General features: G+C 51.4%; 206 protein-coding genes, 6 tRNA genes, 3 pseudogenes, 2 riboswitches and 2 other annotated features (2 of these 219 running past the window's edge). Of the genes and pseudogenes, 168 read left to right on the forward strand and 47 right to left on the reverse strand.

What is annotated here, in order from left to right; translation table 11 throughout:
* Positions 1-990: the 5' portion of a DNA polymerase IV gene (dinB, locus tag LKE53_02100; protein ID MCH3971556.1), read on the reverse strand. It extends 258 nt beyond the left edge of the window; only the first 990 of its 1,248 coding nucleotides appear in the window; its start codon is at positions 988-990; the stop codon falls past the left edge of the window.
* A 341-nt stretch (positions 991-1,331) separates the two neighbouring features.
* Here dinB and LKE53_02105 point away from each other — a divergent pair, with 341 nt between their 5' ends.
* From LKE53_02105 to LKE53_02130, 6 genes are all read left to right on the forward strand, one after another.
* Entirely contained in the window at positions 1,332-2,846 is a 1,515-nt protein-coding gene (locus LKE53_02105) for a 4Fe-4S dicluster domain-containing protein (protein MCH3971557.1), read from the forward strand.
* Positions 2,847-2,936: 90 nt separating this feature from the next.
* Positions 2,937-4,007, forward strand: a complete 1,071-nt coding sequence (gene mutY, locus LKE53_02110) for an A/G-specific adenine glycosylase (GenBank protein MCH3971558.1) — start codon at positions 2,937-2,939, stop codon at positions 4,005-4,007.
* Between the two features lie 71 nt (positions 4,008-4,078).
* The gene (locus tag LKE53_02115) at positions 4,079-4,840 is read left to right on the forward strand and encodes an NYN domain-containing protein (GenBank protein ID MCH3971559.1); all 762 of its coding nucleotides are present in this window, start codon (positions 4,079-4,081) and stop codon (positions 4,838-4,840) included.
* Between the two features lie 181 nt (positions 4,841-5,021).
* Positions 5,022-6,104, forward strand: a complete 1,083-nt coding sequence (locus LKE53_02120) for a polysaccharide deacetylase (GenBank protein ID MCH3971560.1) — start codon at positions 5,022-5,024, stop codon at positions 6,102-6,104.
* Positions 6,105-6,349: 245 nt separating this feature from the next.
* Positions 6,350-7,405, forward strand: coding sequence for an inorganic phosphate transporter (locus LKE53_02125; GenBank protein ID MCH3971561.1), 1,056 nt, complete (start codon positions 6,350-6,352; stop codon positions 7,403-7,405).
* Between the two features lie 86 nt (positions 7,406-7,491).
* Positions 7,492-8,112: a DUF47 family protein gene (locus LKE53_02130; GenBank protein ID MCH3971562.1), complete on the forward strand. Its 621-nt coding sequence runs from the start codon at positions 7,492-7,494 to the stop codon at positions 8,110-8,112.
* 116 nt (positions 8,113-8,228) lie between these two features.
* Here LKE53_02130 and LKE53_02135 read toward each other — a convergent pair whose 3' ends face one another.
* On the reverse strand, positions 8,229-8,849 hold the full coding sequence (locus LKE53_02135) for an HAD family phosphatase (GenBank protein MCH3971563.1): 621 nt from the start codon (positions 8,847-8,849) through the stop codon (positions 8,229-8,231).
* Between the two features lie 155 nt (positions 8,850-9,004).
* Here LKE53_02135 and LKE53_02140 point away from each other — a divergent pair, with 155 nt between their 5' ends.
* The 13 genes from LKE53_02140 (at position 9,005) to LKE53_02200 (ending at position 23,778) form a co-directional block, all read left to right on the forward strand.
* Positions 9,005-9,913, forward strand: a complete 909-nt coding sequence (locus tag LKE53_02140) for a glycoside hydrolase family 25 protein (protein ID MCH3971564.1) — start codon at positions 9,005-9,007, stop codon at positions 9,911-9,913.
* A 29-nt stretch (positions 9,914-9,942) separates the two neighbouring features.
* Entirely contained in the window at positions 9,943-11,277 is a 1,335-nt protein-coding gene (locus tag LKE53_02145; GenBank protein ID MCH3971565.1) for an HAD-IA family hydrolase, read from the forward strand.
* Position 11,278: 1 nt separating this feature from the next.
* Complete coding sequence (gene ispF / locus LKE53_02150; protein ID MCH3971566.1) at positions 11,279-11,752, forward strand: 2-C-methyl-D-erythritol 2,4-cyclodiphosphate synthase; 474 nt, start codon at positions 11,279-11,281, stop codon at positions 11,750-11,752.
* A gap of 110 nt (positions 11,753-11,862) precedes the next feature.
* Positions 11,863-12,093, forward strand: a complete 231-nt coding sequence (locus LKE53_02155) for a DUF3343 domain-containing protein (GenBank protein ID MCH3971567.1) — start codon at positions 11,863-11,865, stop codon at positions 12,091-12,093.
* On the forward strand, positions 12,090-13,259 hold the full coding sequence (locus tag LKE53_02160; protein ID MCH3971568.1) for an aminotransferase class V-fold PLP-dependent enzyme: 1,170 nt from the start codon (positions 12,090-12,092) through the stop codon (positions 13,257-13,259). The genes LKE53_02155 and LKE53_02160 overlap by 4 nt, the downstream gene beginning before the upstream one ends.
* Before the next feature lie 87 nt (positions 13,260-13,346).
* Positions 13,347-14,231 carry a diadenylate cyclase CdaA gene (cdaA, locus tag LKE53_02165; protein MCH3971569.1) on the forward strand — a complete coding sequence of 295 codons (885 nt, stop codon included), beginning with the start codon at positions 13,347-13,349 and terminating at the stop codon, positions 14,229-14,231.
* Positions 14,221-15,546, forward strand: coding sequence for a CdaR family protein (locus LKE53_02170; GenBank protein ID MCH3971570.1), 1,326 nt, complete (start codon positions 14,221-14,223; stop codon positions 15,544-15,546). Before cdaA ends, LKE53_02170 begins: the two co-directional genes overlap by 11 nt.
* Positions 15,547-15,772: 226 nt before the next feature.
* On the forward strand, positions 15,773-17,830 hold the full coding sequence (gene recJ / locus LKE53_02175) for a single-stranded-DNA-specific exonuclease RecJ (GenBank protein ID MCH3971571.1): 2,058 nt from the start codon (positions 15,773-15,775) through the stop codon (positions 17,828-17,830).
* Between the two features lie 20 nt (positions 17,831-17,850).
* On the forward strand, positions 17,851-20,043 hold the full coding sequence (locus tag LKE53_02180; GenBank protein MCH3971572.1) for a bifunctional (p)ppGpp synthetase/guanosine-3',5'-bis(diphosphate) 3'-pyrophosphohydrolase: 2,193 nt from the start codon (positions 17,851-17,853) through the stop codon (positions 20,041-20,043).
* A gap of 123 nt (positions 20,044-20,166) precedes the next feature.
* Complete coding sequence (locus tag LKE53_02185) at positions 20,167-20,802, forward strand: MBL fold metallo-hydrolase (protein ID MCH3971573.1); 636 nt, start codon at positions 20,167-20,169, stop codon at positions 20,800-20,802.
* Complete coding sequence (gene hemZ / locus LKE53_02190) at positions 20,786-22,270, forward strand: coproporphyrinogen dehydrogenase HemZ (protein ID MCH3971574.1); 1,485 nt, start codon at positions 20,786-20,788, stop codon at positions 22,268-22,270. Before LKE53_02185 ends, hemZ begins: the two co-directional genes overlap by 17 nt.
* Entirely contained in the window at positions 22,263-23,207 is a 945-nt protein-coding gene (locus LKE53_02195) for a nucleoside kinase (protein MCH3971575.1), read from the forward strand. The genes hemZ and LKE53_02195 overlap by 8 nt, the downstream gene beginning before the upstream one ends.
* A 103-nt stretch (positions 23,208-23,310) precedes the next feature.
* On the forward strand, positions 23,311-23,778 hold the full coding sequence (locus LKE53_02200; protein ID MCH3971576.1) for a zinc ribbon domain-containing protein: 468 nt from the start codon (positions 23,311-23,313) through the stop codon (positions 23,776-23,778).
* Positions 23,779-24,090: 312 nt separating this feature from the next.
* Here LKE53_02200 and LKE53_02205 read toward each other — a convergent pair whose 3' ends face one another.
* A complete protein-coding gene (locus tag LKE53_02205) occupies positions 24,091-25,590 on the reverse strand; it encodes a radical SAM protein (GenBank protein MCH3971577.1) in 1,500 nt (499 codons plus the stop codon).
* 218 nt (positions 25,591-25,808) lie between these two features.
* Complete coding sequence (locus tag LKE53_02210; GenBank protein ID MCH3971578.1) at positions 25,809-26,648, reverse strand: AraC family transcriptional regulator; 840 nt, start codon at positions 26,646-26,648, stop codon at positions 25,809-25,811.
* A gap of 147 nt (positions 26,649-26,795) precedes the next feature.
* Here LKE53_02210 and LKE53_02215 point away from each other — a divergent pair, with 147 nt between their 5' ends.
* Both LKE53_02215 and LKE53_02220 read left to right on the forward strand, forming a co-directional pair.
* A complete protein-coding gene (locus LKE53_02215) occupies positions 26,796-27,221 on the forward strand; it encodes an OadG family protein (protein MCH3971579.1) in 426 nt (141 codons plus the stop codon).
* 120 nt (positions 27,222-27,341) lie between these two features.
* Complete coding sequence (locus LKE53_02220) at positions 27,342-29,660, forward strand: UvrD-helicase domain-containing protein (GenBank protein MCH3971580.1); 2,319 nt, start codon at positions 27,342-27,344, stop codon at positions 29,658-29,660.
* Positions 29,661-29,702: 42 nt separating this feature from the next.
* Here LKE53_02220 and LKE53_02225 read toward each other — a convergent pair whose 3' ends face one another.
* On the reverse strand, positions 29,703-30,509 hold the full coding sequence (locus tag LKE53_02225) for a hypothetical protein (GenBank protein MCH3971581.1): 807 nt from the start codon (positions 30,507-30,509) through the stop codon (positions 29,703-29,705).
* A gap of 199 nt (positions 30,510-30,708) precedes the next feature.
* Here LKE53_02225 and thyX point away from each other — a divergent pair, with 199 nt between their 5' ends.
* The 17 genes and pseudogenes from thyX (at position 30,709) to LKE53_02310 (ending at position 47,361) form a co-directional block, all read left to right on the forward strand.
* Positions 30,709-31,488, forward strand: a complete 780-nt coding sequence (gene thyX / locus LKE53_02230) for an FAD-dependent thymidylate synthase (protein MCH3971582.1) — start codon at positions 30,709-30,711, stop codon at positions 31,486-31,488.
* Positions 31,481-32,149 (forward strand): thymidylate kinase, encoded by a 669-nt coding sequence (locus LKE53_02235; protein ID MCH3971583.1) that lies wholly within the window; start codon positions 31,481-31,483, stop codon positions 32,147-32,149. The genes thyX and LKE53_02235 overlap by 8 nt, the downstream gene beginning before the upstream one ends.
* 63 nt (positions 32,150-32,212) lie before the next feature.
* Positions 32,213-32,755: a DJ-1/PfpI family protein gene (locus tag LKE53_02240; protein MCH3971584.1), complete on the forward strand. Its 543-nt coding sequence runs from the start codon at positions 32,213-32,215 to the stop codon at positions 32,753-32,755.
* A complete protein-coding gene (locus LKE53_02245) occupies positions 32,746-33,366 on the forward strand; it encodes a 5-formyltetrahydrofolate cyclo-ligase (GenBank protein MCH3971585.1) in 621 nt (206 codons plus the stop codon). Before LKE53_02240 ends, LKE53_02245 begins: the two co-directional genes overlap by 10 nt.
* Entirely contained in the window at positions 33,363-34,643 is a 1,281-nt protein-coding gene (gene mltG / locus LKE53_02250; GenBank protein ID MCH3971586.1) for an endolytic transglycosylase MltG, read from the forward strand. The genes LKE53_02245 and mltG overlap by 4 nt, the downstream gene beginning before the upstream one ends.
* Before the next feature lie 266 nt (positions 34,644-34,909).
* Positions 34,910-35,517 (forward strand): annotated as a pseudogene (locus tag LKE53_02255) (U32 family peptidase).
* A gap of 138 nt (positions 35,518-35,655) precedes the next feature.
* Positions 35,656-35,883, forward strand: a complete 228-nt coding sequence (locus tag LKE53_02260) for a U32 family peptidase C-terminal domain-containing protein (GenBank protein ID MCH3971587.1) — start codon at positions 35,656-35,658, stop codon at positions 35,881-35,883.
* Between the two features lie 56 nt (positions 35,884-35,939).
* Positions 35,940-37,547: a penicillin-binding protein 2 gene (locus LKE53_02265; protein MCH3971588.1), complete on the forward strand. Its 1,608-nt coding sequence runs from the start codon at positions 35,940-35,942 to the stop codon at positions 37,545-37,547.
* A 37-nt stretch (positions 37,548-37,584) separates the two neighbouring features.
* Positions 37,585-37,778, forward strand: a binding site (T-box leader).
* A 63-nt stretch (positions 37,779-37,841) separates the two neighbouring features.
* Positions 37,842-40,472 (forward strand): alanine--tRNA ligase, encoded by a 2,631-nt coding sequence (gene alaS, locus LKE53_02270; protein ID MCH3971589.1) that lies wholly within the window; start codon positions 37,842-37,844, stop codon positions 40,470-40,472.
* Between the two features lie 135 nt (positions 40,473-40,607).
* The gene (locus LKE53_02275; GenBank protein ID MCH3971590.1) at positions 40,608-40,946 is read left to right on the forward strand and encodes a histidine triad nucleotide-binding protein; all 339 of its coding nucleotides are present in this window, start codon (positions 40,608-40,610) and stop codon (positions 40,944-40,946) included.
* 117 nt (positions 40,947-41,063) lie between these two features.
* Positions 41,064-41,591 carry an adenine phosphoribosyltransferase gene (locus LKE53_02280; protein ID MCH3971591.1) on the forward strand — a complete coding sequence of 176 codons (528 nt, stop codon included), beginning with the start codon at positions 41,064-41,066 and terminating at the stop codon, positions 41,589-41,591.
* 15 nt (positions 41,592-41,606) lie between these two features.
* On the forward strand, positions 41,607-43,820 hold the full coding sequence (locus LKE53_02285) for a ComEC/Rec2 family competence protein (GenBank protein ID MCH3971592.1): 2,214 nt from the start codon (positions 41,607-41,609) through the stop codon (positions 43,818-43,820).
* On the forward strand, positions 43,820-44,872 hold the full coding sequence (holA, locus tag LKE53_02290; protein MCH3971593.1) for a DNA polymerase III subunit delta: 1,053 nt from the start codon (positions 43,820-43,822) through the stop codon (positions 44,870-44,872). Before LKE53_02285 ends, holA begins: the two co-directional genes overlap by 1 nt.
* Positions 44,869-45,462, forward strand: a complete 594-nt coding sequence (locus LKE53_02295) for a DUF4093 domain-containing protein (protein MCH3971594.1) — start codon at positions 44,869-44,871, stop codon at positions 45,460-45,462. Before holA ends, LKE53_02295 begins: the two co-directional genes overlap by 4 nt.
* A gap of 25 nt (positions 45,463-45,487) precedes the next feature.
* Complete coding sequence (locus LKE53_02300) at positions 45,488-46,087, forward strand: GNAT family N-acetyltransferase (GenBank protein MCH3971595.1); 600 nt, start codon at positions 45,488-45,490, stop codon at positions 46,085-46,087.
* 158 nt (positions 46,088-46,245) lie between these two features.
* On the forward strand, positions 46,246-47,079 hold the full coding sequence (locus tag LKE53_02305; protein ID MCH3971596.1) for a PHP domain-containing protein: 834 nt from the start codon (positions 46,246-46,248) through the stop codon (positions 47,077-47,079).
* 27 nt (positions 47,080-47,106) lie between these two features.
* The gene (locus LKE53_02310; protein MCH3971597.1) at positions 47,107-47,361 is read left to right on the forward strand and encodes a TIGR03905 family TSCPD domain-containing protein; all 255 of its coding nucleotides are present in this window, start codon (positions 47,107-47,109) and stop codon (positions 47,359-47,361) included.
* A gap of 87 nt (positions 47,362-47,448) precedes the next feature.
* On the opposite strand, the gene LKE53_02315 is transcribed toward LKE53_02310, so the two are convergent.
* Positions 47,449-47,589, reverse strand: coding sequence for a hypothetical protein (locus LKE53_02315; protein ID MCH3971598.1), 141 nt, complete (start codon positions 47,587-47,589; stop codon positions 47,449-47,451).
* A 160-nt stretch (positions 47,590-47,749) separates the two neighbouring features.
* Between LKE53_02315 and LKE53_02320 the strand changes: the two genes are divergently transcribed.
* Positions 47,750-48,253, forward strand: coding sequence for a hypothetical protein (locus tag LKE53_02320; GenBank protein MCH3971599.1), 504 nt, complete (start codon positions 47,750-47,752; stop codon positions 48,251-48,253).
* Positions 48,243-49,280, forward strand: a complete 1,038-nt coding sequence (locus LKE53_02325; GenBank protein MCH3971600.1) for an ATP--guanido phosphotransferase — start codon at positions 48,243-48,245, stop codon at positions 49,278-49,280. Before LKE53_02320 ends, LKE53_02325 begins: the two co-directional genes overlap by 11 nt.
* Before the next feature lie 4 nt (positions 49,281-49,284).
* Here LKE53_02325 and LKE53_02330 read toward each other — a convergent pair whose 3' ends face one another.
* Complete coding sequence (locus tag LKE53_02330) at positions 49,285-50,208, reverse strand: S1 RNA-binding domain-containing protein (protein ID MCH3971601.1); 924 nt, start codon at positions 50,206-50,208, stop codon at positions 49,285-49,287.
* Positions 50,209-50,379: 171 nt separating this feature from the next.
* Here LKE53_02330 and LKE53_02335 point away from each other — a divergent pair, with 171 nt between their 5' ends.
* The 15 genes from LKE53_02335 (at position 50,380) to LKE53_02405 (ending at position 71,650) form a co-directional block, all read left to right on the forward strand.
* Complete coding sequence (locus LKE53_02335; protein ID MCH3971602.1) at positions 50,380-51,216, forward strand: peptidylprolyl isomerase; 837 nt, start codon at positions 50,380-50,382, stop codon at positions 51,214-51,216.
* A 62-nt stretch (positions 51,217-51,278) separates the two neighbouring features.
* The gene (gene trxA, locus LKE53_02340) at positions 51,279-51,599 is read left to right on the forward strand and encodes a thioredoxin (protein MCH3971603.1); all 321 of its coding nucleotides are present in this window, start codon (positions 51,279-51,281) and stop codon (positions 51,597-51,599) included.
* A gap of 176 nt (positions 51,600-51,775) precedes the next feature.
* A complete protein-coding gene (locus LKE53_02345; protein ID MCH3971604.1) occupies positions 51,776-53,389 on the forward strand; it encodes a CTP synthase in 1,614 nt (537 codons plus the stop codon).
* Positions 53,390-54,196: 807 nt separating this feature from the next.
* Positions 54,197-56,167 (forward strand): ribonuclease J, encoded by a 1,971-nt coding sequence (locus LKE53_02350; protein ID MCH3971605.1) that lies wholly within the window; start codon positions 54,197-54,199, stop codon positions 56,165-56,167.
* Between the two features lie 141 nt (positions 56,168-56,308).
* Positions 56,309-58,270, forward strand: coding sequence for a DHH family phosphoesterase (locus LKE53_02355; GenBank protein ID MCH3971606.1), 1,962 nt, complete (start codon positions 56,309-56,311; stop codon positions 58,268-58,270).
* Between the two features lie 53 nt (positions 58,271-58,323).
* Positions 58,324-58,770, forward strand: coding sequence for a 50S ribosomal protein L9 (gene rplI / locus LKE53_02360; protein ID MCH3971607.1), 447 nt, complete (start codon positions 58,324-58,326; stop codon positions 58,768-58,770).
* Positions 58,771-59,023: 253 nt separating this feature from the next.
* Complete coding sequence (gene dnaB, locus LKE53_02365) at positions 59,024-60,406, forward strand: replicative DNA helicase (protein MCH3971608.1); 1,383 nt, start codon at positions 59,024-59,026, stop codon at positions 60,404-60,406.
* A 25-nt stretch (positions 60,407-60,431) separates the two neighbouring features.
* A complete protein-coding gene (gene tilS / locus LKE53_02370; GenBank protein MCH3971609.1) occupies positions 60,432-61,781 on the forward strand; it encodes a tRNA lysidine(34) synthetase TilS in 1,350 nt (449 codons plus the stop codon).
* Positions 61,782-61,796: 15 nt separating this feature from the next.
* A complete protein-coding gene (hpt, locus tag LKE53_02375) occupies positions 61,797-62,336 on the forward strand; it encodes a hypoxanthine phosphoribosyltransferase (protein MCH3971610.1) in 540 nt (179 codons plus the stop codon).
* A 14-nt stretch (positions 62,337-62,350) separates the two neighbouring features.
* The gene (gene ftsH / locus LKE53_02380) at positions 62,351-64,255 is read left to right on the forward strand and encodes an ATP-dependent zinc metalloprotease FtsH (protein ID MCH3971611.1); all 1,905 of its coding nucleotides are present in this window, start codon (positions 62,351-62,353) and stop codon (positions 64,253-64,255) included.
* Between the two features lie 98 nt (positions 64,256-64,353).
* The gene (locus LKE53_02385; protein MCH3971612.1) at positions 64,354-66,333 is read left to right on the forward strand and encodes a toprim domain-containing protein; all 1,980 of its coding nucleotides are present in this window, start codon (positions 64,354-64,356) and stop codon (positions 66,331-66,333) included.
* Between the two features lie 65 nt (positions 66,334-66,398).
* Complete coding sequence (locus LKE53_02390; protein MCH3971613.1) at positions 66,399-68,642, forward strand: topoisomerase IV; 2,244 nt, start codon at positions 66,399-66,401, stop codon at positions 68,640-68,642.
* A 233-nt stretch (positions 68,643-68,875) separates the two neighbouring features.
* A complete protein-coding gene (gene secG / locus LKE53_02395) occupies positions 68,876-69,127 on the forward strand; it encodes a preprotein translocase subunit SecG (GenBank protein ID MCH3971614.1) in 252 nt (83 codons plus the stop codon).
* 87 nt (positions 69,128-69,214) lie between these two features.
* On the forward strand, positions 69,215-71,350 hold the full coding sequence (rnr, locus tag LKE53_02400) for a ribonuclease R (protein ID MCH3971615.1): 2,136 nt from the start codon (positions 69,215-69,217) through the stop codon (positions 71,348-71,350).
* A gap of 45 nt (positions 71,351-71,395) precedes the next feature.
* A complete protein-coding gene (locus tag LKE53_02405) occupies positions 71,396-71,650 on the forward strand; it encodes a pro-sigmaK processing inhibitor BofA family protein (protein MCH3971616.1) in 255 nt (84 codons plus the stop codon).
* A 58-nt stretch (positions 71,651-71,708) separates the two neighbouring features.
* On the opposite strand, the gene LKE53_02410 is transcribed toward LKE53_02405, so the two are convergent.
* Together LKE53_02410 and LKE53_02415 are read right to left on the reverse strand one after the other, a co-directional pair.
* Complete coding sequence (locus LKE53_02410) at positions 71,709-72,290, reverse strand: DUF4364 family protein (protein ID MCH3971617.1); 582 nt, start codon at positions 72,288-72,290, stop codon at positions 71,709-71,711.
* Positions 72,291-72,377: 87 nt separating this feature from the next.
* A complete protein-coding gene (locus LKE53_02415) occupies positions 72,378-72,764 on the reverse strand; it encodes a helix-turn-helix transcriptional regulator (GenBank protein ID MCH3971618.1) in 387 nt (128 codons plus the stop codon).
* 222 nt (positions 72,765-72,986) lie between these two features.
* Between LKE53_02415 and LKE53_02420 the strand changes: the two genes are divergently transcribed.
* Entirely contained in the window at positions 72,987-73,922 is a 936-nt protein-coding gene (locus LKE53_02420) for a DUF1848 domain-containing protein (protein ID MCH3971619.1), read from the forward strand.
* 118 nt (positions 73,923-74,040) lie between these two features.
* Here the strand turns inward: LKE53_02420 and LKE53_02425 are convergent, their stop codons facing one another.
* A complete protein-coding gene (locus tag LKE53_02425) occupies positions 74,041-76,485 on the reverse strand; it encodes a glycosyl transferase (protein MCH3971620.1) in 2,445 nt (814 codons plus the stop codon).
* A gap of 471 nt (positions 76,486-76,956) precedes the next feature.
* On the opposite strand from LKE53_02425, the gene LKE53_02430 reads away from it, so the two are divergent.
* Entirely contained in the window at positions 76,957-77,970 is a 1,014-nt protein-coding gene (locus tag LKE53_02430) for a LacI family transcriptional regulator (protein MCH3971621.1), read from the forward strand.
* 129 nt (positions 77,971-78,099) lie between these two features.
* On the opposite strand, the gene LKE53_02435 is transcribed toward LKE53_02430, so the two are convergent.
* Together LKE53_02435 and LKE53_02440 are read right to left on the reverse strand one after the other, a co-directional pair.
* Positions 78,100-79,200, reverse strand: a complete 1,101-nt coding sequence (locus LKE53_02435; protein ID MCH3971622.1) for a cohesin domain-containing protein — start codon at positions 79,198-79,200, stop codon at positions 78,100-78,102.
* 105 nt (positions 79,201-79,305) lie between these two features.
* Positions 79,306-79,809 (reverse strand): hypothetical protein, encoded by a 504-nt coding sequence (locus LKE53_02440; GenBank protein MCH3971623.1) that lies wholly within the window; start codon positions 79,807-79,809, stop codon positions 79,306-79,308.
* 321 nt (positions 79,810-80,130) lie between these two features.
* On the opposite strand from LKE53_02440, the gene LKE53_02445 reads away from it, so the two are divergent.
* From LKE53_02445 to LKE53_02465, 5 genes are read left to right on the forward strand one after another with little or no spacing between them, the layout of a single operon-like run.
* Positions 80,131-81,372 (forward strand): hypothetical protein, encoded by a 1,242-nt coding sequence (locus LKE53_02445; GenBank protein MCH3971624.1) that lies wholly within the window; start codon positions 80,131-80,133, stop codon positions 81,370-81,372.
* 2 nt (positions 81,373-81,374) lie between these two features.
* Entirely contained in the window at positions 81,375-81,602 is a 228-nt protein-coding gene (locus LKE53_02450) for a hypothetical protein (GenBank protein MCH3971625.1), read from the forward strand.
* Positions 81,599-82,693, forward strand: coding sequence for a peptidoglycan-binding protein (locus LKE53_02455; GenBank protein MCH3971626.1), 1,095 nt, complete (start codon positions 81,599-81,601; stop codon positions 82,691-82,693). Before LKE53_02450 ends, LKE53_02455 begins: the two co-directional genes overlap by 4 nt.
* 4 nt (positions 82,694-82,697) lie before the next feature.
* Entirely contained in the window at positions 82,698-82,955 is a 258-nt protein-coding gene (locus tag LKE53_02460) for a hypothetical protein (GenBank protein ID MCH3971627.1), read from the forward strand.
* Positions 82,927-83,187, forward strand: coding sequence for a phage holin (locus tag LKE53_02465; protein ID MCH3971628.1), 261 nt, complete (start codon positions 82,927-82,929; stop codon positions 83,185-83,187). Before LKE53_02460 ends, LKE53_02465 begins: the two co-directional genes overlap by 29 nt.
* 103 nt (positions 83,188-83,290) lie before the next feature.
* Here LKE53_02465 and LKE53_02470 read toward each other — a convergent pair whose 3' ends face one another.
* The gene (locus LKE53_02470) at positions 83,291-84,037 is read right to left on the reverse strand and encodes a M48 family metallopeptidase (GenBank protein MCH3971629.1); all 747 of its coding nucleotides are present in this window, start codon (positions 84,035-84,037) and stop codon (positions 83,291-83,293) included.
* 154 nt (positions 84,038-84,191) lie between these two features.
* On the opposite strand from LKE53_02470, the gene LKE53_02475 reads away from it, so the two are divergent.
* The 6 genes from LKE53_02475 to LKE53_02500 all read left to right on the forward strand — a co-directional run bounded on the left by LKE53_02475 (position 84,192) and on the right by LKE53_02500 (position 90,457).
* Entirely contained in the window at positions 84,192-84,626 is a 435-nt protein-coding gene (locus tag LKE53_02475; protein ID MCH3971630.1) for a MarR family transcriptional regulator, read from the forward strand.
* Between the two features lie 43 nt (positions 84,627-84,669).
* Positions 84,670-86,892, forward strand: a complete 2,223-nt coding sequence (locus tag LKE53_02480; GenBank protein MCH3971631.1) for an ABC transporter ATP-binding protein/permease — start codon at positions 84,670-84,672, stop codon at positions 86,890-86,892.
* Positions 86,889-88,769 carry an ABC transporter ATP-binding protein/permease gene (locus tag LKE53_02485; protein ID MCH3971632.1) on the forward strand — a complete coding sequence of 627 codons (1,881 nt, stop codon included), beginning with the start codon at positions 86,889-86,891 and terminating at the stop codon, positions 88,767-88,769. Before LKE53_02480 ends, LKE53_02485 begins: the two co-directional genes overlap by 4 nt.
* A gap of 435 nt (positions 88,770-89,204) precedes the next feature.
* A complete protein-coding gene (locus LKE53_02490) occupies positions 89,205-89,711 on the forward strand; it encodes a DUF4358 domain-containing protein (GenBank protein MCH3971633.1) in 507 nt (168 codons plus the stop codon).
* 41 nt (positions 89,712-89,752) lie between these two features.
* A tRNA-Gly gene (locus tag LKE53_02495) sits at positions 89,753-89,826 on the forward strand.
* A 196-nt stretch (positions 89,827-90,022) separates the two neighbouring features.
* The gene (locus LKE53_02500) at positions 90,023-90,457 is read left to right on the forward strand and encodes a GNAT family N-acetyltransferase (GenBank protein ID MCH3971634.1); all 435 of its coding nucleotides are present in this window, start codon (positions 90,023-90,025) and stop codon (positions 90,455-90,457) included.
* 120 nt (positions 90,458-90,577) lie between these two features.
* On the opposite strand, the gene LKE53_02505 is transcribed toward LKE53_02500, so the two are convergent.
* Positions 90,578-92,566: a family 31 glucosidase gene (locus LKE53_02505; protein MCH3971635.1), complete on the reverse strand. Its 1,989-nt coding sequence runs from the start codon at positions 92,564-92,566 to the stop codon at positions 90,578-90,580.
* Between the two features lie 171 nt (positions 92,567-92,737).
* Here LKE53_02505 and LKE53_02510 point away from each other — a divergent pair, with 171 nt between their 5' ends.
* The 15 genes from LKE53_02510 to LKE53_02580 all read left to right on the forward strand — a co-directional run bounded on the left by LKE53_02510 (position 92,738) and on the right by LKE53_02580 (position 106,722).
* A complete protein-coding gene (locus LKE53_02510; protein MCH3971636.1) occupies positions 92,738-93,619 on the forward strand; it encodes an AraC family transcriptional regulator in 882 nt (293 codons plus the stop codon).
* An 81-nt stretch (positions 93,620-93,700) separates the two neighbouring features.
* Positions 93,701-94,468 carry a 4Fe-4S binding protein gene (locus LKE53_02515; protein MCH3971637.1) on the forward strand — a complete coding sequence of 256 codons (768 nt, stop codon included), beginning with the start codon at positions 93,701-93,703 and terminating at the stop codon, positions 94,466-94,468.
* Between the two features lie 123 nt (positions 94,469-94,591).
* A complete protein-coding gene (locus LKE53_02520; GenBank protein ID MCH3971638.1) occupies positions 94,592-96,154 on the forward strand; it encodes an amidohydrolase in 1,563 nt (520 codons plus the stop codon).
* Positions 96,155-96,373: 219 nt separating this feature from the next.
* Positions 96,374-96,751, forward strand: a complete 378-nt coding sequence (locus LKE53_02525; protein ID MCH3971639.1) for a GntR family transcriptional regulator — start codon at positions 96,374-96,376, stop codon at positions 96,749-96,751.
* Positions 96,751-97,449: an ABC transporter ATP-binding protein gene (locus LKE53_02530; GenBank protein MCH3971640.1), complete on the forward strand. Its 699-nt coding sequence runs from the start codon at positions 96,751-96,753 to the stop codon at positions 97,447-97,449. The genes LKE53_02525 and LKE53_02530 overlap by 1 nt, the downstream gene beginning before the upstream one ends.
* A complete protein-coding gene (locus LKE53_02535; protein MCH3971641.1) occupies positions 97,443-98,249 on the forward strand; it encodes a hypothetical protein in 807 nt (268 codons plus the stop codon). Before LKE53_02530 ends, LKE53_02535 begins: the two co-directional genes overlap by 7 nt.
* A gap of 202 nt (positions 98,250-98,451) precedes the next feature.
* Positions 98,452-101,073, forward strand: coding sequence for an ATP-dependent chaperone ClpB (gene clpB / locus LKE53_02540; protein MCH3971642.1), 2,622 nt, complete (start codon positions 98,452-98,454; stop codon positions 101,071-101,073).
* A 155-nt stretch (positions 101,074-101,228) separates the two neighbouring features.
* The gene (locus LKE53_02545; protein MCH3971643.1) at positions 101,229-102,137 is read left to right on the forward strand and encodes an ABC transporter ATP-binding protein; all 909 of its coding nucleotides are present in this window, start codon (positions 101,229-101,231) and stop codon (positions 102,135-102,137) included.
* Positions 102,134-102,955 (forward strand): ABC transporter permease subunit, encoded by an 822-nt coding sequence (locus tag LKE53_02550; GenBank protein MCH3971644.1) that lies wholly within the window; start codon positions 102,134-102,136, stop codon positions 102,953-102,955. Before LKE53_02545 ends, LKE53_02550 begins: the two co-directional genes overlap by 4 nt.
* A gap of 48 nt (positions 102,956-103,003) precedes the next feature.
* Positions 103,004-103,576, forward strand: coding sequence for a signal peptidase I (gene lepB, locus LKE53_02555; protein MCH3971645.1), 573 nt, complete (start codon positions 103,004-103,006; stop codon positions 103,574-103,576).
* 166 nt (positions 103,577-103,742) lie between these two features.
* Positions 103,743-104,231: a hypothetical protein gene (locus LKE53_02560; GenBank protein MCH3971646.1), complete on the forward strand. Its 489-nt coding sequence runs from the start codon at positions 103,743-103,745 to the stop codon at positions 104,229-104,231.
* Positions 104,232-104,301: 70 nt separating this feature from the next.
* Entirely contained in the window at positions 104,302-105,588 is a 1,287-nt protein-coding gene (locus LKE53_02565) for an O-acetylhomoserine aminocarboxypropyltransferase/cysteine synthase (protein MCH3971647.1), read from the forward strand.
* Between the two features lie 30 nt (positions 105,589-105,618).
* On the forward strand, positions 105,619-106,224 hold the full coding sequence (locus LKE53_02570; GenBank protein MCH3971648.1) for a hypothetical protein: 606 nt from the start codon (positions 105,619-105,621) through the stop codon (positions 106,222-106,224).
* A gap of 55 nt (positions 106,225-106,279) precedes the next feature.
* Positions 106,280-106,453 carry a hypothetical protein gene (locus LKE53_02575; GenBank protein ID MCH3971649.1) on the forward strand — a complete coding sequence of 58 codons (174 nt, stop codon included), beginning with the start codon at positions 106,280-106,282 and terminating at the stop codon, positions 106,451-106,453.
* A 17-nt stretch (positions 106,454-106,470) separates the two neighbouring features.
* Positions 106,471-106,722, forward strand: a complete 252-nt coding sequence (locus tag LKE53_02580) for a spore coat protein (GenBank protein ID MCH3971650.1) — start codon at positions 106,471-106,473, stop codon at positions 106,720-106,722.
* A 113-nt stretch (positions 106,723-106,835) separates the two neighbouring features.
* Here LKE53_02580 and LKE53_02585 read toward each other — a convergent pair whose 3' ends face one another.
* A complete protein-coding gene (locus LKE53_02585) occupies positions 106,836-107,993 on the reverse strand; it encodes an FtsW/RodA/SpoVE family cell cycle protein (protein ID MCH3971651.1) in 1,158 nt (385 codons plus the stop codon).
* A gap of 254 nt (positions 107,994-108,247) precedes the next feature.
* Between LKE53_02585 and LKE53_02590 the strand changes: the two genes are divergently transcribed.
* Genes LKE53_02590 through upp form a run of 6 tightly spaced genes read left to right on the forward strand, consistent with a single transcriptional unit; the run spans position 108,248 to position 112,814 of the window.
* Positions 108,248-109,915: a formate--tetrahydrofolate ligase gene (locus LKE53_02590; GenBank protein MCH3971652.1), complete on the forward strand. Its 1,668-nt coding sequence runs from the start codon at positions 108,248-108,250 to the stop codon at positions 109,913-109,915.
* Positions 109,915-110,391 carry a tRNA (adenosine(37)-N6)-threonylcarbamoyltransferase complex ATPase subunit type 1 TsaE gene (gene tsaE / locus LKE53_02595; GenBank protein MCH3971653.1) on the forward strand — a complete coding sequence of 159 codons (477 nt, stop codon included), beginning with the start codon at positions 109,915-109,917 and terminating at the stop codon, positions 110,389-110,391. Before LKE53_02590 ends, tsaE begins: the two co-directional genes overlap by 1 nt.
* 10 nt (positions 110,392-110,401) lie before the next feature.
* Positions 110,402-111,115, forward strand: coding sequence for a tRNA (adenosine(37)-N6)-threonylcarbamoyltransferase complex dimerization subunit type 1 TsaB (gene tsaB / locus LKE53_02600; protein MCH3971654.1), 714 nt, complete (start codon positions 110,402-110,404; stop codon positions 111,113-111,115).
* Positions 111,116-111,153: 38 nt separating this feature from the next.
* Complete coding sequence (locus LKE53_02605; protein MCH3971655.1) at positions 111,154-111,675, forward strand: GrpB family protein; 522 nt, start codon at positions 111,154-111,156, stop codon at positions 111,673-111,675.
* A gap of 15 nt (positions 111,676-111,690) precedes the next feature.
* Positions 111,691-112,149, forward strand: coding sequence for a ribose 5-phosphate isomerase B (gene rpiB, locus LKE53_02610; protein ID MCH3971656.1), 459 nt, complete (start codon positions 111,691-111,693; stop codon positions 112,147-112,149).
* A gap of 26 nt (positions 112,150-112,175) precedes the next feature.
* Positions 112,176-112,814: a uracil phosphoribosyltransferase gene (upp, locus tag LKE53_02615; GenBank protein MCH3971657.1), complete on the forward strand. Its 639-nt coding sequence runs from the start codon at positions 112,176-112,178 to the stop codon at positions 112,812-112,814.
* Positions 112,815-112,887: 73 nt separating this feature from the next.
* On the opposite strand, the gene LKE53_02620 is transcribed toward upp, so the two are convergent.
* Entirely contained in the window at positions 112,888-115,419 is a 2,532-nt protein-coding gene (locus LKE53_02620; protein MCH3971658.1) for a homocysteine S-methyltransferase family protein, read from the reverse strand.
* A gap of 26 nt (positions 115,420-115,445) precedes the next feature.
* Positions 115,446-118,553 carry a BREX-1 system adenine-specific DNA-methyltransferase PglX gene (gene pglX / locus LKE53_02625; protein MCH3971659.1) on the reverse strand — a complete coding sequence of 1,036 codons (3,108 nt, stop codon included), beginning with the start codon at positions 118,551-118,553 and terminating at the stop codon, positions 115,446-115,448.
* A 184-nt stretch (positions 118,554-118,737) separates the two neighbouring features.
* Here pglX and metF point away from each other — a divergent pair, with 184 nt between their 5' ends.
* The 5 genes from metF (at position 118,738) to feoB (LKE53_02650) (ending at position 124,293) form a co-directional block, all read left to right on the forward strand.
* Positions 118,738-119,613 carry a methylenetetrahydrofolate reductase [NAD(P)H] gene (metF, locus tag LKE53_02630; GenBank protein MCH3971660.1) on the forward strand — a complete coding sequence of 292 codons (876 nt, stop codon included), beginning with the start codon at positions 118,738-118,740 and terminating at the stop codon, positions 119,611-119,613.
* The gene (locus LKE53_02635) at positions 119,588-120,256 is read left to right on the forward strand and encodes a Vitamin B12 dependent methionine synthase activation subunit (protein ID MCH3971661.1); all 669 of its coding nucleotides are present in this window, start codon (positions 119,588-119,590) and stop codon (positions 120,254-120,256) included. Before metF ends, LKE53_02635 begins: the two co-directional genes overlap by 26 nt.
* 138 nt (positions 120,257-120,394) lie before the next feature.
* Entirely contained in the window at positions 120,395-121,816 is a 1,422-nt protein-coding gene (locus tag LKE53_02640; GenBank protein MCH3971662.1) for an FAD-binding protein, read from the forward strand.
* Positions 121,817-122,068: 252 nt separating this feature from the next.
* Positions 122,069-122,296 (forward strand): ferrous iron transport protein A, encoded by a 228-nt coding sequence (locus LKE53_02645; GenBank protein MCH3971663.1) that lies wholly within the window; start codon positions 122,069-122,071, stop codon positions 122,294-122,296.
* Entirely contained in the window at positions 122,293-124,293 is a 2,001-nt protein-coding gene (gene feoB, locus LKE53_02650) for a ferrous iron transport protein B (GenBank protein MCH3971664.1), read from the forward strand. The genes LKE53_02645 and feoB (LKE53_02650) overlap by 4 nt, the downstream gene beginning before the upstream one ends.
* 264 nt (positions 124,294-124,557) lie before the next feature.
* On the opposite strand, the gene LKE53_02655 is transcribed toward feoB (LKE53_02650), so the two are convergent.
* Both LKE53_02655 and LKE53_02660 read right to left on the reverse strand, forming a co-directional pair.
* Positions 124,558-126,003 carry a hypothetical protein gene (locus LKE53_02655; protein MCH3971665.1) on the reverse strand — a complete coding sequence of 482 codons (1,446 nt, stop codon included), beginning with the start codon at positions 126,001-126,003 and terminating at the stop codon, positions 124,558-124,560.
* 162 nt (positions 126,004-126,165) lie between these two features.
* The gene (locus tag LKE53_02660; protein MCH3971666.1) at positions 126,166-127,773 is read right to left on the reverse strand and encodes a peptide chain release factor 3; all 1,608 of its coding nucleotides are present in this window, start codon (positions 127,771-127,773) and stop codon (positions 126,166-126,168) included.
* A 210-nt stretch (positions 127,774-127,983) separates the two neighbouring features.
* Between LKE53_02660 and LKE53_02665 the strand changes: the two genes are divergently transcribed.
* The 12 genes from LKE53_02665 (at position 127,984) to LKE53_02720 (ending at position 139,353) form a co-directional block, all read left to right on the forward strand.
* Complete coding sequence (locus tag LKE53_02665; GenBank protein ID MCH3971667.1) at positions 127,984-128,715, forward strand: GNAT family N-acetyltransferase; 732 nt, start codon at positions 127,984-127,986, stop codon at positions 128,713-128,715.
* Between the two features lie 81 nt (positions 128,716-128,796).
* Positions 128,797-129,231 carry a transcriptional repressor gene (locus LKE53_02670; protein ID MCH3971668.1) on the forward strand — a complete coding sequence of 145 codons (435 nt, stop codon included), beginning with the start codon at positions 128,797-128,799 and terminating at the stop codon, positions 129,229-129,231.
* Positions 129,221-129,955: a tRNA threonylcarbamoyladenosine dehydratase gene (locus LKE53_02675; protein ID MCH3971669.1), complete on the forward strand. Its 735-nt coding sequence runs from the start codon at positions 129,221-129,223 to the stop codon at positions 129,953-129,955. The genes LKE53_02670 and LKE53_02675 overlap by 11 nt, the downstream gene beginning before the upstream one ends.
* Positions 129,948-130,586 carry an HAD family phosphatase gene (locus LKE53_02680; GenBank protein MCH3971670.1) on the forward strand — a complete coding sequence of 213 codons (639 nt, stop codon included), beginning with the start codon at positions 129,948-129,950 and terminating at the stop codon, positions 130,584-130,586. The genes LKE53_02675 and LKE53_02680 overlap by 8 nt, the downstream gene beginning before the upstream one ends.
* A gap of 37 nt (positions 130,587-130,623) precedes the next feature.
* Positions 130,624-130,842, forward strand: a binding site (T-box leader).
* 81 nt (positions 130,843-130,923) lie between these two features.
* Positions 130,924-133,548 (forward strand): valine--tRNA ligase, encoded by a 2,625-nt coding sequence (locus tag LKE53_02685; GenBank protein ID MCH3971671.1) that lies wholly within the window; start codon positions 130,924-130,926, stop codon positions 133,546-133,548.
* Positions 133,545-134,831, forward strand: a complete 1,287-nt coding sequence (locus LKE53_02690; protein ID MCH3971672.1) for a bifunctional folylpolyglutamate synthase/dihydrofolate synthase — start codon at positions 133,545-133,547, stop codon at positions 134,829-134,831. The genes LKE53_02685 and LKE53_02690 overlap by 4 nt, the downstream gene beginning before the upstream one ends.
* Positions 134,815-134,888: riboswitch (Fluoride riboswitch) on the forward strand. (Overlaps the previous gene by 17 nt.)
* Positions 134,889-134,949: 61 nt before the next feature.
* Positions 134,950-135,357, forward strand: coding sequence for a fluoride efflux transporter CrcB (crcB, locus tag LKE53_02695; GenBank protein ID MCH3971673.1), 408 nt, complete (start codon positions 134,950-134,952; stop codon positions 135,355-135,357).
* An 84-nt stretch (positions 135,358-135,441) separates the two neighbouring features.
* A riboswitch (TPP riboswitch) is annotated at positions 135,442-135,549 on the forward strand.
* A gap of 77 nt (positions 135,550-135,626) precedes the next feature.
* Positions 135,627-136,934, forward strand: a complete 1,308-nt coding sequence (gene thiC / locus LKE53_02700) for a phosphomethylpyrimidine synthase ThiC (protein MCH3971674.1) — start codon at positions 135,627-135,629, stop codon at positions 136,932-136,934.
* Between the two features lie 91 nt (positions 136,935-137,025).
* Positions 137,026-137,102 (forward strand) — tRNA-Arg (locus LKE53_02705).
* A 477-nt stretch (positions 137,103-137,579) separates the two neighbouring features.
* Positions 137,580-138,203, forward strand: a complete 624-nt coding sequence (locus LKE53_02710) for an SIMPL domain-containing protein (GenBank protein ID MCH3971675.1) — start codon at positions 137,580-137,582, stop codon at positions 138,201-138,203.
* 137 nt (positions 138,204-138,340) lie between these two features.
* Positions 138,341-138,427, forward strand: a tRNA-Leu gene (locus tag LKE53_02715).
* Between the two features lie 308 nt (positions 138,428-138,735).
* Complete coding sequence (locus LKE53_02720) at positions 138,736-139,353, forward strand: hydrolase (GenBank protein ID MCH3971676.1); 618 nt, start codon at positions 138,736-138,738, stop codon at positions 139,351-139,353.
* A gap of 82 nt (positions 139,354-139,435) precedes the next feature.
* Here LKE53_02720 and LKE53_02725 read toward each other — a convergent pair whose 3' ends face one another.
* From LKE53_02725 to LKE53_02750, 6 genes are all read right to left on the reverse strand, one after another.
* Positions 139,436-140,005, reverse strand: coding sequence for a sugar O-acetyltransferase (locus tag LKE53_02725; GenBank protein MCH3971677.1), 570 nt, complete (start codon positions 140,003-140,005; stop codon positions 139,436-139,438).
* 19 nt (positions 140,006-140,024) lie between these two features.
* Positions 140,025-140,654 carry a sugar O-acetyltransferase gene (locus tag LKE53_02730; GenBank protein MCH3971678.1) on the reverse strand — a complete coding sequence of 210 codons (630 nt, stop codon included), beginning with the start codon at positions 140,652-140,654 and terminating at the stop codon, positions 140,025-140,027.
* Positions 140,655-141,133: 479 nt separating this feature from the next.
* The gene (locus LKE53_02735) at positions 141,134-141,418 is read right to left on the reverse strand and encodes a hypothetical protein (GenBank protein ID MCH3971679.1); all 285 of its coding nucleotides are present in this window, start codon (positions 141,416-141,418) and stop codon (positions 141,134-141,136) included.
* Between the two features lie 14 nt (positions 141,419-141,432).
* Positions 141,433-142,509, reverse strand: a complete 1,077-nt coding sequence (locus tag LKE53_02740) for a 6-phosphofructokinase (GenBank protein ID MCH3971680.1) — start codon at positions 142,507-142,509, stop codon at positions 141,433-141,435.
* An 81-nt stretch (positions 142,510-142,590) separates the two neighbouring features.
* Positions 142,591-144,738, reverse strand: a complete 2,148-nt coding sequence (locus LKE53_02745) for an RNA degradosome polyphosphate kinase (GenBank protein ID MCH3971681.1) — start codon at positions 144,736-144,738, stop codon at positions 142,591-142,593.
* A 33-nt stretch (positions 144,739-144,771) separates the two neighbouring features.
* Entirely contained in the window at positions 144,772-146,319 is a 1,548-nt protein-coding gene (locus LKE53_02750; GenBank protein ID MCH3971682.1) for a phosphatase, read from the reverse strand.
* Between the two features lie 229 nt (positions 146,320-146,548).
* Here LKE53_02750 and LKE53_02755 point away from each other — a divergent pair, with 229 nt between their 5' ends.
* Complete coding sequence (locus tag LKE53_02755) at positions 146,549-147,394, forward strand: carbon-nitrogen hydrolase family protein (GenBank protein ID MCH3971683.1); 846 nt, start codon at positions 146,549-146,551, stop codon at positions 147,392-147,394.
* Between the two features lie 78 nt (positions 147,395-147,472).
* Here LKE53_02755 and LKE53_02760 read toward each other — a convergent pair.
* Positions 147,473-147,559 (reverse strand) — tRNA-Ser (locus tag LKE53_02760).
* A gap of 196 nt (positions 147,560-147,755) precedes the next feature.
* Here LKE53_02760 and asnS point away from each other — a divergent pair.
* The 4 genes from asnS (at position 147,756) to secF (ending at position 153,222) form a co-directional block, all read left to right on the forward strand.
* Positions 147,756-149,150 carry an asparagine--tRNA ligase gene (gene asnS / locus LKE53_02765; GenBank protein ID MCH3971684.1) on the forward strand — a complete coding sequence of 465 codons (1,395 nt, stop codon included), beginning with the start codon at positions 147,756-147,758 and terminating at the stop codon, positions 149,148-149,150.
* A 204-nt stretch (positions 149,151-149,354) separates the two neighbouring features.
* Positions 149,355-150,632, forward strand: coding sequence for an aminotransferase class I/II-fold pyridoxal phosphate-dependent enzyme (locus LKE53_02770; protein MCH3971685.1), 1,278 nt, complete (start codon positions 149,355-149,357; stop codon positions 150,630-150,632).
* 165 nt (positions 150,633-150,797) lie between these two features.
* Positions 150,798-152,243 carry a protein translocase subunit SecD gene (locus LKE53_02775; GenBank protein MCH3971686.1) on the forward strand — a complete coding sequence of 482 codons (1,446 nt, stop codon included), beginning with the start codon at positions 150,798-150,800 and terminating at the stop codon, positions 152,241-152,243.
* Complete coding sequence (gene secF, locus LKE53_02780) at positions 152,230-153,222, forward strand: protein translocase subunit SecF (GenBank protein MCH3971687.1); 993 nt, start codon at positions 152,230-152,232, stop codon at positions 153,220-153,222. Before LKE53_02775 ends, secF begins: the two co-directional genes overlap by 14 nt.
* A 241-nt stretch (positions 153,223-153,463) precedes the next feature.
* On the opposite strand, the gene LKE53_02785 is transcribed toward secF, so the two are convergent.
* Both LKE53_02785 and LKE53_02790 read right to left on the reverse strand, forming a co-directional pair.
* Positions 153,464-154,525, reverse strand: a complete 1,062-nt coding sequence (locus LKE53_02785) for a galactose mutarotase (protein ID MCH3971688.1) — start codon at positions 154,523-154,525, stop codon at positions 153,464-153,466.
* A gap of 18 nt (positions 154,526-154,543) precedes the next feature.
* Entirely contained in the window at positions 154,544-155,503 is a 960-nt protein-coding gene (locus LKE53_02790; GenBank protein ID MCH3971689.1) for an ROK family protein, read from the reverse strand.
* A 216-nt stretch (positions 155,504-155,719) separates the two neighbouring features.
* Between LKE53_02790 and LKE53_02795 the strand changes: the two genes are divergently transcribed.
* Complete coding sequence (locus tag LKE53_02795) at positions 155,720-156,397, forward strand: sugar transferase (protein ID MCH3971690.1); 678 nt, start codon at positions 155,720-155,722, stop codon at positions 156,395-156,397.
* Positions 156,398-156,449: 52 nt separating this feature from the next.
* Complete coding sequence (locus LKE53_02800) at positions 156,450-157,253, forward strand: polysaccharide deacetylase family protein (GenBank protein ID MCH3971691.1); 804 nt, start codon at positions 156,450-156,452, stop codon at positions 157,251-157,253.
* 597 nt (positions 157,254-157,850) lie between these two features.
* Here LKE53_02800 and LKE53_02805 read toward each other — a convergent pair.
* A tRNA-Leu gene (locus LKE53_02805) sits at positions 157,851-157,937 on the reverse strand.
* A gap of 110 nt (positions 157,938-158,047) precedes the next feature.
* Positions 158,048-158,938 carry a hypothetical protein gene (locus tag LKE53_02810; protein MCH3971692.1) on the reverse strand — a complete coding sequence of 297 codons (891 nt, stop codon included), beginning with the start codon at positions 158,936-158,938 and terminating at the stop codon, positions 158,048-158,050.
* A gap of 261 nt (positions 158,939-159,199) precedes the next feature.
* On the opposite strand from LKE53_02810, the gene LKE53_02815 reads away from it, so the two are divergent.
* The 4 genes from LKE53_02815 to LKE53_02830 all read left to right on the forward strand — a co-directional run bounded on the left by LKE53_02815 (position 159,200) and on the right by LKE53_02830 (position 164,071).
* Entirely contained in the window at positions 159,200-160,588 is a 1,389-nt protein-coding gene (locus LKE53_02815) for a citrate/2-methylcitrate synthase (GenBank protein MCH3971693.1), read from the forward strand.
* A gap of 246 nt (positions 160,589-160,834) precedes the next feature.
* Positions 160,835-162,616, forward strand: a complete 1,782-nt coding sequence (locus LKE53_02820; GenBank protein MCH3971694.1) for an aminopeptidase P family protein — start codon at positions 160,835-160,837, stop codon at positions 162,614-162,616.
* A gap of 103 nt (positions 162,617-162,719) precedes the next feature.
* The gene (gene pyrB / locus LKE53_02825; GenBank protein ID MCH3971695.1) at positions 162,720-163,646 is read left to right on the forward strand and encodes an aspartate carbamoyltransferase; all 927 of its coding nucleotides are present in this window, start codon (positions 162,720-162,722) and stop codon (positions 163,644-163,646) included.
* On the forward strand, positions 163,640-164,071 hold the full coding sequence (locus LKE53_02830) for an aspartate carbamoyltransferase regulatory subunit (GenBank protein ID MCH3971696.1): 432 nt from the start codon (positions 163,640-163,642) through the stop codon (positions 164,069-164,071). The genes pyrB and LKE53_02830 overlap by 7 nt, the downstream gene beginning before the upstream one ends.
* Positions 164,072-164,142: 71 nt before the next feature.
* Here the strand turns inward: LKE53_02830 and LKE53_02835 are convergent, their stop codons facing one another.
* On the reverse strand, positions 164,143-166,092 hold the full coding sequence (locus LKE53_02835; GenBank protein MCH3971697.1) for a fructose-1,6-bisphosphatase: 1,950 nt from the start codon (positions 166,090-166,092) through the stop codon (positions 164,143-164,145).
* Between the two features lie 303 nt (positions 166,093-166,395).
* Between LKE53_02835 and LKE53_02840 the strand changes: the two genes are divergently transcribed.
* The 7 genes from LKE53_02840 to LKE53_02870 all read left to right on the forward strand — a co-directional run bounded on the left by LKE53_02840 (position 166,396) and on the right by LKE53_02870 (position 173,463).
* Positions 166,396-167,349 (forward strand): phosphate ABC transporter substrate-binding protein, encoded by a 954-nt coding sequence (locus LKE53_02840; GenBank protein MCH3971698.1) that lies wholly within the window; start codon positions 166,396-166,398, stop codon positions 167,347-167,349.
* Positions 167,350-167,446: 97 nt separating this feature from the next.
* The gene (gene pstC / locus LKE53_02845) at positions 167,447-168,346 is read left to right on the forward strand and encodes a phosphate ABC transporter permease subunit PstC (protein MCH3971699.1); all 900 of its coding nucleotides are present in this window, start codon (positions 167,447-167,449) and stop codon (positions 168,344-168,346) included.
* Positions 168,343-169,248 carry a phosphate ABC transporter permease PstA gene (gene pstA, locus LKE53_02850; protein ID MCH3971700.1) on the forward strand — a complete coding sequence of 302 codons (906 nt, stop codon included), beginning with the start codon at positions 168,343-168,345 and terminating at the stop codon, positions 169,246-169,248. The genes pstC and pstA overlap by 4 nt, the downstream gene beginning before the upstream one ends.
* A 246-nt stretch (positions 169,249-169,494) precedes the next feature.
* A complete protein-coding gene (gene pstB, locus LKE53_02855; GenBank protein ID MCH3971701.1) occupies positions 169,495-170,202 on the forward strand; it encodes a phosphate ABC transporter ATP-binding protein PstB in 708 nt (235 codons plus the stop codon).
* A 62-nt stretch (positions 170,203-170,264) separates the two neighbouring features.
* On the forward strand, positions 170,265-170,942 hold the full coding sequence (gene phoU / locus LKE53_02860; GenBank protein ID MCH3971702.1) for a phosphate signaling complex protein PhoU: 678 nt from the start codon (positions 170,265-170,267) through the stop codon (positions 170,940-170,942).
* A 65-nt stretch (positions 170,943-171,007) separates the two neighbouring features.
* Positions 171,008-171,715 (forward strand): response regulator transcription factor, encoded by a 708-nt coding sequence (locus LKE53_02865; GenBank protein MCH3971703.1) that lies wholly within the window; start codon positions 171,008-171,010, stop codon positions 171,713-171,715.
* On the forward strand, positions 171,712-173,463 hold the full coding sequence (locus LKE53_02870) for an ATP-binding protein (protein MCH3971704.1): 1,752 nt from the start codon (positions 171,712-171,714) through the stop codon (positions 173,461-173,463). The genes LKE53_02865 and LKE53_02870 overlap by 4 nt, the downstream gene beginning before the upstream one ends.
* A gap of 44 nt (positions 173,464-173,507) precedes the next feature.
* On the opposite strand, the gene LKE53_02875 is transcribed toward LKE53_02870, so the two are convergent.
* Positions 173,508-173,909, reverse strand: a complete 402-nt coding sequence (locus LKE53_02875) for a hypothetical protein (protein ID MCH3971705.1) — start codon at positions 173,907-173,909, stop codon at positions 173,508-173,510.
* 246 nt (positions 173,910-174,155) lie between these two features.
* Here LKE53_02875 and LKE53_02880 point away from each other — a divergent pair, with 246 nt between their 5' ends.
* Complete coding sequence (locus tag LKE53_02880) at positions 174,156-175,313, forward strand: alanine--tRNA ligase-related protein (GenBank protein MCH3971706.1); 1,158 nt, start codon at positions 174,156-174,158, stop codon at positions 175,311-175,313.
* Positions 175,314-175,697: 384 nt separating this feature from the next.
* Here LKE53_02880 and LKE53_02885 read toward each other — a convergent pair whose 3' ends face one another.
* Positions 175,698-176,951: an acetate kinase gene (locus LKE53_02885; protein ID MCH3971707.1), complete on the reverse strand. Its 1,254-nt coding sequence runs from the start codon at positions 176,949-176,951 to the stop codon at positions 175,698-175,700.
* Between the two features lie 138 nt (positions 176,952-177,089).
* On the opposite strand from LKE53_02885, the gene LKE53_02890 reads away from it, so the two are divergent.
* Genes LKE53_02890 through LKE53_02900 form a run of 3 tightly spaced genes read left to right on the forward strand, consistent with a single transcriptional unit; the run spans position 177,090 to position 180,019 of the window.
* Positions 177,090-178,298, forward strand: coding sequence for a nucleotidyltransferase family protein (locus tag LKE53_02890; protein ID MCH3971708.1), 1,209 nt, complete (start codon positions 177,090-177,092; stop codon positions 178,296-178,298).
* Positions 178,295-179,230: a hypothetical protein gene (locus LKE53_02895; protein MCH3971709.1), complete on the forward strand. Its 936-nt coding sequence runs from the start codon at positions 178,295-178,297 to the stop codon at positions 179,228-179,230. The genes LKE53_02890 and LKE53_02895 overlap by 4 nt, the downstream gene beginning before the upstream one ends.
* A 12-nt stretch (positions 179,231-179,242) precedes the next feature.
* Positions 179,243-180,019 (forward strand): GNAT family N-acetyltransferase, encoded by a 777-nt coding sequence (locus LKE53_02900; protein ID MCH3971710.1) that lies wholly within the window; start codon positions 179,243-179,245, stop codon positions 180,017-180,019.
* 138 nt (positions 180,020-180,157) lie between these two features.
* Here the strand turns inward: LKE53_02900 and LKE53_02905 are convergent, their stop codons facing one another.
* A complete protein-coding gene (locus tag LKE53_02905; protein ID MCH3971711.1) occupies positions 180,158-181,516 on the reverse strand; it encodes a PFL family protein in 1,359 nt (452 codons plus the stop codon).
* 40 nt (positions 181,517-181,556) lie between these two features.
* Positions 181,557-181,826: an ACT domain-containing protein gene (locus LKE53_02910; GenBank protein ID MCH3971712.1), complete on the reverse strand. Its 270-nt coding sequence runs from the start codon at positions 181,824-181,826 to the stop codon at positions 181,557-181,559.
* A gap of 296 nt (positions 181,827-182,122) precedes the next feature.
* Here LKE53_02910 and LKE53_02915 point away from each other — a divergent pair, with 296 nt between their 5' ends.
* From LKE53_02915 to asnB, 18 genes are all read left to right on the forward strand, one after another.
* Positions 182,123-182,938 (forward strand): histidinol-phosphatase HisJ family protein, encoded by an 816-nt coding sequence (locus LKE53_02915; GenBank protein MCH3971713.1) that lies wholly within the window; start codon positions 182,123-182,125, stop codon positions 182,936-182,938.
* Positions 182,939-183,117: 179 nt separating this feature from the next.
* A complete protein-coding gene (locus LKE53_02920) occupies positions 183,118-183,603 on the forward strand; it encodes an Lrp/AsnC family transcriptional regulator (GenBank protein MCH3971714.1) in 486 nt (161 codons plus the stop codon).
* Positions 183,596-184,780 (forward strand): aminotransferase class I/II-fold pyridoxal phosphate-dependent enzyme, encoded by a 1,185-nt coding sequence (locus LKE53_02925; protein MCH3971715.1) that lies wholly within the window; start codon positions 183,596-183,598, stop codon positions 184,778-184,780. Before LKE53_02920 ends, LKE53_02925 begins: the two co-directional genes overlap by 8 nt.
* Positions 184,781-184,792: 12 nt before the next feature.
* The gene (ispE, locus tag LKE53_02930; GenBank protein MCH3971716.1) at positions 184,793-185,674 is read left to right on the forward strand and encodes a 4-(cytidine 5'-diphospho)-2-C-methyl-D-erythritol kinase; all 882 of its coding nucleotides are present in this window, start codon (positions 184,793-184,795) and stop codon (positions 185,672-185,674) included.
* Between the two features lie 429 nt (positions 185,675-186,103).
* Positions 186,104-187,723: an ABC transporter substrate-binding protein gene (locus LKE53_02935; protein ID MCH3971717.1), complete on the forward strand. Its 1,620-nt coding sequence runs from the start codon at positions 186,104-186,106 to the stop codon at positions 187,721-187,723.
* A 126-nt stretch (positions 187,724-187,849) separates the two neighbouring features.
* Positions 187,850-188,866: an ABC transporter permease gene (locus tag LKE53_02940; GenBank protein ID MCH3971718.1), complete on the forward strand. Its 1,017-nt coding sequence runs from the start codon at positions 187,850-187,852 to the stop codon at positions 188,864-188,866.
* Between the two features lie 4 nt (positions 188,867-188,870).
* Entirely contained in the window at positions 188,871-189,788 is a 918-nt protein-coding gene (locus tag LKE53_02945) for an ABC transporter permease (GenBank protein ID MCH3971719.1), read from the forward strand.
* A 12-nt stretch (positions 189,789-189,800) separates the two neighbouring features.
* Positions 189,801-190,796 (forward strand): ABC transporter ATP-binding protein, encoded by a 996-nt coding sequence (locus tag LKE53_02950; GenBank protein MCH3971720.1) that lies wholly within the window; start codon positions 189,801-189,803, stop codon positions 190,794-190,796.
* The gene (locus LKE53_02955; protein ID MCH3971721.1) at positions 190,793-191,800 is read left to right on the forward strand and encodes an ATP-binding cassette domain-containing protein; all 1,008 of its coding nucleotides are present in this window, start codon (positions 190,793-190,795) and stop codon (positions 191,798-191,800) included. The genes LKE53_02950 and LKE53_02955 overlap by 4 nt, the downstream gene beginning before the upstream one ends.
* 361 nt (positions 191,801-192,161) lie before the next feature.
* A complete protein-coding gene (locus LKE53_02960; protein ID MCH3971722.1) occupies positions 192,162-192,374 on the forward strand; it encodes a ferrous iron transport protein A in 213 nt (70 codons plus the stop codon).
* A gap of 12 nt (positions 192,375-192,386) precedes the next feature.
* The gene (locus tag LKE53_02965) at positions 192,387-192,608 is read left to right on the forward strand and encodes a ferrous iron transport protein A (GenBank protein MCH3971723.1); all 222 of its coding nucleotides are present in this window, start codon (positions 192,387-192,389) and stop codon (positions 192,606-192,608) included.
* Between the two features lie 336 nt (positions 192,609-192,944).
* Entirely contained in the window at positions 192,945-195,107 is a 2,163-nt protein-coding gene (feoB, locus tag LKE53_02970) for a ferrous iron transport protein B (GenBank protein MCH3971724.1), read from the forward strand.
* Between the two features lie 186 nt (positions 195,108-195,293).
* Positions 195,294-195,656, forward strand: coding sequence for a MarR family transcriptional regulator (locus tag LKE53_02975; protein ID MCH3971725.1), 363 nt, complete (start codon positions 195,294-195,296; stop codon positions 195,654-195,656).
* Positions 195,657-195,754: 98 nt separating this feature from the next.
* Positions 195,755-196,153, forward strand: coding sequence for a cation transporter (locus LKE53_02980; GenBank protein ID MCH3971726.1), 399 nt, complete (start codon positions 195,755-195,757; stop codon positions 196,151-196,153).
* A 159-nt stretch (positions 196,154-196,312) separates the two neighbouring features.
* Positions 196,313-196,627 carry a DUF2325 domain-containing protein gene (locus tag LKE53_02985; protein MCH3971727.1) on the forward strand — a complete coding sequence of 105 codons (315 nt, stop codon included), beginning with the start codon at positions 196,313-196,315 and terminating at the stop codon, positions 196,625-196,627.
* The gene (locus tag LKE53_02990) at positions 196,611-197,180 is read left to right on the forward strand and encodes a DUF3793 family protein (protein ID MCH3971728.1); all 570 of its coding nucleotides are present in this window, start codon (positions 196,611-196,613) and stop codon (positions 197,178-197,180) included. The genes LKE53_02985 and LKE53_02990 overlap by 17 nt, the downstream gene beginning before the upstream one ends.
* Positions 197,181-197,217: 37 nt before the next feature.
* Positions 197,218-197,640 (forward strand): flavodoxin, encoded by a 423-nt coding sequence (locus tag LKE53_02995; GenBank protein MCH3971729.1) that lies wholly within the window; start codon positions 197,218-197,220, stop codon positions 197,638-197,640.
* A gap of 424 nt (positions 197,641-198,064) precedes the next feature.
* Complete coding sequence (asnB, locus tag LKE53_03000) at positions 198,065-199,900, forward strand: asparagine synthase (glutamine-hydrolyzing) (GenBank protein MCH3971730.1); 1,836 nt, start codon at positions 198,065-198,067, stop codon at positions 199,898-199,900.
* A gap of 174 nt (positions 199,901-200,074) precedes the next feature.
* Here asnB and LKE53_03005 read toward each other — a convergent pair whose 3' ends face one another.
* Complete coding sequence (locus tag LKE53_03005) at positions 200,075-200,998, reverse strand: AEC family transporter (protein MCH3971731.1); 924 nt, start codon at positions 200,996-200,998, stop codon at positions 200,075-200,077.
* Between the two features lie 357 nt (positions 200,999-201,355).
* Between LKE53_03005 and LKE53_03010 the strand changes: the two genes are divergently transcribed.
* Complete coding sequence (locus tag LKE53_03010; GenBank protein ID MCH3971732.1) at positions 201,356-202,081, forward strand: hypothetical protein; 726 nt, start codon at positions 201,356-201,358, stop codon at positions 202,079-202,081.
* A gap of 331 nt (positions 202,082-202,412) precedes the next feature.
* Here LKE53_03010 and LKE53_03015 read toward each other — a convergent pair whose 3' ends face one another.
* Positions 202,413-204,098 (reverse strand): M3 family oligoendopeptidase, encoded by a 1,686-nt coding sequence (locus tag LKE53_03015; GenBank protein MCH3971733.1) that lies wholly within the window; start codon positions 204,096-204,098, stop codon positions 202,413-202,415.
* Between the two features lie 570 nt (positions 204,099-204,668).
* On the opposite strand from LKE53_03015, the gene LKE53_03020 reads away from it, so the two are divergent.
* The 9 genes from LKE53_03020 to cysK all read left to right on the forward strand — a co-directional run bounded on the left by LKE53_03020 (position 204,669) and on the right by cysK (position 213,612).
* Entirely contained in the window at positions 204,669-205,403 is a 735-nt protein-coding gene (locus LKE53_03020) for a FadR family transcriptional regulator (GenBank protein ID MCH3971734.1), read from the forward strand.
* A gap of 191 nt (positions 205,404-205,594) precedes the next feature.
* Positions 205,595-207,337, forward strand: coding sequence for an ABC transporter substrate-binding protein (locus tag LKE53_03025; protein MCH3971735.1), 1,743 nt, complete (start codon positions 205,595-205,597; stop codon positions 207,335-207,337).
* A gap of 120 nt (positions 207,338-207,457) precedes the next feature.
* On the forward strand, positions 207,458-208,423 hold the full coding sequence (locus LKE53_03030) for an ABC transporter permease (protein ID MCH3971736.1): 966 nt from the start codon (positions 207,458-207,460) through the stop codon (positions 208,421-208,423).
* Between the two features lie 10 nt (positions 208,424-208,433).
* Complete coding sequence (locus tag LKE53_03035) at positions 208,434-209,354, forward strand: ABC transporter permease (GenBank protein ID MCH3971737.1); 921 nt, start codon at positions 208,434-208,436, stop codon at positions 209,352-209,354.
* 13 nt (positions 209,355-209,367) lie between these two features.
* A complete protein-coding gene (locus LKE53_03040) occupies positions 209,368-210,363 on the forward strand; it encodes an ABC transporter ATP-binding protein (GenBank protein ID MCH3971738.1) in 996 nt (331 codons plus the stop codon).
* A complete protein-coding gene (locus tag LKE53_03045) occupies positions 210,356-211,348 on the forward strand; it encodes a dipeptide ABC transporter ATP-binding protein (protein ID MCH3971739.1) in 993 nt (330 codons plus the stop codon). The genes LKE53_03040 and LKE53_03045 overlap by 8 nt, the downstream gene beginning before the upstream one ends.
* Entirely contained in the window at positions 211,341-211,616 is a 276-nt protein-coding gene (locus LKE53_03050) for a hypothetical protein (protein MCH3971740.1), read from the forward strand. Before LKE53_03045 ends, LKE53_03050 begins: the two co-directional genes overlap by 8 nt.
* 250 nt (positions 211,617-211,866) lie before the next feature.
* On the forward strand, positions 211,867-212,118 hold the full coding sequence (locus LKE53_03055; GenBank protein MCH3971741.1) for a hypothetical protein: 252 nt from the start codon (positions 211,867-211,869) through the stop codon (positions 212,116-212,118).
* 561 nt (positions 212,119-212,679) lie between these two features.
* The gene (cysK, locus tag LKE53_03060) at positions 212,680-213,612 is read left to right on the forward strand and encodes a cysteine synthase A (protein MCH3971742.1); all 933 of its coding nucleotides are present in this window, start codon (positions 212,680-212,682) and stop codon (positions 213,610-213,612) included.
* Positions 213,613-213,862: 250 nt separating this feature from the next.
* On the opposite strand, the gene LKE53_03065 is transcribed toward cysK, so the two are convergent.
* Positions 213,863-214,483, reverse strand: a complete 621-nt coding sequence (locus tag LKE53_03065) for a hypothetical protein (GenBank protein ID MCH3971743.1) — start codon at positions 214,481-214,483, stop codon at positions 213,863-213,865.
* Between the two features lie 280 nt (positions 214,484-214,763).
* Between LKE53_03065 and LKE53_03070 the strand changes: the two genes are divergently transcribed.
* The 9 genes and pseudogenes from LKE53_03070 (at position 214,764) to LKE53_03110 (ending at position 219,807) form a co-directional block, all read left to right on the forward strand.
* The gene (locus LKE53_03070) at positions 214,764-215,333 is read left to right on the forward strand and encodes a hypothetical protein (protein MCH3971744.1); all 570 of its coding nucleotides are present in this window, start codon (positions 214,764-214,766) and stop codon (positions 215,331-215,333) included.
* A 1-nt stretch (position 215,334) separates the two neighbouring features.
* Positions 215,335-216,899 (forward strand): annotated as a pseudogene (locus tag LKE53_03075) (type I restriction-modification system subunit M).
* A gap of 32 nt (positions 216,900-216,931) precedes the next feature.
* Positions 216,932-217,837 (forward strand): restriction endonuclease subunit S, encoded by a 906-nt coding sequence (locus LKE53_03080; protein ID MCH3971745.1) that lies wholly within the window; start codon positions 216,932-216,934, stop codon positions 217,835-217,837.
* On the forward strand, positions 217,834-218,139 hold the full coding sequence (locus tag LKE53_03085; protein ID MCH3971746.1) for a hypothetical protein: 306 nt from the start codon (positions 217,834-217,836) through the stop codon (positions 218,137-218,139). The genes LKE53_03080 and LKE53_03085 overlap by 4 nt, the downstream gene beginning before the upstream one ends.
* A pseudogene (locus tag LKE53_03090) lies at positions 218,031-218,497 on the forward strand (potassium-transporting ATPase subunit B). The gene LKE53_03085 and the pseudogene LKE53_03090 overlap by 109 nt, the downstream one beginning before the upstream one ends.
* Positions 218,498-218,556: 59 nt before the next feature.
* The gene (locus tag LKE53_03095; GenBank protein ID MCH3971747.1) at positions 218,557-218,904 is read left to right on the forward strand and encodes a hypothetical protein; all 348 of its coding nucleotides are present in this window, start codon (positions 218,557-218,559) and stop codon (positions 218,902-218,904) included.
* A gap of 3 nt (positions 218,905-218,907) precedes the next feature.
* Complete coding sequence (locus LKE53_03100; protein ID MCH3971748.1) at positions 218,908-219,141, forward strand: hypothetical protein; 234 nt, start codon at positions 218,908-218,910, stop codon at positions 219,139-219,141.
* Between the two features lie 158 nt (positions 219,142-219,299).
* On the forward strand, positions 219,300-219,539 hold the full coding sequence (locus LKE53_03105; protein MCH3971749.1) for a hypothetical protein: 240 nt from the start codon (positions 219,300-219,302) through the stop codon (positions 219,537-219,539).
* The gene (locus tag LKE53_03110) at positions 219,529-219,807 is read left to right on the forward strand and encodes a phage holin (protein MCH3971750.1); all 279 of its coding nucleotides are present in this window, start codon (positions 219,529-219,531) and stop codon (positions 219,805-219,807) included. The genes LKE53_03105 and LKE53_03110 overlap by 11 nt, the downstream gene beginning before the upstream one ends.
* A 161-nt stretch (positions 219,808-219,968) precedes the next feature.
* Here the strand turns inward: LKE53_03110 and LKE53_03115 are convergent, their stop codons facing one another.
* The 7 genes from LKE53_03115 to LKE53_03145 form a co-directional block, all read right to left on the reverse strand.
* Complete coding sequence (locus tag LKE53_03115; GenBank protein MCH3971751.1) at positions 219,969-220,640, reverse strand: zinc ribbon domain-containing protein; 672 nt, start codon at positions 220,638-220,640, stop codon at positions 219,969-219,971.
* A 228-nt stretch (positions 220,641-220,868) separates the two neighbouring features.
* Entirely contained in the window at positions 220,869-221,450 is a 582-nt protein-coding gene (locus LKE53_03120) for a recombinase family protein (GenBank protein MCH3971752.1), read from the reverse strand.
* 25 nt (positions 221,451-221,475) lie between these two features.
* Positions 221,476-221,745 carry a helix-turn-helix domain-containing protein gene (locus tag LKE53_03125; GenBank protein MCH3971753.1) on the reverse strand — a complete coding sequence of 90 codons (270 nt, stop codon included), beginning with the start codon at positions 221,743-221,745 and terminating at the stop codon, positions 221,476-221,478.
* A 207-nt stretch (positions 221,746-221,952) separates the two neighbouring features.
* Positions 221,953-223,548 carry a hypothetical protein gene (locus LKE53_03130; GenBank protein ID MCH3971754.1) on the reverse strand — a complete coding sequence of 532 codons (1,596 nt, stop codon included), beginning with the start codon at positions 223,546-223,548 and terminating at the stop codon, positions 221,953-221,955.
* On the reverse strand, positions 223,548-225,770 hold the full coding sequence (locus LKE53_03135; GenBank protein ID MCH3971755.1) for an AAA family ATPase: 2,223 nt from the start codon (positions 225,768-225,770) through the stop codon (positions 223,548-223,550). Before LKE53_03135 ends, LKE53_03130 begins: the two co-directional genes overlap by 1 nt.
* Positions 225,763-227,013 carry a DUF4236 domain-containing protein gene (locus tag LKE53_03140; protein ID MCH3971756.1) on the reverse strand — a complete coding sequence of 417 codons (1,251 nt, stop codon included), beginning with the start codon at positions 227,011-227,013 and terminating at the stop codon, positions 225,763-225,765. The genes LKE53_03135 and LKE53_03140 overlap by 8 nt, the downstream gene beginning before the upstream one ends.
* Before the next feature lie 54 nt (positions 227,014-227,067).
* Positions 227,068-227,265, reverse strand: coding sequence for a DNA-binding protein (locus LKE53_03145; protein MCH3971757.1), 198 nt, complete (start codon positions 227,263-227,265; stop codon positions 227,068-227,070).
* A gap of 539 nt (positions 227,266-227,804) precedes the next feature.
* Between LKE53_03145 and LKE53_03150 the strand changes: the two genes are divergently transcribed.
* Positions 227,805-228,008: a hypothetical protein gene (locus tag LKE53_03150; protein MCH3971758.1), complete on the forward strand. Its 204-nt coding sequence runs from the start codon at positions 227,805-227,807 to the stop codon at positions 228,006-228,008.
* Positions 228,009-228,138: 130 nt separating this feature from the next.
* Here the strand turns inward: LKE53_03150 and LKE53_03155 are convergent.
* Positions 228,139-228,214 (reverse strand) — tRNA-Pro (locus LKE53_03155).
* Between the two features lie 111 nt (positions 228,215-228,325).
* The gene (locus LKE53_03160) at positions 228,326-228,472 is read right to left on the reverse strand and encodes a hypothetical protein (protein MCH3971759.1); all 147 of its coding nucleotides are present in this window, start codon (positions 228,470-228,472) and stop codon (positions 228,326-228,328) included.
* Between the two features lie 199 nt (positions 228,473-228,671).
* Here LKE53_03160 and LKE53_03165 point away from each other — a divergent pair, with 199 nt between their 5' ends.
* On the forward strand, positions 228,672-229,322 hold the full coding sequence (locus LKE53_03165) for a superoxide dismutase (GenBank protein ID MCH3971760.1): 651 nt from the start codon (positions 228,672-228,674) through the stop codon (positions 229,320-229,322).
* A 77-nt stretch (positions 229,323-229,399) separates the two neighbouring features.
* Positions 229,400-230,686 carry the 5' portion of a xanthine permease gene (locus LKE53_03170; GenBank protein MCH3971761.1) on the forward strand. 147 nt of this gene lie beyond the right edge of the window, so the window shows 1,287 of its 1,434 coding nt (coding positions 1-1,287); it begins with the start codon at positions 229,400-229,402; the stop codon falls past the right edge of the window.

Raw genomic sequence — 230,686 nt, forward strand, 5'->3', positions numbered from 1 at the left:
GTGATAGTTTGCGCAGAAAAGCGCGTAGGCGTCTGCAGCAATTTCCCGGGTGATATTGGTGTACTGCTGCCGTGCATGCTGCCGCGTAAAAGAATGCAGCCGGCAGTCACGCACACCGATGGAAATGGTCCGGGCCAGAAAACCCTGTTCCCGCAGGCGGCACGCAACGCTGTCTGCTAAAACCAAAAGAATGACTTTTACATCTTCACTGCAGGTGAGGTCGCGTGGCGTTGTGGTGGAGTTGCCGATGGATTTGACTGCAGGCCGGTTTCCCCAGCGCTCAACAGGGGAGGTATCGAGGCCGTTGGCATAACTCCACAACAGGGTGCCGCTTTTCCCAAAAGCTGCCTGCAGGGTTTTCTGCGGCATGGCGGCCAGGTCTCCAATCGTGTGCACGCCGTACTCCAGCAGCCTTTTTTGGGTCGCTTTGCCGACAAACAGCAGGTCAGATGCCGGCAGAGGCCAAATCCTGTTTTTCCAGCTGTCCTGCAGAAAAACCGTCGTGGCATCCGGCTTTTTGTAGTCGCTGCCCAGCTTTGCAAAGACTTTGTTCCAGCTGACGCCGACGCTTACGGTGATGCCCAGTTCCCGGTGGATACGGCTGCGCAGTTCGTTGGCAAGCTGAATACCTGCTTCAGCAGACGAGACGCTGCCGGTAATGTCCAGCCAGGCTTCGTCTAGGCCAAACGGCTCTACTAAATCGGTGTACTGCAGGTAAATTTCTCTTGCGCGCTGTGAAAAATTCTGATAAAGTGGAAAGCGCGGCGGCAGCACGACCAGCTGCGGGCATTTGCGGCGCGCCTGCCACAGGGCTTCGCCGGTCTGCACACCGCAGTTTTTGGCCAGCTGATTTTTCGTCAGAATAATGCCGTGGCGCTGCTGGGGGTCGCCGCCCACGGCAAAAGGCCTGCCTTTTAGTTCCGGATGGTACAGTGCTTCTACAGAAGCATAAAAACAGTTGCAGTCGCTGTGCAGAATGATGCGGCTCATGTCCGGCGCCTCCTTTCAAAATAGAAAAAGCGAAAAGAACAAATGTTTTAACCTAATAATAGCACAAATGTTCGCCAAAAGCAATTCTTTTACCGGTATAAATTCTGTATTCTTTTGGTCCTACAAATTCAATACATAATCTTCACAAAAAAACCTTTCTGAAATCATCAGTCTCACAAAATTATAAAAATGACAAGACAAAAGCCCACCTATTTGTTATAATAGAATTGTTATCAGTGCTTTTTTGAAAGCATCTGTCAGTACGGGAATTCTTTCTTTATTTAAAGAAAAACGGCTGCCAGATTAAAAATAATTACTGAAGAGGAGAATGTTTCATGGCTATCAGAGGTGTACACTCTTCCGTTACGGAAATTCGCCGCAAAGTCTTTACTGAAGTGGCACGCTTGGCCTATGAGGGGGGCGACTATGCCCACCGTATTGAAGAGCTTCCATACAAAATTGCGCCCGGTGAGCACTCCAGCTATCGCAACAGTATTTTCCTGGAGCGCGCCATTGTTGGCGAGCGCCTGCGCCTTGCAATCGGCCTGCCCTTACGGCCTGTAGAACAGAATGAACCGCTTTCTGAAGGAATTGTTGAAAGTGCCATTGCGGAAAAATACTATGATCCGCCGCTGGTCAATGTGATTAAATTTGCATGTAATGCTTGTCCGGAGAAATCTGTGCATATTACAGAGATGTGCCAGAATTGTCTGGATCATCCCTGCAGGGAGGTCTGCCCCCGCCATGCAATTTCTGAAGATATCGAGACCGGAAAAAGCAAAATCGACCAAAAGCTTTGTGTGAAATGCGGCCGCTGTGTCAATGTGTGCCCTTATCATGCAATCGTGCGCATCGAGCGGCCCTGCGCTGCTGCCTGCGGCATGAATGCTATTTCTTCTGACAAAGACGGGCATGCAACCATTGATTATGACAAATGTGTTTCCTGCGGCCAGTGTCTGGTCAGCTGCCCGTTTGGCGCAATTTCGGACAAGGGGCAGATTTTCCAGGTTGTACATGCACTCAAACAGGAAGGCGAAATTTACGCGGCTGTTGCGCCCGCCTTTGTGGGGCAGTTTGGTCCGGAAATGACCCCTGAAAAGATGCGCGCCGCGTTCCAGCAGCTGGGCTTCACAGATATTTCCGAGGTTGCTGTCGGTGCTGACCTGTGCACACTGGAAGAAGCGCATGACTTTATCGACAAGGTGCCGAAGAAGCAGCCATTCCTGGCAACTTCCTGCTGCCCGGCGTGGTCGGTTATGGCGAAAAAGGAATTCCCACAGTTTGCCCCGTATATTTCCATGGCCCTAACGCCGATGGTGCTGACTGCCCGCCGACTGAAAAAAATACATCCAAACTGCAAGGTGGTCTTTGTCGGCCCCTGCGCAGCGAAAAAGCTGGAAGCAAGCCGCCGCACGATTCGCAGCGATGTGGACTTTGTGCTCACCTTTGAAGAAGTCATGGGTATGTTTGAGGCCCGCGGCGTCGATTTGGTCGCTGCCCTGCCGGACAGCGACCTGGATGACGCAACAGCTGCCGGACGCGGCTTTGCTGTCAGTGGAGGTGTTGCCAAAGCGGTTGTCGATGTCATTCATAAAATTGACCCCAACCGCGAGGTCAAGGTGCAGGCGTCCCAAGGCCTGCGGGAGTGCCGCCAGATGATGCGCCTTGCAAAGGCCGGCAAGTACAACGGATATCTGCTGGAGGGCATGGCATGTCCGGGCGGCTGTGTAGCTGGCGCCGGCACACTGCAGCCTGTGGCAAAATCCACAGCATTGGTCAAGAAGTATACCAGTGACGCAGATAAAAAGAATGCGCTGGAGAGCCCTTACGGCGATATGGCGGATAAGCTGGATTAAACGGATACAGGATCTTTGAGAATGCCCTGCCCAGCTGTGCTGGCAGGGCATTCCTTATACTACTTTTCATGGGGAAGGACAGAATTGCTGATGCAGGGCAATATACAAATTGTGCAGCCGCTGCTTGCGTGGTACCATGCAAATGCGCGCAATCTGCCTTGGCGGCATTCACCGACGCCTTACCGGGTGTGGGTCTCTGAAATCATGCTGCAGCAGACACGGGTAGAAGCGGTAAAAGGATACTTTGAGCGCTTTCTGTGTGCGGCACCGGATTTGCCTGCTTTGGCGGCACTGCCGCAGGAGCGCCTGCTGAAACTGTGGGAGGGCCTGGGCTATTATTCGCGTGCACGAAATTTGCAGAAAACCGCAAAAATCGCGGTTAAGCAGTATGGCGGAAAGCTACCCGCGTCTTATGAGGAATTGCTGCGCATGCCGGGCATTGGTCCCTACACAGCGGGGGCAGTCGCCTCCATTGCATTTCACCTGCCCGTGGCTGCAGTAGACGGCAATGTTCTGCGCGTATGGATGCGTTTAACAGCTGACGCTGCCGATGTCGCGGATGCCGCCGTAAAAAAGCGGATAACAGCACAAATACAGGAAATTTTGCCGGCAGACAGAAGCGGGGACTTTAACCAGGCTATGATGGAACTCGGCGCGGTCGTTTGCGTGCCGAATGCGGCGCCAAAATGCATGAAATGCCCGCTGCAAAAGCTATGTGCGGCACATTCCACTGGTACAGAGCTGCAGTTCCCGGTCAAAAAGCCAAAACCGCCCCGCCGGGCAGAGGACCGCACAGTTTTTCTGTTGGAGCAAGAGGGTAGAATCGCCCTGCGCCGGCGGCCGTCCAAAGGTCTGCTGGCTTCTTTGTGGGAGCTGCCGCAAAGCGAGGGGCAACTGACACAAAAGCAGGCAGTGGCGGCGGTGCGGCTGCTTGGGCTGGAGCCTGTGCGGTTAAAAAAGCTGCCGCCGGCAAAGCATATCTTTACACATGTTGAGTGGCACATGACCGCATGGCGGGTTCAGCTGGCACCGGCGGCCGAGGCACCGGGCCTGGTCTGGGCCTCTGCGGAAGAACTGCGCCAGCGCTACCCACTGCCGAGCGCATTTAAGCCATATCTGCTTCTCTTTTTACAAAATGAGGATAATCTAAAAAAGAGTTAACATAAACTGTTGTTTTCTCAGAATAGAAATCTTATACTATATATAAAATAGACTTGAAAGGGGGAAAAGCCATGCAGGATGAAAAACGGTTTGCGGTTTTGATTGATGCAGACAACGTTTCGGGAAAGTACATTCGCTATATTTTAGATGAAATCAGCAATGATGGTGTGGCTACCTATAAACGTATTTACGGGGACTGGACCAAACCGTCGCTTGCTTCATGGAAAAGTGTGCTGCTTGAAAATTCTATTATTCCTTTTCAGCAGTACGGCTATACAACTGGCAAAAGCTCAACGGACTCGGCTATGATTATTGATGCGATGGATATTCTTTATTCCGGCCACGTGGAGGGCTTCTGCCTGGTTTCCAGTGACAGCGACTTTACACGCCTGGCAGCCCGCCTGCGTGAAAGCGGCATGGTGGTCATTGGCATGGGCGAAAAAAAGACGCCTGCGCCATTTATTGCGGCATGCAATAAGTTCCGTTATCTAGAGGTATTGGAGCAGCAGGCGGCCGAAAACGAAAAAGAATCCGATGTACCGGCCAAACCGGAAATGGTGCCGCCGGACAAAATCATCAATAGCATTTATAATATGGTGCGCGACAACGCAGATGAAGATGGGCGGGTGCTGATTGGCGACGTGGGCAATATGCTGGTGCGCCGCTACCCCGATTTTGATGTGCGCAACTATGGCTTTAAAAAGCTCAGCCTGTTTATCCGCTCACTGGATATGTTTGAGGTGGTCAGCGTCCCCGCAGAAAACGGCCGCAACCGCATTTATTATGTGATGGAAAAGCCGGGCCTGCGCCGCAAGCCGAAGATCCATGTCTGAGTTTCAGTAGTAACAATACTTTAACTGGTATTTCCTATCATGAAATACTATAATGAAAACCAGAGACAACATAAAAGCCTTTGCTGCGGCTGCTTTGCAGGGGCTTTTCAAATGAGAGAAACAAGCGCGTTTATTTAAAAATTAGAAAGACGCGTGAGAGAAAAAGGGAGTTAATAGGAACATGGCAGAACAGAGAAGAAGAGATGCCAAAGAGCGTCAGAAACGGCGCAGCAGACGCCACGCTGCTATCGTTTTGATTTGTATTGTTTTGGTAGCTGCTGTCGTAGGGGGAACTTACGGCATGACCCGATTGATTTTGCACCAGAGCGGCCAGACAGCTGCCGCTGCTTCATCGGCAGCATCAAAAGCAGTTTCCAGTAAAAAGACAGTGTCTTCTGCCTCTGCTGCATCGTCAATTCCTGCTTCACAAGCATTTCAGGTGACAAAGACCGGCCTTACCGGCTACCAGGCCGAGTACCCCAACCTTTATGCAAAGACGAAAGTTGGCCAGTGGAAAGACGCCGAGGACAAAACCATCTATCTTACTTTTGATGACGGCCCCAGTTCCCTTACTCCAAAGCTGCTGGAAGTGCTGAAACAAAACAACGTCAAGGCAACTTTCTTTTTGACAAACCAGCCTGAGCAGCAGGACGATATACATTATATCAAAGATATTTACAAGGCGGGCTGCGTCTGTGCGGTGCACAGCTCCAGCCACGACTACCAGAAGATTTATGCTTCTGTAGATGCTTTCCTCAAAGATTTCAATGAAATGTATGAGATTATTTACAAACAGACCGATGGCCACGTTGCCCCGTTTTACCGTTTCCCGGGCGGCAGCAACAACCCGGCTATGAAAACCAGCGTTCGCAAAGCAATTATACAGGAAATGACCCGCCGCGGCTTTTTCTTCTATGATTGGGATGTCGATTCAAAGGACGCGCAGGGCGCAGACGCCAGCGGCATCTATGCAAATGTCACCCGCGGTATGCAGGAAAACGGCAACATCATGCTGATGCACAACACCGCCGTGAAAAAGGCGACTTTAAGTGAAGTGGGCAATATCATTCAGTATGGCAAACAAAACGGATATACCTTTAAAGAGCTGGACGGCACCCTGGACCCCAGCATGTACTCGTTCTCTAATCAGTATTTTATTCCGCTGCTGAAAGATAACCCAAACTTTAAGCTCAGCGCAAAGCACGAGGCACGCTTTGCCTCTTTGCTAAATGGCAGTTCCTCCTCTTCTTCAAGCGGAGATTAAAGACAGTTTTCAAAGGCACTGCTGCGGTACAATCTTTGTATCGCGGCAGTGCCTTTTTGTCTTTTTCGAGATTAATAATGATAACATATTTGCTATATAAATCAGAGTATTATGACCGCAAAATTTTTAGAAACAGAGAGAATCTTCTTGTATATTGCTGTAAAAGATGCTATGATAATCTGGTATATTAAAAGGAAGTTAATATCAGGTTAAATTAACCTGCGGCGAGGAGAAAAAGACCCCTTATGATTACTTTTTCCACTTTCCTGCAGCAGATTGCCAGCAATCCACCGCTTTTGATTACGATCGTGCTGGTTTTGGCCGCAACTATGGTAAATGGCGGCACAGATGCCCCCAATGCTATAGCCACCTGTGTGTCTACGCGGTCTATGGCGCCGCGCGCAGCAATCGGCATGGCGGCTGTCTGCAACCTGCTGGGGATTATTGTAATGACGCAGCTGTGCCCGGTGGTTGCCGAGACGATTTACAATATGGTCGATTTCGGTAATGACTCTCACAATGCTTTAATTGCCGTTTGTGCCGCTATGATAGCAATCGTGGTGTGGGGGGTTGCAGCGTGGGCTTTTGGTATTCCCACCAGCCAGAGTCACTCTTTGATTGCGGGCCTTACCGGCGCGGCAATCGCGGTGCACAATGACCTTTCCGGTATCCACTGGGAAGAGTGGGTAAAGGTTCTGTACGGCCTGGTGCTTTCTGCGGTTTTGGGTTTTGGCTTGGGGTGGCTGATCAGTAAACTGACCGGCACTATCTGCCACAATATGGACCGCCGCAAGACCGGGCACTTTTTCCGCGGTGCACAAATCTTTGGCGGCGCAACCATGGCCTTTATGCACGGCGCACAGGATGGACAGAAATTCATCAGCGTTTTTGTCATGGGCCTGTTGCTTGCCAATGGAAAGACTACAGGCGCGGGCGCTTCTTTACATATTCCGTTTTGGATTATGCTGATTTGTTCTCTTGCCATGGCGCTCGGTACTGCGACCGGCGGCATGCGTATCATCAAGTCAGTCGGTATGGATATGGTGAAGCTGGAGCGCTACCAGGGCTTTGCAGCGGATATGGCCGGGGCGGTATGTTTGCTCATTTCCAACTTGACCGGCTGGCCGGTAAGCACGACACACACCAAAACAACAGCAATTATGGGTGTCGGTGCGGCCAAGCGGATGTCAGCGGTCAACTGGGGCATGGCAAAAGATATGGTCATGACCTGGGTTTTAACTTTCCCGGGCTGCGGCTTAATCGGCTATGTGGTTGCAAAGGTATGTATGGCTATTCTGTAATTCAGCTTTTCATTCAGATAAGTTTTTATTAGTAACTTCGCTTGTCGTAGTTTTTGAGTATCTATAGCAAAGGAGCGCTGTGCGCCGTGGCAAAGAAGATAAGCCCTTATTATGATGAGTTTGTTGCCCTGATTGGGTATTCCTGTAAGGCGGCAAAAAAGCTGCAGCATATTCTGCAGAGCTTTGATACAGAGACCCTGCCGGCTGAGCGGGACGAGATGCACACGATTGAACATGAGGCCGACCGTGAAAAGCATAAAATGATGGAAAAGCTGGTGCGCGAATTTATTACGCCGATTGAGCGGGAAGATATTATCGACCTTGCCCAGAGCATTGACGAAGTAACCGACAAAGTAGAAGATGTGCTGATGCGCATTTACATGTACCACATTGATTCCATTCGGGCAGAGGCACTGGAGTTTGCTGACCTTATCGTCAAGTGCTGTGACAACCTGATGGAGGCGCTCAAGGAGTTTTATAATTTCCGCAAGCAGACAAATATCCATGATCATGTTGTCGAGGTCAATACCCTTGAGGAAAAGGGAGACAAGCTGTATGTAGACACCGTTCATCAGATTTACGGTGAAGACGAAAAGACAGCTGTCAAAATCGGCTGGGTACGTACTTTTGACCGCTTGGAAGACTGCTGTGATGCATGCGAGCAAGTGGCAAACCTGATTGAAAGTATTATCATGAAAAATACCTAAGTTTAAGGCTCTGCTACGGCAGAGCCTTTTTTATGAAAAAACCGGAAAGCAAAGTCAGTGGGCTTTGCTTTCCGGTTTGCTGTATGCAGAGGCAGCTTTTCCCTTAGAGGAAAAGCTTACCAAGTGACGCCGGCCCGGTGCAGGTCGGCAGTCAGTGCAGAAAAATCACGGGTATAGCAGTGTGTTTGCAGGCCGAGTGCATTTGCCGTGGCGATGTTTTCGGCGTTGTCATCAATAAAAAAGCAGGTCTGCGGCTGCAGAGAATAGTGCGAGAACAGCGTCTTATAGATTGCGGGATCGGGCTTTATCTGCTGCACATCGGCCGAATAAACGGCGCCATCCATCACCTGAAATGCCGGAATGCGGTGGCTGTAAACATGCAGGCGTACGCCGGTGTTGCTCAAAATATAAATGCCGTAGCCGGCCTGGTGCAGATCCTGCGCAAGCTGATTGGTTTCGGGAATTGGGCGGATATAAGACTGCCAGCCGTAAAACAGCGCACGGGCCGGTTTGCGCAGGCGCTGCGGCAGCTGCGGAAGCATGGTCTGGATTGCGTCTGTTTCGGTGATTTGGCCGGCGTCCAGCTGCTGCCAGACTTTGCCGCCAAAAAGAACCTGCGTAACCAGTTTGCAGTCCTCTGTGTTTTCCCCGCCCGGCAGAAAAGCTGCTGTATAGCGCTCGGGGCAGTAATCGATTAACACCTGCCCCATATCAAAGATAACGTTTTGAATCGGCATAGCCGTCAGACCTCCTTCAATTCGTGTATTTTCTATTTTACCATAGACATACGCAGCCGTAAAGCTGCTGCCGTGCCGGTTTTCAAAAGTTGCTTTTTCGGTGGGATTCGTGTAGAATAAATTTTTGTAAAGTTTGTCGGGAAAGGAAGAATCCTATGCGCCAAACAAATCGTGCGTTTCGTACAAAAAAACATAAAAAAAGTATTCTGATTATAACGGTCGCGGCCATTTTAGCGGCCGCGGTTCTTTTGACTGTGCTGTTTCGTTCCTGCGGTACGAACAGCAGCATTAAAGACGGGCAGCAGTACGCCTCTGCAGAGGAAACCATTATTACTGACCGTTATGAGGGTACAAAAATCATTCCAAAATATGATTTTGCAAAAAACACCCTTTCAGACAGCAAATTCAGCACAGCAAATGGTATAAAATCCTATACAGGAGCCGTCAACGGCGTTGATGTTTCCTCTTGGCAGGGCGATGTCGATTGGAAAAAAGTGAAAGCCGCTGGCATCTACTTTGCAATGATTCGCGTGGGCTACCGCGGGCAGACTGTCGGCACCATTAAGGCCGATACGAAATTTGCGCAGAATATGAAAGGTGCGCTGGCCGCCGGGCTGAAAGTCGGCGTCTATTTTTATTCGCAGGCTGTGTCTGAGACCGAGGCAAAGGAAGAAGCCGATTATGTCATTCGGCAGATTTCTTCTTATAAAGTGACCTGGCCTGTGGTGTTTGACTGGGAGCTTGGCGATGACGAGGCAAATTCCGTAGACAGCACGCTGCGTACCAGCAGCGCCACGCCGGACGAAGTGACAAAATATACGGCGACTTTCTGCAGCTGTGTGAAAGCGGCTGGTTATCAGCCCTGCTACTACACCAATAAAGCAATGGGGTATACAACGTTCAACTTAAAGACGCTTTCTGCGTACCCAATTTGGTATGCGGAGTATCAGGACCTGCCTAGTTTCTATTATCATTTTGATATTTGGCAGTATACAGCAAAAGGAAAAGTCAACGGCATTGACGGCACCGCCGACCTCAACATTTCCTTTCAAAAATTCACGTAAGCATACAGAGCATTCGGAGGAATCACTACATGCAGGTAAAATATGCAGTTTTCGATATGGATGGCACTTTGCTCGACTCGATGCACGTATGGGAAAATGTAGGTGAAACGGTTTTACGGCGGCACGGTGTACAAGCACCGGCGGGCCTTTCCCGGCGTATGCGCGATATGACGGTAGAGGATGCCGCCCACTATTTTCAAACGCTCGGTGTGCAGGACAGCGTAGAAAACTTAGAAAATGAAATTAACGAAATTCCATATGAGCGGTACTTGAAAGAGGTGCAGCCAAAACCCGGTGCGGTTGCTTTCCTGCAGCGCCTGCACCGGCAGGGAACCCCGATGTGCATTGTTTCCAGTACAGATAAAAAAAGCATCTGTGCGGCGTTTGACCGGCTGGGAATTACGCAGCTGTTTGACTTTATTCTGTCTACCAATGATTTCGGAAGCGGAAAAGACCGCCCCGATATCTTCTATGAGGCGGCTCGCCGTATGGGGGGCACACCTGCCGAAACGGTCGTCTTTGAAGATGCGCTTTACGCTATTCGTACCGCAAAAAAGGCGGGCTTTTTGGTTACGGCAATGGAAGACGCAGAGGCGGCGCCGGAAAGGCCGGAAATCGAGCGCCTGGCGGATTTGTACCTGCCGGACCTGCGCTGCTTTCCGTGGGAAAGCGCGGCAGACCTGCCGGAGGTCCCCTGCTGCGCGGTCATTGTGGCAGCGGGCGCTTCCACCCGCATGGGGCGGCCAAAACAGGAGATTCCCCTGCTAGGGGTGCCTGCACTTGCGTATACACTGCGTGCGTTTGAAAAAGCGGTGTGCGTGCAGCGCACGGTGCTTGTCTGCCCGCCAGGGCAGCAGGCACACTATCAGGCACTTGCAGTTCGGCACCATTGCGCGGAAAAATTGGCTGCCGTGGTGCCGGGGGGGAAAACAAGGCAGCAGTCTGCGGCAGCGGGTGCAGCGGCGGCAGGTGCCTGTGATTACCTTGCCGTGCATGACGGCGCACGCGTGCTCGCTGCACCAGAGGAAATCAATCTGGCAGTGAAGGACGCTGCGCGGTATGGCGCTTCCGCCCTGGCAGTACCGGTGAAAGATACAATTAAAGTGACCGATGCGCACGGCATTGTTACCAAAACACCGGAGCGCTCTGCGCTTTGGGCGGTGCAGACGCCGCAGGTCTTTGATGCGCAGCGCTACCGCAGCCTGCTTTCTGCAGCTGCCGGCGACTTTACAGATGACTGTCAGCTTTTTGAGCGTGCAGGGCTTCCGGTGCATTTGTGCCGCGGCAGCTACACAAATTTTAAGTTGACAACGCCAGAGGACATTCCTGCAGCGGAAGCTGTTTTACGCAGAAGGGAGCGCTGATATGCGTATTGGGCATGGATATGATGTACATCAGTTGGTAAGCGGGCGCCGCTTTATTCTCGGTGGTGTAGAGATTCCGTACGAAAAGGGACTTTTGGGGCATTCAGACGCAGACGTGCTGACCCATGCGGTGATGGATGCCCTGCTGGGTGCAGCCGCATTGGGGGACATTGGCTGCCTGTTTCCGGACAACGACCCGGCCTACAGCGGAGCAGACAGTCTGCTTTTGCTGCAGCAAGTCTGCCGCCTTGTTCACGAAAAGAACTATGAAATTGAAAATATCGATGCGACCGTTTTGTGCCAAAAGCCAAAACTGCGCCCGTATATTCCGCAGATGCAGAAGCGGCTGGCTGCCGCCTGCGGCGTTTCGCCGGAGCAAATCAGCGTAAAAGCAACTACAGAAGAGGGGCTTGGCTTTACCGGCCGGGGCGAGGGTGTCGCGGCCCACGCGGTGTGTTTGCTGCGGCAGGCATAAATGGCGATTGCTGCTGTTTGACCGGCAGAGTTCTACACAGCAAAAAAGGCAGAAAACAGGGTACTGTCATATTCTGTGAGTAGTATGTTATTACAGAGAGGTGATACCTTGTGGGTCAGCAGGTTATAGATGTTGGTTCTGTCACTTATGCGATGAAAAGCAGGGAACTGCTGCGCAGTCACGGCATTAGGGCCTATGTGGAGCGTTTGCCGCGTGCACCGGAAGCAACGGGCTGCGGCTATGGCGTGTATGTGCCAAAAGATGTGGAAGAAGCAGTGCGCCTTTTGAAAGAGGCAGGAATTCATGTGCTGGATGTACGAGAGCGGGTGACCCGCGAATGATTTACCTGGATAATGCTGCGACGACTTACCCAAAGCCGCCGCAGGTATCAGCCGCCGTGCAGCGGGCTTTGCGCCAGTATGGGGCAAACCCCGGGCGCGCCGGCCACCGGATGAGCTTGAAAACAGCGGAAGCGGTTTATCATGTGCGCGAGCAGGCGGCAGCCTTTTTCGGTGCCCCCGGCCCCGAGAACGTTGCTTTTGTTATGAACTGTACACAGGCACTGAATATGGTTATCAAGGGTGCTATCAAGCCCGGCGGTCATGTGGTCGTTTCCTGTTTGGAGCACAATGCCGTCATGCGGCCGCTGGAAACGCTGCGCCGCCGCGGCATTATCACATATACAGAGGCACAGGTCGTGCCCGGAGACAACGACGCGACCCTGGACGCTTTTCGGCAGGCAATGCAGGAAAACACCTGCCTTTGTGTGTGCACGCATGTTTCCAATGTATGGGGCATTTGTTTGCCTATTGAGCGCATTGCGGCGCTGTGCCATGCATACCGGGTGCCGTTTTGTGCGGACTGTGCACAGTCCGCAGGGGTGCTGCCGATTTCCATGACAGAGGCGGGCCTCGATTATGTCTGTGCGCCGGGGCACAAGGGCCTTTACGGCCCGATGGGCACCGGCCTGCTGCTGGCGCTGGACGGCGCCGCGCTGGATACCCTGATTGAGGGCGGCACAGGCACAGCTTCAGAAAGCCTGGTGCAGCCGGCAGAAATGCCAGAGCGCTTTGAGAGCGGCACAATCAATGTACCCGGTATTTTGGGCCTTGGTGCCGGCATCAGTTTTGTACAACAAATGGGAATACAGCGAATTTATCAGCAGGAAAGCGCACTTGTCTGTGCGCTGTATGATCAGCTGAAGCATTCCGGTGCGGCTGAACTGTATGCGCCCCGGCCACAGCCGCCGTATTTTGCGCCGCTGTTATCTTTCAATCTGCCGAATCAGGACAGTGAAGACACCGCTGCTGCACTGGACCGCCGCGGCTTTGCCGTGCGCGCAGGACTGCACTGTGCGCCACGCGCACATGCTTTTTATGGTACATTAGAGCGTGGTGCAGTGCGCATGTGCCCCTCTGTCTTTGTCGGCAGGGCGCAGGTGCGGGCCTTTGGCGATGCAGTGCTGCAGATTTCATCTAAAAACAAAAAGGCCGGTGCTGAAAGTTAGCCTGCTTTTGACAGGCCGGAAGAAAATGATTGCATATCCCGGGTGATATGTTACAATAAAAAGGAGAGGGGAAAGGAGGGGGCCGTCATGAGTCAGTTGGAAATATTCTGGGGGAACCTGCAGAATGTTTTTGGCAGTTTTCGTGTGCAGGATATCATCGATATTCTGTTGGTTGCCTTTGTCATATACAGCGCAATCAAGCTGATGCGCGACACGCGCGCAGGGCAGCTGGTCAAGGGCATTTTGATTATTCTGGTCATCTGGGTGGTTGCCAATCTGCTGCAGCTGTACATGATGAAAACACTGCTCACCTATATCATTCAGTATGGGCTTGTGTGCCTGTTTGTGGTCTTTCAGCCGGAAATGCGCAGCGCACTGGAAAAAATGGGGCGCGGCTATATGGGCGGCTTAAAAAGCCTGATGGTTTCCCGCAGTACAGCTGATCAGGAGCGGCAGGCGCAGTGGCGGCGCGGCATTCATGCAGTGGTCGCGGCCTGCGACAGCATGTCCAAAAGCAAAACCGGCGCCTTGATTGTGATGGAACGCACGACAAAGCTGGGCGATATTGTCGACACGGGCACAGTTGTCAATGCAGTGCCAAGCGTGCCGATTATCTGCAACATCTTTTTCAACAAAGCCCCCCTGCACGATGGTGCCATGATTATGCGGGACGGGATGCTGTATGCCGCCGGATGTATTTTGCCGCTGACAAAGCGCAACAACGACGTTGCCATTGAGCTGGGTACGCGCCACCGCGCCGCAATCGGCATGAGCGAAAACTCGGATGCAGTAGTGGTCGTCGTTTCTGAGGAAACCGGTCAGATTTCTATTGCACTCGGCGGTACCATTACGCGCAACTACACGCGTGAATCCCTGCAGAATGAACTGAACAGCCTTATCTTAGAGCCGCAGACTTCCAAAGAACGCAGCTCGTTCTTTGCGTCGATCAGGAGGCCGAAAGATGAAAAATAAGAATAAAAATAAAGAAGTAAAAAAACGGCCGCAGACCCAAAGCAGAGTCCGCCTGAGCGGGCTGTTTTACAACAACAAATTTGTCTTTGTCCTTTCCCTGGTGTTGGCGGTTATTATGTGGATGGTGCTGGCATTTAACGACACAGAGCATTTTCCTAAGCGCATCAACAATGTGCCTATCAATGTGCGCCTTTCTGACTCGGCCCAGCAGCAGGGCCTTACGGTGTATTCCCCGACCAAGACCGATACCGCTTCAGTGGCAATCACCGGCAATACGCTGATAGTCAGCCAGGTGCACAGCAAAGATATTGAGGTGGTGCCGGTCAGCGTATCGCAGATTACCGCGCCCGGCGACTACAAAGTCACCTTGATCGGCAAAAACATCAGCGCCCTTTCCAATTTCAGTTTCAGTAAGATCTCCCCTTCTGAGTGGACCATTCACGTGGACCGCGCAGCAAAAAAGACTTTTTCTATTCAGCTGCCGTCCAACATGTATAAAATCGACACTTCTGGCTACTACAGCCCCGGTCCCACCGCAGATGCCGAAAATGTCGTGATTTCCGGTCCGGAAACAGAGGTTAACCGCATCAGCCGTGTTTCTATTGAGTACACTGCCGGCGATACTGCCTTGACTGACACCAAGACCGTGCAGGCGCCGCTGGTACTGTACGATTCCTCAGGAAAGGTGATTACGCCGGATCAGTACCTGACCATGAGCATTTCTCAGGTGAATGTGACCATTCAGGTACTGCCAAAAAAGACAGTTCGAGTACTGCCGACTTTTACAAATCAGCCGGCCGGCTTGAAACTGGACCCCGACAGTGCCTTTACCGTAAGCCCCAGCACCATCAGTATTGCCGGACCGAAAGATACCCTTGCCAAGATTACGGAAGTCAGCCTGGAGGCAATCGACTTTTCACAGGTCAATACCACGCACAACAGCTTTAATCAGCAGCTTTCGCAGATGCCAAGCGGCTGTACGAATCTGAGCAGCGGCACAACTGCCCAGGTCACGCTGAAAAATATGAGTCAGTACACCAGTAAAAACTTTACAGTAAGCAATTTTACCGAAATGAATGTGCCCTCGGGCACAAGCGCCACAATTGAAACCAAGTCGTTAAATATCAGCATCGTCGGCAAGGCGAGCGATATTTCCACGTTGACTGACAGCAATATTACCGCCGCGGTCGATTTTTCAAATGTGCAGGCGGGCGGTACGACCAACGCCCCCGTTTCCATTAAAATCGGCGGCAACAAGACTTGCTGGGCTTACGGCACCTACCAGGCGAGTGTGACACTAAAAAAGAGTTCCTAATCCTGCCAAGATTGACTGCAGCGAAGCAAAAGCAGAGAAACTGCCTTTGCTTCGCTGCTTTTTGTTGCCGGGCACCAAAAGTTGGAAGAAAAGATTGAATAACGACCTGTGAAATGATACAATAATTTATCATATATTTTTTAATTATGAATAAACTGTGACGACTGAAAGTCGTTATTCGGCAGGTTTGGTTATCTTCCGAGTAGAAAGAGCGGGTGAGCGTCTTTTGGCACTGAAAAAATGGATTGTTGCGGCGATTGACCGCCGTGCGGCACGCAGCGTAGCGCAGCAGACCGGTATTCCGGTGGTTACGGCAGCGCTGCTGCAGTCGCGGGGGTTTCGTACCGCGCAGCAGGCCGCGGAGATGCTCAGCGGCGTACCGCTGAGCGACCCGCTTTTGCTGAAAGACATGGACCGTGCAGCTGACCGTATCCGCCGCGCAGTTGATGACTTTGAAAAGATTGCGGTGTACGGGGATTATGATGCAGACGGCGTCACGGCTACAGCAATTCTGTACTCTTATCTGGAGTCGTGCGGCGCAGATGTTTCTTTCTATATCCCGGACCGTACTAAAGAGGGCTATGGCCTGAATATGGGTGCAGTAAAAAAACTGCACGAGCGCCAAGTGGATTTGCTTATTACAGTCGACAACGGCATTTCCTCTCTGCAAGAAGTCGATGCTGCCGTAAAACTGGGTATGGACGTGGTCATTACGGACCATCACCGCCCGCAGCCGCAGCTGCCGCAGGCTGCCGCGATTGTCGACCCCTTTCGTCCAGACGATACCAGCAAGTGCCAGTGTTTGTGCGGCGCAGGCCTTGTCTTTAAGCTGGTGCAGGCGCTAGAGGGGGAAGATGCCGACCAACAGCTTTTACTGGAAACCTATGCTGACCTGCTTGCCATCGGAACGATTGGAGATGTGGTGCCCCTGACCGGCGAAAACCGCACCTTTGTGCGGGAGGGATTGCACCAGCTGCCGCAGACAGACCGCCCAGGCCTGCGTGCACTGCTGGAAAAAGCGGGCCTTGGTGACCGGCCGCTGACAGCGGAAAATGTTGCTTTCGGCATTGACCCGCGCATTAACGCCTGCGGCCGTATTGGCTCGCCGGAACGCGCTGTACACCTGCTTTTAAGCGAAGATCCGGACGAGGCCTGTTCCCTTGCAGCAGATATTTGCGACGACAACGAATACCGCAGACAGCTGGAAACAGAAATTTATGAAAGCGCGGTACAGCAGCTGCACCAGCAGCCAGAGCGTATGCTGGATCGTGTGCTGGTGGTGGAGGGACGCTCTTGGCACACCGGGGTTATCGGGATTGTAGCGAGCCGCCTTACTGAAACTTTTGGCAAACCCTGCATTGTCCTTTCCACAGATGCCAACGAAGCCCGCGGCTCCGGGCGCAGTATTGAGGGCTTTTCTCTGTTTGAGGCAGTCAATGCCTGCGCTGACCTGCTGACAAAGTACGGCGGGCACGCCATGGCAGCGGGCATGACCATGCCAGTGGAGAATACAGAGGAATTCCGCAGGCGTATCAATGCTTACGCTGCGTCACAGGGAACAATGCCGACAGAGGTGCTGCATTTGGACGGCGCCCTGAAGCCGGAACGCCTTTCTTTGGAGCTGCCCCGCGCCGCGGAGCTGCTGCAGCCTTTCGGTACGGGAAATCCGCGGCCGCTGTACGGCCTGTTTGGTGTACGTCTGCAGGAGATTCAGCCGGTGGGCGGTGGACGGCACTTGCGCCTGGTGTGTACCAGCGGCCGGGTGCGGATGCGCTGTATGAAATTCGGTATGGAGCTTTCTGCATTTCCGTACCAAATCGGCGACACGCTCGACTTTGCAGTAGAATTGGAAAACAGCGAATACAATGGGCGCGAAACGCTCTCTGTAATCGTGCGGGACATGAAGCTTTCCGGCTGCGATGATGAGGATCTGATGCGGGGACAGGCTTTATTTGAAAGCGCCAAGCGCGGTGACCCGCTGACAAAGGAAGAGTATGTTTGTCTGGTGCCGGACCGCACAGCCTGTGCGGCTTTGTATCGGCGGCTGTACACCTGTGGCGGCTATCACGGCGGCGCAGAGGGCCTGTCTCAGCTTGCAAGTATGCCCTTTTCCCGCCTTTTGGTCTGCTTGGAACTGTTTAGCGAGCACGGACTGATACAGAAAGAAATTTTCGGAATGCAGTACAGCATTTCTATGTGCACAGTGCAGGGAAAAGTGGATTTGTTTGACAGCACTTTTTTAAGCGGCCTGCGCGCACAAGTACAGACAATTTTGAGAACTTGAGGGGAGATGACGGGACAGCTATGGCGAGTACAGAAAAAACATTTGATGACTTGACAGCCCTGCTGTCGCAGAGCGAACATGATTATGATATGGAGCTGATTCGCCGGGCCTATGACCTTGCTCTTTCCGCGCACGGCGACCAAAAAAGGCTTTCCGGCACGCCTTATATTTCTCACCCTGTAGCAGTAGCGTGCATTCTGGTAGAGCTTGGCATGGACAGCGAAAGCGTTGCTGCGGGCCTGCTGCATGACGTGGTAGAAGATACCAAAATCAGCCTAGACGAGCTGCGCCGCATGTTTGGTCCCGAAATTGCCAACTTGGTGGATGGCGTAACAAAAATAACGCAGATGGGCCGCATTCAGTATAATTCCCGCGAAGTACAGCAGGCGGAAAATATCCGTAAAATGCTGATTGCCATGAGCGAGGATATCCGCGTTATCATCATTAAGCTGGCCGACCGCCTGCACAACATGCGCACAGCCCGCTACTGGAGCCCCGACAAACAGCGAGAAAAAGCCCTGGAGAGCATGGAGGTCTATGCGCCGATTGCGCACCGCTTGGGCATTCGCGCAATCAAAGAAGAGCTGGAAGACCTTTCCCTGCGTATTTTGGACCCGTATGCGTATAAAGAGATTGAAAACAGCCTGGCTCTGCGCCACGAAGAACGCGACGCTTTCATTGAAAAAACCAAAAAGACGCTTTACGACCGTATTTCCGCTTCTATTCCAAATGTCTATATTTCTGGGCGTGTCAAGAGCATCAACGGCATTTACCGCAAGATGTTTGTACAGGGCAAAAATATGGACGAAATTTATGATATTTACGCGGTACGCGTCATTGTTGATACAGTAAACGACTGCTACAATGTACTGGGCATTGTTCACGATATGTTCCGGCCGCTGCCAAACCGCTTTAAAGATTATATTTCCACACCGAAACCCAATATGTACCAATCCCTGCACACCACGGTGATTGGCAAAGACGGCATTCCCTTTGAGATACAGATACGTACCTGGGAAATGCACCACACGGCGGAGTACGGCATTGCGGCTCACTGGAAGTATAAATTGGGCATGACCGATGGGCACGCTTCCCATGATGGCATGGAGAAGCGCCTTGCGTGGATTCGGCAAATCTTGGAGGAACAGAAAAATTCTGCAGACGCCACTGACCTGATCCGCACAATCAAGTCTGACCTTACCCCCGACGAAGTGTATGTTTTTACGCCGCGCGGCGATGTTATCAACTTGCCAAATGGCAGTACGGTCATCGACTTTGCTTACGCGATTCACAGTGCTGTAGGCAACCGCATGGTGGGTGCTAAAGTAGACAAGCGCATGGTGCCGCTGACAACCCAGCTGAAAACCGGCGAGATTGTCGATATTATCACCAGCAAAGAGGCACGCGGTCCCAGCCGTGACTGGCTTAAAATTGTAAAGACAAGCGAAGCGCGCAATAAGATACGCACTTGGTTTAAAAAAGAAAAGCGCGATGAAAACATTGTTGAGGGCCGCAGTGAGGTTGAGCGCGAATTTAAGCACAACGGCGTTACGCTGCCGGACGAAGAGATGAAGACCCTGCTGATGCACTTGGGCAGTAAACAGAATTGTGCAACTTTGGACGATGTCTATGCGGCTGTTGGCTATGGCGGCATACAGCTGTGGAAAGTAATGCCGCGCATACGGGAAGATTACCTGAAGACGCACCGTCCAGAGCCGCCCAAAGAGCCGCCGGCTCACCCGCAGCCTGCAACCCGCAAGGCTGCCAGCGGCGTTGTGGTAGAGGGGATGGAGGACTGCCTGATTAAGTTTGCCCGCTGCTGCAACCCGCTGCCGGGCGATGACATTATCGGCTTTATTACACGCGGATACGGTGTTTCCATTCATAAAAAATCGTGTTGCAATGTGCCGCACCCGATCAGCAGTTCGCCGGAGCCGCAGCGCTGGATCGCCGCGCATTGGGCCGGAGATGTGCGGGAAGAGTTTCAGACTACGCTGGAAATCGTTGCAGATGACCGCTCTGGCCTTTTGGCGGACGTGACACAGCGGCTCTACAATATGCGTTTGTTTATCCATTCGCTCAATTCCCGCGAACTCAAAGACGGCCGCGCGGTCATTTCCGCAAATATCACTGTAGATGGTCTGGACCAGCTGCAGAGCATTGTGGGCCGCTTAAAGTCGATTGACGGGGTCGAGACCATTCGCCGTACCTGATGTGTTGGTTTCTTCATCTGCCGTTTTTTATTTTTTCATATTTCAGGCATATACTAAAATTTAGGCTGCCTTGCTGTTTGGCGGCAGAGAACCTGCGCGAATGATTGATACAGGAGGAATCTTATGCAAATTCAGTGTATTTCCGGCGGAATTGTGCCGACCAACTGCTACCTGCTGACAGATGACAAAACGGGACAGACTGCCGTGATTGATCCCGGCTTTTACGACTCCCGTCTGCAGCGGGCGGCGGCTCAGACCAAGGTCACCAAGATTTTGCTGACACACGGGCATTTTGACCATACCATAGGGGTCAGCCGCCTGGTGAAGCAGACCGGTGCAAAGGTGTATCTTTATGAAACCGAGGCCGACTTTGTGACCAATCCCTCTTACAGCCTGAGCGGCATGGGGATGGGCGATGTGCCGCCCTACAAGCCAGATGTGCTGCTGAAAGACAAAGACACCATTCCTTTGGGCAGCCTGACGATTCAGGTGCTGCACACCCCGGGCCACACACATGGCGGCTGCTGCTACTTGGTGGGGGACGCATTGTTTTCCGGCGATACGCTGATGTGCGGGACTGTGGGCCGTACAGATTTTCCTACTGGCAGTTTTCAGGATATTGTCGCCTCTGTACAGCGCCTGCGCGACTTGCCCGGCGAGTGGCGTGTACTGCCCGGCCACGAAATGGAAACCAAACTCAGCTGGGAAAGACGCAATAATCCTTATATGGAAGCAGATCAAAATGGATTTAATTCTTAAAAATAATTCCTATCATTATGAATTGGAAAAACTCTGCCGCTTATTCTACCCGGAAGAGACGATCCGTGTCGTAGAAGATGGCAACTTGCCGCAGGAGCAGGACGCGGCGGCTCTTACTGTCTGTGCAGAAATGCAGCAGACGAAAGAGGGGCTGCTGCTGACTGCCCGCCTGCGGGACGGCGGCGAAGAGCAGGTGCAGACGGGCCTTTATCAGCCCGGTCTATATGGAGACAGCGGCCCCGAGCGCCAACTGGCAGAGCTTTTGTACCGACTTTTGGTCCGCCATACCGGTTTCACGCCACGCTGGGGAATCCTTACTGGTGTGCGACCGGTCAAGCTGCTGCATGGCTTCCTTGACCGCTGGGGAAAAGAAAAAGCACTGCAGGTTTACCAGCAGGCATATCATGTAAGTGAGCAGAAAACGCGGCTTGCTCTGCTGACGCTGAAAAACGAGAGCAGCCTTTTGGCAAAAGAAACGCCCAAAGGCTTTAGCCTGTATATCGGTATTCCATTTTGCCCAAGCCGCTGCGCTTACTGTTCATTTGTTTCAATGTCCGTCGAAAAGACAATGCAGCTGATTCCGGATTATGTGACGTGCCTGTGCAGGGAAATCAAGGCTGCGGGCCGAGTCGCGGGGGAACTGGGGCTTGTGCTGCAGTCCGTTTATATGGGCGGTGGCACGCCGACAACCCTTTCTGTACAGCAGATGGATTCTGTACTGGCGGCTGTACAGAATTCGTTTGACCTTTCCGCCTGCATGGAGTTTACGGTAGAGGCCGGCCGGCCCGATACGGTAACGCCGGAAAAACTGCAAGGACTGCGCCGCCGCGGCGTCACACGCATCAGCATTAACCCGCAGACTATGCAGGAGAAAGTGCTGCAGGCCATTGGCCGCCACCACACTGTGGGGCAGGTCTTAGAGGCCTTTTCCATGGCACGTGAAGCCGGATTTGACGACATCAATATGGATCTTATCGCGGGTCTGCCGCTGGATACACCCGAAACTTTTGCAGATACAGTAAACCGCGTTTGTGCATTGGGCCCCGAAAGTATTACTGTGCATACCCTGGCACTCAAGCGCTCCTCCCGTATTTTTCAGGAGGGACAGCAGCGTGCCTCTGGTGCATCGGCCGCAGAAATGCTGGATTACGCCGGCCCCAAACTGCTTGCCGGCGGGTGGCAACCCTATTATCTGTACCGCCAGACCCGCATTTTGGGCGGACTTGAAAATGTCGGTTTTGCAAAACCGGGTTTTGAGAGCTTTTATAATACTGTTATTATGGACGAAACACAATCAATCCTTGCCTGCGGTGCTGGTGCCGGTACAAAAATCTGTGCACCGGCCGGCGGCAGAATTTCGCGTATTTATAATTTTAAATATCCGTACGAATATATTTCCCGCCATGAGGAGATACTTGAGCGGAAAGAAAAGGTGAAACAGGTCTATGAGGAGATCACACGTGCCTGAATATACACGTTTTATAAACAACGTTGAGGATATCAACCGCATGGCGCGGCAGAATCCGGCAAAATTGGTTGCTCTTTCAGACGGCCGTTTTCATAAAAGTGTAGAGGAAGTCGCAAAAAAGACGATAGCGCGCGGCTGCCGTGTTGTGCTGCTGGCTGGGCCTAGCAGCAGCGGAAAAACCACGACTGCCCACCTCCTTTCTGATGCCCTGCGGCAGCTGGGCCACGAAACACAGATGATTTCTCTGGATGACTTTTACCGTCCTGAAAATGAGGCCCCCCGGCGCGAAGATGGTACCCGAGACTTTGAGTGCCTTGACGCCTTACGGGTTGACTGTATTCAGCAGTGCCTGCGGGACTTGGCTGTTTCCAACAGCTGTGAAGTGCCGCAGTTTGATTTTGTGCACCACTGCCCCATGCGTGAAACCCGCCATTTAGAGCTTTCAAAAGATGGCGTCGCGGTTATTGAGGGCCTGCACGCGCTGAATCCTGTCTTGACAAAAGAACTGCCCCATGGCGCGGCAGAGCGAGTCTATATCAGCGTAAAACAGGATGTATGCACGCGCTCAGAAATACTTTTGCAGGCGCGTGAGGTCCGCATGATTCGCCGAATTGTTCGCGACTATAATTTCCGCGGTACTTCTCCGGAACGGACACTGAAAATGTGGAATTCCGTAATGGAAGGGGAGCATAAGTACATTCGTCCCTTCCGCGAAGACGCTGATTTTACGGTCAACTCGTTTCATGCCTATGAGTTGGGGGTGCTGCGTACGCAGGCACTTATGCTTCTGCGCGGCGTGCGGGAACCCAGCGGTTGGATTGCAGACCAGGTGCAGCGGCTTTCTTTTGCGCTGATGCTGTTTGCACCCATCAGTTCATCGCTGCTGCCGCCCACGTCACTGATTCGTGAGTTTGTCGGCGGTGGGCTGTACACATAAAGCCCGATAAAAGTTAAAAGAATGTTTCTTGTATTTTTACAGTGGGGTATGCTATAATCAATTCAATTTATACGCATAATAGAAAAAAGGAGCGTGATTGTAAATGGGTTTATTTGAAGATATGGTCATTAACGCAAAGGCAGCTGCTTCTGCAGTTGGCAAAAAAGCCGGCAAAGCAGTCGATATTTCAAAGCTGCGGATGAATGCAGCGGATCTCAACAACGAAATTGCAAAACGCTTTGAGGCACTTGGCCGTGTGGTCTATGATGCCAAAAAAGCAGGCACTTCTTCAGACGAGCTGGTCGGCGAATGTGTAACAGCAATCGATGAACTTTACGAGCAGCTGGATGCCGTTAATGAGCAGCTGGCAGCAAAGCGCTGCCGCGTTACCTGCAGAAACTGCGGCCAGGATAACCCTGCAAATGCCCTTTACTGCAGCAAATGCGGCCAAAAGCTGCAGGAAGATGTTCCACCTGCGCAGGCAGCACCGGCAGAAGAGCCAACAGCAGCTGCAGATGATACGGCAGAGACTGCACCCGATGCCGCGCCTAAAGACGAAGAGAATCAATAATTTTGATATACAGAAAGCGCCAAAGGTTCCCGCAGAATCATGCGAAAACGTTTGGCGCTTTTTTGCTGCGGCAGGGAAACATACAGCTGCCCTGCGGGGAGGTCTGCCACGGACGAGACGGCCTTTTTTACCGGTAGAAATTAAACCGTCGTACGTAAAAATATCGTCTGCATGAAAATCGGCCAGCCCCGCTGTCCTTTGTGGCTGCGGCAGGAACCAAGCCTCGTATTTTCTAGAAAAAGCGAACAGACAGCAAAAAGAGGAGACTCCCTTTTGGGGGCCTCCTCTTTTCATCATTCGAAAGAAATTCAATTATGCGTCTTTTGCATTTTTGCCAGCAGCAACAATCTCTGCCTGCTTTTTGTTTGCATAGTCTACGCATTCCTGCATAGTGGCTAGCTCGTCTTCACCAAGGCGGTTCTCAGGGAGAATGGTATCTCCGCACTGCATGTGATGACGACCATCCGGGCCGCTTTCTTTCCACAGGCGGTCAGCAACCGGCTTCCAGCGCTCAGCAACCGGTGCGCACTTTGCACACAGATCATGCGGGGATTCCTGCTTGAGCAGGTCGGTGCAGTGTGCATGTGTCTTGCCGACCATCTGCTCCAGACGGTACGGGTTATCCAGTACAGGGCAGGGGCGCAGCATGTTGTGGTTAAAAGGCTGTCCCTTATGGTACTGCATAAACATCGGGCTGCGGTATGCGTCCAACAGGCTCTTTTCGCGGATGTTGGAATCGCTGTAATGAATGAATACACAGGGCTCCACATCGCCGTTGGCATTGATATGCAGGTAAGAGCGTCCGCCGGCAATGCAGCCGTAAACGTACTCAGCATCGTTCCAGAAGTCCATGGTAAACAGAGCCTTGCTCTCGCGGTAAGCACGAATCTTATGATACATGAATTCACGCTGCTCGGCGTTTGCCATCAGGTCTGTCGGTGCGTCTACGCCGATTGGCATATAGGTAAAGAACCAGGCGAAAACAGCTCCCTTGTCAATCATCCAATCAAAGAATTCTTCGCTGCCGATAGAGGAGACGTTTTGGCTGGTGTAGCAGCAGGAAACACCAAACGGCAGGTGATGTGCATTCAGAATATCCATTGCCTTGCTGACTTTCTGGAAAGTACCCTTGCCGCGGCGGCTGTCGGTAGCTTCTTCAAAGCCCTCAACGCTGATAGACGGAATAAAGTTGCCTACACGTACCATATCCTCAGCAAACTTGTCGTCAATGAGGGTAGAGTTGGTGAAGCACAGGAAGACACAGTCGTTGTGCTTTTCGCACAGCTTAATCAGGTCATCTTTGCGCACCAGCGGCTCGCCGCCGGTGTAGATGTACATGTAAGTACCCATCTTAGTGCCCTGGTTGATGATATCATCGATTTCATCAAAGGAAAGGTTCAGCTGATTGCCGTATTCTGCAGCCCAGCAGCCAGTACAGTGCAGGTTGCAGGCACTGGTCGGGTCAAGCAGGATTGCCCACGGAATGTTGCAGCCATACTTTTCGCGGTATTCCATCTGTTTTTTGCCGCCGATCATGGTGGAGTTCATGAAGAAGTTTGTAAAGAATGTTTCCAGCACATGCGGGTCGGTGTCCTTTACCACTTTCATGATCAGCTTATACCAGTTGCGGTCCGGATGATCCATTGCCCAGCGGAAATTGTAAAGAGCCTCGGAAAAAGCATGGGTTGTATCTACTTTTTCAATCATATCCAGCAGCTTGGGAATGTTCTTCTCTGGATTTTTGCGCAGATACCCGATTGCGGTTTTAATACCGAATTTTTCCAGGCTTGATTTTATACTGCTATTTGCCATATCATTATTCCTCCTACAAAAGATAAATACCCTCCATACATAAATGGCCTATATGGCTGCCGCGGAACGGTTTCTTTATGTATATCGTATATATGAGATTTTAGAAACAAATTCGTCCTTTGTCCTTAGACAAGAACGATAATCTGTAAAAAAAAATGACAATTTATTAAAATTGTAATACCCATTTTGCAAAAAACTCTATTTTCAGGAAAAGCCGGCTATACAGAGTGGCGTTTTTTGCTGCTGCAGAACTTACTTGGCGGTACGCCCATATACTTTTTAAATACACGTGAAAAATAAAGCTGGTCTGCAAAACCGGCGGAATAGGCCGCTTCACCGACGGTAAGTCCACCGTCGCTTAAAAAAGAGGCTGCTTTGCTGATGCGGTAGCGGGTCAGGTATTCATTTGGCGGCATATTGACATAAGCAATAAACAGCCGGTATAGATGGCTGCGTGAAACCCCGGCACTTTGGGCAATTTTTTCGATATCAATACTGCCAGAGTAATTGCGGTCGATAAACTGAATGGCTTTCTGTACATAGCAGTAGCTGCTGTCGCTGCGGGGGGTGTGTACGCCGAAAGTATCCATCAGAGCGGACAAAAAGAGCAGCAGACCGCTTTCCATGCGCGCCTCGGCGCTGCTGTCACTGCCAGAAACAGCGGTGATGTTTGTCAGCAGTTCATGAAAGCGGTTGTCCGGCGGGCAGTGGAACACGGGCTCCATATCAAAAAGGCCGGTCTGCCGCAGCAGGTGAATCGCATCACTGCCGTTAAATCCGACCCAGTCGTACTCCCACGGGTCGGCCTCATCGGCCTCGTAGCGGGCAATGACGTTTGGCCGCATAAAAAAAGCATCGCCGGCCTGCAGGTCCCAGGTGTGCCCGCCGGTGGAAAAGCGGCCTTTACCGTGTACAATATAATGAATCAGATAGTGATCACGGATTGCCGGCCCCCATGCGTGCGCGGGCAGGCAGCGCTGAATGCCGCAACTGTACACCGCCAGGCCAAAATTGTAGCTGTCGCCTTTGTACGACCGCCGGAAAGCGTCTTCTTTCATTCTTTGTTACCGCTCCCTGTCCTTTATATATAAAGAAACGTATGAATAGAATGTATTATAGTGCTTTTTGTACTTTTATGCAATCAAATCGGCCTTGAGGTGCACAGGCACAAAATGAATTTGAAATAGCCGAAGAAATAAGGTATAATGAACAGTAAATATACGCTGGCGCCGCTTTTATGTGCGCAGGCACGTGGGGATGAAACGATGAATGAAATATGCGCAGCGGGGATAGCGCCTTCCGTGTTGGCTGCAGCCGGCGCCGCCGTTACAGCGGTCCTGCTGGTTTTATTGATTCTGGTTATCAAACTGTACAGAAAAGTGACCCGTATACAGCAGAAATCGCCGGCGCCGCTTCCTGTGTACCCCGCCAAAATACCGGCAACGCCCGCTGTAGAGGCAGGCATTCCGCCAGAGGTAGTCGCAGCAGTCAGCGCGGCTGTTTATGTGTTGTACGGAGAAGCAAAACCGATTGTGTCGATTTGCCGGGAGCCCGCGGCACCCGCAGCACAGCGGCGCAGTGCTTGGCGGCAGGCTGCACGGCAGGATGCTGTGCGCCCGTTTGAAAATTGATTTTGCAGAGGTACGGTTCGGTGAGAAAGAGCGTTGAAAAAAGAAAGTTAGATGGTGAGTTTATTGATTGAATCTGCACTGCAGTTAAGACGGCAGGTCTTAGAAAAAGAATTTGCCCGTATGAATGACAAACAGCGGGAAGCAGTTTTTACGGTAAATGGCCCGCTTTTGGTGTTGGCGGGTGCCGGCAGCGGAAAAACGACAGTGCTTGTCAATCGCATTGCCAATATCATCCGCTACGGCGATGCCTATGCAGACACAGCCGCTCAGCTGAGCGCACAAGATGTGTCGGATATGCAGATGTACCTGCATAAAGATACACCAATTCCAGACAAGACCCGCTGGCACCTGGCGGTTTCACCCGCGGCACCGTGGCAGATTTTGGCCATTACCTTTACGAACAAGGCAGCCGGGGAACTGAAGGACCGCCTGGCTAAGATGCTGGGCGAGCAGGGGGAGGAAGTCTGGGCCGGCACGTTTCATTCCACCTGTGCGCGCATTTTGCGCCGCTACGGTGACCGCATCGGCTACAGCACCCATTTCACGATCTATGATTCAGATGATTCCAAACGCCTGATGAAAAACTGCCTGAAAGAGCTGGAGGTAGATGAAAAGGTCCTGGCCTGCAAGGCTGTACTGAATGAAATCTCCCGCGCAAAAGATACACTGACAGACCCCAAAGCCTATTTGCAGGCGGCGGGCAATGACAACCGCGCCGTGACAATCGGCCGTGCCTATCAGCTTTATCAGCAGCGTCTGCAGGAAGCGGACGCAATGGACTTTGATGACCTGATTTCCTGCGCAGTACGCCTGCTGCAGGAAAATGGGGATGTACTGGCCTACTACCAGAAAAAATTCCGGTATATTATGGTAGACGAATATCAGGACACAAACCATGCACAGTACCTTTTGGTAAAGCTGCTTTCCGGCAAGGACGGCAACCTGTGCGTGGTCGGCGATGATGACCAGAGCATCTATAAATTCCGCGGCGCCACCATTGAGAATATTCTCAGCTTTGAAAAGACGTTTCCGCACGCTAAGGTGATTCGCCTGGAACAGAACTATCGCTCGACTCAAACTATTTTAAATGCTGCCAACGCGGTCATTGCCAACAACCAGGAGCGCAAGGGGAAAACCCTGTGGACGCAGAACCCAGTCGGTGAAAAGATTCAGACGCATACCGCGATTAATGAACAGGACGAAGCCGACTATATCGGCAAGCAGATTTTAGAGGGCGTCGCGGACGGCAGAAAATTCAGCGACTATGCCATTCTGTACCGCATGAATACGCAGTCCAGTGCGCTGGAAAAGAATTTCGTAAAATCCGGTATTCCGTACCGCATTATCGGCGGCCTGCGCTTTTACGAGCGCAAAGAAATCCGCGATATGATCGCCTATCTCAGTGTTATTAACAACTCAAATGATGAGATTCGCCTGCGCCGTATTATTAACCAGCCAAAACGCAGTATCGGCGACAAGACACTGGCGGTCGCTTCTCAGATTGCGGCGCAGATAGATGAAAGCGTCTTTTATGTTATTGACCATGCGGATGAGTTTGAGCCGCTCAAGCGCACCGCGCCGAAGCTGCTGCAGTTTGCCCAGATTATGCGCAGCTTTATGGAAATGAATGAGGACGACAGCCACAGCTTAAAGGAACTTTACGACAAAATTTTGGAAGATACTTCCTATATAGCGAGCCTTGGCGCACCCGAAAACATAGAGGTGCAGGACCGCGTGGCAAACCTGCGCCAGCTGGGCAGCAATATCCAGCAGTATGAAGAGGAAAACGGTGAACTTTCCAGCCTGGACGGCTTCCTGGAAGAAGTTTCGCTGATGACCGATATTGACAATTACGACAGCACGGCAGACACTGTGGTCATGATGACAATGCACTCGGCAAAAGGACTGGAGTTTCCGGTCGTGTTCCTGCCGGGCTTTGAGGACGGTATTTTCCCGGGCGTGCAGGCAATCTACGACCCGCAGCAAATTGAAGAAGAGCGCCGCCTTGCCTATGTGGCAATTACCCGCGCACGGGAGCAGTTGTATATCTTAAATGCGCAGAGCCGCACAATTTTTGGCTCCACCAACCGCAACCGCCCCAGCCGCTTTTTGCAGGAGATCCCGGAGGAGTTGACCGAGCACAGCGCCGCGCGCAGCTGGAAACAGCCTGTGCCGGGCATGACGCTGCCGGTTTCCAACAAAGAGGTGCGTGCCGCTGCAATGGAGTCGGCCCTGCATTTTGGTACGCCGCAGTTTGCCAAAGAGCAGAAAGCACCGGCTTTTCAGCCGGGCGACCAGGTGGTGCACCGCGCCTTTGGCAAGGGCATGGTCTTAAATGTAACACCGATGGGCAACGACAGTCTGCTGGAAATTGCCTTTGAAACCAAGGGAACCAAAAAGATTATGGCCAATTTTGCACATTTAAAGCGTGCAGAATGACAAAAGCGGCAGATGCTTTTCTCAGCACCTGCCGCTTTTGTGTCAGCCGTTTTCTGTTTGCTTTTTTCCGCAGCCGCCGCTGCCGGATTCGCTTACGCGGGGCGGGAAAAAGGAATCGGTGGGGAAATCGATGCGCTTAAACATTTCGCAGGGATTGTCGCTGGCGGGCGTGCACTCTTTGCTGGGAATGCAGAAATCATATGCAGGAATCAGCATTTGCACATTGCGTACGACCTGTACAATAGAGAACAGGCCAATGGTAACAAACACGCTGCGCCCGCACTCAAAGTCAAAGTCGCCGCCAAAGCGCTCGCACAGGTCATCGGGTATTTTGCAGCCCGTGCGCGGGCCCGGGCGAGAGTCGGCTACCCGGGCGGAAAGCCCAACCGGCTGTGCCACCTGGCACACTGCTTTGGGCAGGGCACGGGTATCTGTGCTATTTTCTGCAGCAGAGCAGGGTGTCGTGCTGGTAAAGACTTTTACATCGCCGTCACTGCCGTACAGAATTGCTTTTTTGGTAAACAGCGCAATGCCGTTTACTTTAATGGGGCAGGTGGCGGGTGCCGTGTAGGCATCCAGGCAGATATCAAAGGCAAAGGTCATGTCAATGGAGTAGAAACCTTTATTGTAAGGCACCGGCTCCATATTCATGTAAACCGTCAGCACGTCTACGCTGCGCAGGCGTACACTGACGCACCGCTCAATAATCGAGCGCTGCGCCTTTGTAAAGCACACCGGCAGGTCTTCCAGGCAGTCCTTTGCGCTGCAGGAATCATAGACCCGCTGCGCGTCAATGCAGACCGCTTCTCTTGCATTTGCGGCACGCAGTTCCTCGTTTGCTTCGTTCATATCAAAATCCTCCTATCAGGCAAAATGGTTCTCGCTCTGTACCATCTTATGGCGCAGAAAGAAAAACGTTACGCTTTGGGGGCCATGTTTTGCCGCCGGGGAAATCAATCAGTTGAATCTGGAATAGAAGTTTGCTATAATATAATAATCCTTTCGACAACATTTGTTTTACAGAAATTATTTTGGGGGTTTCTTTGCCATGCCGCATGTAGAACTGCTTACCTATACGTATCTGCCGGAAAAGACCGTCGCTTCTGCGGCGAAACTCTGCTATTCCCCCTCTGATATTGACGAAATACAGAAGGGAATGACCGATGAGTGCATTTCTCATTTTGTCGATGTCCTTATGCAGAACCATCATGAAAGCCCGATTGAGCATGCCTCTTTTACCTTTGGCATCGAGGGTGTTTCGCGCTCTTTTCTGGCGCAGCTGACCCGCCACCGCATTGCAAGCTACAGCGTGCAGAGCCAGCGCTATGTTGCAGAGAGCCATTTTTCTTATGTGTTGCCGCCGGAAATTGAGGCCATTCCCGAGGCGAAAGAGGAGTACCTGCATGCCATGGAAGAGGACCAGCGCCACTATGACCGCCTGTCAGAGCTGCTGAAAGCAAAACACAAAGCTGCTTTGCTCAAAGCGGGCCTTACGGAAAAGGCCGCCGACAGCAAGGCACAAAAAATGGCCAATGAAGATGCACGCTTTGTACTGCCGAATGCCTGCACGACAAAGATTATCTGCACCATGGATGCGCGCAGCCTGCTGCACTTTTTCTCACTGCGCTGCTGCAACCGTGCCCAGTGGGAAATCCGCGCGGTAGCGGAGCAGATGCTGTGGCTGGTGCGCGAAGCGGCGCCGCATCTGTTTCAAAAGGCCGGTCCGCCGTGCTTAAACGGCGCCTGCCCCGAGGGGAAAATGAGCTGTGGAAAACAGGAAGAAATGCGCGCACATTATGCGGCAAAAGAAAGTGAGAAAAATGGGTAAACTGCTGGTACTGGAAGGACTGGACGGCAGTGGCAAACAGACCCAGGCGGAAATGCTCTGCCAGGCGCTGAACGATAGGGGGGTGCGCTGCCGGCATGTTTCGTTTCCAGATTATGCGCAGCCTTCCTCTGCGCTGGTGAAAATGTACCTGCACGGCGAGTTTGGTTCTCAGCCGCAGGATGTTAACCCCTATGCCGCCTCTTCATTTTATGCGGTAGACCGCTTTGCCTCTTACCGGAAATTTTGGAAGGCGGATTACGACAGCGGTGCGCTGATCCTTGCAGACCGATACACAACCTCCAATTTAGTATATCAGCTGCCAAAACTTCCACGGGAAAAATGGGGGCTTTTTACAGATTGGCTTTTCGATTATGAATACGGCCGTCTGGCACTGCCAATACCTGATTTGACAATTTTTCTGGATATGCCGGAAACCGTGTCAGAAGCACTGCTGGAAAAGCGCTATCATGGGGACGAGCAGCAAAAGGACATCCACGAAAAAGACAGCACTTTTCAGCATGCCTGCAGGGACGCCGCCTTTTATGCGGCAAAACAGCAGCACTGGAGTGTGCTGCCCTGCAGTGAGGGCGGCGCTCCGAAAACGCCGCAGAGGATTCACCGCGAAATTTTGCAGACGCTGCAAAAAGCAGGACTGCTGTAAAAGCAGAACTGCACAATCATTTACAATATAGAGATATGAGAAATAGAAGGGAGCTGCTTTAAAATGGTATATGTATTTTTAGCAAACGGCTTTGAAGAAGTGGAAGCAATGTCCGTTATCGATATCCTGCGCCGCGCAGGACAAGAGGTCTTGACCATTGGTGTGGGCGGCCAAAAGGTGACAAGTGCCCACGCGGTTACGGTAGAAACGGATCTTTCCGGATATGATATGGATTTGGTTAAAAATCCGCCGGATATGATTGTGCTGCCCGGTGGTATGCCCGGAACGACCAACCTGGAAAATTCCCATACTGTCCACTCAGCAATCGACTGGTGTGCAGAGAACGGCAACTATTTGGCCGCTATCTGCGCGGCGCCCTCTATTTTAGGACACTGCGGGCTGCTCCGGGGCGGCAGGGCTGTCTGCTACCCGGGCTATGAGAAAGACTTGGACTGCGAAATTGGCACAGAGCCTGTTGTTCAGTGGGACCGCATTATCACTGCCCGTGGAGCCGGCGTTGCAGTAGACTTTGCTCTAAAGCTGGTCGAAGTGCTGTGCGGAAAAGAAAAATCACAGGAGATCAGAAAATCAATTCAATGCGTGTGAAAAAAAATATTAAAGAACTGAAACAGGAGCTGCGAAAGCAGTTTCGCAGCTACCGTAAATCCCTGACACCACAGAAAAAACAGAAGATGGATGAGCAGATCTGCTGCCGGCTGCTGCAGCTGTCTGTCTACCAGAAATGCAGCGCCCTGTTTATCTATGTCAGCAAGCCGATTGAAGTGGATACCCTTGCCATTATCCGCGACGCGCTGGCACATGGCAAACGGGTGGCAGCGCCGCGCTGCATTCCGGGTACTTACCAGATGCAGTTTTACTGGATTAAGTCCCTTTCCGATTTGGAGACGGGCGCGTTTGGGGTGCTGGAGCCTGCCGTTCAGCGCTGCCGGCCGGTTACAGACCTGAGCCGGGGGCTCTGTATTGTGCCGGGGCTGGGGTTTGACTCGCAGGGATACCGCTTAGGGTATGGCAAGGGGTATTACGACCGCTTCTTGGCAGACTTTGGCGGAAGCACGATTGGCATTTGCTACCACGGGTGTTCTCCGTGGAAACTGCCACACGGCTATTATGACCGGCCGGTCGATCTTTTGATTACAGAGAAATATATTCGCAGGACTGCTGCCTGCCCTTCCGGCCGTCAGGAGGTACATTCATGACTGAAAATGAACACCCGCAGTCGCTCAGCAGCTTCAGCGGGGACGCGGCAATGAAAGCCGAAGCTGCCCGCGAGGCCGCCGACGAAAAGCGCGCCAAGCGCAACCACAAGCGGCGCAATAAGAGAAAGCGCCAGAAAAACCAGCGCTTTTTCCGGGCTGTGTGGTGGTGTATGGTTCTCTTAGTGGCGGTTGTACTGGGGCAGTTTTTAGTGACCAGCCTGAATGACGTGTTGGCGGTAAACCGCAGCGACACCAATATTACGGTGCAAATTCCCACCAGTGTGACCGAAAAGTCGGTGAAGCCTTCCGCTTTAAAGAAGATGACAGCTGAGCAGCAGCGTACAGCCAAAGAAACCAACCGAACCATTACCCGGCAAGTTGCAGATATTCTGCACCAGGCAGGCTTAATTGATAATCCAGATATTTTCTGTACGTACGTGAAATTGCGTAAAGCCGACGGCTGCTTTCACAACGGTACTTGGCAGATCAACGCCAAAACAGATTTTGAAGAACTGGTCAATACCATTGAGTCAAACGAAGGGCGCAAAGACGTGGTTAAGGTGACCATTCCTGAAGGACAAAACGCGGTGGAGATCGCACATCTGCTGCAAAAAAACGGTGCGGTTTCTTCTGCGCAGAAGTTCTTGGATGTGCTCAATACCTCTGCTTTTGACAGCACCTTTACGATGGTTTCTGATGCCAAGAACTTAAAGGGACGCTACTATAAATTTGAGGGATACCTTTTCCCGGATACCTATGAGTTCTATCAAGATGAAGACCCGCAGAACATCCTGCAGAAAATGCTCAATGATGCAAACGAACACTACACGAAACAGATACGCGACAAAGCCAAAGCCAAAAATATGACGCTTGACCAGTTGATTACGCTGGCCTCGATTATACAGTCCGAGTCGGCGGATTCTGATGATATGCTTAATGTTTCTTCGGTGCTGCGCAACCGCTTAAAGTACGGCAGCCAATACGATATTTATACGCTTGACTGTGACTCGACAGTCTATTATCCCTACCGCACCAAAAGCGCAGTTCCGGCAAGCCTTGGCAGCAGCTATAAAAGCAAATATGATACTTATACCGTAAAGGGACTGCCGGCAGGTGCAATCTGCAACCCAGGCATGGCCGCCATCAATGCGGCGCTCAGCCCCAACCAAACTTCGTATTTGTATTTCTGTCACAATCCTAAAACAAAGAAAGCTTACTATGCTTCTTCAGCAGAAGAGCAGGCTCAAAACTTAGCAGAGGCAGGTCTCAAGTCATGAAATCAATCAAACCGCCGGCTCGTCTGCCGGAATTGCTGGCGCCTGCTGGCGATATGGAACGTCTGCAGGCCGCAGTGCAGTTTGGCGCGGACGCAGTGTACCTGGCCGGCACCAATTTCGGTATGCGCAGCGCGCCTTCTAACTTTACGCCGCAGCAGCTTGCAGACGGTGTCGAGTATGCGCACAGCCGAGGCGTTCGAGTATACCTGACCTGTAACATTATTCCGCGCAACAGCGATATTGACGGACTGGAACCCTTTCTGCGCATGGCACGCGACGCCGGTGTGGATGCGTTTATTGTTACCGACATGGGAGTTATGGCAATGGCACAGCGGGTTGCGCCGCAGGTCGCCATCCATATTTCCACACAGACCGGTGTTGCCAACTACGCAGCCGCGCGGCGCTTATATGAGCTTGGCGCGAGCCGCGTGGTGCTTGCACGTGAGCTTTCGCTGGAGGAAGTGGCAACGCTACGCGCAAAAACGCCAAAGCAGCTGGAAATCGAATGCTTTGTGCACGGTGCCATGTGCGTTTCTGTTTCGGGGCGGTGCCTGCTTTCTAATTATTTTACTGGACGCGATGGAAACCACGGCGAGTGTGCGCAGCCGTGTCGCTGGAAGTATGCCCTCTGTGAAGAGACCCGCCCGGGTGTCTATCTGCCGATTGACGAGGACAGCGATGGCACCTATATTTTAAATGCGAAAGATATGAACATGTCTCAGCATATTCCAGAACTGCGCAGGCTGGTGTGGACAGCCTGAAAATTGAGGGCCGCGCGAAATCTGCCTACTATACGGCGGCGGCGACCAACGCTTACCGCCGTGCGCTGGACGATGCAACTGCCTGCCGGCCGCTGACCCCGTGGGTGACAGAAGAACTCAACAAAATCAGCCACCGGCAGTACAGCACTGGTTTTTACTTTGGCAGGCCCGACGAAAGCTTGAAGCTGGGCAGCTATGTGCGCGACTATGAGGTCGCCGCAGTCTGCGAGTCTTACTGTAACGGCGTGGCAGTGCTTTCGCAGAGAAATCGCTTCTTTCGCGGCGATGTCGCCGATGTACTTGAGCCGGGGAAAACGCCGTACCTGGTCAAAATGGACCATATCGAAAACGGGGACGGTGAGCCGATTGAGTCTGCCAATCATGCAGTAATGCGGGTACTGCTCTATACAGATACCCCAATTGCGCCCGGCGCTCTGCTGCGGGTGCGCACTGCGGAAAAACAAACCAATTCGGTGTAACTTTACGAATAAGAAAGCCTCTTGCTGGAAAAACTTTCTGGCAGGAGGCTTTTTTGATGAAAAAAACGGAAAAGAGGATTCTGTGCGCCTTTGCAGCAATGGTAGTGCTGCTTTCCTTCTGCATGACACAAATTTTCAGGACTACTGTCTGGGGAAATACCCTGGCACAGACAGCTGCTGAGCAGCAGACTTTAAAGCTGCATTTTACGCTGGGCAGGGGAACCTTGTACGACCGAAGCGGCAGACCACTGACCGGCGGAAAAGCTTCTGTCCTTGCGGCAGTGGAGCCGAGTAAAGAAAGCGCCGCCGCGCTTTGCAAGGTGCTTTCACAGGGGGAAATGCAGGAAGTCTATACGCAGATGAAAAAAGGCCTGCCTTTTTTGACAGAACTGCCTGCCCCCGTAAAAGGGGACGGCATCTTGTGCTTTTCGCAGGAAGAGCGCCGCACAGCGCATCCGCTGGCACCACACACCGTGGGCTATCTAGACAATAGCGGCCACGGTGCCTGCGGTGCAGAAAAAGCTTTTGATAGTGTCCTTTCCCGTGCGGGCGTAACAACGCAGGTCTGCTATACGGTAGACGCTCTGCGGCACCCGCTGCCTGGGGAAGTGCCGCAGGTCACTTCCAGTATACCGGCAAGCGTAAATAGCGCCGTGCTGACATTGGATTCTTCTGTACAAAAAATTGCGGAATCAAGCGTGGGTACCGCTTTTCAAAAAGGAGCGGTGGTTGTTTTAAAAGCCGGCAGCGGTGAAATCCTGGCTAGCGTCAGCCTGCCGGGCTTTGACCCAAGCAGCCTTTCCAAAACGCTCAAAAGCACCGATGGCGCGCTGCTGGACCGCACGCTGCAGCCCTATAGCGTTGGCTCTGTCTTTAAGCTGACAGCCGCCGCTGCTGCGCTGGAAAACGGACTGGACGCGAACGCAAAGTACAGCTGCCACGGCTATAAAACGGTAAACGGGCTGCGCTTTCACTGCGCAGAGGAAAAGGCCCACGGCAGAATCACTCTACAGGAAGCGCTGGCGCAGTCCTGCAATTCGTATTTTATTTCCTGTATGCAGAAAGTCCCTTTGACGCAGTTCTTGCAAATGACCCGTCGGCTGGGGTTTGGGCAGCAGACAGAAATTGCCCCGCAGCTTGCCGGAAACGCGGGTACGCTGCCAAGCTTGAAAGAACTGCAGAATCCGCGCGCACTGGCTAACTTTTCCTTTGGACAGGGCAGCCTGACGGCTACGCCGCTGCAAATAGCGGCAATGGTCAATGCAGTGGCTTCCAGCGGCAGATATACACAGCCGTCACTGTCGCTGGGCCTTGCCGACGCTGCGGGGCATATCGTGCAGCGCAGCGCAGAGGCTGGCAGCACGCGGGCTTTTTCACAGAAAACCGCCCGGCTTTTGCGCGATGGCATGGTGGCAAGTGTCCTTTCCGGCACCGGCAGGGCGGGCCGGCCGGCACATGTGCAGGCGGCAGCTAAGACCGCAACCGCGCAGACAGGGCGCTTTGCTGCAGGGAAAGAGCAGGTAATCTGCTGGTATGCTGGCTTTTTCCCGGCAGGCGCACCGAAATATGTGGTGGCAGTTATGGCGGAAAACGGAAAAAGCGGCGGCGAAACCTGTGGCCCGGTTTTTCAAAGAATTGCCAACGCGCTTTACCCAAATGATTGACTTTTTCGGCATTCCTGTTTATAATAAATGCGATATAGCAAAGACGATGAAGGGCAAATGCCTTTTGAAAAATCTACAGAGAGCCGGCGCGCGGTGAAAGCTGGTGTTTTTTCAAAAAGCAGAGCCGGCCCGGAGTTCCCCGCAACGAGCGGCGGCGTTTCCCGCGTTAAGGGATAAAAGCGGCGCATTTTGCGCAATTTGGGTGGTACCACGGGTGTTCCCGTCCCATTGTGGACGGGGCACCTTTCTTTTTTTGTCAGTTAAATTTTATCAATAGAAGGACGGAAAACAATAATGCAGTGGATGGGACTAAATGAAATCCGGGAAAAATATCTGGAATTTTTCGAGAGCAAGGGGCACCTGCGGCTGCCCAGCTTTTCGCTGATTCCAAAAGACGACAATTCGCTGCTGCTGATTAACAGCGGCATGGCACCGATGAAAAAATACTTTACCGGTGAAGTGACCCCGCCCCGCAAGCGAGTGACTACCTGCCAGAAGTGCATCCGCACCGGCGATATTGAAAACGTGGGCATTACCGACCGCCATGGCACCTTCTTTGAAATGCTGGGCAACTTTTCTTTTGGCGATTACTTTAAGCACGAGGCCACCGCGTGGGCGTGGGAGTTTTGCACCAAAGTAATGGAGATGCCGGAAGACAAACTTTGGGTAACCATTTATCAGGACGACGATGAGGCCTTTGACATTTGGACAAAAGAAGTCGGCGTTTCTGCAGACCGTATTGTGCGCCTTGGCAAAGAGGACAACTTCTGGGAGCACGGCCCCGGGCCGTGCGGTCCCTGCTCAGAAATCTACTTTGACCGCGGCCCCGAGCACAGCTGCGGCAAGCCTACCTGCGGCGTCGGCTGCGACTGCGACCGCTATGTAGAGTTTTGGAATGTGGTTTTTTCACAGTTTGACTGCGATGGCCACGGCGGTTACCCACCCATGGAGCACCCCAATATCGACACCGGCATGGGGCTGGAACGTCTTGCCTGCGTGATGCAGAATGTTGATAATCTGTTTCTGGTAGATACCGTACAGAATATCGTAAAAAAAGTCTGTGAAATTGCAAAGACAGAGTACGGAAAAAATAAAAAGAATGATGTTTCTATCCGTGTGATTACCGACCATGTGCGTTCCGTTACATTTATGATTGCTGATGGCATTATGCCCTCCAACACCGGCCGTGGCTATGTGCTGCGCCGCCTGTTGCGCCGCGCTGCACGCCATGGCAAGCTGCTCGGCATTGACCACCCCTTCCTGACAGAAGTGGCGCAGATGGTGATTCACGAGAGCTGCGGAGCCTATCCGGAGCTCTCTGAAAAGCAGGAAATGATACAGAAAGTCATTTCCGTTGAGGAAGAAAGCTTCTCCAAAACAATCGACCAGGGTACGGCGCTGCTGGGCGAAATCATGCAGCACAGCAAAGGCACTGTCATTTCTGGAGAAGATGCCTTTAAGCTCAGCGATACCTATGGTTTCCCGATTGACTTGACCAAAGAAATCGCTGCAGAAAGCGGCATGACGGTTGACGAAGAGACCTACCAAAAACGGATGCAGGAACAGCGTAAAACAGCGCGTGACGCACGCAAAAACGCGGGCGCAGAGTCCTGGGAGGGCGAAAGCGACCTGCTTAAGGGCGTGCCGGAGACAGACTTTCTTGGCTACAAAGAGAAGACAGCCGATGCCAAAGTACTTGCTATTTTGAAAGACGGCGCGCGGGCAGAGTCCGCTGATGCCGGCGACGAAATCGGCCTGGTCCTTGACCGCACAACTTTCTATGGCGAGAGCGGCGGACAGGTGGGCGATACCGGCTCCATCAGTGCAGACGACGCTGTGCTTGCTGTCAGTGATACCACCAAAAACCATGCGAAAAACGTGATTCATCATTGCAGCGTACAGGCCGGCACCATTCGTGTAGGCGATGCCGTTGCCGTTAAACCCGACTGGAAGCGCCGTGAGGCGATTATGCGCAACCATACAGCCGCGCATCTGTTGCAGGCAGCTTTGCGCAGAGTCCTGGGCACGCATGTAGAGCAGGCGGGCCAGTTGGTCAATGAAAAACACGTGCGTTTTGACTTTACGCATTTTGCTGCACTAACCGCGGAAGAACTGCAGAAAGTTGAAACAATGGTCAATGAAGTGGTTCTTTCTGCTGTGCCAGTGGAAACGCGCGAAATGCCGATTGAAGAAGCCAAAAAATTGGGCGCAATGGCTTTGTTCGGAGAGAAATACGGAAAAATTGTGCGGGTCGTGTCTGTCGGCGATTTCAGCAGAGAATTCTGCGGCGGCACCCATGTGGATAATACCGCAAAGCTCGGCCTGTTTAAGATCGTGTCCGAAACCAGTGCCTCGGCCGGTGTACGCCGCATTGAGGCAGTGACTGGTTACGGTGTTTACAGTTTGCTCAACGACAGCTTAAAGACAATCAGCAGCACGGCCGCGGCGCTCAAGCTGAACAGCACAGCAGACCTGCCGCAGCACGCGGAGCAGGTCGTTTCTCAGCTCAAACAGACGGAAAACGAGCTGCAAAAGACTGAGGCAAAGCTGGCAGCAGGGGAAGTTAATCAGATGCTGGCAAACGCACAGCAGGCAGGCAGTGTCAAGGTCTGCACCGGAAAACTCAGCGGTGCGGACGCGGCAGCCCTGCGCACCATGTGCGACAAGGCCCGCGACAAAGACGCAAATGTAGTGGCTGTCTTTGCCGGCGTAAACGGCGCGAAGGCAAACTTTGCAGTTGCAGTCGGCAAAGAGGCCCAGAAAAAGGGTGCACATGCCGGCAAAATCGCCAAGGCGGTTGCACAGCTGGCTGGCGGCAACGGCGGCGGTAAGCCTGACTTTGCCATGGCCGGTGCAAAGGATCTCTCGAAACTTGACGCAGCGCTGGCAGCAGCAGCGGACATTGTTGCCGGGTTTGTGCAGTAAGATTTTGCTTGCGAAATGCACCAAAACTGTCTATAATATCTATGTATCTGCTTTGCAGTACGTCTTTGTACTGCAGTGGGTTTTGCCTGTACAATATGTTTTCTGTTTCATATAGATGGGAAAGGAGGAAAAAGAATGGACTGTGTATTCTGTAAAATTGCTTCCGGGGAAATTCCCAGTACGCGGGTTTATGAAGATGACCTCTGTGTCGCTTTCAAAGATCTGGAGCCGCAGGCGCCGGTACATCTACTGATTATTCCGCGGGAACACATTGCTTCTGCGGCAGAGATTACGCCCGCAAACAGCGCGATTGTTGCCCATATTTTTGAGGTCGCCGCAAAGTTGGCCAAAGAAAATCACCTGGACGGCGGCTGGCGTATTGTCAGCAATGTCGGCGAAGACGGCGGGCAGTCTGTTAAGCACTTGCACTTTCATCTTTTAGGGGGACGTGCTATGGCATGGCCGCCCGGCTGACTCTGTCTGCACCTCAATTTTTATTGTATTAAGTATTAAAATGAATACTTCATTATGAAGAAAGGCCGGTTTTCTGTGAATCAAATTGTTACAATCAATGGCTTAAAGTACTATCACATGACCATTGCAGGCTGTGAGCGCGACCTGCCGATCTGCCCCATCAGCGACACCCTGGATATTGCCGGTTTTGTTATGCTGGGCGATGTTGAAATTACCAAAGCCACCGCGGCAGAACTGCTAAAACGCTGCCCGGCACACGACGTGGTTGTTACAGCAGAGACAAAGGGGATCCCGCTCTGCTATGAAATGGCACGCCAGGGCTGCGGGCGCTATATCGTTGCGCGCAAGAGCTTCAAATCCTATATGCGCAACCCTATTCATGTAGAAGTCAAGTCAATTACGACAGACCATCTGCAGGAACTGTATCTTGCAGAGGACGACTACAAGGGCCTTAACGGCAAGCGTGTGCTGATTGTCGATGACGTTATCAGCACCGGCGAGTCACTGGCAGCTATGGAAAAACTGGTCGAGCAGTTTGGCGGCAAGATTGTTGGCCGTGCCTCTGTTTTGGCCGAGGGTGATGCACAGGACCGCAAAGATATTACTTACTTAGAGCCTTTGCCGCTCTTTCCAAAAGAAAAGTAAACGGAGAGATTCGTGATGAAACGACCGCTTGCGTTGGTAGGTTTTACATATCTGCTGACACAGGCGGTTTCTGTTTTCCTGGGCGCCCGGGGAGCACTATTTTTAGGGCTGGCGTGCCTTTTGGCGGGCCTGCTGCTGCTTTTGCTGCGCCGTAAAGGCAGAGATTTTGTGCTGCCCGCAGCAGCCTTTACAGCGGCCGCGGCCTGCCTGCTTTTTGCGTTTGCCAGTGTCCCCTATGTGCAGGCGGCAGAAAGCTATGCGGGTAAAACCGTGCAGCTTTCCGGCACGGTCTGTGAGGAACCTGATGCTTCATCGGGTCGTGTGCACTATGTGCTGCAGGTGGAAAGCTGTGCGGGCCGTACAGACAACCTACTCACGGGGAAAAAGATTCGCCTTACTTCCGGCGAGTCCTTTTCGGCAGGTGCATTTGACCGAGTGACCGGCTGGGTGCATCTTTCTGCGCTGCCCGGCAGCGGCTATTTTTCCACAAAGAACCGGTCCTTAGCTGAGGGAACTGTGCTGCAGGGATATCTCAATCCCTTTGCAGCGTATCAGGTTTGGGCGGGCGCGCCCGCTGGTGTGCACGGCTGGTTCTATCGGGCACACCGCAGACTCTTGGAGTGCTTTGCCGACAATCTGCCTGCGCCGGAGGATGCTCTGGTAAGCGGAGTACTTGCAGGCGAAAAGCAGAATGTTCCCACAGCAGTCAAGACCGCGTTCCGCGGGGCGGGCGTTTCCCACCTGATGTGTGTTTCCGGGCTGCACATGACGGCGGTCGCGGGCCTGCTGCTTTTGCTGCTGCGGCTTTTGCCTCTTACACATAGGCTACGCAGTATTTTGGCGGGTGCAGGTATTGTTTTGTTTATGGGAATTACAGGCTTTACGCCCTCCGTGATGCGCAGCGGCCTGATGTATCTGGTTATGCTTTTGGGCAGCTGCTTTTACCGGCGTGCGGACGGCCTCAATTCTTTGGGCTTTGCGGTACTGCTCCTCTGCATGGCAAATCCGTTTGCCGCCGCCGATGTCAGCCTGCTGCTGAGCGCCTCGGCGACACTTGGCATTCTGCTGTTTTCGCCTGCGGTCAGCCGCTTTGTCCTGCGGCACAGCCGCGGCGGACTGCAGCGAAAAGTGCTTTCTTATTTCGCCAGTACAGTTTTCATGTCACTTGCAGCGATGCTGTTTACTCTGCCAGTTTCTCTTTTGGCATTCAATGAAGTTTCGCTGGTTTCGCCGCTTTCTAATCTGCTGGTGCTTACCCCTTCGAGTATCATGGTCTATACTGGATTCTTAGCAGCCGGGTTTAGTTTGGTGCCGCTGTTTGGCGGGGCGGCCGCACTCTTTTGGCGGCTGACGCAGGCATTGGCGCGGTACCTGATTTGCAGCACTTCATGGTGCGCTTCGCTGCCTTTTGCAGAGCTGCCAACGGACTTTCGTTTTGTCAGGCTGTGGCTTTCGGCAGCGCTGCTGCTGTTGGGATGCCTGTGCTTTCTCTGCCGCCGGCATACAAAACTGCCGCTGCGGCTGACAGCGCTTTTGTGTGTAGTGATGCTGCTTGCAAACAGTTTCGTTTATGAACTGCGTTCACCGCAGATGAAAGTAACAGTGGCTGCCAGTGCAGAGGGCGTCAGTGTAGTCGTCAGCTATGCGAGGCACGGCGCAGTTATCGGCTGCGGTGCAGACAGCAGCCAAACGGCGCTAATCCTGCGCCGCTGCGGGGTACGGCACTTAGATACAGTAATGCTGCTAAGCCTTTCCAACCGTGAATCTCAGCAGGCGGCGGAAATCATTACAGCCTATCACCCGTCTGCGGTCGTACTGCCTAGCGGAGAAGCATTGGACGGCCTGCTGCAGGAGTCGCTTGCCTGCGCTGGACAGTATTGGATTGCGGGCGCACAGGCGCAGGTATCGCTGTGGAACTGCAGCGCTTCCGTCACGTTTGAGAGCGGCACGGCAAGCCTTTTGGCAGAGGACTTTTCCGCGCTGATTTGCGGGGATAGTGCAGACCTGCGTCGCTGCCTGCCCGGTAAAACGCAGGCGCTCATTTGCAGCAGCCTGCCTAAAGGAGAAGAGCGCCTGCAGACGTCGCTGACGGTACTGTGCAGATACCCGAATACCTTGAAAACGTATTCGACTGCGCGGCGCGGCATGCCGGTCATTGCGGGCGGCGGTGAGGATTTGGTGCTGCAGCCGATGAAAGATGGAAGCGTGAAGATAGGGAGGAACGACTAATGGCAGAGTGCACCGAGAAAGATCTGAAAAAGCAGATTGCGGCAGACAACCTTTCCGGTTTATATCTTTTGTATGGAGAAGAAAAATATCTGGTTTCGCTTTGGGCGCAGCGCCTGATAAAAAAGGCGGCGGGCAAAGCTTTTTTGGATTTTAACCTTCAGCATTTTACGGGGGAGGTTTCTGCTGACGCGCTGGATGACGCCGTGCAGGCGCTACCGTTTATGGCGGCACGCAAGTGTGTAGCGGTGTCGGACCTTTCACTGGACGGCCGTACGCCGGCGGAAAACAAAAAGCTGCTGCAGCTTTTAGGGGATGTGCCGGAAACGACCGTGCTTGTCCTTTCTTTTGCGGCGAGTGACCCGGATTTTCGGAAAGATAAGAAATGGAAAGCAATTTTTGCCGCCAGCAAAGAGCATGGCACCTGCACGGCTTTTGGGCGGCGCACCAAATCAGAACTGGAAAAGACGTTGATGACGGGCGCAGCAAAGCGCGGCTGCAGCCTTGCCCGGGCGGACGCGGCACAGATGGTCTATGCAGTCGGCGACAACCTAACGGCTCTGCAAAATGAACTGGAAAAAGTTTGTGCCTATACTGGCAGCGGCGCTGTTTCGCCCAAAACCCTGCAGCTGCTGATTACCCAGAATTTAGAGACGCGGATTTATGACCTGAGCAAGGCTCTGCTTGCCGGAAACAGCGGCAGGTCTTACCGCATATTAGACCAGCTCCTAGAGCAAAAAGAGGAGCCCGTGCACATTTTGGCAGTGCTTTCCGGTGCCTATATCGATATGTATCGGGTGCGTACCGCACTGCAGAGCGGCGAAAGCGCAATGGAGCCTGCTGCTCACTTTCCAGAATATAAGCGGCGGGAGTTTCGCCTGAGCAATGCAGAGCGCGACACACACGGCCTTTCCACACAAATATTGCGCAGCAGCCTGGACACTTTGCTGCAGGCGGACTTGGACTTAAAAGGTTCCCGCACCGATGAAAAGCTGATTTTAGAAAAAACGCTTGCGCGGCTTTTGCTGATTGCCAGAGGGGAGAAAAGCGCTTGAAGAAATTGAAAGTAAAAGAAGCGATTGTTGTAGAGGGAAAATATGATAAGATTAAACTTTCGGCGTTGATTGACGGGCTGATTTTAGAAACGCATGGTTTCGGCATTTTTAAAGACAAAGAACAGCTTGCCCTGCTGCGCCGGATTGCCGACAAGCGCGGTCTGCTGATTTTGACGGACAGCGACTCGGCAGGATTTCTTATTCGCAATTACCTGAAAGGTGCAATCGACCCGCAAAAAATGAAGCAGGCGTATATTCCCGATGTGTACGGAAAAGAAAAGCGAAAGGCTGCCCCGGGCAAAGAGGGAAAGCTGGGAGTAGAGGGAATCCCGCTGCCGGTTTTGCGCGAATGCCTGCAAAAAGCCGGCGCAGAGGTGAACAGTGCCCCGGCGCTGCCGCAGCGGCCAATCACCAAGACGGATTTTTTCGAGCTGGGACTTTCCGGCAGGGATGAGAGCGCACAGAGGCGGCGGCAGCTGCAGCGGACCTTGCAGCTGCCGGAGCATCTTTCTGCAAATGCCCTGCTTGAGGTGCTGAATACCTTAACAACGTACGAGGAACTTTGCGGCTTTTGCAAAACGCTGTTTTAGGTCTCTAAAAAGCAGGAGGATTCCTATGAACAAAGAATTCGAGATACGCACCGCGACACAGCGGGACGCACAAGCGCTGCTGGAAATTTACGCGCCCTATGTAAAGACAACTGCTGTTACGTTTGAGTACCGGGTCCCTTCCGCTGCAGAGTTTGCAGGGCGGATTGTGCATGTGGAGGGAAAGTATCCGTATCTGCTTGCACAAGCCGGCGGAGAAATTTTGGGGTATGCTTATGCGGGTGCCTTCCATGCAAGGGAAGCTTACGACTGGGCTGTGGAAACTTCGATTTATGTAAATAAAAATAAAAAAAGAATGGGTATCGGCAGCCGACTGTATGGCGCACTGGAGGCTGCCTTAAAAGAGCAGGGAGTCCTCAATCTGAATGCCTGCATTGCTTTTCCGCAGCGGGAAGATGCGTACTTAACCAAAGACAGCGCGGTGTTTCACGAAAAAATGGGCTTTCGCTTTGTCGGGGAGTTTCACGAATGCGGGTATAAATTTGACAGATGGTACAATATGATTTGGATGGAAAAACAAATCGGCCCCCACACAGCACACCAGCCCCCGATAAAAGATTTTGCAGAGATTCGTGCACAAATCCGCCAAAAATACGGAATTCTATAAAAATAGCGTAAAAAAGCGGCTTTCTGTACAGAAAGCTACAAATATCCGCAGTACAGGCAGCTTTGTTTTTGTGCATCTCCCTTTGTTGATTCTTGTTGAATTTTGGTCTATAATTATTTATTAGACAGGATTGATAAGATCAGAAGAGGAGGATTCTTTTGTCAGCGGATTTACATTGCCATACAAAAATTTCAGATGGTACGCTAAGCATTGATGAACTGGTGGATTTGGCGCTGAAAAGAGGCTTAAGCGCCGTTGCTGTAACAGACCATGACACCTTTGCCGGGGCTGGGCGGGCTGTGCTTTACGGCAAGCGGAAAGGCATAGAGGTCATTCCAGGCGCAGAGTTTTCAACAACGGACGGCAAAACAGGCAGAAAAGTGCACATTCTCTGCTACTGCTGCCCGCACCCCGCAAGGCTCGAGGGACTCTGCCACCGCATTTCTTCTATGCGCAAGCGCGCTTCGCTGCTCGTGATTCAAAAAGTTCTGCGGCTGTACCCCATGCCGGTAGAAATGATCACCCGCCGTGCGCAGGGCAGCACCAATATCTTTGTGCAGCACATTATGCACGCCCTTTTGGACGCGGGCTACACCAATGCTATTTTTGGCGACCTGTACCAAAAGCTTTTTGCACCAAAGACCGGCCTGGCATATATCCCGATCAGCTACCCCGAAACCCGCGACGTTATTCAGCAGATTCACGATGCGGGCGGTTTGGCGGTGCTGGCACACCCGGGAAAATACGACAGCTTTGACCTGTTTTTGGAGCTGGCCGCGTCTCATCAGCTGGACGGCGTAGAAGCCTACTATCCGGGCAGCACACCACAGGACATTAAGTGTCTGACTGCTATGGCAAAGCAGTACGGCTTATTTGTTACCGGCGGTTCGGACTTTCACGGTATGTATGCTACTACACACCAGCCGCTGGGTACTTTCACCACAGAAGAAGAACAGATGGATTTATTAAAGCGCATGGCAAAAAGCGCCTGAAAATGAGAACTGCCGGAGGTGAAGCAAATGGAATATGTTTATAAAACAAGAGGCACCTGTTCCCGCGAGATCCGCCTGCAGCTCGATGGCGACATTATTCGGGACGTACAGGTGATAGGCGGCTGCAACGGCAACCTAAAAGGCATTGCAGCTTTGGTAAAGGGAATGAAAGCAGAAAATGTGATTGCACGCTGCAGCGGAATCCGCTGTGGGTTAAAGACTACCTCCTGCCCAGACCAACTGGCAAAGGCTCTGACAGAGGCACTGCAAAAACAAAAATAAAGCTTTTTTCACAGCAAAAGGGCTGCGGCAGCGCCGCAGCCCTTTTGTTTATTGACCGTACTGTATTTTATTCAGCAAAAGCACTGCTTAGCAGCCGCAGCCGCTGTTGCAGCCACAGTCGTTGCCGCAGTTGTTGCCGCCGCAGCCGCAGCCGCCAAAGCCGCCGCAGCAGAGCAGAAGAATGATGATCAGAATGATCCAAGAGCCGTTGCAACCATTATTGCACATATTGAAAAGCCTCCTTATTTGTTGTTACAATCCAGTATATTGCGCAGCCTTTCATTGTGTGAGTGGTTTTTTACAGTGTTTTCTACATGCGCTGTTTTCATATCTGATTCATAATCCCAGGATATACTAAATATAAACCCGATAAAGGAGAGAGGAACCTATGATCTGCCAGTCCTGCGGGGAAAACCCCGCGACAACAACAGTGAAGACGATTGTAAACGGCAGGCTAACAGAATATGCGCTGTGTGCGGCGTGTGCCCGCCGGCTTGGGTATGTTACGCTCATCAGCGGCCTGGGGCGCGGCTTTGGCAGCATTTTAAGCGACTTCCTGCGCGAAGAGGATTCTCAGCCGGACCAAGAGCACTGCCCGTGCTGTGGCGCTTCCTTTGCAGACATTGCCCGTACCAATAAAGTGGGCTGCGCACATTGCTATGAGGTCTTTGCCGACCGCCTGCTGCCGATTATCCAGCGCCTGTACGGCAGCGACATCCACTGCGGAAAAATGCCGGGTGAAAACCTGCCGCAGCCGCAGCCGCAGGACCAGATGGTGCAAATGCAGGAAGTACTGAAGAAAGCGGTTGAGCAGGAAAAGCAGGAGCGCCAGAGCCTGCAGCTGCAGGAAAGCCTGCGCCGCCTGGGAGGAGGTACCCCTCATGAACCGTAAATGGTACGAAAACGCCGGGCCGGAAAACGATGTGGTTTTATGCTCAAAGGTTTCGCTTTACCGCAACATGGCTGACCTGCCGTTTCCCGCGCGCATGTCCCGCTCGGATATGGAGCGCAGCCGCCTGCGCGTGGAAAACGCACTGGCACAGCTGCACCCGGCCATTCCGCAGACTTTTCTCTGTGTAAATATGGAAGACTGCACCGAAAGCGTGGCGGTTTCGTTTGTCGAGCGCCAGATGTGCACCCCGGACTTTATTGCAAAACCGGCGGGACACAGCCTGTTTTACACCGCAGACGAAAGCATCAGCATTATGGTAAACGGTGGTGACCATGTGCGTATGCAGCTTGTCCTGCCGGGCAGCCAGCCGGGTCAGGCGCTGACCTCTGCGGACGCGCTTGATACCATGCTGGACCGCTACCTGCGCTTTGCTTTTCATAGGGATATCGGCTATCTAACCCAAAGTATTACAGACCTGGGTACTGGAATGGTTGCTTCTTTGCTGCTGCATCTGCCGGCTTTGCAGCAGGGCGGCGCGGCAGAGCGCCTTTCCAACGATGTAGCACAGCTCGGCTTTTCGCTGCGCGGCGTTTTTGACGGCGCGGTAGAGCCTGCCTGTGCCATTTATGAGCTGACAAACCGCATCACATTGGGCATCAGTGAACAAAACGCGGTGGCAAATCTGAAAGCTATCGGTGCACAGCTGGTCGACCGTGAGCGCCGCGCACGTGAAGCACTGCTGAAAACCATAGAGGCACAAGACGCGGTTTCACGCTCCCTTGCGGTACTGGAAAGTGCAAGAATGCTGGAATTCAGCGAATTTATGAAACTTTACGCGAATGTGCGCATGGGGTTATGCGCCGGTCTTTTGCATGGCCTGCGCCCGGAACAGCTGGACGCACTTTTCTTTGCAGTACAGCCGGCAACCATGGCTTTGCGCTCTGGCAAAGTACTGGAGCCGCAGCAGCGGCAGGCGCGCCGTGCCCAGCTGGTAAACAGCGCACTGGAGCCGATGCGTCAGCAGTAAACATTCATTCTGTAAAAATAGTTTCAATCTTTTTGCTGCATTCCGGCGGCGAATATAGAAAGCGGTCAATGTGGTTTCCAGAAAAATAATAATGCGGTGCCTGCGGCTTTTGTTTTCCCTCAAAGGTATCGATGATAACAAGCTTTACTTTCATGCGTGCCGGCAGAATGCTTTTGATATACACGCTGGCCTGCTGCCCACTGACGACATTTTCGCGGCACTCGGCAAGGCCTGCAAGGTTTGGAGCCAGCTCTACAAAAATACCGTAGGGCTCTACACTGCGGATAATGCCGCCAACGGTTTCCCCACTGTGAAAGCGGGCCGCATTTTCGGCCCAGGTTCCCAGCAGTTCCCGCTGTGTCAGCGTGATGCGCCGGTCCTCCCTGCTGCGCACGACCGCCCGGATATCCATGCCGGTTGCAAAGCGCTCGCGCGGGTGGTCGATGCGCGAAACGCTGATGGCATCAATCGGCATCAACGCCACCACGCCGCAGCCAATATCGGCAAATGCGCCGAAAGGTTCTAGGTGAGTAATACGCGCGTCCAGCACATCTCCGGGGGAAAGATGGGAAAGATAGTTTTGCCAGCAGGCCTCTTGGGCGGCCCGGCGGGAAAGGACTGCCGTGGCAGTGCTGCCCTCACCGGAAAAACCGGTGACAAAAAAACAGACGGGCCGGTTTACCCGGGAAAGCAGCGCAATATCGCGCACGGTGCCCTCCCGAATGCCAATTGCGCCCTCTTCCCGGGGGATGATGCCCTGCATACATCCAAGGTCAACCACCAGGTTGTGCCGGCTGTCGCACAGCACCGCGCGGGCCTCTAAAATCTGTTGACTGCGTGCGGCCTGCTGCAGCGCTGCTGCGCTGCGCTGCGCAGCACGGTTTTCGGCCCGGTTTATCCGCCAGCCCTCGGGTTCGTATCCAAACATTTGACTACCTCCTTTTTACCGATACTTTCTACTATATGCGTCTGAAAGTCCGTGAATGCCGATGGACAGGGCTTGCTTTTTTCTGTAGAATTCGGTACAATATTTTCAATATCAAGAGGCAGTCTCTGCTGCTTCCTGCACTTTAAGATTTATGAAAGAGCAGATGATTTTATGAAATGGATTAAACGAATCACCAGTGGCGCACTGGCGCTGCTGCTTGCGGTGTCATTTGCCGGCTGCGGCAGCGGCTCTTCTTCCACCAGTGCGGCGGCAAGTTCCGGCCCTGTACGTGCAGATGACGGAAAAAAACTCGGCTATCAGCTGGAAAAGCCGGCAGACGGGGAAGAGGTTGCCGTCATACAGACCAATATGGGAACCATTCGGATGCGCCTGTTTGCACAGGCAGCCCCCAAGACTGTCGAAAACTTTAAGGGCCTGATCAAAAAAGGATACTACAATGGCCTGCTTTTTCACCGTGTTATCAAAGATTTCATGATTCAAAGCGGCGACCCGAAAGGGGACGGCACCGGCGGCGAAAGCTTGTGGGGCGGTACCTTTGCAGACGAGTTTAATGCGAATTTGGTAAACCTGCGCGGTGCAGTGGCTATGGCAAACAGTGGCGCCAATACAAACGGCAGCCAGTTCTTTATTGACCAGGCAGGTCCGGTGAGCGACACCACCTGGCAGCAGGTCAGTTCCATGTATCAGCAGCTGAAGTCTTACGACAGCAGCCAGTGGTCACAAATAGCCGAGAGCCAGTACAATATTCTCGACCCCGGCAAGCTGACGGATGCCTATAAAGCGCTGTACAAAAAGCAGGGGGGAAATCCCAATCTGGACGGCGCCTATAACGCCTTTACGCCGCCGCGCGGGCACGCTGTCTTTGGGCAGGTCTATGACGGAATGGACGTAGTCGATAAAATCGCCGCTGTCGCTGTTGACAGCAAAGACAAGCCTAAAGCAGACGTTAAGATTATTAAGGCAGCTTTGGAAAAGTACAAAGCTTAAATGGGCATTTCGGCAAATTCGAATATACTTCTATTATACAAAAAAGAAAGGCGATGGCAGTCATGGCAAATGTCATTCACGCGGACGAAAATTCTTTTGATCAAATCTTAAAAGACAACAGCATTGTTTTGTGCGACTTTTGGGCCACTTGGTGCGGGCCCTGCAGAATGCTCGGCCCGATTATTGAGCAACTGGCAGAGGAGTACGACGGCCGCGTTACCGTAATGAAAGTGGACATTGACCAGAATCAGCAGCTGGCAGAGCAGTACAACGTTATGAGTGTGCCGACTGTCTACCTTTTTGAAAACGGCGAGCAGGTCGACAGCAAAGTCGGCGCGTTTCCTATTGATGATTACCGCAAGATGCTGAACTCCGTTTTATAAGAAATTTTTCGGCGGCGCAGCTGGGAAGAGAACCCGGCCGCGCTTTTCTTTTGATTTTTGAAAACAGGCAGTTTCCTGTCTTGACAAGCACAGCCGCAAAGCGATATAATTTATACGTTATTGTTTTTTATCGGAACTTGACAGAAAAGCGAAAATCAGTACGTTTGGAGGGCATTATGGCAGCAAAATATATTTTTGTGACAGGCGGCGTGGTTTCCGGCCTCGGCAAAGGAATTACAGCGGCCTCTTTGGGCCGGCTGCTGAAAGCGCGCGGCCTGCGTGTGACGATGCAGAAATTTGACCCATACCTGAATGTAGACCCCGGCACAATGAATCCTTTTCAGCACGGCGAAGTCTTTGTTACAGACGACGGCGCTGAAACCGACCTGGACCTTGGCCACTATGAGCGCTTTATCGATGAAAGCCTGACCCAGAACAGCAATGTCACCTCTGGACGTGTATATTACAATGTGATACAGAAAGAACGCAACGGCGACTACGGCGGTGGCACCGTGCAGGTTATTCCGCATATCACCAACGAAATCAAAGAGCGCATTGCCGCCTCAAAAGATAACGTGGACGTTGCCATTGTCGAAATCGGCGGCACTGTAGGTGATATTGAGAGCCAGCCGTTTTTGGAGGCAATCCGCCAGTTTGCTACTGAGGCGGGCCGCGAAAACTGCATGTTCATTCATGTAACTTTAGTACCTTATCTACAGTGCTCACACGAGCACAAGTCTAAGCCGACCCAGCACAGCGTAAAAGAGCTTCTTTCTATCGGAATTCAGCCAGATGTGATTGTGCTACGCTCTGAGCGCCCTATCGGCGACGATATCAAGCAGAAAATTGCGCTTTTCTGCAATGTACGCCAGGACTGCGTCATTGAAAATCTGGACCTGCCCCTGCTGTATGAAGTGCCGCTGGCACTGCACGAAGAAAAACTGGACGATATTGTCTGCCGCCGCCTGTCGCTTGACACCCGCGGACCGGATCTTTCCGAGTGGATCGGCATGGTGCATACGGCGCTTTCTCTGACCGACAGCGTGACAATAGCGCTGGTCGGCAAATATGTGGAGCTGCGCGACGCCTATTTGAGCGTTGCAGAGGCTTTGACCCACGGCGGCATTGGCAACAATGTCAAGGTCAATATTCAGTGGGTCGATTCCGAAAAGATAACAGATGCCAATGTGGACGAAACCCTGAAAAATGCTGATGGCGTGCTGGTGCCGGGCGGCTTTGGTGAGCGCGGCATTGAGGGCATGATTGTTGCAATCCGCTGGGCACGTGAAAACAAAGTGCCGTTTTTGGGCATTTGCCTTGGCATGCAGCTGAGCATTGTGGAGTATGCCCGCGATGTCATGGGTATTGCAGACGCAAACTCTGCTGAGTTTGACCCGCAGAGTCAGAACCATGTGATTGACCTGATGCCGGAGCAGAAAGATGTGGAGCAGCTGGGCGGTACCATGCGCCTGGGCAAGTATCCCTGCAAGCTGACCCCCGGCACGCTTGCTGCAAAGTTGTACAGCAATGCGCCGCTGATTTACGAGCGCCACCGTCACCGCTATGAGGTCAACAATGACTACCGTGACCGCATGGAAAAAGCGGGCATTACTTTCTGCGGAAAGAGCCCCGATGCGCATATCGTTGAAATGATGGAACTCGATTCGCACCCGTTCTTTATCGGCAGCCAGTTTCACCCGGAGTTTAAGTCCCGGCCAAACCGCCCGCATCCGTTGTTTAAGGGCCTGGTTGCTGCGGCAAAAGAATATAAAACAAACCGCAAGGCGTAAAATTCCATTTTATAAAAATGAATACAGAATTTTCAGCAGACGCTCTGAAATGAGCGCCTGCTTTTTTATGCTTTTTTGAAAAAATGTCTGCTGCTGCGGCAGGGCAGCGTGCGTGCAGAAAGAAGGCCTTTCTGCTTGTGCCTTTTTGCTTTTGTTGGGGGAAAACTGTAGGATCCGGCAGGAGATTCCAGCCCTTGACATTACGGTAAAATCAAGGTACAATAAAACGAAATTATGTATGTCTGCGGCAGATTTTGTCTGTCAGTACCAGAGCAGACCTGCATTTCTGTTGAACGGAATTGTTTCGGGTCAATTAGAAATCCGAAACGGAAAAGGTCCTTTTTGATGCAGCAGCGCGTTTGAATTCGGAATTTTAAAAAGCAGCGGGATGAAGGAGTCATCTGTACTTTTTAAAAATAGCAGGGACTAGGTACCTCTGCTGTCTGCTGTACGGAAAAAATGAGCAGCAGCTGTGCTGCGGGGTTTGTTGGGGAGCAGACTCTACTACTGGTTGCTGTTTCAAAGTGCTTTTGGCTGGCTGCCGCTTTTGCGGGAACAGACGGCTTTGTTTTCTGCTTTCTTTTTTGTATATTTCTGTGCGTTTTTGGCCACTCTCTTTATTATCAGGATGACGGGACCGGACTCTCGCGGAAAGCAATCTGCGGAAAACGAACTAAAAATGGAATTTGATGCTTCGCTTATAAACGAATGCTATCGAAATATTCAGAAGTGAAAAATTTTTTAAAAGGGTTCTGCCGCCGGAACGCCGAAGCGCGCGGCTGCCTTTTTGCAACTGGAGGTCTTTTTGTGTCAGAAGAAAATAAGAATATAGAATTGCAGCCGGCTGATGTGCAGCAGGGCACTTCCGGGAAAACGCAGCAGCGTCAGAAACCGGCAGACCAGTTTATCGGTGGAGAGACCGTTTCGCTGCCCCAGGTGGCTGCTCCTGCGGAGCAGCCTGCACAGCCGCAGAAACCGCGCCGCCCGCGCCGCCCGCGCAGGGCACCGCAAAAGCAGCAGACGGCCCTTGCAGCACCGGCAGCTTCCCCTGCTGCAGAACAGCCGCAGAAACAGCACCATGCTCACCGCCCACGCGGCAAACAAAATGCGGCGGAAAAGCCGGTTATTCGCATAGCTTTTTTGGGCGGCCTCAATGAAGTCGGCAAAAACATCACGCTATTTGAGTGCCAGGGAGATATGTTCCTGCTTGACTGCGGCATGGCTTTCCCGGATGACGACATGCTTGGGGTTGATTTGGTGCTGCCGGACTTCACCTTTGTAGAGAAAAATGCTGACCGCATTCAGGGCATTGTGCTGACCCATGGCCATGAGGACCACATTGGCGGGCTGCCGTATCTGCTAAAAAAGGTTAACCTGCCGCTGTACGGCACACCGCTGACCTTAGGGCTTGTAAAAGGAAAACTTAAGGAACACGGCCTCGCCAATAAAGTGAAAATGAATGTCGTCCATCCAGGCAGTGTGATCCGCTTTGGCTGTATGAGTGTAGAACTCATTCATGTAAACCATTCCATACCGGATGCTGTCGGTCTGGCCATTCATTCACCGGCCGGTACCATTGTACACACCGGTGACTTTAAAATTGACTGCACACCAGAGTGGGGCGGCATGATTGACCTTGGCCGCTTTGCGGAACTTGGCAAGCAGGGTGTTTTGGCGCTGATGTCAGACTCGACAAACGCCGAGCGTGCCGGCTCAACTAAGACCGAGCAAATGATAGCAAACTCTTTTGAAAGAATGTTTCGCCGGGCCGAAAACAAGCGCATTATTGTGGCAACTTTTGCAAGCAATGTCAGCCGTGTGCAGCAGATAATCGATTGCGCGGTTAAGTATGGCCGCAAAGTTGCTCTTTCTGGCCGCAGCATGGTCAACGTGATGTCCATCGGCGTGGAAATGGGCTATTTGCATGTGCCCGACGGTGTTATGATTGATATTGACTTAATCAAAAAATACCCGAAAGATAAAATCGTTTTAATCACAACTGGCAGCCAGGGCGAGCCGATGAGTGCCCTTTCCCGCATGGCTTTTGCTGATCACCGCAAAGTTGAGGTCGGCCCGGACGACTTTATCATTATTTCCGCACGCCCGATTCCCGGCAACGAGAAGAGCGTGGGCAACGTAATCGATGAGCTGATGAAGCGCGGCTGCGAGGTGGAGTATGGCTCCATGTACGAAGTACATGTTTCCGGCCATGCCTGCCAGGAAGAGCTGAAGCTGATGCAGGGCATTGTCAAGCCAAAGTATTTCATTCCCGTGCACGGCGAGCAGAAAATGCTGCACCAGCATGCGGCACTTGCCTACGCAATGGGTATGAAAAAACAGGATGTCTGCATTGCGGATATCGGCGATGTCGTTGAACTTTCTGCGGACCATATGAAACATCTGCCCAAAGCCGTGCCTGCAGGCAATGTGCTGGTGGACGGCCTTGGGGTTGGCGATGTCGGCAGCATTGTGCTGCGTGACCGCAAGCATTTGGCGGAAGACGGCCTGATTGTTGTTGTGTGCACCATTTCATCGGAAAACGGTCACGTTGTTTCTGGTCCGGACGTTGTTTCCCGCGGATTTGTGTACGTGCGGGAGAGCGAAAAACTCATTGACGACGCAAAAGACCTGGTTTACACAGTGCTGGAGCAGTGCGCAGATAACGGTATTCACGACTGGGGAACACTGAAAACCAATATCAAAGATTCCCTTTCACACCTGCTGTACGACCGTACCCGCCGCAGCCCAATGATCCTGCCGATTATTATGGAAGTATAATATACAGGAATCATTTGCAGAGTTATGCAAAAAAGTGTATAATACCTGCAGCGGATGCTGTGCCTTTTGGGCAGCGCCCCTGCCCTTTGGGCAGAAATGGAACAGACGCATACTGCGCCTGGCGAAAAGTGGGGACTTCCTTTGAAAAAAAAGATTTGGGCTGCTTCGCCTGTTTTTTATGTGCTGTCTGGTGCCATGTTTGTGATGGCTTTGTTTTCCATGCAGTACAGCTGGGTTCTCTGCATTGTAGAGTTTTGCATTTCTGGTGCGTCTGCTGCGGTCATTGCGGTATCTGTTGCAATCTTTAAAAATTATGTTTCTGTGTCTGTCAAGGCGGCAGAGCGCGTACTGACAGCAGAGGATTCCCATGCACTGGATACCTTTACCATGCCGGTCGTCTTGGTTGGCGCCGCCGGGGATATCCTGTGGGTAAACCAGTCTTTCTTAAAGCGAGTATCCTCTCAGCATGAAGTGCGCGGGGAAAATGTCGAGCGCATTATTTACCCCAATACGCTGGACCAAATTGTCGCTGCTGCCGGTACCAACGTGACGATTGATGCCCGCCAGTATACGGCTTTTGGCGCGCGGGTGCAGCAGGAGACGATTCTTTATTTTGTAGATGATACTTACTATAAAGAAATAAACCGGGAATATACGGACAGCCGGCCGGTTGTGTGCCTTGCCTTTTTTGACAACCGTGAGGAGCTGGCCCGTGACTCAAGCGGCAGCGAAGACAGCCGCACCGCTGCGGATGTGGAAGATGTAATCTGTAAATGGGCGCAGTCGATGGGCGGCTTTTCCAAGCGCCTTTCCGGCGGGCGGTACCTGATTATGACAGATGAGCGCCATGTGCGGGATGCTCTGGAGCGCCGGTTTGAAATTTTGGATAAAGTCCGTGAGATTAAAACGAGCGATAACCGCAGCGCCACCATTTCCATGGGTGTTGCCCGCGGTGCGGGTTCTCTGCAGGAAGCAGAGGAATGGTCGCGCAAGGCACTGGATATGGCTTTGGGCCGCGGCGGCGACCAGGTTGCCTTAAAGCAAAAAGACGAATCCTATGAATTCTTCGGAGGCCTTTCTAAGGGTGTGGAAAAGCACGACAAGGTGCGCACACGCGTCATTGCCGCTACGCTTTCTGACCATATCCGCCAGAGCGACTGCGTGCTGATTATGGGGCACAAATTCGGTGATTTGGACTGCATTGGTGCGGCAGTCGGTATTTGGAGCGCTGCTACCAATGCACTGCACCGCCCGGCCCATGTGGTGCTGGAGCGCAGTCAGTGCATGGCCAATGCCCTAGTAGACCATATTGAGCAGGCGGGGGAAACAGATGTCTTTATTTCGCCAGAGGAGGCCCTGCCGCTTTTGACCTCGCATTCTCTGCTGGTTGTGGTAGATACCCATAACCCGGATGTGGTCGAAAGCCCCCAGCTGCTTGAAAAAGCACAGCGCATTGTCGTCATTGACCACCACCGCATGATGGTGAAGCATATTGAAAATGCACTGGTCTTTTACCACGAACCCTACGCCAGTTCTGCCTCGGAACTTGTTGCGGAACTGGTGCAGTACATAGGCGATACTGCCCTTTCCCGCACAGATGCAGAGGCGCTGCTGGCCGGCATTATGCTGGATACTAAGAATTTTGTGCTGAAAACCGGTGTGCGTACCTTTGAGGCGGCCGCATATCTGCGCCGCCGCGGTGCGGATACCGTTGAGGTAAAAAGTCTGTTTGCCGACAACATTGAGGTTTACAAAGCAAAATATCAGATTGTTTCCAGTGCACAGATTCAAAACGGCTGTGCAATCACTTCTGTAGAAAAAGAATTTCCGCAAATCCGCCTGAGCTGTGCCCAGGCTGCGGATGAGCTGCTTTCCATACAGGGAGTCAAGGCTTCCTTTGTCATCTTTCCTTCCGGCGGCACCGTCAATATTTCGGCGCGCAGCTTGGGGGATATCAATGTGCAGTTGGTGATGGAGCAGATGGGCGGCGGCGGTCACCTTTCCATGGCGGGCGCGCAGCTTTCTGATCTGACAGTGGCACAGGTACGCGAAAAACTGCTGCAGGAGTTAAAGACTGGCGTCGGTCAGCCGGAAAAGAAATAAAAGCAGGCTGCGGCAAAAGACTGCTTTTGCGACAATAGCAAGGAGGATGTTTCATGAAAGTTGTATTACTGCAGGATGTAAAGGCCTTGGGAAAAAAGGGCGAGCTTGTCAATGCCAGTGATGGCTATGCGCGCAATTATCTGATGCCGCGCGGCCTTGCAAAAGAGGCAAATGCACAGGCAATGAATGAGCTGAAGAACGCGGAAGCTTCCAAAGCATATAAAATTAAAACCGAAACCGAAACCGCACAGGCGGCCGCCGAAAAACTGGAGGGCAAGAGTATTCGCCTGACAGCCAAGGCGGGTCAGGCCGGCAAGCTCTTTGGCTCTGTGACACCGCGGGAAATCGCCGCAGCCATTCAGAAACAATTCGGTATTTCCGTGGATAAGCGCAAAATTACACTGGATGCGGAAATTAAGGCTTTTGGCACCTACAACTGCGAAGTAAAACTTTATAATGGCATTTCTGCGAAAGTATATGCCGTTGTTACGGAAGAATAAAACTTTGTCTGGTCTGCCTTTGTGGCAGGCTGCAAGCAACCCGCGCCAGCGCCAGAAAAGCGCAGCAGGGTTGTTTTTCTGTATGAACGAAATGATTCTGCCCGGCGGAAGGCGCAGGCAGAGGCGGTAGATACAGACCCGCAGAAAACAAGGCGGGGCTGTAAATATCGTTTTGTACTGCAAAGACAGTTTACAAAATTTAGAGAAGCTGATACAGGACTTTGCTGCACAAAGACGGAAGGGGGCAGAGAATATGCCGGAAGACATGCGGCCATCTTATACGGGCACAGGCGGCGGTCAGCCGTTTGACCGTGAAGCTGAGCAGGCAGTGCTTGGCGCTGTGCTGCTGGACGCCTCTTGCCTAGACACCGTCATGGAGATACTGCCCAGTCCGGATTTCTTTTCGCAGAGCAGCAATGCGGATATTTACGCGGCAATGCTGGAGCTTTCCAATGCCGGCAAACCGGTTGATTTCATTACACTGCTCGATTACATGCGCCGGGAGCCCGGCTTTGAAGAAAACGATGGCAAGGGATATCTGCTGGAGCTTGCACAGATTGTGCCGTCTATTTCCAATGTAGAAACCTATGCGAAAATTGTTCGCGATAAGTACGACCTGCGTCAGCTGATGCAGGCTGCACGCTCTATTTTAGAGGAATCTGCAGAGGGCGCACAGGACGTGTCCGTGCTGCTGGATTCTGCTGAGCAGAAGATTTTTGACATTCGCCGCGGGCAGAATATGCAGGGTCTGCAGAGCATACAGCAGACCTTGGTCAGCACATTTGACCATTTGGATAAAATTGCTTCTCCCGATGGTGCCCAGTACCGCGGAATCCCGACCGGTATCAAGATGCTGGACGACACGATTACCGGCTTGAACCGCACCGACCTGGTGCTGCTGGCGGCCCGCCCAGGTATGGGCAAGACCAGCTTTGCGCTGAATATCACCCGCCACGCGGCTATTACCTGCCACAAGCGCATTGCTTTCTTTTCCCTGGAAATGACGCGCGAACAGCTGGCGTCCCGCCTGCTTTCTACGGAAGCACAGGTCAGCGGTGTCAAGCTGCGTACCGGGAACCTGGAAGACGACGAATGGGCGCGGCTGATTGAGGCGGGCGATGTGCTCAGCCGCTCTGAAATTTATTTTGATGACAACTCTGCGATTACTGTACCGGAAATGAAAGCAAAGCTGCGCCGCCTGCGCGACGTTGACCTTGTCGTGATTGACTACCTGCAGCTGATGTCTTCCGGTGGACGTATTGACAACCGTGTACAGGAAATTTCAGCAATTACCCGAAATTTAAAAATCATGGCAAAAGAGCTGGATGTGCCGGTTTTGTGTCTGTCACAGCTTTCGCGTGAAAGCGAAAAGCGCACAACCCATAAGCCAATGCTGAGCGACCTGCGCGATTCTGGCTCTATCGAACAGGACGCCGATATTGTACTGTTCCTTTACCGCGAAGGGTACTACGCAAATGCCGGAGACGGTGCGCCGCCCGCGCCGGACGAGGACCAGAACAGCGGTGAATGTATTATCGCCAAAAACCGCCACGGCGAGACCCGCAGCGTTCCGCTGCACTGGCAGGGCGAATTTATGCGGTTTACCGCACCGGAACTGGTGCGGCAGGAACCGTAAACAGCAAAGAAAGGCGGCACAGCAAATGCTTTCAATTTCTGATAAGATTTTTCATACGGTAAAGCAGTATGGTATGCTGCCGCCGGGCAGCACGGTTGCGGTCGGTGTTTCCGGCGGCGCTGATTCCACGGCGCTGCTGTACTGGCTTGCCTCTCATCGGGCAGAGCTGCAGATTCAGGTTGTGGCGGCACACGTAAACCATGGCCTGCGCGGTGCAGAAGCCGACCATGACGAAACCTGCGTGCGCCGCCTCTGTGTGCAGCTTGGGGTTTCACTGCAGGCGCTGCATATCAATGTGCGCGAAGAAGCTCGAAAAACAGGAGAAGGAATCGAAGAATGCGGCCGCCGCCTGCGGTACGCATTTTTTTATAAACTCTGCAAACAATACACCAATCCGCGCGTCGCGACAGCCCATACACTTTCCGATAATGCGGAGACCATGCTGCTCAACCTGGCACGCGGGGCAGGCGCGGCGGGACTTTCGGGTATTCCGCCGGTACGGGGTCTGGTTGTGCGGCCGCTGATTGCCCTGACCCGCGCCGAGACCGAGCAGTACTGCCGCGAGAATGGTCTTGCTTACTGCACTGACAGCACAAATGCAGATGACAGCTGTATGCGCAACTGGGTCCGGTTGCATATTGTGCCTCTTTTTGCGCATATTGACCCGCGGTTTGAGCAGGCGGCGGGGCGGGCTGCCTGTGCTTTGCGGGAAGATGATGCCTGCCTGCGTGCGCTGGCACAGCGGGCGCTGACGGACGCGACCTGTGCTGGCGGCTGGCGGGCAGAGTGTCTTTTGCAGCAGCCGCGGGCCATTCGCCTGCGTGCACTTTACCTTGCGGCACATGGGGCGGGAGCGGGCCGTCTCTCTCAGCAGCATTTGCTGGAACTGGACCGCCTGCTGAAAACGGGCGGCGGCTGCACACTGCCCGCGGACTGCTCAGCACGCGTAGAACAGGGGATTCTGCTGTTCCCCGCTGCTGTGCCCGGCTATGAAGTGCCGCTGCGGCTGCCGGAAACGACTCTGCCCGACGGTCGCCTCTTTTCCCTGCAGGTGCTGTCCAAAACTGCCTATGAAAAAGAAAAAGGTAAATTCATCTTTTCTAATTGCCTCAATTATGCTACAATAAATACCGATACCTTGGTCAGGACCCGCAGACCTGGCGATTCTTTTTCGCCTGCCGGCCGGGGTATTACGAAATCTTTAAAGAAACTGCTCAATGAAAAACGGGTGCCGCCCTCTTTGCGGGCGCGGCTTGCGATGCTTTCGCGCGGCAGTGATATTTTGTGGATTGAGGGCTGTGGCCCCAGTGAAAAAGCAAAAGTGACCCCACAGACACAGGAAATCGCGGTGGTTACAATAAAGGAGTGCAGGTAGGAAATGGAAAATCAGATGCTCGGCGATATTCAGGAAGTTTTGTTTAGTGAAAAGCAGCTTGCCGCTATTGTAGAGCGCATTGGCAACCAAATCAGCGAAGACTACAAAGGCAAAAGGCTGCTTTTGGCCAGCGTACTGAAAGGCTCTGTCGTATTTATGGCAGACCTGATGCGCGCAATCAAGATCCCCTGTGAAGTGGATTTTATGTCTGTTTCCAGCTATGGCAGCGGAACAAAATCTTCTGGTATTGTCAAGATTACGAAAGACCTGGACATTAACTTAGAGGGATATGACCTGCTGGTTGTAGAGGATATCCTTGACAGCGGCGTTACCCTGCACTACATACTGAGAATGATGCAGGCACGCAACCCAAACAGCATTCGCCTGTGTACCTTATTTGATAAACCGGAGCGTCGCACCGTTGAGGTAAAGGCTGACTATGTCGGTGCCGAGGTTCCGGATGCGTTTATTGTCGGCTATGGGCTTGACTACGCACAGAAGTACCGCAATCTTCCGTTTGTGGGGGTGCTGAAGCCCGAAATATACGGCGGCTAAGGAGTGATACTGGCTTGGATAATAAAAAATCGCTGCGCAACTTGATTCTCGTCATTGCAATACCGGTTTTGCTGCTCATCTTACTGGCGGCTCTTTTTGGTGGAACAGCAGCCCCAACCAAAACCTATACTTTTTCTGAGATTATGAGCTACTTTTCAGACCAGAAAGTTTCCGAGTATTCACTGGATTTCGGTACAGGCGAAATGTCCATTAAAGTAAGCGGCATTGATACGCCGGTCACTTTTGTTGCACCGGATTCTCAGTATATGCAGGAGCGCTTGGACCCGTATGTCGAGCAGTACAATAAAGCACACCCGAAAGACAAAATGGTGCAGAAGCTGCAGCGCCCGAAAGAAACCAACTGGTTTATTTCTTTTCTGCCGTTTATCATTGCGGTGGGCGTGATGCTGCTGTTCTCTTACCTGATGATGCGCAAGGTCAACGCCGGCATGGGAGACGCGGGCAAGCAGATGAATTTTGGCAAGGCCAATGTCAAAAATCTGGAGGACGAAAAGCGCAAAACAACCTTTGCCGATGTTGCCGGTGCGGATGAGGAAAAAGAGGAACTGCAGGAGATTGTAGAGTTCTTGAAAAATCCGCGCAAGTACAACGAACTCGGCGCGCGCATACCAAAGGGTGTTCTTTTGGTGGGCCCTCCCGGTACAGGTAAAACGCTGCTGGCGCGTGCAGTTGCCGGTGAAGCGGGTGTGCCGTTCTTCTCTATTTCCGGCTCTGATTTTGTAGAGATGTTTGTCGGTGTCGGCGCTTCCCGTGTGCGTGACTTGTTTGAGCAGGCAAAAAAGAACAGTCCCTGCATTGTGTTTATCGATGAAATCGACGCGGTCGGCCGCCAGCGCGGCGCCGGCTTAGGCGGCGGCCACGATGAACGTGAGCAGACACTGAACCAGCTGTTGGTCGAGATGGACGGCTTCGGTGCGAATGAGGGCGTCATTATGATTGCCGCAACCAACCGCCCAGATATCCTTGACCCAGCGCTGATGCGCCCGGGCCGCTTTGACCGGCGTATTATGGTGGGCTATCCGGATATCAAAGGCCGCGAGGCTATTTTGCACGTACATGCGCGCGGCAAGCCCCTTTCACCGGATGTTGACCTGAAAGTGATTGCCGGCTCCACAGCGGGCTTTACCGGTGCAGACTTGGAAAACCTGCTGAATGAGGCGGCGCTGCTGGCAGCTCGCAAAAACCTGAAAGCAATTACCATGAAAGAAATAGAAGAGGCAACCATCAAAGTGGTCGTCGGTACCGAAAAGAAGAGCCATGTGATGACTGACCGCGAAAAGACGCTGACCGCTTACCACGAGGGCGGCCACGCCGTTGCAACGTATTTCTGCCCCACGCAGGACCCGGTGCACCAAATCAGTATTATTCCGCGCGGTATGGCAGGCGGTTTTACGATGCAGGTGCCTACAGAGGACCGCTCTTACCGCTCTAAAAAAGAAATGGAAGAAGACCTGGTCGTTATGCTGGGCGGGCGTGTTGCCGAGTCGCTGACAATGGACGATATTTCCACTGGCGCCAGCAATGATATTGAGCGCGCGACAAAGCTTGCTCGCTCCATGGTTACAAAGTACGGCATGTCTGCCGCCCTGGGGCCGATCACCTATGGCCGTGACGACAGCGAGCCTTTCCTTGGTCGCGATATGGGCCATATCCGTGATTACTCTGAGCAGACAGCCGCAGCAATCGATAAGGAGATTAAAAACCTTATGACGACCGCCTATGACCGCACAGAGGTCATTCTGCGGCAGCACATGGATAAGCTGCACGAAGTGGCCCGCTATCTCTTCCTGCACGAAAAAATGGGCGGCGATGAGTTCCGCCGCGTAATGGAAGGCAAAATGGACGGCGAGGGCAACGTGCTGACAGGCGACGCGCCAAAGCCGCTGCCGCAGGCATAAACAGTAAAATATTCCGCACAAAATCAGGGGAGTGCAGCAATTCCCCTGATTCTTGTTTTTCAGGAAATTCTTTGTTATGACAAAAGCAGGAGATTAAAATGCCAAAAATGAATCAAAGCTATGGCAATGAAAGTATATCCATGCTCAAAGGTGCCGACCGGGTGCGGCTGCGCCCGGCAGTCATTTTTGGGTCAGACGGCATCGAAGGATGCGAGCATTCCATTTTTGAGATTTTGTCAAACTCCATTGATGAAGCTCGTGAGGGCTATGGCCATGAGATTACCCTGACCTGTTACAGCGATTGTTCCGTACAGGTCGAGGACCACGGCCGCGGCTGCCCGGTGGACTACAACCCCAAAGAAAAACGCTATAACTGGGAACTGGTCTTTTGCGAGATGTATGCCGGCGGAAAATATAATAATGGTGAGGACGCCAGCTATGAATACAGCCTGGGCTTAAATGGCCTTGGCCTGTGTGCCACGCAGTATGCCTCTGAGTACATGGATGTCGAGATCCATACCGGCGAAACCAAGTATACGCTTCACTTTAAGCACGGGAAAAACGTGGGCGGCCTGCACAAAGAGCCAAGCACGGACAAAAGCGGAACGAAGATTCGCTGGAAGCCGGATCTGCAGGTCTTTACCGATATTCAAATTCCTACAGAGTATTATGTAGATACGCTGCGCCGGCAGGCCATTGTCAACAGCGGGCTCAAGTTTATTTTGCGTGTACAGAATGCAAACACTTTTGATACGCAGGAATTCCTCTATGAAAACGGCATTGCTGACCATGTGAAAGAAGTGGCCGGCGACGATGCCCTGACAACCGTGCAGTTTTGGCAGGGGGAGCGCACGGTGCGCGACCGCGCCGACAAGCCGGAGTACCATGTCAAAATCAACGTGGCGCTGGCTTTTTCCAACAAAACGCACCTGACGGAGTATTACCACAACTCCAGCTGGCTTGAGCACGGCGGCGCGCCGGATAAGGCCGCCCGCAACGCATTCGTATATCAAATTGATTCGTACTTGAAACAAAATAATAAGTACAACAAAAGTGAGAGTAAAATCACATACGCAGATGTAGAGGACTGCCTGATTCTGGTTATTTCTTCTTTCAGCAACCGCACTTCCTATGAAAACCAGACCAAAAAAGCCATTACCAACAAGGGAATACAGGAAGCAATGACCGAAATGCTGCGCCACCAGCTGGAGGTCTACTTTATTGAGAACCCGCTGGAAGCAGAAAAAATTGCTGCACAGGTGCTAATTAACAAACGCAGCCGTGAAGATGCCGAAAAAACACGCCTGAACTTAAAGAAAAAGCTGACCTCTAATATGGACCTCACCAACCGGGTGGCAAAATTCGTTGACTGTCGCAGCCGCGACGTTTCCCGGCGCGAGATTTTTATTGTAGAGGGTGACTCTGCTTTGGGCGCCTGCAAACAGGCACGCGACCCTGATTTTCAGGCGATTATGCCGATTCGCGGCAAAATCTTGAACTGCTTGAAAGCGGATTATAACCGCATTTTTAAAAGTGATATTATCACCGACCTTGTAAAGGTGCTGGGCTGCGGCGTGCAGGTAAAAAGCAAAGCCAACAAAGACCTGAGTTCCTTTGATATGGAAAATCTGCGCTGGAACAAGATTATTCTCTGCACCGATGCGGATGTGGATGGTTTCCAGATTCGCACGCTGCTGCTAACAATGCTTTATCGCCTGACCCCTGAGCTGATTCGGCAGGGCAAGGTCTTTATTGCCGAGTCCCCGCTGTATGAGATTCAGTGCAAAGGGGAAACTTACTTTGCCTATGATGAAGTTGAAAAAGAAAAATTTCTACAGCAGCTCAAAGGGCAGAAGCTGACAATTCAGCGCAGCAAAGGCCTAGGCGAAAATGAGCCGGATATGATGAACCTGACGACTATGAACCCCGCGACACGGCGCTTAATCAAAGTAATGCCCTCAGAGGCAGCTGCTACCGGTGCAACGTTTGACCTGCTTTTGGGCGACAACCTCAGCGGGCGCAAGCAGTATATTGCCGACCACGGGCAGGAGTATGTAGATGAGCTGGACGTCAGCTGAAAAAGAGCAAAAGACGTTTTCCGCTGTAAACAGGCGGGGGACGGGCAGGAAAGGCAGGAAAGTGTATGCCAGGAAAAAAGAAAACAAAGCGCAGCGCGCCTGTGCCGAAAGCGCACGGTGTCATTGAGGGCGCCGGCAGAGTGGTGGAGCAGCCTATTGTTTCCACGCTGCAAAAGAACTATATGCCGTACGCTGTCAGTGTGATTATCAGCCGTGCAATTCCGGAAATAGACGGCTTTAAACCCAGTCACCGCAAGCTGCTGTTTACCATGTACAAAATGGGGCTGCTGAATGGTTCCCGTACCAAAAGCGCAAACATCGTTGGCCAGACCATGCGTCTGAATCCCCATGGTGATGCCGCCATTTACGACACGCTGGTGCGCCTTTCACGCGGCAACGAGACTTTGCTGCACCCCTATGTCGACAGCAAGGGAAATTTCGGCAAAGCCTATAGCAGAGATATGGCCTATGCTGCTTCCCGCTATACCGAGGCGAAGCTGGACCCTATCTGCAACGAGCTTTTTCGGGACATTGATAAAAATACCGTTGATTTTGTAGACAACTATGACAGTACCATGAAAGAACCGACTCTGCTGCCGGCAACGTTTCCCAGTGTGCTGGTAAATGCAAATACCGGCATTGCGGTTGGCATGGCGAGCAGTGTGTGTTCCTTTAACTTGCGTGAGGTCTGTGAAACAGCCGCCGCGCGCATTCTGCACCCAAAGCATGACCTGATTTCAACGCTGCAGGCACCAGATTTTCCCGGCGGCGGGCAGATCTTGTACGATGAGGAGCAGATAAAAAAGATTTACAAGACCGGCCGTGGCAGCATTCGTGTACGCAGCCGCTATACCTATGATGCATCTGCAAACTGCATTGACATTACGCAGATACCGCCGACCACCAGTGTCGAGGCCATTGTCGAAAAAGTCATTGACTTAGTCAAACTTGGCAAAGCGCGGGAGGTTGCGGATATCCGCGATGAAACCGGCCTGGCGGGTTTGAAGATTACCATTGACTTAAAGCGCAATACAGACCCGCACAAGCTGATGGCAAAGCTTTTTCGCTTGACGCCGCTGGAGGACAGCTTCTCCTGCAACTTCAATATTCTGGTTCACGGTGTGCCGCGTGTTATGGGTGTTGGCGAAATATTGGATGAATGGACAGCCTTTCGCGTAGAGTGTATTCGCCGCCGCACCGAGTTTGACCTGCAGAAAAAGATGGACAAGCTGCATTTGCTCAAAGGGTTAGAGGCTATTCTGCTGGATATCGACAAGGCAGTCGCTATTATTCGTAAGACAGATGAAGAGAGCGAAGTGGTGCCAAACCTGATGATCGGTTTTGGCATTGACGAGGTGCAGGCCGAGTATGTAGCTGAGATCAAGCTGCGCCACCTGAACCGCGAGTACATCTTAAACCGCACCCAGGAAATTGCAAAGCTGCAAAGCGACATTGCAGAACTCAATGCGGTTTTGGATGATCCGAAAAAGATTAAAAAGATTATTGTACAAGAATTACAATCTGTTGCAAAAACATATGGTCAGCCGCGCCGCAGCATGCTGCTGTACCACGACGACCTTGCCGAGGCGGAGCAGGAACTCAATGAAATTCCGGACTACCCGGTAAATCTATTCTTTACCAAAGATGGTTACTTCAAAAAAATCACACCGCAGTCGCTGCGCATGAGTGGTGAGCAAAAACTAAAAGAGGGTGACCAGGTTACCCAGCATATTGAAGCGACCAACGCGAGCGACCTGCTTTTCTTTACCGACCGCTGCCAGGTGTATAAAGCTAAGGCAAGCGACTTTGGCGATACAAAAGCAAGCGTTTTGGGTGACTATATTCCGGCACAGCTGCAGATGGACGACGGCGAAAATGTACTGTGCATGGCGGTCACGCAGGATTACAGCGGATATGTGCTGTTCGCTTTTGAAAACGGCAAAGCTGCCAAAGTGGAGCTTTCAGTTTACCAGACAAAAACCAACCGCAAAAAGCTGGTAAATGCCTACAGCGATAAATCTCCGCTTGCTGGCCTGTTGCTTTTGCCGAAAGATGCCGATGTGCTCTTTATTTCCAATCAGGGACGCAAACTGCTGGTGAATACCGGTGTGATTCCCGCAAAGGCGACCCGCAGCACCCAGGGCGTGCAGACCATGACACTTCACCGCGGTGCCCTTTTGCAGGGTATAAAAGTGTTTGCCGAGGGCGATGTGCAGAATCCGAACCGCTACCGCAAAAAAGTTCCTGCTATCGGCGCTCTGCCGACTGCCGAAGAGATGCAGGGCGAGCAGCTAAAGCTGACAGAATAAAAAAACACCCCGGTGCTTTTGCGCCGGAGCGGACAAGCCCCGGCGCGCAAACGCGAATTTGCCGCAGCTGTCACTTGCTAGTCTGCACAGCTGCACCGCACTTATGCCGTACTGCGCAAAAAAGACTTGCAATTATCGTATATTCGTGATAAAATAAGGAAAGTTTATTAAGGGATATGGCAGATTTCTATAAAGATACTGCCAAGGCCCGCAGTTGTTTCGGAGGTAAGTCCATGACGGTTCCTGAGATTGTTTTGGGTATTATTTTAATCATTGCTTCTTTAGCGATTATCGTAGTCGTTCTGCTGCAGGAAGGCCATGAAAAGGACCTTGGTGTTGTTACCGGCGGTGCAGATACTTTCCTGAGCCAAAACAGCGCTCGGTCTATCGATAATTTCCTTGCGCGCTGGACGAAAGTTATTGCGCTTGTATTTTTTGCCTTAGTCATTGCAACAAATGTCTACATGTTTTTGACGAATAAGTAAAAAATATTTTAAAGCCCCGCAAGGCAAGCGGGGCTTTTTTACGTTACAATTCCCCCGCACTTGCGGGAAAGACAGATGGAGGTTTCTATGGTTGAGGACATAAAAAAAGGAATTTTGGAAGCACTGCAAAGCGCTGGACAGGACCTTTCCTCTCGCTTTTTGCTGCGGAAACTCGGAATTTCCGGAAAATACAGCACAACTTTTTATATTGCGCTCAATCAGCTGCGCGCAGAGAAAAAGGTCAGTGTCAACAGCCGCCACATGGTGCGCTTAAATGGAGATACCAGTGAGCGCATTCCCGCCACCATCGTTTCGCTTTCCCGCAGCTTTGCCTTTGCCCGCCCCGATGACGGCGGCGACGATATGTTCCTGCGTGGAGAAGACCTGCACGATGCTTTCTTAGGCGATTCTGTGCAGCTGGGCAATATCCGCCAAAGTCCCCGCGGCCCCAGCTGCGAGGTTATGGAAATCACCGCCCGCGCTGGCAACTGCGTCAACGGCACCATCGAACGCAGCTCCTTTGGCGAGGAGCTGCACCCGGATGCAGCTATCCGCTTTAATATAGGAATTGAAGATTTCCCGCACTGCGGTGCAAAGGTAGGGGACAAAGTGCAGGCAGAGGTTCGCCGCCTGCCGCATTCTTCTCATTTTATTGCAAAAGTTATGAAAGATTTTGGCCGTGCGGACTGCGCACGCATTTGCGCAGACGCCATTTTGGACGCCAACGGCGTGACCACTGTTTTCCCACCGGAGGTGCTCAAAGAAGCAGAGGCCATTGGCTCTAAGCCAATTACCGAAGCTGACCTGGCTGGCCGCGCAGATTACCGCGACTGGCCAATCTGCAGTATCGACAGCGCCAGTGCAAAGGATTTGGACGACGCTATCAGCGTAGTGCGAACAGAAGCTGGCTATGAATTGGGCGTGCACATTGCAGATGTGTCCTATTATGTTCGCCCGGGTTCAGCTCTGGATGAAGAGGCGCGCCGGCGGGCAACTTCTGTTTATCTGCCGGACCGCGTAGTGCCAATGCTGCCGGAAGCTATCAGCAACGGCGTGTGCTCTCTGAACGCCGGTACCGATAAGCTGACTTTTTCGGCGGTTATGGAGTTTGACAAAGCGGGCACTATGACGCATTATGAATTTCATAAATCAATTATCGACAGCAAGGTGCGCGGCGTTTATGACGAAGTCAACCAGATTTTTGCCGGTACTGCTGATGAGGCGCTGCTGAAAAAATATGCGCCTGTATTGGATAGCCTTTCTGCAGGCCGTGAGCTGGCGGGAATTCTGAAAGAGAACGCGCACAAAAATGGCAATTTTGATATTGACAGTTCTGAGTCGGAATTTGTGCTGGACGAAAACGGCCGCTGCATTGATGTGCTGCCGCGCCACACGGGCCCCTCGGAGCAGATGATTGAGCAGCTGATGATTGCCGCAAATCAGGCAGCAGCAAAACTTGGCAAAGAGCAGCAGATTCCATTTGTGTACCGTGTGCATGAAAATCCAGACCCGGACCGTGTAGATGCCTTGAAAGATATGCTGGTTGCCATTGGGCTGAATCCGGTTTCCCTTTCGCATACGGGCGATGTTACAGCAAAAGATTTTGCCAAAGTTATGGAGCAGGCAGTTGGAACCCCGAAAGAAAAGGTTGTTTCACATCAGCTGCTGCGCACCATGGCAAAGGCACGCTATGACACAAAGCCGCTGGGTCACTTTGGCCTTGCGCTCAAAGACTACTGTCACTTCACTTCACCGATCCGCCGCTACCCAGATACCTCAATTCATCGTATTATGAGTGCTTTTCTGTCCGGTGAGAGCAAAGCGGAGATTCAAAAGAAGTACGCTGACTTTGCGCAGGAGTCCGCCAAACATTCCAGTGAACGCGAAATCTGTGCAATGAATTCTGAGCGCAGCGCAGATGACTGCTTTGCAGCCGAATATATGGCACAGCACTTGGGCGAAGAGTACGAGGGCGTAATCAGCGGTGTAACGATGCGTGGTGTCTTTGTGCAGCTGCCTAACAGTGTAGAGGGTTTTGTACCGGTCGCTTCCTTTACGGACAAACACTACGAATTTGACGGTCAGCTTTCGCAGGTTGACGAGGGGACACATGAGCGCTTGACGATTGGTGATTCTTTAAAAGTTGTCAATGTCGCTGCCGATGTTTCCAGCCGCCGTGTAGATTTTGCCCCGGCAGGGTATGACTTTATAGAAAAAGCATAATTTGTCCCTCATCCCCATATTCTGTAAGCAGGGGGGGTGAGGGATATGCTTTTGTTTGCGGGAATTCTATTTGCGGCGTTTCTACTCAGTGCAACACTGCTGGCCGCGGGGCACAGCCGGCACCCCTTTGCGGGCGCTGCAGGCAGCGTTGTTGCGGGGCTGGCCGTGCTGCTAGCGGTCAATCTGCTAGGCGGGATTACCGGGGTCACGCTGCCGGTCAGCCCGCTTTCAGTGGGAATTTCTGCTTTTTTGGGTGTGCCCGGTGTCACAACCCTGCTTTTGGTTAATTTGCTTTTTTAAGTGTATAAAAAACAGCCCCGGCCTACAGAACACATTTCTTCTGTAGGCCGGGGCTTCATCAGTACCACTCGTGCAAAAGACTGACCGCGGCGTTGCGGTCATCAATTAAAAGGGCCAGCAGCATTTGGTAAACCCGCTCCGGCGCTTTTTGAAAATTGTGCTGAATCAGCTTGGCCTGCCGCATTTCTGGTACAGTCAGCGTAAAAGACATCAGCTCTGCTTTGCCGCCGGAAATATGGCAGTGCACCTGGTACCCGCCGCCTGCACATTTTTCAATTTCAACTGCATTTTCCCGGCTGCGCCGCGCCTGTGAAAGCAGACCCACGGCGGCTTTTACTGCTTTGTCGCGCACAGAAAGGGGCAGGGCAGTGTCAAGCTGACGGGCAATACCGTGTGCCTGTGGTGTTGCTGTGTAGCAGCCGTCCTTTAAAATGAGATTCCCGTTTTCTGTCAATTCCTGTAAGGCGTTGGTTACCTCAAAGTAATTGGCCAGGCCCATTCCCTGCACGCAGGCGAGCACGTCCTCACGCGAGAGCGGTGCATTTACGCTGGAAAGCAGATAGCACAAAAGAATGCGAATCTCATCTTTCGTGCGCAGACCGCCGGGATCTACACCGGCAGTAAAAGCGTCATAGGCCATGGAAACAACACCTCCGTTTGTTCTATTTTAACACAAATCCAAAAGACAGCGCAACCGAATTTCGGCGCCTTTGCAAAAAAAGAAAGGTCATTTTTCCGCTGTCGTGCGCAGCAGAAGAATGACCTTTTCTTTGATTTTCTTATCAGCAAGGCGGTAAAGCGACAGCAGCTGCCGCTCGTCCCGCTTTAAGTCGTAAATATGGGAAAGGTTGTGATCAAAATCCGTGAAAAAGTTTTGGCCGGAATCTGCAACCTGGGGCGGCGTGTCCTCTGACCCCAGCAAGTCTGAGATCGACACACGGTAAATGCGGGCCAGCTTTTTTAGAGTGGATAAAGGCGGCGTGGTGCGGTTTGTTTCATAATACGCATAGGTAGAGCGGTCTATTTGCAAAAGGTCGCTGACATCCTGCTGTGTATATCCCCATTTTGTGCGCAGGGTGCGCAGCTGCTTTCCCAGTTGTACCCGAGTATCCACTTTTATGCCCCCTTTTCACCACAATGCAACAACAATAAATATATTTTATGCTAAAATTTTGGTTGCTTCATTGATTAGTGAAAAATAATCACAGAAATCCGGCTGGTAATATATTCCTGCTTTTTTAAGGGCAGTATGAAACATTCAGAGTATCATTGGCGTACAAAACAATAGAAAAACGGCGCCTTGTGTGCTACACTTACCTGCAGGGAGGGGGAAGCTGTGATTATCAGTGCAAGTAGGCGAAGCGATATTCCAGCCTTTTATACAGAGTGGTTTTTAAACCGCGTGAAAGCGGGCTGGGTCTATGTGCGCAGCCCGAGAAACCCGCATCAAATCAGCGAAGTTTCCCTTTCGCCAAAAGTGGTTGATGGCATTGTCTTTTGGACGAAAAATCCGCTGCCGCTGCTTGGCAGGCTTGATGAGCTGCAGGGGTATCCTTATTATTTTCAGTTTACACTGAATCCATACGGAAAGGACGCCGAACCGAATGTACCCGATAAAGTAAAAATACTGATTCCGGTCTTTCGGCAGCTGTCGCGTAAAATTGGGAAAGAGCGGGTCCTTTGGCGCTATGACCCGATTCTTTTTAGCCGAAAATATACACTGGAGTACCATGTCAAAGCTTTTGCAGCATTGGCAAAAGCACTTTCCGGATATACAGACACCTGCACGGTCAGCTTTTTGGATTATTACCGAAATACGCAGAAAAATTTGGCACCTTTGCAGTTAACCGGTGCGTTGCCGGAGGAAAAGAGGGAACTGCTGCGGCAGTTTGCAAAAACTGCACGGGCGCGGGGAATGACCCTTTGTACCTGTGCAGAGGAGGCTGACTTTCATACTCTGGGCATTTCACATGCCCACTGCATTGACAGACAGCGTTTGGAAAAACTGAACGGCTGCGGCTTGGAGCTTGCCAAAGATAAAAATCAGCGGCCCGCATGCGGCTGCGCAGAGAGCGTTGACATCGGCGCTTACGATACCTGCCGCCACAGCTGCCTGTACTGCTACGCAAATGCCGGCAGAAACGCCGTCTTAAAACATGCTGCGTTGTACGACCCGTGCTCACCGCTGCTTTTTGGGAAACCCGAACAGGGAGATACCGTGAAACCACGTGTAGCACCTTCCTGCAAAAGCGGCCAGCTTCGTTTTTTCTAGCAGCAAAACCTCATAAGAAGGAATATAAAAAGGCCGCCCGAGTGTTTTTCACTTAGGCGGCCTTTTTGTTAAAATGGGAGAACTCTTAAAATAGGAGAATAGGGAACAAAATGAATTTTTATGCCTGCGCGCTCAGGACAGCGCGCACTTCGTATGTTTTCTTTTCGGGGTCATAGGGAATCAAGTTGCCTGCAATGGTTTTGCCGTCGACAGTCAGCTGCGGAACACCCTTTTCAGCGCCGTTGGGATTTTCCACTGTAATGTGGTAGGTGGCACCGCGGTAAAGGCGTGTCACTGTGAAGCCCTTGCAGGTATGAGGAATGCAGGGATTGACGCGTAGGCCGTCCAGTGTGGGCTGAATGCCCAGCATGTATTGGCTGACATCGGCAAAAGTCCATGCGGCGGTGCCGGTGAGCCAGCTGTTTTTGGCTTCACCGAAAGATGGCGCATCTTTGCCGGCAACCATTTGGCTGTAGACATATGGTTCGGTGCGGTGGATTTCACTGATGTTTTCAATATAGGCCGGGCAGGTTTTGCGGTAGACCTCAAAAGCGCGGTCACCGTGGCCCGCGACTGCCTCTGCACAGCTGATCCATGGGTTGTTGTGGCAGAAAATGCCGGCGTTTTCCTTGTAGCCCGGCGGGTAGCTGGAAATTTCGCCGAGGTTCAAGCGGTAAGTGGTATAAGCAGGCTGCAAAAGGACAATACCGTATTTGGTATCCAGCTTTTCTTTTACGCTTTGCAGGGCACGGTCAGCCAGGCCCTCTTTCAGACCAATGCCTGCCATAACGCACATGCCCTGGGGCTCGATGAAAATCTGGCCTTCATCGCAGACGTGGCTGCCGACAGGCTCGCTGTAGGCGTCATATGCGCGAATAAACCACTCGCCGTCCCAGCCGGCGCCCATGACAGCCTTGCGCATCTGTTCTACTTCTGCACGTACCTGTGCGGCTTCTTCTGCTTTTCCGCAGTGCTCGCAGATGTCGGCGTATTCGCCACCATACTTTACAAACATGCCGCCGATAAAGACACTTTCCGCTTTTCCGGTTTCTTTGTTGGAGCAGGTCTGGAAGCTTTCGCCCGGCTCGGAAGAGAAGCAGTTGAGGTTCAGACAGTCATTCCAGTCTGCGCGGCCAATCAGCGGCAGGCCGTGCGGACCTTTGTGTGAACAGGAGTAGGCAAAGCTGCGGCGCAAATGCTCCAGCAGAGGCTGCGCCTTGCTTTCGTCATTGTCAAAGGCAACCACTTCCTGCAGAATAGAGAAGTCACCGGTTTCACGCAGATAGGCATTGGTACCCGCAATCAGCCACAGTGGGTCATCATTAAAGCCGCTGCCGATGTCGGCATTGCCTTTTTTAGTCAGCGGCTGATACTGATGATAAGAGCTGCCATCTTCAAACTGCGTTGCAGCAATGTCAAGTATGCGCTGGCGTGCGCGCGCTGGCACTAAGTGCGCAATTCCCAGCAGGTCTTGGCAGGAGTCACGGAAGCCCATGCCGCGGCCGGTGCCGCTTTCAAAGTAACTGGCGCTGCGGCTGAGGTTAAACGTGACCATGCACTGATACTGGTTCCAAATATTGACCATGCGGTCTAGGCGGCTGTCCTCTGACTTCACCGTAAAGCGGGAAAGCAGGGATTCCCAGTAGCTGTGCAGTTTTGCTAAGGCATCATCTACCTGTGCGTCGGTGCGGTATTTCTGCATCATCTGTACAGCGCGGGTTTTATTAATGACACCGGGCGCTTCCCACTTGTCATCGGCGGGATTTTCCACATAGCCCAGCACAAAGATATAGCTGCAGCTTTCCTGCGGTTTCAGGTTTACCTGTAGGTGGTGGCTGCCAATCGGCTGCCAGCCGTGCGCAATGCTGTTGCCGGATTTGTTTTCCAGTACAGCGCGCGGCTCGCTGTAGCCGCGGTCCAGACCGCAGAAACTGTCGCGGCTGGTATCAAAGCCGCAGACGGGCTTGTTTACCGTATAGAAAGAAAAGTGCCGGCGGCGCTCGCGATATTCAGTTTTGTGGTAAATGGTGCTGCCGACTACTTCGACTTCGCCTGTGCTGAAATTTCGCTGGAAATTATTGGCGTCATCGACGGCGTTCCATAGGCAGAACTCGGCCAAGCTGAAAATATCCAGTTCCTTTGGTTTATCTGTACTGTTTGTCAGGGTCAGGCGGTGTACTTCGCAGTTGTCATCAACCGGCACAAAGCACTCTAAAGAAGCGGATACGCCGTTTTTTGAGCTTTCCAAAACCGTGTAGCCCATGCCATGGCGGCAGCGGTAGCTGTCGAGGTCGGTTTTCATCGGCTTCCAGCCGGGGTTCCAGATGGTGCTGCCATCTTTGATGTAGTAATAGCGGCCGATGCTGTCCAGTGGGCAGTCGTTGTAGCGGTAGCGTGTAATGCGGCGCAGCTTTGCGTCCTGATAAAAACAGTAGCCGCCGGCAGTATTAGAAATAAGGGAGAAAAATTGCTGGCTGCCCAGGTAGTTGATCCAGGGCAGGGGGGTGTGCGGTGTGGTGATTACATATTCTTTGTTTTGGTCGTCAAAATAGCCAAATTGCATGACGGCGCTCCTTTCTGGTAGCTCACGGTGAAAACGTTTAAGAAAAAGAAGTTTTCGGATACTATATAAAAACAATACAACATCTCAAGGAATTTTGCAACACATAATTATATTTTTATTTAAAGTACACAAATATAGGGCAAAAAAATAGATCTTCGAAAATGGAATAACAAGAATGATAAAAGAAAACGATTTCGCAAATAGTGCTGAAAATTTAAATATTTCATGCAAATATTTAGAGAAAAGACTGTATAAGCAATTTTATAAAAAGAATTTTTGCTAAAAAATCTGTATTTTCAGAATATTGATCTTAATTTTATAGGATTACATCAAAAACTGATTGCATTTTAGCAATAAATACAGTATATTATAGATGTGAAAACGATTTATAAGATTTTCACCCTTCATTCTTCGATGTGATACAATATTTTAGCGAAACTTTTTTCACAGCGAATAAAGGAGACTTGAAAAATGGCATCCTTAAAAGATATTGCAGAAAAATGCGGCGTTTCGGTTGCAACCGCCAGCAAGGCCCTGAACGGCCACCAGGAAGTCAGCAAAACGACTGCCGAAAAAGTGCGTGCGGCGGCAAAGGAACTGGGCTATATGCCAAACAGCGCCGCGCGGGCGCTGAAAACGAATCGTACCTATAATTTGGGGGTCCTTTTTGTAGATGAGACCCGCAGCGGTTTGACGCATGTCTATTTTTCCGCTGTACTCGACAGCTTTAAGGTTGAGGTGGAAAAAAACGGCTATGACATTACCTTTATCAACCATCATATCGGAAAGCGTGAGGCCACGTATCTGGAGCACTGCCGCTACCGCGGTGTGGACGGCGTGATGATCGCCTGTGTCAATTTCTTTGACCCGCAGGTCATTGAGCTGGTAAACAGCGATATTCCGGTAGTTACCATTGACCATATCTTTGACAATCACATTTCTGTAATTTCCGACAACATCAAGGGAATGCACGACCTGACCGATTATGTCTGTTCTATGGGGCACCGCCGGGTTGCGCTGATTCACGGCGAATATACCAGTGTTACGGCAAACCGCATGGCAAGTTTTTACAAGACCTGCATGAAGTGGGGCATCAGCGTCCCAGACGAATATGTGCGGGAGGCAGCTTACCATGACCCAAAAGCAACTGCACGCTGTACGGAAGAACTGCTGGCCCTGCCTGAGCGCCCCACCTGCATTCTGTTTCCGGACGATTATTCCTATATTGGCGGAATGAATGTCCTGCGGCAGGCAGGTCTGCGGGTGCCAGAGGACATCTCGGTTGCCGCATATGACGGGATTCCGCTTTCGCAGATGCTGCGGCCCAAACTGACAACCCTGCATCAGAATACCGAAGCACTGGGCAAAACGGCAGCTCAAAAGCTGATAGAGCTGATTGAGAACCCCAAAACAACTCTGCCGGTCAGCATTTCGGTGCCGGGGAGTTTGCTGCCCGGAGAAACTGTGCAGCACATTGCGGAATAAAAGAGATGTTTCTGTCTGCTCTAAGCGGTCCTGCAGATAAATAAGGTAAAATAGAAAAGGTCTGCGGCGTACTGGATTCACTGCCAGTATGCCGCAGGCCTTTTTATATCTATTTTGGTGCAGAATGGATTATGGAGATTTATCTTTGGGCGGGGTCTCTGGGGGCTTGTCTTTTTCAGCTCGTTTCCGGCAGCGGGTGCGTACAGCCAGCAAAACAGCGGCTACTGCACAGGCGGTTAGCAGAGCAACGCAAATACCAGTCTGGAAAGCGGTAAAGCTGCCTGTCCCCGAAATAGTAAGAGAAGCTTTTCCATCGCCGGAAGTGCGCGGAATGGAGGAAGGTGTGTAGGCTTCTCCGCTCGAACCGGAAGCGGACCGTGACTGTTTTCGACTGGCCGATGTACTTTGATGCTTTGAGGAAACCTTGTGGGAAGATACCACAGAGGAAGCGGAACCGTGTGGGCGGTGAACAATTACGGAATAAACTGTTTTTGCCTGCGTTCCGGCGGCAGATGCGGTGATGGTGATCATTGTATCAGAACCGGCCGCTTTCAGGGTGTGCCGGTTTATGCTGACAGCAGTGCCTGCCGGTTGTTCGGTGCAGAACCAGAGTGCCTTGCAGCTTTCTGGAACTGTTACTTGATACGAAGTGACTTCTGGCTGGAAAGATGGCTGTAGCTGTCCCAGAGAAGAGTCTTCCAGAGCAAGACTTTGCAGGCGGGGAGCTGTCACTGCAGTGCCGCTCCCTTTTGCACCTGCAGCGGCGGCGCTGACCTGCACGACCGTCTGTGTTTCATTGCCGTCTGGCAGAGACTTTCCGTTAAAATCGCACGCTTCGTCGGGCTTCATAGAAAATGTGTAGCTGCCGGCTGGTGCGTTTGAGCGCACACGAAAAGTGTAAGTGACAATACAGCCGGAAAGGTTTGGTGCATTGTCCTGCTTTACACTGCAAGTGTAAACAGTGATCAGCGGCTCTGCCTGCCGCACAAAAATATCTGCGCCGCTGGTCTGTGCAGCATTCGTATGGCTTACATATTCAAATATTTCCGGGTCGTACTGCAGTGCTGTGCGAAAAGCGCCGGGGGCAGTGCGGCCGGGAGAAACGTAGAGCTGCAGCTGGACTTTGCTGCCGGGGGTGTAGCTGCTGCCGGCCTTTATTTGAAAAGTTGGACCGTCTTTTAGGTACAGATTGGCCGCCGCAGTAATGCAGAAAAAAGCTGCGATTGCCACGGCGGCACAAAGTCCCCATTTCCATTGGTGTTTTAATTGGTGCTTTAATTTTCTTTTGATTTTTCACACCGCTTTCTGGTAAAGCAGACTACGCACAATCATACATTAGATGGTAGCGACCGCGCGGGTCTCTTCCTTGTACAGGCGCTTGCGCAGAGCTACCAAACGAAAGCGATTGTAGCGCTGTATAATTGCAAACGGTGAATTGCCAAAGAAAATCAAGATGGAAAAAGTAAAGCCGACCAAAGACTGGTTTAAAATGAGCACAACAAAAATGCACCCGAGATTGAGCGTATGTGTCCATTCTCCCCGGCAGGTTTCTGCAATAAAGTCATCCAAGTATTTTGAGGAAACACTCGTAATATGCTTTTTAGAGAAACCATCTTGACTGATGAATTGTGGGACACGGTCTTTCCAGTCGTTGATATGCAGGTGGTCCCGGTACCAGCGGCCGCCGCGCTCCCACTTCCACGCCCGAAACTGCGTGGAACTTGGCTGAAAATAAGAATTTGGCAGGTGCGTCGACATTAAAAAACTGGTTCCATGCCACAGCCCTATAACCAGCAGATTTGCCAGCAGCATCGTGACATAATTCATTTCCCGAAGCATCTGTTTTCCCCCTCTCTTTTAAAATAGAGCAACATCCTTTTGACATTCTTATACAAATTCATTATAATACGCCTTTTCTCCCTTGTAAACTGGGGTTTTGCAAGAAATCTTTCTGGAAATATCAGCGAATTTTATTTGAAAAAGCACGGACTTTTGATAATTTTTACAAGACTGTGCTTGTGTAAAGCAGCTATTTCTGATTTGATATACAAAAAGAGGAAAAATTTTTGTAAAAATTCGCTTCTGAAAGCGAATTTTGCATTTCTTTTATGCGATAGGTGAAAGTGAAAATGCAGCATTCAGAAAAGGAGGAAACAGAAAATGGTGAATTTCCCAGATACACCGGTTTTAAAACTTTATCTGACGCATGACAGCCGCGAGAGCTTTACTATTGCACAGGGCAGTTTTGGCTGGACACTTCGTGTTTATGTGTATGATTTTAAAGACCAGCTGATGAATCTGGCAGGGTGCAGTGTTCGGTTGAAAGTGATTAAAGCGGACGGCACAATGGGGTACTATGACGGTACTGTAAATGCAGAGGACCCGGCTGCAGCAGAGTGGCAGATAGCCCCGCAGGTGACCGCGGCGGCGGGCTTCATGCAACTGGTGGTGGAAATTTCAAATAAAACGGCTGGTATGCAGACCTCTACCAGCTGCACCGGAAATGTTTTGGCAATTCCCGACAATCCGGACAGCACCTTGACAAGTACCAATGATTTTCAGGTGTTGACTGATGCAGTAAGCAAAACGGCGGGGGTGAAGCAGGCGGCTGAGCAGGCACAGACTGCCGCGCAACAGGCACAGTCGGCCGCAGACACAGCGGATAAAGCGGCCGTATCTGCGACAAGCGCTGCACAAGATGCCTCTGCCGGGGCAGAAAAAGCCAGCAGCGGCGCCAAGGCCGCCGCTGCTGCAGCCGGTGCAGCAGACATGGCGGCGGTCCGTGCAAATACGGCAGCTGCAAATGCGGAAAGTGTGGTAAGCGGTGATTTACAGCCGGCAGTCAATACGTGCCTGGCGGCAGAAAAAGACAAAGCCGGCGGCCTTGCGGGATATGATACGCTGACATCACATACAATGGATACGGCCCGGCATGTTTCAGATGCGGAGCGCAGCACGTGGAATCAATCTGTGCCGCAGAGTCGCACGGTAAACGGACATCCGCTGACAGCAGACATTGCTTTGACTTACAGCGATGTGGGCGCAGAACACTGCAAAACCGATGACCGCAAAACAGACCAGCACTGGGAAATTTATGCGGACGGCAGAGTGCATCTGTGGGGGTACTTTTCAGACACCGTAGACGCTGTAAAAACTGCGTACGGCAGTTCTTATTTGAATGGAAACATAGCGGCTGCAGTAACAAAGCCCTGCGCGATGCGTACAATAAAAAGTGTACAGTTGAGTCTTTCTTCCAGCGGTGTGTTGATCCCCTACAATCCAAAATATTTGTCTGACAGCAGCAAACTGACCTTCGGTATTGTTTCCCCAGTTTCAGTAAGTAATCTGCTGTATCAAGGAATGTATCAGATTTGGGGACTGCAGGGAAATGAGGATACATAAAAATGGAAATTGCAGAATTAGAGATCTACCAGCAGATGTTTGGCACCGGCAAAGAAACTGAATTGGCGTATTACCGGACCTATCTGCTGCAAACGGACTACGTCGCGGCGAAAATGGCCGAGGCTGCTTATACTGGTACCAAACTGACAGAAGACTATTCGGAAATTTTAGCTAAGCGGGTCAAATGCCGGCAAAAAATTGATGAGTTAACGGGGGATAAAATATTTTGAAAAATGGAATTGATGTGAGTACATACAATGGTAAAGTAAACTGGAGTGCAGTCAAAGCAAGCGGGGTTGGCTTTGCAATTCTGCGTGCAGGGTATGGCAGTGACCAGGCCAACCAGGACGACTCACAATTTGCACGCAATGTAAGCGAATGTGACCGTCTGGGTCTGCTGTGGGGCGCATATCTTTACAGCTATGCGCTGACAGTAGACAGCGCAAAAAGCGAGCTTGCGCACTTGCTGCGGCTTTTAAAAGGGAAAAAACCGCTTTACCCGGTCTTTATCGACATGGAGGATGCAGATGGCTATAAAGCAAGTCACGGTATGCCAAGCAACCGAACACTGACGGATATCATCAAGGTAGTGTGCAGCGGATTGCAGCGGGCGGGCTATCTGCCGGGATATTATATCAATAAAGACTGGTACGAAAATAAAATTGATACCGGCGAGCTTGGCGGCTATGCGTTTTGGTATGCGCGGCCGGGTGTAGCTGTACCGGATAAAGTGTGCGGTATTTGGCAGAATGCCTTTCCAGAAACAGGAGGGCACTGCAGCGGGGCAAATATTGACGGCGGGGGCTGTGATACAGATATCTGTTACACAGACTATCCTGCGCAAGTGCGTGCCCGCGGCCTAAACGGCTGGGCAAAAGGCAGCGCTGTTCCAGTGGCTGCCAAGGCCGCCCAAGCGGCAGCCGCATCTGCCGGAAACGCGAATACAAGCACAGCACAGCAGTGGTACAACGCGCGCAGCGCTGGACTCAAAGTAGATGGATTTTGGGGGCCGGAGACGCGCAAAGCTGCGATAATGTCGGTGCAGCGCGGCTGTAATCAGTCGTACGGAGCGGGTTTGTCAGTAGACGGCATCTGGGGGCCGAAAACGGATGCAGCAATTAAGACGTTGCGTCTGGGCAGTAAAAACGCGGCTGTGTACAGTCTGCAGGCGGTTTTGATGGCGCACGGCTATGGCTGCGGCGGACTTGACGGCGTGTTCGGTGTCAGTACAGACAGCGCCGTGAGGGCATATCAAAGGACCGCGGGGCTGTCTATCGACGGTATGGCCGGCAAGGCAACATTCGCGGCGCTGTGCAGGTGATACCATGCCCACAGAAGTGATTGTAGCCCTGATTGCTTTTGCCGGAACAGCAGCTGGCAGCTGGGCCGGCGTGCGAAAATCCAACCAGCTGGTGGAGTTTCGACTAAAGAAACTGGAAGAAAAAGTGGAGAAGCACAATCATTTGGTTGAGCGTATGGCAAAGGTGGAGGATTCCGCAAAATCTGCGCATCACCGAATCGACGAGGTACATACAGAATTGGAGGCTTTATACAATGAAAATCAACTGGAAAGTTCGTGTTAAAAATAAAGCGTTTTGGCTGGCATTGGTTCCGGCGGTTCTGCTGCTGGTACAGGTAGTGATAGCGCCTTTTGGGTACAACTGGGACTACGGAATTTGCAGTCAGGAGCTTACAGCGATTGTCAATGCGCTGTTTGCCGTGTTTGCAATTCTTGGTGTGGTCAACGACCCGACTACTGCCGGCGTCGGTGACAGCACCCAGGCACTTTACTATCCGGAACCAAAAAAGAAATAAGCAAAACATAAAAACACCCCGCAGAAATGGCTTTTCGCTGCCTTTCTGTGGGGCGTTTTGCTGTATACACCTTTCCGGTGCAGTGCAAGAGGAACAAATAGGGTCATTCATTATAAAAGACAGAGTAGGCGGGGCTTTTTAAGGGGAGCACGCGGCTGCGGTAGTCCGGCATTATGCTTTCCAGCTCTGCGTAAAAAAACGGGGAGTGATCCGGGTGCAGAAAGTGAACGTATTCGTGCAGGACCACTGCCTGTACGCAGGGCAGCGGTGTTTCGAGCAGGCGGGTGCTCAGCGTAATGATATGTTTTGCGGGAATACAGCTGCCCCAGCGTGAGGTCATGCGCCGTATGCGCAGTGTGACCGCCTGCGGGATAGGTTTGTCCTGCAGCAGGTTTTCAGCCTGACGGGCAGTGTCACCGAAAACAGAAAAACAAACGGTGCGCAGCCATTTCTGCAACAGAGCCTGCCGCTTTTCCGTTTGGGTTTCAGCGGGGGCCTGCAGCAGCAAAGCTGTACCCTGCAGGGAGACTGCACAGTGGCTGGCTGTTTCATTTTGCAGGGTCCGTATCTGCCCCAGCAGGCGGAACTGCTCACCGGTTTGGTATTGATGTTTTGGCGGGAGCAGGACTTTGTGCTCCTGCAGCTTTCTGTGTGCGCTTTGCAGGAAGCTGCTTTTTTGTTGCAGAATACATTCTACTTCCGCTTTTGGCACGCGGCGGGGAGCGGAAACGACAGCGGTTCCGTCTTCCTGCAAATGAATATTTACATTTTTTACCGATTTATGTACTAAGATATAAGGGACTTCGGTCTTGCCGCACAACACCGTGCCGTGTATTACAGAAGCCGCCACTGAGATTTCCCCTCTCTATTGTTTTTTGCTTATCATAGCACAAAGGAAGAAGGAACAAAAGGATTGACATTCACAGTAAGTAGTTTATAATACTAAATTATTAAGAATATTTAAATACTTTATACATGCTACTTTTGAGGGAGGTGAAACGACTTTGGCAGACAATGGGCATGCCCGCTTGTTTGCGGCTGCCGGGCGGGTGCGCAGAAGTACTGGAAAACTGCACCGCCTTTCCAGCATTACGCCGGGAGAGCTGTATGTGCTGTGCCATATTTTGCATTTGCAGCAGGACCATGAGCTGCGCGCCAGCGAGCTTGGCACCCACATGCGCATGAGCCGGCCGGCGGTGAGCCAGGTGCTGCGCTCTTTAGAGAAAAAACATTTGATTGAGCGGGTCAACAGCGCAGAGGACCGGCGGGTTGTGTATGTGCATATCACCGATGACGGGCACCAGCGCTACCGCGAGCTGACCGCGCAGATTTCAGAGAAAATGGACCGTGTGCTCGGCCATATCGGCCCCGAAAAAGAAGAAGAGCTTACGCAGATTCTTAACGAACTTGCAGATGCAATGGACGAGGAGCTCAAGTGAGATTTCGGCAGGTCATTTTTTATAAGCAGAAAGGAAGGAAAGCATGCACAGAATTTCCTGTTACTTTAAAACGTACCTTGGGGCAATCATTCTGGCGGTGCTGCTGCTGTTTGGGCAGGCAATGTGTGATTTGTCTTTGCCAAACTATATGAGCAATATCGTAAATATAGGTATTCAGCAGGGCGGCATTACAGATGCTGCGCCAGATGCCCTAAGCGCAAAAGGACTCCGGTTTTTTGAGCACTTTATGACAACCGGGCAGAAATCTGTCATCGACAAAAGTTATACGTTGGCGAAAACGGGTACCCAGACAGCCCGCTACCCGCAAAATGCCAAAGAGGATATTTATATGCTTAGCAGCAGCGCCGACCGCCAGGCGGTCAGCGCTGTGTTTGGAGAAAACACCTGGACTTTTATTAAGACAATGGAGTCCCTGCAAAGTACCCTTGGCAGTAAAGCCTCTACAGCGCAGAACAGTAGCTCCTCGACAGATATCAGCAACATGGACTTTTCCAAGCTGTATCAGATAGAGCCGCTGCTTCAAAAAGTGCCGCAACAGACCTTTGCAGATGCACAGAAAAAAGCGGCACAGGTGCAGAGCAGTATGAAGCTGCAGAGCGGCACCGTGCTGGTAAAAGCTTTTTATAAAGAACTTGGTGTAGATACCGCGAAAATTGAGCAGAACTATATCATTAAAGAGGGGCTGATGATGCTGCTCTTTACGCTGGGCAGCGCTCTGGCCGCTATTTTAGTGGGCCTATTGGCTTCCCGCGTTTCCGCCGGCATAGGGCGTGACCTGCGGCGGGACGTGTTCCACCGTGTCAATTATTTTTCCAATACCGAATTTGATAAATTCAGCACTGCCTCGCTGATTACGCGCACGACAAATGATATTACACAGGTACAGATGGTTGTACTCATGGGAATCCGCATGCTTTTCTATGCGCCGATGATGGCGATTGGCGGCATTACCATGGCAGTGCGCAAGAGTGTTTCTATGACATGGATTATTGCGCTGGCGGTAATTGTGCTTGTCGGCTTGGTTTGTGTGCTCTTCTCTATTGCACTGCCGCGCTTTAAAAAGATGCAGAGCTTAATTGACCGCATGAATTTGGTGGCACGTGAAAACTTGACGGGCCTGATGGTGACGCGTGCTTTCAGCAATCAACAGTTTGAGGAAGATCGCTTTGATAAGGCCAACCGCGACCTGACAGACAACCAGCGCTTTGTCAACCGGCTGATGTCTATTTTAATGCCGGCAATGATGTTTGTGATGAATGGTATTTCCCTGCTGATTGTCTGGGTGGGTGCACATCAGGTGGCAGAGAGCCAGATTCAGGTTGGTGATATGATGGCCTATATGCAGTACGCCATGCAGATTATCATCAGCTTCCTGTTTATTTCGGCAATCTTCATTTTCCTGCCGCGCGCCTCAGTTTCTGCCGGGCGTATCGCAGATGTTATTGAAACAGAACCGTCCATAAAAGACCCGCCGGCACCCAAGGCATTTGACCCCGACAAAAAGGGCGTGGTCGAGTTTCACAATGTCAGCTTCCATTACAGCGGCGCACAGGAAGATGTGCTGCAGGATATCAGCTTTACAGCCCAGCCAGGCCAGACAACGGCTTTTATCGGCTCGACTGGCTCTGGCAAGAGCACACTGATCAATCTGATTCCGCGCTTTTATGACGTGACCGGCGGCTCTGTGCTGGTAGAGGGACGTGACGTGCGCGACGTGACGCAGAAAGACCTGCGCAGGCGTATCGGCTATGTTCCGCAGAAAGGCGTGCTGCTGACCGGCAGTGTGGCTTCCAATTTGCGCTATGGCAAAGACGACGCAACACAGCAAGACCTGCACGAAGCGGCGCAGGTGGCACAGGCGACAGAGTTTATCGATGCTATGCCGCACGGTATGGAGACCGAAATCGCGCAGGGTGGCAGCAATGTTTCTGGTGGGCAGAAGCAGCGCCTGTCTATTGCGCGCGCACTGGCTACAAAAGCGCAGATTTACATTTTTGACGACAGCTTTTCTGCACTGGACTTTAAGACAGACGCGGCGCTGCGGGCTGCGCTGAAAAAGCAGATCAGCGGCGCAACCGTGCTTTTGGTAGCACAGCGTGTTTCCACAATTATGGACGCTGACCAGATTGTTGTATTGGATGAGGGCAGAATTGTCGGCCGGGGCACGCACCGCGAGCTGCTGAAAAACTGCCGGACGTACTATGAAATTGCTTCGAGCCAGCTGACAAAGGAGGAATTAGCATGAGTGAAATGCAAACCTCCAGACCGCCCCGGCGCCGCGGCCCTATGGGCCATGGGCCAATGGGTGTACCCGGCGAAAAAGCCAAGGACCTTTCCGGTACGTTTAAAAAGCTGCTGCATTATATGAGCAGACATAAATTCAAAATCATTCTGGTACTGATCTTTGCCGTATGTTCCACCATCTTTATGATTGTGGGGCCAAAAATTCTAGGCAAAGCTACCACAGAAATCTTTACCGGCCTAGTCAACCAGATTTCCGGCACAGGTGAGGGTATCAATTTTGTCCGCATCGCGCAGATTCTGCTGTTCCTGCTGACAATCTATTTAATCAGCGCGGCTTTTAGCTACGCACAGGGCTGGATTATGACCGGGGTCACCATGGACGTGACCTACTGCCTGCGCCGCGATATCGCGGCAAAGATTCAGCGCCTGCCGTTTTCTTATTATGATACCACGACAAATGGCGAGGTGCTGTCGCGCCTGACCAATGATGTTGATACCATTTCCCAGAGCCTCAACCAGTCTTTGACACAGATTATCACCAGTGTTACACAGCTGATCGGCATTCTTATTATGATGTTTTCTATCAACTGGAAAATGTCGTTGGTGGCCCTGTGCATTGTGCCCCTTTCTGCTTTGGTAATTATGCTGGTAGTCAAGCATTCACAGAAATACTATAAGCAGCAGCAGGACTATCTGGGCCACGTCAACGGCCATATCGAGGAAATGTATGGCAGCCATGTGATTGTGCAGGCCTTTAACGGAGAAGAGAAAAACGAAGAGGCATTTTCGGATTACAATGAAAATTTATACCATTCCGCATGGAAAAGCCAGTTTTTCTCCAGCATGATGCAGCCGATTATGGCCTTTATCGGCAATGTCGGTTTTGTAGCCATCTGTATTTTAGGTGGCTGGTATGCGATACAGGGCGCCATCACAGTCGGCGATATCCAGGCATTTACGCAGTATGTGCGTCAGTTTACGCAGCCCATTCAGCAGGTAGCAAACATCTCTAATGTGCTGCAGTCTACAGCAGCGGCTGCCGAGCGCGTCTTTGACTTCTTGGAAGAAAAAGAGGAACCTGCAGAAAGCAAAAATGCGATTACTCTGAATACAACCGACAAACCGGATACAGAACTGAACGTGCATATCAACGGCAGCGTGCAGTTTGCGCATGTCAGCTTTGGCTATACACCGGAAAAGCAGATTATCCATGATTTCTGCGCGACTGTAGAGCCGGGCCAGCGTGTTGCCATTGTCGGCCCGACCGGCGCAGGCAAAACGACCATGGTAAAGCTGCTGATGCGTTTTTATGATGTCAACAGCGGCGCCATTTTGGTAGATGGCTATGATATCCGCGACTTTAAGCGGCATGACCTGCGCATGCTGTTTGGCATGGTGCTGCAGGACACTTGGCTTTACAACGCCTCTATCCGCGAAAACATCCGCTATGGCTGCCGCAACGCGACAGATGAGCAGATTGCTGCTGCCGCAAAGAGCGCCCAGGTAGACCACTTTGTGCGCACAATGCCGGGTGGGTACGACATGATTTTAAATGAAGAAGCAAGCAATATCAGCCAGGGGCAGAAACAGCTTTTGACGATTGCCCGGGCTTTTCTCGCTGACCCACAGATCTTGATTCTGGATGAGGCCACTTCCAGTGTAGATACCCGTACAGAAATCTTGATTCAGCGCGCGATGGATGAACTGATGAAGGGCCGCACCTCGTTCATTATTGCGCACCGCTTGTCGACTATTCGTGACGCAGACCTAATCCTTGTTATGGACCACGGCGATATTGTCGAGCAGGGCACACATGAATCTCTGCTGGCAAAGGGTGGCTTTTACGCCAACCTTTACAACAGCCAGTTTGCCGACTGATTTGTCGAAAAAGATGGACCGTTTGCAGGCTTTGTCCTGCAGCGGCCCATTTTTTATGTGAAATAATTTTTTAGAAAACGAAATGCCTAAAAAGCCGCTTCTCTTCTGTCATATTGTAATGATTTTGTAACTTATCAAACGTGAGAACATAAGGAATTTCAACAAAGCGGATGTTGAAAGCGGGGAAAATTCCACCCCATTCGCCCAAAATGGCGGGCGAAAGGCCTTTTTTGGTTGAAAACACAGTTGAAAATGTTGAAGACTTTTAAACAGGAAGTATTTTACATGCGGTAAGAACAAAAGTTATGTAAACCTTTGAAATGGAATGAGAAAAAAGAACTTGAAAATATGCTCAATTAAGTTCATAATTAGAATTATTATTTAGTTAGAATCCCGTAAAATAAGAGAATCATATCGTAGGAGGCTAAAATACCTATGAAAATCCGTGTGAAGCCCCGGTGGATCCTTCTTTCAGTTTTTGCAGTTGTGGCGGCAGCTTGTGTAGTGTTTGTGGGAGTACACACGCTATATGTGCAGCATAAAGAGAACAGCCGCCCCCCTGCGGGGGAACTGGCAGCGCAGATTGTGCAGGAGATTGGCTGTGAAGACAGCTATACGCAGGTGCCGAATGCTTCTGTGCAGAAATATTATCCATTTACCGGCAGTGTGGTCGAAAGTCAGGGCATGTGGCTTTCTAAGGAAAGCAGCAAGGCTGGTGAGCTGTGCTGCTTTCGCCTGCGCAGTACCGCGGACGCCCAGCAAGCCAAAAAAGTCATTGGCAGCCGCCTGCAGCGAAAAGCGCAGGCTTTTCTCGGGGTCAGCCGCGACCAGTATCAGCTGGTACAGCAGGCAGCGGTGGTGCAGAAAGACCGCTACTTACTGGTGGCTGTTTCCGGCGACCCGCAGGCTGAAATCGATATTTTTCAAAAACTTCTAAAATAACTTGCAGCAGTATCTGTTTTGTGCTATAATTTCTCTGTTATGCAGAAGTAGTTCAGTGGCAGAATACCAGCTTCCCAAGCTGAGGATGCGGGTTCGATTCCCGTCTTCTGCTCCAAGTGAAAAGTCCCCGAAAGCCTTGAAACATCTGGCTTTCGGGGACTTTTGTATTTTCATCTGATGATTTTTTTCAAGGTGGCTGCAAGGCAAAGTCCCTTGCCTTCTCTGCGACGGCGTGTTATTCTTTCTTTAGCGCGAGGCGCACAGCGGTGCACCAACTCCCCAAAACCGGGTCGCTTTGGAAAGGAAAAGCCATGAAGATTACTTACCGTGAAAGCAAAGAATTTACGCCCGCCCAGCTCGAGGACCTGTTTTCTTCCGTAAAATGGGAGTCCGGCAAGTACCCAAACCGCTTGGCAGAGGGAATGAAAAACTCATCAGTTGTGATTTCTGCATGGGACAGAGACACCCTTGTCGGTTTGGTGAGAAGCTTAGATGATGGGGCCACGACGGCGTTCCTTCATTACCTGCTGGTAAGGCCGGCCTATCAGAAACTGAGAATCGGATATGCCCTGATGGAAAAAATGATGAGGCACTACACCGATTTTCTGTATGTCAAAATTATGCCATCAGATAAGGCAGTTGTTCCGTTCTATCAGAAATTTGGGTTTAAGAATTTCGACAATTATTGTGCCTTAGAGGTTAAAAATCTGGGCCGAGTTGCAGACAAAATACCCAGCGGCAGATAAAATTGCGCCTGTCCTGTTCAGGTAGCCCTAAAAACGCAAATACAAAAACGCAGAGCCGAGGATAAAATCCATCTGCTCTGCGCCTTTTCTATCTCTTTTGTGAGGACTGATTGTTCATCCTTATTTTGTCAGCCGCTCAAACACCGGGATATACTCCAGCGGCGCTTTTACAGTGACGGACTCTCCACCGGCAAACTGCTCACCGGAGTGAATCTCCTGCCAATTTCCCGCAGGGAGATATACTTTTCGTTCAAAGGTTTTCGGTGTAAGAATAGGCGCAACCAGATAACGGGAACCGAACATATACTGGTCGTCCAGATTCCAGCAGGCGGCGTCCTGTGGGAACTCAAAGAACATGGTGCGCATCAGGGGCGCGCCGGTCTCGTGTGCTTGCTGCATCAGATCCATCAGGTAGGGCTTCAGTGTAAGGCGGGTGTCAAGGTTGGCTTTCAGAATACGGAAAACATCCTCGCCGTAGCTCCAAAGCTCATTGGGCTGGCCGGTATGCAGGTATCCGCCGCCGTAGTCGCGGTGGTCGAGCTCTGGAATATTATAGGGCCCACGGTCACCGTGCATACGCAGAATGGGGCAGAAAACCGCAAATTCATACCAACGCACCAGCAGCTCACGAAAATCGGGGTCATTGACATCATCTGTCATAAAGCCGCCGATGTCTGTTGTCCACCAGGGAATGCCGGCAATGCCGATATTCAGTCCGGCCGAAATTTGGTCGCGCAGCGCTTCATAGGTGCTGGGAATATCGCCGGACCAAAGCAGTGTGGAGTATTTCTGGCTGCCGACCCACCCGCAGCGAATCAGGTTCATAAAAGGAGTGCGGCCGTCCGCGGTCATGCCGTCATGGAAAGTCTTTGCGTAGTCTTTCGGGTATGCGGCGCCGTATTTCTGCATGGGGCCGTCGTAGCAACGGATATTGTCAAAATCATAAACAGCAAGGTCCGGCTCGGCATTGTCCAGCCAAAAGAAATCAATACCCAGATCACTGTAATTCTTTTTGCAGGTTTCGTATAGGAACTGGCGTGCCTCGGGGTTAAACAAATCAATGGTAGCGCACTCGCCCTGGAAATCATAGGTCTCTACAGTGCCGCGCTCGGTTCGCAGCAGCAGACCGCGCTCCTGCAGTTCGCCAAAGTTTTTGCCGCGCTTGTCGACAGAGGGCCATACGGATACCATCACTTTAATACCCATAGCGTGCAGTTCGTCAGTCATAGCGCGTACATCGGGCCAATACTTTTTGTCGAAGCACCAGGAGCCCTGGTATGGCCAGTGGAAGAAATCAATGACGATGACATCCAGCGGAATGCCCAGTTCACGGTATTTCCGCGCGACGGCGAGCACTTCTTCCTGCGAGCGGTAGCGCAGCTTGCACTGCCACAGGCCGAGGATCTTTTCCGGGAACATCGGGGAACGGCCGACAACATCGGTGTAGTTTTCAATGATCTTTGCAGGGGCTTCATCTGTTGTAATCCAGTAATCTAGTTCTTCTGCCTCTGTAGCGGTCCACTCTGTCAGGTTTTTGCCGAAAGAGACGGTGCCCACAGCGGGGTTGTTCCACAAAAGGCCATAGCCGAGATTTGAGAGTACAAATGGAATAGAGGACTGAGAGTTTCTCTGGGCAAGCTCCAGCGTGCAGCCCTTTAGGTCCAGGTAAGGTTGCTGGTACTGCCCCATGCCAAACAGCTTTTCGCCGTCGCGGCTCTCAAAGCGGGCTTTGATGGTGTAATCATTTCCGGCCAGCGGCTTCAGTTCGCGGCCCTCCAGTTTCAGGGCACGGCCCTCTTTGCAGATAGTGCCGCCGTAGTTGCGGTAGTATTCGCGCAGCAGCAGAGTGTCTTCCTTAAAAAAGGAGATGACACCGGTGGAGTTCAGCACTGCCCGCAGGGAGCCGCTGCGAATTTCGGCGCCGTCGGGGCTCAGGCGAATTTGTGCATCGGCAGAGCGCTTTTCCGGGTCGAGGGCGTTGCAGCGGCCGCTGAAAGCGCGGTTTGCTGTGCTGCGCACGCGCAGCGCATTTTTGCCCCAGGCTTCAATGCAAAGGGTCTCGTGCTCGTGACGCCCAATCAGGCATCCGTTCTTTTGGGTAAATTCCATAGAGAAACCTTCTTTCTTTGCCATATCAGGGACTTGGCAAACAGAGTGAAAATAAAAGCATTTCTATAAAAATGCTGTACGGGTTGCTTCAATTCTTATTATAGTTGACAGTAAGCTCAAAATGCTTTAACGTATTTGATGAACACTAACACAATTTTGACAGGAGCGGTTATGCAGCAAAATGATTTAATGAGGGAATCCATTCCACATGGCGATGCACTTTTTCCCATGTCTCTGCACGAGATTGCAACAGACTGCAAACATACCGAGCGGCTGGAATGCCACTGGCACAAAGAAATCGAAATCCTGGTTGCGACTGCGGGGCAGGCGGTGTTCCGCATCGATACCGAGTCGTTTCCGCTCAGTGCGGGCGAGGCTGTCTTTGTAAACGGCAACCGCTTGCATTCCGCGCGGGCGGCTGAGATGGAGCCTTTCGAGTACTTTGCAGTGGTCTTTGATCTGTCGCTGCTGTCCGGTGAAGTAAATGACCGTATTAGCCAGCGGTACATTGCGCCGGTGGTAAACGGCAGCATTGCCTTTTCGGAAAAAATTACGCGTGAAGAATACGGCGGGGAAGTTTTTGGCCTGCTTTTTGCAATACGGGAAGCATACCGAAAAAAAGAGCTGCTGTATGAAATGAATATCAAAATCAAACTGATGGAGATTTGGACAATTTTGTACAGACACGCAGAAAAGGCCCAGGGACCAGCGCCCAAGGCGGAAAATTATAAAATAGAAAGCATCAAGAGAATCATGCGCTATATACAGGAACATTATCGGGAAGACATCACGGTTTCCGGCATGGCAGAAAGGTGCGGTATGAGCGAGAGCCAATTCTGCCGCTTCTTCAGGAGCATGGCGCAGAGCTCGGCCGTACATTATATCCAGACCTGCCGGGTAACAGAGAGCTGCCGCCTTTTGCGGACCACCGACCTGCCGGTCAGCGCAGTTGCTCTGCAGGTTGGCTTTGAAAACATCAGCTATTTCAACCGCGTTTTTCTACGGTTTATGCACCGTTCGCCCTCGGCGTTTCGCGCGCAGGAAAATCTATAAAGTGCTTTTGCGCCGCACGCTGTCAATCAATTTCTATATCATTCTGTACAATAAAATAAATACAAAAAGGAGCCAGCCGTTATGAAAGCTTATGAAATCACCTTCAGCCCAACCGGTGGAACGAAAAAGGCGGCAGATTTTCTGCTGTCGCAGTTCGCCTGCGAAAAGGAAGAAATCAACCTGCTTCCGCTGGGCACAGATTACAGCGGATATTGCTTTTCAAAAGAAGACATCTGTCTGTTTGCAGTGCCCTCTTTCGGGGGAAGAGTGCCGCAGACTGCGGCAGAGCGCATTTTAGCGATGCAAGGAAATTCAGCAAGGGCTGTCCTGCTCTGCATCTATGGAAACCGCGCTTACGACGATACTTTGCTGGAGCTGAAAGATATTGTAAAACAGGCGGGATTTTTGCCGGTCGCGGCGGCCACGGCAGTGGCAGAGCACTCGATTATGCGGCAGTTTGCGACAGGGCGGCCGGACACGGCAGACGAAATAGAATTGAAGGACTTTTCCCAAACAATCTGGGACAAAATCAGCGCGGGGGAAACAATGCCGGAAGCAGAGGTGCCCGGCAACGAGGATTACCGAAAATACGGCGGCGTTCCCTTTAAGCCAAGCACAGATGAAAAATGCAACGCTTGCGGTATTTGTGCCCGTGAATGTCCGGTTGGCGCGATTGACAAAGACACCCTGCACAAGACCGACAAGAGCAAGTGTATTTCCTGTATGCGCTGTATACAAGTATGCCCGCAGCACGCAAGGAACCTAAACAGACTCATGCTGGACGTTGCATCGAAAAAACTGGAAAAAGCCTGTGCCGGCAGAAAAGAAAATGAGCTTTTCTTTGGCTGATGCCGCTCTTTGAGAAAAAAGAGACCCACGTGCATTGCGGCGGCCTGCCCTGCACATAACCTTTACAGGGCCGACAAAGAGGAAAGGCCTTTTATCTATCCTATAAAAAGGAGGCAGCAAAACATGAAGACCATTTACTATCACGGCGATATCCTTACAATGGCAGAGCCGCAGCAAGCAGCAGGGGTCCTGACCGATGGAAGAAAGGTTCTTGCTGTCGGGGAGCCAAAAACTTTGCAGGCACAGGCGCCGGAAGCACACCTGTATGACCTTGGCGGCTGTACCATGATGCCTGCTTTTATTGACGCGCACAGCCATTTTACAGAGGTTGCTACTGGAATGCTGCAAGTCTCTTTAGATGAGGCCGACAGCACCGCAGCTGTTGCGGAGAAGGTACAAAAGCATATCCGCGAAAACGGCATTCAGCCGGGTGAATGGGTGCAGGCAAAAGACTACGACCATAGCCGCATGCCTGGCGGCAAAAACCCGACACTCGCGCAGCTTGGCGCCATGGCACCTGATAATCCGCTGGTGATTCAGCACAAGTCGGGGCACTTTGGGCTTTTTAATGCAAAGGCGCTTGCCGCGGCCGGCATATCTGCAGAAACACCAAACCCAGCGGGCGGGACAATCGGCAGAGATGCTGCAGGGTTTACGGGATATCTTGAAGAAAACGCATACTTTGCGGCGGTGAAAAAGATACCGCTGCCCGGCGCGAAAACTCTGCTTTCCGTGTACCGCAGGGCACAGGAAAAGTATCTTTCGTACGGAATTACGACGATACAAGAGGGAATGCTCGTAAAAGAAATGCTTCCACTTTACCGGCTGCTTCTCTCTTCTGATCTGCTGAAAGTGGACTTGGTCGCTTACCCGGATTTAGAGACTTTTCCGATTGTAAAAGAAGAGCTCTGGAAAAATTATAAGCAGTACGACCGGCACATTAAAATCGGTGGTATCAAGATTTTTCTTGATGGTTCGCCGCAGGGACGCACTGCCTGGATGGAAACACCATACGCTGGAGAAACGGATTACCGCGGGTACGGAACCATGACAGATGAGCAGGTAAAGGCGGCTATGCAGCTTGCTGCGCAGAATGAAGTGCAGCTTTTGGCCCACTGCAATGGCGACGCCGCGGCCGCACAGTTTCTGCGCTGCCTTGCAGAGACCGAAAAAGACTATCCGGTGCTCAAAACACTGCGCCCGGTCATGATTCATGCACAGCTTTTAAGGCCTGACCAGATGGACCAGGCGAAACAATGCGGCGCATTTGTTTCTTTCTTTGCTGCGCATGTGTACCACTGGGGAGATGTGCATATTAAAAACTTTGGGCTCGAAAGAGCACAGCAAATCAGTGCGGCGGCGTCGGCGGTCAAGCACGGGGTCCCGTTTACCTTCCATCAGGACTCGCCTGTCATTGAGCCGGACATGCTCGAAACGGTCTGGTGTGCGGTCAACAGAAAGACAAAAGACGGCGTGCTGCTCGGGCCGGATGAATGCATCCCTGTCCTGGAGGCACTGCGGGCTGTGACGATAAACGCGGCCCGGCAGTACGGGGAAGAAGCCGAAAAGGGAAGTATAGCGCCCGGAAAGCAGGCAGACCTCATCCTTCTAAGCGAAAACCCGCTGTGCATTGCTCCCGAAAAGATTCGGGATATCAAGGTAGTAAAGACTATTAAAGCAGAATAGTGCGCAGCTACAAAAATCCTCGGAAACCGGCACGTGTGGCTTTCGGGGATTTTTGTAGCTGCTGCGCCGGCGTGGGGGCAGAGATGGGCCGCTTTCGCGGATTTTTTGAAAAAGATTCTGTTAAACTGAAAAAAATCTTGAAAAGCACTTGACAAGGGTGCTGTATGATTGTATTATTGTACTAAGTTATTAATACAGTGATACAAAGGAGGAAGTCTGATGGCATGGCAGTTTTCATCTGACAGACCTATTTATACACAGCTGACCGACCAGGTCAAGCTGCGCATTGTTTCCGGCCGCTACCCGGCCGGCAGCAAGCTGCCCAGTGTGCGTGACCTGGCAGCAGAGGCTTCGGTAAATCCCAATACAATGCAGCGCGCTTTGGCGCAGCTTGAGACCGAGGGCCTTATCTTTTCACAGCGGACCAACGGCCGCTTTGTGACGCAGAGGGAGGATACCATTATGAACCTGAAAGAAAACCTGGCAAAGGAAGTTGTACGCGAATTCCTACAGAAAATGGAAAGCCTCGGCTTTACCCAGGCGGCGGCCGCGCAGCTGGTACAGGAAACAAAACCAAGAGAAGAGGAGGCATCTTGATGGAACCTATTTTACAGTGCAGCGGTCTGTGCAAAAACTACGGGGGAAAGCAGGCTCTGCATGATGTCAACTTAAAAATTGAACGCGGCCGCATTGTGGGCCTTTTGGGGCCGAACGGTAGCGGAAAGAGCACCCTGATCAAACTTTGCAGCGGGCTTTTGACTCCCACCGCCGGTAGCCTGACCATTGACGGCACAGCTCCCGGCGTCGAAACAAAAAGAGCTGTTTCTTACCTGCCAGAGCGCAGCTACCTGGGTGATTGGATGCGGGTAAACGACCTGCTTTCCATGTTTTCTGATTTTTACGCCGACTTTGACTTGAGCAAGGCACTGGATATGCTGCAGCGGCTGAGCATCAGTCTTTCCAGCCCGCTGCGCACCATGAGCAAGGGCACACGCGAAAAGGTACAGCTGATTTTGGTGATGAGCCGCAATGCCGAGCTTTATCTGCTGGATGAGCCGATTGGCGGCGTAGACCCCGCGGCCCGCGATTACATTTTAAATACCATTATCAATAACTACAGTGAGAACGCCACAGTAATCCTCAGTACACACCTGATCGCCGACGTGGAGAAGATTTTGGACGAAGTGATTTTCCTGCGCGAGGGCAGCGTGCTGCTGCACACCCCTGCGGATGAACTGCGCGAACACGAGGGGAAGAGCGTGGATGCTTGCTTCCGGGAGGTATTCAAATGCTGACAAAACTGATTCGCTATGATTTTCGTTCAACAGGGCGTGCCTTTGGGCCGATGTACCTGGTCGTTTTGGTACTGTCTGTGCTGTATGCGGTTTTTAGCTGTGTTCCCCGCGTCAGCTTTATCCCGCTGAAAGTCCTTTTTGAAATTATTCTTGTGCTGTATACGCTGGCCCTGATTGCGCTGTTTTTGTTGACCATGGTCTTTTGCATTAAGTATTTTTACGATAATCTGTTTCGGGACGAGGGCTACCTGATGCATACTCTGCCGGTCACGCCGGCACAGCTGCTCTGGAGCAAGATTATCACCGGCGGCGTGTGGACCTTGGCTTCCTGCGTGGTCGCTTATGGCAGCCTTTATATTTCAAATTTACTACAGACCCGCAGAAGCGACTTCCTGCAGAGCATTTGGCATACACTTTCCCAGACAGGGCAGCACCCGGATTACATCTGGGCCATCCTTTTGGCACTGTTGGATTTGATTGCCGGGCTGATTTTTGCAGAGCTGATTTTCTACACTTCCATGAGTGTTGGCAGCCTAGTGCAGAAACATCACCGCATGGTTTCTATTTTTGTGCTGATTGGTTTCATGGTTGTGCACACGATTATCATCACCATAATTTACGAACTTTGCAGCACATCGCCGTTTCGAGCTTTTATCGAAAACAACCTGCGTATCAATGTAAATGCTGTACAGGGTGCAGATGTACTGCTCGGCGGTATTTTGGCGTATTTTGTTGTGTTCAATATCATCAATTTTGCCATCACCAATGTAATTATGAAAAAGCACCTGAATCTTCAGTGAATGTACGGCAAGACTTTTTAGCACTCAATTCAATAGAGTGCTAAAATTAAATATTTAGACATTATTTATTCACACAGCATTCATATACTCTGGATATACTAGCGTCTGTAAGGCTTAGGGAAGTCCCCGCAGCGGGACTTTACCGGCGCCGACAGGCGCTTTTCTTTGCTGCTTCAGTTTTATTGAAGGAGTGTGAAGTACGATGAATGCACAAAATTTTACACAGAAATCTTTGGATGCTGTTCAGCGCGCGCAAAGCCTTGCGCTGTCGCATGAAAACATTCAGATAGAGCAGCTGCATCTGCTCAGTGCCCTGCTTACGCAGGAAAATGGCTTGATTCCGCAGCTGCTGAAAAAAATGAACATAGACCCGCAGGCTTTTTCCAGCGCGGTTGACAGTGAAATCGCGAAAATGCCCGCTGTTTCCGGTCCGGGGCGGGAACCCGGCAAAATCTATATTGCACAGGACGTTGACACTGCCCTGACTGAGGCCGAGGCCGCTGCCAAACGGATGAAGGACGAGTATGTTTCGGTAGAGCACCTGTTTATCGGCCTGCTGCGCAAAGCAAACAGCACCTTGAAAGAACTTTTCCGTACCTATGGCATTACCGAAAGCAAGTTTTTAGAGGCGCTTTCCAATGTGCGCGGCAATACCCGCGTGACCAGTGACAGCCCAGAGGAGACCTACGCTGCTCTTTCCAAGTATGCAACCGATTTGGTGCAGGCAGCGCGCGATCAAAAGCTGGACCCGGTCATTGGCCGCGACACGGAAATCCGCGACGTGATCCGTATCCTTTCCCGCAAGACCAAAAACAACCCGGTCCTGATCGGCGAGCCTGGCGTTGGCAAGACCGCTATTGCGGAGGGCTTGGCTCAGCGTATCCTGCGGGGAGATGTACCAAATAATCTGAAAGACCACAAGCTCTATTCGCTGGATATGGGCGCTTTGGTCGCGGGCGCAAAGTACCGCGGCGAGTTTGAGGAGCGCTTCAAGGCAGTGCTCAACGAAGTTAAAAAATCCGAGGGCCGCGTCATTCTGTTTATCGATGAATTGCACACCATTGTGGGTGCGGGCAAGACTGAGGGCAGCATGGACGCCGGCAACCTGCTCAAGCCAATGCTTGCGCGGGGCGAGCTGCACTGCATTGGTGCGACAACCCTGAATGAATACCGGGAATACATTGAAAAAGACGCCGCACTGGAGCGCCGCTTCCAGCCGGTCATGGTAGATGAGCCATCTGTAGAGGACACTGTTTCTATCCTGCGCGGTTTAAAGCAGCGCTATGAAGTATTCCACGGCGTTAAAATTACCGACCAGGCGCTGATTGCCGCCGCGACCCTTTCCAACCGCTATATTACCGACCGCTTTTTGCCGGATAAGGCCATTGACCTAGTCGATGAGGCCTGTGCTACTGTGCGTACCGAAATTGACTCTATGCCGACAGAGCTGGATGACGTTTCGCGTAAAATCATGCAGTTAGAAATCGAAGAGGCTGCCCTGAAAAAGGAGGACGACCGCTTGAGTCAGCAGCATTTGGTCAGCCTGCAGAAAGAGCTGGCCGAGCTGCGAGAGCGCTTTAAGGCGATGAAAGCCCAGTGGGACAACGAAAAGAAAGATATCGAAAAGGTGCAGAGCCTGCGCTCACAAATTGAGCAGTGCAATGCCGCCATTGAGGAGGCCCACCGCAACTATGACCTGGAAAAAGCGGCGGAACTGCAGTACGGCAAGCTGCCGCAGCTGAAAAAAGAGCTTGAGGCCCAGGAAAAAATTGCGGACAAAGGTGACCACCAGCTGCTGCGTGACCGCGTGGACGAAGACGAAATTGCCCGTATTGTTGGGCGCTGGACGGGTATCCCGGTCAGCCGCCTGATGGAGGGCGAGCGTGAAAAGCTGCTGCGCCTGCCGGAAACGCTGCATCAGCGCGTCATTGGGCAGGACGAGGCAGTTGAAAAAGTCAGCGACGCCATTCTGCGTTCACGTGCGGGTATTCAGGACCCCAACCGACCGATTGGTTCGTTTCTGTTCCTTGGTCCTACCGGCGTAGGCAAGACCGAACTTGCCAAAGCTTTGGCACAGGCACTGTTTGACGACGAGCGCAACCTGGTGCGCATTGATATGTCAGAGTACATGGAAAAGTACAGCGTGTCCCGTTTAATCGGGGCGCCTCCGGGGTACGTTGGCTATGAAGAGGGAGGCCAGCTCACCGAGGCTGTGCGCCGCAAGCCCTACAGCGTGGTGCTGTTTGATGAAGTGGAAAAAGCCCACCCGGATGTTTTCAATATCCTGCTGCAGGTACTGGATGATGGCCGCATTACCGACAGCCAGGGCCGCACGGTTGATTTTAAAAACACCATCCTTATTTTAACTTCAAACCTTGGTTCTCAGCAGATTTTGGAGGGTATCCAGCCGGACGGCAGCATTAGCGAAGAGGCCCGCAAAGAAGTGCACGGCCTGCTGCGCCGCCAGTTCCGCCCAGAATTCCTCAACCGCCTGGATGAAATTGTATTTTATAAGCCGCTGAAGAAAGACGAAATCAACAAAATCGTCGGCTTGCAGATAGAGGCTCTGCGCCACCGCCTGCAGGAAAAAGAACTGGATGTGCGCCTGACTGACGCCGCCCGCACCTATGTTGTTGATCAGGGTTATGACCCTGTGTACGGTGCACGCCCGCTCAAGCGCTTTATCCAGTCGAAAGTGGAAACGCTCTTGGCGAAAAAAATTATAGAGGGCGACTTTGCGCCGCGCTCTACCATTGTGGTCGATTACGATGGCCATGAGCTGACCGCTAGTGCAGAACCAAATGCCGAAATTGTCTCTGGCTGATTTTTTGGGCCGCCGCAGGTTTTCTGCGGCGGCCCATTTCTGTAAATGCCGATGTTTCTGCAATAGAAAGATTGACAAACTCTAAAAAATGGGTATCCTTAAAGCAATAGAAGATTTTTGCACACAGCAGCGGCTGGAGGGCTATACGACTTAAGATGGATGCAATTATAACAGACAGACTGACAAAATCTTATGACCATAAAACAAATGCACTGGAAGCTTTGAGCCTTTCTGTACCAGCAGGTACGGCATATGCATTGCTTGGCAGCGGCGGCGCGGGTAAAACAACAGCTGTAAAGCTGCTCAGCGGCTTAATTACGCCCAGCAGTGGCAGCTGCAGTATTTTGCAGATAGACCCGGCAAAGCAGCCGTCACGTCTGCATGGGGTGTGCGGGGTTATGACCTCTTCTGCGCGCCTGTATGGCTGCCTGACCGGGCAGGAAAATCTGCAGTTTTTCGGTGCAGCTGCAGGTATGAAAGCGGCCGATGCCCATACGCGTACTGCCGAATTGATGAAAGACCTCGGAATATGGTCGGCGCGTGATCTGCCAGTGAGTGAGTACCCTACCAATATGCTGCAGCGGCTGTCGCTGGCGCGCGCATTGCTTGCCCGCCCGCAGGTCCTGCTGCTGGACGAACCGCTTTTTGGGCTGGACCCAGAGAGTGCGCAGGCTGTGCTGGGGCTTTTGGGCGGTCTGGTGCAGCAGGAGGGAATGACGATTCTGCTGTGTACGCATTTTCCCCCTTATGCGCAGCAGCTTTGCACAGAATTCGGTATTTTATGTGAGGGAAGTGTCATTGCCGGCGGCACGCTGCCGGTCCTGTGCCAAAAGGCGGGCTGCCAGATGCGGGCAGGCCTGCGTCTGCCGGAAAAAGACAGCCTCGCGGGCTTTTCGCTTGCCGCTGACGGCTTTTGGCAGAAGGAAATTAAAAATGAAGACGCCATGCCCGAAATTCTGCGGGAAGCAGTCGCTGAGGGACACGACATCTACGAGGCCCGCCTTTACCGCCCGACTTTGGCGGACGTTTATACGGCGCTGCTGGGAAAGGAGGAGCTGCCTTGAAGCTGCCTGGGTTTCTTCAAAAGCACGTTAACAGCCGCGAGACGGCGCTGATGAAAAAGGATTTCCGCGAAATGTGGCAAAACCGCGGGGTGCGCTCTATGCTGGTGGTTGTGCCGCTGATTTTTGTCGTGCTTCTGCCAATCTTTTTCATGGTGCTGGCAAATATTCTGCCGCAGAGCAGCCTTTCCAGTATGCAGCAGATGCGCGTGCTGCTTTCGCAGAAGCAAAGCTATATGAATGACCGGCAGACGCTGTTTTATATCTTTTCTGTCTTTTTGGCGCCGATGCTCTACCTTATTGTGGTGCTGATGGCGGCCTGTGTCACAGCGGCCAGCAGCTTTGTGGGTGAAAAAGAGCGCGGAACGATTGAGACACTTTTCCTGACCCCGATGACGCCGCTGCAGATTTTTAAGGCAAAGGTGCTGGGGTGCGTTTCTATTTCTGCTGTAGCAACACTGGTTTCGTTTATCATGTATGCCATTGTGATGTCTGTCGGGGATATTCTGCTGGGCGTAACCGCTTTTTGGATGGACCCAAGCTGGGCGGTCATGTTTTTTCTGCTTTCGCCGGCGCTCATTTTGTTTGGTGTACTGTTTATGGTGCTGGTTTCTGGGCGCAGCCACAGCTTTCGGGAGTCAGTGCAGATCTGCGGATATGTGCTGCTGCCGCTGACCCTGCTTTTTGTCGGCCAGTTTTCCGGCCTTTTCCGCATGAATGCGGGTCATTATCTGCTGCTCAGTGTACTCATCTTTATTGTAGATTTTATTATCTGGAAAGTTACTACGGCACATTTTTCGCCGGAGAAGCTGCTGGGATAGACCGCTCTTTACTGCGGCCGCGCTTTTTAGTAAGGAGGATATGACCTTATGAAATCGAATAAACCGTTTGGGACCGACTATGACCCTGATGAACTGGAAAAAGCGGCGTTAGCCGGCACTGAAAAAAAGGACAGCCCGCTTTCCTGGGTGCTGACCATCGGCATTACTGTAGTGGCAGCGGTGCTTTTCTGTGCGTTTATCGCAAGGCCAAGCAAGGTGGTTGGCAACAGTATGCAGAACACCTGCCATAACGGCGACGTGACTATTTTGTGGGAGCTCAACTATCAGCCGCAGTATGGCGATATTGTCGTGGTAAATAACCAGAATCCACTGCAGGAGAACTTGATTAAGCGTGTGATCGGCGTGGCGGGCGACCATATTGTCGTTTCCAACGGCACTGTTACGCGCAATGGTCAGGCCTTAAAAGAAGATTATGTCAAAGAGCAGGTGTGGTCTGGTGCAAACGTCGACTTGGTCGTGCCGCAGGGGCAGATCTTTTTAATGGGCGATAACCGAAATCACTCCACTGACAGCCGTGAGATCGGTCCTATCAACAAAAAAAACATTATCGGCAAAGTTGTCGTACGGCTGTTTCCGTTTCAGTCTTTTCGTACATTTTAAGGAAGCCTTCAATGCAGCTGCTGGTTCAGCTTTCCGCCCATTGGGGCGGGTCTTTTATGTATGGGACGCGTTTCCCCGCAAAAAAGCACTTTCGGCTTGTGACGCACTAAAATTCATGGTATGATAATAATGGCTTTTATCTTTATACGGAAAGGTGACACAACAGATGCAGTACTGTCCAAATTGTCATATCCTTTGTGAGGGGCAGTGTCCCTTGTGCGGGAACCGCCGACTTGCGGAACCCGAAGAGGACTCTCCGGTGCGTCTGGCGGCGTTTGAGCAGCCGCAGGCCGGCAAACTTGAACAAATGCTGCAAAAGCGCGCAGTGCCCTATGAAAAAAGGTCGGCGCTTTCTGCCGAAAACAAGCCAGCCTATCATTTTTATGTGCCGTTTTGCCGCTGGGAAGAAGCCGTAAAGGTAAAAGAAATCGCCGTGCCGCAGCAGCCGGATGTGAAGAAAACGACCGAGCAGCCGCAGAAAGATCAACAGAAGCCGCAGACGTACGTTGTAAAAGGGGAAGAATTTGAAGTGATGCCGCGTAAAAAGCGTATTTTTTGGCGGGCCTTTTCTGTGGTGCTTTTTATTCTGATTGTCATTGCTGTTGTTCTGCTCAGCGACCAGGCGGCCGGCTGGCTGAAAAACCTTTTCGCGTAACACAATCAGCTGATTTGCCATTCTAGGTAAAAAATATAGGATAAACGAACAAGCAAGGAGTGTTTCAGAGATGCAAGAAAATTACCGCCCAGATACCCTGTGTATCCATGCAGGTTACTCCCCAAAAAACGGTGAGCCGCGCGTTGTGCCAATTGTGCAGAGCACCACTTACCGCTATGACAGTGCCGAGTCAATGGGCCGTCTGTTTAACCTGGAAGAGGACGGGTTTTTTTATACCCGTATTTCCAACCCGACAACAGACGCGGTTGAAAAAAAGATTGCGGCACTGGAGGGCGGTGTCGGCTGTGTAGCTACTTCTTCCGGCATGGCGGCAATTTTCCTTTCAGTACTGAATATCTGCAAAGCCGGGGACCATATTGTTTCCTCCAATGCTGTTTACGGCGGCACTTTCAACCTCTTCAATAAAACCATGCGTGACATGGGCATTGACACCACATTTGTTTCGCCGGACAGTACAGAAGAAGAACTTGAAAAGGCAATGCAGCCCAATACCCGCGCAGTTTACTGCGAAACGCTCTGCAACCCCTCTTTGGTTGTTACCAATCTGGAACTGTTTGCAAAGGTTGCCCATGCCCACGGTGTGCCGCTGATTGTCGATAACACTTTCCCGACACCGCTTAACTGCCGGCCGTTTCACTTTGGTGCGGATATTGTTGTACATTCCACGTCAAAATATATGGACGGCCACGCGGTGCAGATTGGCGGCGCAATTATCGACAGCGGAAAGTTTGACTGGACAAACGGCAAGTTTCCTATGCTGACACAGCCCGATGAATCTTACCATGGGCTGATTTATACTGAAGCTTTTGGGAAAGCCGCCTATATTACAAAAGCCCGCGTACATCTGCTGCGCGACATTGGCTGCCAGCCAGCGCCCGAAAACTCTTTCCTTTTGAACCTGGGTCTTGAAACACTGGCCCTGCGTATGCAGCGCCACTGCTACAATGCACAGAAAGTAGCCGAATTTTTGGAGCAGGACGACCGCATCAGCTGGGTCAACTATCCCGGTTTGAAAGACAGCCCTTATTACGCGCTGGCACAGAAGTATATGCCGCACGGCAGTTGCGGCGTTATCTCCTTTGGCGTCAAAGGCGGCCGTGCCGCCGCTGCCAAATTCATGGAGTCTTTAAAGCTTGCCTCTATGGTGGTCCATGTGGCAGACCTGCGCACTTGTGTGCTGCACCCGGCCAGTACAACTCATCGCCAGCTGACAGATGAGCAGCTGAAAGAGGCGGGCATCAGCGCTGATATGATCCGCATGTCCGTCGGTATTGAAAATTTGGCAGATATCCTGGACGATATTCGGCAGGCACTGGACAAAGTGCAGGCAGAGTGATTTCATACGGCGGAAAGGAACGCGACTGCCTTGCAAAAAGAAACTTCTGATTTTCACGGGGAGACCGCCTGCGGGCAGAAAACCTGGGAGCATTCGCCGACCGCGCTGTACGAGAGGCGCGGTGCGCCGGTGCTGAATATCGTGGTGGGGGCGCTTATGCTCCTTTTGGGCTTAGCTGCTATTCCCATAGGCCGCGCGTATTGGTTTTTGTTTCTGCTCTTTTATACAGTGGGTACGGCGGTATTTTTAATGGGTCTGTTTCACACGGCGCGCCCGATTCTGCGCCGCGAGGGCGGTACACTGATTGGGGTCAGCTGCGGCTTTATCCCAAAGGAACACCGCCTGCCACATACCGCACTGAAAGATTTGAAAGCCCTGCCGGCCATCGGTACCAAAAAGAATTCTAAATTTCTGCGGTACTACATTGAAATGGATCCCTGCACTGGCAAAAAAATCGACTTGGGCGAGCGGCATTTGTGCGAAAAAGATATTTTTGTACTGGAAGATTATCTTGCCCCAAAAGAGGAACAGACAGACGAAAAAGAAACCGCAGGTATTCTTTGGCCGCTTTTTATAGTGGAGCTTGTGCTGATTGTGGTGGGGCTTTTCGGCTTGTCCTTTTCTTTTTCACATTAAAGTCTTTGGATAAAATCACCTCTGCTGCAAACACTAACAGCGGAGGTGATTTTGCATGAGCCCAAAGGAACTTTCGTATATTGAGGATGCACTGGAGCACGAGCAGTTTTTGCAGACACAATGTGAAAATGCAGCAAATTCCATGACCGACCCGCAGCTGAAACAATGTGTAAAACAAATGGCCAACAAACACCAGCAGACCTTTCAGCAGTTTATCAGTTTGATTTAAAAAGGAGTGCGGGAAACATGGATGACAAAAACACAATGCAAGCTTTGCTTACGACAGAAAAAAACGCCTGTGACCTTTACCTGCACGGCAGCATTGAGTCCGGTACGCAGAATATTAACCAGGCCTTTACCAAGGCTCTGCAGGATTCTTTGACCATGCAAGGGGATCTGTACAAAAAGATGTCTGACAAGGGCTGGTACTCTACCCAGCAGGCACCGCAGCAGCAGGTACAGCAGATTAAGCAGAAATACAGCAAAAATGCACAGTAAAAAATAAGGAATTTTTCGGTAAGAATTTCTGTACAGAAAAAACAGAAAAAGGCCGGGCGCAGCTGTAAAAAAACTGTGTCCGGCCTTTGCTGTATTTTAATATATTTTCGTGATCAGTCTAAGAACAAACTCTGCTGTAGATTTCTGCTTTTGCGGTGTACCGAAACGCTTTCAACTAGGCCAAAGCCAAAGTAGAGGCACATAACCGAGGACCCGCCGGAGCTGAAGAACGGCAGCGTAACGCCCATGACCGGTAGCAGATTGAGGCACATGCCGACATTAAATAGGGTCTGCGAAAGGATTAGGGCAAAAAAGCCGACACAAATGGCGCTGCCCATCGTGTCACCCGCGCGCCGTGCATCGCGCAGGCAGAGAATCATCAGAAAAACGAGCAGGGCAATAATGGCGACACAGCCGATAAAACCAAGCTGTTCGCCGGCAACGGAAAAGACGAAGTCACTCCACTGCAATGGCACAGAGCTGGAGTTTACCCGGGGCGAAACAAACAGGCCGCGTCCTTTCAGCTGTCCGCTGGAAATGCTCAGCTTGCCGGCCAGCTGCTGATAGCCGTAGCCCTGCGGGTCGCTTTCCGGGTTGCGGAAAGTGGTCAGCCGTGTTTTCTGGTAGTCTGCCAGGCCAAAGTTCCACACGATTGGAATCAGCACAGCCAGAATGCCCGCAAAAGCCGCAAAGTAACGCAGCCTTACGCCGGCAGCAAAGGCCATAAACAGAAACATGAAACCGAAGATAACGGCTGCACCGTCATCTTTCTGCAGATGTACCAGCCCGATCGGAATGAGTGCATGGGCGGTCAAAAGCAGTACCTGCAGCGGTTCATCAAGTTTATTTTCTTTTTTCAAGATATCTAAATGTTTTCCGAAAGTAATGAGGAAGCCGATCTTTACCAGCTCACTGGACTGAAACGTCATGCCGCCGGGGAGTTTCAGCCACGCTTTGGCGGCAACACCGCCAGCACCTTCTATGGTAACGCCCTTTACCAGGGTCAGCAGAATGAGGAAAACACAGAAGCCACCGACTAAATACCAGTAGTTGCCAATCGTACGATAGTCGATTAGGGAAAGCAGAACTGCGCCTATATAACCGGCGATAATTGCCATTAGCTGCACCGAAAACCAGCTGCGGCCGCCGTCGGTGCGGGGCACCGTCTTGAGCAGAAGCAGGTTATAGGCAGAAATCAGCAGCATGATCACCCACAAAAGCTTGTCAGTGCGCTGAAAGTAATCAGCCGCGCGGGTACCAAAATGATTCATTGTTCACGTCCTTTCGCTGCAAAAAAATCTGCGGCAGGTTTCATCGGCTATTATAGCACAAAACCCCGCCGGGCACTACCCCAAAGCCCACCAGAAAAGGCACCGGTGTCCCCTGAAACTTTGTATACAGAAAGTTTTTCTTTCTCTTATACAGGCGAATCCGTGGGAAAAACGTCAGAAGAAAAGGAATCCATGCTTCCGAAATCGGCGCAGTTGTGCTATACTAAAAACAACATTGTGCTAGGGGGAATCGAATCGTGACGGATATCGAAATTGCACAGCAGGCAAAGCTGAAACCCATTACAGCGGTTGCTGCAGATTTAGGCATTCAGGAAGAAGAACTGGAATCTTACGGCCGCTACAAGGCCAAGCTGACACAGCCCTTGTTTCAGCGAATGAAAGATCGGCCGGACGGCAAGCTGGTGTTGGTGACGGCTATTAATCCGACACCTGCCGGTGAGGGAAAAACCACCACCAGCATTGGTCTGGGCGAAGCAATGAAGAAAATTGGCAAAAATGCCGTGGTTGCCCTGCGGGAGCCGAGCCTTGGCCCGGTTTTCGGCATTAAGGGCGGTGCCGCCGGCGGCGGCTATGCGCAGGTTGTCCCGATGGAGGACATCAACCTTCATTTTACCGGCGATATGCACGCCATTACAGCAGCAAACAACCTGCTGTGTGCCATGCTCGACAACCATATTCATCAAGGCAATGCGCTGCAGATTGATACCCGCCGCATTCTGATTACGCGCTGCATGGACATGAATGACCGCGCTCTGCGCAGCGTTGTGGTTGGCTTGGGTGGAAAGCCCAACGGCTTTGTACGCGAAGACGGTTTCTGTATTACTGTAGCCAGTGAAGTCATGGCAATTTTCTGCCTTGCTTCCGACATTCACGACCTGAAAGAGCGCCTTGGTCGTATTTTAGTTGCCTACTCAGTAGATGGCAAGCCGGTCTTTGCGAGCGACCTGCATGCACAGGGCGCTATGGCCGCATTGCTCAAAGACGCGATTAACCCGAATTTGGTGCAGACGCTGGATAATACGCCTGCCATTATGCACGGCGGCCCGTTTGCAAACATCGCCCACGGCTGCAACAGCGTGCGTGCAACCCAAATGGCCTTAAAACTTGGCGATTACTGCATCACTGAGGCAGGCTTCGGCAGCGACCTTGGCGCTGAGAAATTTCTGGATATTAAATGCCGTATGGCCGGCCTGCGTCCCTCTGCCATTGTGCTGGTCGCAACCGACCGCGCACTCAAGTATAATGGCGGCGTACCGAAAACAGAAACCGCTGAGCCGAACCTTGCAGCGCTGAAGAAAGGCATTGTCAACCTCGGTGCGCATATTGATAATATGTGCAAGTATGGCGTGCCGGTCGTGGTGGCAATCAACCGCTTCACCAATGACCCAGAAGAGGAGCTTCGCTATATTGAAGAGTACTGCCACGCGCGCGGTGCGGACTTCGCTTTGTCTGAAGTCTTTGCAAAAGGAGGAGAAGGCGGGATTGAACTGGCACAGAAAGTAGTGGAAGCTTGTGAAAAACCGAATGATTTCCACTGCCTCTATGACACAGACCGCCCGCTGGAAGAAAAAATCAGCTGTATTGCCACAGAAATTTATGGTGCAAAAGATGTCACATACACCAAAAAGGCAAAGAAAGCGCTGAAAGAGATTAAGGCGCTGGGCGGTGATAAGCTGCCAGTCTGTATTGCAAAAACGCAGTACAGCTTGTCGGACGATGCTTCCCTTTTGGGCCGCCCACAAGACTTTACCCTGCATATCCGCAACCTGAAGCTTTCCAATGGTGCAGGCTTTGTTGTTGCCTATGCCGGCGACATCATGGTTATGCCGGGCCTGCCCAAAAAGCCCGCAGCAGAGCAGATTGATGTTACAGATGACGGCCGCATTACGGGTCTGTTTTAATGAATTTGAATTGTACGAAAACAGTTGTACAGACACACTCTGCGGCTGAAACAGAGGCCCTTGGCAGAAAAATTGCCCAGACGCTTTCTGGCGGCGAAGTGCTTGCCCTGTTTGGTCCCATGGGCATGGGCAAGACTGCCTTTACCCGCGGCGTTGCGGCGGGGCTTGGCACCGGGGGCGTTTCCAGCCCGACTTTTGCTTTGGTACATGTGTATGACGGCGGGCGGCTGCCGCTTTACCACTTTGATATGTACCGGGTAGAGGGCTGGGATGACCTTTCTTCCACAGGATATTTTGACTATCTGGAAGACGGCGGTGTGATGGTTGTAGAGTGGAGCGAAAATATTGAAGCGGCCCTGCCGCCGAACGCGGTGTATATCACCTTTGCCCGCGGCGGCAAGGAAGATGACCGTGTGATTACCGTAGAGGGTCTGTCACAGACGGTCTTAGATCCTTTATCAGATTTATCAAAGTAAGGACGATTGCATGAAAATATTAGCGATTGACTGTTCGGCGGGGGCTGCCTCTGCTTGTGTTTGGCAGGACGGAAAGGTCTTGGGCGAGTGCTATACCAATGTAAAGCTGACGCATAGTCAGACTTTAATGCCCATGATTTGCGGGGTACTGGAATACGCAAAAGTGCCGCTGCAGCAGATTGACCTGTTTGCTGTTACTGCCGGGCCGGGCTCTTTTACCGGGGTACGCATAGGTGTTGCAAGTATTAAGGGAATGGCGTTTGCCGCCCAAAAGCCTTGCGCCGGTGTCTCTACACTGGAGGCGATGGCCGAAAACCTGCGTGTGTTAGACTGCACCGCCTGCTGTGTGATGGATGCGCGCTGCGGGCAGGTGTATAACGCACTTTTTGCAGTTCAAAACGGGGAAATTCGCCGCCTGACGCCGGACCGCGCCTTGTCGATTGAAGACCTTGCAAAGGAATGTGCAGCTAAGGTGGGCCTAGTCGTTTTGGTTGGGGACGGCGCACAGCTCTGCGCTGAGTCCACCGCATTTGCGCCCCTTCATGCGCAGCTTGCACCCGAGCCGATCCGCTTTCAGCGGGCTTCGGGTACAGCGGCCTGTGCCGCCCGTGCTGCAGAAGCCGGCAAACTGGTGTCCGCAAAAGAACTGATGCCGGTTTACCTGCGTCCGGCGCAGGCACAACGCTCTTTAAAGGGGCGCCGTGCGGCTGCCGCAAAAAAATAAGCAGCAGGTTTTGTGCCGCTTTCGGCAGGAAGGAATAAATGCACACCTCTCATGTGACTGTGGTGCCCTATGATGTCCGCTGGCCTGCAGAATTTGAAAAAGCCTGCAGGGCCCTTGCGTTGGCTTTGGGCGGCAGCGCTCTGTCTATCGAGCATGTCGGCAGCACTGCGGTGCCGGGGCTGTGGGCAAAACCAATTCTTGATATTGACGTAGTCATTCCAAGTATGAATAATTTTTCCACAGTGTGTAGAAAACTTGAAGTTGCCGGTTATCGGCACGAAGGGGACCTCGGCATTCCGGGGCGGGAAGCATTTTGCTATGACGAAATGCAGAAGCCGCATTTGCTGCTGCATCACCTGTATGTCTGCCCGCAGGATTCGCCGGAGCTTCAGCGGCACATTTTGTTTCGGGAGTATTTGCGGGCGCACCCACGGGACGTGAAAATTTACAGCGCGGTCAAGCGCGAAGGCGCGCGCCGCTTTCCTTATGATATTAACGCCTACCTTGCCTATAAAACAGACTGTATTGAAACAATTTATAAAAAATGCGGTCTGCTTTAAAATTAATTTTAATAGATGGAGGGTACGAAAGTGTTAGCAATCGGAAGTGACCATGGCGGTTTTCAGCTCAAAGAGGAAATTAAAAAGTACCTTGAGAAGCAGGGAATTGCATACCGCGATTTTGGCACCGATAGCGAAAAAAGTGTAGATTACCCGCTGTATGCAGCAAAAGTTGCCCACAGTGTCGCCGACGGCACCTGTGACCGCGGCATTTTGTGCTGCGGCACTGGGATTGGTGTATCAATCGCGGCAAACAAAGTGCACGGTGTGCGTGCTGCGGTTGTTACAGAGGCAAAGAGCACAAAGCTTTGCCGCCAGCATAACAACTGCAACTGCCTGTGCCTTGGCGGCCGTGTGCTGACTGTAGAAAAAGCGCTGGAATTGGTACAGATTTATCTGGACACACCCTTTGAGGGTGGTCGCCATCAGCGCCGTATCGATGAGATTGCACAAATTGAAAACGGAGAACTGTAAGAAAACAGGGAGGAGAACTGAATTTCATGCCTTATTCCAAAAATGTATTTATTATGGATCATCCGCTGATTCAGCACAAGCTGACCTATCTGCGGGATAAAAATACCGGCAGCAAGGATTTTCGTCAACTTGTCAGCGAAATTGCCATGCTTGAATGCTATGAAGCGACCCGTGACCTGCCGCTGGAAGACACCACAACCGAAACACCGATTGCAACCGCAAAGACCAAAGTGATTGCCGGGCGCAAGCTGGCCTTTGTGCCGATTCTGCGTGCGGGTCTCGGCATGGTAGACGGCGTGCTGTCCATGGTTCCGGCCGCAAAAGTGGGGCATATCGGCCTTTACCGCGACCCCAAGACGCTGCAGCCAGTTGAGTACTACAGCAAACTGCCGCACGATATCGAAGAGCGCGAAGTCATTGTGCTTGACCCCATGCTGGCAACCGGCGGCTCTGGAACAGACGCTGTTTCCATTATTAAAAAGAGCCACCCCAAAAGCATTAAGTTTATGTGCATCATTGCTGCTCCCGAGGGCATTCGGGCCTTTACAGCTGCACACCCTGATGTGCAGCTTTACTGCGCGGCGGTCGATGACCACCTCAACGAAAACGGCTACATTGTGCCAGGTTTGGGCGATGCGGGCGACCGCATTTTCGGTACTCTCTGATTTTTTACAAAAAACAAAAGCACCTGTTTTCCGCTTCTCTGCAAAATGCGGCAGAGGCGGGACAGGTGCTTCTTTATTTTTCTGCATCAAAAACAGTAGCAGCATAGCGCACAGAACCCATGGCGTCCTTGCAGTAACGGTCCGCGTGAATCTGATCGGCATACTCTTGGGTCAAGACAGCGCCGCCCACCATCACTTTACACCAAGGGCATTCTTCGTGTAGCAAAGCAATCGTTTTTTCCATGTTTACAACCGTGGTCGTCATCAGCGCCGAAAGGCCGCACAGCGGCGCGTGATGCTCGGCTACTGCTTCTGAAATGGTTTCAGGCGGAACATCGCGCCCGAGGTCAATCACTTCATAGCCGTAGTTTTCAAGCAGAACTTTTACAATGTTCTTTCCAATATCGTGAATGTCGCCTTGCACAGTCGCCAACACAATTGTGCCCTTTTTGTCATCGCCGCCGCCCTGCTGCTGCATCACGGTGCGAATGACTTCAAAAGCGGCGGTAGCCGCGTCTGCACTCATTAACAGCTGCGGCAGAAACAACGAGCCGTCTTCGTAGCCGGTGCCAACCTTGTCGAGCGCCGGAATCAGTTCGTTTTGAATGACTTCCAGTGGAGGTGAAGTCTTCAAAGATTCGGCGGCGGCGGTGCGGGAACCTTCCTGCAGGCCTTTTGCCACGGCGTGGTACAGCTCTGTTTCGCGGTGGTCGGTATCAGCGGGCTTTTCGGCGGCATCAGCGGTGGGCTGTGCCGCCTGTGTAGGGAAACCGGTGTCTCCTGCGGCAGCAGACAGGGCGTTGCCCGCGGCAATCAGCGCCTGCGCTGCCTGCTGCAGCGGGGTGCCAGTGGGCGTGGCAGCCTTTGGCACGCTGTCTTTGGGCAGGTCTTTGTAAAAATCAATATACCGCATACAGTTTTCATCATAGCACATCAGGGCATTAAAGCTGCGCCAGGCGTCCATAATCGCCGCGCTTTTTGGATTGATAATAGCTGCAGAAAGGCCCGCTTGCATAGCCATGGTAAAGAAAGCGGCAGTGGCCCGCTCGCGGTGCGGCAGTCCGAAAGATATATTGGAAACGCCCAGGCTGGTGTGTAGGCCCAGCTTTTCACGCACCAGGCGCAGTGCCTGCAAGGTAACTTTTGCTGACTGCTGACTTGCGGAAATTGTCATGGCAAGGGTGTCTACAATAATGTCTTTTTTAGGGATTCCGTATTTTTCCGCTTCGCGCACAATCTTTTCGGCGACAGCTAAGCGGCCCTCGGCGGTGTCGGGAATTCCACTTTCGTCCAGGGTGAGTGCAATCACGGCACAGCCATATTTTTTGACCAGTGGAAATACAGAATCCATAACTTCCTGTTTACCATTGACCGAGTTGAGCAGTGCTTTGCCGTTGTAAATGCGCAGGGCCTGCTCCATCGCCTGTGGACTGCTGGTATCGATTTGCAGCGGCAGATCGCAAATGCCCTGCAGGCCCTGCACCGCTTCGGTCAAAAGCTTTGGTTCGTTGATCTCCGGCAGGCCGACGTTAACGTCCAAAATATCCGCGCCGGCGTCCTGCTGTGCGATGCCCTCACGAAACAGGTAGTCCATGTCATTATCGCGCAGGGCCTTTTGCAGCCGCTTTTTGCCGGTGGGGTTAATGCGCTCACCGATCAGCTTTGTTTGTCCGCCGAAAGTGACCGCGTGGCTGTAAGAAGAAATCATGGTGCGCTCATTTTTCGGCAGGGGCTTGGGCACTTTACCGCTCATCTTCTGTGTCAGTGCACGGATATGCGCGGGGGTTGTGCCGCAGCAGCCGCCCAGAATCCACGCGCCGCCCTGCCACAGCTTTTCGGCATCTTCGGCAAATTCTTCCGGGCCTACGCAGAACACGGTCTTGCCGTTTTCCACCTGCGGCAAGCCGGCGTTTGGCTGAATCAGGATAGGCAGGCTGGTGTATTCACGCAGCTTTGGCAGAAAGTCAATCATCTGCTTTGGACCCAGCCCGCAGTTAAAGCCGACTGCGTCCGCGTGCAGGCTTTCCAAAAGGACTGCGGCTGCAGGAATATCGCCGCCGGTCAGAAGCTTTCCCTTTGCGTCAAAGGTCATGGTGGCAAAGACTGGCAGAGAGGTGTTTTCTTTGCAGGCGAGCAGTGCCGCCTTCATTTCCATGGTGTCGCTCATGGTTTCAATCAGAATCAGATCTGCGCCAGCATCTTCGCCGGCCTTTGCCGCCTGCGCAAAGGCGCGGTAGGCATCATCAAAAGAAAGGTCGCCGAGCGGCTGCAGCAGGCGGCCAGTGGGGCCTATATCCAGTGCAGCCCATTTGCCCAGCGGTGCAGCTACAGCCTTTGCAAGCTGAATTCCCCGGGAAATCGTTTCTATAACAGAGTATTCGGTATCTGTGAGTTTTACAGAATTGGCGCCAAAGGTATTTGCGGTCAAAATATCGGCGCCCGCCTGTGCATAGGCGGTGTGAATTTTGGTTAGTTCCTCCGGGTGGGTAAAGTTCCAGTATTCCGGCACCTCTCCGGCGGCAAGGCCGGCCTGCTGCAGCATGGTGCCCATTGCTCCGTCGCAGATGAGCATACGGCGGCCAAGCTGACTTACAATCGATGTCATGGCGTACCCTCCTAATTCATCTATTATCAAATTTTTCTGAGAATTGACTGCAGCTTTGCAAAGTTTGCTGGGATGCCGTCATTTCGGTCAAAAGAGAGCGGGGAGGCCGCAAGTGCCTGCAGGGCGGGCTCTTGCGGTGAGCGGGCAGCTAAAAAATGCAGCGCATTTTTTAGGTCGCTGTGGTAGTACAGCAGCGCGGGCGAGCCGCAGGCGGTCTGCCAGTAAATGGGATGTTTGCGGTAAAGGCGGCAGTGGCTGCGGAAAAAAGTGCGGGTAAACCAACGCTTAAAAACGTATGCTGTCGTGCCTTTGCCGAGAAACGGCGCGAGTACGTCGGCGGCGCCGGGGCCGAAGCGTGCCTCTAAAAACTGTGTAAAAAGGGCAGGTGCTTCCTCTAGCAGAAGAGCCGGATTTGGGTCTGTCGGCTGCCAAAAAGAGCAGGTCCAGCGGCCAAAGTAAACGCCAACAAAATAGGAAAGCAGGCTTTCGGCATCTTTTTCTGGATCAGCCGGCTTTACGGAAAGGTCCGCAAGGCCAACGGCAACCGGTGCACCGGTGCCGTACAGGGTGGCAAAATGCCGATTGACTGCTTCTTCGTTTTTCTGCAGCGCTTGGCAGCGGGCGGCGGCCTTTTTAGCGCGGCTGCGCTGTGCTTCCTGCAGGGTATCCCCCTCTGCAGCAACCAGCGGGTGTACAGAAAACTGCCAGCTGATTTCGCTTTCGTCCCAGTCCTCTTTGGCAAGTGCAATATTTTCCTTTACCAGTACCTCCACTTTTTCCCGCCGCTCTGTCTCTAAAATAGGCAGACGCGCAATGTCGCCAGCTTGGCAGTTTAAGGTTGGATTTAAAATCTGCAGCAGCTGAAACGCAGTGGAACTGGAAAGAAAGCCCAGGCGGTACAGCCGGTCCTTTTCTGCAGGGAATAGGGAAGAGCCGGCAATGTCAAACACGAAGCCAGGCGGATAAAACCGTACCCCGAATTTACTGGAACTGACAAATCCCCAGCTGAGGCTCTGCTGAAAATAGTACTGCCGGCCGGGCAGCGCGGCGCTTTGCCCGCTTTTCACCCGGTAGCGCTGAATTTCGTCGCCAAAGTCCGAAAAATCCACGACCCATTCCTGGTTGCCATACCATTTTCGGTAAGCACCGCCCTTGTTGTAGGGAAACCAGCGGCAGGTGCTGCTACGGCACTGCTGTGCACTTTCGCAGTGGAAGTCGATTGCTTCTTTGTCCACTTCCCACCAGTGCCGCAGGAAGCGGCGGTTATTGCAGGTAAACAGGCCGTTGCAGATAGGCGTGCTGCGGCCCAGCGGTGCACCTTCTCGAAAGACGCGGGCAATGCTGCCGCCTGCCCAGTAAGCAAATGGGCTGCCTGGTATCTGATTAAAGTCGGAAAGCCGGGCTTCAAAATCCCAGTTGCTGCCGGGGTGTGCCGCGGCTTCGCGTACACGGCGGCCCATTTCTTCCATGCCGCCGGAAAAACCGGTCAGGCGTAGATAGCGGCCAGGGTATTCTTCTTTTTGATTCTGCAGTACAAAAGTACAAATTGGTACGGTGGCGTCCTCAAAGGCGGAGTATTCCAGCTGTACCAGGGAGGAAACGGATTTTTTGCGCACCAGCATGCGGCGCAGGGCTTCGTAGCTTTTAATAAACATCCAGACAAAGGGTGTCATAAAACCGCAGTAGCCGCCGGGCTTGCAAAAATCAAAATTGCGTACCATAAATACTGCAAAAAGGTCGTTGTTGCAGCGCGGCCAGCGGCTGTCGACAAAGCGGCGCAGCGGGTGGTCCATGTGGCTTAGGTAGGGTGGGTTTGTCACAACAGCGTCGTAGCTGCCGGAAAGGATTTCCGTCTGCTCTACCAGCGGCTGAAGTGTTTCCAGTGCGAGACGGCGCGCCTCAGCAAGAAAGAGATTGTCGGTCTGTTTTTCGCGGCGAAGTGTGGCAAAGCGCGCTTTTAGGGTGGTCAGGTCTGTTTGGGGCGGCAAAACCAGTGAACCGTACTGCTCTGCACCGCGGTAAGCGTAAACCATGCGGTGCAGGTCGTCTTCCAGTGCTTCATTCCGTCCGGCGGCAAAGTGCAGCGCTTTGCGGGAAACGCCCTTGCTGCCGTGAATAGCGGCGAGGTGCAGCGGTGGACAGTGCTCTAGAATATGCGGGTCGCAGGCGTGGGCGCGCATAATCAGTGAAAACGAAGTCAGCTGCCGACTGTGTTCATCAATATCCAGCCCCCACAGGTTATTTTGCAGTATCAACGCTGCGGCCTGCTCGGGAGGAATGCCACATTCCCCGTAAATCTGTACCAGCAGGTCGAACGCATAACTTAAAATATGTCCGCCGCCCATGCAGGGATCTAAAAGCCGCAGGTCGGTGGGGCGCATTGGTTCACGTACGGTACGCTGCGGGGTATCTAGGTAGTAGGGCATTTTTGCGCGCAGGGCGCTGTCGGGGTGACTTTCCAGCCAGACACGGCCAAGAGAATTCTGTACCATGTACTGTACAACCCAGTCTGTGGTAAAGAATTGTGTGGCGGCGGGCACGTCGTGCATTTTCACGGCCCCGCGGTACACGCTGATGGCGCGGTTCTTTTCGGGCAGGTGGTAGTATTGGTACAGCCAGCCGACAATCTCTGTGTTCTCTCTCCAGCAGGACTCTGGAAGGCTGTCACGGAAAAGCACTGCCGCACCGTGCCGGTAGCTTAAAGAGAGCAAAAGGTCTAGACAGTTGGGTGCAGGAAAATACCACGGCATTTTTTGGTGCAGGCGCGCGCACTCTCTGCGGAAAAGCCGGGTGTAGATTTCGTCGCGGTCCAGTGTATCTGCATGCTTGGTAAGCCAGACCTCTAAAATCTGCGGCAGTTTTCCGTTCTTTGCAGGGGAAAAGACACGCTGCGGCAGGCAGGCGTTTGCCTCCATACAGCGAATGCCCGCAAGCTGCATAAAAAAGCGGCAGGACGCGGCGCGGCAAAGACTGTCTTCTCCGTACTGATGCGCCAGGCGCAGCAGCTGGTCCTGCTGCAAGCCGGCGCTGTCGGGCAGGCGGGGGCCCTGCAGGGCATGAAGGCAGAGATGCGCCCTCTTTTCCAGGTCTGCACGGGCGGCTTGTGCCAATGTGCAAATCGACGTCTTGTCCATGCTGATCCCCCTTTTTTAAAATTTAATTTTATTATAGACGAAAAGCATGTATTTGTCACGCCCTGGGGCAGCTCTTCTGCACACTGCAGTAAAAAAGAATAGCGCCATAGGGGAATCTGTGTTATACTAAATTTATTAGTAAAATTTCGGTTTAGTCTGCGAAGCAAACGGAGGGAAACCACGTATGAAGATAAAAAATCTATTAAAAAAGGGACAGGTCACTGTCAGCTGCGAAATTTTTCCGCCAAAACAGGGAACAGGGCTACCGCATGCCCGCAAGGTTGTACATGAAATTGCGGCGCTGAAGCCAGCCTTTGTCAGTGTTACTTACGGCGCAGGCGGCACCAACTGTGCTAACTCCATTGAACTTGCTGCAGAGGTGGAAAAAAGCGGTGTGCCCGCCTTAGCGCATCTCACCTGCGTTTCAGCCCAAAAGGAAGAGGTCCGCGCGGTGGCGCAGCGCTTTGCCGCAAACGGTATTGAAAACATTCTTGCACTGCGCGGTGACTTGCCGCAGGACGGCAGCTTTCCGCACGAGGGACAGTACCGCCACGCCTGCGAGCTGATTGCCGACCTGAAAAAGATGGGCAATTTCTGTATCGGTGGTGCCTGCTACCCAGAGGGCCACGTCGAAAGTGCCAATAAAGCGGAGGACCTGCAGTATTTAAAGGAAAAAGCGGATGCCGGCTGCGACTTTTTTACCAGCCAGATGTTCTTTGACAATGACCTTTTTTACAATTTCCTGTACCGTGCCCTTGCCGCAGGCATTCAGGTGCCGATTCTTGCGGGCATTATGCCGCTGACCAGTGCAAAACAGATTCGCCGCTGTGTCGAGCTTTCCGGCACCTATCTGCCGCGGCGCTTTTTAAGTTTGGTAGACCGCTTCGGCAGTGACCCCGCCGCCATGAAACAGGCCGGTATCGCCTATGCGACCGATCAGATTATTGACCTGATTGCAAACGGTGTGGAGCATATTCATATTTATACTATGAATAAACCGGATGTGGCGGCGCAGATTCTGCACAACCTGTCCCATGTCATCGCAAGCCATGCAGATTGATAGAAGCGAGATTTACCGCTACTTGGGCTATGGTAGAAACGACCCGGAAGAGCGGATAAAGAAGCAGACCGAGGCAGCAGTGGCGCTTTTGGAAAAAGAGTGCACTCCACGCTGGATTTGGGGTTCCTACCCAGTTGCAGCCGAACAAGATAGAATTGTCATTGCGCAGATTCCGCTGAAAAGCCATAGCCTTGCGTCTCAGCTGCGGGGCTGCGGGCAGGCCTGCCTGTTTGCAGCTACGCTTGGTCCCGCGCCGGATTGGCTGATGCAGCGGGCGTCTATTTTGGCGGTTACGCCGGCGGCGGTGCTGCAGGCTGCCGCCGCCGCTATGACAGAGGCTTTTTGTGATGAATGCTGTACACAGCTGGCTGTCCATTTTGCAGAGCAGGGCCTTTTTCTGCGCCCACGCTTCAGCCCCGGGTATGGCGATCTCAGCCTTTCCTGTCAGGAGCAGCTTCTGCGTGTGCTGAATGCACAAAAGCACATTGGCCTTTCCTGTACACAGAGCCTGCTTTTGGTGCCTACCAAAAGTGTGACGGCCATTATCGGGCTGACGCCGCACCCGGAAAAGGCAGGCGGCCGTCCCTGCGGCGGAAAGTGCACGGCCTGCTCTAAAACGGACTGCGCCTATCGTCTGGTATAGCGATACAAAGAAAAGGCGCACAAAAGTGCGCCTTTTTGCTTGACAAAAGGATATTTCCTGTTTATAATAACAAAGTTTGTGACAAAAACGGAAAAATTCCGTAAAGGCATTGATTGTTTGGAAAGGAACTATACAATAATGAAAAAATCATACGACGTATTGGTCATTGGTGCAGGCCCCGCCGGCATTTTCACGGCACTGGAGCTCGACCGCCTTGCGCCGGAGAAAAGCGTGCTGGTCGTTGACAGCGGCAGCGCCATTGCCGACCGGCGCTGCCCGGCGAGAACCGGCGGGCGCTGTATGCACTGCAAAACCTGCAGTATTATGAACGGCTGGGCTGGTGCCGGCGCTTTTTCGGACGGCAAGCTTTCTTTAAGCGAAGATGTCGGCGGCAATCTGGTAGAGTATATGCCGCGTGAAAAAGCACAGGAACTCATTCATTACTGCGACAGTATTTACCTGCATTTTGGTGCGCCCGAAAAGGTCTTTGGCCGCGGCGACCGCACAGCGGACAAAATCGCCTATGAGGCGCGCAGACGCAATATCCAGCTGATTCGCTGTCCGGTGCGCCACATGGGTACGGAGTACAGCTATCAGGTGCTAAAAGCCATGTACGATTATCTTTCTGCAAAGCCGCAGTTCACCTTCCTGCCGCATACAACAGCGGAAAAAATCATTGTAGAAAACGGCCGGGCTGCCGGCGCAGAATTGACCTTAGCAGACGGTTCCGTCTGCCGTGTAGAGGCCGGCACCGTGGTTGCTGCGCCGGGGCGCGGCGGGGCCGCGTGGCTTACACGCATTGCGCATGAAACTGGCCTGCAGCTGACCAACAACGAAGTGGATATCGGCGTGCGCGTCGAGGTGCCGAATGGCGTAATGGACTGCCTGACAAAAAGCCTGTACGAGGCAAAATTAGTTTATTACTCTGATACCTTTGAAAACAAGGTGCGCACGTTCTGCATGAACCCAGGCGGCATTGTCAGCGAAGAGCACTATGACGGTCCAGACGGCGGTCTGGCCGTGGTCAACGGGCACTCATACGCAGAAGATGAGCGCCACAGCGACAACACAAACTTTGCACTGCTGGTTTCCACAAAATTCACCGAGCCATTTCATCAGCCGATTGAGTACGGCCGCTATATTGCAAAGCTTGGCAATATGCTGACTGGCGGCGGCATTATGGTGCAGCGCCTGGGGGATCTGCTCTTAGGGCGGCGCAGCAGTGAGTCGCGCTTGGCAAAATCCACCACAGTGCCTACTCTGAAAACTGCGGTGCCCGGCGACCTTTCCTTTGTGTTGCCGCACCGTCACCTGACCTCTATCGTCGAGGCACTCAAAGCTTTTGATGCGCTTGCACCGGGGCTTTACAGCAAGAATACCCTGCTTTATGGGGTCGAGGTTAAGTTCTATTCCTCTAAAGTGGAAGTGGACAAAAACTTTTCCACTATCATTCCGGGACTGTATGCCATCGGCGACGGCGCGGGCATTACCCGCGGGCTGATGCAGGCCTCTGCGACCGGTGTCGTGGTGGCCCGCACGATTGCCGGAAAAGAACAGTAAAATAATAATTTTTTATAAACCAGCGAAAGCCTTTTCTGCGGGCTTTCGCTGGTTTTTTGTATACAAGCAAATACGGAAAAAGCCGCTTTTTGGCGGTGTGGTGCGGCTTTTAAGCGGCCTATACTGCGGGTGTTGTCCTTTTACAAAAAAGGGGTGCGGTCCTTGACAAGCATTCCCCTTTCCGCTATAATTTAGGCATTGAAGATAGCATAGGCTAACTTATAATTACTTTCATATAAAGGAGGCAGAATGATGACGCTGGATAAGCTTCCGATCGGCAAAGAGGCCGTTATCGCCCAGGTGGGCGGTGAGGGGGCGCTGCGCCGCCACATGCTTGAAATGGGCCTTACCCCGCATACACATGTAAAGGTGCGTAAAGTGGCGCCTATGGGTGACCCAATCCAAATAGAGCTGCGCGGCTATGAACTGACCCTGCGCATTGCGGATGCGCAGAAAATTACTCTGGAGGATGAGAAATGATATTTGCACTGGCAGGCAACCAAAACTGCGGCAAAACAACCCTGTTCAATCAGCTGACCGGCAGCAACCAGCATGTCGGCAACTTTCCCGGTGTTACAGTAGAGAGAAAGGACGGCACAATTCGTGGGCATAAAGATGCGGTGGTGGTGGACTTACCGGGCATTTATTCCCTGTCGCCCTATACGGACGAAGAAATCGTAACACGTGATTTTATATTAAAGAATCACCCAGACGGCATTATTAATATTGTAGATGCGACCAATATCGAGCGAAATTTGTACCTGACCATGCAACTCATTGAGCTGGACCAGCCAATGGTTGTCTGCCTTAACATGATGGATGAAGTGCGCAACAACGGCGGCACCATTCGCATTAACGAACTGGAGAAAGAGCTGGGGGTTCCGGTCATTCCCATTGCTGCCAGCAAAGACGAGGGTATCGACGAGCTGATTGACACCCTGCTGGAAACGGCTGAGCAAAAGCGCAAGCCAATGCGGCAGGACTTTTGTGCCGGCCCAATGCACCGCTGTATTCACGCGGTGGCGCATTTGATTGAGGACCACGCACAGCGGGCTGGGGTGCCCCTGCGCTTTGCCGCCACGAAACTAGTGGAGGGTGACGACCCTATGCTCCAGGCTTTGAAGCTCAACCAAAACGAAGTGGAGCTTTTGGGGCATACCGTAAAAGAAATGGAACACGATATGAATACCGACCGCGAGGCAGCTGTGGCCGATATGCGCTATACGTTTATAGAGAAGCTCTGCAGCAATACGGTTGTAAAGCCAAAGGAAAGCGTAGAGCACCGGCGAAGCGTGCGCATTGACGCTGTCTTGACGAATAAGTATTTGGCAATTCCTATTTTTCTGGGAATCATGCTTCTTATTTTCTGGCTGACGTTCGGCGTCATTGGCGCGGGGCTCAGTGACCTGCTTTCTGCAGGTATCAGCGCAGTGACAGCCGCGGCCGCAAAAGGCTTGACGGCCTATGGGATCAACCCGGTCGTAAAGTCGCTGCTGATAAACGGCGTCTTTGCCGGCGTGGGCAGTGTGCTTTCCTTTTTGCCCACCATTGTGGTACTGTTCTTTTTTCTCTCCCTTTTGGAGGACAGCGGTTATATGGCGCGTGTCGCCTTTGTCATGGATAAGCTGCTGCGCAAAATTGGCCTTTCCGGCCGCAGTTTTGTGCCAATGCTCATCGGCTTTGGCTGCTCGGTGCCGGCAATTATGGCGACCCGCACTCTTTCCAGTGAGCGCGACCGCAAAATGACCATCCTGCTCACGCCCTTTATGAGCTGCAGCGCAAAGCTGCCCATTTATACCATGTTTACTTTGGCCTTTTTCCCGCGGTACCGCGCGCTAGTGATGATTTGCCTGTATGTGGGCGGCATGGCAATGGGGGTGCTGAGCGCACTGATTTTAAAGCATACTGTGTTTCACGGCGAGCCGGTTCCTTTTGTTATGGAGCTGCCAAATTACCGCCTGCCTACTCCGCGCAACACGGGGCTTTTAGTGTGGGAAAAGGCAAAGGACTTTATGCAGCGTGCCTTTACTGTCATCTTTCTGGCCTCTATTATCATTTGGTTCCTTCAGAGCTTTGACACGCGCCTCAACCCGGTTTCTTCCAGCAGCAACAGCATGCTTGCCATGATCGGCCGCTTTATTGCGCCAATCTTTGTGCCGCTGGGCTTTAATGACTGGCGCGCAAGCACTGCACTGATTACCGGTTTTACCGCGAAAGAGGCCGTGGTCAGCACTTTTGCCGTTTTGACAGGGGCCAGCGGATCTGCTTTGCCACAAGTGCTTTCGCATATGTTTACGCCGATTACTGCGATTTCTTTCCTGATTTTCACCCTGCTATATACTCCCTGTGTTGCAGCAATCACATCGGTTCGCCGCGAGATGAATTCTCATCTTTCCGCGCTTGCCATGGTGCTTTACCAGACGGGATTTGCGTGGCTGATTGCCTTTGCTTTTTACCAGATCGTTTCCCATATCTAATCTACATATCCTTTTCCAGTACAGAAAGGGGCCTAGCAAATTGCATATACAAGATTGGCTGATACTAGCCGTACTTGCCGTTTTGGCGGTGCTGGCGCTGCGCTGGAGCTGGAAGCACAGAAACTGCTGCTGCGGAAACTGCAACAGTTGTGGCGCCTGCAAGCGCTGTCAGCGGCCCGAAAAAAAGAAGCTACCGAAAACCAAATAAACAGAAAACGGCGCACAGAGAGTTGCTCTGTGCGCCGCTTTTATATGGGCATTCTTTTATATAATGTTTGTCTGGCTGGAAGGTTGGCTGCCAGAAGCGCTCTTTGTCAGGAGTCCCTGGAAATAAGAATTCTGCGCAAAGGCTTTCCGTAGGGCCACATGGTATTTATCGGTTGAAGAGGAATACGGCGATATGTAAAACTTGACGCTGCTGCTTGTGCAGTAGAAAGTAATTGCGGTTGTGTCAAGCGTGGTACCGTAGTCAGTGGGGTGTGCCAGATAAAAAGTAATATCTGCATAGGGGCGGTGCTTAATCAGCGTTTTGGTGTAGGCTTCTGCCAAACTGTAAAGTTCTTTTGAGGCGGCATTGAGGTCTGTAGAAGCGGTGACCGTGTACTTTACCTGCAGCGTTTTGTAGCTGCCGCTTTGCCGCTCAGTAAAGGAAAGCTTTCCGTATGTAAGTTTTTGACTGCTGAAGAAAACAGAGGTCTGGCTGTCGCTGACAGTCGAAGAGGTGTTGTAGCTCCGCGAGCTTGAGCCGCTGCTGGAAGACTGCGAGGCGAAAAACGAGTTAGCTGCATAGGCAGAACGCAGCGCACTGCCGTATTCACTGCCGCTTGTTGAGTAAACGGAAGGTCCGCGGCAGGTGATATGGCTGCGGTAAAAATAACAGGATACCGCGGTAATATAGGAATTCGTACTGCTATTTTTATAGACAAGCGTAAACGAAACAACATCATAGGGGCAGCTACTGCGATAGCGCTGGATAAAGTCTGCGGCTAAATTGACAAGCTCTGTCGAAGCGGCTTTTGCGTTGGCACCATCATTTACTTTATATCTTACAGATAAATAAGTACTGCTGGTAGAGTCTGAAAGAGAAACTTGGCCGTTAGAGAGCTTTTGATTAATCAGGTATTTGGCAACATCATTGTCCGTAACAGACCCCGTGGAACTGCTGGCAGAGGAATCTGCAGAAGAAAGGCTGCTGTAAGCGGATACGCTGCTAGTGGCCGATGCGGTCTTGTCTTCTTCGCCGAGATTGGCGAATAAAAGGAAAAGAATGACAACCAGTGCGGCTATAGCACACAGAATAATAATCGGAACAAGGTTTTTCTGCTTTGGATTATTTCCGCCGTCAGAGCTGCCTGGGTTTTGATAAGAGCTTGTGCTGCCGTTTGGCTGTTGATTCCCGGGCTGTCCGTAGCCATAGGAACCTGTGCTGCCATTCGGCTGCTGATTTCCGGGCTGTCCGTAGCCATAGGAACCTGTGCTGCCATTCGGCTGCTGATTTCCGGGCTGTCCGCAGCCATAGGAACCTGTGCTGCCGTTTGGCTGCTGATTTCCGGGCTGTCCGCAGCCATAGGAACCTGTGCTGCCGTTTGGCTGCTGGCTTTCGGGCTGGTTCTGCGCAGGCGCATTTCCTTTGGAGTCGGAAAGAATAGTGCCGCAGATGGGGCAGGCCTTTTCGTTTTCAACTTCAAAACCGCAGTTTGGACATTTCATAGGTTTCCTCCTCTGGGGGTGGATACATAATTATTTTCCTCATCGTACCATAGATTTTATAAGGTGGCAAGCGCATTTCAGGCCATTAATAACGTACTTCAAGTCAAATAGAGCATATAAAAGGGGCCTTTGCAGGAAGCCAAGGCCCTCTTTTATATTGCTTTACCGCTTTGCTCCGCCAAATTCGCTCAGGCGCAGCTGTGGGTTGTGCTGTGTGGCCCAGGTGATATTCCATTCGCTGACAAAAATCAGCAGGCGGTTGCCTTTTAGGTCCTGTATGCAGCGGGAATCGCTTGTCAGATCGAGTGCCTTGGGGTCAAAGTCCTCTTCATCGTTGTCGATACAGCGAATGTACTCCTGCGGCATGCTTTCCATGCGGATATTCACATTGTATTCGTTTTTCAGGCGGTACTCCAGTACTTCAAACTGCAGCTGGCCCACTGCGCCGACAATGACTTCTTCCATGCTGCCATTGAGTTCCTGAAAAATCTGGATTGCACCTTCCTGTGCAATTTGGGTAATGCCCTTTACAAACTGCTTGCGCTTCATGGTGTCCTGCGGGGAAACACGCGCAAAATGTTCTGGCGCAAAGGTGGGAATTCCGCTGAAACAGAATTTTTTGTTCGGTGCGCAGAGCGTGTCGCCAATGGAGAAAACGCCGGGGTCAAACACGCCGATGATATCGCCCGCATAGGCGTGGTCAATCACTTCGCGCTGCTCAGCCATCAGCTGCTGGGGGGCCATCAGCTTGATTTTGCGCCCGCCCTGCATGTGCATGACCTCCATGCCGCGGTCAAATTCGCCGGAGCAGATGCGCATAAAGGCGATACGGTCGCGGTGGTTTTTATTCATGTTTGCCTGTATTTTAAAGATAAATGCGGAAAAATCCGGGTCCATCGGGTCGACAAGCCCAATGTCGGCATGGCGCGGCAGGGGCGGCGTTGTCATGCGCAAAAATTCCTTTAAAAACGGTTCTACACCGAAGTTTGTCAGTGCCGAGCCGAAAAAGACAGGCGAAAGGTTGCCCTTGCGCACTTCATCCAGAGAGAAGTCCTCTCCTGCGCCGTCCAAAAGCTCCACATCATCTTTTAAAGTGGAGAGCAGGTCTTCACCCAAAAGGCCAGAAAGCTTTGGGTCATTCAGGTCGCTGGCGGATTCCTCAACCTGGTGCTTGCCGTTGGCGGTTTCTTCAGCGGTAAAAGTGAGAATCTTTTTCTCTGCCCGGTCATAGACGCCCTTAAAGTCGCGGCCGCTGCCGATAGGCCAGTTGATTGCGTAGGTCTTAATGCCGAGCTCCTGCTCAATTTGGTCAGTCAGGTCATAGGGACTGCGTGCATCGCGGTCCATTTTATTGATAAACGTAAAAATCGGAATATTGCGCAGGGTGCAGACTTTAAAAAGCTTGCGGGTTTGCTTTTCCACGCCCTTGGCGGCGTCAATGACCATCACAGCGCTGTCGGCGGCCATCAGGGTGCGGTAGGTGTCCTCTGAAAAGTCCTCATGGCCGGGGGTATCCAAAATATTGATGCAGTAATTGTCATACTCAAACTGCATGACAGAAGAAGTGACCGAAATGCCGCGCTGCTTTTCGATATCCATCCAGTCTGAAACGGCGTGTTTCATGTTGCGCTTGCCTTTGACCATACCGGCCTGCTGAATAGCCCCGCCGTAAAGCAGCAGCTTTTCGGTCAAAGTTGTTTTGCCGGCGTCCGGGTGCGAGATGATTGCAAAGGTACGCCGCCGCTTAATTTCCTGTTTATAGTCAGCCATACTGAAAGTTCCTCCGTATATTCTTTGTATTTCATTGGTACATGCCGTTTTGTCTTGCTACACGGGGAACCCTCCCATAATCTCTATTTTACAGTAACTTATAGTATATCAAAAAATGCAGAAACCTGCAAATTTTTTTGCATCTTGGCGTAGTTGTGTTATAATCATTCTTGTTTCTGTTTTTATTTGGGCAGAAGGGGAGAGAAAAAGGTGACGGATGCAGAAAAGACACAGGCGGCAATCCGCCTGTTGCAGCGGGAGCCGCTTATGTATATCGACATGCTTGAGCCGCTGCGGCGCGGCTATGCAGAAGTCCTGTATGTCGGGAAAGACGGTGTGCAGCTGGAAGTGCGCGGCACGGTTATGCAGGCTGCAGCAGATGAAGCTGCCGCTGAAAGGCTGGCAGAAAGGGCCCCGCAGACTCCGCTGCTGTTTGTAGCGCACAGCAAAGCGGACAAGGCTGCGTTTGAAAAGTGTCGCCGCGCCTCGGAAAAGTTCCCGGTCAAGGGCTGCAACCCCTGCCGCTTTGCCATCTATACTGGAAAGAAGCCGCTGCCGGTTTCGCCGGAAGTTTCTATTCGGCAGCTGACACTCGACTATGCGCCGGCGATCAGCCGGCAGTATCATCTGTTTGACAACCTGTCGTATATTAAAAAGCTTTTACAAAAAGGTGTGTTTTATGGGGCCTTTTTTGAAGACGAGCTGGCGGGCTTTATCGGCGAGCACGCTGAGGGATCTTTGGGTATGCTGGAAGTATACCCGAAATTCCGCCGCAGGGGTGTTGCCACTGCACTGGAGGCTGACGCCGCAAACCGCAGCCTTGCAAAAGGGCAGGTTCCCTTTGGCGACGTGATTGTGGGCAACAACGCCTCCTTTGCGCTGCAGCACTCTATGGGCTTTGAAATGCCGGAAAAGCTGCATTACTGGCTGCTGGCAGACTGAGCCTCGGGGCCGGGAATTGACATTTTCGGCCGCTCCTCTTATAATGCAAATGGATACCAAAAAGGAAGGGGAGGCGTACCCATGGCTGATGAAATGCTGAAAGCGAAAGAATTGAAAACGACCCGCCGGCGTGAAGCAATTCTGGCGGTTCTGCGCGCTGCGCAAAGACCTATGACAGCTGAGGATGTTTACCTTGCCGTGCTGCCCAATATGCACATGAGCGTCTCTACCGCTTACCGTACGCTGGCGACTCTTTCGGACAAAGAGATTCTGCTCAAAGAAATGGGGCAGGACGGCAAAACATATTTCCGCCTGAATGACCACCGCCACTGTCATTTCCTGCGCTGCACCGGCTGCGGCGAGGTCATCGAGCTTTCCGGCTGTCCGATTGAGCAACTGGAAAAAGAGTGGGCGGAAAAGACTGGCTATCAGATTATCGGACACAGCTTAGAGCTTTCGGGGCTGTGCCCGAAATGCGCAGCAAAAAAGAAGGATGAGAAACCGCATGATAAATGAATTTTCGCGCAGCGAGCTGCTTTTGGGCCGACAGTCCATGCAAAAACTGGAAAACTGCGCGGTGCTGCTTTTTGGTGTGGGCGGCGTGGGCGGCTTTGCTGCAGAGGCACTGTGCCGCTGCGGCGTGGGCAGCTTTACTTTGGTCGACAGCGACACCGTGAGCCTTACCAATTTAAATAGGCAGGTTATTGCCCTGCACAGCACCATTGGCCAGTACAAGACTGATGTGATGAAGCGGCGAATGGAAGACATTAACCCCGCAGTACAGGTGAAAAGCTGCCGCTGCTTTTACACAACCGACAATGCGGCGGATTTTGATTTTACTGCCTATGATTATGTGATTGACGCGGTCGATACCGTGAGCAGCAAACTCCTGATTGCACAGACGGCCTATCAGGCGGGTGTGCCGGTGATCAGCGCGATGGGCGCCGGCAACAAACTGGACCCGACCCGCTTTTGTGTTGCTGATATTTTTGAAACGCAGGTAGACCCGCTTGCCCGCGTAATGCGCCGAGAACTGCGCAAACGGAGTATACCTGCGCTGAAAGTAGTTTACAGTGACGAGGTGCCTTTGGTGCCTGCTGCCGGTGAAGAAATGCCTGCACCCGGCCGCCGGGTCACGCCCGGCAGCGTGAGCTTTGTGCCCAGCGTAGAGGGGCTTGTGCTTGCAAGCGCTGTCATACACGACTTAACGGAACCAAAATCGGAGGAAGCCAATGATTAAAGCGGCCCTTTTTGATATGGACGGCACACTGTTTGATACGGAACGAATCGACCACGACGCATGGGTGGCTGTCGGCCTGCCAGAGGAACTTTACTGGCACTGCATTGGCCGTTCCCGCAGTGCCATTTTAGACATCCTGCACAACGGTCTGCATCAGGACCCCCTGCCTTTTTATGACTGCTATCATAGGAAAACAGAAGAATTCCTGCAGAAAGGAATTCCCAAAAAGCCGGGTGCCGATTATATTCTGTCGTTTCTGCAGAAAAAGGGATGTGCTATGGCTTTAGTGACTTCTTCCCGGCAGGAGCGCGCCGAAAGAAACCTTGCCCGCGCCGGGGTGCAGCAGTATTTTCAGGCCGTGATTTCGGGTGACCAAATTGTTCACAGCAAGCCTGCACCGGATATTTTTTTGAAGGCTGCACAGTGTCTAAACTGCGTGCCCAAAGACTGCATGGTGGTGGAGGACAGCTTTAACGGTGTGCGCAGCGGCCGCGCCGCCGGTATGTTTACAGTTATGGTGCCAGATCTGCTGCAGCCAAGTGATGAGATACGCGGTATGGCAGATGCTGTGCTGCCCTCTTTAAGAGAGATTGCGCCGCTTTTTGAAAAGCGGAATGCACCTCGCGCTTGACAATGCTTTTTGCGGCGTTTATAATGACTTTATACTATGAAAAGCAACGATGGGGGAAAAGGCACGTCGCGTGCCCCACAGAGAGCAGGTGCTTTGGTGAAAACCTGTGTGAAGCGGCAGTGCGCATGAGTCACCCCGGAGCCGGCAGCCCCAATTTCAAAAAGTAAGGCTGCCCGTTTTGCCGGCGTTATTTGGCGAGAGGGCCTTAGGGCCGAATGCGGGTGGTACCGCGAAATTGTGTAATTTCGCCCCGAACAGAGTTCATCTCTGTTCGGGGCTTTTTTGCGCGGTATTCGGTATTTAAGGTCCGCAAACTGAAGGAGGAAACTAAAAGAAAATGAGCAGGGAACTTGCAAAGACGTATAATCCCGGCGAAGTGGAAGACCGCATCTATGATTTTTGGATGCAGGGTGGTTATTTTCACGCGGAACCGGACCCTAAAAAGAAACCATATACCATTGTTATCCCGCCGCCGAACATCACTGGCCAGCTGCACCTGGGCCATGCTATGGATGAAACGCTGCAGGATATCCTTATTCGCTGGCGCCGTATGCAGGGCTACAGCGCTTTGTGGGTGCCTGGCACCGACCATGCCTCCATTGCAACCGAGGCAAAAATCGTTGAGGCCATGCGCAAAGAGGGCTTAACCAAAGAGCAGATTGGCCGCGAGGCGTTCTTAAAGCGTGCGTGGGCGTGGAAAGATAAATTTGGCGGGCGCATTGACCAGCAGCTGCGCAAACTTGGCGTTTCCTGCGACTGGCAGCGCGAGCGCTTTACTCTGGACGAGGGCTGCAGCAAAGCTGTACGTGAGGTCTTTGTGCGCCTTTACGACAAGGGCCTTATCTACCGTGGCGAGCGTATTATCAACTGGTGCCCGCACTGCAAAACCACTATTTCTGACGCGGAAGTCGAGTTTGAGGAAAAGGACGGCTCTTTCTGGCATATCCGCTATCCGTTTAAAGACGGCAGCGGCTGCCTTGAGCTTGCCACAACCCGCCCGGAAACCATGCTGGGTGATACCGCCGTGGCAGTGCACCCCGACGATGAGCGTTACAAAGATATTGTTGGCAAAACGCTGATTCTGCCGCTGGTTGGGCGCGAAATTCCTGTCGTTGCAGATGAGTACGTCGAAAAGGACTTTGGTACCGGCGTTGTAAAAATCACCCCGGCACATGACCCCAACGACTTTGAAGTAGGCCGCCGCCATAATTTGGAAGTCATCAACGTGATGAACGAAGACGGCTCTATCAACGAAAACGGCGGAAAATACGCGGGTATGTCGGGCCTGGATGCCCGTAAACAGATTGTAAAAGAACTGGATGAGCAGGGCTATTTGGTCAGCATCGAGCCGATTAAGCACAATGTCGGCACCTGCTACCGCTGCCACAGCACCATTGAGCCTCGTGTTTCCAAGCAGTGGTTTGTCAAAATGGAGCCACTGGCAAAGCCAGCCATTGAGGCCGTGCGCTCTGGCAAAGTTCGCTTTATTCCGGAGCGTATGGAGAAAATTTATTACAACTGGATGGAAAATATCCGCGACTGGTGCATTTCGCGTCAGCTGTGGTGGGGGCACCGCATTCCTGCGTGGTACTGCGATGACTGCGGCGAAACCGTTGTTGCCCGCACCGCCCCGGACACCTGCCCTAAGTGCGGTGGTCATCACCTGCACCAGGATTCGGATACTCTAGACACCTGGTTCAGCTCTGCTCTGTGGCCTTTCAGTGTACTGGGCTGGCCGGATAAGACCAAAGACCTCAGCTATTACTTCCCGACCAATACTTTGGTTACGGGCTATGACATTATTTTCTTCTGGGTGGCGCGCATGATCTTCTCCAGTTTGGAGCAGACCGGGGAAGTTCCGTTCCATACGGTATTTTTCCACGGCCTGGTGCGTGACAGCCAGGGCCGCAAGATGAGCAAATCCCTCGGCAACGGCATTGACCCGCTGAAAGTCATTGACCAGTACGGTGCAGACGCACTGCGCTTTACGCTGATTACCGGTATCAGCCCCGGCAACGACACCCGCTACTCCGATGAGCGCGTGCAGGCAAGCCGCAACTTTGCAAATAAAATTTGGAATGCATCCCGCTTCATCTTAATGAATATCGAAGGAAAAGATGTACCGAATGCCTTGCCCAAAACGCTTACCATGGAGGATAAGTGGATTCTTGATTCCTTTAATACCCTTGCAAAGGAAATCAACGACAATCTGGAGAAGTTCGAGTTTGGCATTGCCGCGCAGAAACTGCATGATTTCATTTGGGACAAGTTCTGTGACTGGTTCATTGAGATTGCAAAGATTCGCCTGCAAAGCGGCGACGAGCAGGCTGCCCAGCAGGTGCGGCAGGTCTTAGTGTGGGTTATGACCCGCACGCTTGCACTTCTGCATCCGTTTATGCCGTATATTACCGAGGAAATCTGGCAGACATTGCCACACACCGGCGATGCGCTGATGATGGCAAAGTACCCGGCCTATGACGCGGCGCTCTCTTTCCCGCAGGACGCGGCAAAGATGGAGAGCATTATGGCGGCCGTGCGCGGGGTGCGCAACCGCCGCTCTGAAATGAATGTAGAGCCTTCGCGCAAAACTGTACTGTATATCGCTACGGAAAAGCAGGACGTTTTCCGCGCAGGCGAGGCGATCTTTAAGCGGCTGGCCTATGCAAGCGGCATTCAGGTTGCACCATCCTTTGACCTGGAGGGTGCCGTCACCATTGTCACCTCTGATGCAAAAGTGTATATTCAGATGGATGAATTGGTAGATAAAAAAGCGGAGCGCGCCCGGCTGGAAAAAGAGTTGGCAACTGCACAGAAGGGCTATCAGAACGCCGCAGCAAAGTTGAAAAACGAGAAGTTTATGTCCAAGGCACCGGAAAAGGTAGTAAACGGCGTGCGCGACAATGCCCAAAAATTAAAAGAGCGCATTGCGCTGATTACTTCTAGTCTGGAAGCGCTAAAATGACTTATGAAAAGGTGCTGAAGCAGATTTTTGCACTGCACCGATTTAAAAAAGTGCCGGGGCTTGCCAACCTGCGGGTGCTGCTTCACACCCTAGGTGACCCGCAGAAAAAGCTGCGCTTTGTGCATGTGGCCGGAACAAATGGCAAAGGTTCTGTCAGTACGATGACCGCCTCTGTTTTGCAGCACAGCGGCTTTCGCACCGGGCTTTTCACGTCGCCATTTGTCATTGATTTCCGTGAGCGTATGCAGATAAATGGAAGCATGATTTCGCCGGAAGAATTGGTGAACGTGGCCGAAAAAGTCTTTCCGCCGTTGCTGCAGATGGAGCGCGGCGGGCAGGAAATTTCCGAGTTTGAGGCTGTCACAGCCCTGGGTCTGTGCTGGTTTGCACAGCAAAAGTGTGACTTGGTGGTACTGGAAGTGGGCCTTGGTGGGCGGCTGGATGCCACCAACGTCATTGCAAAGCCGATGTGTGCGGTCATTACGCATATTTCGTATGACCATACAGAAATTTTGGGCGATACGCTGACCAAAATTGCCGGGGAAAAGTGCGGCATTCTCAAAGAGGGCTGCAATGTGGTTTGTGCGCCTGGACAGGCGCCCGAAGCACTTGCCATTATTCGGCAAACGGCAAAGGAACGGCACTGCTTTTTGACAGAGGCGCGGGAAGAGAATCTGCAGGTATGCCAAAGCACGCTTTCCGGTACAGACTTTCAGTACCGCGGGCATCAGCTGCATCTGCCGCTTGCAGGGGCATACCAAGTGCGCAATGCGGCGGCGGCTCTGGCGTGTGTTTCTGTTTTAAAAAATCGCTGCGGGCTGTGGCAGATTACTGCCGAGACCTGCAGAGAGGGCCTGGCGGCGGTGAAAATGTCCGCACGGTTTGAAGTCTTTGCCGGTACGCCGCCGGCAGTGCTCGATGGTGCTCATAATCCGGATGGAGCCGCCGCTTTGGCGGATTCGCTGCGGCGCTTTCTGTCTGGCAGGCGCCTTGCCGCAGTGACCGGTATGTGCGCCGATAAAGATACTGGGCACTTTGTACACACGCTTGCTCCGCTTTTTGCCGATGCCATTGCGGTGCCTGTACGAAACCCACGGGCAATGCCGCCACAGGTATTGGCAGACCTTTGGCAGGCGGCAGGCGTGCCTGCTGAGGCAGCCTGTACCCCGCTGGAGGGTTTGGCGCAGGCTGCGACGCTTGCAGGCAGCGGCGGGGCGGTTATTGTCTGCGGCTCCCTCTACCTTGCCGGAGAGGTGCGCCCGCTGCTTTTAGACAGGGAATGAAGTCTCCCACGGCGTATACCGAAAGAGCTGAAATCAGCTGATGACTTCTGCGTTTCTTCTAGCAGAAGCTGTCAGCTTTTTGTATATAATATTGTATTTTTTTACAGGAGGGTACAGAATGAATCTTCTTATCAACTGCATTTGTGTCGGCTGCGGCGGTATGCTGGGGGCCGTGGCACGCTATCTGCTGGGTTATCTGCCGATTAAACCGGAAAATGGCTTTCCGGTTATTACGCTGCTCATCAATATTGCCGGTGCTTTCTTCATTGGTCTTATTGCGGCGCTTGCTGGCAGAGGCAGCGGCATGGACCCACGCCTGCTTCTGTTTTTAAAAGTGGGTATCTGCGGCGGCTTTACAACTTTCTCTACTTTTTCACTCGAAAGTGTTTCCCTTTTACAGCAGGGCCGGTACCTGACGGGGATCGGCTATATTCTGTGCAGTGTCATTTTCTGCGTGGCGGCTGTGGCCGGGGCAGAGCTGCTGGTGCAGAACTGCGGTGCTCTGTCTGCCAATTCTGCAACCTGACAGGATACCGAAAACGTGGCGGAAAACGGGCCAGGCACCGCCTTTGCCGGCGTTGACAGCGGCTCTGTTTCATGTTATACTTAGCAAAATAGACAGGGGAGCTTGCGCAGGCAAGCTGAGAGGAAGCCTTTGGCTTCGACCCTTAAACCTGATGCGGGCAATGCCGCCGTAGGGAGTAAGGAATACTTGCTTTTTTGCGGAGAATACCCTCATGGTGTTCTCCGCTTTTTGCTGCCCCCTATTACAATTCAAAGAAGGGACTTCTTTACATGGAATACACAACACAGATGGATGCCGCCCGCCGCGGCATTGTCACCGACGCAATGAAAACCGTTGCTGAAAAAGAACATATTTCGGCCGAAAAACTGATGAAGCTTATGGCAGCGGGAAAGGCAATTATTCCCTGCAACAAAAACCATAAGTGCATTTCGCCAAGTGGTGTCGGCTCGGCGCTGAAGACGAAAATTAACGTCAACTTAGGCACTTCACGCGACTGCAAAGACCTGAATGTAGAGCTTGCTAAAGTAAAAAGTGCTGTCGATATGGGCGCTGAGGCAATTATGGACCTGAGCTCCTGCGGAGATACACAGAAGTTTCGCCGCCGCTTGACAAACGAATGCCCCGCGATGATCGGTACTGTGCCGATCTATGATGCCGTGGTCTATTACCACAAAGCGTTGAAAGAAATCACAACAGAAGAGTGGCTCGATATTGTCCGTATGCACGCGGAAGACGGCGTCGATTTTATGACGATTCACTGCGGCATTAACCGTGAAACTGCCAAGAAGTTTAAGAAAAACAAGCGCCTGATGAATATTGTTTCGCGCGGCGGTTCCATTATCTTTGCGTGGATGGAAATGACCGGAAAAGAAAATCCGTTTTACGAGCATTTCGATGAGATTTTGGAAATCTGCCAAAAATACGATGTCACCCTGAGTCTCGGCGATGCCTGCCGCCCAGGCTGTCTGGCTGACGGCACAGATGCTTCGCAGATTGAAGAGCTTATTACTCTGGGCGAGCTGACAAAGCGCGCTTGGGCCAAAAATGTGCAGGTAATGATCGAGGGGCCGGGCCACATGCCACTCAACCAGATTGCACCTAATATGGAGATTGAAAAGACCCTGTGCCACGGGGCACCGTTTTATGTATTGGGGCCGATTGTCACCGATATCGCGCCCGGCTATGACCATATTACTTCGGCAATCGGCGGGGCTATTGCCGCGTGGAAAGGCGCTGCGTTCCTGTGCTATGTCACTCCAGCAGAGCATTTGCGCCTGCCGGACCTGCAGGATGTGAAAGAGGGGATTATTGCCGCCCGCATTGCCGCACACGCGGCCGACCTGGCAAAGGGCGTGCCCGGCGCACAGGATTGGGACGACGAAATGGCCCTTGCCCGCAAAAAGCTGGACTGGGAAAAGATGTTTACCCTTGCAATCGACCCGGAAAAAGCGCGGGCTTACCGTGCTTCTTCACAGCCGGAAAAAGAGGACACCTGTACCATGTGCGGCAACTTCTGTGCAGTGAAAAATATGAACCGTATTCTAGATGGAGAAATCGTTTCCATTTTTGATGAATAAGAAAGCGTAAAAGAAATCTTGCCACACAGCGGTGTGTGTGCTATAATAATAAAGCTGTTTTGGCAAAAGCCTTTTTGCCAAGCAGTTTTATGCGCTTGTAGCTCAGCTGGATAGAGCGTTGGACTCCGACTCCAAAGGCCAGAGGTTCGAATCCTCCCAGGCGCACCAAGAAAAATCCCGCAGGTATCACTTTTTTCAGTGATTTTCTGCGGGATTTGTTTTTACTAAAATCATCATTTTTCTGTTTGTCGTGTGCTTTGAAGGAAGCAGGCCGTTCAAAATGTCGGCAGCTGCTGCATCAGCCTCCTGTATCGCATGCGCATAAATGTTTAGAGCTGTGCTGGTTTGGCTGTTCCCTTTGTAAGATTCTCAGGTGATTTAGGCTTTCCGCTCCATGTCACAAACAACCTGATGCTGTTTCACCTTTCGGCAGGCACTGGTACATTGGTCAAAAAGAACCACATGGTTGAGCCGCTTTGGCGGTATAGCCATGCGGCTTTTTGCTTTCTTAAGGCAGACAGAACAACTTCTGTATTTTTATTTATAAGTACCTTTAATAGTACTGATCATATGCTAAGATAAAATTGTTCTCATGGATTGCAGCATACAAAACAATAAAAATTCAAAAAATACAGGAGGAAAATAATGGAAACAATCGAAACAAAGGGCTATGCGAAAAAAGAGATTGCGGCAGATGTGGCAGTAACAGAGATTTGTTTTCGTACTTACAAAAAGTCTGCGGCAGAGGCGATTCAGTGCGTGACAGAGCAGTGTGAAAAGTTTTTGTCTGTCTTAGAGCAGGAAGGCTTTGATTTAGAAGAGCTTCACACGGGCGGCGACTCGGTTGACCAGGACTATGACGACAAAGAAAGGGAAGTCTGCGCGGAAAAGAAAGTGAAAATAAGAATGAAATTTGATATGTGCATGCAGAATCATATTTTAGAGATTGCGCAGAAATATGGATTAGATGTCGATATCGACAGCAAATATGAGGTTTCCAATGAAAACGTGCTGCATACAGAGCTGCTGAAGCAAGCCGTTGAGGACTCTAAACAAAAGGCAGAGGTTATCGCTGAGGCAATGGGACAAAAAATCAGCGGCATACATCGGGTGGAACTTTCAAATGAATATGGTGCAAACAAATACAAGTCTTTTGCCTTTACTGACCCTATGGGCGAGTTCTTAAAAAAGCCCTCCCTTTCCGATAAGCTGCAGGCACCGATAAAAGAGGAAGAGGAAAACGTCGATGTGATTTGGAAAATTGAATAAATAAGAAAAAAGACTCGTGGGGGAAAGCTTTTTGCCGGCTTTTCTCTGCGGCCTTTTACTTTTTTAAAGCATAGCGGCCTGCGCTGCGAAAAAAACTTGCAAAGTGTTTCTTCCTGTTGTATAATATACAAGTATTCGCCGATGTGTTGGAATTGGCAGACGAGACGGACTCAAAATCCGTTGCTAGTAATAGCGTGTGGGTTCGACCCCCACCATCGGCACCACCCCCGGAAAGCCATAATTTAAGGCTTCCGGGGATTTTTTATTTTATAAATCAAAGGCCCAAAACTCCCACAGAAATGGATAGGACCTTCCTTTTCATTCAAAATTCGTTTTTTCTCTCTTTGCAACGCCAAAAAGCTGCTTCATTTTCTACTACTTGACGGACCAGAAACAATAATTTGCTAGGTGTATCGGCAGTTTTATTCCTGCGGTCGGTAAAACCGTGCGGTACTTTACATGCGAAAAGGTTTCCTCTTTTTTGCGGATATGGTATAATCATAGCCAGAAGTTAGGAAGGAGCCGGAATAGGATGGAGTACAAAGAAGAATTTATCGAAATTTTTCAGAGCAAGGTCAAGCGTGAGGGCGCCAAGGAACTGCTGGAATGGCTGCAGCAGCGCACGGATTTCTTTACAGCACCCGCAAGCACCCGCTATCACTGCGCCTGCCAAGGCGGTTTGGTGCAGCACAGCGTCAGCGTATATAAGACCATGATGAACTGGTTTGAGCCGGATACTGATAGCGAAGAGAGCTATGTCATCTGCGGCCTGCTGCACGATATCTGCAAAGCGAATTTTTACAAGCAGAGTACGCGGAATGTAAAGAATGAAGAAACCGGAAAGTGGGAGCGCCGGCCCTATTACAGCATTGACGATCAGTTTCCCTACGGCCACGGGGAAAAGTCGGTGTTTTTGATAGAGCGTTTTTTGCGTCTGCGCACCAGTGAGGCGATGGCGATTCGCTGGCACATGGGTGGCTTTGACGATGCGGCCCGCGGCGGCTGCAAGGCAATTTCGCAGGCCTATGAGAAGTATCCGCTCGCGGTAAAGCTGCATTTGGCCGACTTTGAGAGTACCTATCTGCATGAAAAGGGAACCTCTGTGGTGCCAAACAACCACCCGCACAATCCGCAGAAGCAAGTTCTGTAGTACAATTTCTTTTATATAATAAATATAAATCATAGCTACAAAAAGCTGCACCAAGGGTTTTCCTTGGTGCAGCTTTTTTATATTACCAGTCTTTTTCGGTATCGGTGATTTTACGAATAACGCGGCACGGGTTTCCGACAGCAACGGTCATGGGTGGAATGTCGTGCGTGACAATGCTGCCTGCGCCGACAACGGCACCCATGCCGATGGTTACGCCCGGCAGGATTACCACATTGCAGCCAATCCACGCGTGGTCCTCAATCACCACTGGCTTACTGAACATTTCTCCATGCGGGCGCGCCTTATAGTGTACCGGGTGCCCCGTGGTGGTGATTGTGACACCGGTGGCAATCAGCACATGGCTGCCGATGGTGATTTTCCAGTCGTCAATCAGGGTAAGATTGGAGTTGATGTACGTATCGTCCCCAATCGTAACCGTCTTGCCACGGGCAAGCGAAAGCGTGGGTTCTACCCAAACCTGCTCACCGACCGAGCCAAAAATTTCGTGGAGCAGCTCTACGCGGCGCTCCTTTTTTGCCGGGTCTAGGTGATTGAATTCATACGCCAGCTGCTTTGCCCGGGTCTGTTCCTCCAGGTATTCGCCGGTATCACACCAGAGCAGTCCTTTTTCTTTGCGTTCGTCCTCTGTCATACAGATCCTTCTTTCTGTATCAGGCCTTTGACGAATTGATGGCGGCCCACGCCTCTGCGTCAAATTCCTGCTTCTTATAGTAATATTTTTTGTCTTCTTCTGTTATTTTGCGCAAGACGCGGCACGGATTCCCTACGGCAATTACACCGGAGGGAATCCTGTGCGTCACTACGCTGCCTGCGCCGATGACAGTGTTGTTGCCAATCGTGACGCCTGGTGTAATCACGACATTGCCGCCGACCCAGACGTTGCTGCCAATGGTTACGGGAATGCCGTATTCATACATGGAGTTGCGGGCCTGTGGGTGCACCGGGTGCCCGGCAGTGTAGACCGCCACGTTTGGCGCAAAAAATACATTGTCGCCGATCGTGACCTGTGCCACGTCTAAAATAACACAGTTGTAGTTGGAAAAGAAATTGTCGCCAACCGAGATATGCGTTCCATAGTCGCAGTAAAAGGGCTGGCTGAGAATCATGTTTTTACCGCAGTTTTTGATAATCTGATGGGCTAGGGAATCGAGCAGATCAAAATCCGCCGGGTCAGCGTGGTTAAACTTCCCGGTCAACCTGCGGGCAATCTGCATTTCCTGATATACGGCCTGGTCGGCAATGTATGCCATGCCGCGGTCGCGCCTTGTGATGTTGTCCATTTTGTTGTGTCCTTTCGGAGAAATCATTCTGATATGGCTTTTTAAAGTATCATTATACTGTATTCACTGCAGAATACAAGAGGATTTTTCACAGAAAAGCACGGCTCTGTTTTACAAAAAGTACTGCCTTCTGCGCTTATGTGGAGTGAACCGTATAGAAATGATACAATCATTTTTCAAGAGGCTGTCAGCTTGGAATGTATCTGGACAAACTAAAGAATTGTTATTTTACGTAAAATACAGCATGGCTTACACCAAAAGGTAAAAGACGAGGAGCTGTTAGGGGGGTGTCAGCCTAAACAGGCCCTGCTGCGGTAACAGTTTGTTTCACTGTACAAGCAAATATACAGCAAAAGGCGCGTGAAAAGCAGATCGCTTTTTACGCGCCTTTTGCTGTTTTTGATTGTCATTTAGAAAAGGCAGTTTTTTCATCGCAGTTTTGCCGATTAAGCAGTAGGTCGCTTCTTACAAGTGAGAGTTCAGTCTTTTTCTTCGGGCACCTGCGATGCTTCAGTCTCGGCTTTTGTTTCACTGCTGCCAGTGTCAGAATGATTCAGGTATTTCTTTGCGGCCAGCCGCATAATGGGAAGAGAGCGGTTCAGCTCCCCAAGGCAGCGCAGCTTTCTTGCAAAGTAAACAAAACTGGTGATCAGTGAAAGCAGGCTGACAATCAGCGAAAGCAATGTCACCGCTTTTGCTGCGTGGTGCATGGATTCCTGACGTTCTTCGTACTCTGGGCTGCAGTGTACATGTGGACAAAACATACGGATAACCTCCTTTAATCACCAAAACAAATGCCAATGTCGCGCGCGGTCTGTATCACGTCACAGTCGGGCGGCACAGTTTTTAGTTTGCCGGCCACTTCACTCAGCGGCACGGGAACAATCACATTGTTGCGCATGGCTACCATATAGCCGTACTGTTCTTTCTTAATCAGTTGGGCCGCCGCTACGCCAAAGCGGGTGGAAAGCACCCGGTCATAGGGGCAGGGACTGCCGCCGCGCTGAATGTGCCCCGGCACCGTTACGCGAATCTCGTGGCCGGTGGCGTCCTCTAAATCTTTTGCCAAGCGATAGGAAACAGAGGGGAAAGGTTCAGCGGCGCGCTTTGCTTTCAGCTCTTTTTTGCTCATCTTCGCTTCGTCCTGCGAAATGGCGCCCTCAGCTACTGCAAGAATGGAAAAGCGTTTGCCGGCTTTGCTGCGCTTGTCAATCATTTTTACGATATTGCTGACTTTATAGGGAATCTCCGGCAGCAGAATTGCATCTGCGCTGCCGGCAATGCCCGCGTGCAGGGTCAGCCAGCCGACTTTGTGGCCCATAATCTCGATAATAAAAATGCGCCCATGGGAAGTAGCCGTGGTATGAATGCAGTCCAGAACATTGGCGGCTACGTCGACAGCACTTTGAAAACCAAACGTGATGTCTGTGCCCCAAATGTCGTTGTCGATAGTCTTGGGCAGTGTGACAACGTGCAGGCCCTCTTGACTGAGCAGGTTGGCCGTTTTGTGTGTGCCGTTTCCGCCTAAAATCACCAGGCAGTCAAGCCCCATCTTTTTGTAGTTGTCTTTCATGTTCTTTACTTTGTCAACATTGTCGTCTGTGGTTACCCGCATCAGCTTAAAAGGCTGGCGGCTTGTGCCCAGAATAGTGCCGCCAAGGTTGATAATGCCGGAAAAATCGTGCGGCGTCATTTTGTGGTAGTTGCCCTCGATAAGGCCGCGGTAGCCGTCCTCAATGCCGTAAATGGTCACGTCCTTGCCAAATTCGCAAAGCAGCGCTTTGCCCAGCCCGCGAATGGCTGCATTGAGGCCTTGACAGTCACCGCCGCTGGTTAAAATTCCTACTTTCAACATGTTTTCACATCCTTTTCTGCATAAGGCTTGCATATACATCTCTGCTGCGGGCATTTTGCCGGCAGCTTGGTTCCCGCTGCGTTAAGATTCCGCTGTCCTAGGGCTGAAAAGCGGCGTCAGGGGCTTATCCTGGTCCTGCTTTTCCAGCTCCTGTACAGCCTGCTGTGCCAGTTTACTGAACTCAATCTGACAGTTGCAGGGGGCTTTGCCGCGGCGGTCAATGTGCTCATATTCTTTGTTGCACAGCATACGGCGCGCGTTGATATTATCGCGCAGCATCAGGTCAAGAATATCGAATCCGCGCTGTTTTAGGTCAGGGTCCTCTACAGGGAAGACCAGCTCCACCCGGCGGTCAAGGTTGCGGGGCATCCAGTCGGCGCTGCCCATGTAGATTTTGGGGCTGCCGCCATTTTCAAAGCGGAAAATGCGGCTGTGTTCCAGCAGCTGACCGACAATGCTGGTGACTTCAATATTTTCGCTGACACCGGGCAGGCCAGGTATCAGGCAGCAAATGCCGCGCACAATCAGCCGAATGGGCACCCCCGCGCAGCTCGCTTCATACAGCAGCTTGATAATGGCCGGGTCTACCAGAGAATTTACTTTGGCGGTAATGCCGCTTGGCAGACCCTGCTTGGCGTTTTGAGTTTCGCAGCGAATCATGTATTCAAAGAAACTGCGCAGACCGTGCGGCGCTACCCGGAATTTATTGTACTCCGGCGGGCGGCTGTAGCCGGTCAAGACGTTAAACAGGCTGCTTGCATCAATGCCAAAGGGCTCTTTGCAGGTAAACAGGCCGATATCGGTGTAAATCTTGGCGGTGCTGTCGTTGTAGTTGCCGGTGCCCATGTGCAAGTAGCGGCGAATGCCGTCCTCTTCGCGGCGGACAACCAGCGCAATCTTGCAGTGAGTCTTTAGGCCTGCCAGGCCGTAAATAACGTGGCAGCCGGCATTTTCCAGTTTCTTAGCCCAAAGGATATTGTTTTCCTCATCAAAGCGGGCTTTCAGTTCGACCAGCACGGTCACCTGCTTGCCATTTTCCGCCGCTTTAATCAGCGCTGCGATAATTGGCGAGTGGCCGCTCACGCGGTAAAGCGTCTGCTTAATCGCCAGTACGTTTTCATCCTCAGCTGCCGCGCGGATAAAGTTTACCACAACGTCAAAACTTTCATACGGGTGGTGCACCATGCGGTCCTTTTCACGGATAGCCTCAAAAATATCCGTATAGCCCCAGAAATCAGCCGGCGGATAAACTGGTGTAATCGGCTTGAAACACAGATTTTCGCACCCGGGCAGGTTGGCAAACTTTGAGAAAAAGGTCAGGTCCAGCGGGCCGGGCGACTCGTAAATGCTGCTTTGGTCTACATCAAGCATTTCTAACAGGAAATCTTTGATTGCCGGGTCACATTTTTGCAGCAGCTCCAGCCGCACCGGTGCGCCGCGCTTACGCTTTTTGATGGATTTCTGTATTTCAATCATCAGGTCGGCAGACTCTTCATCAATGTCAAGGTCGCTGTTGCGCGTGATGCGGAACGGACAGGCTGCCAGAATTTTGCGTGCCTCAAAAAGCTGCTCCATGCTGTAAATAATCACGTTTTCCAGCAGGACAAAACAGCGCTCGCCTTTGCCGGGCAGCTCTAGGTACCGCGAAAGAATGCCCGGCACCTGCACAACAGCGAAACAGTCCTCTTCCTCGTCCTCTTGTTTGCCGGCAAGCCGCACGGCAATATTTAGGCTCTTGTTAGCCAAAAAGGGGAAAGGCCGGCTGCGGTCTACAGCAAGAGGCGTCAGCACCGGAAAAAGAATTTTATGGAAGTATTCAGTCATGTACTCTAGTTGTTCAGCGTCCATTTCGTCCGGTACCAAAAAGCGAATGCCGGCTTTTTTTAAAACCGGCAGAATCGACCGGTGCAGACAGGAATACTGCTTTTCCGTAAAAGCATGGATCTTTTCAGAAAGCGCTGCGTACAGTTCTTTGGGGGTTAGGCCGCTAACATCGGGTTTATGGTATTTGCTGTGAATCTGCTCCATGACACCGGCAACACGAACCATAAAGAATTCGTCCAGGTTGCTGGCTGTAATGGAAAGAAAACGCACGCGCTCAAGAATCGGGTTTTCTTTTTCAAAACATTCTTCTAGTACACGCGCGTTAAAGTCCATCCAGCTCAGTTCGCGGTTATAGTAAGGCATAGGCTGCGGCGCAGGCACGGCAGCAGGTGCTTTTTCGCTCATTTTGGTTCCTCCAGTTTACTAGCGGTGTTGGGTTTATATCAGGGTCTGCTTGATTTTTAAAACCGGATACAGACCAAAAACTTCTTTGAAAAAAGCAGAGCACTGCTCAAAAGCCCAGTTTTCCAGAAAAATATTTTCGTTGGTTTCGGCGGTTACAATCATCTGCTCATCCAGCCGCTTCACTTTTACGGACTTGATCTTCTGCTTCTGTGATTTGTCCAGTGAATTGGCAAGGCGAAAAATCGCAACCAGCTTTGCAATGACGGTGCGTTCTTGTTCAGGCATAGAGATGTAGTCTACTTTACGGAAATCGGGCACAGTGTATTCATTGTAGCGGGCAACATAGGCTGCACGCAGAATGTCGCGGCTGGTAATACCGTAGATGTCGGTGCTGCGAATGATGTCGAAGCTTGCCTGCAGGTGGTCTTTTACCGAAACATAGTAGCCGCTTTCGTGCAGAATCACGGCGAGCTCCAGGACCAGGCGCTGGTCTTTGCCAAGGCCGTGCAGGGGCTTGAGACGGTCGAACATCGTGCAGGCAATCTGCCGCACATTGTCGGCGTGGGGGCGGCTGCAGTGGTAGTTTTCTGCAATATGGTTTGCGCAGGAGATTGCGTTTTCGTGCACGTATTCCGCGTACTCAGTTTTTCTCTTGGGCAGCAGCATCTGCCGCATCAGCGCGTCCCACAGGTTGACCTGTGGCGAAAACACCTGCTGCGCGGTGGCATTGCGAATGAGCTGCATGTAAATAGCAAGTGCAGCATACAGAATTTCTGCACTGCTTTCGGTAATGCCGTACAGCTGTGCAATTTTGTCGGCACGCAGGGTACGGATATGTTTATAAAGTTTCGTTATTTTTTTGACTGGAATGGTAAAAATACCGTTTTGTTCTTCTACACCGCAGAGCTTGGCAATCAGTTTCATGTCGTTGCCGGTCAAAATAATATTGCTCAGGTCGCATTGTGAAATTTCCTGGTATGCAAAAATTGATTCCAGGTATTCTTCGACGACAGTGCTGAAATCCTCTGTCTGGTCCTGAATGCGCTCCAGCATATCGTGAAGTTTCAGCGCGCCGACCGGCAGATTCTGTGAGTAAATCATGGTGCTGCCATTGTACACGGCGGTGCCGATGGTGCCAGAACCGATAAAGGCAAACAGTGAGTTGCCCGCCTGCATCATACCGGAGTCCTGCAGAGACGACAGAATTTCCGAGTAAATCAGCGTTTTTTCCTCGTCCGCTTCCAGTACCTCAACATTCAGATTATTCTGCACTTTCAGCTGGTCTAAGATAAACGCACGGTTGTCGGCTTCCCGCAGAGCAGTGGTTGCCACCGCGCGGTACTGCGTAATGCCGTATTCTTTCATCAAAGCGGTAAATCCCGCAAGGGCTTTGCTCATTTCGCGAAAACACTCTAGGCCGATTTTCTGCCCGGTAAAGACCTCGTGCCCCAGGGCCAGTGGATAAGCAAGGCGGTCCAGTTCACAGATCTTGCCTTTGCGCAGCTGCGCAATGCGAAGCCGCAGCTCACTGGAGCCGATGTCGATCACCGCCGCCGCTTTTGGATATTTTCGTTTATTCATGTTGTGCACCGCCTGTTTCTAAACATCAAAGTTTGCGCTATAATAACGGAAGCCGCCATTCCTGCCGCCTGAAAAGACCGGCTAGTAAAGTAAGGCAGGGCTAGGAAAACTTGCCGCAAAAAAGAAAGCGAATTCCATTACTTTGATTATAACAATCTTTTAGCTGATGGGCAAGAATAATTATATGTTTGACAAAAGAAATAAAACGAATGGAAAGAGGTGCGGTACCATGAAACTGGCACTGCTGCAGATGCACGTAAGCGAAAAAAAGGAAGAGAACCTGCGACGCGCGGCGGCCTTGGTAAAACAGGCCGCAGACCGTGGCGCGCAGATAGCTGTGCTGCCGGAAATGTTTGTCTGCCCGTATGAGAACAGCTGGTTTGTCCGTGCGGCAGAAGCACGCGGCAGGGACATTTGGCGGGCACTTTCCCGCATGGCCCAGGGAAACCACATTTGGCTTGTCGGCGGCAGCTTCCCAGAGCAGGAAGACGGGTGCCTTTACAACACCTGCTTTGTCTTTGACCCGCAGGGCAGAGAAGCCGCCCGCCACCGAAAAATGCACCTGTTTGACATCCATGTAGAGAGCGGGCAATCTTTCTGTGAATCCGCCACATTTTCCGCCGGAGAAGATATTACGGTATTCCCTACAGAATTTGGGAAAATCGGCGTATGTATCTGCTTTGACTTCCGCTTTCCAGAGCTTGCCGGTCTTATGCAGCGGCGGGGTGCACAGCTTCTGCTGGTGCCGGCCGCTTTCAATATGACCACTGGCCCTGCACACTGGGAGCTGCTGTTTCGTCAGCGCGCGGTAGACAATCAGCTGTTTACGGCAGGCATTGCCCCGGCGCGCGACACAGCGGCACCCTACGTTTCCTATGCAAATTCGATTCTTTGCTCGCCGTGGGGCAGTGTACTGGAGCGTGCAGGAGAAGGGGAGCAGATCCTTCTGCATGAAATTGACTTTGCCGAAAACGCATCGGTGCGCCGCCAGCTGCCGCTGATTTTTGCCCGGCGGAGCGATCTGTATACTTTAAAAGCAGAGCACAGCGAGGCGCCTGGGGGACAAAAAAGCTGACCTACAGCGGATTTTGAGCATAAAAAAATCCGCAAACACTTTCTGCTGCAAAGGCAGAAATATGTTTGTGGATATGAATGGCGGAGAGGATGCGACTCGAACGCACAATGCCTTGCGGCACACCACATTTCCAATGTGGCTCCTTACCAATTAGAATACCTCTCCAACTGGCAAAACAACATCGCTTTTTATCAGCGACTAAATTATTATAGCATATGTTCCGGAAAATGCAAGCCTTTTTTGCAAATTCTCATTTTTTTATGGGAAAACTTGCGTATAGGCTTTTGCTGCTGTAAACTATCCTATGTATAATATGATTTTATCTGCCGGCTTTTGCGGCCGGCGCTAGGAGGAAAAAAAGTTGGATCGGACCAGAATTTCGGAACTTTACCGGGATGCGGAAAGCTTTGGCGGCAAAAGCATTACCGTGTGCGGCTGGGTGCGCTCTGTGCGCGACAGCAAAGCCCTTGGCTTTATCGACCTGAATGACGGCAGCTGCTTTAAGGGTCTGCAGGTCGTCTTTGAGGCGGACAAAGTAGAAAATTTTGAAGAGATAACAAAATACAACGTCGGCGCTGCTGTATGCGTGACAGGTGAAGTGCTGCTGACACCCAAAGCGCGCCAGCCGTTTGAGGTGCACGCGGCAGAGATTAAACTGGAGGGTGCCTCTGCCCCAGACTATCCGCTCCAGAAAAAGCGCCACAGTGTTGAGTACCTGCGCAGCATTGCGCACCTGCGCCCGCGCACCAATCTGTTTTCGGCGGCTTTCCGCGTACGCTCCGCCGCCGCATACGGAATTCACCGTTTCTTCCAGCAGCGCGGCTTTGTTTACGTAAATACACCGCTGATTACGGCAAGCGATGCCGAGGGTGCGGGCGAAATGTTCCGCGTCACCACACTGGACCCCGCCAATCCGCCTAAAACACCGGACGGCAGGGTGGACTTTAAAGAAGACTTTTTTCAGCGGCCCGCTTCGCTGACGGTTTCCGGCCAGCTTGAGGCCGAGTGCATGGCAATGGCTTTTGGGCAGGTGTACACCTTTGGCCCAACATTCCGTGCAGAAAAGTCCTACACACAGCGCCACGCGGCTGAGTTTTGGATGATTGAGCCGGAAATTGCCTTTGCAGACCTAGAGGACGTGATGAAACTGGCAGAGGCCATGATGAAAGACGTAATTCGCTACGTCATGAAGACCTGCCCACAGGACCTCGATTTCTGCAACCACTTTGTAGACAAGGGGCTTTTGCAGCGCCTGCAGAATGTACTGGACCACGACTTTGCGCGGGTTACCTACACAGATGCAGTGAAACTGCTGGAGAAGAACAACGACCATTTCGAGTATAAAGTGGAATGGGGCTGCGACCTGCAGACCGAGCACGAGCGCTACCTGACCGAGCAGGTTTACAAGCGCCCAGTATTTGTTACGGATTATCCCGCCGGCATCAAGGCCTTTTATATGCGCGAAAACCCGGACCAAAAGACCGTTGCCGCGGTAGACCTGCTGGTGCCCGGTATCGGCGAAATTATCGGCGGCAGCCAGCGTGAAGAGCGCCTGGAGATCCTGCAGCAGAAAATGCACAAACTGGGCATGAAAGAAGAGGACTACTGGTGGTATCTCGACCTGCGCCGCTACGGTACGGCCCGCCACGGCGGCTTTGGCCTTGGCTTTGAGCGCATGGTCATGTATCTGACCGGCATTCAGAATATCCGCGACGTGCTGCCATTTCCACGTACGCCCGGCAGTGCAGAGTTTTAAAAGAAAGACCGCTTTGGCGGTCTTTCTTTATACTCTTTTGCATAAACAAACAAAAAATCGCCAAAAGGCTGCAGACTTTGACAGGATAAACCGGAAATGTGCAAGATTTCATTTTAAGTCTTGCATTTTTTGCGCTGATTTTGTACAATAGGAAAGGTTTATTTCACTTTTACGATAGTTTGAGTAGTTGGGAGTGCATACTGCGTGAATTTTACAGAAATGTCGGAAACGGAACTGAAGCAGCAGCAGGCAAAGCTTGCAAAACAATTTGAGGCCTGCAAGGCACAGGGGCTAAAGCTCAATATGGCGCGCGGCAAGCCTGCCGCTGACCAGCTGGGCCTTTCCATGGAAATGCTTGATTCACTCAATTCCAAGACCAACCCGGTTTTGGCGGACGGTACAGACTGCCGAAACTACGGCCAGCCGGACGGCCTGCCGGAAATGCGGCAGCTGTTTTCTGGGCTGATGGGTGTGCCGGCTTCCAATATCCTTATCGGCGGCAATTCCAGTCTGAATATGATGTTCGACACCATTTCCTGCGGCATGACACACGGCATGCCGGGCGGAAAACCGTGGTGCACCGAAAAGCGGCGCAAATTTCTCTGCCCGTCGCCGGGTTATGACCGCCACTTTGCTGTTACCGAATATTTTGGCTTTGAACTCATCGCAGTTCCAATGCTGGCGACTGGGCCGGATATGAATGTGGTGGAAAACTTAGTTGCTGCTGACCCTGCTATTAAGGGAATGTGGTGTGTACCAAAGTATTCCAACCCGACTGGCATTACATACTCTGATGAAACCGTGCGGCGCATTGCTGCACTGAAGCCCGCTGCCCCGGATTTTCGCATTTTTTGGGATAACGCATACTGCGTGCACGAGCTTACTGATACTCCTGACCAGCTGCTGAATTTGTGGGAAGCCTGCAAAGCAGCGGGAAACCCTGACCTTCCGTTTTTCTTTGCCTCTACCAGCAAGGTTACGTTCCCGGGTGCGGGCGTAGCTGCGATGGGTGCCAGCGACAAAAATCTGGAAGTCATGCGCGAATACCGGCATTACCAGATTATCGGGCCGGATAAAATGAACCAGCTGCGCCACCTGCTCTTCCTGAAAAAAGTGGGAGGGGTGAAAGCCCAAATGGAGCGCCAGCGCGCACTGATTGCCCCGAAGTTTCAGGCTGTAGAGAAAATCTTTGACGAGGAGCTTGCCGGCAAGGGTGTCGCATCGTGGACCAATCCCCGCGGCGGTTACTTCATCAGCGTTGATGTGCAGCCCGGCTGCGCAAAGCGCACAGTCGCCTTGTGCAAAGAAGCCGGCGTTACCCTGACCGGTGCCGGTGCCACTTTCCCATACCATATTGACCCGCAGGACAGCAATATCCGTGTGGCGCCGACATACCCACCCCTTGCGGAAGTAAAGCAAGCGGCAAAACTTTTTTGCCTGTGTGCGCAGCTGGCTGTGTGCGAAAAACTCCTACATTGCTGATTCTTTATTTTTACTTTTGTTTTGCTGTACAAAAAGGCTGCCTTTTTAGGCGGCCTTTTCCTTTCGGAAACATTGACTTTCCAACACAGAATTACTATAATAAACTTGCTACGTCTGCGAAATTCAGTTTTTTCGCGGAAAAAAAGCAAATTGGAGGACTTGCGCATGAAGCGAGCACGAAAACCCATTTTTTTCATTGTCGCGATCCTCATCTTAGCCTTTACGTTCGTTTCCATTTCGGGCGTTTATTCGTACAAAGGCGATACCAAAACGACTTATGTAAAAGGCGTTGGGGATATCAGATGGGGCATTGACATCAAGGGCGGCGTTGAGGCTACTTTTTCCCCCGAGTCAAGCGGGAAAAAGGTAACGAAAGAGCAGCTGGACTCTGCAAAATCTGTCATCGAGACCCGTATGGTGCAGAATAATATTACAGACTATGAGCTGTACGCAGATTACAGTCAAGGTAAAATCATCACCCGCTTTCCGTGGCAGAGCGAAGAGACAAGCTTTGACCCGGAGTCGGCCCTAAAAGAACTGTCTGCCACCTCTGTCCTGACTTTCCGCGAGGGAAGCGAGTACACCAATACATCGACCGGCAGCGACGGTGAGACCATTTACACAACGCCAAAGGGAACGACTGCGAAAACGACCTTCCTTTCCGGCAGCGATGTAAAGTCTGCCAAGGCCGGTGTTTCACAGGACTCTACCTCTGGCCAAAGCACCTATGTGGTCGAGCTGGAGCTGACCAGCAGCGGCGCACAAAAATTTGCTGCCGCTACGAAAAAAGTTGCCAACGAAAGCAGCACCTTGTCAATCTGGATGGATGACACGATGATTTCTTCAGCTTCGGTTGACAAGACCAAGTTCGGCCAGACCGGCATTACTGGCGGCAAAGCCGAAATCAGCGGCAACTTTACCTCTGATTCTGCTACAAAATTAGCAAACCAAATCAATGCCGGCGCGCTGCCGTTTAAGTTAACGGTCAGCAGCTTTAGCAGCGTCAGCCCGACTTTGGGCACCTCTTCGCTGTATGCTATGGCGCTTGCGGGCATTGTCGGCTTCATTCTGGTTGCTATCTTTATGATTCTGGTGTTCCGCCTGCCCGGCTTTGTGGCGGTTATCTCTTTGTGCGGGCAGATGGCGCTGTGCTTTGCGGCAGTTTCCGGTTTCTTCCCATTTATGAAGAGCTTTACCATGACCTTGCCCGGTATTGCGGGTATGATTCTATCTATCGGCATGGGCGTGGATGCCAACATCATTACTGCGACGCGAATCAAAGAGGAGCTTTATGCCGGCAAGTCGCTGGACGCGGCCATTACCGCCGGCGACAAAAACAGCTTCTGGGCTATCTTTGACGGCAACATTACCACAATCTTGGTTGCTGTCATCCTGATGCTGGTCTTTGGCCCGACAAATATCCTCTCTGCACTGTTTGGCGCCAGCACAACCGGCTCCATTTATTCCTTCGGCTACACGCTGTTGATCGGCAACATCGGCAACTTCATCTTCGGTATTTATACCAGCCGTGCAATGACCCGGTCGCTTTCTGCTTTCAAACCTCTGCGCAAAAAGTGGCTTTACGGAGGTGCAATCCATGAAGCAGTTTAAGATTCGGTTTAGTAAAAACCGCAAAATTTACTATGCTATTTCCATTGGCATTATCCTTGTGGGTGTCATCTGCAACATTGTCTTTGGCGCTAAGCTGGATATTGAATTCCGCGGCGGCACACAGCTGAAGTATTCTTATACGGATGCTTCCGGCGCAGTGACGCAGACCGAAGTGGAAAAGACAGTAAAGAATACCGTAAAGCGCGATGCTTCGGTTCTGCTGAATAAAAACGTCAAGAATTCTTCCGGCACTGCCACGACCAATAACGTGACGATTGAGCTTTCCGGTACAGACGCTATTTCCGTGGAAACGCAGCAGCAAATTGCAAAAGACCTGCAGACTAAGTTTACAAACAGTAAGTTTTCACTGATTGAGTCCAGTTCGATCAATCCCTCCATGGGGCAGAAATTCTTTGTAAAATGTCTGGTCGCTGTTGCAATCACCATTGTGCTGCTGGTCCTGTATATCGCCCTGCGCTTCCGCAAAATCGGCGGTATGTCAGCTGGTGTCATGGCGATTGTTGCTCTGCTGCACGATGTCTGTATGGTGTATTTTACATTCATCTTTTTCCAAATGCCCATCAACGGCAACTTTATCGCGGTTATTCTGCTGATTCTCGGTTACTCACTCAACGATACAATTATCGTCTATGACCGTATCCGCGAAAATCGCACCGAGATGCCCGCAAAGACGCCGATTGGCGAGCTGGTCGATTTGAGTATCAACCAGACGCTGAGCCGCTCCATTTTTACCGCATTGTGCACGGTCATGGTTATTGCGTGCTTGTGTGTGGTCGCCGCCTATTATCAGTTGACCAGTGTTACCACGCTGGCTTTGCCGATGATGATTGGTGTTGTTTCCGGCTGCTATTCCTCTGTGTGCATCGCCGGCCCGTTGTATGTCGGCTGGAATGAACACAAGCAGAAAAAGCAGAAGAAAGGCCATGCAAAGCCGCAGGCCGCTTCCGCTGAAGAATAAGATTCTATTCAGATCCCGTCGATACAGGAATACCTGTCGGCGGGATTTTTTATACAAAAAGGCCACCCGGGCAAGGCGGCCTTTGCTTCAGCAGTTTTCTGCTTCGAATTTATAAACTGTGCAGCTGTGGAACGTTTTACCGACCGGAAGCAGCGCTGATGGAAACTGCGGATGGTGGGGACTGCCCGGAAAATGCTGCGTTTCCGTACAAAAAGGCCGCCCGGGAAAGGCGGCCTTTGCTTCAGCAGTTTTCTGCTTCGAATTTATAAACTGTGCGGCTGCGGAACGTTTTACCGACCGGAAGCAGCGCTGATGGAAACTGTGGATGGTGGGGACTGTCCGGAAAATGCTGCGTTTCCAGGCAGACAGCAGTGTGTGGCAGAAGGGGAGAGCCATCGCGACCTTTACTGCCTTCGCCAAAGCTGTTTGCTGTATACAACTGCATGCCAGGCTGATCGGTAAAGACCAGCATACGAATGCCGCGAGTTTTGTTGCAGACTTCGGCGGCTCTGCGCATGCCGGTGCCATTTAAAACAAAGCAGTGGTCGTAGCCACCACAGTGATGCAGCAACGGCTCGTCTTTGGCAATGTCCTGTCCAATCGGCTTAAAGCTGCGGAAATCTTCTGCAGTGCCGTCGACCGGCAGCACTTTTCCGGTCGGAAGCAGGCTGTCGTCCGCTGCTAGGAAAGAATCTGCATTTAACTGCAGGACAGACGCCAAGAGCTCTTCACTGCTCTCTGCACCTAAAGTAAAGAAAGAGTGGTTAGTCAAATTCAGGTAAGTCGTTTTGCTGCACTCGGCACGGTAGTCGATGATGACCGCGTTGTCCGTGGTCAGGCAGTAAGTGACAGAAACACTGCAGGTGCCGGGAAAGCCCTGGTCGCCGTCCGGGCTGGTGCAGGTAAAGGTAATGGAGGGCGCGTCCGTGCTGTTGTCGCGGTGCTTACAGCGCCAGTTGCGGGAAGAAAAGCCATCGCTGCCGCCATGCAGCGTGTTAAGCCCCTCGTTTTTATCAAGGGTGTATGTTTTGCCGCCAATATCAAAAGTACCGCCGGCAATGCGGTTGGCATAGCGGCCCACTGCGGTGCCCAGGTAGTCGCCTGGTGCTGCGTATTCGTCCAGTGTGCTGTGTCCCAGCACCATTTCTGCAAAGTTCCCGTCGCGGTCTGGCATGCGCAGAGAGGCAATGCGTGCGCCGTAGGAAAGCAGCGTCAGCGAGGCACCAGCGGCGTTTTTCAGTGTATAAGCGGAAACGGCGGTGCCGTTTTGCAAAGTACCGAAAGAATTTTCTGTAATGCTCATTTTTCTATCTCCTGTCCCTCAGGCGGTTCCCAGCAGAGCCGCACCGATAATGCCGGCGTCATTGCCAAGCTTTGCAATGCACACCTCAGTTTGTTTGGCGTTAGGCACTAAGAAAGTTTCGTCCTTTATGAATTCGCGCAGCGGCTTGAGCAGGGTATCTTTTTCGTTGCAGATGCCGCCGCCGATGCAGATGCGGTCTGGTTGGAAGATGTTGATGCAGTTGACAATGCCCGTGCCGAGGTCGCGGATAAACATATCCACGGCTTTTTGGCCGAGCGGGTCGCCGGCGCGCATAGCGTCAAAGGCGGTGCGGCCATTGATTTTCGTCAGGTCGCCGCCAACAATCTGCCAGATCGGCGAGGTTTTGTCTTTTGAGGTCAGCATGACTTCCTCTGTTGTGCGGATAAGTCCGGTTGCAGAGGCATAGGCTTCCCAGCAACCGCGGCGGCCGCAGGTGCAGGGACGGCCGTCTACCGCAATGACCTGGTGCCCCAGCTCGCCGGCGGCGCCGTTGCAGCCGGAGTAAATTTTGCCATCAATGATAATGCCGCCGCCGATGCCGGTGCCCAGTGTAATAGCCAGTGCATTTGCGGTGCCCTCCAATGCGCCGGCCTTATACTCGCCGAAAGCGGCAGCATTCGCATCATTTTCCACCAGCACTTTTTTGCCCTGCAGGCGCTCACTGAGCTGCTCTGCCAGAGGGTAGTTGTGCAGGTTTAGGTTGCCGGAAAAGCCAACAACACCCTTTTCGCTGTCGATGCTGCCGGGGGAGCCAACACCAATCCACGGTACGTCGATCAGGGTCAGGTTGGCGGCCTGCAGGGCCTGCAGCGCGGTCCTTGCCAGCTGCTCGGTCAGTTCGTTTTCCGGGCAGGGGACCCGGGTGTGATTTTTTGCGCTTGAAATCAGATTGTAGTTCTCATCAATGACGCCAACGGCGATGTTTGTGCCGCCAAGGTCAATACCAAGATAGTACATAAAACAATACACCCTCCTTGTAAAAAGACAGAGACTTAAAACATTCAATTTTATGTATTTTATTTAGTATACCGTTTTATTTACAGAAAGTAAATAACAGAAAGAAAACCGACAGAAAAATTGAATCTATTTTGCGCGGTGTGTTATAATGCTACTGCACCGGTTGCTGCCGGGCGTGGCGAAACCGCAGAAATACAGACGAAATGGGGAGTTTGTGTGCAGTATGAAGACCTGCCAGACTACATGAAAAATCCAGATACCAAAAATTATTTTGAAAAATTGCAGCACCGCCGCGGCACGCTGGCTGCCAAGCGGCTGTTTGACATTGTTGTATCCTTCCTTATCCTGGTGGTGCTGTCGCCTCTGCTGCTGATTACCGCAGCTGCAGTAAAAATCGACTCACGCGGGCCGGTGTTTTACCGGCAGGAACGCATCGGCCGCTTTGGCAGGCCATTTCGTATTTTTAAGTTCCGTACCATGGTGCAGGATGCCGATAAAAAAGGCCTTGCCATCACGGTGGGCGAGGACCCGCGCATCACGCGGGTGGGGCATGTGATTCGCAAATGCCGTTTGGATGAGTTTGCACAGGTGCTCAATGTTTTGGGCGGTAGCATGAGCTTGGTTGGCCCCCGGCCAGAAGTGCCTAAATATGTAAAAGCATACCGAGATGCTTATATGCCGACTTTGCTGGTGCGCCCGGGCGTCACCGCGCCCAGCAGCATTCATTTCCGCAATGAAGACGAAATTTTAGCCGCTTCCAAATTAGACCCAGAAACAGCCTATGTCGAGGAAATCCTGCCTACTAAAATGCAGCTCAATCTGCAGTATATCGATTCTATTTCGGTAGGCAGCGACATCAAAGTGATGTTCGACACCGTGCGCGCGGTATTCTAGTATATTTGCTTTTCCCTCTGCATAAAGTTCCTGTATAAGGGAGGGGGAAGCTTTGTATCTGCTCTTTAAAAAGAAGAACCTTTTGCTGGTGCTGCTTGCGGCTGCGGCCGCAGCCGCACTACTGACAGCGGCACACAGCCGGCTTGCCAGCGTGGCAGTTTCCGCGAAAGCCCCCAGCCCAAACTGGGGGCTTTCTTTTCAGGAGAAAGGAAAACAGCCGATCGGCAATGCTTCACCGCAGTATCTCAAGCAGTATAATGCCTATTTTTTAGGGAATGCGCAGGAGAAAAAACTGTATTTGACTTTTGATGCGGGCTACGAGGCCGGCTATACGCCGAAAATTTTAGATGCGCTGAAAAAACACCATGTCAAGGCAACCTTTTTCGTGGTAGGTAATTATCTGCAGACCAGCCCGGACCTGGTGCGCCGTATGACAGCGGAGGGGCACACCGTGGGCAACCATACCTGGCACCATTATGATATGTCAAAAATTTCTGACCCAGCGGTTTTTGAAAAGGAATTGCGTTCCGTGGAGGAAAAGTATAAAGAAATTACCGGAAAGCCGATGCAGCGGGTCTATCGACCACCACAGGGGCGCTACAGTGAAAAGAATTTGCAGCAGGCGCAGAAATTGGGCTACAAAACTTTTTTCTGGAGTCTCGCCTATGTTGATTGGTACAAAGACAAACAGCCCAGCAAAGAAGAGGCTTTTGGGAAAATTATACCCCGCACACATCCCGGTGCAGTGGTACTGCTGCACAGTACGTCAAAGACCAACGCGGATATTTTAGATGAGCTGATGACTAAATGGGAGCAGATGGGCTATACGTTTGGTCTGGCGTCGCAAATTCATTGAAGCGCACGATCCTTCCGGTCTGCAATTTGCTGTTTCTAGGCGTATCAATGAAACTTGACGGAACGGGTCCGAGCGCAGGGGGCAGATAGCGAAATGCTTCAATTATTGCAAATATTATAAAAAGGCCCCCGGAAGCAGTGCTTTCCGAGGGCCTTTTTTGCAAAGTCGGATTGTAAAAACGCCGCGGTATCCGCCGCAGAGCCTTGCAGAACAGAAACCATCAAAGAAAAAGCTGCTACAGCGGCAAACGGCCACATACCGGCTTTACACGCAAAGAATAGCTTGCTGTCTTGCACTGCTGCTTGTTTTCCCTATGTCATCAGCAGAGAAACAATACATTATTTATATTTTAAACACAGGCAGCCTAAGCTTCCCGAAAATGGATGCTGCTGTGGGCTCGCTTTTGGAATTTATAACTTTTCTGATATCCATATCATATGCTTTATCAAAATGCAGCAGCTTTCTCGTATGGAAAAGTGAGAGAAGCGCGCTTTTTGCAGAGTACTAGAACGATGGTCCCCTCTGGGGATGCTTTCGGGTCTTAACTCGTAAAACAAAAAATCCCCGGAAGCCTTTAAATAACTGGCTTTCCGGGGGTGGTGCCGCTGACCGGGGTTGAACCGGTACGATATTGCTATCGAGGGATTTTAAGTCCCTTGCGTCTGCCAATTCCGCCACAGCGGCAGGTGACTTGCCTGCATTTCGCTAAATATCATAGCATTTAAATAGAGAATTGTCAAACAAAGTATGCGGTGCGGCAGGGACGAAAGGGCAGCGTCCCTTTGTCACATAGCTCAAGAGAGATACTCTTTTTCCAGGCGCAGCATCATCTGCGCGTAGCGCCGAAAACAGGTGTTGCTGCGGCCGGCCTGCGCGTCCTGCACGCAGGGGAAGATGACCGTTTCCCACAGGGAACGGTAGACTGCTTCCGGGGCAGGGGAGGCATCTATTTTGGCAGTGATGGCGGGAGCAAATGCGTAGTATTCCTGAATCGCCAAGGGGCCCGCCGGCTGATGGCACAGCCAGTTGTCACGAAAAGCGCGCAGAGTTTGCAGTTCGCGGCAGTTGTCCGGTTTGTGCAGGGAGCCGCAAACCGCGGTGGTGATGTAGCAGGCCCGCTTGCGCCAGCCGTTGTTGATGCAGTCATAGCCGACGGCATTCAGTGGTTCTTTCGGGTATTTGCTGTTCCAAATCTTTAAAAATTCATCCATTACCGCGGCAGCTTCCGGTACCTGACTGTCGTGCAGGGACGGCAGCAGATAGACTGTAAGCATTAGGCGGTAGGAAAAAAAGGCACTATTGTGGCTGCTGCGGATATGTCGAATAGACAGTTCATCTGCAATGCGGGACATCAGCGCCTGTGCAAAGGCATGGCAGTCCTCTGCCTGCACCCCACGCAGCGCTTCCAGCGGAACACCGAGGCGGCTGCTGTAGTCTGCAAAATAATCAGGGTAGTCTTTTTTGGTAAAGGACGGTTCGCCATTTTCAAAGTGGAACAGGGCGGGTTCCAGCGCAGCAAGCGCGCTTTGCAGCTTTTCGCCGCCATCCGGTTCGGCAGCAGTAGGTGTAAACAGCGCCTTTAGGTCAATGGGCTTTGCGCAGTACATGCAGACCACATGATCTACATTCTCAGGCACCTGCAGTTCCAACCCACAATAGGGGCAGTGAATGGTACGGTAAGTCATGAGGGCAGCCTCCTTTCCGGTGAAGATTGGTTTACATATTCTCTTACAAAATTAAAGTATAACAGAAGTTTTTTGAGAAAACAAGTCTGCATAACGCATATCATAATCTGTTTACAGAATCTTTACAGCTAAAAAACACAACTTGTACTGTTTGACTTTAAAATGGATTTATGATAAAATTTAAAAATATACTTTTGCAGAGTAAAATGGAAAAGTCTGCAAAATAACATGGGCGTATGCAGATATTTGTGAGGAAAGAGAGTGAGCCGTTTGGTAAAAACAACCGCCGTGGATGATTTTTTTGAGGTTACCCCGGAAATTGAAAAACTGACGCAGCTGTGCGTCAAAAGCAGTTCCATAGACCCTGACCTATATGGAAAATATGATGTAAAGCGTGGTCTGCGCGATATCAACGGCGAAGGCGTGCTGTGCGGTCTGTCGGAAATCGGCGAAGTGAAAGCCAAAAAGACCGTCAATGGCAAAAAAGTACCGATCCCCGGTGAATTATATTACCGTGGCATTTCTATTAATGACCTGACACGCGGTTTCCTTACGGAAAAGCGCTTTGGTTTTGAGGAGACAGCGTACCTGCTGCTCTTTGGAGATCTGCCCACCGCCGCGCAGCTGGAGGCTTTTCGCGGCCTGCTGAACCGCTACCGCACGCTGCCCACCAACTTTGTGCGCGACATTATTATGAAAGCGCCAAGCTGTGACATGATGAATACCCTGGCGCGCAGTGTCTTGACCCTGTATGCCTATGACGAAAAGGCAAATGACACCAGTTTGGAGAACACGCTGCGGCAGTGCATCGAAATGATTGCGCTGTTTCCTCAGCTGGCAGTGTACGGCTACCAGGCTTATGCCCACAACGCCGACCCCAGCAAGCCGTTTTTCATTCACACTCCGCGCAATGACCTTTCCACAGCGGAAAACATTCTGTATATGCTGCGCATTGACAACAAATATACAGAATTAGAGGCTCGCATTCTCGACCTTGCACTGGTGCTGCATGCAGAGCACGGCGGCGGTAACAACTCTACCTTTACCACCCATGTGGTTGCTTCCTCCGGCACAGACACCTATTCGGTGATTGCAGCGGCGCTCAGCTCTTTGAAAGGCCCGAAACACGGCGGTGCAAACATCAAGGTTGTGCGCATGTTTACCGACATGATGCACGAAGTGAAAGATTGGGAAGACGAAGAAGAGGTCGGCAGTTATCTGCGCCGCCTGCTGCACGGCGAAGCCTTTGACCGAAAGGGCCTTATTTATGGCATGGGACATGCGGTGTATAGCATCAGCGACCCGCGTGCGCAGATTTTCCGTAAATTTGTAGAGCGGCTTTCTGTAGAAAAAGGCAAGCAAAAAGAATATGGCCTGTACGCTATGGTTGGCCGCCTTGCCCCACAGATTATTGCGCAGGAGCGTAAAACCTATAAAGGTGTCAGTGCAAACATCGATTTTTACTCCGGCTTTGTTTACTACATGCTCGGTTTGCCGATTGAGCTGTACACGCCGGTCTTTGCCATGGCGCGTATCGCCGGATGGAGCGCTCACCTTTTGGAAGAACGCATCAATGAGGGCAAGATTATTCGTCCGGCATACAAAACAGTGGCCCCGCACCGCAGCTATGTGCCCCTGGATCAGCGCTGAAACTTCTTCGGTGCATTCTCCCTTGACAGTTTCCGTCAAAACTCGTATACTATTTGAAGCCTGCTTTTCAGGCGGCCCGCGGGCTGCCAAAAGAGTGGAACCTTTCAAATAGTTCATTCTGTAAAAAATAGATATCTGCGGTATGGCTGTACCGCTGAAACAGGAAAAGCTCATCCGAAGGGCAGGTTGCTTCGGGTGAGCTTTTTTCTGCGCGGCGTTTTCCCTTGCCGCAGGAAGGGAGAAACAATGACTGTAACAGAAAAATTGAGTGCTCTGCGTCGGCAGATGGCCGCGCATGGGGCAGACGCTGTCATTTTGCCGACAGGTGACCCGCATATGAGCGAGTATATCCCAGAGTACTGGGAGTCCCGCCGCTGGTTTTCTGGCTTTACCGGCGACGCCGGCACATTGGTTGTAACCAAAGAGGAGAGCCTTTTGTGGACGGATGGCCGCTTCTTTATCCAGGCGGCGCAGCAGCTGCAGGGTACGCCGATTCAGCTAATGCGTATGCGCGAGCCGGGTGTGCCGACCATTGGCGAGTACTTGGCAAAGAATATTGCAGGTGGAACAGCCGTGGTGGACGGCCGCGTCTTTTCCGAGATGGATGCGGAAAAAATCCGTAGCCTGCTGAGTTTCTCCGGCGCAAAACTTATCAGCATTGATTTGGTCGCACCGGTGTGGACAGAGGGCCGGCCGAGCCTGCCGGCAACGCCTGTACATCTGCTGGCAGAGCGCTATGCCGGCAAGTCCTGTGCGGACAAACTGCAGCAGGTGCGCGAAATCCTGCTGAAAAATGGCGCTTCCGCTCAGCTTTACAGCCTTTTGGATGATGTTGCATGGGCAACCAACCTGCGTGCCGCAGATATTGCCTACAACCCTTTTGCCATTGCGTTTTTGCTGGTGACAGAGGAAAAGGCTCTGCTGTATCTGGACAAAGGCCGGCTGGATGCCGATGCTGCTGCTTCCATTGCAAAGTCCGGTGTAGAGGTACGGCCCTATGCACAGCTTACAGCGGACCTGCAGGACAGCACCACCCCGCAGAAAGTGCTGGTCAATAAGGGCAGCATTAGCTTTGATCTGTATACCACTCTGCAGAAAAACCCTGCCTGCACTTTGTTGGATGGCCCAGATATCATTACCGGCTTAAAGGCTGTAAAGAACCCGACCGAGTGCGCCAACATGCGTACCTGCCATGTTTACGACGGCGTTGCACTGGTGAAGTTTAAAATGGAGCTGGAGCGCCGCATGGCTGCGGGGGAGCCGCTTACCGAGTGGGATGCTTCCCTCATTGCCCATAAATGCCGCGCACAAATGCCTGACAACTGCGGCGAGAGCTTCGGGACCATTGCCGCCTACGGCCCTAATGCGGCCATGATGCACTACGGCCCGACTAAAGAAGTGCATTCCTCTCTGCAGCCAAAGGGTTTTTTGCTGGTAGACTCTGGCGGACAGTACCTGACTGGCACCACCGATGTGACCCGTACCTTTGCCATGGGCCCGCTGACACAGGAAGAAAAAGAATGCTTTACCTGGGTCTTGAAGTCCCACATCGATTTGGCACAGGCAAAGTTCCCGGCAGGCACCAGCGGCAGAGATTTAGATTCCCTTTCCCGCGTACAGGTTTGGAAGCACGGCCTGGATTATCGCTGCGGCACAGGCCACGGCGTTGGCTACCTGGGTGCCGTGCATGAGGGCCCACAGAGCTTCCGCTCAGAAGTTCCGCTGGTTCCCGGCATGACCATTACGGACGAGCCCGGTATTTATATGGAGGGCAAATTTGGTATCCGTACAGAAAATACACTGGAAGTCGTTATGGACGAAAAGACCGAATACGGCCAGTTCTATGCTTTCAGCCCGTTGACAAAGTTCCCCATCGACCGCGCGGCTATTTTGCCGGAGCTGCTTTCTGCGGACGAAATAGAGTATCTTGACCGCTATCATCATACGGTTTACGAGACTCTTGCACCACATCTGGATGACAAAGAGCGCACATGGCTTGCAAAAGCCTGCAGCCCGCTTTGCAGATAAATTCCGTACAGCTTTTTAGACTCAGCGCAGCATAGGCACCAAGCGCCCGCTTTTGCTGCAGCCCGCGGATGCTGTGCGGGCTGCAAGACCTGCAGGAGGGAATATGGTAAAACATCTCATCGATCCGCTGGACCTTTCCGTTTCGGAAATCAACGATTTGCTGGACCTTGCGGATAAAATTTCCGCAGAACCGCAGAAGTACGCACATCTCTGTGACGGCAAAAAGCTGGCCACTTTGTTTTATGAGCCAAGCACCCGCACACGTTTAAGCTTTGAGACCGCGATGCTCAACATGGGCGGCAGCGTAATGGGCTTTCATTCAGCCGAAACTTCCTCTGCCACCAAGGGCGAAAGCGTGGCAGATACGATTCGGGTTGTTTCCTGTTTTGCGGATATCTGCGCCATGCGCCACCCCAAAGAGGGCGCGCCGCGCCGCGCCGCACATTTTTCAAAGATTCCGGTCATCAATGCCGGCGACGGTGGCCACCAGCACCCCACACAGACCCTGACTGACCTGATGACGATCCGCCGCAAAAAAGGGCGCCTGCACGACCTGACCATCGGCCTGTGCGGTGACCTGAAATTCGGCCGCACCGTGCATTCCCTGATTAAATCCCTCGCGCGTTACCCTGGCATTCGCTTTGTCCTGATTTCGCCGGAAGAGCTGCGCGTGCCCGGCTATATTATAGAAGAAGTGCTGCAGCCGCAGCACATTCCCTATGAAGAGGGCACCAGCCTGGAGGCCGCCCTGCCGCGCCTTGACATTCTGTATATGACCCGTGTGCAGAAAGAACGTTTCTTTAATGAAGAGGACTACGTCCGTTTGAAAGACAGCTATGTCCTGACCTCTGAAAAAATGAAGTTGGCAGGGCCAGAGATGTATGTGCTGCACCCGCTGCCGCGTGTCAATGAGATTGCGCTGGATGTGGATGACGACCCGCGTGCGGCCTACTTTGACCAAGTACAGAACGGCGTATATGTACGTCAGGCACTGATTTTAAAACTTCTGGGGGTGAAACTGCCATGCTGAACATTGATTCTTTACAGACCGGCATTGTCATTGACCATATTCAGGCCGGCACCAGTATGCGTATTTACGACCTGCTGCAGCTGGAAAAACTGGACTGCTGTGTGGCAGTCATTAAAAACGCGCGCAGCAGCAAATTTGGCCGCAAAGATATTATCAAAATTGAGGGCCAAGTCAGTGTTGACCTAGATGTTCTCGGCTTTATAGACCCTAACATTACCGTGAATTATATTGAAAACGGCCATATTGCAGAGAAAAAGGCGTTGAAGTTGCCAAAGTATATTAAAAACGTGATTTCCTGCAAAAACCCGCGCTGCATTACGACTATCGAAGAGGGCGTGGACCAGGTGTTTCAGCTCTGCGACGAAAAGACTCGCCGCTACCGCTGCATTTACTGCGAGCAGGAGTATAAGCGCCCGACACCCTAAAGAATGTTTGTGTACAGAATAGAATCAAAAAGGCAGGTGCTGCATTTTGCGGCCCTGCCTTTTTGCTATGTTTATTCTCGTTTACGGAAATTCTCTTTACAGCGGCCGGAGCGGTAGGCTGCAAGCAGGTCCTCAAGTTCTGCAATCTGCCGGCGCAGCTCGGTGCCGGTGTCTGTGTCGCCTACAGTGATGCGCTTTTTCACGGCCTCTACGACCTGCACAGTCGGGCTGTGGTCTTCCATGTTTTTACCGGGGGCCAGTGGCATGTGTTGCGCAAGGGCTAAGTAGTGTGAATTGTATATAAAAGTATAGCCGCCAATGCCGGTCTGCTTTTGGTAGGCTTTGCTGATGCCGCCGTCAATCATAAAGAGCTTGCCGCCTGCCTTTACCGGCGACTCGCCCTCTTTCAGACGCACGGGTACGTGGCCGTTGATAATATGGCTGGTCTGCGGGTTAAGGCCAAACTCACTCAGAATCGCTTCACAGGTTTCGCGGCTTTCCAGGTGCGTGTAGTAGGGATTCATCACTTCTTTGTGTGTTTTGGGGTCCTCTATAAAGTAGCGCTCAAACATAGAGAGTTTGCTTTTTCCGAAAAGAGGAGAGAGCGGGCCGCACCAAAGGTACCACATGAAGTCAGCTGCACTCTGCTGCTTATCGCTGCCGCGTGTAGAAAAGAAAGCGCTGCGCACAACAGAGTCAATGTAGTCAAAGTAAGATTTTCCGTGGTAGTTTTTTCCGTCAATGCGGATATCGGCAAAAGAGCCGTCCCGCTTTAGTGGAATGCAGCCGTGGTACAGCAGGTTTGAGTTACAGCAGAGGTACATGCTGCCGTTTGAGTACAGAAAGCGGATATGCCGCTGCAGACGCTCAGAGTGCTGAAAAGACGATACTAGTGCGTGCATCAAGTCCTGCTCCTCGGGAGTCAGAAGCAGCGGGTCCTTTGGGTCGATAGTGGGGAAGCAGGTGTCACACATTGGGTAAGAAACGCCGTCTACGTGCACCGTGCCAGCGGCAAAGTCGATTCGCTCCAGCAAAAGGCGATTTTCCATGTGGTACTCGGGGTGGCGGTGAATCAGCTGCTCTTCAAGCTTCAGCTGAATGATTGCAATGGCCTTGTGCATTTTGGCCGCCAGCGGCAGGCTGACCGGATCGTATTCGTTTTCATCTAAAGTGTGTGGTTCAAAGCAAGTGCAGGGGTCGTCGGCATAGACACGGGCAGCAAAATCCGACAGCGGGCGCAGATTGATGCCGTAGCCATCTTCCAGTACATCGAAGTTGTTGTAGCTGATACCCAGGCGCACCACGTTTGCGACCAGTGCTGCATTGCCGCAGGCAGCACCCATCCAGGAAATGTCGTGGTTGCCCCACTGCAGGTCAATGTCGTGCTGCTCCATCAGGGCGTCCATGATAAGGTCTGCATGCGGGCCGCGGTCAAATACATCGCCGATGATGTGCAGCCGGTCAATCAGCAGGCTTTGAATCAGACCGCACAGGGCAGTGATGAAGTTGTCACCCATGCCGGTCTCTACAATGGTGCGGATAATTTCATTGGTGTACTGATGTTTGTTGCTTCCGCTGGCGTGCAGCAGCTCATCAATGATGTAGGCAAAGTTTTCGGGCATCTTTTTGCGCACCTTGCTGCGGGTGTACTTGGTGCTGGCATCGCGGCAGAGTTCCACTAAGCGATAAATGCTGATACGGGACCAGTCGTCGTAGTTGCTTTTTTCGCGGCGGGCCTTTTCCAGGCCGGCTTTTGGGTAATAGACCAGGGCAGCCAGTTCGTTTTGGTCGCTAGCACTCAAGCTCTGCTCAAACTGCTCGTTGATTTTGCGGCGTACAACGCCGCTTGCGCTGCGCAGCTGATAGAGAAAGGCGTCACTTTCGCCGTGCAGGTCACTGAAAAAATATTCGGTTCCTTTGGGCAGGGTCAAAATTGCTTTTAAGTTGATGATTTCTGCGGCGGCGGCCTGTGCGGTGGGGTAGGTCTTGCTCATCAGCTGTAAAAAACGCTTATCCGTCATGATAAATCCCTTCTTTTGAGGCGGCAGCAATGCCGCAGAGTTAAGCATTTTGCATGAAATTATGTATTGATTTTTGATTTTCTATAAAAATAAATGCCAACAACGAAATAAACGGACAAAAATTGCAGATACTTTTTATAAATATTATACAACTTCTCTTATTGTAAGCGCATTTTTGTAAAAAAGCAATCTTAATTATTATCTAATCTATATTTAACATGGATTTTACACAGCAGCCATAAAATAAAAATCGTTCTAAGGGGAAAGATGATAACTTGAATAAAAGGAAAAGAGGTTTCCAGTATGCAAAAAAAAGTAAGTTCTGTTTTGGCGGCGGCTCTCTGCTCGGCCATGTTATTTGCCGGTTGCACAGGAACAGCGGCATCTTCAGGTGTGGCTTCGGGCGCGGCTTCTGCAGCGGGCAGCACAGGCACCGCAGCGGGCAGCGTTACCGGCACGATTACAGGCTCCGGCTCCTCTGCACTGCTGCCGCTGGCAAAAGATGCAGCCAAAGAGTTTAAAGCAAAGAATGCAAATGTTTCCATTACGCTGAACGCCGGTGGCTCTGGCACAGGACTCAAGCAGGTTTCCGACGGCTCTGTCGATATCGGTAACTCGGATGTTGCTGCTGCAAGCAAGCTTTCTGCTGACAAAGCAAAAGAATTGGTCGACCACAAGGTGTGTATTGTCACCATGGCACCCATTGTCAACAATGACATCGGCGCTAAGGTAAAGAGCTTGACCAAAGACCAGCTGGTTGGCATTTTCACCGCAAAAACAAAGAACTGGAAAGAAGTTGGCGGCCCAGACGAGCCAATCGTACTGGTGACACGCCCAAAAACTTCCGGTACCCGTGCATTGTTCACTAAGTATGCACTGGGCGGCAAAGAAGAAGCCTCTAACGCTGCACTGGAAACCGACAACTCCGGCACCTTGATGAAGAGCATTCAGGAAAATAAGGGCGCTATCGGCTACGTGGCACTCAGCTACCTGGTGGGTGACAACAAAGGTAAAGTAACAGCAGTCAGCATTGACGGCGCTGAGCCTACCCTGGAAAATACTTATAATGGTAAATACCCGGTGTGGGGTTACGAGCATATGTACACGAAGGGCGAGGCAAAGGGCGCTGTAAAGAGCTTCTTAGACTATATTGTCTCTGATGAATACAGCAAGAAAATGGAGACTCTGGGCTATGGTGTCACCTCTAAAATGCAGGCTTCTGTAACCAGCAGCCGTGACGCGGAAGCAAGTAAGTAGGACAACAAGACATTCTGTATATTATAGAGCTGGGGAAAGGAAGACTGGAAAACATTCCGTCTTCCTTTCTGTTTTAGAAAAGAGGAATGCAAAGCGAATGAAAGGAAAGCATATGGTCAGGCGGGAATACCTGGGCCGGGTGGTGGTCACCGCCTTTGGGCTGCTGATGATTGTCATCACGTTTGCAATCGGTATTTTCCTTGCCTATAAAGGCATCGGTACATTTACAACTTATAAGCACAGCGTGGGGGAGTTCCTGTTTTCCTCCAACTGGGACCCCGCCGATGATTTCACAGGCGGGGGCGCGGTGGGCGCGGCTATCTTTATTGTCGGTTCGCTGTGCACCTGCGGGCTTGCTCTGCTCATTGCGCTGCCGGGTAGCATTGCGTCCGCAATCTTTATGACAGAGATTTCGCCGCGCTTTGGCACCCGCATCTTTCAACCTGCGGCGGAGATCTTTGTCGGTATTCCGTCGGTTGTGTACGGCTGGGTCGGCATGAGCGTCCTGGTGCCGTTTATCCGCAAAGTGTTTCACCTGCAGGTAGGCTACGGTGTCCTGTCGGCGGCGATTGTTTTGGCAATTATGATTTACCCCTCTATTACCACCGTTTCCGCGGATGCAATCCGCAGCGTTTCCAAAACCTACCGTGAGGCGGCCTATGGCCTGGGTGCGACCCGCTGGCAGACCATTTACAAAACGGTGCTGCCTGCGGCAAAATCAGGCATTTTCACCGGCATTATTCTGGGCCTGGCGCGTGCTTTTGGCGAGGCACTGGCGGTTGCAATGGTCATTGGGCAGCGCAAAGCCTTCCCGACAAGCATTTTTTCGCCTACGACCAACCTGACCGCCACCATTGCGGCGGATATGGGTGGCGCGGCAGAGGGCGGCGAGTACAACACCGCGCTGTGGACCATGGCACTGCTGCTGCTGCTTATTTCGCTTCTGTTCATTTTTCTGGTGCACGCGATTTCTGGAAAAGAAGGTAAAGAAAAATGAAAACTATTGACCCAGCAAAGACTTCCAGTCAGCGCAGCCGCACCACAGATCGTTTTATGACCGGCGTGTTTTATGTGGTCGCGGGCTTTTTCCTGCTTTTGCTGTTGGCGTTTATCGCGTACATTTTGGTGAACGGCCTGCGCAGCTTTTCCCCGCAGATGCTATCTTTTACGGAAGAAGGCATTGGCAATCAGCTTTTTAATACCATCTATTTAGTGATACTGGCATTGCTCATCAGCGTACCAATCGGCATTTTCGCGGGTATCTATTTGGCAGAGTACGCAAAAGAGGGCAAACTGACCCGCTTTGTGCGTATATGCGTAGAGACGCTCTCTTCGCTGCCGTCCATTGTTATCGGCCTGTTTGGCTACCTGGTGTTTATCCTGATGACCCATTCCCAGTGGAATTTGTTTGCAGGCGCATTGGCGGTTTCACTGCTGTGCCTGCCGCTTATCACGACCACCACGGTCGATGCTTTCCGTGCGCTACCGGAAGATTACAAAGCGGGCAGCCTTGCGGTAGGGGCGACCCACTGGCAGTCCATTACCCATATGCTGCTGCCGGCCTGTGTGCCACGCATTATGACCGGCGTTATCCTGGCGGCGGGGCGCGGCTTTGGTGAAGCGGCCGCTCTGCTGTATACAGCCGGCATGAGCACCGACATCAACTGGAGCAACTGGAACCTTTCGTCGCCGACCTGCCCGCTCAATCCGTTTCGCCCCGGTGAAACGCTTGCCCTGCAGATTTGGGCCTCCAGAACGGAGTCGATTGCCGAAAACGCCACCCAAGTGGCAAACTTCAGCTCGGCGGTGCTGATTCTGCTGGTGTTGCTTTTCAGCATTTTGGCGCGCCTGCTCAGCCGCCGGCTTGACCGCAAAGCAACCGGCGCGAAATCAAACTAAATTTCTGCAGATGCTGTTTTTGAAAGGATGCTTTATATGAGTTTGGAAAATGGAGGAATTGCGTTGAAACTGAACCATGCGGCAGCTCCGGCAGTCTGTACGCCGGTGCGGCAGGAAAAAAACGCCCCGCCGGTGACAGAAGCAAAAGAAACGGACAAAACGGTTTACGGCGAGCTTTCTGGTATTGAGCAGGTAAAAGTTGGTATTAAAGACCTAAACCTTTACTATGAAAGTGCACAGGACTCTATGCACGCGCTGACAAATTTGAGTATGCAGATTCCTGAAAACCGCATTACTGCGTTTATCGGGCCTTCCGGCTGCGGCAAGTCCACCTGCCTGAAAACGCTGAACCGCATGAATGACCTGGTAGAGGGCTGCCGCATTACCGGCTCTGTCACCATTGACGGCGAGGATATTTACAGCCCGCATACAGATGTAACCCTGCTGCGCAAGCGCGCGGGCATGGTGTTTCAAAAAGCAAATCCGTTTCCTATGAGTATTTATGATAATATTGCCTATGGCCCTAAAATACATGGCATTAAAAGCAAGTCCAAACTGGACGAAATCGTAGAAACCAGCCTGCGCGCGGCTGCTTTGTGGGACGAGGTAAAAGACCGACTGAAAAAGAGCGCCCTAGGAATGTCTGGCGGGCAGCAGCAGCGCCTGTGTATTGCGCGTGCGCTGGCTGTACAGCCGGAAATCCTGCTGATGGACGAACCGACCAGTGCACTGGACCCAATCTCTACCCTGAAAATTGAGGACCTGATGGAAGATCTGCGCAAAAAGTATACGGTAGTCATTGTGACACATAATATGCAGCAGGCGGCGCGTATTGCGGACAACACCGCTTTCTTCCTGCTGGGACATCTGGTCGAGTACACGAATACTACGGATATGTTCAACAACCCGGCGGATGAGCGTACCGAGCGCTACATTACCGGCCGTTTCGGCTAAAAAAAGTCGGTCCGCTTAGACAGAATGCCGACAATATGTTATGATTAAGGGGGTACAGAAACATGCCCAGAAAGCACTTTGACCACGAACTGGAACAGCTGACCGAAAAGATTACCGAAATGGGGGACGCAATTCACACCAGCATTGCCTCTACTATCCGCGCCCTGCGCACAGGGGACGTGCAGCTTGCCCGCAGGGTCGTGGCAGGCGACAATGACGTTGACCGCATGGAGCACGAAAACGAAAAGACCTGTATGAATTTAATTGTCAGCCAGCAGCCCATTGCCGGCGACCTGCGCAATATCGCGGGCAGCTTAAAAATTTTGACAGATATGGAGCGCGAAGCGGACCAGTGCGCAGATATCTGCGAAATGGTAGCTGCGGGCGGCCTGCCCGGCAGCCAAAGTCTGCCGCTATGCCATATTGTCAACACCCTAGAAAAGGTAGAGACCATGTTTACCGGCGCCATGGATGTCTTTTTAAGCCGCGACGCCAAGCGTGCCAAAGAAATTTGTATGGCCGATGATGAAATCGATTCTCTTTTCAGTAAAATTGTGCTGGAGGTCTGCTCTTCCATTACGCAGGACTCTGCCAATGTAATGCGAGAAGTAGACCTTTTGTTTATTATCAAGTATGTAGAGCGCATGGGCGACCATGCTACCAATATTGCCGAGTGGGTTCTCTATATGGTTACCGGTGAGCACGAGGACTTAAACGAAGGTGAGGAAACCTTTCCATAAGCCTTGCCTTTCCCCGCCCGGCGGGGGCGGGTCGGCATCCATGCTTCAGAAGGAGGAAACCGTCAGTGGCTCTGATCTATATTGCGGACGATGAAAGAAATATCCGAAAGCTTATCGCGTTTGGGCTCAAAGATGCCGGGTTTGAGACCGGCGAGTTTCCGGATGGCGAGACCCTGCTGCAGGGGGTCCGGCTGCGCCGGCCGGACGCAATTCTGCTGGACTGGATGATGCCCGGCATGGATGGGTTGCAGATCTGCCGCGCCCTGCGCCAGGGGGAAGAGACCCGCTCAGTGCCAATCCTGATGCTTACCGCCAAAGGAGAAGAAATCGACAAGGTGCTCGGCCTGGAAATGGGCGCGGACGACTACATAACAAAACCTTTCGGTATGAAAGAACTATGCGCCCGCGTACGTGCTGTGCTGCGGCGCGCAGCGCAGCAGCCGGACTTGCCAGAACCGGTGCTTTCTGCCAGCGGTATCACGGTGGATATTACCCGCCACACCGTACAGAAAGACGGGCGGCAGATTGAGTTGACCGCAAAAGAATTTGACTTGCTGTGCATGCTCATGCGCCACGCCGGCCGGGTGCTGACACGCGATACCCTGCTCGACAAGGTCTGGGGCGTTTCTTATTTTGGCGATACCCGCACAGTGGATGTGCATGTGCGCTATCTGCGGCAGAAAATTGAGGATAATCCCGACAAGCCAGCCTGCATTTTGACAGTGCGCGGCGTGGGGTACAAATTCTGTGCGCAGGAGGATGAGGCCGTTTGAAAAAGAAACTGACCCTGCTGAATGTGCTGATTGTAATTCTCAGCTTTTCGACGGCCTTTCTGCTGTGTGCTTTTCAGGTGCGCAGCCAGTATGGGCAGGAGTTCAGCCGCCGGCTGGATGCGGTTCTTTCTTTATCTTCTTTAGATATTGACAACATACAGAAAAATCCGCAGGGCGAGGCTGAGCGCCTGGGCGCCTCTTTGCAAAAGACCGGCCAGCAGATGCGCGTCAGCATCATCAGTACGGGCGGCCGCGTGCTGGGCGACAGCGAAAAGCGCGACATCAATGAAAACCACCTGCAGCGCCCCGAGGTGCAGCAGGCCCTGAAAAGCGGCCGCGGCTATGATCTGCGTCTGAGTGAAACCACCCATGAGTATTATTTGTATGCTGCTCTGAAAGTTAATCAGCAGTCTATTATTCGCGTGGCGCTGCGCACAACAGAGATGGACAGCGTCATGCTCATTTTGGCACGCAACGCGGGTTTGTGTCTGCTGCTCGGTATTCTGATTGCCTGTGCAGTTACGCTGCCTCTGGTCGCGCGGGCGCTGCATCCTCTGCAGGATCTGACCAATACTGCCGAAGAAATCAGCCGGGGCAATTTTTCGAGCCGTGTGTCTGTAAAAGATGCAAAAGACGAGGTTGGCCGGCTGGCGCGTTCTTTTAATCGTATGACCCGCAGTACAGAAAATGCTATTACTGAATTGCGGCGAAACCAGAGCCGGCTCAAGGGACTTTTAGAGGGCATGGACGACGGCGTGCTTGCGATAGACAGCGATGACCATATCCTGTTTTTCAATGAGCGCGCACGCATGCTGCTTTCCTGTCCCGCACTCAGCGTAGGGGCACCGATGGATACCAGTTTGGTATTAAGTCATGTCGGCCGGGTAATGCACCGTGCCAAAGACAGCGGCAGACCGTGCAAAGACCAGATCACGGGTGTTACGGCCGGGCAGCAGTTTACGGTGTATGCGGCGGTCGTAGAGGACGGCAGCAGCGTACTTGCGGTCATCAGCGATATCAGCCGCATGAAGCGGCTGGAGCAGATGCGCAGCGAGTTTGTCGGCAATGTTACGCACGAACTGAAGACACCGCTCACCTCCATACGTGCCAGTATCGAACTGCTGAAAAGCGGCAGCCGCGATAAGGAAACACGCGCCTACTTTTACGATGTGCTGGATATGGAAGCTGAGCGCCTGCAGAATCTCATTGACGATATGCTGGCACTTTCGCGCCTGGAAAACATGCGTGAAGACCCCGCAGCACAGCCGATTTGTGTGGAGCGGGCAGTTGCTGCCAGCGTGGAGCGCCTGCAGCCGGTGGCGGAAAAAGACCGGGTTGCTGTTTCTTATCAGGTTGACCCGAAAATGTACGTCTGCTGTGCCCCAACGCGGCTGGAGCAGCTCTTTTCCAATTTGATTGAAAATGCGGTCAAGTACAACCACCCCGGCGGGCGGGTTGAGATTACAGGCACTGCCCAGAGAGAAATTGCCGTGGTGCGCGTGCGCGACACAGGCATCGGCATTGCGCCGGAGCATATCCCGCGCTTGTTTGAGCGCTTTTACCGGGTCGATACCAGCCGCTCCCGCGAGATTGGCGGCACCGGACTGGGCCTGTCAATTGTAAAGCACATTGCTGTGCTGTATGGCGGCGATATCAGCGTAGAGAGCCGGGTAGGTGAGGGCTCCGTGTTTACGGTGCGTCTGCCGCTTGCACACCCCGAAAAAGGACAGCGCGAGCTGCCCGTATAAAAACAAAAAAATCCGCTGCAGTTTTTGGACCGCAGCGGATTCCTTTATGCTTTTTTGATAAATTCTGTATGGCAGACCGGGCAGGTGATAGAGATTTTTCCGCGCCCGCGCGGTACGCGCAGGGTGGCCTTGCATTTTGGGCAGCGGTAGTAGCGGTAGACTTTTCGGTCTGCCCAGCGGGTGCGCAGCTGACTGAAAAAGCGGGAAACAGGCTGCATATCCGATAGAAACTTTTGATTTTCCGCCCAGCGCTTTTCGTTGTTGCGGGAAAACATGCGGAACAGCGCGTAGATAAAAATGGCAGTGGTTAGCACTGCAAGGATCAGGTAGGGGATACCGCGCAGAAAAATATTAACAAAATTCAGTACCAAAAACAGTACAATCAACCCCAAGGTCATCTGGTCAGGGCCGTGGCGCCCGTACATGAACCTTTGCAGCCAATTCATGAAGAAACCACCTTTCAGAAAATAAAATACAAAAGATACTGTATCTATAAATAAGATTGTACAACACGATAGATGACTTTGCAATGCAGCAGCATTTAATTTTAAACATTCTTTACAACTTGTTCAAGAAAAGAGACAAAAAGCAAATGAAAAGAAGGCATACGCAAAGGATACTGTAGAAGAATTGCCATACGGGGCGCCCTGCGGTATAATAAAACAAACTGGAAGTTACCAGAGGTGTTATTTTTGGAAACGCAAAAACTCTACTATGAAAATGTTTATCAGCGCACGTTCTGTGCAAAGGTGCTTTCCTGTGAAAAGGCAAAGGCCGGTTGGAATGTTGTGCTGGACCGCACTGCTTTTTACCCGGAGGGTGGCGGTCAGCCGGGCGATCAGGGCGTGCTCGACCGCGTAAATGTACTGGATACTCACATGAAAAACGGTGTAATTCTGCACCGCACCGATGCCTCCCTGCCAGTGGGAAAACGCGTGACCGGCGGTATTAACTGGCCGCTGCGCCGCTCCCGTATGCAGGAGCACACCGGTGAACATATTCTTTCCGGCGTACTGCACCGTTTCTTTGGGGTGACGAACGTCGGCTTTCACATGGGCAGCGCCTGCGTTACGCTGGATTTGGACAAGCCGCTTGATGCCCACCAGGTTGCTTTGGGCGAGCGCCTTGCCAACGAAGCAGTATATCAGGACCTGCCGGTACGGATTGACTACCCGGATGCCAAGACCCTGAAAACGCTGGATTACCGCAGCAAAAAAGAATTGACGGGCCGTGTGCGCATTGTCACCATTCCCGGCTACGATGTGTGTGCCTGCTGTGGCACGCACGTTGCCCACACCGGCGAAATCGGCATGGTAAAGGTCATTGGTCAGATGCACTACAAGGGTGGTGTGCGTATTTCTATGCTCTGCGGCAGCCGTGCGTTGAAAGATTATGATGCGCAGCTGTGCTCTGTCAGCGCTGTTTCCGGCCTGCTGTCGGCAAAACCCGAAAAGGTAACGGATGCAGTAGAGCATTTACTTTCAGAAAAGGCAGCCCTGCAGCAGCGTTTGGACACCGTGCAGAATGAACTTTTCGCAAAGAAAGCGGCGGATGTACAGCCGGGCACAAACGGAATGCTGTGCTGTTTTGAGGCAGACCTGCAGCCAGATGACCTGCGGCGCTATGTTTCGCTGCTGTCGCCCAAATGCCGCTGCGCTGCTGTTTTCAGCGGGGAAGAGGGCAGCTACCATTTTGTGCTTGCCAGTGAGGCAGAGGATATCCGTCCGCTGGGTAAAGAGATGGGAAAAGCCCTGCACGGCCGCGGCGGCGGAAAACCGCACTTTCTGCAGGGACAGGTGCAGGCTTCCCGCGCGGAAATAGAAGCGTGGTTTGCAAAAAAACAGCTGTAAAGTTATTTCTATTACATTTACAAAAAGTGCCGAAACGCTCCGCAAAACTGCATTTTCCGGTGTAGATTTTCTGTGCAGAAATAGAAGCGCAGTTCACAGAGAATCAGCTGTAAAGTGATTTTCATTACATCTGCAGAAAATGCCGAAACGCCTCACAATCCTGCATTTTTCGCTGCAGAAATTTCGTGGAAAAGCAGAAATGTGGTTTATGAGTAAAAGGTGTAAAGCAATTGCCTTGACAGGCGATCCACCATTCTATATTCTTTTCGCTCCAGTGAAAACAAAAAACGAACATAAGAAAAAGGTCTTGACAGAAATGTTCTGCAAGACCTTTTTGCGGTCCCTAGGGCCGCTGCTGTATATATGCTGTATAAATGCTGTTTGTTAGATATCTTCGGGGTCAACCACGGTTTTATCTTCCGTATTTGCGTAGGTCAGCTTGTCGACGATGGCGCGTGTATCGCGGGCAATCATCAGTTCTTCGTTGGTGCAAATAGTGTATACCGGCACAAGCGAATCAAATGTGCTGATCTTACCCTCTTTGCCGTGCACCGTTGCATCGTTTACCAGGGCGTCAATTTTTACACCGAGGTAGCGCAGGTAGCGGCAGACCGCATAGCGCAGGCTGGGCTGATTTTCGCCAATGCCTGCTTCAAAAGTGATGACATCTACGCCGTTCATAGCGGCCGCATAGGCGCCAATGAACTTTGCAATCTGATAGAAAAGAATTTGGTGTGCCAGTGTGGCGCGGGGTTCGCCGCGGATTTCGGCTTTGGTGACATCTCGGTCATCCGCATAGCCAGAAACACCCAGCATACCGGATTTACGGTTCAGGATATTGTCCATTTCTTCTGCGGTCAGGTTTTCTTTCTGCATGATATATGTGACAACAGAGGGGTCCAAAGAGCCAGAGCGTGTGCCCATCATAAAGCCATCCAGAGGGGTAAGGCCCATGCTGGTGTCTACCACTTTGCCGCCCTCAATGGCGGTAATGGAGGAACCATTGCCAATATGGCAGCTGATGATTTTCAGGTCTTCAATCGGCTGATGCATCAAGTGGGCAACATGCTGCGAAACATAGCGGTGGCTGGTGCCGTGGAAGCCATAGCGGCGTACTTTGTATTTTTCGTAGTATTCCCACGGAATCGGATAGATGTAAGCTTTTGCGGGCATGGTAGAATGAAAACTGGTATCGAAAACGACGACTTCCGGCACACGCGGACCAAAGACTTCTTCACAGGCGTTGATTGCGTCAAGTTCTGGGCGGTTGTGCAGCGGGGCCAGCGGAATGAGGCTTTCAATACCTTTCTTTACATCGTCGGTAATGAGCACAGAGGAGTCAAACAAATCGCCGCCCTGCACCACGCGGTGGCCAATAGCAGAGATTTCATCCATGCTCTTGACAACGCCGTAGGTTTTGTCTATCAGCACCTTAGTGACCATTTCAAAGGCCGCTTTATGGTCGGCAATCTGCACGTCTTCTGACATCTTGCGGCCGTCAGCGGTTGTTACGCTGAAAGAGCCGTTTTCCATGCCGATTCGCTCGCAGTTGCCTTTGCACATCATCTTTTCGGTGTCCATGTCAATCAGCTGATACTTTAAAGAAGAGCTGCCGGCATTGATGACCAAAACTTTCATAATTGGACCCTCCATTATTCAGTTTTTTTGCAAAATACTCTCATTTAGCTTGCAAATGAAACCCATATAATAATATAATAATACAAAAAGCATAGAAATACAAGTACTGTAATTAGTAAAAAAGGAGAAAACCTAAAAATGCGTCTTGCGGTTGTCATCGCGGAATATGACCCATTTCACAAAGGCCATGCGGCACTGCTGCAGGCAGTGCGTGCTGCCGGGGCGACCCACGCGGCTGTGGTGATGAGCGGCAGCTTTCTACAGCGGGGGGCGGCGGCGTGCTTTTCCAAATGGTCGCGTACCCGCCAGGCGCTGTGCTGCGGGGCAGATTTGGTGGCAGAGCTGCCGCTGCCGTGGGCCGCAACGGGCGCTGAAACCTTTGCGCGCGGCGGCGTGGCTTTGGCAGATGCTCTGGGCGCGGACATGCTGGCTTTTGGCAGCGAGTGTGGCAGTGCCGAGCAGCTTTCCGGTGTGGCGGCGCTGCTGCTGCGGCCGCAGCTGGGGGAGGAACTGCGCGGCAGAATGAAAGCCGGCGTTCCTTTTGCACAGGCGCGGGAAGCGGCCGTGGCAGCCTTGGCCGGCAATAAGACGGCGGCCTTGCTGCGCGGGCCAAACAACATCTTGGGGATTGAGTACTGCAAGGCAATCCAGCAGCAGGGGTGTGGCATGTCTGTCTTTACCGTGCAGCGCCGCGGCGCTGGGCACGGCAGCTTGGAAGAGAACGCGCTTCCCTCAGCGGGCCGGGTTCGCGCGCTATTGTGCTGCGGCGACAAAAGCTGGGTGCAGGCGCTGCCACCCGCAGGCGCTGCCATTGCAGCAGCGGAAGTGCAGGCAGGCCAAGCTCCTGCCTCTCTGCAAAATGTGGAGCGTGCTGTGCTTTACCGCCTGCGCACAATGTCTCGGCAAGAGTACGCCGCCCTGCCGGATCTGAGCGAGGGACTGGAAAACCGCCTGTACGCGGCTGCTCGCACGGCCTGTTCACTGGAGGCGTTTTACCGCATGGTTAAAACGCGGCGTTACAGCCTTGCGCGCCTGCGCCGTATCACCCTTTCTGCTTTTCTGGGCCTGCGGGCGGGGGACAGCACCGGTCTTCCTCCCTACCTCAGGGTACTCGGATTTGGCCCGAATGGACGCGAAATTTTGGGCCGCGCTGCACAAAAAGGAAAACTTCCGCTGGTTACGCACACTTCTGACAGACAAAAACTTGACAGCAGAGGGCAAAGTGTGCTTGAATTAGAAAACAGAGCAGCGGATATTTGGGCACTTTGCTGTCCCGCGCCGTGTCCGGCAGGGTTGGATTTAACTACCGGCATTCTTTTCCCTAAAAAAGGTGAGTGTTGCACATGAGTATCGATGTTAAAGAAGTGGAGTACAGCAATTACGGCCATTGCCTGCGCATCAGCAACCACTTCATTGATGTGCTGGTTACCATCGACTTTGGGCCGCGCATTGCCCGCATCGGCTTTTTAGACGGGCCAAATCTGCTTTACTGGGATGAAGACCAGGGCCACATTTTTGCCAACGAAAAAATCAAATCGTACTACGGCCCGCAGGCGGCCTTTCATTCTTACGGCGGGCACCGGGTGTGCTGTGCGCCGGACCGTATGCCACAGAGCTACTACCCCGACAACGAGCCTGTAGTTTACAGTATTTTAAACGGCGGGGTCCGGTTTACGCCGCCCGAGCAGAAGAAAAACGAGCTGCAGCTTTCGTTTGAGGTCATGATGGGCACAGATGCCTCTGACCTGATGATTGTCAACAAGCTGCGCAGCTGCTCGCGTGAAAGCAAGCGCATTTCGCTGTGTGGCAGCACCATGATGGCACCGGGCGGCGTGGTGGTGATTCCGCAGAACGCAGGCACAGATGAAAAGCACCTGCCAAACCGCAATTTCAGCCTTTGGCCGTTTTCCAGTTTCCGCGATGAGCGCCTGTCACTGGGGGATAGATACATTCTGGTACATCAGGCGCCCTACGGGCGGAATCTGAAGTTTGGTGTCAATGACCTGCAGGGCTGGGTTGGCTACTCTAACCATGGCTGTACGCTGGTCAAGCGCTTTGTGCACGCAGTGGGTCAGCCGTACCCGGATTTTGGTTCCTCTCTGGAAACATACGTCTGCGATGACTACGCTGATTTGCGCACTCTGTCACCGCTGTACACTGTCGAGCCGGGGGAGGGAATCCGCCACGTGGAAAATATTGCACTGTTTCATTCGCCGGACTTGGAAATGGGCCTGCCCGAGCAGACAGTAGATGACTTCGTCTGCCATTTGGGTATCTAGGAGTCATAAAAAATGATTATCAACATAGCAGGCGCCAACCTAGAGAAACTGCTGCCCCTGTTTGCGGGCTGCCGGGAAACCATTGCGTGGTCCTGTCTGCAGGGCTGTATGGGGTCGGCTTTTGCCGACAATGTGCAGGCGCCACATTCGGCGCAGCTGCTCGATGCGAACTTCTGCTTTTTTGCGGGCCGGCCGTCTGCAGAGCTGGTGCGGCATACGGCGGGGAAAAAAGAGTTTCTGATGATTCCACCGGATACCGCGTGGGCGGGCCTGATTGAGCAGATGTGGGGCAGCAGTGCAAAGCGCATGGTGTGCTGCGCCTTTCAACCGGACAAAGATGCGTTTCAACCGGAAAAACTGACAGAGTTACTTGTCCTGCCGAGAGAGGCGTACCGGCTCGTGCCGATTGATAAAACCATTTACTCAATGACCCTGCAGGAAAAGTGGTCGGCCGACCTTTGCGGCAATTTTGCAGATGAAGCAGATTACCAAAAACGAGGTCTTGGCTTTGCTGTGCTGTACCGGGGAAAACTAGCCGCAGGGGCTTCCTCGTACACGGTGTACCGCGGCGGCATAGAAATTCAGGTCGATACAAAGGAAGCTTTTCGCCGCAGGGGACTGGCAGCGGCGTGTGCGGCACAGCTGATTCTCACATGTCTGGAGCGCGGCCTTTATCCTGTGTGGGATGCGGCCGGCCGCCCCTCAGCCCGCCTTGCACAAAAGCTCGGTTACCGTTTTGCCGGCGCTGATCCGGCATACGCTGTGTTGGCTGCTTCTCCGACAGGCTGAGACCTTGCGGCGCACGCGGCATACAGAATGCGCCCACCGTGCTGGTCCGAAAATTCTGTATTTTACAATTTCCCTGTTAAACGCTTAAAAAGGCCTGCTGCAAGCTGTGGTTTGCGGCAGGCCTTTTGTCTGCAAAAATCAGTTTTTCAGGCTTTGCATTGGTGCGGGCAGACGACCGCCGCGGTCAATGAACTTTTTAGGCGACCAGCGGTTGACTTCCATAACCGGGCTGTGACCGAAAAGTCCGCCGAAGTTTAAGTCATCGCCGACTTTTTTGCCAATGGCTGGAATTACGCGCACAGCGGTTGTTTTGAGGTTGACCATGCCGATAGCGGCTTCGTCGGCGATAATGCCGGAAATAACCTCTGCAGGTGTGTCGCCGGGGATGGCAATCATGTCCAGACCAACGCTGCACACGGCGGTCATGGCTTCCAGTTTGTTGATGGTCAGGCAGCCGCACTTTGCCGCATCAATCATGCCGGCGTCCTCGGAAACAGGGATAAAGGCGCCGGAAAGGCCGCCAACGTGCGAGCTTGCCATAATGCCGCCCTTTTTTACTGCGTCATTGAGCAGAGCAAGGCAGGCAGTGGTGCCGCAGGCACCGCAGCGCTCCAGGCCCATTTCCTCCAAGATATGCGCGACAGAGTCGCCCACAGCAGGGGTTGGGGCGAGGGACAGGTCGACAATACCGAAAGGTACACACAGCCGGCGGCTTGCTTCCTGCGCGACCAGCTGACCCATGCGGGTGATCTTAAACGCAGTCTTTTTGATGATGTCGGCCACTTCGCTCAGGTCGCCGTCGGGGCATTTGTGCAGGGCTGCGCGCACAACGCCCGGGCCGGAAACGCCAACGTTGATGACGCAGTCCGGTTCGCCGATGCCGTGCATGGCACCTGCCATAAAGGGGTTGTCCTCTGGTGCATTACAGAAAACAACCAGCTTTGAAGGCCCGATGCAGCCCTGGTCCACGGTCAGCTTGGCGCTTTCCAGTACGATTTGGCCCATTTTTTTAATAGCATCCATATTCAGGCCAGCCTTGGTGGTGCCTACATTGACACTGGAGCAGACACAGTCAGTTTCTGCCAGAGCCTGCGGAATGCTCTCAATCAGGGCATAGTCGCCGGGGCCAAAGCCTTTTTGTACCAGCGCCGAGTAGCCGCCGATGAGATTGACACCAATCGCTTTTGCGGCGCGGTCCAGTGCCTTTGCAAAGCGCACTGGATCGCGGGCCTGGCAGGCACCGGCGACGATGGCGATGGGCGTTACAGAAACGCGCTTGTGTATAATCGGAATTCCGTAGTCTTTGCTGATAGCTTCACCGGTTTTTACCAGGCCGCCGGCGTAGCGGCAGATTTTGTCGTAAATTTTGTCACACGCGCGGTCGGGGTCGCTGTCGATGCAGTCCAGCAGCGAAATGCCCATGGTGATGGTGCGTATGTCGAGGTTGTCGTTGTCAATCATCCGGATCGTTTCCAGAATATCATGGGTATCGATCATAATTCTTATACCGCCTTCTGTATGAAAGAATTTGCAGATGTCAGATTTTGTGCATGGCATTAAAGATATCTTCGTGCATGACGTGAATGGTGAGGCCCTCTTTTTTGCCTAGGGCGGTGAAGGCATCGACTAGCTGACTGAAAGGAACTGTCAAAGCAGTGATGTCGATAAGCATCGTCATTGCAAACAGGTCCTGCAGCACAGACTGCGTCACTTCCAGTACATTGGCGTTTTTGTCCGCGCAGATTGCCGAGACTTTTGCCAAAATGCCGACCATGTCTTTGCCAAGAACAGTGATGACAGCACGCATAGATTTTTCCTCCGCTTCTGCGGTTTCTGCACTGTGCAGAAACCGGTGCTTTTATTGATTTGATGTACAAAAGAGTAACGAATTTATTATGAACGGGAAATGCGGAATTGTCAATGCCTTGTCAAAGTGTTCAAAATCTTTCTTTACGCGGTGCAGCAAAACAGTCACCTTGGCAGTAGGATTTCATTGTGAATTATGCTAAAATAAACAGGATTGTTTTGTGCGGGGTAACTTTGCCCCGCGGGGATTGCCTTTTTCGCGGACTGCCGCGAAAATTGAGAGGAGCATACAACACAATGCGGTATCGATATACATCTGATTCCCACTGTCACACCGACTGCAGCTTTGACGGCCACGACTCGGCCATGATGCTGTGCGACAGCGCGGTGCGGCAGGGCCTCTTTTCCTTAACGGTGACAGACCACTGTGAGTGCAACGAATATTGGAAAAAAGAATACAATAAGGCTGCGCTGCAGTCTTATTTTGAGGCGCGGCGGGCACAGGCTGCTTTTGATGGGCGGCTGCATGTGCGTGCGGGCATTGAGCTGGGCCAGCCGCTGCAGGACCCTAAGGCTGCGCAGGATGTACTTTCGCTGTGCAACTTTGACTTTGTACTTGCCAGTATCCACAACGTGACCGGTCAGCCCGATTTTTACGACCTAAATTACGCCGAATGCGACATTTACGCGCTGCTGCACCGCTATTTTGCCGAGATGCTCGACATGGTGAAGTGGGGGCAGTTTGACTCTCTTGCGCACATGACCTACCCGTGGCGCTACACCGGCGGCGAGCACAACAGCCTGCACATCAGCTACGAGCCGTTTCGTGACGAGATCGACGCTGTGCTCACAGAGCTGATCCGCCGCGGCAAGTGCCTGGAAGTAAACACCAGCGGCCTGCGCCAGCGCATTGGCAAGACCCTGCCGGACCGTCCGATTCTGCAGCGCTACTGTGAATTGGGCGGCAAGCGCGTGACACTGGGCAGCGATGCCCACCGCTGGGCCGACGTGGCCAGCGGCATAGAGGACGGCCTGCGCCTTTTGGAAAACCTTGGCTTTACACACTTTGCCCTTTTCACTGGGCGCAAAGCGGAAATGTACCCGATTTCGTAAATTTTGTAAGCAAAATCAAAGATTTCTTAAAAAAACATTGCATTTCTCACCCCGCGCAGCGGGGTGTTGTGCTATAATAAAGCAAAATTTCTTTAACAGGTGCTTCTTTCTTATCTATAATCCACACAAGCGCCTGCCATTGGCGCCAAAAGCGCAATAACAGAGGAGTGAATCATCTCATGGACAGACTTTTAACGCTGCTCAATGAAAACGCCCGCCTTACCACAAAACAGCTGGCTGTCATGCTCAACGAGACCGAGGAAAACGTAAGCAACGCCATTACACAATACGAGAAAAGCGGGGTTATCCGCGGCTACAAGGCAATTATCAACTGGGAAAAGGTAGATGGCAACAACGCCATCGCCATTATTGAGCTGCGCGTTTCCCCCAAGCGCGAGCGCGGCTTTGACGAGATCGCCGGCAAAATCATGAGCCTGCCAGAGGTAGACAGCGTTTACCTGGTTTCCGGCGGATACGACCTGGCGGTGGTTATGCACGGCAGCAGCATGCACGAAATTGCCATGTTTGTTATGCGCCGCCTTTCTACCCTGGATAGTGTTCTTTCCACCACCACCCACTTCGTCCTGACCCGCTACAAAGCAGACGGCATTATTATGAATGCCGCAGAGGAAAAGGACGAGAGGAGGGACCTTTCCTGTGATTGACTATGCGACCCGCCTGAACCCCGAGATACAGGCGCTCAAGCCTTCCGGCATCCGCAAATTCTTTGATATTGCGAATGAAATGGAAGACGTGATTTCGCTATCGATCGGCGAGCCGGATTTTGTCACGCCGTGGCATATTCGGCAGGAAGGAATCCGATCCCTGCAGGACGGCAAGACTTTTTACAGCCCGAATCGCGGCTTTATGGAGCTGCGGGAGGAAATTTGCAGCTGGTTCGAGCGGCACTACCGTGTGAAATACGAGCCCAAAACCGAGTGTCTGGTGACCGTGGGCGGTAGTGAGGCAATCGACAACTGCATCCGCGCGCTGGTAAGCCCCGGCGATGAGGTGCTTATTGTACAGCCCAGCTTCGTGTGCTATCAGCCCTTGACCGAAATGGCGGGCGGTGTGCCTGTGATTATCGAAACCAAGGCGGAAAACAGCTTCCGTCTGACGCCCGAGGCGCTGAAAGCAGCCATTACCCCGCGCACCAAGCTCTTGATTCTGCCGTACCCCAACAACCCGACCGGTGCAGTTATGCGTCGCGAGCACCTCAATGCCATTGCAGATGTGCTGCGTGGGACGAATATTATAGTACTTTCCGATGAAATCTACAGTGAATTGACATACGGCGAAACGCGCCACGTCACATTTGCCGATATTCCGGATATGCGTGAACGCACCATTGTTGTCAATGGCTTTTCCAAAGCTTTCGCGATGACCGGCTGGCGCTTAGGCTATGCGCTCGGCCCGGCGCCGATTATCAAGCAGATGACAAAGCTGCATCAGTACGCCATTATGAGCGCCCCCACCATGAGCCAGCTTGCGGCAGTCGAAGCCATGAAAAACGGCGACAACGATTGCTCTTATATGCGGCAGCAGTACGACATGCGCCGCCGCCTGATTGTAGATGGATTTAATGAGCTGGGTCTTTCCTGCTTTGAGCCGGAGGGCGCGTTCTACATATTCCCGTGCATTCGCTCTTCCGGGCTTTCCAGTGATGAGTTCTGCGAAAAGTTGATTGAAGAAGAGCACGTCGCGGTGGTGCCGGGTACGGCTTTTGGCGACTGCGGCGAGGGCTTTGTGCGGGTTTCCTATTCCTATAGTATTAAACATATTACAGAAGCGCTGTCGCGTATTCGGCACTTTATGAAAAAGCACCATGCCGATACACTGTAAGGAAGTGACTGTATGACACTGCAGGAGCCTGCCTTTGCAAAACTGAATCTTTCGCTGGACATTACCGGCCGCCGGGCCGACGGCTACCACCTGCTGTCAATGGTGAATATCAGCGTTTCCCTGCATGATACGCTTACCCTGACACGTTCTCCCGGCGGGCTGCGCGTGCACTGCCGGCAGCAGGGCCTGCCCGGTGCACCCGCTGTACCGGAGGGGCCGGAAAACCTGGCTTACCGTGCGGCAGAGGCGTTCTTTCGGCTGACCGGCGAAACCGACCGCAATGTCTGTATCTCAATTCAAAAAAGAATCCCGAGTGAGGCCGGCATGGGCGGGGGCAGCTCAGATGCGGCCGCGGCCCTGCGTGGGCTTTGCCGTCTGTATGGCTGCCTGCTTTCGCCGGAGCAGCTCTGCGCCGCCGCAGAAAAAATCGGTGCAGATGTGCCGTACTGTGTGCAGGGAGGCACCAAACTGGTGGAGGGTATCGGCGAGGAAATCAACCTGCTGCCGCCGCTGCCACCGTGCTGGATTGCTGTGGGAAAACCCGCCGTCGGTGTCAGCACGGCATTGGCATACCGCCGCGCAGATGAGCGCGGCACACAAAGCTGCTTTTATACGCCGCGGGTGACAGAGGCCCTGCAGCGGGCTGACCTTGCCGCAGTGGGCGCTTCTCTTGGCAACGGATTTGAGGAATTGGTTTCTCTGTCGGAAATCGGTGTCCTTAAAGACGCGCTCCTGCATGCGGGGGCGCTCGGTGCCTGTATGACTGGCAGCGGCTCTGCGGTCTTTGGCATTTTTGCGGATAGAGACTCCGCCGCCGCTGCACAGGTCAGTCTGCAGCAGCTGTGCCCGTATGCGTTTTTGTGTACGCCGCAGGCGGAAGAGAATCTGTTGTAAAATTTCATACGGAATTTTTTGCATAGTCCGCCGCACAAGCTTGCGGCGGATTTTTTACGCTGCCTCTGCCGCACGGCCCTTTTTGCACCATTTTCAACCTGCATGGTAAACTGATGACGCGCAAAAGGATATGCAGACCACAAAAAACATTTTGCACGAAAATGGTACAGAATTGTCTTTCTTCGGTACATTCAATTATTTTCTGCATGATTGCAAAAAAAACTTGCATAATGCAGCAAAGTAGGGTATACTAGGTCTATTCTTATTCAATAAACTAAACTTTAGAAGATTAAAGGGCGGTTATGCAGAATTTTTGAAAGAATTGCTTTCAAAAATTCTGCTGGAGAATGGCTATCGGCAATGGCTGCCGCGCGAAGCGGCGGCTTTTTGCTTTTTATAGCAAATTTGTAGCGAGTGAGGGATTCGTTTATGAAAAAGAGCAGGATCATGAGACTGTCTGCGCTTCTTTTGGCGGCGGTTATGGCTGCCACGGCTTTCAGTGGCTGCGGCAGCAGCAAGCGCGCCTCTGACACAGGCAGTGCTTCCGGCACAGCGGCAAGCGGCACGGCAAACATTAAAGATACCTTTACCTATGCACAGGGCGCTGACCCCCGCGGCCTGGACCCCGCACTGATTGATGACGGTGAGTCCGCTAAGATTATCTGCAATATCTACGAGGGCCTGCTAAAGTACAACAAAGACTCTACTGAGGTGGAACCCTGCCTTGCAGAAAGCTGGACAATTAGCAGCGACAAGACAAAGTATACCTTTAAGCTGCGCAAAGGTGTCAAGTTCCAGGATGGCACCGACTTTAACGCCGCGGCCGTAAAGAAGAGCATCGACCGCCAGCTTGAGCCGAATGCTACCGACGACATGCCTTATGCCTCTTTCGTCTTTGGCTCTATCAAGGCAAAGAGCGGCGTTAAGGAAGTAAAGGTCGTAGACGACAGCACCGTGGAAATCGACCTTTTCAGCCCTGAGACACCTTTCTTAAAGAACCTTGCCATGGTCATGGCTGCACCGATTGTCAGCCCGACTGCGCTGGAAAAATACAGCAATAACCTCAACGAGCACCCGGTAGGCACCGGCCCCTATACCTTTGTTTCCTGGACCAAGGGTCAGAATGTCAAGCTGAAGAGAAACGACAACTACTGGGGCACCAAGGCAAAGACAGAAAATGTTGTCTTCCGCTTCATTAAAGAAAACTCCGCCCGCGACGTTGCCCTTACTTCCGGTGAAGTAGACGCAATCGACGGCATCAGTGCAAACGACGTGACGCAGCTGAAGAGCGGCGGCGCGCAGATCTTCAGCTCTGAGGGCATGACAATTAACTATATGGCTTATAACACCACCTGCACAAAGTTTAAAGACGCCGCCGCACGCAAGGCTTTCAGCCAGGCGGTCAATGTGCAGGAGCTGGTCAAGAGTATTTACAAAGACTATGCAACTACGGCAAATTCGGTTATGCCTTCCTTTATGAATCCGCTGACCAGTACTGTAAAGGCAACTTCCTACGACAAGGCCGCTGCAAAGGCTGGGCTTGCTAAGGCTGGCATTACTTCTGTAAACATGATTACTTATTCGAATCCGCGCCCGTACAACTCCGTGGGCGGGCAGGTGCTTGCCGAGGCAATTCAGGGTTACCTGAAAGATGTCGGCGTGACCTGCAATATCAAGACTTATGACTGGACTACATATAAGTCCATTGTGAAAAAGGGCGACTACGATATCTGCTTCTACGGCTGGACCGGCGACAACGGCGACCCTGACAACTTTATGAACCTGCTCGATGACAAGGACACCTCGATGAACGTCGCGCGCTACAGCAATGCAGATTATCACAAGCTTATCAGCGATGGCCTGACCCTGGAAAACGGCGATGCACGCAACAAGCTGTACACCAAGTGCGAGCAGAAAGTTGCCGATGAAAATGTTTGGCTCAACATTTCACACTCCAAAAACCTGGCCGCCTACAACTCTAAAGTAAACGGCTACTATTATCATCAGACCGGCATTACGCCTTTTGAGGGTGTAACGGTTTCTAAGTAATTTCCAAGTAAGAGAAATTATAGAAATGTTTTCGCGCTGAAAGCTTGCGGTTACGGCTTTCAGCTTCTTTTTAGGCGAAAGCGTTTCGGCGTGGTTTCTACATAGATAGGAAAGGGATTGACTTATTTGGTTAAATACACCATCAAAAGAATCTTAATGCTGATTCCAGTCTTGCTTGGGGTTTCGCTGGTTGTCTTTTTAATCATGCGTGTATTTTCCCCTGACCCGGCGCCTGTGGTGCTGGGCGAGCACGCGAGCAAGGCGGCAATGACACAGTGGCGTGACGCACACGGGCTGAATGACCCGATTGTCCTGCAGTTTTTTGATTTCCTGAAAAACGCCCTGACCGGCAACTTCGGTACTTCTTACTATACCAATCAGCCGGTGAGCAATGAAATTATGTCCCGCTTTCCCGCTACCGTTGAGCTGGCCATCTGCGCCATTATCTTCGCATCCGTGCTGGGCGTTATTTTGGGCGCAGTGGCTGCTGTACATAAAAACACCGCGGCCGACTATGCAAGCACCCTGGTGGCACTGGTGGGCATCTCCATGCCGATCTTTTGGCTGGGCATTCTGTTGATTATCCTGTTTTCGGGCGTGCTGCATATTTTGCCGAGCACCGGCCGCATTGACCCCATGCTGCAGCCAGTGGGTGGCACCGGGCTTTACATTATCGATACGCTGACTTCCGGCGATTTTGAGGCTCTGGGCGACACGCTGAAACACCTGGTTATGCCAACTTTAGCGCTTTCCCTGTACTCTATGGCAATTATCACCCGCATGACGCGCTCCAGTATGCTTGATGCCCTGAATCAAGACTACATCCGCACGGCGCGCGCCAAAGGCATCAGCGAAAGCCGTGTGGTCAAGCACCACGCTCTGCGCAACGCGATGATTCCGGTAACTACGGTTATTGGGCTGCAGTTTGGTTCGCTGCTGGGCGGCGCCGTACTTACAGAGACGGTGTTTGCATGGCCGGGCATTGGCAGCTACACGGTCGAGTGCATACAGAAGTCAGACTTCCCTGTAGTGCAGGCGGTCGTGCTGATTATTGCAACGATTTACGTGATTATCAATTTGATTGTAGACTTGATTTATGCGCTGCTGGATCCGCGCATTAAATATGCGAAGGAAGAGGGGTAGCCAAATGCCTGAAAAACAGAGCACAGCAGCTGCGTTGTCTTCTTCTGCAGATGTGCTGACAGAAAAGCCAGAGTCCGTGTGGAAATCCATGTGGGACAGCCTGCGCCAAAACAAGGCCGCCGTTGTCAGCATGGTCTTCATTCTGCTGTTGGTTTTCATTGCGATTATTACAGCCATTTTTCCGCAGGTGCTGCCGCATGATCCGTACGAGCAGGATATGACAAAAACTTTTATTGCGCCAAACAGCACGTATTGGTTTGGCACCGACCAGCTTGGCCGCGATGTTTTCAGCCGGGTGCTTATCGGCACGCGGGTCAGCCTTTCGGTAGGCGTTATCGCAGTTGCTATTTCACTGACCATTGGCATTTTCTTTGGCTCTTTGGCGGGGTACATGGGCGGCGCAGTGGATACGATTATTATGCGCGTTATGGACGTTATGCTCTCCATTCCGTCCATTCTGCTTGCTATCGCCTTTATGGCGGCTTTGGGGCAGGGCATTGACAAGGCAGTCATTGCTATCAGCCTGGTGTCTATCCCCGAGTATGCACGCATTATCCGCGGCGAGATTCTGTCGGTAAAGCAAAACGACTATGTGCAGGCGGCCCGCGTGGTGGGCAACCGCGACGGCAGAATCGTTTTCCACCATGTGCTGCCCAACGTCATGTCCTCTATTATCGTGCGTGCAACACTGGGCATTTCCTCGGCAATATTGGACGCTTCCGCACTGGGCTTTCTGGGTCTGGGCGTGCAGCCGCCCGCGGCCGAGTGGGGCGATATGCTGGGCCGCGCCCGCAACTACATTTTCTTAGCGCCCTATACGCTGATCTTTCCGGGCCTTGCCATTTCGCTGACTGTGTTGGCATTTAACCTGCTGGGTGATGGACTGCGCGATGCACTTGACCCGAAATCCAGACAGAATTGAGGCGGGGTAGAGATGAAGCTGCTTGAAGTAAAACATTTAACAACTGAATTTAAAGTAAAGCACGGCATTGTGCGCGCGGTAAACGACATGAGCTTTCACGTCAACGAAGGCGAGATCCTTGCCGTGGTGGGCGAGTCCGGCTCGGGCAAAAGCGTGACCTCCCTTTCCATTATGGGGCTGTTGCCGGGCAACGGCAGAGTAGCCTCCGGCGAAATTCTGTACCGCGGCGAAGATCTGCTGAAAAAGACTGAAGAACAAATGCGGGCCATCAAAGGCGACAAAATCAGCATGATTTTTCAGGAGCCGATGACCTCCCTTAATCCGGTGTACCGTGTAAAAGACCAGATTATGGAAAGCATTTTGACGCATAACAAGAAGATGAGCAAAAAAGAGGCTTTGGAACGCACGGTCGAGATGCTGCGCACGGTGGGTATTCCCTCCCCAGAAGAGCGCGCAAACGACTACCCGCACCAGATGAGCGGTGGCATGCGCCAGCGCGTGATGATTGCTATGGCGCTTGCGTGCAGCCCTGACCTGCTGATTGCAGACGAGCCGACCACCGCCCTCGACGTGACCATTCAGGCACAGATTTTGGACCTGCTTTACCAGATGCGTGAAAAATTTAATATGTCCGTCATGCTCATTACGCACGACTTAGGCGTCGTGTCTGAGGCGGCCGACCGCGTGGTCGTGATGTACTGCGGGCAGATTGTGGAAAGCGCCGAGGTAAACTCTTTGTTTGCGCACCCAATGCACCCATATACTTTGGGGCTGCTCAGGTCGATTCCGCGGCTGGAAGATGAGAAAAAAGGCCCGCTCTATATGATTCGCGGTATGGTGCCAAACCCACTGCATATGCCGCCGGGGTGCCCTTTCAGCGACCGCTGCGACCGCTGCATGGAGATTTGCCGCGAGAAAAAGCCGGAGCTGCGCACAGTGGGCGACCATCAAGTACGCTGTTTCCTCTATGAAGATGCAGCAAAAACAGGCGAGGAGGCACAGAGATGAGTGACGAAGTCCTGCTGGATGTTCAGCATCTTAAAAAATATTTTCCGGTAGAAAAGAACTTTTTCGGTAAAACAACGTCTGTGCTGAAAGCAGTGGACGATGTTTCCTTTCAGATTAAAGAAGGCGAGGCTTTCGGCCTAGTGGGCGAGTCCGGCTGTGGCAAGAGCACTATTGGCAAGATGATTGTTGATTTGTATACGCCGACTGCCGGGAAAATTCTGTACCGTGGCACCGATTTGACCTCCCTTTCTAAAAAGGAACGCCGTAAATTCTGTAAAGATATACAGCTGATTTTTCAGGACCCGTATGCGTCATTGAATCCACGCATGACGGTGGGCGACATTATCGCCGAGCCGATTCTCATCAACCACCTGCGGCCCAAAAACGAGGTAGAAAACCGCGTCAGCGAGTTGCTGAATTGTGTCGGCCTTTCGCAGAATTACCGCAACCGCTACCCTTATGAGTTTTCTGGTGGGCAGCGTCAGCGCGTGGGCATTGCGCGCGCGCTTGCGGTAGAGCCAAAGCTGATTGTTTGCGACGAGCCGGTTTCTGCACTGGATGTTTCGATTCAGGCGCAGGTGCTTAACCTTTTGGACGAACTGAAAGAGGAATTTCACCTGACGTATCTGTTCATTGCGCACGGCCTGAACGTTGTGAAGCACATTAGCGACCGCGTGGGGGTTATGTACCTTGGCAAACTGATGGAAATTGCCGACGACGAGGAGCTGTACCACAACCCGCTCAATCCCTATACACAGGCGCTGCTGTCGGCTATTCCCTCAGTAGACCCAACCAAGCGCCATAAGCGCATTATGCTGAATGGCGACGTGCCCAGCCCCATTGACCCGCCGCCGGGATGCCGCTTCTGTTCGCGCTGCTTCAAACGTACCAAGGGCTGCGAAGCTTTTGATACGCAGCTGCGCGAAGTTGTCCCAAACCATTATGTCGCCTGCAAGCTCTATGAAAAAGAGCAGGCGCAGAGCAGTCAAAAAGATTCCGCATGATTTTTGCTGCGAGAAAGCGGGTAAGTTATTTACAATACGTTTTTTTAACAGGAACAGCAGAATGCGCGCAAGCGCACTCTGTTTGCGCCGAAAAGGTATAGAGAATCTTTCCGCAGAAACGGTAGCCCAATAAGCCAAATCCCTTCAAAAGCAAAGATACTGCAGAGCAACCGCAGAAATGCGGCTGCTCTGTTTTTTACGGTCATTTGTGTAGTTAGCGTTCGTATACAAAAATAAAATAAAAAATGCTTGACAGCATAAGTTAGTAGTGGTAAACTAATCGAGGTGAGAGGTTAGAAATATCTAACCTTTTGTTTTGGCCCATAAGTTAGCAAAAGCTAATAATAAGGAGGGAAAAACAATGATGCCATTGTCTATGGCAAAAGCGGGCGAGCGAGTTACGATTCGCCGCATTACCGGAAAGGACGAGGTGCGCCAGCACTTGGCGGAGCTTGGCTTTGTAGTGGACGGCGAGGTGACGGTGGTAAATGAGCTGGGCGGCAACCTCATTTTGCAGGTGAAAGACAGCCGCATCGCGCTGGACAAAAGCATGGCAAACCGAATTCAGTTTTAAGGAGGAATTGGCATGAAAACACTGAGTGAAGTGCAAGTTGGGCAGCATGTGACGATTAAAAAGCTGCACGGAGAGGGCGCAGTGAAGCGCCGTATTATGGACATGGGGCTGACAAAAGGCACTGACCTGTATGTGCGTAAGGTAGCGCCTTTGGGCGACCCCATGGAGCTGAACGTGCGCGGGTATGAGCTTTCGGTACGAAAAGCAGATGCACAAATCATTGAAGTAGAGTAAATCTTTTGCTGTGAAAAGAAAAGCAAAACCGTAGAGCACAGAAAATCCGCATACGATTTGTGTACATCAGTTAGTAAAAGCTAATAAAGTTAGTGAATGCTAAGAATTGGCATGTGAAGTTCGCATGGTGAAATACAGGCGCTTCCCTTGCTGCGAAAGAGAGAGCAAGTCGTTCCAGATGCTTTTATACAGCAAAAGCATTGCGCTGATGCGTTTTTTACTGTAAAAAGAAAAGCAAAACCGCACAGTACAGAAAATCTGCATATGATTTGTGTACATCAGTTAGTAAAAGCTAATAAAGTTAGCACAAGCTAAGACTCCTGAGGAGGAAGGCAAATGGCAATTACAATCGCGTTGGCAGGTAACCCAAACTGCGGCAAAACAACGCTGTTTAACGACCTGACCGGTTCCACCCAGTACGTAGGCAACTGGCCCGGTGTCACTGTAGAAAAGAAAGAGGGACGCCTGAAAGGCCACAAAGACGTGATCATTCAGGACCTGCCCGGTATTTATTCTCTTTCGCCGTATACCCTGGAAGAGGTCGTCACCCGGCAGTACTTGGTCAACGACAAGCCGGACGTTATCTTGGATATTGTAGACGGCACAAACATCGAGCGAAACCTTTACCTGACCACGCAGCTCCTGGAGCTTGGCATTCCAGTGCTGATGGCGGTCAATATGATGGACCTGGTAAAAAAGAAAGGCGACCAAATCGATACGGCAAAGCTTGGCGAAGAGCTGTGCTGCGAAGTGGTTGAAATCAGCGCCCTGAAAGGACAGGGGAGCATGGACGCCGCTTTAAAGGCTGCGGCTCTGGCGCAGACAAAGACGTCTGCGGAAAACCGCCCACACGTCTTTACCGGCAGCGTTGAACATGCCATAGCACATATCGAGGAGTCTATTCAGGACAAGGTAGACAACCAAAGCCTGCGGTGGTACGCCATTAAAGTCTTTGAGCGCGACGAAAAGGTGCTGGCCGAGCTGAAACTGGACCCCGCTCTGCAAGAACATCTGGAAAAACATATTAAAGACTGCGAAACGGAAATGGACGACGATGCCGAGAGCATTATCACCAACCAGCGTTACGCGTACATCAAGGGTGTTATCGATAAAGCAGTGCGCAAAAAGCCAGTAAAGGGAAACCTCTCCACTTCCGACAAAATCGACCGCGTGGTGACAAACCGCATTCTGGCCATCCCGATTTTCGCATTCATTATGTGGCTGATGTACTTCATCTCTGTGACGACCCTGGGCGGCGCAGCAGATGACTGGATTAATGAAACGTTGTTTGGCGACTGGATTCCCAATGCAGCGACGGCCGGCTTGCAGGCCGTGGGCGCGGCGCCCTGGCTGCAGAGTCTGGTCGTGGATGGCATCATCGGCGGTGTTGGTACAGTGCTCGGCTTTGTGCCGCAGATGCTGCTGATTTTCTTCTTCCTTTCTGTACTGGAAGATTCCGGCTACATGGCACGTGTTGCATTCATTATGGACCGCCTGTTCCGGCGCTTTGGTCTTTCCGGCAAGTCCTTTATCCCCATGCTCATCGGCTCCGGCTGCGGTGTGCCTGCCATTATGGCGGCGCGCACCATCGAAAATGAAAAGGACCGCCGCATGACCATTATGCTTGCGCCATTCATTCCCTGCACGGCAAAGACCGTCATTATCGGTATGATTACGGCCGCGTTCTTCCCGCACTCTTCGTTTATTGCGCCCGCCATGTACCTTTTGGGTATCGCCATTATTGTACTTTCGGGTATCGCAATGAAGAAAACAAAGTATTTCGGCGGCGATCCGGCACCATTCGTTATGGAGCTGCCGGCGTACCACATTCCGTCTTTAAAAGGCGTGCTCATTCATATGTGGGAGCGTGCCCGCGCCTTTATCATCAAGGCCGGCACCATCATCTTTACCGCCTGCGTGGTTATCTGGCTGCTGTCTAAGTTCAGCTGGAACATGCAGTTCCTCGACACGAATATTGACAAGAGTATTTTGGCAGGCATTGGCAACGCGATTTCCTGGTTCTTCGCACCGCTCGGCTTCGGAAACTGGAAAGGCGCTGTCGCTGTCATCAGCGCAGAAATGGCAAAAGAGCAGGCAATCAGCACATTGGCCGTGCTCAACAGCGTTTCGGACCCGAACAACGATGCTTTGGTTGCACAGGGTATTGCCGGTATGTTTACAACTATGGGTGCTTTCTCGTTCATGATTCTCAACCTGTTTGACCCGCCGTGCGTGGTTGCTATGGCTACCACCGTGCGCGAAATGGGCAGCGCAAAGTGGGGCTGGATCGCTATCGGTTACCAGTGCGCTATCGGCTATGCGCTGGCGCTCGTTTGCTACCAGATCGGCATTCTCTTCACAGGTGCGGCTTTCAGCATTGGCACAGTTGCGGCGCTCGCGGTGCTTGCACTTGCAATTTACCTCGTCTTTAGGAAGAATCCCTACAAAGAACACAGCACGGCTGCGGTCAGTTCAGTAGCTGCTGCGGCCGCCAGATAACTCTTTTTGGTGTGACAAAAGATAAGTATTTGCGATATGTTTCTTTTGCTGTGAAAGCGGGTAAGCACCTCCAAGACGCGTTTGCACAGAAACAGTATCGTGCTGGCAGCAGAAAGCAAAAAACAAAACGTTCTTTTGTGATGGAAAGGCGGGCTTTTGCCCGCTTTTCTTTTAGGAGAATCCCTTATGATGGAACTGACGGATGCACATCTGCATTATTTACTTGCTATTTACACCATTGCACAGGAGCAGCGCGATGTCTGCTCCACCAGCATTTCACAGTACCTGCAGGTCAGCGGGCCCTCGGTTTCGCGGATGCTCGGCGTGCTGATGAAAAAGCAGCTGATTGTAAAAAAGCGGTACGGAAAGATTTATCTGACGGACAGCGGCTTTTTGATTGCGCGTGATTTTGACCGCAAGATGAAGCTGCTGAAAAAGCGCATTCCGCTGATGCAGCTGCCGCTTTGCGAAAAAAAGGCGGAGTCGCTGGCCTTTGCTATGGCTGTGGTGCTGTTTAAAGCAGACGCCTGTGCAAAGCCTTTGGCATAAAAGAAAGGTAAGCAGCCGCAATACGTTTTTTCATAGAAACAGTATTGAGCTCACGCGTTTCTTTTGCGGTAAAAAAAGATGCAGGAAAGGAGAAAAACATGGCGACGGCAATTTTGTGTATCGCTCTGGTTGTGGCGGTTGTGTTTAGCATTAAAAGCTATACCCGGAAGATGGCGAGCGGCTGCTGCGGGGGAGGGGATGCACCGCGCAGGGAAAAAGTGAAAGACAGAGACCCCAAGCATTATCCCTACTCGGCGGTTTTAAAAATCAGCGGCATGTCATGCGAAAACTGTGCGGTGCGTGTGGAAAATGCACTGAATTCTTTAGACGGCGTTTGGGCGAAAGTCAATCTGCGCACTCACACGGCGCGGGCACTGCTCAAGACCCCAATGAGCGGCGAACGGCTGGCAGACCCGGTGTGCAGGGCTGGCTATATCGTAACGGATGTTTTTTGCAGTGAGAATTTTTGCGGCGAAACGAAAGAAAAGCAGCCGTAAAAATTCTGTATTTCTCAATTTTTGTACTTGACAGGCCAACCTGAATTGTGCTATGATAGCGGTAGTTAGTAAAAGCTAACCACCGCTTGTCTTATTTCTGTAAATAAGGAATACCATGTATATTAGTTAGTCAAAGCTAATTAAATTGAGGAGGTAACCATGAGTGTCGTTATCGTTGGCGGTTATGATTATATGGAGCCGCAGTACAAAAACGTGTGCAGGCAGTTTGGCTGCAAAGCAAAGATGTTCAGCTGGATGAAAGGGGAAATGAAGCGCAAAATCGGCTCACCGGACCTCATTGTGCTGTTTACTGGCACAGTGTCGCACAAGATGGCGCGCTGTGCGAAAGATTCTGCCAAGCACTGCCACGCACAGCTGGCTCAGTGCCACAACAGCAGCCTGCAGTCCCTACAGAAAATTTTGCGTCAGCACTGCATGCCAGGGGAGGGGGAAGTTCATGCAGATGTCGTTTGAGGCGGCACTCATTCTGTACTGCTCGCCTGCGCTTGCCGGGCTGAAGCCTGCAAATCTTTTTTTGTACCGTGAAGTGGATACAGCGCAGGTAAAAAAAGAGGCTGCGCACTGGAGTAGCCTGCTGGGTCCGTTTGGCGTGGCGGTAAAAGTGCTGCGCAGCTGCGGTTCCGAAAAGACAAGCTTAGTGTATGTTTACCGCAAAGCGCAGCTGGAAAGCATCCTTGCCGGACAGAGCACACGTGTCTTCCTTGAAAAACTGGGGTATGTTGTCGGGCAGGGCAGCGCGCTGCCGCTGTGTCAGCTTTCTGCGAAGCTGTGTACAGCGCGGGATTTCCCGCATGAGATTGGTATTTTTCTGGGGTATCCCTTGGCGGATGTGATTGCCTTTGTAAAAAATCACGGCGAAAACTGCGCCTACTGCGGTACGTGGAAGTCGTACGGTGACCCGCAGGCAGCCAAACAGTACGCGGCGCGCTGCAGCAAATGCAGCCGCATCTACAGGGAACGTTTCCGGCATGGCACGCCGATTCTGCAGCTGGTCGTAGCTGCTTAATCCATAGATTCCTATATTACAGAAAGGAAGTACAAGAATGAAAAAAACAGCAGTTGTTTATTGGAGCGGCACAGGCAATACAGAGACCATGGCAAATTTGGTTGCAGAGGGTATCACCGCGCAAGGCGGTAAGGCGGATGTCTTCACGGCGGCGGATTTTTCCGCGGACAAAGCAAAAGAATACGAAGCCTTTGCGCTGGGGTGCCCGTCAATGGGGACCGAACAGCTGGAAGAATCCGAATTTGAGCCAATGTATGAAGCAATTAAGCCGGAACTTGCCGGCAAGCCGGTGGCGCTCTTTGGCTCTTACGGCTGGGGGGACGGCGAGTGGATGCGCAACTGGGCGAGCGACTGCAAGGCTGCCGGGGCTAAGCTGGTCGCCGAGCCGGTCACTGCAAACAATGCGCCGGACGCCCAAGCCGAAGCGGACTGCCGCGCCTTAGGCGCTTCTTTGGTGTGAAAAGAAAGGTAAGCAGCTTTTCTACAGACAAGCGATCGCGCCACAGGCCCTTCGCGGGGTGAAAAGGCCTGTGTTAGAGCGGTGCATGACACCTGATCAGCCACATGTTTTTTAGATTACAAGTTCCTTTTCATGTATATCCTATTGCACAGATGCACAGCAAAAGGCCGAACTGGGAAAGACAATGCTCCGCTTTCCGGTTCGGCTTTTACTGTGAAAAGAAAGAAAAGCGGCTTTTGCATTTTTCTGTATTTTCGTCCTGTTTTGCAGTATGATAAATTGAAAGAATCGGAAAAGACGAAACTTTCCGCATATTACGGGTATGGTACGTGAGAAGCGCTTGTGTGCAGAAGCGGGCGGTAGCACAGGCCGCCCCGGTTGCATATTCTGTACAGGAAACATACAGAGAAAGGGGCCAGAGCACATGTGTGGAATCGCCGGATGGATCGATGACCAGGTGTATATGCCGGACCAGCAGACGGTACTGGATGCAATGTCGCGCACCCTGGAACGCCGTGGGCCGGATGACAGCGGCCAGTATATTGAGCCGGGGGTCAGCCTGCTGCACCGCAGACTTGCCGTGGTAGACCCGGAAAACGGGCACCAGCCCATGACAGCAAAGACTGCGGCAGAGACGTACACTTTGGTGTATAACGGGGAACTGTACAATACAGAAGAGCTGCGAAAAGAGCTGCAGACGCTCGGCTGTGCCTTTGCAACGCACAGCGATACAGAGGTGCTGCTGCAGGCGTACATCACCTGGGGCGCGGCGTGCCTAAAGAAGCTGAATGGCATTTTTGCCTTTGCCGTGTGGGAAAAGAATGGCAGAAGCCTGTTCGCGGCGCGTGACCGCATGGGGGTAAAACCTTTTTATTATTATCCGTACGCGAATGGCTTGGTCTTCGGCTCGGAAATCAAGGCCCTGCTCGCAAATCCGGCGGTAGAGCCAGTGGTCGACAGCGACGGCCTCAACCAAATTTTTCTGCTCGGTCCGGGGGCCATTCCGGGGCGGGCAGTGTACCGCGGCATGGAAGAGCTCGCTCCCGGGTACTGCCTGAAGTACAGCGTGAAAGACGGCCCCCAAGTGCACCGCTGGTGGAAGCTGCACGCGACGGAACATACCGAAAACGAGGAAGAGAGCATTGCGCATGTGCGTGCCCTGCTGACCGACAGCATCCGCCGGCAGCTGGTTTCAGATGTGCCGCTGTGCACGCTGCTTTCCGGCGGGTTGGATAGCTCGATTATTTCCGCTGTTGCCGCGAGGGAGTACCGCCGGCAGGGCAGGCAGTTGCATACCTATTCTGTGGATTATGTGGATAATGATAAGGATTTTCAACGTAATTCCTTTCAGCCCGCCCCAGACAGCGAGTATGTGGGCGACATGGTGCAGGCCATCGGGTCACGCCATCACAATATTGTCTTGGGCAATGCTGCCCAGGCCGATGCCCTGCTAGACGCCGTGCGTGCCCGCGATTACCCCGGTATGGCCGATATTGATTCTTCCTTGCTGCTGTTCTGCCGAAAAATTAAGCCGGACTTTACCGTGGGCCTTTCCGGCGAGTGTGCCGATGAGATTTTCGGCGGTTATCCGTGGTACCACCGGGAAGAAATTCTGTTTGAAGATACGTTCCCGTGGTCCCGCTCGGTCAACCTGCGCAAAAGCATCTTGCAGCCGGATGTGCTCAAAGGCGACAGCGCAGAGTACGTGCACGCAGAGTATCTGAAAACCGTGAATGATACCGAAAAGCTGCCCGGCGAAAGCAAAAAAGAGGCGCGTATGCGCGAGATGTTCCGGCTCAACACCGACTGGTTTATGCAGACGCTCTTGACCCGCAAAGACCGCATGTCCATGTACAGCGGGGTTGAAATGCGTGTACCTTTCTGTGACCACCGGTTGGTGGAGTACACGTACAATCTGCCGTGGGAGCTGAAAAGCCTGCACGGGCGGGAAAAAGGAATCCTGCGCGAAGCGTTCAGCGATATTTTGCCAGAACGTATTGCGTGGCGGAAAAAGAGTCCCTATCCGCGTACTTTCAGCCCGGCATACGCTAAGCGGGTGATGGAGCTGTTCCGCGGGGCAATGGAGGCGGGCAGTCCGCTTTTGGAGATGCTCAATTTTGGCCGTCTGCGCGAGCTTGCTGACCACCCCGACCGTCTTTCAGAGCCGTGGTACGGCCAGCTCATGCGTGTGCCGCAGATTTTTGCGTATCTTTTGCAGATTCACTGGTGGATGACCGAAAATCATGTGCGCCTTGTGTAAAGCATATCTATAAAGAAATTCTATAGAAAGCGGCAGGGCTCCTTTTGGGGGCTCTGCCGCTTTTTCTCCTTTTTCTTTCTTCCAAAATTCACTTTTATAAATCGCCACAAGAGTTATTTCTTGTCGGACTATAGCATGAAGACGGCTGTTGTTGATAGGGAATCTGTACTTTCTTCACATCTGGTACAGCGCAACCATCAGCGGCATGGTGACCATGCACAGCAGTGTTGTGACAACGTTGATTGCACCGGCGTAGTCCGCGTCTTTGCCGTACACCTGCGCCATCTGCGTAATTGTAGAGGCCGAGGGCGTAATGGTCGCCAGCAGCGTGACCAGCAGAATGCGCTTTCCGTTTTCCGCTAAAGAGGCAATACCACTGTACTTTAAAAACAGCAGTACCAAAAGAGGAACTGCAAAGAGCCGCAGCGCCGTTACCAGCCAAATCTTTTTGTAAGACAGCAGCCGCCGGAAGCTGGTGCCTGCAATCAGCATGCCGGTAATGAGCATGGCAATCGGGGCAATCATGCTGCCAATAGAGTCGACCGCGTCGTTTACCGCATCCGGCAGATGAACTTGAAAAATAAAAAATAAAATGCCAACCAAAATGGCAATCATGTTGACGTTGGTCAGTATTTTTTTGAGGTCCGGCTTCTTTTCGCCACAGATTAGTGCCTTGCCGTGGCTCCAGAGCAGAAACAGCTGTACCGAAACGAAAGCACTTGAGTAAATGACCCAGTCTTTGCCGAGCATAGCCGTTACAAGCGGAATCACTAGATTGCCTGCGTTGGAGTAGATGACTGAAGCCTGCTCTACAGCGTCCAAATGCAGACCGCGGCTTAAAAGAGAGGTAAATAGAATTAGAAAAACGTGAATGACGACCGCGGCGAAAAAGGCAAGCAGCAGGCCGTTGCGAATCTTTTCACTGTAGCTTATCTGAAACGCCGAAAGAATCATGCACGGCATAATCAGATAAATCGACAGCGCCGACAGGACCTTGCTGTCCTCTGCTTTACAGATTTTGGTTTTCACCAGCAGCACGCCCAGCAGCATCATCAGAAACAGTGAGATGATTTTTTTAATTAGAATCAGTACAATCAAAACGAAACCCCTTTTCGCTTTTGCTTTTGACGGGCAGGTACCGCAGACCCGCATAATTCCCGTAGAGTATTATATTACCATATTTTTGCCGCCTATAAAAGGCCTTACGCTGTGGTTTCGCCGAACACTGCTTTATCGCACAGAGCATTTGGTTTTGTACTTGCGCTTCGTAAACATAATCGTAAATATATACTTTTGGAAAATGTTGTGCTATAGTTTGGGTATGCACTGGCTGGTGCGTCCCTTACGCTGTGGTTTCACCGGACGCTGCTTTATCGCACAGAGCATTTAGCTCTGCGTCAAGTAAACAAAATCGTAAAAATGTAGATATGATTTATGGGGAGGGCATTTAGATATATGAAGACATTACAGGATGCTGCTTTATCGCACGGGTCATTTAGTTCTGCGTCAAGTAAACAAAATCGCAAAAGAGGAATTGCGCTGGCGTGCAGTCTCGCCATTGTTGTGATGGAAATCGTGAGCGCCTGTATGAGCTGGAGCGAACATGGTGTGCGCATGTTCACATTTTATACTGAGGATAGTAACCTGCTTGCCCTGGCCGCCTGCGGCGTTTATTCGTATTTCCTGATTCGTGAAATTGCAAAGGGGCGCGAAATCCCTGTGTGGGCGACTATGTTTAAGTACATCGGTACGTGCTGCCTCATGCTTACGTTTTTGGTGGTAGTGTGCATTTTAGCCCCAATGCTGGGAGGTGCACGGGGATACCAGGCAATGCTGCTAGAAAACTCCATGCTGTATCACCATCTGATTTGTCCGCTGGTGGCGCTGGCTTCATGTCTCTTTGCTGATGCAGATCCCTTGCCGGTAAAAAGGGCTGCACTGTATGCAATGGTGCCCACCCTGGTGTATGCGGCGGTCATCATCGTGCTGAATATCTGCAGGGCGCTTAGTGGGCCGTATCCGTTCTTGATGGTTTACCGGCAGCCGTGGTGGGCTTCGGTGCTGTGGTGTGTGGGAATTATCGGCTTTGCATATGTCATTGCCCTGGCACTTGCAGCTTTGCGCGGCAGGACCCACAGTGGAAAACAGGCGAAAAAGCCAGCTTCAGGTACAGCCTATTAAGACAAATTTTACATACAAAAACAAAATACAGCATGTCTGCCGGCTGCCGCGGTTTCCCAATGCGGCCGGCTTTGCGATACGTCCCGCGGTTTACGCGTTCCCTGTGTGCCGCGGGCTTTTTGTGATAAAGTGCGTTTTTACGATGCCAGGCACTTCTTTTCTTATGTTGGACTTGCACCAAGCACATTCTATGGAATACTCATGAAGTTTTAGCTTGCATGCAGTAAACGAAATCGTAAAAAATCGCAGAAAAGGCACAGCCAAAACGGCTGTGCCTTTTCTGTATTTTTTATTTAGATTAGATGTATAGAAAAGTTGTGTTCCAATGCAGTTATTCCTGCTTTTGCAGGTACTCGTTGACTTCGGTGCACAGATTCTTAATGCAGCCGTCCTCAAAGGGCAGCTGCAGCCCGGCCAGCTGAACCAATTCAACATAAGTCTTAGTGCCGCCCGCTTTGACAAAGGTCAGGTAGCGCTCGAAAGCCGCTTTCCAGTCCTTGACCGAAGCAGACCAGAACTCCAGCGCGGTGGTCTGCGCCAGGCAGTAGTCAATGTAGTACAGCGGGCAAGAGTAGATGTGGTGCTGCCGCTGATATCCGCCGCCAATGCTGAAATACGTCAGATTGTCAAAATCAATCCACGGGCGGTAGGTGTGCTCCAGTTTGAGCCAGGTATCCTTGCGCTGTGCGGGGGTCAGCTCTGGATTCTCGTACATTGTGGTCTGAAAATCATCTACTAAGCAGCCGTACGGAATGAAATCGAGGGCCGCCTCCAGCTGATACTGGTGGAACTTTTTGTACTCCGGATCGCCAAAGAACAGCTTGTCCCACGGGCGGGAAAACAGCTCCATCGACATTGAGTGTGTTTCGGCACCCTCCATGGTGGGGCAGGCGGTCTCGCGAATCGGCATCTCGCGCGACATGTAGTCGGCAAAGGCATGGCCAGCCTCGTGGGTCAGCACTTCCACGTCGCCGGCGGTGCCGTTGAAGTTGGAGAAGATAAACGGTGACTTATACGCGGGCAGGCTGGTGCAGTAGCCGCCGCCGGCCTTGCCGGGTTTGCTGTCTAGGTCAAACAATTCATTTTCTGTCATGAAGTCAAAAAATTCGCCAGTGAGCGGGTTCATTTCGTGGTACATCTGCTTTGCCATGTCTACCAAGTGCTGTGTCGAGCCCTGCGGCTTGGGGTTGCCATCCGGGAAAAGGCAGGCATCATCGTAAAACTTAATGTCCGAAATGCCCAGACGCTTTGCCTGGCGGGCCTTGAGCTCGGAAATCATTGGCACCAGGTCTTTGACAATCTGTCTGCGGTAGGCTTTTACCTCTTTCGGGCCATAGCAGTTGCGGCCAAGGCGGTCGTAGCCCAGCTGTACATAATTTTCGTACCCCAGTTTCTTTGCCTGCGCGGTGCGGTTCTTCACGAGTTCATCGTAAATCGCATCGAAGCGCTCAGAGTTGGCGCTAAAAAACTGTCCGATTTTCTCCCAGGCCTCTTTGCGCACGCCGCGGTCGCCGGCGGTGCTGTACTTTACAATCTGTGACAGGTTCACGGTTTCCCCGTCAATTTCAATTTTTGCAGAGGCCAGCAGCTTTTCGTACTCTGTGACCAATGCGTTTTCTTTCTGCATCAGGTCAATGACAGCGGGCGAAAAAGACTTGAGAGAAAGCGCAATATTTGTAAAGAAGAGGCGGCCGGTCAGCTTTTCCAGCTCTGCACGGAAAGGCGTCTTGCTCACAGCACGGTAAAAGTCCTGCTGATATTCGTGGACCACCGGGTTATTATGGTCGAAAAAGGCCATCTCACCCTCATAGAATGGGTCAGTGGTGTGAATGCTGTTGCGGATATAGGCAATGGTAGAGAGCGTGTCAAAGTCGCTTGCCAGCTTTTCATGCTGTAAAATCACTTGGTACTGTTCTTGTGCTGAGGTGCTCTTTTCAAAGCGCTCGGTCAGCGCGCGGTATTCCTGCTTTACTTTTGCAAGGTCGGGGCGGTGGTAGGGCATGTCTTGAAATTTCATTGTGCAAATCTCCTTTATAGTACCGATTTCTTACAGAAACTATTATAGCATATCCGGCCGAACCCGCCGCAGCAAATTTTGCGTTTTTCCGTAATTTTCCGCTGGTAGTCATACTGTCAGACATAGAGGTAAAATAGAAAAGGAAATATCAGATTTTGATTTCTGCAAAAAATATGGAAAAAATGCGGTCTCATTCGCTTATTTAGGAAGAAAATTGCACCTTTTCAATTTTAATAATGCAGAATATGCGTTTTATCTTGCATTATAGGGTATTAAGTGCTATAATTTTAGTCGACTTTAAGGAATGTTTGCACACCTGTTTTGGAAAAATGCAGTGCCCGGGTCTGCGGGCGGGGGTCGCCCCCAAACTGTGTGGCAGGACGCCTGCCCGCACCAAAGACCCGCTGGACAATATGTCAGACAACGTTTTCGGCAGGGAGGCCGAGGCGTGCAATTCTTCATTTTTGTTCGCTTTAACAGCAAAAAGCGCTAAATCACGAAAGAAAGCGGCGCTTTTCCTTATTATATATTCGCCAAAGAGAACAGCAATGAAAAAGAGAACGTCAGGTTTTGTCTGGGGGCATGAGCGTGTTTCAAAACATCAAGTCAATGCGTGTAAGTGACCAAATCGTCAGCCAGATTCAGACCCAAATTGTCGAGGGGGAGCTTTCTCCCTGCCAAAAATTGCCGAATGAAACCGAGCTTGCGCAGCAGTTCGGTGTCAGCCGCGCCTCTGTACGCGACGCGCTGATGATTTTAGAGTCAAAGGGTCTGGTGGAACGCCGCAAAAACGGCGGCACGTTTTTGTGCAGGTACTGCCTGGAAAAGATTCTTGCGGCCATTGACATTCCGCACAAGCTTGACAGCGAGCTTTTCGAGGACCTGTACGAAGCGCGCGAGATACTGGAAATCAAGGTGGGCGAGCTTGCCTGCGAGCGCGCCGACAAACTGGACTTGATGAAAATGGAACGCACGCTTGAGATGATGCAGCAAAGTCTTGCGCGCGGCGGCTCTGGTATTAAGGCTGACATCCTGTTTCACCAGTGTGTGGCCATGGCCACCAAAAACCAGATTATCGCCGGGCTGGTGCGGTCACTGGGCACGACGATGGAGGCTATGCGTACCAAAACATTGGCCTACCCCGGCAGGCTGGAAAAATGCCTAGCAGAGCATCACGCCATCTACATGGCTATCAAGGACCGCGACGCGCCCCGTTGTGCCGACCTGATGCGGCAGCATTTCAGCGCTGTGGCCGAAATCCGCGAAAAGCTCAACGCCGAGTCAAAGCTCGACTCAGCCGGCTGACGCTGCCATTTCTTTATTTGTGCATGACAAATAAAGTTGGTCTTGCACCAAGCGTGCTTTATCGCACGAAACATAAAATTTTGTGATTGCACCCTGTAAATGCAATCGTAAAAAGTTAATTCATTCATTTATAATTAGATAAATGAATTAAAATATTTAAGATGAAAATTATGAGGAAAGGTGAGTGTTTTATGAAAGACCATAAGAAATTAGCGGGAATCACCAGCATGACCCTTGCAGTCTGCATGTTGTTTTCAGCGTGCGGTAGCAGCGGAGGAGCAGCCACCAGCAGCACAGCGGCTTCCGGCGCAGCCGGCAACACCGCAGGCTATGGTACAGATATCCGCACCATCGCTGCGACCAATGCTTCCAAGCTGCCGTCCGCAGCTTCTGCCAGAAAAGATACTATCGTTGTCGGCGTTGCCGATATGAGCGGCAGCTTTAACCAGCTGTATGGTTCCAGTGCAGATGACTACCACGTCTCTATCCCGATCAGCGGCGCATCTTTGGGCGGCGTTGACGACAAGGGCAATATCATCGATGGCACTGCTGCCATGACAGTTTCCAGCGACGGCCTTACATATACTTTTAAACTGAAATACGACGATAAATACTCCGACGGCTCTAAAGTAAAGGCCGAGGACTATGTCAACTTCTATAAGGTCATTTGCGATAAATCCTACGATGGCCCCAGCAACACCCTTGTTTCCTACAACGTGACCGGTGCACAGGCTTACTACGACGGCAAGGCTGACAGCATCTCTGGTATTAAGGTTGTAGATGACAAGACAATCCAGATTAAACTGGACAAAGTCAATACCAGTGCTCAGTATATGCTCAGCGGCGCTTACCCGATTTCCACCGCATTGTACGGCAAGGTGCTCAAGCACGGCAACCTGGCCGGCTTTAAGGCACTGGATATGAAGAAGTATGTCAGCAACGGTTCCTATAAACTGACCGACTACAAGCAGGGCCAGAGCGCTACTTTAAAGTCTAACCCGAATTACTATGAGGGCGCACCGAAGATCCCGAACATCGTCGTCAAGGTCGTTGCAGAGGGCTCTGAAATGCAGGCCGTCACGACCGGCGAGGTCGATGTCGATGATGAGGTCACCGCAAATGCAGACCAGATTCAGGTCGGCAAGCAGGCGGGCTTCGTCAATATGCAGCTTGAGCCTACTCTGGGCTATGGCTGGATTGGCCTGAACCACAAGAATCCGCTGTTCCAGGACCAGAAAGTCCGCCAGGCTTTGCTGTATGCAATTGACCGCAAGAGCATCATCAAGTCTATTTACGGCGACTACGCCAATGTACATAACATCAACCAGACTGCAGAAAGCTGGCTGTACACCACCGAAGGCATCAATACCTATGACTACAACCTCGACAAGGCCGCAAGCCTGCTCAAAGAGGCCGGCTGGACCAAGGACAGCAGCGGCAACCTGACTAAGAACGGCAAGCAGTTTAAGTTTACATTTACCGCAACCAAGGGCAACGCCGTCACCGACGTTATGATTCCGGCAATGATTTCAGCATATAAGAAACTTGGTATCAACATGCAGGCAGAGTACGTCGATTGGCCGACTCTGCAAACCAAGTTCCAGAAGCTGACCTATGACATGTCCTTCATGGCGTGGGGCATGACCGCCGACCCGGATGACTCTTATATCTACAAGACCGGCGGCTCTGAAAACTACCTGGGCTACAGCAACAAAGAACTGGATGCTGCCTATGAAAAGGCCCTCTCTACGATGGATAAGACCCAGCGCAAGGCTGCTTACCAGAAAGCATACCAGATCATCAATACAGACCTGCCAAACTACATCATTTACCAGCGCAGCGACTGCATAGCCTACAACACCCGTTTCAAGACTTTCAAGTATTCTCCGTACAACCCGATTTACAGTGTGTACGACAAACTTGAACTGAAGTAAGCTGTACTTACAAAATAAATTGGTTATTCTTTGGAAAAGGGCCTTCGTGGCCCTTTTCTGAGTTTACACTATAATTTTTACTCCGCTATCTCAGGAAAGGACTTGAACGGTGAAACTAACATGAAACAGTACACAATTCGACGCCTGCTCATTATGATCCCGATTCTGCTGGGTGTTTCGATTGTCGTCTTTGCGCTGATTGCCTGTATTCCGGGCGACGCCATCGATGCACAGTTTGGCACCTCGCATCTCTCTGCCGCAAAAATCGCAGCCCTCAAAGCTTCTCAGGGGTTCGACCAGCCGGTTGTTCAGCGCTACTTTACGTGGCTTGGCAATGCCCTGCACGGCAATTTCGGCTACTCTTTCCAGTACAATCTGCCTGTCTCTACGGTTATCCATGACTTTATCTGGAACTCGTTTCTGCTGGCCATTGTCTCTTTTATACTGGAAATGGCTATCGCTATCCCGATTGGTGTGCTCTCTGCTACCAAAGTACATTCTTTCTTTGATGTACTCTTTACCATTGTCGCGTTTGCTGGCATTTCTCTGCCTTCTTTCTTCCTGGCACTGCTGCTGCAGAAAGGCTTCGCTGTAGACCTGGGCTGGCTGCCTATGGACGGCATGCAGTCCGCCGGTGTCAACCTGACTGGCGCTGCCCACGTTGGCGATGTCATTCAGCACATGGTGCTGCCGGTTATCTGCCTAACCATGATGGGCATTGGCGGCACAATGCGCTATGTGCGCACCTCTATGCTGGAAGTCATTCATCAGGACTACATCCGCACCGCGCGCTCAAAGGGACTTTCCGAGCGGGTCGTCATCTACAAGCATGCATTGAAAAATGCCTGCATCCCGATTGTTACTTTCATCGGCAACGCTATTCCTGGTCTTTTCTCCGGTGCACTCATCACCGAAACCGTGTTTGCGTGGCCGGGCATTGGCAAAATATTCCTTGCCTCTATCAACAAACGTGACTATATGTTTATGATGGGCTACATCATGCTGCTTGCCCTTTTGATTATGCTGGGCAATCTGATTTCAGATATTCTGTACAGCGTGGCTGACCCGAGAATCCGTTTAAAGTGAGGCATGGATAATGAGCAAAAATAAAGCAAAGACAAAAGCAAAAAAAGACGTAATTGAGACGCCATGGCATCTTTCCATGCGCAAACTAAAGAAAAACAAGCTCGCCATGGTGGGCCTGATTTTCCTGATTGTCATGATTCTTTTCTGCCTGATTGGCCCGCTGTTTTCCCCTTACCGTGATATTACGGAAGTGGATATTTTAAATGCGAAACAGCCGCCGTCTTCCGTACATTGGCTTGGCACTGACACCAGCGGCCGTGATATTATGACCCGCTTGATGCTCGGCGGCCGTATCTCCCTGATGGTCGGCCTTATCGCCACCGCAGTCGAGATTTTTGTCGGCGCATTTTTGGGTTGTGTTTCCGGCTACTACGGCGGCGCAGTCGACACTGTCATCATGCGTATCGTTGATGTTGTGCTGTCCCTGCCGACCATGCCTATTTTAATCATGATCAGCGCTATTTTTTCAGACCTGCATGTCGATACCGGCTCGCGTATCTACTTCCTCATGCTTATTTTAGCATGTTTGGGGTGGGCCGGCATCTGTCGGTTCTTCCGCGGGCAGGTGCTTACTGTGCGCGAAATGGACTATATGGCCGCAACAGAGGCCATGGGCCTGCACGACATGCGCAAGATATTCAAGCATATCATGCCAAATGTTTTTCCGCTGATTATTGTTACCGCGACTCTTTCCGTTGGTGATACCATTCTGATGGAGTCCACGCTGTCTTACCTGGGTGTCGGCGTACTGCCGCCTTATGCCAGCTGGGGCAACATGGTGCAGGAGGGTTCTAATATGATTGACTTTACCCTGCATCCGTGGATGTGGATGCCGGCCGGCTTCTGTATTCTTGCAACCGTGCTGTGCATCAACCTGTTCGGCGACGGCCTGCGCGACGCCCTCGACCCCAGAATGGTGTCCGGTAAGTGAGGAGAGAATCAATATGGCATTTATTGAATTTAAAGATTTAAAAACTTGGTTCTACACAGATGACGGCATAGTAAAGGCCGTCAATGGCGTCAGCTTTGATATTCCAGAGGGCAAGACCGTGTGCATCGTGGGCGAGTCTGGCTGCGGCAAGAGCGTGACCGCGCTATCCTTAATGCACTTGGTCGAGACGCCTCCCGGCAAAATTGTGGGTGGCCAGATTCTAATGGATGGGACCGACCTGCTTAAAAAGACAGACCGCGAAATGCAGGAAATCAACGGCAAAGAAGTTTCCATGATTTTTCAGGAGCCGATGACTTCTTTAAATCCGGTCTTTACAGTTGGCGACCAGATTATGGAAAACCTGATGGCCCATACGGATATTACCAAAGAAGAAGCTCGCAAAAAGACAATCGATATGATAAAGCTGGTCAATATCCCCCGTGCAGAGGAAATTGTAGACTGCTACCCGCATGAGCTTTCTGGCGGCATGCGCCAGCGCATTATGATTGCTATGGCGCTTATTTGCAATCCGCGCCTGCTGATTGCTGATGAACCCACCACTGCCCTCGATGTCACCATTCAGGCGCAGATCCTTGACCTGATGCGCAAGCTGAAAAAGGAGATGGGTATGTCCATTATGCTGATTACCCATGACCTTGGCGTCGTGGCAGAAATGGCCGACTATGTGGTCGTTATGTATGCCGGCAAAATCGTGGAGAAAGGCGATGTGTACTCCATTTTCAAGAACCCCACACATCCCTACACGGTCGGCCTGCTCAAATCAAAACCGGTGGTCGGCCTGACCAACCACGACGAACGTCTGTATTCCATTCCCGGCCAGGTGCCAAACCCCATTGATATGCCGGAAAACTGCTACTTCAATGAGCGCTGCGCGTTCTGCCAGCAAAAGTGCAAAGAGCAGGTGCCGCAGCTTAGAGAAATAGAAAACGGGCACTTTGTTGCTTGCTTTGAAAAACCAGAAGCGCAGGGAGGTGCCAGCAATGGATGATAATATTCTGCAAGTAAAAAACCTGAAACAGTATTTTCCCATTCGCGGCGGCGTGTTTCAGCGCACGGTCGGCTGGGTAAAGGCGGTTGACGGCGTTTCATTCAATATCAAGCGCGGTGAGACTTTGGGCATTGTGGGCGAGTCCGGCTGCGGCAAGTCCACCTTAGGGCGCAGCATTATGCGCCTGTACAAAATGACCGCGGGCCAGGTGCTGTTTAACGGCGAAGATTTCGGCAAGTACAGCCGCCGGCAGCTGCGCGAAAAGCGCCTGCAAATGCAGATGGTCTTTCAGGACCCGTACTCATCGCTCAATCCGCGTATGACCGTTGGTTCTATTATCGGCGAGGCTCTCACTGACCACAAGCTCGGAACCAAAGAGCAGGTACACAAAAAGGTACTGGAAACGATGGAACTGTGCGGTCTGCCGAAGTATTATATCAACCGCTACCCGCATGAATTTTCCGGCGGCCAGCGGCAGCGTATCGGTATTGCACGCAGCTTGGCGCTAGACCCGTCTTTCATCATTTGCGACGAGCCTGTTTCTGCCCTGGATGTTTCTATTCAGGCGCAGATTATCAACCTGCTCAGTGACCTACAGAAGCAGAAGAACCTTTCCTATATGTTTATTTCGCATGACTTGTCAGTCGTCGAGTACATCAGTGACCGCGTGGCGGTTATGTACCTGGGCAACTTTGTCGAGATGGCCCCGAAAAAGGAGCTGTACGACCACCCGTTGCACCCGTACACCAAGGCACTGCTCTCGGCCATTCCAATTCCTGACCCAACCTATAAGCATAACCGAATTCTACTTGCCGGCGACCTGCCGTCGCCGGCAAATCCGCCGTCCGGCTGCAAGTTCCGTACGCGCTGCCCCATGGCGTGCGATAAGTGTGCCAAAGAGGTGCCGCCGTACCGCAATGTAGGCAACGAGCATTATGTCGCGTGCCATTTCGTAAAACCAGCGGAGGAAAACAGCAATGATTGACCTTTTACATCTTGGTCAGGGCCCCCGGCCCGACCTGATGCAGCGTGACCTGGAGCAGCAGCAGGAAGTGCACCGGCGTGTCGCTGCAGATGCCAGCAAACATCACCTTGCGACCCTTGCCGCCAAAGACAAAGTCGCAGAGGAGACCAAAGCGGACCACAAAGATATTGTCGCCATGATCCTTGCACTGTTCCGCGTTCTGCTGCCCTGGATTTTGGGTGCGATTGCTATTTTCTTCGTTGTTATTTTTCTGATTACCCGCATTTGAGTACCAAGTTTTCGGGATGCCACAAGGGTATAACGGAAGCTTTGGTTCCCAAAGCGCACAAATTTGTCCCGCGGTTTACACGTTCCCGTGTGCCGCGGGATTTTTGCTGCCAATCTCTTTGCTTTGCTGCCTTTGTGGTCCCAAAATGGACCGCAAGTAAAAATTTGTATAAAATTGTTTTATATAGAGATTTACATATACAAAAAGGAAGATTATAGTTGAGATAGATTCAACAAAGGAGAGAGAAATGATGAAATGTACAAAATGCGGTTTTGAGGCGGGAGATTCTAACTTCTGCCCACAGTGCGGCCAGAAAATGCCAAAATCCAAGGGCTTAGTTCCGACAGATACGGCGTCCAAAACGTGGAGCAGCCAAAGCAGTGGGGAAGGTAGTCCCCCAGATTATGCGCCTTTGCAGCAGCAGATATCGCAGAAACCCAAAAAGAAGAATCACCGCCAACTGTTTACACTGCTGTGCGTTGCGGTGACGGCGTTGTTGTGAGGAGCCATAAAAAGCACACAATCAGCATGTTAATCTAGGGAGCATTCTTCAGATCAAATCCGCGTACTTGTATTTTTTACGTATTGATTTCTGCGGCAGTCTGCGGTTCCTAGGATTCATAGGATGTTTTTTGCTGAAAAATGCCCTTCAAAAACCTGCTTTGCAGTGGTAAAATAAACTCATACTATGCCGGAAGAGGCACAGTGCTGTCTTTCGGCTTCTTTGCAATTTAAAAAGAGATGGCAGAGAGGTCGAAAGAATCATTTTGATCATTCTGGTTTCGCAATGCGATGCTATAATATAAACTTCTGTCAATGTGCCTGCACCGCAGAAAGGGCATTTTCGTATACACTCTTTGAGAAATTTCGCCGCTTTGGCGTTGTATAAAGGCTAATACATTATTAAAATGATAAAAATTATAAACTTTTTTTTGAAAACCCCTTGACTTCCCAAAAGAATGCGTATATACTCTAACACATACAAAACATATATGAATTGTACACAAACAATTCGGGCACACAGCCCACAACAAAAATAAGAATTTGACGGAGGGAATTTATCATGGCAAACATTCATAAGAGCTTAACAGAACTGATCGGAAACACACCGCTGCTTGAGCTGACCAACTACGAAAAGAAGCATGATCTCAAAGCAAAGGTTGTCGCAAAGCTTGAGTACTTAAACCCCGCCGGCAGCGTAAAAGACCGTATCGCGCTTGCCATGATCAACGACGCGGAAAAGAAAGGCCTGCTGAAACCCGGCTCTGTCATTATTGAGCCTACCAGCGGCAATACCGGTATCGGTCTTGCCAGCGTCGCAGCAGCCCGCGGCTATCGCATTATCCTCACCATGCCTGAAACCATGAGCGTCGAGCGCCGCAACCTGCTGAAAGCCTATGGCGCAGAAGTCGTGCTTACCGACGGCGCCGCCGGCATGAAGGGCGCTATTGCCAAGGCGGATGAGCTTGCAAAGGAAACCCCCAATTCTTATGTTCCCGGCCAGTTCGTCAACCCGGCAAACCCGGCCGCCCATAAAGCAACCACCGGCCCGGAAATCTGGAAAGATACCGACGGTAAAGTCGACTTCTTCGTGGCAGGCGTGGGCACCGGCGGCACCTTGACTGGCACCGGTTCTTACCTGAAAGAGCAGAATCCGAATGTCAAGGTCATCGCAGTAGAGCCGGCCACTTCTCCAGTGCTCAGCAAGGGCCATGCAGGCCCGCATAAGATCCAGGGCATCGGCGCAGGCTTTGTGCCAAAGACCCTCGATACCAATATCTATGACGAAATCATCGCCGTAGACAATGACCCTGCATTTGTTGTCGGCCGTGAGCTGGCAAAGGTAGAGGGTCTGCTGGTTGGCATCTCTTCCGGTGCAGCAATCTGGGCTGCCACTGAGCTGGCAAAGCGCCCCGAAAATGCAGGCAAGACCATTGTAGCGTTGCTGCCCGACACCGGCGACCGCTACCTTTCCACCGCACTTTTCCAGGATTGATTTGTCTTCACGAATTCATGATTCTAACGATACTCCTCATAAAAAGGCACAGGCTTTTGCCTGTGCCTTTTTTGTGTTTGCCCCCGGAGCGGCGGGCTTGCCGGTCATTTGCACTTTCGTGTAAAAAAGCACCGTACAGAAAAATTCTGTAGGGTGCCTTTTTGCAGTACAAGAGCTTCTTTATCTGCTTACAAGCCTTTCCGCAGTGCTGAGTGCATTCGCGCCGTACCTGAGAGCAGGCGCGGGACTTTTAAAGCCGGACGGAATCGTCTGCTCTGCGCATGCTGAAAGGCAGGGAAGAGTACAGAATCGGAACATATTCGCAGAGAAGCAAAGCAGCGTTCAGCCGCGCCAATTCGACAACCGCCTCAATTGAATGAAACCTTGTTTTCGGTCCGGCATTCTCGCAAAAAAAGGCAGTGGGAAGCAGCTTTTGCATCGAGCGCTGCCACACAAAAAAGCGTTCCAAAAGGAACTCCATAGAAACATCGCAGAGCTGGTATGCGTATCTGCGCAGGCTCCTGTTTTGTGAGCAGGAAACATCTTTTGCAAAAGCATAAATCCAAACCGCGGCACGCTCTTCGTCATCTTTGGTGTCCAAGAGCATCTGCAGCGTGTAGACGGTCCCCTGGTTGGTTGCTTTGGTATCATGCAGAAAAGCAGGCATGTCTTTCTGCATGGTTTCTTTTCTGCGGAAGTATTCTTCACGAGAGAGCCAATCGTAGCCGTAAAAGATGGAGTTCTCTTCCTCAAAGGGAACGTGCAGTTCCGCAAGAGAGACAGGTGCATTTAAAACGGCAGGGCCGCCGGCTGCCTGCACTTTCCAGCATTCATATACTTTTTCCCACGAAACTTCAGACGAGTTTTCCACATCTGATTCCCCCCGATTCTTTAACGGACAAAGGTCAAATACAGTATAACATGGAATCCAGAGGCTGTCATGGCTTTGCAAAGAGTTTTGCACGCAGCAATCAGAACAATTTTTGTATGAAGAATGCGTATGCACAGGAGATAATGAATTTCTGTACTTTAGTTAAAATGAGTTAAAATGCAGTTATACAATAGACAAGAAGAAAGAGCAGTACTATACTATAATCACTAAGTATTTTGGCTAAAGTACATGAGAAAAGCGATACAATAAGGAGGAAACCATGGCAAAACTAAGCGCCATCATGAGCTTTACTGCGGGGTTAAATATGGCACGCTTAAAAAAAAGTATCAAGGAAGATACGGCTTACACGGTTGATGATCTTGACAACGACCTTTTAGGAATCGACAGAAAAGTGCCAGGGAAAGAAGCCGCAGGAGAGTATACAGTAAAATCTGGTGACACTGTTATATGCTTAACACGCAGCCAAGCAACCATCATTACACCGGTAACAACTGGTAAATATATCAATGTAAATTTTGTAAAATGCATTTTTGATGAAAAGATAATGAATGCGTGGTATTTTTGCTATCTTTTCAATGAATCACCAGCAGTGAGACACCAAATGGCAAAAGTTCAGCAGGGTTCAATTACCGGTGTTTCAAAGCTTACACTCAATCATATTGGCAATTTAGAGATAGGGATTTTGCCGGATATTGAAACACAAACGAAAATCGGCTGTATTTACAAACAGGCTCTGCACACAGAATACTTAATGAAAATACAAGCCGAGCAGGTCAAGCAATTTACACTTTCGTTTATCAATCATATTCATAAGCAACAGGGAGAATAAAATGACAGAAAACAGCAAGGATCTTTTGACCGTTTTATGGAGCGGCGCCGACATACTGCGTGGAAAGATGGACGCAAATGACTACAAAAACTATTTACTCGGTATCGTTTTTTACAAATATCTTTCAGACACCTTCCTTTATAAAGTTTATGACCTGAAAGAGGACAAAGTGCCGGAAACGATGGAACAGGCACAAAAAGCTTATGAAGAAATCTATGCCAGTGAGGACAGAGACGCACTGTTGCAGGAAGTAAAGGAAGAGTGCCATTACATCATTGAGCCGAGCCTTACCTTTACAAAATTGGCGGACGATGTTAATACAAACCAGTTTCAACGTGAAAATCTAAAAAAAGCTTTTAATGATGTAGAAACTTCAGATGTTATTTTTGCTGGTTTGTTTGCGGACGTTGACCTTTACTCCACCAAACTGGGCAGTGCGGAGCAGAAACAAAACGACACGATTGCAGATTTAATAGAAGTAATCAATACGGCTGACTTAATGAACCGTGATGGAGATGTATTGGGCGATGCCTATGAGTATATGATAGGGAAGTTTGCCTCTGAAACCGGCAAAAAGGCGGGAGAGTTTTACACCCCGCAGGCAGTTTCTCGGCTTTTAACGCAGATTGCTATACATGGGCAAGAGGACAAAAAGGGCTTGTCAGTCTATGACCCAACGATGGGTTCGGGTTCCCTTCTGCTGAATGCAAAAAAATATTCAAAATATCCGGAATATATTCGCTATTACGGGCAGGAATTGATGACCTCTACTTATAATCTGGCACGCATGAATATGTTCCTGCACGGAGTTGCACCGGAAAACCAGCATTTGAAAAATGGCGATACACTGGACGCGGACTGGCCGACCAATGAACTAACTAATTTTGATATGGTGCTGATGAACCCGCCATATTCACAGGTCTGGAAACCGGTTCAAGGCTTTGTGTATGACCCGCGTTTTGAGGATTATGGAGGAGTTCTTGCGCCAAAGTCAAAAGCCGACTACGCATTTTTACTGCATGGCTTTTATCATTTGAAAAGAGGCGGAACGATGGCAATCGTTCTGCCGCACGGTGTTTTGTTTCGCGGCGGCAAAAAACAATCCGCCGAGTTTTACTGAATAAAGGCTTTATTTATGCCGTCATTGGGTTGCCGGCAAATTTGTTTTATAATACCTCTATACCGACAACAATTATTGTACTGAAAAAGGACCGTGATGGCAGAGACGTGCTGATGATTGACGCATCGAAGCAATTCAGCAAGGAAAAGAAAAAGAATTTGATGACGCCGGAAAACATCGCGCATATTTTAAAGCTGTACCTCGACCGCACAGACGTGAAAAAAGAAGCGCACTTGGCGTCTTATGAAGAAATCAAAAAGAATGACTTTAACTTAAACATTCCACGCTATGTAGATACTTTTGAGCCAGAGCCGGAAATCAGCTTGAGCGAGCTTGCTGACGACATGAAAAAGACCGGCGCAGAGATTGCAAAGTCAAAGGAAAGCTTACTTTCCATGATGAAAGAGCTTGACGCAGACAGCCCGGAGGAACAGGCGGCGCTGTCGGACTTTTTTGAAAGTGATGGAGGATATGTGACATGGCAAACGTACCCAAAATCAGGTTTCAGGGTTTTACTGGCGCTTGGGAACAGCGTAAGTTCGAGGATATAGCCATCAGAGCGTCATCTATCAGTTCAGTGAGTGATCTTCCACGAGTGGAATATGAAGATATAATCTCTGGAACCGGCCGCTTGAACAAGAATGTATATGCTAAAAGAAGTGAGAAATCTGGAATCGAGTTTCATCAGGGCGATGTGCTATATGGGAAGCTTCGACCTTATCTTCAAAACTGGCTTTTACCTTTGTTTTCTGGGCTTGCTGTCGGTGATTTTTGGGTTTTGCAGCCTCAAAATACAGATAGCGGATTCCTTTATAGATTAATTCAAAGCCGCCAGTTTGATGAAGTTGCAAACCAATCGACCGGAACAAAGATGCCAAGAGCCGATTGGAAGCTTGTAGCCAAAACGGAATTTTCTATACCCAAAACCATTCAGGAACAAGCGGCTATTGGCACCTACTTCCGCAATCTCGACAACCTTATCACTCTTCAACAGCGGAAGTTAGATGGCTTGCAAAAATTCAAAAAGGCCATGCTGCAAAAAATGTTCCCCAAAGCCGGCAGCAGCCAGCCGGAAATCAGGTTTCAGGGTTTTACTGGCGATTGGGAACAGCGTAAGCTAAGCGAGATAGCAACAGAAGTCAACAGAAACGACCCTGAATCGAATGCTCCCATAATGATGATAACGGCAAACAATGGCTTTATTGAGCAGTCTGAACGATACGCATTCAATAACGCAGGCGAGAGCTTGAAGAAATATATTCTGCTTAAAAAGAGTGAACTTGCTTATAATCACGGTGCATCAAAGCTTCGTCCCTATGGATCGTGCTTTGCGCTTACCACATCTGAAAACGCCCGTATTCCCTTGATGTCTGCACAAAAATGACCGGTTCCGATGCTGTTTCTTTGGGACAGTACCGGGGCTTTTCTCTTACCCTAATTTATGACGGCACCAGCAATGAGTACCGCATGACGATGAAAGGCACACTCTCTCACACGGTGGTGCTTGGCGCTGATGTATTCGGCAATATCACTCGTATGGATAATGCTCTTGAAGCATTTCCCGATAAGCTAAATAAAGTGCCATTACCGGTGAATCTGCCCCTGTTATCCGTGAGGCGGGCGGTGACCGCAGTGCCGTTACAGGCGGCACAACCGTTCTATCCGACTGGATCATTGTTACCGTAACAAGCGAACCCGGAGAGAGCTTTCTCGATAAGATGATTTCTATGGTAGAGGCGCGTCAAGAAAGAAAACACCGAATGAAATTGCCCTTCAGATTTTCTTGGTTGCCCTCTCTATCATCTTTATCTTAGTAACAATGTCTCTTTATACTTATTCTGTTTTTTCAGCAAAGCAGGCAGGAATTGAAAATCCCACCTCTGTTACAACTTTGGTAGCGCTTCTCGTCTGCCTTGCACCAACCACCATAGGTGCATTACTTTCTGCAATCGGCATTGCCGGAATGTCTCGACTGAATCAGGCAAATGTGCTCGCTATGAGTGGCCGTGCTATTGAAGCAGCAGGTGATGTAGATATTCTAATGAATGGAAAGTTATTAAGAATCAGTTTAAAGAAAAGGTTATAAATAGTGACTTTAGTGAATTGACTGATTTTATTGAATCTCTTGACAATGTTACCGTTCGCAAGTGGTATATTGCTCACGATAGAAAGATACCTGAAATTATCGATAAAAGTCTTCCACTGGAGGAACAAGCAAGAAAGGCCTGTGAATTGCGAAATAGATACAGAACTCAGGCAAGAGATTTAATGCGGGATCAAAAGACGAGAAAAGCATTAGATATTGAACATTCAAATAAAACCTTTGAAGAGACAATTCAAGATAAAATGAAGAGAAAAGGAATTAGCAGAGATGAAGCCTTGGCGGATATCGTTAAGACATCAGCTAAACCTAACAAAACAGTTAATAGGCAGCTAGGATTGGAGGAATAGGGTATGTGCGACTATAATATTTGCAATCAATCAGACGAAAACATTTTTTATAAACAATGTTTAGCAATTGAAAAGCACATTCCAAACCTTGATAAAGATTCATTATTGACCGATGTAGACAACTCCCTAATTCAAATTTATAGGAGCGGAAAAAATACAATTCGAGTTTATAATGATGTCGCAATAGATGCTGTTTATGTTAAATCCGATATTCCATTAGAGCCATTTTTTAAGTAAATGTTTAAACCGCCCAGCATAAAGCTCAGCGGTATTTTTACGCCCAATTTCAGAAGCAAGCAGCCTTTTTTGAGGGCTGCTTTTTTCATACTTTTAATTTTTGGGCGATCTGCAGTCCTAATAAAGCAGATCATTCGCGGCGCTGTGCAGGTGATACCATGCCCACAGAAGTGATTGTAGCCCTGATTGCTTTTGCCGGAACAGCAGCTGGCAGCTGGGCCGGCGTGCGAAAATCCAATCAGCTGGTGGAGTTTCGACTAAGGAAACTGGAAGAAAAAGTGGAGAAGCACAATCATTTGGTTGAGCGTATGGCGAAGGTGGAGGATTCCGCAAAATCTGCGCATCACCGAATCGACGAGGTACATACAGAATTGGAGGCATTACATAATGAAAATTAATTGGAAAGTTCGTGTTAAAAATAAGACATTTTGGCTGGCGCTTATCCCGGCTGCTCTGCTGCTGGCGCAGGTGGTGGCGGCGCCGTTTGTCTACAAATGGGACTACGGAATTTGCAGTCAGGAGCTTACAGCGATTGTGAACGCGCTGTTTGTGCTGCTGTCGATTCTTGGTGTGGTCAACGACCCGACCACTGCCGGCGTCGGTGACAGCAGTCAGGCGCTGGGTTACACCGTGCCTGCTAGCGATCCAACTAATGGACAAAGGTAATTTAATATAGGTATAATGATGCCCCCAGCGGACGGCCTTTTGCGGCTGCCTGCCGGGGGCATTTTTTGTTTATGCAGTAGTCAAATTATAAAAAGTAGTCAAAAGGTAGTCAAAACTAAAAATGACAAAAAATATCCGCATGGTCAAAGCCCCAAAATGGCTTAACCATGCGGTTTATCATATGGTCCCCCGACCAATGATAAATCCGAACTCTCAATATCGCTAAATGAAATTCGTTTTGCACCATCTTTATAATTGAACGTGATGAGAATGTAGTCGTCGTATACAACAACAGCGTTGACAAATCGATCAATAAGTATGCGCCGCGAGTCAAGGCTTTTGATATCTGTTTTCCTAAAATACTCCAACCAGCAGATAACCTGTTCTCGCGTAAACATAGGACGCTGCATCTCTTCTTGGGCGATGTTCAGCTCCAAATCGCTCTTTTCTTTTTCCAGTTCATCGAGGCGTTGCTTTGTCGAGGAGTTGAAAATCCCTGCCTGAATTGCATTGAGCATGTTTTGAATTCCGCGTTCTACTTCTACCAACTGCTTTTTTAAAAGTGGAAGCGCACCGCTTTCATGCGTTTGCAAATTCATAACAGCTTCAGCAATTTTGTTCAAGAAGTTGTCGTCCATAATTTTTTCCATTATAGCTTTGACAACGGCATCCTCGATAGGCTGTTTCCGAACAGTTTTGCGTTTTGCATTGCATGTCTTATGTCGCTTTGTATTCACGCAGCGGTAGTATCGATATTTTGCTTTGGCCTCACCAGTGCCGCTTTCTTCAACCATAAAAGCTTTGCATGTTCCGCAAAACAGTTTTGTAGTCAACAGATAATCATCGTCTGCCTTGTGTCTGGCCGGCGCTTTTTTGTTTTTTACTAATCTGTCTTGGACACGATTGAATAATTCCTGCGGTACGATTACGGAAATCCCACCAGGAGTAACAATATCTCGATAGCGATATTCGCCGATATATTTGCGATTATGCAGAAGGGCAGCGACAAAATTGAGATCAACCTTTTTGCCGCGTATGGTTGTTACGCCCGTATCCTGTAGCTACTTCATAATTTCTTTCATTGTCTTGCCGGAGTCATATTGCTTGAAAATTTCCAGTACAATAGTAGCCCTATCGTTGTCGATCTGATAATGTCTGTCCGCATCGATGCTATACCCAAAAGTTGGTGTCCCGCCGTTATACTTACATTTTAATGCATTTTCAGTATGCCCGCGAAGAACCTTAACAGAAAGCTCCGCAGAATAGTATTCAGCCATACCTTCAAGCATGGATTCCAAAATAATACCTTCCGGTCCATCCGCAATATTCTCTTTTGCTGAGATTACTCTGACGCCGTTTTTCTTCAAAGCAGCTTTGTAATGGGCACTGTCATAACGGTTGCGGGCGAACCGATCCAGTTTCCATACCACAACAACATCAAAAAGCCCCTTGGCGCTGTCCCGTATCATATTAAGAAAAGCAGGTCGGTTGTCTGTCTTAGCGGAGTAAGCACGATCAATGTAGTTCTGGATAATTGAGATTCCGTTCTTCTCACAGTATTCTTTACATTCACGAAATTGCCCTTCGATGCTTTCTTCGCGTTGCCCTTCGCTGGAATAGCGAGCATAAATGACGCCATTCATTATTGCTTTCCCTCCTCCAGCATTCTTACCAGTGTTTTTTTAATTTTGTGTTCATCGGCGATTTCGGATCAAAGCACATCTCTACGAACCGCCTCATTTCGACATTGTTTTCTACCTTCTCACGAACTGCTTGAGGTTCAAACTGGTACAATTTGCCTTGCGGTGTATCAAAAATATAATCAAGTGAAACATCAAAATAATCAGCATACCAACGAAATGTTTCTATCGACGGCACCGACTGTCCGCTTTCATAGCGGTTGATGCTCGACTGACGGGTGCCAGCGATATCAGACAACTAATTCTGTGACAAGCCTATGCTTTCTCGCAGAGCCTTGAGGCGTTGCCCAATAATAATCATATCTATGCTCCTCTGTAAAAAGGCAATTACGGGATAGCACAAAACGACATTTTTATATACGGTATAAACATAATTATTTATGCACACTATTCTTTGCACTTACAACTATATGTTCGCATAGATCAAGCGAATAATACTACAAATTCATTTTTGCTCTATCTGCATACCAATATCTTTTGAAATTTGATTAATAAATCTCTGAAACATTGGCGCGTTATTTTTTTCAAATTGGACTGATATTTCCGTCCTTGGCATATCAGAAGTATAAGTCCTTCCATCCCGCATATCGTTTACAGTCCAATTCATGGGAACGACCACGAAAATGATTTTACCTTTTATGAAAAATTTTGGCGCACAGTATATCAGGCGTTCAATTCGCTTCCCACCAAATGAATAATCGGATGTCGTTGAGCCGATTTTTTTACAGATATGTATCAGATTGTCCTTCACATCGATCGTATCGCCCAAACTGCGCAATTCCGGCTGAGAATGTAGTTGGATTTCGTCAGACTGCCGTGCAGCCGAGGATTGCTGTACGGCTGAAGGCTGCTGCGCTGCTGAAGATTCGCTTGAAGGCTGGATATACGGAAGCGGCCGAGGGTAACCACTTCCATTTTCCGCGCAATCGTTTATGGATGGCTTTACGCCCATTTTTTTCAATAAATATTGCTGATATGTCATCAATATCGCTCGCGGCTTGGAACCTTCAAATGGACCGACTATTCCGGCCTCTTCCATCATGTCGACCAGTCTGCCCGCCCTTGAATAACCAAGATTCAACCTGCGCTGGAGCATTGACGTGGATGCCTGCTTCGTTTCAAAAACGACTTCGACGGCAGATTCGAACAGGTCATCCTTATCTTCGGCTCCCCTAATTTGTTCGCCGCCTGAAAAAGCGTCGATTGCTTTTTGCTGAAGGGATTTTATGTCGGTTACCCAGGTCTTGCGCATTGCCTGAGTAAATTTGCTGATCTCATCATCAGGCAGAAAAATGTCCATACATTTTGTGACATTGCTTTGCAGCTTGAACAGCATTTCGCCTGGATATTGCAGTTCTTCCGCCCCGTTTGCATCCAGGATCATTCGGGAAGCCGACCTTGACGTCGTGTAGAAGCTCACGCGACATGGAATATTTGCTTTGATGTCCGGAGTCAAAATTTTTGAAGATGGAACCGCAGTTATCAGAAGGCAATGCACTTTGGCTTTTCTACCGATTTTCAGCAATTCCGCCAAAGAAAAGCTGCAGTCAGAATTGACGGCAAGCTCGGAATAATCATCTAGGATCATAAAAATATCGGCCTTATTATCGGTCCCGACGTTTGAAAACTCTTGGAGACGGTTTCTTGCTTCTGCAAGTGTCCATCGCAAAGCGCCTGTCGCCTTTGAAGAATCGTTGATTACAGGCAAAAGCATATGGCTGTCGCCGTTCATAAAAGAATAGTCCACCATCTTGGAATCATAAATAATGAATTTCACAGCATCCGACGAATAACAGGTTATCAAGCTCAGAATGACCGAGCGGACAAAAGATGTTTTTCCACTGCCTGTCGTACCCGCGACGAGCAGATTGGAAACACATGCGATGTCTTCCGTCAGTGTTTCTCCGTTTGCAAGTGTCCCAACAGGGATCACAAGTTTTCCTTCACTTTCAGTGAATTCCCTGCTTTGCAAAGCCTTCTTGAAACCGCTGTCAGCATCCAATAAGCTGAGGGTGCTGATAGAACTTTGTGCCATTTCCATCAAATGGTCCTTTCTTCTGCAACAGCGGATAGGATATCATCTTTTTCAATCGTTGAAATTGCTTTGGCATCGCTGTAGCCTGCAGCCGATAACCTTTTTGCCTGTTGAGTAACGGTCTTTTCAAAGATATTTCGTACGCCGCGGCCGTTTCCAATCGATGCCGCCGACACAGTTTGAAAATATGTATTCAACGCCGTTTTGGCTTCATCCGAAAGATAGTATTGGTTATTAGTGCATAATCTGCCAAAGATATCAGACAATTCTTCCGTGTTGTAATCGTCGAAATGGATGTACCGATTAAATCTGGAAGCAAGCCCGGGGTTTGAATTGATGAATTTTGTCATGAGGTCATCGTAGCCTGCAACGATGACAACCAGATTATCGCGGTGGTCCTCCATTGCTTTCAGAAGTGTGTCGATCGCTTCCTGGCCAAAATCATTTTCACCGCCGCCCGAAAGCGTATATGCTTCATCGATGAAAAGTACCCCGCCGATTGCTTTATTGATTACTTCAGAAGTTTTAATAGCCGTCTGCCCAACATAGCCTGCGACCAGGCCACTTCTATCGGTTTCGATCAGTTGCCCGGAAGACAGAAGTCCAAGAGCCTTGTATATCTTCGCAACGCATCTTGCAACTGTCGTCTTTCCGGTACCGGGGTTTCCCGTGAAAACAAGATGCAGAGAAAGAGCGGGTACTTTGAGCCCTTGTTCTTTCCGAACTTTTTGGAGCCGTACCACCTGTAACAGGTCTTCAATTTCCTTTTTAACGTTTTGCAGGCCTGTCAGCGCTTTCAGCTCTTTTATAGCCTCTTCGATCGAGGCCTCGGTGTTCGCCTCATTCCAGTCGATATCCTCAGCGGTTATTTCTGTCACATTCTCAACGCCATCGTCGATGTTCTTAGCAATCCTATTCGACTGCCTGAGAATGGTCGCCTCAAAAAAGTTTCTGACATCACGCCCGTTGCCATCGTTCAAATGATGAGACACCTTGTACTCAAAACAGGCGTTGACCTTATCTTTTGCACCTGCTGTTTCAGTATATTTATTTTTATCACAGAGCGATTCAAAGATCATGCACAATTCGTGAGCGGTATAATCTTCAAAATGTATATAGTGATTGAAACGTGATTTCAGGCCGGGGTTTGAATCGATAAATTTCTGCATACGTTCATCATATCCCGCGACAATCACGGCCAGATCATTACGATTATCCTCCATATCTTTTAAAAGGGTATCAATCGTTTCCTGACCGTATCCTTGATCATTGCCATCTGCCAGCGTGTAGGCTTCATCGATAAAAAGAACGCCTCCAATGGCTTTCTTAACGAGTTCATGTGTTTTGATCGCGGTTTGTCCCACGTATCCGGCTACCAGATCATTGCTTTCCGCTTCAACGAGTTGTCCCTTGGACAGCACTCCGATGCCCTTATATATTTGCGCGACCAAACGCGCCACAGTTGTTTTTCCCGTGCCTGGGTTACCGGTAAACACCAGATGGTATGACATTGGAGCCGGTGGATACCCTCTCTTTTTTCTGATTTCCTGAACGCGGGCAAAATTTATGATGTCGTCGATCTCCTTTTTCGCCGCCTTCAAGCCAATGAGGTCATGAAGAGCATCCAGTGCATTTTCTTCTTTTCCTGCAATTTTACCGCTTGATTTTCTAATATCGTATGACTTAGGGGCAACATCATTGCTGCTGCTTGCGGTCACATATTCATATGGATCGACATCAAATTTGTAAGGGTTGATTCCTTTGCTGTCGCATGCATCAATGAGGACCTGATAGCAGCGGGAGACCATACGCGCTTCTTCAAATGTCACGGCATCATCGATTAAGACAAACGTTAGATAGATCAGTTTCATTCCCTCTGCAAATTTCCGGCAGAAGACAGTTTTATTCTTAACATCATATTCGATCATATCGACGAAAAAGTCAGGCACTCTCATCGTGACGTTATGTTCTGAGAGAAACGCCATGGCTTCGTTTACATCCCGAGCCGTATACTCTACCCGTTCGGTCTCTTTTGTATATATCTCGTTTATAGCTTCGGTACAGGCATCGGCGTTGGTCGAAAAACTGTACCAGAAATACAGCGCGTTAGAACGACTGAAGGCATCGATTTGTTTTGAGAGATCCTTATCGTTTGCTGGATATGCCTGAACGAAAGACAGGATCGCCTTTTGGTACGTAACATGAAGCTGTTCTGAATATTTACTCATGATTCACGCCCTCAATGGAGAAATAGTGCGCCAACTCTTTTATCAACCCATTGTCGCTGTATGCAGCGTCACTTTCTTTGGCGATTTCAGATATCTGCTTTCCATCGGTTACTGAAGGCCTGGACTCATCAATCGGTGTTTTATCCGGGAGTATCACTTCAGGCTGTTTCTGGGGTATAATTGATTTTTTAGAACATTTATAATCCTTATATTTTTCAAAAGAAGGACTCAGTATGGCGGAAACATTGGTATTTGACAGTTGAAAGCTGATTAAGAATCCATCTGGGACAGACATTGTAAATGTGCCATACCGGTAAACCGGATATTTTTGATTTTGGCGATATCGCATATCCGGGGTGCCGTTCCGGTTCATATATTGCCATGTCCAGTCGACGATCTCTGCGTCTTTTGCCGTGCTTTTGCCTTTTTCAATGAATCGTGTGGTGGAAAATGTAAAATTCATTTCATTATATTTATAGCCGGATATTGAAGCGCCATGAATGACGAGTATGAGGCTCGGCATGAAAATAATAAAATAATGCTTGCAGGCCACCTGAATTACCTGTGCGGGAATCTTTATCTTCCCTGCGTTAGAGCCATAAGGACGAATGATTTTTATACTCTTTACTGAGCTCCTATTTATGGTTTGATTCGCCCCTGCGTTATTCTTAACATCCGCAACAGCGGCCGAGGATTCGACTAACCACATTCTCCTGCAATTTTTTAACATTGAAAGTGATTCCGCCATTGTATGCCATTCGCTTTGATCGCTTTCATCCAATTCATCATCTATTCTGACAGCGAATGATTTCCTAAAGACGATCCGAAGGACTATCAATATCGCAGAGAGGAGCAGAAAAAGCACATTGACCGGAAACAAAATAATGCTCAGTATCAGCAGAGCAAGCCAAATCCCGGAGATGATTCTGGCGCATTTGATTCTATTAATTATGGCAGCGGTATCGCTCGTAATAAATTCTGCCGATCCGGAACCCAAATGGATTTGTGACGAATATTGCGTTTTGCCGGCGGTATTCGGAGATACCTCGCGTTTTGCCGGCGCCTTTTTCGCATCGAGCTTTTTTCTGTAGTATATGCCATTGCTGCCGGCATTAAAATATGTGCCGCGTGGCCCCGATGAAATTCTGGCTCCTTTTACGCCTGTGGAAACGCCTATTCCAGATTTTGAGAAATTAAGGCGAAATGGTCCCAAAGATTTGCTTTTTCTAAAATACCACCCCATATTAAAGGCCCCCATATTGAGATTTGTCATTTGTGTTCAATGATACTTATGCGTTTACTTGGTATTAACTCGCTTAACATATTTACCACTTTTTATTCGCGCATCTTTTGGCTTTTCAGCATTGACCGGAATTGCCCACGAGTATCCGATGCGAAAAGCCCCAGGTATACGGCCGTTAGTGCAAAGCACCTGTATTCTTCTGCGTGATAGACCCCATTTTTCAGATGTCTGACGAATTGATATGTACTCCATAATGGGCCTCCAATATTAGACCGAAATTAGGAATCCGCAATCCTAAAATGCGATATTAATATTTACATTCGTTTGCCATAATTTTTTGCAAAGACGCTTCATATCATTTGGCTATTCGACGGTCATACATATACGCAGTATGTTATTAATATTATAGGCTCATCTGCGAATAAAATCAATGCTGGTCTTGACTCAATCGTAAATGTGCATTCATTTCATTTCATTGACCGTCCTGCAAGCAGGGCAAAGCGGGCCCCACTTTGCATTTTGCTTGTTGAGGGCAATGCCCCCAAACCCCTTTGATCGCATGATTACATCATGCGGCTGCGCATCCTTTGGATGCTGAATACTGTTTGAACTTTTTCTTGAGACATTTTTACGTATATTTTGGATTGATCTTTCTTGCTATTTGAAAGACAAAGAAAAAATTTTATCGCATTGCTATAAAAAGCCCTTTCTCGCTGCCTACAAGTTGAAGGGGCAGATTCCTCTTCAAACCGAAATACCTGGTTGGCGACGAGGAGGCGTAAAAGTCTAATTTGAAAAGAAGCGGCTATGCAACTGGCAAAGAAGAACAAGCTGAGGAGATTCAAAAGCAAGGCGAACCGATAACAAAAACACCTGACAATGATATTGAGGCTCTGGCTCGCGTCTTACTGCCAGAAGTTCAGAAATTCTACGAAAGCAAGGATGGTAAAAGGCTCTTTGCTGATTGGAAAGCAAAAATGGATAATGAGAATTGACCAAAGCAAAAAGGCGGAGACATCCAAATCGGATGCCTCCGCCTTTTCATTATTGTCCAAAATCTTCAAAGAAAGTGATAAATCCGAACCCGTCCCCGATTGGGAAGAAATGGTTCGGATTATCATTGTTTGGTCCGAGTGGCGAGACTTGAACTCACGGCCTCTTGACCCCCAGTCAAGCGCGCTACCAACTGCGCCACACCCGGATGCAATTTCACAACGTTAAATATTTTATCACATAATTCTGAAAAAAGCAAGCATTACTTTCGAGCTGCGGCGGCAGTTTATCCAATCAAATCAATCCGTCCTTTTATTTTTTACCAGTCAAAAGATTTGAGAACGGCAAAGAAACTTTCGTATTTTAATTCATCAAATTCATCAAACAAAAGAGAAAAATCTATATTTTGATACCGATAATCCACAATTTGTGTTTCAAAGGTCATTGCTTTTCTGAGCAATGTCACACCCGCAGCCTTTTAATGTTTTGCGCTGTAAAGTTCTGTGGTCCCATTATTGCTGCCAAAGCATACAGGGAATGGAACTCTGCTTCCAACAGAATGATGCATCAGCTGTCGAAAGAACGCAAGCCGCTGTGTACGGATTTTTCCCCCGCAAATTTGTGCCTCTTTTTGCATACCATAAGGAGAAGGGGGAATGCAATCTATGGCCGAGCACTATCCGTTTCAAAATTTTCCGCTGCCCTATGCCTATGATGCACTGGAACCGTACATCGACACTAAGACCATGCATCTGCACCACGACAAACATCTGCAGACCTACATCGATAACCTAAACCGCGCGCTTTCTGCATGTCCCGCACAGCAGAACAGCACATTGCCGCAGCTGCTCTGCTGCACACACTTGCCGCGGGCAAAGGAAGAGGAAATTCTGCACAACGCCGGCGGCGTCTGGAACCACCGGCTCTACTTTGCGGGTCTCGCGTCGGCCGGCTCCAAGGTACCCAGTGGCGCGCTTGCCGAGGCGATTTCCTGCCGTTTTGGCAGCTTTGAGGCATTTCAGCAGCAATTTACCGCCGCTGCGCTGTCGGTATTCGGTTCTGGCTATGCATGGCTTGCAGCGGCCCGCTGCGGGCGTTTGCTGCTTTTCACGACACCCAACCAAGAGACGACCCTCTGCCGCGGGCTGCGCCCGCTTCTTTGCCTGGACGTATGGGAACACGCCTATTACTTGAAGCACTTTAATAAGCGCGTCGACTACATTGCCGACTGGTTTCAGGTTGTCAACTGGGCGCAGGCAGAGCAACAGTACGCATTTTGCAGCCGAAAAAACGCAAAAAATGAAAAACAGGATTGAAAAAAGGCCGCAAAACAACTATTATTAACAATGGCTGTGTTTCGTTCTATGAATTTTAAAAACAGAGGAGAGTCAAAATGAAACGTTCCAAACAGGTAATCGGCTACCTGCCGGACGAAAAACCAGAGGGCTGGAAGCTGCTTCTTTATGCGATTCAGCAGGTTATCGTCATGTTTCCGGCTACCGTTACGGTTGCGCTCATCACCGGATTCCAGGTATCTACCACCATCTTTGCCAGCGGCCTTTCCACCCTGTGCTTTATTCTGATTACAGGTAAAAAGATTCCGCTGTACTACGGCTCCAGTTTTTCGTACCTGACGGCCATTTCCAGTATGGTTGCGGCGCAGGGCACGCAGCAGCAGCTGGCCGCTTTTAAGGCCACCGGCATTCTGCCTACTGAGCTCATCTCTTACGCGCAGTTTGGCATTATCCTTTCAGGTTTGGTTTCCGTTGCGGCTGGTCTTTTGGTGCGCTACAGCGGGCAGAATGCCGTGGAAAAGATTCTGCCGCCCAGCATTACCGGCTCCATCTCCATGGTTATCGGCCTTACTCTCGCTGGCAGCGCGCTGAGCAGCGCGGCGCCGGTCTCCGGTGGCAAGGGCGCAACCGGCACAAATTGGGTATGGGTTGTTTCGCTTATTACCCTGCTGTCCACCATCCTGTTTGCCCGCTATCTCAAGGGCGTGCTCGCGCAACTGCCGCTGCTCTTGGGTGCGCTGGTCGGGTGCGCGGCGGCTGGGCTCCTATATGCCTTTGGCGGGGCGGATTTCAGCCTCTTCCGCCAGATGCCGCAGGACGCATTAAACGCTTCCCTGTGGTCCTGGGGACCGTTTGCGGTGCCGGCATTTTCACTGCCGAAAGTCTCCATACCAGCTTTGGTTGCCATTATGCCTATTGCTATTGCAACCATACCCGAATCTACCGCACACATCTATCAGTTGGATGTCTACGTGAATAACTTAGCCGACCAAAAGGGTAAGAAACACTATCCACTGGCGCAGATGCTCGACCGCAACCTCATCGGCGACGGTCTGTGCGACATGATCTCTGGTTTTGTCGGCGGGCCTGCGGGTACCAACTACGGCGAAAACCTAAGTACCATGGCAATTACCAAAGTGTTTTCCGTGCCGGTCCTCATTGCCGCGGCCATTATCGCCATGGTGGTGTCGTTCTTTACACCGCTTATGCAGGTCATTTACGGGATCCCACTGGCGGTCATTGGCGGACTGGAAATCTACCTGTTCGGTGCCATTGCGGCACAGGGCATTGCTATTATGATCGACCGCAAAGTGGATATGTTCAGTTCCAAAAACATTGCGGTCATTGCCTCGGTACTGGTTATCGGTATCGGCGGGCAGTACGCT

It is taken from the genome of Oscillospiraceae bacterium (assembly GCA_022483045.1).
Classification (GTDB): Bacteria; Bacillota; Clostridia; order Oscillospirales; family Acutalibacteraceae; genus Caproicibacterium.

Bases quoted from the DNA above. Each gene is read 5' to 3' on its own strand.
- tsaE (MCH3971653.1), top strand. From the start codon at position 109,915: ATGAATTTGAATTGTACGAAAACAGTTGTACAGACACACTCTGCGGCT.
- LKE53_02960 (MCH3971722.1), top strand. From the start codon at position 192,162: ATGATGCCATTGTCTATGGCAAAAGCGGGCGAGCGAGTTACGATTCGC.
- LKE53_02565 (MCH3971647.1), top strand. From the start codon at position 104,302: ATGCAAGAAAATTACCGCCCAGATACCCTGTGTATCCATGCAGGTTAC.
- mutY (MCH3971558.1), top strand. From the start codon at position 2,937: ATGCAGGGCAATATACAAATTGTGCAGCCGCTGCTTGCGTGGTACCAT.
- LKE53_02480 (MCH3971631.1), top strand. From the start codon at position 84,670: ATGCACAGAATTTCCTGTTACTTTAAAACGTACCTTGGGGCAATCATT.
- LKE53_02285 (MCH3971592.1), top strand. From the start codon at position 41,607: ATGAAACGACCGCTTGCGTTGGTAGGTTTTACATATCTGCTGACACAG.
- LKE53_02430 (MCH3971621.1), top strand. From the start codon at position 76,957: ATGGCATCCTTAAAAGATATTGCAGAAAAATGCGGCGTTTCGGTTGCA.
- LKE53_02710 (MCH3971675.1), top strand. From the start codon at position 137,580: ATGGAAACAATCGAAACAAAGGGCTATGCGAAAAAAGAGATTGCGGCA.
- pglX (MCH3971659.1), bottom strand. From the start codon at position 118,553: ATGGACAAGACGTCGATTTGCACATTGGCACAAGCCGCCCGTGCAGAC.
- upp (MCH3971657.1), top strand. From the start codon at position 112,176: ATGCCTTATTCCAAAAATGTATTTATTATGGATCATCCGCTGATTCAG.
- LKE53_03140 (MCH3971756.1), bottom strand. From the start codon at position 227,013: ATGGGGTGGTATTTTAGAAAAAGCAAATCTTTGGGACCATTTCGCCTT.
- LKE53_03010 (MCH3971732.1), top strand. From the start codon at position 201,356: ATGAAGACATTACAGGATGCTGCTTTATCGCACGGGTCATTTAGTTCT.
- LKE53_02605 (MCH3971655.1), top strand. From the start codon at position 111,154: ATGCACACCTCTCATGTGACTGTGGTGCCCTATGATGTCCGCTGGCCT.
- LKE53_02405 (MCH3971616.1), top strand. From the start codon at position 71,396: ATGCTTTTGTTTGCGGGAATTCTATTTGCGGCGTTTCTACTCAGTGCA.
- LKE53_02810 (MCH3971692.1), bottom strand. From the start codon at position 158,938: ATGACTTACCGTACCATTCACTGCCCCTATTGTGGGTTGGAACTGCAG.
- LKE53_02740 (MCH3971680.1), bottom strand. From the start codon at position 142,509: ATGTTGAAAGTAGGAATTTTAACCAGCGGCGGTGACTGTCAAGGCCTC.
- LKE53_02310 (MCH3971597.1), top strand. From the start codon at position 47,107: ATGGAATATGTTTATAAAACAAGAGGCACCTGTTCCCGCGAGATCCGC.
- LKE53_02530 (MCH3971640.1), top strand. From the start codon at position 96,751: ATGGAACCTATTTTACAGTGCAGCGGTCTGTGCAAAAACTACGGGGGA.
- LKE53_02265 (MCH3971588.1), top strand. From the start codon at position 35,940: ATGAAAAAAACGGAAAAGAGGATTCTGTGCGCCTTTGCAGCAATGGTA.
- LKE53_02410 (MCH3971617.1), bottom strand. From the start codon at position 72,290: ATGGCCTATGACGCTTTTACTGCCGGTGTAGATCCCGGCGGTCTGCGC.
- secF (MCH3971687.1), top strand. From the start codon at position 152,230: ATGAAGCAGTTTAAGATTCGGTTTAGTAAAAACCGCAAAATTTACTAT.
- rnr (MCH3971615.1), top strand. From the start codon at position 69,215: ATGGTTGAGGACATAAAAAAAGGAATTTTGGAAGCACTGCAAAGCGCT.
- LKE53_02790 (MCH3971689.1), bottom strand. From the start codon at position 155,503: ATGTACTATCTTGGTATTGACCTTGGCGGCACAAACATCGCCGTTGGC.
- LKE53_02450 (MCH3971625.1), top strand. From the start codon at position 81,375: ATGGAAATTGCAGAATTAGAGATCTACCAGCAGATGTTTGGCACCGGC.
- LKE53_02820 (MCH3971694.1), top strand. From the start codon at position 160,835: ATGACTGTAACAGAAAAATTGAGTGCTCTGCGTCGGCAGATGGCCGCG.
- LKE53_03045 (MCH3971739.1), top strand. From the start codon at position 210,356: ATGGATGATAATATTCTGCAAGTAAAAAACCTGAAACAGTATTTTCCC.
- pyrB (MCH3971695.1), top strand. From the start codon at position 162,720: ATGGTAAAACATCTCATCGATCCGCTGGACCTTTCCGTTTCGGAAATC.
- LKE53_02775 (MCH3971686.1), top strand. From the start codon at position 150,798: ATGAAGCGAGCACGAAAACCCATTTTTTTCATTGTCGCGATCCTCATC.
- LKE53_02990 (MCH3971728.1), top strand. From the start codon at position 196,611: ATGCAGATGTCGTTTGAGGCGGCACTCATTCTGTACTGCTCGCCTGCG.
- LKE53_02135 (MCH3971563.1), bottom strand. From the start codon at position 8,849: ATGCCGATTCAAAACGTTATCTTTGATATGGGGCAGGTGTTAATCGAT.
- LKE53_02200 (MCH3971576.1), top strand. From the start codon at position 23,311: ATGGGTTTATTTGAAGATATGGTCATTAACGCAAAGGCAGCTGCTTCT.
- LKE53_02910 (MCH3971712.1), bottom strand. From the start codon at position 181,826: ATGCGTGCTGTCATCACTGTTCTTGGCAAAGACATGGTCGGCATTTTG.
- feoB (MCH3971664.1), top strand. From the start codon at position 122,293: ATGATATTTGCACTGGCAGGCAACCAAAACTGCGGCAAAACAACCCTG.
- LKE53_02535 (MCH3971641.1), top strand. From the start codon at position 97,443: ATGCTGACAAAACTGATTCGCTATGATTTTCGTTCAACAGGGCGTGCC.
- LKE53_02945 (MCH3971719.1), top strand. From the start codon at position 188,871: ATGCCTGAAAAACAGAGCACAGCAGCTGCGTTGTCTTCTTCTGCAGAT.
- cysK (MCH3971742.1), top strand. From the start codon at position 212,680: ATGGCAAACATTCATAAGAGCTTAACAGAACTGATCGGAAACACACCG.
- rplI (MCH3971607.1), top strand. From the start codon at position 58,324: ATGAAAGTTGTATTACTGCAGGATGTAAAGGCCTTGGGAAAAAAGGGC.
- LKE53_02485 (MCH3971632.1), top strand. From the start codon at position 86,889: ATGAGTGAAATGCAAACCTCCAGACCGCCCCGGCGCCGCGGCCCTATG.
- LKE53_02490 (MCH3971633.1), top strand. From the start codon at position 89,205: ATGAAAATCCGTGTGAAGCCCCGGTGGATCCTTCTTTCAGTTTTTGCA.
- lepB (MCH3971645.1), top strand. From the start codon at position 103,004: ATGAAATCGAATAAACCGTTTGGGACCGACTATGACCCTGATGAACTG.
- LKE53_02750 (MCH3971682.1), bottom strand. From the start codon at position 146,319: ATGAATAAACGAAAATATCCAAAAGCGGCGGCGGTGATCGACATCGGC.
- LKE53_02275 (MCH3971590.1), top strand. From the start codon at position 40,608: ATGGACTGTGTATTCTGTAAAATTGCTTCCGGGGAAATTCCCAGTACG.
- crcB (MCH3971673.1), top strand. From the start codon at position 134,950: ATGAATCTTCTTATCAACTGCATTTGTGTCGGCTGCGGCGGTATGCTG.
- LKE53_03145 (MCH3971757.1), bottom strand. From the start codon at position 227,265: ATGGAGTACATATCAATTCGTCAGACATCTGAAAAATGGGGTCTATCA.
- LKE53_02465 (MCH3971628.1), top strand. From the start codon at position 82,927: ATGAAAATCAACTGGAAAGTTCGTGTTAAAAATAAAGCGTTTTGGCTG.
- LKE53_03105 (MCH3971749.1), top strand. From the start codon at position 219,300: ATGCCCACAGAAGTGATTGTAGCCCTGATTGCTTTTGCCGGAACAGCA.
- LKE53_02725 (MCH3971677.1), bottom strand. From the start codon at position 140,005: ATGACAGAGGACGAACGCAAAGAAAAAGGACTGCTCTGGTGTGATACC.
- LKE53_02955 (MCH3971721.1), top strand. From the start codon at position 190,793: ATGAGTGACGAAGTCCTGCTGGATGTTCAGCATCTTAAAAAATATTTT.
- LKE53_02720 (MCH3971676.1), top strand. From the start codon at position 138,736: ATGGAGTACAAAGAAGAATTTATCGAAATTTTTCAGAGCAAGGTCAAG.
- LKE53_02920 (MCH3971714.1), top strand. From the start codon at position 183,118: ATGGACAGACTTTTAACGCTGCTCAATGAAAACGCCCGCCTTACCACA.
- LKE53_02125 (MCH3971561.1), top strand. From the start codon at position 6,350: ATGATTACTTTTTCCACTTTCCTGCAGCAGATTGCCAGCAATCCACCG.
- LKE53_02640 (MCH3971662.1), top strand. From the start codon at position 120,395: ATGAAAAAATCATACGACGTATTGGTCATTGGTGCAGGCCCCGCCGGC.
- LKE53_03050 (MCH3971740.1), top strand. From the start codon at position 211,341: ATGATTGACCTTTTACATCTTGGTCAGGGCCCCCGGCCCGACCTGATG.
- LKE53_02145 (MCH3971565.1), top strand. From the start codon at position 9,943: ATGCAGGTAAAATATGCAGTTTTCGATATGGATGGCACTTTGCTCGAC.
- phoU (MCH3971702.1), top strand. From the start codon at position 170,265: ATGCCCAGAAAGCACTTTGACCACGAACTGGAACAGCTGACCGAAAAG.
- pstA (MCH3971700.1), top strand. From the start codon at position 168,343: ATGAAAACTATTGACCCAGCAAAGACTTCCAGTCAGCGCAGCCGCACC.
- holA (MCH3971593.1), top strand. From the start codon at position 43,820: ATGGCAGAGTGCACCGAGAAAGATCTGAAAAAGCAGATTGCGGCAGAC.
- LKE53_02935 (MCH3971717.1), top strand. From the start codon at position 186,104: ATGAAAAAGAGCAGGATCATGAGACTGTCTGCGCTTCTTTTGGCGGCG.
- LKE53_02390 (MCH3971613.1), top strand. From the start codon at position 66,399: ATGCCAGGAAAAAAGAAAACAAAGCGCAGCGCGCCTGTGCCGAAAGCG.
- LKE53_02170 (MCH3971570.1), top strand. From the start codon at position 14,221: ATGAAAAATAAGAATAAAAATAAAGAAGTAAAAAAACGGCCGCAGACC.
- rpiB (MCH3971656.1), top strand. From the start codon at position 111,691: ATGGAGGGTACGAAAGTGTTAGCAATCGGAAGTGACCATGGCGGTTTT.
- LKE53_03135 (MCH3971755.1), bottom strand. From the start codon at position 225,770: ATGAGTAAATATTCAGAACAGCTTCATGTTACGTACCAAAAGGCGATC.
- LKE53_02875 (MCH3971705.1), bottom strand. From the start codon at position 173,909: ATGAATTGGCTGCAAAGGTTCATGTACGGGCGCCACGGCCCTGACCAG.
- LKE53_03110 (MCH3971750.1), top strand. From the start codon at position 219,529: ATGAAAATTAATTGGAAAGTTCGTGTTAAAAATAAGACATTTTGGCTG.
- LKE53_02560 (MCH3971646.1), top strand. From the start codon at position 103,743: ATGCAGTACTGTCCAAATTGTCATATCCTTTGTGAGGGGCAGTGTCCC.
- LKE53_02300 (MCH3971595.1), top strand. From the start codon at position 45,488: ATGAACAAAGAATTCGAGATACGCACCGCGACACAGCGGGACGCACAA.
- cdaA (MCH3971569.1), top strand. From the start codon at position 13,347: ATGAGTCAGTTGGAAATATTCTGGGGGAACCTGCAGAATGTTTTTGGC.
- LKE53_02980 (MCH3971726.1), top strand. From the start codon at position 195,755: ATGGCGACGGCAATTTTGTGTATCGCTCTGGTTGTGGCGGTTGTGTTT.
- LKE53_02985 (MCH3971727.1), top strand. From the start codon at position 196,313: ATGAGTGTCGTTATCGTTGGCGGTTATGATTATATGGAGCCGCAGTAC.
- LKE53_02950 (MCH3971720.1), top strand. From the start codon at position 189,801: ATGAAGCTGCTTGAAGTAAAACATTTAACAACTGAATTTAAAGTAAAG.
- LKE53_02235 (MCH3971583.1), top strand. From the start codon at position 31,481: ATGGGTAAACTGCTGGTACTGGAAGGACTGGACGGCAGTGGCAAACAG.
- LKE53_02730 (MCH3971678.1), bottom strand. From the start codon at position 140,654: ATGGACAACATCACAAGGCGCGACCGCGGCATGGCATACATTGCCGAC.
- LKE53_02785 (MCH3971688.1), bottom strand. From the start codon at position 154,525: ATGAGCATTACAGAAAATTCTTTCGGTACTTTGCAAAACGGCACCGCC.
- LKE53_02660 (MCH3971666.1), bottom strand. From the start codon at position 127,773: ATGGCTGACTATAAACAGGAAATTAAGCGGCGGCGTACCTTTGCAATC.
- LKE53_02645 (MCH3971663.1), top strand. From the start codon at position 122,069: ATGACGCTGGATAAGCTTCCGATCGGCAAAGAGGCCGTTATCGCCCAG.
- asnB (MCH3971730.1), top strand. From the start codon at position 198,065: ATGTGTGGAATCGCCGGATGGATCGATGACCAGGTGTATATGCCGGAC.
- feoB (MCH3971724.1), top strand. From the start codon at position 192,945: ATGGCAATTACAATCGCGTTGGCAGGTAACCCAAACTGCGGCAAAACA.
- LKE53_02460 (MCH3971627.1), top strand. From the start codon at position 82,698: ATGCCCACAGAAGTGATTGTAGCCCTGATTGCTTTTGCCGGAACAGCA.
- LKE53_02440 (MCH3971623.1), bottom strand. From the start codon at position 79,809: ATGCTTCGGGAAATGAATTATGTCACGATGCTGCTGGCAAATCTGCTG.
- LKE53_03130 (MCH3971754.1), bottom strand. From the start codon at position 223,548: ATGGAAATGGCACAAAGTTCTATCAGCACCCTCAGCTTATTGGATGCT.
- LKE53_02330 (MCH3971601.1), bottom strand. From the start codon at position 50,208: ATGTTTGGATACGAACCCGAGGGCTGGCGGATAAACCGGGCCGAAAAC.
- LKE53_02755 (MCH3971683.1), top strand. From the start codon at position 146,549: ATGAAACTGGCACTGCTGCAGATGCACGTAAGCGAAAAAAAGGAAGAG.
- thyX (MCH3971582.1), top strand. From the start codon at position 30,709: ATGCCGCATGTAGAACTGCTTACCTATACGTATCTGCCGGAAAAGACC.
- LKE53_02500 (MCH3971634.1), top strand. From the start codon at position 90,023: ATGAAGATTACTTACCGTGAAAGCAAAGAATTTACGCCCGCCCAGCTC.
- LKE53_02545 (MCH3971643.1), top strand. From the start codon at position 101,229: ATGGATGCAATTATAACAGACAGACTGACAAAATCTTATGACCATAAA.
- LKE53_03080 (MCH3971745.1), top strand. From the start codon at position 216,932: ATGGCAAACGTACCCAAAATCAGGTTTCAGGGTTTTACTGGCGCTTGG.
- LKE53_02670 (MCH3971668.1), top strand. From the start codon at position 128,797: ATGGCTGATGAAATGCTGAAAGCGAAAGAATTGAAAACGACCCGCCGG.
- pstB (MCH3971701.1), top strand. From the start codon at position 169,495: ATGCACGCGCTGACAAATTTGAGTATGCAGATTCCTGAAAACCGCATT.
- LKE53_02160 (MCH3971568.1), top strand. From the start codon at position 12,090: ATGATTTACCTGGATAATGCTGCGACGACTTACCCAAAGCCGCCGCAG.
- LKE53_02975 (MCH3971725.1), top strand. From the start codon at position 195,294: ATGATGGAACTGACGGATGCACATCTGCATTATTTACTTGCTATTTAC.
- metF (MCH3971660.1), top strand. From the start codon at position 118,738: ATGAAGATAAAAAATCTATTAAAAAAGGGACAGGTCACTGTCAGCTGC.
- LKE53_02580 (MCH3971650.1), top strand. From the start codon at position 106,471: ATGGATGACAAAAACACAATGCAAGCTTTGCTTACGACAGAAAAAAAC.
- LKE53_03015 (MCH3971733.1), bottom strand. From the start codon at position 204,098: ATGAAATTTCAAGACATGCCCTACCACCGCCCCGACCTTGCAAAAGTA.
- LKE53_03070 (MCH3971744.1), top strand. From the start codon at position 214,764: ATGGCAAAACTAAGCGCCATCATGAGCTTTACTGCGGGGTTAAATATG.
- LKE53_02675 (MCH3971669.1), top strand. From the start codon at position 129,221: ATGATAAATGAATTTTCGCGCAGCGAGCTGCTTTTGGGCCGACAGTCC.
- LKE53_02585 (MCH3971651.1), bottom strand. From the start codon at position 107,993: ATGAATCATTTTGGTACCCGCGCGGCTGATTACTTTCAGCGCACTGAC.
- LKE53_02385 (MCH3971612.1), top strand. From the start codon at position 64,354: ATGCCAAAAATGAATCAAAGCTATGGCAATGAAAGTATATCCATGCTC.
- LKE53_02505 (MCH3971635.1), bottom strand. From the start codon at position 92,566: ATGGAATTTACCCAAAAGAACGGATGCCTGATTGGGCGTCACGAGCAC.
- LKE53_02915 (MCH3971713.1), top strand. From the start codon at position 182,123: ATGCGGTATCGATATACATCTGATTCCCACTGTCACACCGACTGCAGC.
- hpt (MCH3971610.1), top strand. From the start codon at position 61,797: ATGCTCGGCGATATTCAGGAAGTTTTGTTTAGTGAAAAGCAGCTTGCC.
- LKE53_02965 (MCH3971723.1), top strand. From the start codon at position 192,387: ATGAAAACACTGAGTGAAGTGCAAGTTGGGCAGCATGTGACGATTAAA.
- clpB (MCH3971642.1), top strand. From the start codon at position 98,452: ATGAATGCACAAAATTTTACACAGAAATCTTTGGATGCTGTTCAGCGC.
- LKE53_02240 (MCH3971584.1), top strand. From the start codon at position 32,213: ATGGTATATGTATTTTTAGCAAACGGCTTTGAAGAAGTGGAAGCAATG.
- LKE53_02245 (MCH3971585.1), top strand. From the start codon at position 32,746: ATGCGTGTGAAAAAAAATATTAAAGAACTGAAACAGGAGCTGCGAAAG.
- LKE53_03055 (MCH3971741.1), top strand. From the start codon at position 211,867: ATGAAATGTACAAAATGCGGTTTTGAGGCGGGAGATTCTAACTTCTGC.
- ispE (MCH3971716.1), top strand. From the start codon at position 184,793: ATGACACTGCAGGAGCCTGCCTTTGCAAAACTGAATCTTTCGCTGGAC.
- LKE53_02525 (MCH3971639.1), top strand. From the start codon at position 96,374: ATGGCATGGCAGTTTTCATCTGACAGACCTATTTATACACAGCTGACC.
- LKE53_03085 (MCH3971746.1), top strand. From the start codon at position 217,834: ATGACCGGTTCCGATGCTGTTTCTTTGGGACAGTACCGGGGCTTTTCT.
- LKE53_02840 (MCH3971698.1), top strand. From the start codon at position 166,396: ATGCAAAAAAAAGTAAGTTCTGTTTTGGCGGCGGCTCTCTGCTCGGCC.
- LKE53_02680 (MCH3971670.1), top strand. From the start codon at position 129,948: ATGATTAAAGCGGCCCTTTTTGATATGGACGGCACACTGTTTGATACG.
- LKE53_02220 (MCH3971580.1), top strand. From the start codon at position 27,342: ATGAATGACAAACAGCGGGAAGCAGTTTTTACGGTAAATGGCCCGCTT.
- LKE53_02345 (MCH3971604.1), top strand. From the start codon at position 51,776: ATGGCAGCAAAATATATTTTTGTGACAGGCGGCGTGGTTTCCGGCCTC.
- LKE53_02185 (MCH3971573.1), top strand. From the start codon at position 20,167: ATGCAAATTCAGTGTATTTCCGGCGGAATTGTGCCGACCAACTGCTAC.
- LKE53_03025 (MCH3971735.1), top strand. From the start codon at position 205,595: ATGAAAGACCATAAGAAATTAGCGGGAATCACCAGCATGACCCTTGCA.
- LKE53_03100 (MCH3971748.1), top strand. From the start codon at position 218,908: ATGTGCGACTATAATATTTGCAATCAATCAGACGAAAACATTTTTTAT.
- LKE53_02690 (MCH3971672.1), top strand. From the start codon at position 133,545: ATGACTTATGAAAAGGTGCTGAAGCAGATTTTTGCACTGCACCGATTT.
- LKE53_02575 (MCH3971649.1), top strand. From the start codon at position 106,280: ATGAGCCCAAAGGAACTTTCGTATATTGAGGATGCACTGGAGCACGAG.
- LKE53_02655 (MCH3971665.1), bottom strand. From the start codon at position 126,003: ATGAAATGTCCAAACTGCGGTTTTGAAGTTGAAAACGAAAAGGCCTGC.
- LKE53_02115 (MCH3971559.1), top strand. From the start codon at position 4,079: ATGCAGGATGAAAAACGGTTTGCGGTTTTGATTGATGCAGACAACGTT.
- LKE53_02745 (MCH3971681.1), bottom strand. From the start codon at position 144,738: ATGAGCGAAAAAGCACCTGCTGCCGTGCCTGCGCCGCAGCCTATGCCT.
- LKE53_02735 (MCH3971679.1), bottom strand. From the start codon at position 141,418: ATGTTTTGTCCACATGTACACTGCAGCCCAGAGTACGAAGAACGTCAG.
- LKE53_03035 (MCH3971737.1), top strand. From the start codon at position 208,434: ATGAGCAAAAATAAAGCAAAGACAAAAGCAAAAAAAGACGTAATTGAG.
- trxA (MCH3971603.1), top strand. From the start codon at position 51,279: ATGGCAAATGTCATTCACGCGGACGAAAATTCTTTTGATCAAATCTTA.
- LKE53_02320 (MCH3971599.1), top strand. From the start codon at position 47,750: ATGATCTGCCAGTCCTGCGGGGAAAACCCCGCGACAACAACAGTGAAG.
- tilS (MCH3971609.1), top strand. From the start codon at position 60,432: ATGCTTTCAATTTCTGATAAGATTTTTCATACGGTAAAGCAGTATGGT.
- secG (MCH3971614.1), top strand. From the start codon at position 68,876: ATGACGGTTCCTGAGATTGTTTTGGGTATTATTTTAATCATTGCTTCT.
- alaS (MCH3971589.1), top strand. From the start codon at position 37,842: ATGCAGTGGATGGGACTAAATGAAATCCGGGAAAAATATCTGGAATTT.
- LKE53_03165 (MCH3971760.1), top strand. From the start codon at position 228,672: ATGGCCGAGCACTATCCGTTTCAAAATTTTCCGCTGCCCTATGCCTAT.
- LKE53_02140 (MCH3971564.1), top strand. From the start codon at position 9,005: ATGCGCCAAACAAATCGTGCGTTTCGTACAAAAAAACATAAAAAAAGT.
- LKE53_02890 (MCH3971708.1), top strand. From the start codon at position 177,090: ATGCGTCTTGCGGTTGTCATCGCGGAATATGACCCATTTCACAAAGGC.
- LKE53_02325 (MCH3971600.1), top strand. From the start codon at position 48,243: ATGAACCGTAAATGGTACGAAAACGCCGGGCCGGAAAACGATGTGGTT.
- LKE53_02835 (MCH3971697.1), bottom strand. From the start codon at position 166,092: ATGACGGATAAGCGTTTTTTACAGCTGATGAGCAAGACCTACCCCACC.
- LKE53_02895 (MCH3971709.1), top strand. From the start codon at position 178,295: ATGAGTATCGATGTTAAAGAAGTGGAGTACAGCAATTACGGCCATTGC.
- mltG (MCH3971586.1), top strand. From the start codon at position 33,363: ATGACTGAAAATGAACACCCGCAGTCGCTCAGCAGCTTCAGCGGGGAC.
- LKE53_02620 (MCH3971658.1), bottom strand. From the start codon at position 115,419: ATGACATCGATTGTAAGTCAGCTTGGCCGCCGTATGCTCATCTGCGAC.
- LKE53_03120 (MCH3971752.1), bottom strand. From the start codon at position 221,450: ATGAATGGCGTCATTTATGCTCGCTATTCCAGCGAAGGGCAACGCGAA.
- LKE53_02685 (MCH3971671.1), top strand. From the start codon at position 130,924: ATGAGCAGGGAACTTGCAAAGACGTATAATCCCGGCGAAGTGGAAGAC.
- LKE53_02445 (MCH3971624.1), top strand. From the start codon at position 80,131: ATGGTGAATTTCCCAGATACACCGGTTTTAAAACTTTATCTGACGCAT.
- LKE53_03040 (MCH3971738.1), top strand. From the start codon at position 209,368: ATGGCATTTATTGAATTTAAAGATTTAAAAACTTGGTTCTACACAGAT.
- LKE53_02120 (MCH3971560.1), top strand. From the start codon at position 5,022: ATGGCAGAACAGAGAAGAAGAGATGCCAAAGAGCGTCAGAAACGGCGC.
- LKE53_02515 (MCH3971637.1), top strand. From the start codon at position 93,701: ATGAAAGCTTATGAAATCACCTTCAGCCCAACCGGTGGAACGAAAAAG.
- LKE53_02635 (MCH3971661.1), top strand. From the start codon at position 119,588: ATGTCATCGCAAGCCATGCAGATTGATAGAAGCGAGATTTACCGCTAC.
- LKE53_02885 (MCH3971707.1), bottom strand. From the start codon at position 176,951: ATGAAAGTTTTGGTCATCAATGCCGGCAGCTCTTCTTTAAAGTATCAG.
- LKE53_02510 (MCH3971636.1), top strand. From the start codon at position 92,738: ATGCAGCAAAATGATTTAATGAGGGAATCCATTCCACATGGCGATGCA.
- LKE53_02335 (MCH3971602.1), top strand. From the start codon at position 50,380: ATGAAATGGATTAAACGAATCACCAGTGGCGCACTGGCGCTGCTGCTT.
- LKE53_02205 (MCH3971577.1), bottom strand. From the start codon at position 25,590: ATGGCAAATAGCAGTATAAAATCAAGCCTGGAAAAATTCGGTATTAAA.
- tsaB (MCH3971654.1), top strand. From the start codon at position 110,402: ATGAAAATATTAGCGATTGACTGTTCGGCGGGGGCTGCCTCTGCTTGT.
- thiC (MCH3971674.1), top strand. From the start codon at position 135,627: ATGGAATACACAACACAGATGGATGCCGCCCGCCGCGGCATTGTCACC.
- LKE53_02900 (MCH3971710.1), top strand. From the start codon at position 179,243: ATGATTATCAACATAGCAGGCGCCAACCTAGAGAAACTGCTGCCCCTG.
- LKE53_02905 (MCH3971711.1), bottom strand. From the start codon at position 181,516: ATGATCGATACCCATGATATTCTGGAAACGATCCGGATGATTGACAAC.
- LKE53_03030 (MCH3971736.1), top strand. From the start codon at position 207,458: ATGAAACAGTACACAATTCGACGCCTGCTCATTATGATCCCGATTCTG.
- hemZ (MCH3971574.1), top strand. From the start codon at position 20,786: ATGGATTTAATTCTTAAAAATAATTCCTATCATTATGAATTGGAAAAA.
- LKE53_02225 (MCH3971581.1), bottom strand. From the start codon at position 30,509: ATGAACGAAGCAAACGAGGAACTGCGTGCCGCAAATGCAAGAGAAGCG.
- LKE53_02280 (MCH3971591.1), top strand. From the start codon at position 41,064: ATGACCATTGCAGGCTGTGAGCGCGACCTGCCGATCTGCCCCATCAGC.
- pstC (MCH3971699.1), top strand. From the start codon at position 167,447: ATGAAAGGAAAGCATATGGTCAGGCGGGAATACCTGGGCCGGGTGGTG.
- LKE53_02830 (MCH3971696.1), top strand. From the start codon at position 163,640: ATGCTGAACATTGATTCTTTACAGACCGGCATTGTCATTGACCATATT.
- LKE53_02210 (MCH3971578.1), bottom strand. From the start codon at position 26,648: ATGAAAGAAGACGCTTTCCGGCGGTCGTACAAAGGCGACAGCTACAAT.
- LKE53_02315 (MCH3971598.1), bottom strand. From the start codon at position 47,589: ATGTGCAATAATGGTTGCAACGGCTCTTGGATCATTCTGATCATCATT.
- ispF (MCH3971566.1), top strand. From the start codon at position 11,279: ATGCGTATTGGGCATGGATATGATGTACATCAGTTGGTAAGCGGGCGC.
- LKE53_02215 (MCH3971579.1), top strand. From the start codon at position 26,796: ATGAACAGTAAATATACGCTGGCGCCGCTTTTATGTGCGCAGGCACGT.
- LKE53_02180 (MCH3971572.1), top strand. From the start codon at position 17,851: ATGGCGAGTACAGAAAAAACATTTGATGACTTGACAGCCCTGCTGTCG.
- LKE53_02995 (MCH3971729.1), top strand. From the start codon at position 197,218: ATGAAAAAAACAGCAGTTGTTTATTGGAGCGGCACAGGCAATACAGAG.
- LKE53_02520 (MCH3971638.1), top strand. From the start codon at position 94,592: ATGAAGACCATTTACTATCACGGCGATATCCTTACAATGGCAGAGCCG.
- LKE53_02425 (MCH3971620.1), bottom strand. From the start codon at position 76,485: ATGCAATTTGGCTATTTTGACGACCAAAACAAAGAATATGTAATCACC.
- dnaB (MCH3971608.1), top strand. From the start codon at position 59,024: ATGCCGGAAGACATGCGGCCATCTTATACGGGCACAGGCGGCGGTCAG.